Source organism: Flavobacterium sp. 2755 (assembly GCF_031455715.1).
In the GTDB taxonomy this organism is placed as follows: domain Bacteria; phylum Bacteroidota; class Bacteroidia; order Flavobacteriales; family Flavobacteriaceae; genus Flavobacterium.
Map to the genome: position 1 here is coordinate 1 of NZ_JAVDTG010000011.1, position 172799 is coordinate 172799.

Consider the following 172799-nt stretch of genomic DNA (forward strand, 5'->3'; position numbering starts at 1 on the left):
CAGCCAGCAGTTGTTACAATCAACGTAACTGCGGGAACAGGAACAGCACCTTACCAATACAGCTTCAATGGAACAAATTATAGTACAACAAATACTTTGACTACTTATAATGCAGGATTAGTTACAGCTTATGTAAAAGATGCTAATAATTGTATAATTGCAGTACCGGTAAGTGTTACAATTCCGGCACTAGACGCTCCAGTAATCGATTCTGTAACAGGAACAGATATTTGGTGTACACCAGCTGCTAACACAACAAGTACAGTTACTGTAACTGTTTCACATGGTGTTGGTACATTACACTACGAGATTCTTTCTCCAGCTAGTGCAGTTACAAATGTTTCTGGTGCAGCAAACGGAATCTTTACAGGTCTAACAGCAGATACTTACTTATTCCAGGTAACTGATGCAAACGGATGTAAAGATGATATCTATTACACTGTTGATCCGCTAGTAAACATTACAGCAGCAGGTCAGTTAGTAAATGACGTAAGCTGTAATGGAGGTTCAAACGGATCAGTGAAATTTGATGTTGACAATTTTGGCGGAGCTTATACAGCTGCTTTAATTGGAGGACCAACTACAGGAACTCTAACTCAAGTTGGAAAAGTAGTAACGCTGACAAACTTACCAATCGGTACGTATACAGTAGAAGTTACTGATACAACAACAGGATGTACAGCTTCGGCTTCAGTAACTGTTGGACAGCCTTCAGTATTAACATTGGCTGTCGCTTCAAATGTAAATGCTAATTGTAATTCAGGTGCTCAGGTTAGTGTAACAGCTGCAGGAGGAACACCAGATTATAAATATGCTTTCATCGCAGGAGCAGGAACTCCAACAGCAGCAGATTATACAAACAGTAATAATGCTGTTTTAGATCCGGCAGTAAGCTTAAACTGGAGAGCATACGTATTAGATTCTAAAGGTTGTGAAACATTTATCCCAATAACAATTGCGGTAGATCCATTACCAACTGCAATAACAGCTAATGTTACTAGCCAATGTCCTACGGCAGCAGGTGAATATACATTTACAGTTACTGTTGGTTCTGGTGTAGCACCTTACGAATACAGTATTGGAGCAGGATTCCAAGCAAGCCCTACATTTACTGTAAACGCAGCAGGAGCATACGATGTAACAGTAAGAGATGCAAACGGATGTACAGCTACAGCAACTGCTGCAGTAACGATCACTCCGGGATTACAGTTAGAGACTACAGTTACAACATTACCAAGTTGTACATTTAATAATGGTGTAATTACTGCTACTGCAACAGGAGGTTCAGGAACAGCTAATTATAGATATACTTTAGACGGAGGTGTAAGCATAAATACTACACCGGCTGTATTTAACAACGTTGCTCCGGGTACACACGTTATCAGAGTGAGAGATGTATTAACAACTTGTGACTTTAACGTTACAATCGTAATTGATCCGGCAACAGTTATTACTGGATTTACTTTAAACGGAACAAATGTTTCTTGTAGAGGTAATTCAGATGGTTCAATCACGGCTAATTTAGCTCCAAGTGCACCAGGCGTAAACGATAACCCAGTTTATACGTATACATTAACAGGAACTACAGCTTTAGGAGTAGCGGTTAACAGACCAGCTCAGACTCAAAACATTTTTGATAACCTTCAGGCTGGAGATTATACGGTAACAGTAACTTCTGGAAGAGGTTGTGTGGATTCTGAAGATATTAGAATCAGCGAACCAAACGTAATTACTGTTAACGCACCAGTTATCACACAATATAATTGTACAGCTGGAACAAATGTTTCAAACTATGCAATTATTACAGTAAACAATGTTGTTGGTGGTTCTGGAGTTTATACAATCTATGAGTTCATTAAAGGTGGAGTTGTAGTTCAAAGAGGTCCATTAAATGCTTACAGCGAGTCAGACTTCATAGGTGGTGACTATACTGTAAATGTTTACGATGATAAAGGATGTATGGGATCTAGTACAGGAATAATCAGAGTAAATCCTTTCATTCGTTTAGATCAAATAAATGTTGCTGTAAATACTGCTGTAACTTGTATTTCTAATGAAGATATTACTGTAACGGTAACATCTATTGGAGGAACACCAGCAATATTGAATTACAATGTTGCCGGAACTGATGGAAATACATACAATCAGTCAAATACAACTGGAGTATTCACAGGATTAACTATCGGAAATTATTTAATTACCGTTACAAACCTTGCGACAGGATGTTCAATTGTACAAGCGCATTATGTTAATGATCCAAATACTTTCGACATAAATGTAACACCAGTTAACGGACAAATCTGTTACGGTACTGCAAACGGAAGCGTTGATTTAACTTTTGTAGATAATCAGTTAAACCCAACAAATGATGCAGGTGCATTCAACTATGTAATTACAGGACCAGTTCCAAGCAACGGAACAACAACAAATGCAGGTCCGGTTAGAATTTCTAACTTAACTGCTGGTCAATACACAGTTGTTGCAACACTAGTAAACAACCCATTCTGTACAGTTTCTACATTGTTCACAATAGAGCAGCCAACAGCTGCACTTACAGTAACAACAGCGAAATCTGATATTACTTGTGTAACAGGAAATAATGACGGAGAAATCACCGCTTCAGCAGCAGGTGGATGGGATAATAAATACGAATACCAATTGGTATTAAACGGTACAACATTAGTTGACTACTCTGCTCAATTCGTATGGTCAGGATTATCAGCAGGTAACTATACAATTAACGTTAGAGATAATGTAGGTTGTCCTGCACAAGCTACTGTTGTATTAACTAATCCAGCGCCAATCGTGGTTACTGCAGCAGCAAGTGCGACAACACTAACATGTTTTGGAGATAAAACTGCAATAATTACAGTAGATCCTCCAACAGGTGGTCAAGGAAGTAACTATCAGTATACATTAAATATTATTTCAGCAACTCCAGTTATTAGTTCTGGACCACAGCTTAGCCCAATTTTCACAGGTTTAGGTGCTGGAACTTATAGTATCACTGTTACTGACGGATTTAGTTGTTCTGCAACTTCAGCAAACATTGTGATCAATGAGCCAACAGAAGTTATTCCAACTTTAGTTGAAGCTACATCACAAACATGTTTAACTCAGGCAACACTTACATTAAGCGCAGTGGGCGGAACAGCTCCTTACTCTTATAGTACTGATGCTAGTTTTGCAACAACTATCGGTACATTTGCTTCTTCAGTTACCTTCCCGGTTGCTGTTGGTAAATACAGCTACTATGTAAGAGATGCGGCAGGATGTATTGGTTTTGTTTCTAATGAGATCACAATTGATCCTCTAGAACCGCTAGACATTGATGTTGATGTTACAAATGCAGTTGTAAAATGTACAGGTGAAGCTACAGGAGTTATTGTAGCAGAAGCTAAAGGAGGTTTAGGAAGCTATATCTATACATTAGAGAATACTGCTGGAACTATTATACAAGGTCCTCAAGCTACTGGAATCTTCGAAGATTTAATAATTGGAGATTACATTGTGAAAGTTGAAAGTGGAGATTGTGATGATGCATCTGCTGTAATTACAATCAATGAGCCGCCAGTTGCTTTACAAGCCGTGTTTACGCCAACTAATGTTACATGTTTCGGTGAAAACAATGGTAAAATTGTAGTAACTGCAACAGGAGGAACAGGAGTTATTAAATACGCAATCTCACCAGATTTAAATCAGTTTGATACAATTAGTGTGTTTGATAAACTTGCTCCAGGATTATACACTATAATTGCACAAGATGCTAACGGATGTTTTATACCAGCAGAAATTACAATCACGCAGCCAACTGCACCGCTTATAGTTACAATTACACCGGATTCAATATTAGGTGAGCAATGTAAAGGAGAGTTAAACGGTCAATTTACGATAGATATCACTGGAGGAACTCTAGGATATACAGTAAGTCTTGATAAACCAAATGGTCCTTTTGATCCAGTAACTGGAACTCAGCATACATTTGAGAATCTTGCTGGTGGTAATCATATAGCTTACGTAAGAGATGCAAACAACTGTAATTTTGAAATACCAGTTCTTGTACCACTTCCAGTTGACATGGACCCAAAAGCAGAAGTTGTTTATGGTTGTGAAACAAATACAGTGACAGTAACTATAGATCCATCTGTAGACCCAGTCGATGTTGATTACTCTTTAGATGATATAAATGGTCCATACCAATTAGAGAATGTATTTAAAGACGTTGCTCCTGGTCCGCACATAATTTATGCTAGACATACTAATAATTGTAAACAGCAAACAGCAAGTTTCACAATTCAGGCATTTGATAAATTACATATTCAATTAGCTGCAGGACAACAAGAAATGAACATTGTTTCTGTAACTGCAATTGGAGGAAGACCTGCTTATGAATACAGTTTTGATGGAGGTCCATTTACATCTGAGACTAAATTTAAATATTATGAGTCTAGAGATTATGTAATTAAGGTAAAAGATCAAAACGAATGTATTGATACGATTACTATACCATTGACTTACATTGATGTTTGTATTCCAAATTACTTTACACCAAACGGAGATGGCGATCACGATGTGTGGGGTCCTGGTTGTACTAACATTTATAACAACCTTATATTTGACATTTATGACAGATATGGACGTGTAGTTGCAAAATATCATTATGGTCAAACATGGGATGGTAAATACCACGGAGAAGAATTACCAACTGGTGATTACTGGTATGTTCTTAAACTAAATGATGAGAAAGATGCAAGAGAGTTTGTTGGACATTTCACTTTATACAGATAACAAAATATAGCCCCTTATGATGTTATCTAAAAAAATTATTACAATGAAAAAATTAATTTTATCCTTAGTACTCATGGCTGTAACAACAAGTTACAGCCAAGAGTTAAACCTACCAGTGTTTACACAGTATTTAGCTGATAATCCTTTCATACTTTCTCCAGCTTATGCTGGTATTGGTGATAACCTTCGTATTAGAGCCAACGGTTTAACGCAGTGGGTTGGAATCAAAGATGCGCCAGATAATCAGTCATTGTATGCCGATTTCAGGATTTTAGATCGCTCAGGAGTTGGTTTGTCATTATATAATGACAGCAACGGAAACACGAGACAGACGGGAGCAAAGGTTTCCTTTGCACACCACATTATTTTAGATTATTATTCTAAGCAATATTTATCTTTTGGTATTTCGTACAACTTTAATAGTTTTAGAATCCTTACAGAAAATTTTACCAATGACCAAAGCGGCGGCGGAGTTGGAGGAAATCAAGGAATCCCAACAGATAACCGTTATACAGCAAATAATAACTTTGACATTAGTGCTTTGTACCGTTACAAAAGTTTCTATTTTAGTTTTAATGCAAATAACGTTTTAAAAAAGAATATTAGTTTAGAACGAGTTAATGAACCAAGTTTGTTGTCAAACTATCAAGTATATTCTGGTTACACATTTAAAGATGGGGAAAACAGCCGTATAGAATATGAACCATCTGTTTACTACCAATATTTTGCAAGTGATGGCCGTTCTACAACCGATTTTAACTTTAAGTATAGAAGATACAATCGTTATGAAGATTATTATTGGATTGGAGCCTCGTATCGTTTCTTAAATGACCAGTTTCCAAAACCATTATCACTTGGACCAATGGCTGGTTTTATGAAATCTAAATTTTATTTTGCTTATTCTTATCAAATAATGTTCAACGGTTTAGGATCATATAACACAGGAACACACTCCATAACAATCGGATTCGATTTCTTACAATCTATCAGTAACTGTCCTTGTACACAAAGTCCGGTACACGATTAATCGCCAAAAGACGATTATTTTAAAATAGGCTGAAAAGCCAAATATTATAAAGCGAGTCGCAACATTATGTGTTTTTACCGCAATAATTTGAAATAAAGATGCAATAACATTAAATTTGAATATATCATTTTGGTTGTCAAAACGGTATAAATCAAATTTGATTCATGAAAGCAAAATTTTCACTTTATGCGAAACATATAGTTCTGTGCCTCGCTTTTTTATTTATCCCGTATGCGTTCACGTCTACAAATACCGTTTTCTCATTACCGCATTTGTACACAAACCCGCACGACCGTATTTACCTGTTTATATATTTTACACTTCTTTGTTTCTTTTACTTTAATTATTATTATCTAATTCCCAGATTATATTTTTCAGAAAAAAAGCTTCTGTATTATTTCATAATATCCATCTTTCTTTTATTCTTTCTTTGGATATCTACCGTTTTAGATCATCCAAGCCGAAACTTTTTAGATTTTAGAGATCATTCCGAAAATCTATTAAATCATCCCAAACCATTTGAAGGGAGATTTCCGCCACCGCCGCATAGAAACGAACCAATGTCTTTTGGATTCACTGGAGGTCCGCCAACACAATACGGACACACAACACTTGTTTATTTAATTGGAGTAGTTTCAAGTTTGCTTTTTGCTATTTCAGGAAGATTGCAAAATGTTGAAAAAGAAAAAGTAAAATCAGAATTAGCTTTTTTAAAAGCCCAGATAAACCCGCATTTTTTATTCAATACGCTAAACAGCATTTACGCCTTGGCCTTAAAAAAAGACGATAAAACGGCAGACGCTGTAGTTCAGCTATCGGAGTTAATGCGATATATAATGACCAATTCAAACGATGAGGTTATTGAATTAAACAAGGAAATCAATTACATCAATAATTTTATCTCACTTCAAAAAACACGTTTAGGAAACACCGTAAACGTAGACTATAATGTAACCGGAAACACTTTTGGAAAAGTAATAACGCCGCTCATCTTGATTTCATTTATTGAAAATGCATTCAAATACGGAGTAAATCCAGATCAGACTTCCGAGATTTGTATCAAAATAGATATCGATGATGAAACGCTGACTTTATACGTTTCTAATAAAAAGACATTTTCTATACAATCAGATTCCGGAATTGGACTTCACAATACAATCGAAAGATTGAAGTTAGTATATCCTAATAAACATCATTTAAAAATCGAAGATTCAGCAGAAAAATACATTGTAAACTTGAGCGTTAAAATACGATGATAAAAGCAATAGCATTAGATGACGAGCCATTGGCATTAGAAATTCTTCAGAGTTTATGTGACACTATTGAGTACATAGAACTGAACAAGACTTTTACGAAATCTGATGAAGCATTTAAATATCTGAAAAAATATCCAGTCGATTTATTGTTTCTCGATATCAATATGTCGTCGATTTCCGGCTTAGACTTCTACAAAAAACTTCCCCATAAAACAATGGTAATCTTTACAACAGCTTATTCTGAATTTGCCGTTGAAGGCTTTACGCTCAGCGCAACCGATTATCTGCTAAAACCAATTTCCCTTTCCCGATTTCAACAAGCGGCCGAAAAAGCCTTTTCACAATGGAAACTGCAAAATCAAAACATCGAACAGCAATACCTTTTTATTCGTGCCGATTACAGTTTGATTAAAATTCTGTTTTCAGATATTTTATATATCGAAGGTTTAGACGATTATTTAAAAATCCACATCCAAAACCAAAAAACAGTTGTAGCGCGAATGACCTTAAAAGCAATTCTCCAAAAATTGCCCGAAACAGAATTCATAAGAGTTCATCGTTCTTTTATTATTCCCATTTCTAAAATCTCTAAAATAAGAAATAAGATAATTTTCATCGGTCAAGCCGAAATTCCAATCAGTGTTAGTTACGAAGAAGCTTTTTCGAAACTTTTCGACCAAAAGTAACACACCTTCTCTGTTAAAGATTTTTACTACAAAAAATTAATATTCTTTCGTTCACCTCATAAATTATAACCTTTACCTCAAACTTTTTACAACGCTTTAATTTCGAATAATTTTACTTGAAAACAACTGTTATTCATTCAATTAAAATAATATTTAAACATAAAAGCAATGAAAAGAAAAGAGTTTTTAAGAGGTTTGGGTTTAATCGGAATTGGTTCGTTGGCAATTCCAATAATAAACTCATGTAGTCAGGATAATGATGATGGTTCATCAAATTCTTCAACTAATACAGATTCGTCTTCCGGTTCAGGTTCATCTTCAGGCGATTGTTCCGTTACAGCATCAGAAACTGCAGGGCCATTTCCAACCATTACACCATCTTCTTTAGTAAAATCAGACATTACGATGGACAGAACTGGCGTAGCTTTCACTATAAAAATTACCATAAAAAATACAAACGCCAGCTGTGCCGTATTAAAAGATGCCATTGTCGATATTTGGCATTGCGACAAAGACGGTTATTATTCAGAATACGGAGGAACTTCCATGCAGTCTGTAAATTATACAACCGCTCATTTTTTAAGAGGAAGACAAACTACAGATGCAAATGGTTTGGTAACTTTTACCTCAATCTTTCCCGGCTGGTATTCAGGAAGAGCAACTCACATTCACGTTCATATTTATAACGCCAGCGGAACTTCATTACTAGTAACACAAATTGCTTTTCCCGAAGGAACAAATAGTGCAGTTGCTTTAGTAAACGCTTCAAGTGCCAATGGTTATACAAAAGGAATGTCCGGTTACACCTATAATGCTTCAGATAATGTCTTTTCAGATTCTGTGGCAAATGAATTAGGAACAATAACGGGAAGCGTTAGTGAAGGTTTTGTTTTAACTCACACCATAAACGTTGCCGGTTAATTTCAAATACTAATTTATATGATAGCTCAAATTCCGGCACAAATTTATAAGTCAGATTCCAGAGGTTTTTCCAATTCAGAAAAACACAACTGTTTCTCGACTTTTAATTTTGAACATTACCAAGATTTATCCCGTAAAGCATTTGGTACCTTAAATGTTTTAAATGAAGTAATACTAGCTCCCCAACAAAGTATTATTCGATTTATAAATTCAAATACAAATGTGATCATTCTGCCCTTATTTGGCGGAATAGAATATAAAGATAATATTGGTAATGAGGAATTTTTGCATGTAGAGCAAATTGGGATTCTGGCAGCGGGGGAGGAATTAACCGTAGAAATTTTTAACCCATACGAAAAAGAGAATGTGGGTTATTTAGAATTTGAATTTCAAATGGAAAAGCAAGATCTTAAAAACGATTTTCAGCACTATAAATTCGATTTAAGTTCACATAACAAACTGCATTCATTATTTGAAATCGAAAATACATTTGGATTTATTGGTATTTATGACGGAAGAAAAGAAGGAACTTTTACTTTAAAGAATAACAATAACGGTGTTTTTGTCTTTGTGATTAACGGAGCTTTTGAAATCGAAAACCGACTTCTGGAAGCAAAAGATGGTTTAGCAATCTCCAAAACCGAAACTATAGAATGGGAATCGTTGTCGCAAAACACAATGCTGCTTGTAATTGAAATTCCTCTAAATTCAAATTAAATGAAAATAACAAAAATAAAACTCGCTTATCGTATAGTAATAGACAACTCATCGGCCTTACTTTGGGATAAATATGTTTTTGAAGATACTTTCAAAGAATACCAAATGCAGTCTCAACAGTTTAATTCAGAATCGAATCCAAAAAACACATTTAGAGAATTATTAAGTGAAAACGAAAAAGCAAATCAACTACATTTTCTAACCGGAATCGCTGCCAGCGGTTATGTTGAGCAGTTAAAAGGAAATTTCCATCGTGTAACAGATGTTTTGGGAAACAACTATTTCCCTTTTATCAATTATCAGTTAGACATTATCAATACAGACATAACTGATGTATCAAAACATAGAATCGGGATTACATTTTATTCACCTTTATTGAATTACTTCGGAATTATTGAAGGCAATTATCTCATTTCAAAAAATACCGAAAACGCAAACGAATATGAAACATTAATGTTTCCCGTTCAGCACAATTTGTCTATTTGTTTCATTCAAACAGAAGACTAATTCAAGATCCAAAAACAAAAAATAATCTAATTCATTTTTTGCCTTTCCTGTTTTTCTGTTGACAGGAAAGGTTTTTTTATAAAATGAATTTTTGCAGGATATTTTTTATCTTTGAAATTCGGGCTTTTAATCCAAATGGCTTTATCTTTGAGCCTTCAGAAAAATGACACTCATTATGGAACAGAAAATTCATCAGGGAAGAAACATAAAACGTTTCAGAGAAATGCTTAATATAAAGCAGGAAGCATTAGCTTATTATCTTGGAGAAGACTGGAATCAAAAGAAGATTTCTTTGTTAGAACAAAAGGATGTAATTGAAGACAACCTGCTGAAACAAATCTCTACAGTTCTTAAAATTCCTGTTGAAGCTTTTAAAAATTTTGATGAAGAGCAAGCGGTGAATATTATTTCGAATACTTTTAATATTGAAAAAGATGCTTACATCGGAAATGCTAAACCTGTATTCAACATCAATCCATTGGAAGAATTAAAAAAACTACACGAAGAAAAAATTGCTTTATATGAGCGTATGTTGAAAGAGAAAGATGAAATGATGATGAGGCTTGAAAAATTAATCAAATAAATTGCACAAAGTCAGTCCCGAAAACTTTCGGGATTGTGTAGCTTTTTAGTTGAACTCTTCGGAGAGCGACGGTATTTTTGAAAGCTATTTACATTTAAAATGCTTCTAAAATACATTTTTCCAAATAGTCTAAATAACTTTTTGATGAATACCCTAAGAGATCCATATAGAAAAAAGCATACTTTTTAAGTTTTTCACCATATTCATCAGAATGTACAATTTTCATATTTTCTTCATTAATAAACTTATACTCTCTAACTCTTTTTGGGTCAATATTATCAGGATAAAATTTACCATAGTGATATAAGTCAACTATACTAAAAGAATATAAAGAACGACACGGAGGATAAAAAAATGGGTTTCCTAATATCCCCAAACTGATAATATTGTCATTATAATTGAAGATATGGCTTTTTATCTTTGCTTTAGAATCAAACATTTTATTGATAACAATAATATTAAAATAATCAGGAAGTTGAATACCATTATTTTTTATTTGACTTTTTAAGGCTGTTAAATCATATTCAAAACCAAATTCAAAATTTTCATTCAAAGGTTTCAAGAATCGGACTATTCTATTTGACTTTTTTTTATCGAATTTAAATTCAGAAAAATTCATCTCAACAAGATCAGCAATATATTTAATCCAGGATTCAACATTATAAATATTTCCTTTATTTTGAATTTTAAAAAGTTCATCTTTGGGGAACTCTAAGTCTTGAAAGCATAAAAAATCAGACACTTGAGCATATCTATTATTTCTTTCTGTATCTAGCCAGTAAGAATTAAAACAGTCATATAAGAAATCTTCACTTTCAACTCTAAGCTGTAATTCTTCTTTGCTATGTAATGGTGGAGTAGGTTTCTTAATAACTTTAAACTCAATTTCATTCTCTCTAAATCTAGCCCAATCATCATTTCGAAGTTTCAATATTGGCTGATCTCCAGATTCTATCGAAGTATTAATATTGTGTATTGCCCTTTCTTGACTTATTCTGTATGGATTATATTCATCTGAAACACGGCTTAGAACATTTTTTTTGCTCTCATTATCTATATTGTTTACCAAATCAATACTCTTATTTTGTAAATAAGAAATATTATCACGGAGTGTTCTTTGTAATTTTAATCTGAAGTTTTCATCGAGATTCATGTTTTTGTTTTTTAAATTATAACCAGCTCTGGAAAGTGTTCTCAATTATGTAATAATTCTACTCAAACTGTGCAATCCCGAAAGCTTTCGGGATCGACTTTGCGCTATTTCAAATATATTTAAAAAACGTAGACGTCACAAAGTCTCCTGCTTTAAAATAAATCAAAGATATTTTTGACGTTTCATAATTTTTAAAAACAAAAAATAATCTAATTCATTTTTTGCCTTTTCTTTTTTTCTGTTAGAAGAAAAGGTTTTTTCATTTCATCAGGTATCAAATTACTACCGATAATTGTTTTTAATCCTTAATAAACCAATTTATTTGTGAATTTATAACGTTTTCGTTCTTTTTGTTGTCTCTTTTTTAGTTTATCCGAATTTATTAGTACTTTAAAAGTCCTATATTTGTTTTTCTTTCTAAAAAACTAAAAAAAATATCAAATGAAAACTTTAAACGATTTCGACTTTAAAAATAAAAAAGCAATTATCCGTGTAGACTTTAATGTGCCGTTGGATGAGAATTTTAATGTAACTGATACGACACGTATTGAAGCTGCAAAGCCAACTATCGATACTATTTTAGCTCAAGGCGGAAGTGTAATCTTAATGTCGCATTTAGGAAGACCAAAAGGAGCTGAAGAAAAATACTCTTTAAAACATATTTTAAAAACAGCTTCAGAAATTTTAGGAGTACAAGTTAAGTTTGCTGAAAACTGTGTTGGTGAACCAGCTCAAACAGCTGCTAAAAACCTACAGCAAGGAGAAGTTTTATTACTTGAAAATTTACGTTTTCACGCAGAAGAAGAAGCTGGAGATGTTGCTTTCGCAAAAGAATTAGCTTCACTTGGTGATATTTATGTAAACGACGCTTTTGGAACTGCACACAGAGCGCACGCTTCAACAACAATTATTGCACAGTTTTTTCCAAACGATAAAACATTTGGAACTTTATTAGCAAAAGAAATTGACAGTTTAAACAAAGTACTTAAAAATAGCGAAAAGCCAGTAACAGCAGTTTTAGGAGGTTCTAAAGTTTCTTCTAAAATCACTGTTATCGAAAATATCTTAGACAAAGTTGACCACATGATTATTGGCGGCGGTATGACTTTTACATTCATTAAAGCTCAAGGTGGAAAAGTAGGAGATTCAATCTGTGAAGATGATAAATTGGATTTAGCACTTGAAATCTTAAGATTAGCAAAAGAAAAAAATGTTCAAATTCACATTCCTGTTGATGTAATTGCTGCAGATGATTTCTCAAATTCAGCAAATACACAAGTTGTAGACGTAACTGCAATTCCTGATGGTTGGCAAGGTCTTGACGCAGGTCCAAAATCATTAGAGAACTTCAAAAAAGTAATTTTAGAATCAAAAACTATTCTTTGGAACGGTCCATTAGGAGTTTTTGAAATGGAAACATTCTCTAAAGGAACAATTGCATTAGGAGATTTTATTGCAGAATCAACAGAAAAAGGAGCATTTTCTTTAGTTGGAGGTGGTGACTCTGTTGCAGCAGTAAAACAATTTGGTTTTGAAGACAAAATGAGCTATGTTTCTACTGGCGGCGGTGCAATGCTTGAAATGTTAGAAGGTAGAGTTTTACCTGGAATTGCTGCAATTTTAGACTAAAAAATCACAATTAACATTTTTTTGCGTATATTTAAGCCTTAAACTTTTTAAGTTTGCAAAAATAACGATTCTTTAAATGGTTGATTTATAGAATTTTAAAAAAATGTTATATGATTGTAAAGAAAATATCATTAGCGGTAACCGCTTTGTTTTCTATGTCGATGTTTGCGCAGGAAACTGTAGAAGTCTCGAGGGAAATAAAGCTCGAAGTAAAGGTGTCTTATTTAGATTCTATTAAAAGCACATTCAAAAAAGATGATTTAGCAGCGAAAGTTGACAGTCTTTGGATGAATGAGTTAGTAAGTTTAGATATCTACGATGATTTGACAAAAGATATTCAAACCATTAACAAGGATGTTACTGTAGATGAGGAACTGCCAACAGAACTGCTTAAGCAGCGTTTGGCGGCAATGAATGCCAAATCTCCTTTTGAAATTGAATACAATCAAGGATTAGAAAACATAATAAAGTCATTTCTTAAGAATCGTAAAAAATCGTTTTCTCGATTAATGGCTTTATCAGAATACTACTTTCCAATATTCGAGGAAACTTTCGCAAAAGAAAAAGTTCCATTGGAAATAAAATATTTAGCCGTTGTAGAATCTGCTTTAAACCCTAAAGCAGTTTCTAAAATGGGCGCTACCGGACTTTGGCAGTTTATGTACGGGACCGGAAAACAATACTCTTTAAAAATCGATTCTTATATTGATGAAAGAAGCGATCCTCTGAAAGCTACGGCAGCTTGTTCAGATTATCTGAGCAGAATGTTCAACATTTTTAATGACTGGGAACTTGTTTTGGCATCTTATAATTCAGGTCCTGGAAATGTGACAAAAGCAATTCGTCGTTCTGGCGGAAAAACAGGTTACTGGGATATTCGTAATTATCTTCCAAAAGAAACTCAAGGTTATGTTCCCGCATTTTATGCTACAATGTATCTTTTTGAGTATCACAAAGAACACGGAATCAATCCGGAAAGAGCAGTCGTTAAGAACTTTGAGACAGATACAGTAGCGGTCAAAAATCAAATGTCTTTCAAACAAATTGCTGATTTGTTAGATATGCCGCAATCACAATTACAGCTTTTAAATCCATCTTATAAATTAAATGTTGTACCAGCTTACCATGGTGAACAAAATTTCCTTCGGTTACCGAAAGACAAAATCGCAACCTTTGTTTCAAATGAAGACAAGATTTACGCTTACGTAAAACACGAGTCAGAAAACAGAACCATTCCAACTCGTTTAGCAATGAAAATTGCTCCAAAAGGAAAACCGGTTAGAGATACTAAATCTCTGGAAGTATCTAAAGATAAAGAGATTAAAGAGATCCAGTTTTATAAAGTTCAAAAAGGAGATAACTTAGGCGCTATTGCAGATAAGTATAATGTGAATATTTCAGATCTAAAAAAATGGAATAATCTTAAATCAAATGCAATTGCGCTAGGAAGATCTTTAAAAATTAAATCAGATGTTGATACTTCTGCTAAAGTTATTAAAGAGCCTAAAGTATTGCCAGCTGTAGAGAAAAATACTGAAGAAGCAGTTGCTTCTGCAGAAGATAATGATAAAGTTTCAATACAAACTGTAGAGTACGTTGTATTGGCCGGAGACAATTTAGGAAGCATTGCTAAAAAATTCGGTACGACTATTGCGGACTTAAAAGAGTTAAATGATCTTAGCTCAAACAATATTGGTTTAGGAAAAACATTAATAGTTTCTAAAATAGTTTCAGAGATCCACGAACCGGTTTCTACGGCTATTGCATCTACTTCTGTTGACTCTTTCAAAAAGAAAGCACCTTCAGCAAAAAATGTGGGCGAAGATTATTACGTTAAAAAAGGTGATTCTTTATACAGCATTTCTAAAAAATATCCTGGAGTAACAATTTCAGATATTAAAAAATGGAATGGTATTAAAGATGAAGATATAAAACCCGGAATGAAGCTTAAAATAAACGGATAATAAAAAATCTTATTTAAATTTGGGTTTTATTTCATAAATTAAGAAAATGAATAAAACCCATTTTTTATTTATAATACTTCCGTTTCTACTAATTTCTTGTTTAAAAACAGATAAACAAGAACAGCCTGTTTCCGGAAAAACAAATACAATTTCCATCATCATAGACGATCAGTTATGGTATGGAGAAGTTGGCGACAGTATCCGAAATAAATTTGCATCGCCAGTTCTGGGCTTAACTCAGGAAGAACCACTTTTTACAATCAATCAATATCCAGCCAAACTTCTGGAAGGATTTGTAACCGACAGCCGAAGCATTATCGTTGTTAAAAAATCAGCTGTAGATAAGTTTGAAATAACCCACAATAAATCACTGCCGCACAACACTTTTCGTATTTACGGAAAATCTGTTGATGATATTATCTGCAGTATTGAATTGAATTCGGCACAAATCATTAAAATGATTCGCGATGCCGAAATCGAAAAAATTCAGGAAGACAATAGCGCTTCACTTTTAAATCCGGCTATTATAAAAAACAAATTCCATATTGATATCCAGATCCCAACCGGATATGAATATATGCTTCACAAAAAGAATTTCATCTGGCTTAAAAAAGATATTATAAGCGGAAATACCAGTTTATTGATATACCAAATTCCGCTGCACAACTTCAAAACCCGTGGAAATATAGTGGGCAATATCATAAAAATGCGCGACTCAATTGGTTACTACATCAAAGGCAGAGAACCAAAAACCCGAATGATTACCGGAGAAGCGTATGCACCGTATTTTTCGAATACTTCATTAGACGGAAAAGAAGCTTTTGAAACAAAAGGAACATGGGAACTAAAAAACGACTTCATGGCCGGACCTTTCATTAATTACGCAATCGTAGACCCTGTTTATAACCGAATCCTGGTTATCGAAGGATTCTGCTATTCACCTTCAAACCAAGAACGTGATCTAATGTTCGATCTTGAAGCCATCATTAAATCTGTGAAAATAGATAAACGGTAAAAATTTGTTTCAAGTTTCAGGTTTCAAGTTTTCTTAACCGCAAAGTTCGCTAAGGTTTACGCAAAGTTATTTTTAAGAGTTTAACTTAAATTATCTTATATAACTTATATAGTTTAATAGCGCGCCTTACGTAAACCTTAGCGAACTTTGCGGTTAAACCACACACAGAATAAACCTGAAACTTGAAATCTGAAACAACTCTAGTTGTTATTTTTCTTACTTTTGTTTTATAACAAACATAAAAACAAAGACTTATGAAAAAGGTAACCACAACATTAGTAATTATTGCATTATGTTTTATCTCTTGTAAAAAAGAAGTGAAAACCGAAGTTGTCACGGCGAAAGAAGCTGATACTATTAAAACAGAAGAGCCAGCAGCCGAAGCACCAGTAGATTCTGCGGCACAAATGAAAGCCTGGCAAGCTTATGCAACTCCGGGCGCACCGCACAAATTAATGACAGACGAAGTTGGAACATGGAATTGTGAGATGACTTTTTGGTACGAACCAAATGGAAAACCAGAAAAGTCAACTTCAGTTGCCACTATCAAAATGATTCTTGGCGGACGTTATCAGGAAGGTAATTATGTCGGAAAAATTATGGGAGCGCCATTCGAAGGAAAAAGCACATTAGCTTATAACAACGCGAGTAAAGAATATACCACAACCTTTATCGATAATATGGGAACCGGAATGATGGTTGCCACGGGAAAATATGATGAAGCAACAAAAAGTATGGAATTTAAAGGCGAAGTAGTAAATCCGGTAACAGGGAAGAAAGCACCTTACAGAGAAATTTATACTATTGTAGATGCCACAACCCGTAAAATGGAAATGTTCGATGTCAAAGAAGGTTCTGAATATAAAAGCATGGAAATTGTCATGAAGAAAAAATGATAAAGTAAAATAGTTCACACTTGCAAGATTTTCAAACCTTGTAGGAAGAGGTAAGTAACTTTTAGTAAATCCCGATTATAGTTTTATAATCGGGATTTCTATTTGATAATATTTGACGTAATTTTGTTTTTAGGATTATTAAAATTAAAAGAGATATACAAAATGGAATTAAAATGGAAAATAAAGCCATTTGAGGCATTAACTGTAAACGAACTATATGATTTGCTTAAACTAAGAAGTGAAATCTTTGTAGTAGAGCAAAACTGCGTTTATTTAGACATTGATGGCAAAGACAAGAAAGCGTTACACCTAATTGGGGAATATGACGGTAAAGTTGTAGCCTATTCTCGTTTATTCGATGCCGGAATTAGTTTCGATAATGCATCGATTGGAAGAGTAATTGTTGATGCCAATTATCGTGATAAAAAGTGGGGACATGATTTAATGCGTGAAGCAATTTCCGCAATAAAATCTAATTTTGGAAAAGATCAAATTACAATTGGAGCACAATTATACTTAAAGAAATTTTACGAAAGTCATGGTTTTGTTCAGTCAAGCGAAATGTACCTTGAAGATGATATAGAACATATAGAAATGATTCGTGGATAAGACAAAAACAATAACGCAACAAAGTTGCTGTATTAATTATTGTTCTTTATAATAATTTATAATTACCTTTAAAAGAAATAATTAACAACATAGTTTAGAGTGAAACTTTAAGTAAAAATACTTTGAGTCTTGGCGTCTTTGTAGCAAAAAAATTAAATCTTAGTAATCAAAAACTCCACACGGCGATCATAATTATCACCTCTTTTTAATGGAAATTTGTTCCCGCAGCCTTGATAACGCATTCTGTTTTTAGAAACTTTCTTAGAACTTAAATAGTAAAAAACTGTTTTGGCCCGGTTCCAGGAAAGTTTCCTTTCTTTAGTGTCTCTGTCAATTGCGTCGCTGTAGATTTGTGGTGTGCAGCAAACATGACCTCTAATTTCAAACTGTATGTTTTTTTGTTTTTGAAGTATAACAGAAATCTTATCCAGTTCCTTTTTAGAATTATTAGTCAGTCTGGCACTTCCCATATCAAATAGTATGTTTTCAAGATATATTTTATCGCCAACCTTTAATTTGTCTTTAAAAGAGGAATAAACTTCTTTTCCAAAACTGTTTCGTTTTACCACAATCAAATCAACCCGCCGATTGCGTAAACGTGTTTCGTATAAATTCTCCACAGTATCAGGCCGAACTACAACACGGCCTTTGCCTTCAAGAATGACAATTTTACTTTCTTTAAAGCCAAAGGAAAGCAGTAAGTTTTGAATCGTATTTACCCTGTCGTGAGACAGTTTAAAATTATAGTCGTCAGTGCCGCGGTCGTCACAGTAACCGTAGATTTGAATAGATTCAACTTTCGCGGTGTCTATCGATTTGATAAAATTATTTACAACCCTGCTTTGCGGTTCAGTAAGATCATACTTGTCGAAATCAAAATAAACTGTTTCGATTGGTTTCTGCTGTGCCGATAGATTGTAAATAATAAACAAAAACAGGACCCGGGAAAGTTTCATTTTTTTACATTTTTAAAATCGTTTTATATTCAGTCTGATTATTTAATACGTTTACTGCTCTTTTAATCTCTGAATTGTTCTTAATATAAAACTGATACAAACCTTCTTGGTATTGGTATCTTTTGATAAGCTCTTCCTGAATCAAACCTCTAATTTCTTTTTGGTTTTTATCCAGCAAAGTGTTTTCACTTCTCTCTAATGCGGCTAATAATTGTTGATATTCCGGAGCAATCGTTTCGTCAATTTTTTCAGTTTTGGCTGCAGCCAAAGTATTTTTCAGGGCAACCTCTGTTTCCGTATCAAAACTAATTTTGTTTGTTTTCAAATATTGTTTGAAAGCAGTATAATCAGTATCTGAAACAACAGGGATTTTATCGCCCAAATTTGGATTTTTATAATAGTACGTAGTGGCGTAATCGAATATTCCGTCATTTTTCAAAAGAGCGCTCGTAATAGGGCTCATTTTGGCTTCTTCTAACTCAATGTCCGGCAAAACACCGCCGCCGTCATAAACCGTTCTTCCTTTTCGGGTTTTAAAAGCATTGAAATTTTTAGCATCTGTTTTTTGGGCAACACCATTTTTATCTTTATGCGCATAGTCAAGCGCTTGTATACAACGACCTGATGGAGTGTAATAACGTGAAATAGTAACCTTCAGCTGAGTACCGTAAGTCAGGTCAACAGAGCGCTGAACCAAACCTTTTCCAAAACTTCTGCTTCCTAAAATCACGGCGCGATCTAAATCCTGTAAAGCCCCGGAAACAATTTCTGATGCTGATGCACTTCTTCCGTTAACCAAAATAGCAAGCGGAATTTCTGTATCGATTGGTTCTTTAGTGGTTTTATACGTATTGTTATGTTTTTCGATTCTTGATTTAGTCGTTACAATAACTTCATTCTTTGGGACAAATAAATTACAGATATCAATCGCTTCATTCAAAAGTCCGCCTGGGTTTCCTCTTAAATCTAAAACAATCTGTTTTGCACCGTCAGCTTTCAGTTTTTCTAAAGCCTCTTTAACTTCGGCGGAAGCCTTTCTGCTAAAATGTGCCAAAACGATATAACCTGTTTTCTCATCAATCTTTCCATAAAACGGAACCGATTTAATATCTACTTCATCCAAAACCAATTCAGTCGTAAAAGTTTTTCCCTGACGAAGATATTTTATAGCAATTTTTGTGTTTTTGGTTCCTTTCAGTAATTGCGAAGCATCATCTTTAAAATCAGCAATCAAAACATCACCAATCTGGATAATTTCGTCGCCTGCTTTTAGTCCGGCTTTATCTGCAGGATAATTTTTATATGGTTCGCGAACAATCAAACGGTCTTTTTTGCGTGCAATCATAGCACCAATTCCGGTATATTCTCCCGTATTGTTGATTTTGAAATTAACTACATCTTGTTCGTTAAAGTAAACTGTGTAAGGATCTAAACTTCCCAACATGCTTTTAATGGCCTTATCCATTAAATCACCCGGATTTGTTTCGTCTACATAATTTGTGTTTACGGCTTTGAACAACGTTGTGAAGATTTCGATTTGTTTGGCAATTTCAAAAAAGTCCTCTTTGAAACTGGTTCCAATAAATAATAATCCTGCCGCAACAGTTGGTATGATAAATCTCTTCTTGAAATAAGGATACATGACTATGGTTTTTTTCTTTTAATTCTCTTTCTAATAAAATAGGCTAATACAATAATTATAATAATAAACGGCCAAATGCTGATAATTGATATAAAGAAACTGGACAAGCTAAAAAATCCTGATTTAATGGCTGTCCAGACTTTCGATCCGTATGATAATTGCACTGCTTCTTGTTCTGGCAGGTTTTTGAAAAACTCAATTGTAACCGTACTTTCAGAAACTCTGCTTTCTAAATACTTTAACTGACCTTCTTTGGCTTCAATTTCTTCACGGATAATCGAAATCTGTTTTTCGATCTCTAAGATCTCACTAATTTTAGTGGCTTTCTGTAATATTTGAAGATAACGTTCTTCGAGTTTTCTTTTATTTTTTAATCTTGTCGTTAAGTCGATATATTGTTCGGTAACATCTTCTGCCGTAATTTCTTTTCTCTCAAAATAAGAAACGCCTTTTGAAATTGTATTGATAAAATTGTCAAAATTCTGGCTTGGAACTCTAATCGTTATATTTCGATAAAGCGTGCCATAGTCTTTACCTTCAGAATCACTTTGAACTTTTCCCTGACTTTGTTTAACCGCCGTTTGAATCTGTTTATATGTTTCTTCTAAATCATTGGTTTCAAACCGAAGCGATGCTTGTTTTATGATTTTTTGTTCAATCGTTGGTGAAGGAGCATCTAGATTTTTATCTTGATCTTTTTGAATATATTCGCTTTTACTTGCTGGCGGGGGTGGCGGTAATTTTATAGCACTTATCGCAACTTCATTAGGAGCTTCACTTTTACTACATCCAGTAAGAACACAAAAAATTACAGATAAAAAGAAAATGTATCGCATAAAATTTCAATTTAGTGCTAAAACTACAATTTTTTTATAATTTTTTATCTGATTTAGAGTACAAAGTTGACTTTGAAGCTTTATAAATCCTTTTTGATTTCAGAATCGGGAGTTTTGTTTAACTGCTGTACAAATTTCTCAAACAACTGAATCGTTTTGGTATTGATTTCTTCGTAAGATAATCTGTCTTTTGTCTGGTAAAAAAGCATGAAAGAATACGGCTGATTTAAATGATCCAGAAGCAAATGTTTGTTGAGTCTATAGGTTTCTCTTAGCACTCTTTTGAAATAATTTCTGTCGACTGCTTTTTTAAAGTATTTCTTAGAAACCGAAACGCCCACTTTTGTATTACCCTGATAGGCAGCTTCCGCTTGACGGTAAACCAAACGAAGCGGATATTTTGAAACCGATTTCCCTTCAGAAAAAAGTAATCCAATCGTGGTTTTGCTCTTTAAGCGTTCATTTTTAGGGTATGTGAAGTTCATTTAATTCAGAAAAAATTTGCAATTTTAAGGGCAAAGGTACAATTAAACCATAAAAACGGTTATTGTTTTCAATTTTTCTACCGCTAAAAATATATTTACTACTTTTGACCTCAAATTTTTTCAAGCATGCAAAAGATAATCTCATATCCAATCTCCGTAATTTTTTATTTATGTTTTGGATTGTGTTTGGCTGTTTTTCACCCAATACAATGGATTTGCCTTAATCTTTTTGGTTACCAGGCTCACAAAAAAAGTGTTGATTATTTAAATTTCTGTCTTTTAAGCTGTACGCGTTTAGTGGGTACAACTTATAAGATTACAGGCGTAGATACAATTCCGAAAGGAGTTCCAATCATTTTTGTAGCTAATCACCAAAGTATGTACGATATCGTGACAATGATTTGGTACTTTAGACGTTTTCATTGTAAATTTGTAAGTAAGAAGGAGTTAGGAAGCGGAATCCCAAGCGTGTCTTTTAATTTGCGCCACGGAGGATCTGTTTTAATTGACCGTAAAGACCCTAAACAAGCGATTCCAGTAATCAAAGGCTTGTCTGAATATATAGAAAAAAACACTAGATCTGCTGTAATCTTCCCGGAAGGAACCCGCAGTAAAACGGGAAAACCTAAAGAATTTGCCCAAAGCGGTTTAAAAATTCTATGCAAATATGCACCATCTGCATACGTTGTGCCGGTAAGTATTAATAATTCATGGAAAATGGTTCGTTACGGTATGTTTCCGGTTGGTTTAGGAAACCACTTAACTTTTACGGCACACAAAGCAATGGCTGTAAAAGATTATGATTTTGCCGAATTAATGGCATTAACAGAAAAAGCGGTTGTTGAAGGAGTAAACGAGTATAAACAGGATTAAGTTTTAGTCCGAGCTAAAATATAAATCCCAAATTTAAAATAAGTAATGTCTATAAAAAACATTAGATTAGAAGTGATGCAGTTTTTGGAAAAAAACGTTGACAGCTTCGTTGAACAGTATTTAATTCCGGTGGAAAAAATTTGGCAGCCGTCAGATTTCCTGCCTAATTCTGAAGGAGAAAATTTCTTTGAGGAGGTAAAGGAACTGCGTGAAATTGCTAAAGAATTACCATACGATTTCTGGGTAACGCTTGTTGGTGATACTATTACCGAAGAAGCGCTTCCAACATATGAGTCCTGGTTAATGGATGTAGAAGGAGTAGATCAGGTTGAGAATGGCGGTAATGGCTGGTCAAAATGGATCAGACAATGGACCGGAGAAGAAAACCGTCACGGAGATCTTTTAAATAAATACTTGTATTTGTCTGGTCGTGTTAATATGCGTGAAATCGAAATGACAACACAGCACTTAATCAACGACGGTTTTGATATTGGAACTGGAACTGACCCATACAAAAACTTTGTATACACTAGTTTTCAGGAATTAGCAACTTATGTTTCACACAATAGAGTAGCGCAGATCGCGAAAAAATTTGGTGATAATAAATTGTCTAAAATGTGTAAAATGATTGCGGGTGACGAAATGCGTCATCACCATGCATACAGCGAATTTGTAACCAGAATTTTTCAGGTTGATCCAAGCGAAATGATGTTGGCGTTTCAATACATGATGAAGCAAAAAATCGTTATGCCGGCTCATTTCTTAAGAGAATCAGGGCAAAAGATAAGTACAGCTTTCGAACAGTTTTCTGATTCAGCACAACGTATTGGAGTTTACACAGCAAATGACTATGTTGATATTATGCAGAAGCTAATCAACAAATGGGAAATCGATAAAATCACGAACTTAACAGATGAAGCTGAAAAAGCACGTGATTACTTAATGAAATTACCAGCTCGTATGGCGAGAATCTCAGAAAGAATTGTAATTCCACAAGAATCGCACATCTTTAAATGGGTTGAGCCAGCGAGATTGTAAAAAATTTTAGATTGCAGATTTCTGATTTTAGATTTTAAAATTGATTTTTTGCAATTGATATTGATATTGAAAATATTGTTGATTGTTGAGGTTTAAGAGCTTCAGCAATCAACATTTTTTATTTAAACCATAAAAACACCAGTGTAAATCCGTTGAATCAGTCAAATCAGCGGGCCATTTCATACAAACCAAAATACAACATGAGTAATCCTGAACTTATAAATAAAACCATCGCATTTGTAAAAGAGAAACTAAACGATGCCGAAGGCGGACACGACTGGTTTCATATCGAACGAGTTTATAAAAACGCACTTTTAATTGCAAAAGATACCGATTGCGATAAAACAGTTGTAGAATTAGGAGCATTGCTTCATGATATTGCCGATAGTAAATTTCATGACGGAGACGAAACAATTGGACCCAAAACGGCCCGTTTGTTTTTAGAATCACATAATGTTTCAGAAGAGATTATTCAGCATGTGGTAAACATCATCGAAAACATATCTTATAAAGGCGGAAATTTTGAAAAGAAGTTTTCTTCTGTAGAATTAGATATTGTTCAGGATGCAGATCGTTTAGATGCAATTGGAGCGATTGGAGTTGCAAGAGCGTTCAATTACGGCGGATTTAAAAACAGAGCTTTGTACGATCCTGAAATTGCTCCGGTAACCAATATGACAAAAGAGGAATATAAAAAGAACAATGCACCAACGATAAATCACTTTTACGAAAAGCTTTTGCTCTTAAAAGACAAAATGAATACCGAAAAAGGAAAACAAATCGCCGCTGAAAGACACCATTTTATGGAATTATTCCTGTCGCAGTTTTATGCAGAATGGGAGGGGATTAAGTGAGTTTACAGTTCTCAGTCGCAGTTTACATTCATATAAACTGAAAACTGTGACCGAATACTGAAAACTTTTTATCCTGTTTTAGATTTTAGATTTTAAAAGACACATTATTGCGAAAGCACACAAAAATCCAAAAGAAAACCATAATAATCTGGTTACTCTATTATCTCTTACGATCTCATTTTTTTCGAACTTTGTCATTGTTATTTGAATTTTATTTTGCAAAATTAATTTGTGCTGTATTGAGAACTAAGCCATAAAAGTTTTTTAAACATTAAAAAAAGGTATTTAACTCAGGTATAGATTTTTAGATAATAAAAAAGCTTCACAAAGATTTCAAAAATCTCTGTGAAGCTTTTATATTTATTTTGCTGAATAATAAGAAAACCTTAGCATCTTAGAATCTCAGCAACTTAGTAACTTAAACTAAGAACATCCGCAATTGCCATCGCCACAGTCTTTTTTCTTTTTAGATTTCCAAAAGAATTTTCTAATCAAAAAACCAACGGCGATAAATAATATGACAAAAGCTATAATTTCTTGGATCATAATATTTTACTTTAAAAATTGATACGCTAAAAGCGCGGTAATATAAGCAAGCCCGGTCATAAAGAAAAGCTGCATTACGGGCCACTTCCATGAATTTGTTTCTTTCTTTGTAATGGCTAATGTACTGGCGCACTGCATTGCAAAAGCATAAAATAATAACAATGAAATTCCAGAAGCAAAATTAAAGATTTTTTCTCCCGTTTCAGGATTTACCTCTTTCTGCATTTTACTCTTAATTGTTGATTCGTTATCGCTGTCTCCAACACTGTAAATCGTAGCCAGTGTTCCAACTAAAACCTCACGGGCAGCAAAAGAGCTGATAATAGCAATCCCAATTTTCCAGTCGTAACCAAGCGGAGAAATTACAGGCTCAATAGTTTTACCCATAATCCCGATATACGAATTCTCTATTTTTTGAGAAGCCACTTCATTTTCAAACTGAACTTGATTTAAAGTTGTATTGGCAAATCTTTCTTTTACGATGTTTTCCGCATCATTAAATTCTTTTCCAGGTCCAAAAGAAGCCAAAAACCACAAAATAACCGATATGGCTAAGATGATTTTACCCGCGCCCAAAACAAAAGCTTTGGTTTTCTCGACAACGTTAATTCCAACATTCTTGAAAAGAGGTAATTTATAACTCGGCATTTCAACAACGAAATACGTTTTTGAATCCAGTTTTAAAACTTTATTTAAAATATAAGCCGAAATTATTGCCGTTACAAATCCCAGTAAATACAATAACATTAAAGACAGTCCCTGCAAGTTTAAAAATCCCAGAACTCGTTTATTCGGAATCACTAATGAAATCATAATCGCGTAAACCGGTAATCTTGCAGAACAAGTCGTGAATGGCGTTACTAAGATCGTAATAAGGCGTTCTTTCCAGTTTTCAATATTTCGCGTTGCCATAATAGCGGGAATCGCACAAGCTGTTCCAGAAATTAAAGGCACAACGCTTTTTCCCGAAAGCCCGAATTTGCGCATGATTTTATCCATCAGGAAAACAACACGGCTCATGTAACCGCTTTCTTCTAGAATAGAAATGAACAAAAACAGGAAAGCAATCTGCGGAATAAAAATAATAACACCGCCAATTCCCGGAATAATTCCCTGCGAAAGTAAATCGGTCAAAATGCCACTTGGTAATTCTTTTGCAACCCAGCTGCTTAACGAAGCAAAAGTCGCATCAATAAAATCCATAGGAATTGTTGACCAGCTGAAAATAGACTGGAAAATGATAAATAAAATTCCAAGGAAAATAGCATAACCCCAAAACTTGTGCGTTAAAACACGATCCAGTTTAGCTCTAAAATCTGTCGCTGCTTCAGTGTCAATTTTTAAACCTTCTTTTAAAACATCATTTATAAACTGATATCTTTTGATGGTTTCTTTTTGCTGCAAACGCTTTAATTCTGAGTGTGATTTGGTAAAAGTATTTCGGATTTCATTTCGGTCTAAATTCGAGAAATTAACATCCTGAGTAATTACAAGCCACAATTTGTACATTAACTGATTTGGAAATGCATGCTGCAGTTTTTGAAAATATTCAGGATCAATTACAGATGCATTTAAGCAAGGTTCGTGCGGAACGGTTTTATAGGAAACAATCAATTCTTTTAATTCCTCAATTCCTAAACCTTTACGCGAACTTACTAAAGCAATTTTGGTTTTTAGTTTTTCTTCTAAAAGCGGAATATCTAAAGAAATTCCTTTGCTTACCATACGGTCAGACATATTGATAACTAAGATCGTTGGAATTTCAAGATCTTTTATCTGCGTAAAAATCAGTAAGTTTCTTTTTAGATTTTCAACATCGGTTACTACAACAGCAACGTCTGGATATAATTTGTCGTTTTTGTTTAGTAAAAGTTCAATTACCACGCTTTCGTCCATCGAACTTGCGTTCAAACTATACGTTCCGGGTAAATCCAGGATATTGGCTTTTACGTTATGAGGCAATTTACAAAACCCGATTTTTTTCTCAACCGTGATTCCAGGATAATTCCCAACTTGTTGATTTAAACCCGTAAGCTGATTAAAAACAGAAGTTTTGCCTACGTTAGGATTTCCGATAAGGGCAACATTGATATTCTGAACGCTCATTATAAATTGTTTTGTAAAAGTTCAACTTCAATTTCACGAGCAGTTTCAACACGAATAGCAACATGCGAACCGTTAATGTCTAAATATAAAGGATCTCCAAAAGGAGCAATTTGAAGTAATTCGACCAAGCTGCCCGGCAAACAACCCATCTCTAGTAATTTTAAAGGAATCAAATCGATATCAAAATCTTTGATAATGGCTTTATCGCCTTTTTTCAAGGTATGGATAGTATTTTGCAAAGCTTATTTAGATTGAATTTAGATTGCAAAAATAGGTAATAAATCTTTACCTCAAGGCAATAATAAGGTTTGAAAATGCTAAATCTTTCTAAAAATAAGGTATTTTACTCTTTTGATAAGAAATCTATGTCTTCCAGTAATCTTGTAATATCTTCCTTTTTTGTTCCGTCATAAAATCCGCGAACGCGTCTTTTTTGATCGACCAAAACAAAATTCTCTGTATGTACCATATCATAAAGCTGATCTGGGCGGCCCAACTTTACAGCCAGGTAAGATTTTCTGGCCATAGTGTAAATCTCTTTTTTATCTCCGGTAACCAAATTCCACTTGCTGTCTACAACTCCGTATTTTACCGCATATGCTTTTAAAACCGAAACACTGTCAACTTCTGGAAAAACAGTATGAGAAAGCAGCATTACTTTTGGATTGTTTAAAACCGCTTTTTGAACATCAGCCAGATTGGTTGACATTTTTGGGCAGATTGATCCGCAGGTTGTAAAGAAGAAATCAGCAACATAAATTTTTCCTTCGTAATTCTTTTGAGTAATTGTATCTCCGTTTTGGTTGATGAACGAAAAATCAGCAATCGTATGATATTTGCTTTTGTATTGAATTGTGCTGTCAACCAATTCCGGATTTACATCGGCTGGATTATAAATCGGAAGTGTTTTTTGTGGCTTTAAAGCCGAATAAAATAAAGATATAGTGACTACAGAAAATACAATTAATACAATGAAGAATTTGCGGTATTTATAAAGAAGCGATTTCATAAAAATAATTTGGCGCAAAAATACGAAAAGAGCATTTTAAAAGTCACAATTTTAATGCTTTTTAACAGAGAATCTACAATGCAAAAGAGCTTTTTTACGACAGGATTGTGAAATGACACGCGGATGACACAGATTCGCTTTGCGAAAACGCGGATTTATGCTGATTTTTATAAATAGTATTAATTCAAAGGTTTAAACACAATGTTTTTATCTCAAGCGAAGTCAAATGATTATAAAGTAAATCGCCAATTTTTTCAAGCTAATAAAAATAAAAAATCCGTGCAAATCTGCGTTTTCGCAAAGCGAATCTGTGTCATCCGCGTTCTATTTCATATAGCATCTTAACTCTTAGGTTTTCGGATAGATTTATTCACCATATACAATCCCGTTAAAGTTACAGCCGAACCAATGGCAATGGCCTGCGTAAGCGTTTCGCCAAAAATAATCGACCCCAAAATCATTGCAACAATAGGATTAATGTAAACATAAATACTGCTGATTTCTGTTGGAAGATGCTGCAGCGTGTAAATAAAAGCAATGAAAGTTAAAACAGAACCAATAATTACCAGATAACCAATTGCCCACCAGGATTCTGAAGGGATTTCTCTTAGCGGAATATTAACTCCGGTTGCTTCTGTAATTCCAAAAAGGAACACACTTGAAATCAACATCTGCAGTCCCAAACTAAAATACGGATTAAAACTGGCTGCTTTTTTCTTGGTGTGCAAAATTCCAAAAGCCCACGTAATCGTTGAAGCCGTCATTAAAATAATTCCGAATTGAAAATCTGGTCTTAAGAAGTCGGCAATATAATCGATGAAAATAATACAAATCCCCCCAAAGCTGATTAGAATTCCAAACAAAGCCATTTTTGCAATTCGTTCCCCATTAAAAAAATTAATGATAATAATCCAAATTGGGAAAAGTGCACTAATGATTGCGCCCAATCCGCTTGTCATATATTTCACGCCCCAGGTACTCAATCCGTTGCTGCAAACAAAATTTAAAAAACTCAAAACAAGAATCGTACGCCATTGTTTTCCTTTTGGCCAAGGCTCTTTTTTCAGCAAAAAATATCCCACATAAATCAGCCCGCCTAAAAACTGGCGAATTGTTGCCAATTGCAATGCCGGCATATGCTTAACACCTTCTTTTGAAGCTAACCACGTTGTTCCCCAAAAAAAACTTACCCAGCATAAAGCCATAATAGGTAAACCAATAGCTTCAATTTTTCCTGAAACGGCATTCTGAATTTTTGCTCTCATTTTGACTTTAAATCTTTAAGCAAATATTCCAAAAACAATTTCAATAAACAGTGAAAAACAAGGTTTTAATTCATGAAAATAATCGATGGTTTCCATTAAAATGTTATAGAAGAAACTTATACATTATTATTGCATAAATTTTAACATAGAGTTACAAATTTTAACGATATGTTTGTGTATACACTCGAAACACATTTATAAATGAAAAAACAACTTACTAAACCTTTGTTTTGTGCTTTTTCTGCAATGCTTTCTTTTACAGCAATCGAAGCGCAAACCACTGCAGCGAAAGAACCTGGTATCAATGTATCATACATGAATACCAAAATTAGTCCGAGCCAGGATTTTTTCCAATATGTAAACGGAACTTGGTTAAGCCAGACAGAAATTCCAAGCGATCGTACCACTTGGGGAAGTTTTAATGAATTGATTAAAAAGACAGACAAAGATGTAATGTCTATTTTAAAAGATGCATCAAAAAATCCAAAGTATAAATCAGATACTGATCAGGGAAAAGCTGTTAACTTATTCCTGACTGTTTTAGATACTGTTGGAAGAAACAAAGCAGGAATTAATCCGTTGAAATCCTATTTGGAAAAGATTGATGCCATTAAAAATGTAGCAGATCTTCAAAAGTTTTTGGTTGAAATGGAACCAGAAGGAGGTTCTGGATTCTTCGGAATTTATATTGGAGCCGATGAAAAAAACAGTTCTAAAAATTCAGTAAGTCTTGCAGTAAGCCAATTAGGACTTCCTGATAAAGATTATTACACTTCTGAAGATAAAGATTCTAAAGAAAAACGCGCTAAATACGAACTTCATGTAGCGAGAATGCTTCAGTTTATTGGAGAAACTCCAGAGAAAGCAAAACAAAGCGCTAAAGAAATTCTGGCTTTTGAAACTGAATTGTCAAAACCAAGATTAGACCGCGTTGAAAGCAGAGACAGCCGTTTGCAATACAACCCAATGACGGTTGCAGAACTTCAAAAATTAACTCCGGCTATAAAATGGGATGCTTATTTTGCAGGAATTGGTCTGGCGAAATTAGATACTGTAGTGGTTATTGAACCAAAATACATGAAAGCTTTACAAACTGTATTTACTGAAAATAAAGTAGCACAGTGGAAAGAATACCTAAAATGGGATTTATTAAATTCATCATCTACAAAATTATCTACTGATATTGAAACGGCTAATTTTGATTTTTACAGCAAAACGTTAAGAGGAGCTGTAAAACAATTGCCAAGAGAAGAGAAAGCTTTGCAGGTTGTAAACCGCGGTATTGGTGAAGCACTTGGTAAATTGTATGTAGAAAAAGTATTTCCTGCTGAAGCAAAAGCCAAAGCGGTCGATATGATTCATAATGTTATTACGGCTTACCAAAACCGTATTAACAATTTAACATGGATGTCTAAAGATACAAAGGCAAAAGCTATTGAAAAACTAAACAAAATAACCATAAAAGTTGGTTATCCTGATAAATGGAAAGATTATTCGGCACTTCAAATTAAAAATGTTGCCGAAGGCGGAAGTTATTTTGAGAATTCAAAAAGTTTGTCAATATGGAATTTCAAAAAAGGGATTGCGAAATTGAACAAACCGGTTGATAAAACAGAGTGGGGAATGTCTCCGCAAACCGTAAATGCGTATTACAATCCATCTTATAATGAAATTGTTTTCCCAGCTGCCATCTTGCAACCGCCTTTTTACAATTACCAAGCAGACGAAGCTGTAAATTATGGTGGAATTGGAGCGGTTATTGGTCACGAAATTTCACACGGGTTTGACGATTCTGGTGCACGTTACAATGCAGAAGGAAATCTAGTTGACTGGTGGACGCCACAGGATTTAGAACAATTTACAAAATTAGGTTCTGAATTGGCAGATCAATACAGCGCTTTAGAGCCGTTACCGGGAATTCATGTGGACGGTAAATTTACTTTAGGTGAAAATATTGGAGACTTAGGCGGAATCAACGCGGCTTATGATGGTTTGCAATTGTATTTGAAAGCACATGGAAATCCGGGATTAATTGACGGATTTACTCCAGAGCAGCGTTTCTTTATTTCTTGGGCAACCGTTTGGAGAACCAAGTCTAGAGACGAAGCGATTAAAAACCAAGTAAAAACAGATCCGCATTCGCCGGGAATGTACAGAGCTTATGTTCCAATTCAAAATGTTGATGCTTTTTATGAAGCTTTCGGTATTAAAAATGGAGACAAAATGTTTGTAAGCCCAGAGAAACGAGTAAAAATTTGGTAATCTCATAAATAGAAAACGGCGCTGAAATCAGCGCCGTTTTTTTGTTTTATAGTAAATCAATTATTGCAAATGACTGTTGATGTAAGTTTCAATTGCTTTTAACTCTTCATCAGACATTGCTTTTGTCACAGGAAAATTAGTCTGCATTACCGAAAACTGACTCGGATCAACAATTGGATCTGCATTCCCTTTTAAGAAAGTAGGGATATCACCTTTTTTATCTTTGTAGATTTTGGCAATTTCCTTAATGCTCGGTCCAATAACTTTTTGATCCGGCTGATGGCATGAAGTACAATTTCCTCTTCCTTCAAAAATTTCTTTTCCTAAAGCTTCAGGTGTTTTGGCTTTCGCCGATTCTCCTTCAGAATATGCTTCTGTGGTTTGATCTGTATTTTCTGAAACTTCTTTTTTACATGATGCAAATGCTAAAACGGCAGATAAGAATAATACTTTTTTCATTTTATTTATTTAAAAGTATTGAAGCCTCTTTTGCAAAATAAGTAGATATAATACTCGCACCTGCACGCTTAATGCAATAAAGTTGCTCTATCATGATTTTGTCGTGATCTAACCATCCTCTTTCGGCTGCGGCCTTTACCATAGCGTACTCACCAGATACTTGGTAAACTGCAACTGGGACATGAACGGCATTTTTTACCTCACGAACAATGTCTAAATATGCAATTCCCGGTTTTACCATAACAATATCTGCACCTTCTTCAACATCTAATAAAGCTTCACGAATTCCTTCAATTCGGTTTGCATAATCCATTTGATAGGTCTTTTTATCTTTTGGGATATTTTGAGAATCAACCGGAGCAGAATCTAACGCATCACGAAATGGTCCGTAAAATGCAGATGCATATTTTGCACTGTAACTCATGATTCCAACATTATGATGTCCGTTTTCTTCTAATGCTTTTCTTATTGCCAAAACGCGTCCATCCATCATGTCGCTTGGCGCAACGAAATCGGCTCCAGCTTCTGCATGGCTTAAACTCATTCGGGTTAAAGCATCAACCGTTGCATCGTTAATTAATTGACCGTTTTCGATAATTCCGTCATGACCATAGATAGAATACGGATCTAAAGCCACATCTGGCATTACAATCATTTCCGGAACGGCATCTTTTATCGCACGAATGGTTTGCTGCATTAAACCGTCTTTATTCCACGCTTCTGTACCTTTATTGTCTTTTAAATTATCGCTTACTTTTACGTAGATGTTTACCGCCTTTATTCCTAAATCCCAGGCTTCTTTTACTTCTTTAATGGTGTTGTCTAATGAATGACGATAAATTCCAGGCATTGAAGGAATTGCGGATTTGATGTCTTTTCCTTCGGCAACAAACATTGGAAGCATAAAATCTTGTGGACTTAAGCTAGTTTCACGAACTAAAGAACGAATTGATTCGTTGGTTCTTAAACGACGGTTTCTTTGTAATGGGAACATTGTTTTGAATTTTAGATTTTAGAATGCAGATTTTAGATTTTTCTGCAATCTTATTTTTTGATTTTTATTAATTAATGTCAATACTTTTGACTTTACGACTTTAAACTTTCGACTTACTTATGTTATTGAAGCTTCATAAATTCCTTGAATTGTCTTCTCTAATTTGGTATTAAAAATAGCATCCGATTGATTGGCAAAAAGTCCTTCAGATAATGCGCGGGAGAAACTTGCAATCAATCCGTGGTTTTGCGAAAGCTTTTCATTGGCTTCTTCCTGACCATATCCGCCGGACAAAGCCACAACTCGCACAACATGCGGATCAGATATTAGTTCACTGTAAAAGTCATTCACAGTTGGAATAGATAATTTCAGCATCACTTTTACATCTTTGTCTAATGCATTAAGCTGTTTTTGTATTTCTTCTTTTAGAATTTCTTCTGATTTTACTTTGTCTGTGCTGTAAATATCAACTTCGGGTTCTATAATTGGGATAAGTCCTTTTGCAAAGATTTGTTTCCCTACTTCAAATTGCTGCTTCACGATTTCACGAATTCCAACGGCATTGGCTTCTTTAATAACAGAACGCATTTTAGTGCCAAAAACATTTCGTTCAACAGCTCGATCCAACAATTCATCCAGATTTGAAATCGGTTTCATTAACTGAACTCCGTTTGCAAGATCAGCAAGTCCTTTGTCAACTTTTAGAAAAGGAACTATATTTTTTTTGTCCCACAAATAATCAGCAGTCCATTCTCCATCTATTTTGCGGTCCATGGTGTTTTCAAACAAAATAGCGCCTAAAATATATTGGCTGTCAAAAGTCGGACTTTTAATAATCCTGGTTCTCATTTCATGTACAAGAGTGTACATTTCTTCATCATTTGTGTAACTGCTTTCTTCAACGCCATATTGCGATAATGCTTTTGGCGTGCTGCCGCCGCTTTGATCTAATGCTGCAATAAATCCTTTTCCGGAATTCATGCGGTTTAATTGTTCTACGTTCACCTTTTCCATAATTTCTTATTTTAGATTAAACATTACAAACCTATTTTATCATTTACTTTATCATAAACCTTCTTCACTTCTTTTGGAGGATCAAATCGATAACCCAGAGAAAGTTTTAAAGTGGCAATATTATCATTAAGCCGTGGGTCGACTTTATCATCCTGAGAAAAACTTATCGAATTAAGGCTTGCATAACCAAAGAAACGGTCATTATTATAAGCCAGTTTTAAATTTAAATCTGCCTGATATAAAGCTGAGGTATCTCCGTCAATATCATTAATTCCGGCACCCAAAGCAACTCCTGCACCAATCAAAATGCGATCACTAATTACAAAATTATAGAAGTAGGATGGTGCCAATGTAAAGACATAGATATCACCCGGCGTTGTGTCGGGAGCATTTAAGTCTATGTTGGTGTAATAAAATGAGAAAGTCGGGATAAAACTTCCGGAACTTTTAGTCTGCCATTCATTTTGGCTTATCAATGTTTTAAAAGAGAACTTATCATTAAAAACATAAGATGTCGTTCCGCCAATTTTCGTAGTCCGCATTTTGGGCAATTGTGCCGTTACATTATCATCACTAACATAAAATCCTTTTTGATTGATGAAAGTAAACGACTGCATCCATTTTTTATAGTAAAAACGGGTATTAAAATTAAAATGCTTGGAATGAGAATCGCCTTTATTGCCGGAAAGAAATTTAGGTGCAAAACCAACCGAAATATCAATGATCTTATAATTCAGATTAAAACCAATTTGCTCTCTTCGATTCGGAATAAGATTAAGAAATGTTTTGGGTTCCTGAGCATCCGAAGCAATCTGAAAACTATTCGAAGTATCTAAATAATAAATACTGGCGGTAATTTTATCATTATATGATTTAAAATACGGATTTCGCAGCGAATCATTCTGGGCAAAGCACCCAAAAACGCTGACAAAAAACGTTATATAAATCATTTTTAGATCCATTCTCTCTGATTTTCTAAAACATCTACTAATTTTTCTTCCTCGCTTCCGGCTTCTGCATGATGATCATAAACCCATTGCACATGCGGAGGAAGACTCATCAAGATACTTTCAATTCGTCCGTTTGTTTTTAAGCCGAACAAAGTTCCTTTATCATGAACTAAATTGAACTCAACATAACGGCCTCGACGGATTTCCTGCCAGGTTTTATTTTCCGGAGTATATGCTAAGTTTTTTCTTCTTTCTACAATTGGCACATAAGCTTCAAGGAAACTATTGCCGACTTCGGTTACAAAATTGAACCAGTTTTCCATTGACATTTGCTCATTTGCTTTGCAATAATCAAAGAATAAACCGCCAATTCCGCGGGCTTCATTTCGGTGTGCATTCCAAAAATAAGAATCGCATTGTTTTTTATATTTCGGATAAAACTCCGGATTGTGTTTATCGCAAGCCGTTTTACAAGTTTGATGAAAGTGTTTTGCATCTTCTTCAAACAAATAATATGGTGTTAAATCTTGTCCGCCCCCAAACCATTGTTCAATAACATTTCCAGATTCATCATACATTTCAAAATAACGCCAATTAGCATGTACCGTTGGCGTCATCGGGTTTTGGGGATGAATAACCAAACTCAATCCACAGGCAAAAAAATCAGCTTCGCCAACACCAAACATCTTTTGCATGGTTTCAGGAAGTTTTCCGTGAACAGCAGAAATGTTTACACCGCCTTTTTCAAAAACAGCACCGTTTTCAATAACACGTGTTCTTCCTCCACCGCCTTCAGGACGTTTCCAAAGATCTTCACGGAATTTTGCAGTTCCGTCAACAGCTTCTAATCCTGCGCAGATTTGATCTTGTAATTGTTGTATGTATGCGTAAAATTTATCTTTCATTGTAATTTGTATTCTGATTTAAGTAATCCGAAATAAACCGTGTTTTGCAATTCGCCATTCCCGTTTCTAAACTCGTCCCTTAAAATTCCTTCTTGTTTAAAATTGTGTTTCAATGCAATTCGCTGACTTGCCAGATTGATTTCAGAAGTACAAATAAAAACTTTGTTCATCATCAATTCGTTAAAACAAAATTCAAGTGCATCAGAAACCATTTTGGATGTGATTCCTTTTCCTTGAAAATCTTCATCAATAAAATATCCTAGTTCACATTTTGAAATACGAAGATCAATGCTCTTTATACATAAATAACCAATCAGATTATTAGTTTTTATATCTCGCGCATAGAAATAGTATCCCTCATTATTTTTCTCTTTATCCAAGCTGACAGATATAAAATCCTGTGTTTTTTCAAGAGAATCAGAATTAGCCAGAGTTACAGGGAAGGTTTGTCCAATGTGATTTTTATTCTTGTCAATTAGTTTATAGAACTCTTCAGGAAGAATGTTTTCAATTCGGTCTATTTTCCAATCTGTAAAACTCATCTTTATTTGTTTTTTAGAGAAGCAATTTTAGCATTTATTCCAAATGAAAAAACTTTGCTTTCCTGTTGGATATATTGATAAAGAGACAAAACTTTATCTTTAAAGTTATAGTTTTCTTCTTTTGAGAATTCTATTAAAATATCACCAAATTGTTCTAATTGTTCCCAGTCAAAATGAAGACGGGTTAATAAGGTGATTAATTCTTCATTGGAGTAATCGATTAATGTTTGAATATTTAGTCCAAACTCTTTTAATTGATTTTCGATATCTGATTTTTGTAAATGACTCAAAGGATAAGGTACAAAAATGAGTGTTCGTAACGTCTTGAGGACGTTATCAATTCTGATTTTTTCTTCGTCTCTTAAACCTTTGTTTAACATGTTTGTGTTTTCTAAATCTGAATGATTTGATATTATTTGCAAACCCCGGATTTCAATCCGGGGCTACAATATGAATCGTTCCTCCGGAACTTTATATAGTTTTATCTAGTGTAGAAACTGAATACTAAAAGCTGTATACTGAACACTAATTCCCGTATTCCTTAACCGCGTCAATAAACGCTTTTGCATGATCAACAGGGATATTTGGTAAAATTCCGTGACCTAAATTTACGATATATTTATCTTTTCCGAACTCATCAATCATTTCATGAACCATTTTTTTAATAGTCGGAATTGGAGATAGCAATCTTGAAGGATCAAAATTCCCTTGTAAAGTAATGTTTCCACCAGACAAGTAACGAGCATTTCTAGCCGAACAAGTCCAGTCTACACCAAGTGCAGAAGCACGGCTTTTACCCATTTCGCCAAGAGCGAACCAGCATCCTTTTCCGAAAACAATAACCGGTGCAACATCTGCTAAAGCTTCAACGATTTGGTTGATATATTTCCATGAAAATTCCTGATAATCAACTGGAGAAAGCATTCCTCCCCAAGAATCAAAAATCTGAACGGCATTAACTCCAGCTTTTACTTTTTCTTTTAAGTATAAAATTGTAGTGTCTGTGATTTTTTGTAATAAAGTATGTGCTGCAGCCGGATTTGAAAAACAGAATCCTTTTGCCATATCAAAACTTTTAGATCCTCTTCCTTCAACAGCATAACATAAAATTGTCCAAGGCGAACCAGCGAAACCAATTAACGGCACTTCGTCATTCAGCATTTCTTTAGTTAATTTAATGGCATCCATTACATAACCAAGGCTTTCCTGAATATCCGGAACGTAAACTCTATGAACATCTGCCATAGAACGAATCGGATTTGGAACAAACGGACCAATATTTTCTTTCATTAAAACTTCGATTCCCATTGCCTGTGGCACAACTAAAATATCCGAGAATAAAATAGCAGCATCCGGAGCAATTCTGCGAATTGGCTGAACTGTAATTTCTGCAGCTAATTCCGGAGTCTGACAACGTGTGAAGAAATCGTATTTATCACGCAATTCGATAAATTCCGGTAAATATCTTCCGGCTTGACGCATCATCCATACTGGCGGACGTTGAACAGTTTCTCCTTTTAATGCTTTTAAAAATAGGTCGTTTTTTAACATTTGTTTTTTATTTTAGGTTCAAAGTCACAAAGTGACAAAGTTGCAAAGGTTTTTATTTATATTCTTGTAAAACATCTTCAAGTACGTCTTCAATCGTTGGCTGATCTGCAATGATGATATTTTTGGTAATTTTATGTAAGGTTTCTGCTGTAGTTTCACCAATGCAGAAACAAGTTTCTTTTTTAATCGAATTATCTTTTAAATAACTCTCAACACCAGACGGACTAAAAAATAAAATGGCGTCAACTGGAGATTTTATTTTTTGAGGCTGTAATGATGTTTCATAAACCTGAATTTCGTTCAATTTTATTCCGGCTTCTTTTAAAGCGCTTGGTAAAGTCTCTCTTCTAAGGTTTCCGCTGAAAAAAGTATAGCTTTCATTACGGTAAATCAAAGTGATAATTTCTGCTAAATCTGAAGCATAACCCGTATAAGCCACAACATTGAATCCGTTTTCTGATAAAAGGATTTTTGTTTTTAAGCCAACACAATACACGTTTTTGCTTTTAAGCTCTTCCGATTTTGGATTTGATAAAACACTGTGAACAGCATTTTGGCTTGTAAAAATTAAACTTTCGTTGAGGTTTTTAAGTTCGAAAGGTTTGTTTTCGGTTTTGATAAAATCGGCTTCGATTACTTCGATGCCAGCTTTTGTCAACTCTTGTTTTTGAAGAGGAGATAATATTTTAGTAGATAATATCTGAGTTGCTTTTGCCATTATTTTTTCAGGGATTCTTTAATCTTCTGCATTAATTCTGTTCCGCCATTGTTTAAAATCTCCTGTGCAGAGTGAAAACCTAACTTTTTCCATTCTGAAATATCAACAGTTTTATTGATTTCTAATTTTTGTTTTCCATCAATAGAAAGTAAAACGCCTTGAAAATGCAAAGTATCTTCGTCTTCATTATAAGTTACCAAAGCTCCAATTGGCGCGGTACAACCGCCTTCCAGTGTTCTTAAAAACTGACGCTCGATATACGTACAAATTTCAGTTTCGATATCATTTAACTGTGAAAGCGCATCAAGCGTATAATTGTCATTTTCCATTGCCACAACAAGCATTGCTCCTTGTGCCGGCGCGGGAATCATCCAGTCTAAATTAATGTAGTTTTCAGGTTTTAGGTTAATTCGTTCTAAACCTGCTGCTGCAAAAACAGCTCCGTCCCAATCATTGTCTTTTAGTTTTTGCATACGAGTATTTACGTTTCCGCGTAAATCAACTACAGTATGATTTGGGTATTTGTTAAACCATTGCGCCTGACGACGTAAACTTCCGGTTGCAATAGTACTTGGTTTATTATCAAAATCAGGATTTCCTTTATGAACTAAAATATCCAGAACATTCGCTCTTGGTAAAACAGCAGCCTGAACAATTCCTTTTGGTAAAGCTGTTGGAACATCTTTCATAGAATGCACCGCAATATCAATATCACCATTGATCATGGCGATGTCCAGCGTTTTAGTAAAAATTCCGGTAATACCGAGTTCGTAAAGCGGTTTATCCAAAATAATATCACCTTGAGATTTAACGGCAACAATTGAAGTTTTATAACCTAAATCATTTAGTTTTTTCTCGACAGTATGTGCCTGCCAAAGTGCTAATTCGCTATCGCGTGTTCCAATTCTGATTGTTTTTTCAGCCATGTTTAGTTTTTTGAACCATATAAGTTATATAAGTAAGTTTAAGCAGTTTGGGTAAAACGGCTGTTTTTATTAAATGAACTTATATAACTTAAATGGTTTAAAATTTATTTAAGATGCTTTTATTTTGAAGACTTTCTCGATCCATTCGATGCTTTCATCAACCATGGTATCGTCGTCTTTTAAATGATTTGCGAAATGAGTAGTGATTTTTTGTATGATTCTGTTGCTGATGATTTCGGCTTGTGCTTCATTAAAATCAGCAATTTTTTTACTTTGAAAATCTAATTCCGAAACTTTAATCGCGTTTAGTTTTTCTTTTAAAGCATTAATCGTTGGCGCAAATTTTCGACCTTTCATCCAGATAACGAATTCTTCTTTGATTTCTTCGATAATTGCTTCTGCAGCCGGAATGTGTAATTTTCTGTTTTCCAATGTTTCATCTGTCAATTGAGACAAATAATCCATGTGAATTAAAGTTACACCTTCTAATTCCTCTACATTTTCGTGAACGTTTTTCGGAATCGACAAGTCCAAAATCAATAAAGGCTTTTTAAGATTTAAAATCGCTTTGTCAACTGTTGGGTTTTGTGCGCCGGTTGCTACAACCACAACATCGGCATTTTGAAGTTCTAAGTGTAATTCAGAATAATCTTTAACAATCAGATTTAGTTTTCCAGCCAGTTTCTCAGCTTTGTCTTTAGTTCTGTTGATTAAAGTAATGTGTTCGTTTTTAGTATGTTTTACTAAATTCTCACAAGTATTCCTTCCAATTTTTCCAGTTCCAAAAAGTAGAATATTTTTGTTGCTGATATCTTCAACATTTTTAAGAATGTATTGTACCGATGCAAAAGAAACCGAAGTAGCACCAGAGCTGATTTCCGTTTCGTTTTTAATTCTTTTACTTGCCTGAATTACTGCATTTACCAATCTTTCCATAAAAGTATTGGCCAATCCCATTGATTTTGAATGAGCAAAACTGGTTTTAATTTGAGATATAATTTCAAAATCGCCCAAGATCTGACTATCTAAACCAGTTCCTACGCGAAACAAATGATTAATTGCTTCTTGATTTTTGTAAACGAAACCTACTTTTTGAAATGCATCAACAGAACCATTGCTGTTGTCGCAGATAAGTTTGATTAATTGAAATGGATGTTCTGCAAAACCGTAGATTTCGGTTCTGTTGCAGGTTGAAGTAACTAGTAAACTTTCTATTCCATCGTTTTTAGCTTGTTCCAATAAGCGAGTCTTCGCAACGGCATCCAAACTAAACTGACCTCTGACCTCTGCATCAGCTTTTTTATAACTCAGACCAACTGAATAAAAATAAAGGTGTTTTGGTACATTATTGTTTTCCATAAATTCACTTTCATAAAAGTGCAACAAAATTATTACTATACTGTTTATAAAAGTAACGCTAAAAGTGCTTTTTGTATCGCTACATGATTTTTTGATTCTAAACGTCTCATTTTATTCAAAAAGAAGTACTTTTGTAGCAAAATCAACTTGTTTGAAATGATTTGTTTAGAGTCATTCTAAATAACATTTTGCTTTTCTTTTGATTTTAGTTTCAAAAAAATATCGCTATGAGTTCTCAAGAAGTTATAAAAATTGAAGACGACTTTACGCTGATCCGTTTTCAAAACGATGGTCCGGAGCCTTTTTATGCACAGCACGAAATAGGTACAGGCCTGATACAGTTTCACTTCGGGATAAAAGGCAATGCTAAATTTTTGTTCAATCAGGGCAATTATGCTTTAGAATTGAAAGAAGAAAAATCGCTGCTTTTATACAATCCGCAGAAAGAATTGCCTCTTAATTTAGAATTGGCCCCAAACTCGTGGGTGATTTCGGTAATTGTTTCCATTAAAAAATTTCACGCTTTGTTTTCTGCAGAAGCCGATTATATTACTTTTTTAAGTCCTGATAATAAGGACAAAAAGTATTATAACGAAGGAAATATTAGTCCGTCGATGGCTATTGTGTTAAGTCAGCTGTTTCATTACAACCTTCATCCGTCCATAAAAAACCTTTATTATAAAGGAAAAGGATACGAATTATTGAGCTTGTATTTTAACCGAACCGAAGATCCAAATGCAGAACAATGTCCGTTTTTGATTGATGAAGACAACGTTCTAAAAATCAGAAAAGCCAAAGAAATTATCATCGCCAATATGGCTGAACCTCCGGGATTGCAAGAACTGGCAGATGAAATTGGTTTGAATTTAAAGAAACTCAAAATGGGTTTCAAACAAATTTACGGCGACACGGTTTATGGTTTTCTATTTGATTACAAAATGGATTTCGCTCGAAAACTTTTGGACAGCGGTTCTTATAACGTAAACGAAGTTGGACTTAAAATTGGTTACAGCACCGGAAGTCACTTTATAGCAGCATTCAAGAAAAAGTTTGCCACGACTCCAAAAAAATATTTAATGTCTATTAATGCCAATGTTTAACTGAATGAAAAAATGCGTTTTCTTTTTAGCTCTTTTTTCTTTGGTTTTCAAAGGTATTGCTCAGAATAATTCTAAAATTGACTATACTGATTTACTAAAATTAGATGGTATTGAATATGTTGGAGGAATTACTTTTTATATAGATAAAAAGAATCAAACTTTAATAGCAATTCAAAACAATAGCATTAAATGGAAGGCAGATGTTGTAAAAGAATGTGGAAAAAGAAAAGATAAGATTCATTCTGTTTTTGTAAGATCAGGAAAACTGAAAATTTCTTTTGCAAAAGATAAGACTGCCCTAGTAGATATAATGAATGGAGAAATTGAATGCTTGACCAAAGAAAGTAAAAAAGATAAAGAAAGCGAAAGCATCAATTTTATAAATAAAGACATAATTAAAAAGTAATAATTATCATATTTCTAAAAAGCAGCAAGTTCTACTTTTGACGAAATTTAAAAAAACAAATAAAAAGCTTAAAGCCCAGAGCTTAAAGCCTAAAGCAAAAAAATAATGAAAGGCGTATTATTAGTAAATCTAGGATCTCCCGATAGTCCAACAACAAAAGATGTAAAACCATATTTAGATGAATTTTTAATGGATAAATACGTGATCGACGTTCCGTACTTATTGAGAGCATTATTAGTTCGCGGTATTATTTTAAGAAAAAGACCAGAAGAATCAGCGCACGCTTACGCAAAAATTTGGTGGGAAGAAGGTTCTCCATTAGTTGTGCTGTCAGAAAGAATGCAAAAAAAGGTTCAGCCTCTTGTAAACGTTCCAGTTTCTTTAGCAATGCGTTATGGAAGTATGACCATCGAAAAAGGACTTCAGGAATTGAGTGATAAAGGAGTTACAGATGTAATGCTTTTTCCTTTATATCCACAATATGCAATGGCTTCGACTTTGACTATTTTAGTAAAAGCTGAAGAAATTCGTAAAAAGAAATTCCCGCACATGACTTTTACAGATGTTCCGGCATTTTACAATAAACCGGATTACATCAAGAATTTAGCAGATTCAATTCAAAAACATTTAGTTGGTTTTGAATATGATCACTTATTGTTTTCTTATCACGGAATTCCTGAGCGTCACATTCGCAAAACCGACGTTACTAAATCACATTGCAAAATTGACGGTTCTTGTTGTAACACGCCATCTCCGGCGCACGATTTCTGTTATCGTCATCAATGTTACGAAACAACAAGACAAGTTGTTAAATTACTTGGCCTTCCTACAGATAAATACAGTCTGACATTTCAATCGCGTTTAGCAGGTGATAAATGGTTAGAACCGTATACAGATGTCGAAATTGATAACATGCCGGCAAAAGGAATCAAGAAATTAGCTGTTGTAACACCAGCTTTCGTTTCGGATTGTTTAGAGACTTTAGAAGAAATCGCCATGCGCGCCAAAGAAGATTTTGAGAAAAATGGAGGCGAAGAGTTTCTTGCAATTCCATGTTTGAATGACGACGACGAATGGTGTCAAACGGTTAGTAACTGGATTAACGATTGGGCTAAATAATATTTGTTTCAGGTTTAAAGTTTAAAGTTTTTCTCAAAGTTGATAACTTGAAACTTTAAACCTGAAACTTTAAACAAATAATAATGGAATATTACAATTATCTAAAATCACTGCATCTTATATTTGTAATCACTTGGTTTGCGGGTTTGTTTTATATTGTGCGTTTGTTTGTTTACCAAATCGAAGCCAATGAAAAACCATCTCCCGAAAAAGAAATTTTGCAGGCACAATACAAAATTATGGCCTACCGTTTGTGGTACATTATTACATGGCCGTCGGCGGTTTTGGCAAGTATTTTTGCTTTTTGGATGCTGTTTTTTACAGATCTGGGAAATGCCTGGCTCAAAATGCCTTGGATGCACGTAAAATTATGTTTCGTTTTTCTTTTATATTTATATCACGGAAAATGTCATCAAATTTTCAAGCAATTGCAAAACGATGAGGTAAAATATTCCAATAATTTTATGCGTTTATGGAATGAAGGCGCAACAATTATTCTATTTGCCGTTGTCTTTTTAGTAGTTTTAAAAAGTGCCATCAACTGGATTTTCGGCGTAATCGGAATCATTTTATTCTCCGTTTTAATAATGCTGGGATTTCGTTTCTATAAACGAATCCGAGAAAAAAAATAAAGAGAGTTTGCCACGAATTACACAAATTAGCACGAATTTATTTTTGTAATTTTTTGCCACAGATTAAAAGGATTATTAGGATTTATAGATTACTCTTAAAAAAAATCATTTAAATCCTTTTAATCTGTGGCAAAAAAAAAGAATTAGTGTAAATTCGTGAAATTCGTGGCGAAAGATAGTTTTTTTAGTTTCAGGTTTCAAGTTTCAAGTTGCCAATCGCAACTTAACCTGAAACTTGAAACCTGAAACAAACAAAACAAATAGAACATGCTAAACATTAAAATGACAATGCTATCTCTTCGTACCAGGATTTTCCTGTCGATGATTGTATTGATTGTTGTAGCATCTTTTTTATTGGCTTCGATTTCTATTATTCAATTTAAAACCGAGGCCAAAGAATATCATCAAGAACGTTTAGAACGAAAAGAAAATGCGGTAAAAGAACACATCAATTATGTGCTTTCTACAACTACTTATCCGCTTAAAACTCAAAATTTGGATTTAATCTTTAAAGATAAGATCCATGAATTAGCACAGATTCATAAAATCGAAATTAATATTTACAGTCTTGACGGAAAGCTGTTGAAATCTTCAAAAGAATCTTTCGCCGTTGATAAAATTGCGCCGCCAATTCCCGAATATATCTTGAAACTGGTTCGCTCTTCCATCGAAAAACGTTTTGTAGATATTAAAACCATCGACGGTGTTAAAAACAGATCATCATACAGTTTAATAAAAGACGAAAAATTCAAACCACTCGGAATCTTAAATCTTCCTTATTTAGAAGATGACGGTTATTACGATAACGAGTTGAATACTTTCCTGATTCGTTTAAGTCAGGTTTACTCTTTTATGTTAATTGTGGCTTTTGCCTTGGCGTATTTCCTTTCGACCTATATCACAAAATCCCTAAAAACCATTTCTGACCGTTTGGAAGAAACCAATTTAGATCAGAAAAATGAGAAAATTGTTTTAGAAGCCAATAGCAAAGAAGTCAACTTCCTGATAAAAGCGTATAACGGAATGGTTGATAAACTGGAAACCAGTGCGATTAAATTAGCGCAAAGCGAACGTGAAGAAGCGTGGCGCGAAATGGCAAAACAGGTTGCACATGAAATTAAAAATCCGCTTACGCCAATGCGATTAACGGTTCAGAGTTTTCAGAGAAAGTTTGATCCAAATGATCCTGACGTAAAGCAGAAAATGAACGATTACTCTGAAACCTTAATTCAGCAGATTGATACCATGACAGCGGTGGCTTCGGCATTTTCAAACTTTGCTTCGATGCCGGCACAGCAAAATGAAACCTTAAATGTAGTTGAGGTTGTGGAACTGGCGTTGGATATTTTCAACGAAGAATATATTTCTTTTGAAAGTGATGAAGAAGAAATTATTTCGAAAATGGATCGTACGCAATTGATTCGTGTGATTACCAATTTGGTAAAAAATGCGACGCAGGCCATTCCCGAAAGTCAGTTTCAAAAATCAATTGTGGTTACGGTAAAAAGGCGAAATAACAATGTTGAAATTGCCGTAAAAGACAACGGAATCGGAATCCAAAAACAAGACATCGGCCGAATCTTCGAACCAAAATTTACCACCAAAACCAGTGGTATGGGACTTGGACTCGGAATTATCAAAAACATTATAGAAAATTACAAAGGAACAATTACCTTTGAATCAACTTACGGAAAAGGGACCACATTTAGGGTTTCTTTACCTATTACAAACTCTTAAATTCAGCGTCATGAACTACGAAAATATCTTAATTTCTATTGAGGAAAAAATTGCTACAATCACAATAAACAGACCTACAAAACTAAATGCTTTAAACAAAGCAACAATTAGCGATTTAAGTAATGCAATTAAATTATTAGGGGAAAGTGACGATGTTCGTGTAATTATTTTAACCGGAAGCGGAGAAAAAGCTTTTGTAGCCGGAGCAGATATTTCGGAATTTGCAAATTATACCGTTGTTGAAGGCGCGCAATTAGCAGCCGAAGGCCAAGAATTATTATTCGATTATGTTCAAAATCTTAAAAAGCCAGTTATTGCAGCCGTTAATGGTTTTGCTTTAGGCGGAGGATTAGAGCTGGCAATGGCATGTCATTTTAGAATAGCTTCAGACAATGCAAAAATGGGATTACCAGAAGTTACTTTAGGATTGATTCCGGGCTACGGAGGAACACAACGTTTACCGCAATTAGTTGGAAAAGGCCGTGCAATGGAAATGATTATGACTGCAGCGATGATTTCTGCAGAAGAAGCAAAACGATACGGTTTAGTAAATCACGTAGTGCCGCAAGAAGAACTTTTATCTTTTACGAACGTAATCGCTCAAAAAATCATTAAAAACGCTCCGTTTGCGATTGCAAAAGCAATTAAAGCAATCAATGCTAATTTTGAAGACGGTAAAAACGGATTCGACACCGAAATAAAATCATTTGGAAAATGTTTTGGAACAGAGGATTTTAAAGAAGGAACTACAGCATTTTTAGAAAAGCGTAAAGCTGAATTTACAGGGAAATAATTTTCTTAACCGCAAAGTTCCCAAGGAATTACGCAAAGCACTCAAGAAAATTTAAAAACTTAGCTCCCGGTAGCTATCGGGATTGCGTAAATCTTTGCGACCTTTGCGGTTAAAAAGACAAAGGTTTTAAAAACTTAGAACCTCAGCATCTCAGAACCTTAGAATCTTAAAAAAATGTACGAACCTATATTTGCCCTTTTTTGTGAACGAGTTAAAGAAAGCATCCAGACTGGAACTTTCGCAAAACTGACTTTGGCCAAAACGATGGGCGATACCGAGATTAAGAACATCTATTTTCGTTTAGTTTTAAATGAAGATAATACGTTCTCAATTTCCTTAACTTCACGTTATAAAACAGAAGAAATCGAAAGCATTCATACTTTAGATGAAGCTTTATTGGTTTTAGGTTCTTATATCAAAAAACCGTTTCTAACTGCACTTTTATTTACTACAGATAACGATGTTACTTTCAAAGTAAATAAAAAGAACGCCGGAAGTATTATCGAACAGCCGCCGACATTTAAAAATGCTTCACCGGTAATGCTGGAAATGATTGAGAAGGGGATTGTTTAAAATTCAACTATAAAATGCAATGGATGAACTTAAGAAAATATTATGGAGACAATTTGGAGCTGTAATAGACATGCTAGAAAGTTCAATCTTAGTGTGTCCTGAGAGTTTTTGGAATAAAAAAGATTTTTGGTATTCTGTTTATCATACTATTTTTTGGCTTGATTATTACTCGTCAGTTGACATAGCTAATTTTTCCCCACCTAAGCCATTTTCTTTATCTGAACTTGATCCAAAAGGAATTTTACCGGAAAGAATCTACCTAAAAGAAGAATTGCTTGAATATCTTGAGCATTCCCGTAAAAAGGTTTTCTTTTTAATTGAAGGATTAAATGAAGAAACATCAAAAGAAAGATTCATCACAAAGAAGAAGAATTATAACAGAATTGAAATGATTTTATACAACATGAGACATGTACAGCATCATGTTGGTCAGTTAAATTTATTGTTGAGACAAAATGTTGATACAGCAGGAAAATGGGTTTCACAAACTGATAAAGAACATTGATAGAGTGAATACACTGAGAACCTCTTCATGTATCTCTGTGAAATAACTCGCTAAACCAGTTTCACAAACAAGTTAGAAGCAATTTTATTAGAAATAGACAATTCCTTCCCATCAACCTTAATTTTTACCGATAAATCGAAAGATTCTTTAGAAAGAAATTCAATTTTAGAACCCAAAGCTATTCCTTGTTTATCCAGATATTTAAGGAACTCAGAAGAAGTATCTTTTACACCCACACAAACTCCGGTTTGATTTTCTGATAATTCAGAAAGCAGTTGTTTCTCAATTTTAATAATTCGGCCGTTAGCATCCGGAATCGGGTCGCCATGCGGGTCTTCAGTAGGATTTCCCAAAAAATCATCCAAACGGTTAATCAATTGTTCCGATTTAATGTGTTCCAATTGTTCTGCAATATCGTGAACTTCATCCCAGCTGAAATTTAATTTCTCTACCAGAAAAACTTCCCATAAACGATGTTTTCTAACAATCATTTTAGCGGCCAGTTTTCCGTTTTCGGTTAACGAAACACCTTGGTATTTTTTATAATTTACTAAATCTTTATCAGCTAGCTTTTTAAGCATATCCGTTACAGAAGAAGCTTTTGTCTCCATGATTTCCGCAATGGCATTCGTGCTCACTTCAGTTTCTAAAGCCGCAGTTAAGTGATATATAGATTTTAGATAATTTTCTTCTGAAAAGGTCATTCTTTTTTAGGTTCTGAGGTTCTAAGGTTCTGAGGTTCTAAGTTAAGGATTTAAAGAAAAACCTTAGCAACTTAGCATCTCAGAACCTTAGTCCCTTTATTTAACAATCAACAAAGGTATTGAAATTTTATGTCTCAATTTATCTACCGTTGTGCCAAAAAGAATATCTTTTAATCCAGTGTGGCCGTGGGTTCCCATTACCAAAATATCGAAAATACCGCTGTTGATGATTTCCGGAATTATTTTGTTTGGTTTTCCAAAACCAAGCTCTGTTTCAATGTTAAATCCTTTTTCCGAAAGCATTTTTTTATACTCTAACAATAGTTTTTCATCAATTGTAGTTTCGTGATCATGAATGTGAATTCCATACATTAAGGCACCAACTGTTTCAACAACATGTATAAGAGTGTATTTTGCATCCATTCCGCCTAATTCGAAAGCATGATTAAGTGCAGCTTCATCCGCATGAGAAAAATCAACAGAAACAGCAATGTTTTTTACTTCCTGAGTTTTCTTTTGAGAGAAATGAAGTTTCAGGTTATGGGGCGAATGGTTTATAGTTTTTGATTTGGCTTTAGCAATAAAAGGCTTAAAAACAATATAAAGCAGTAAACCTAAAAAAGCAAAAGCAAGCGGTACAACGGTAAGCCATAAAACTATTGGATGATTTGAACTTGCAAGCCAAGATGTAATTTCATCATAAACCAATTTTGCATTTAATGAAACAATAATCGCAGCAATTATCCAGGAAACAACCTGAGTAGTTCTTGAAATATGAAAACCATTCATTTTTGATTTATCGCTCACAAAATGAATCAGCGGAATAATCGCAAATCCTAATTGTAAGCTCAAAATCACCTGACTTAGAATTAAAAGTTTTCCCGTTACACTTTCGCCATAAATCCAAATAACGATTAAAGCGGGAACAATGGCAATTAAACGCGTTATGATTCGGCGAACCCAAGGCTGAATACGCAAGTGTAAATAACCTTCCATCACAATTTGCCCGGCAAGCGTTCCGGTTACAGTCGAACTTTGTCCCGCAGCGATCAACGCAACAGCAAATAATATTGGTGCCCATTTTGTTCCTAGTAAAGGTTCGAGAAATTTATGCGCATCCTGAATCTCGGCGACTTCAAACATTCCATTTTTGTGAAAAGTTGCAGCGGCAAGGATTAAAATGGCAGCATTTACGAAGAAAGCCAAATTCAAAGCAATTGTCGAATCTATAAAATTGTATTTTAAAGCTTGTTTGATTCCGGCTGGACTTCTATCGAATTTTCTGGTTTGAACTAAAGAAGAGTGTAAGTAAAGGTTATGAGGCATTACAGTTGCCCCAATAATTCCGATGGCGATATATAAAGCAGCCGAATTTGGAATAGAAGGAATAAGTCCCGCAAGGATTTTTGGAACTTCAGGTTCTGCAAAAATCATTTCGAAAATGAAAGAAAATCCAATAATGGCGACCAAAACAATAATAAAAGCTTCCATTTTACGGATTCCTTTATTGATTAAGAAGAGTAAAAGGAAAGTATCTAAAACGGTAATCAAAACACCTTCAAAAAGTGGAATTCCAAATAAAAGATTAATTCCAATCGCCATTCCGAGAACTTCTGCCAAATCGCAGGCTGCAATCGCAATTTCGGCCAGAAAATATAAAATGTAGTTAATGTATTTTGAGTAGGTTTCTCTGGAAGCCTGCGCTAAATCACGCTGTGTTACAATTCCAAGTCTTGCACTTAAACTCTGTAAAAGTAAAGCCATTAAGTTACTCATCAACAAAACCCAGACTAAAGTATAGCCAAACTGGCTTCCGCCGGCAATATCTGTGGCCCAGTTTCCGGGATCCATATAACCAACGCTTACTAAATATGCCGGGCCTAAAAAGGCTAATATTTTCCTGAAACCTGTTTTTTTATGTTCTGTAGCAACCGATTGGTTAACTTCTTCTAATGATTTGGTCATTTCTAGTATATTGATTTACCAAATATATAGAAAAATTATATTCGCTCAACAATATTTTTAGACTTGTCTAAAACTTAAATGTTAGAATTCAAACATTTTGGACATAATCCCGAAAGAGTGAAGTTTATTTCGTTTACTTTATAATTATGAGGCATAATATAACTTGGCTTTACAGTTTCGAGACAAGTAATTTCATGACAGTTCTCGCAGCTAAAATGGGCATGATTATGAATGTGTACTCTTTGATGCGAATGATTGCATTTTGCATATTTTACCGTGCCGTCAAGATTCGAAATTTTATGAATGATATCGTCGTTAACCAAACGATCCAAAATTCTATAAATGGTAACGCGGTCGCAGACATCGTTCAATTGTTTTTGAATTTCGGTGTGGGACAGTGCTATTTTAGATTTCTCAAAAACCTCTAAAACGGCTGTCTTTGCTGTAGTTTTACGTGTAGCTTTCATTTTATTCTGAATTAAAAAATTTAACGCAACAATGTTGCAATTGATTTTTATGTGTATATTTGCAACAAAATTGCATTAAGCAAATGTACAAGAAATGAAGAAAACAACCTCATCCTTTTACGATATTTTAGGAATTTCGAGCGCGACGATCTGCCTGGTTCATTGTCTGATTTTTCCACTTTTAACAATCCTTCCTTTGGGCATAAGTCACAATCCAATTATCGATTTAGTATTTGCTTCGATAGGCTTATTTGCAATTCTCAAAATTACGAAAAAATCAAGTCTTTTGGTTTCGTCAATTTTGATTGTTTCAATGAGTTTAATCTGGATTAGTATTTTGACTGAAATCTTCTTAGAGATTCATCTGGACCTGATTTATTTTGGAGGAATCGGAATGATCATCGCGCATTTGACTAATTATATAAATCATAAAAGCATACACAAATGAAAAAACTGCCTGTTACAGTATTAAGCGGATTTCTTGGAGCAGGAAAAACCACGCTTCTCAATCATATTCTTCATAATAAAGAAGGATTAAAAGTTGCCCTAATCGTTAATGACATGAGTGAAGTTAATATTGATGCACAACTTGTGAAAAATCAAAATGCTTTGTCACGAACCGAAGAGAAATTAGTTGAAATGACAAATGGCTGTATCTGCTGTACTTTGCGCGAAGATTTAATGGTTGAGGTTGAAAGATTAGCAAAGGAAAACAGATTTGATTATTTGCTTATTGAAAGCACAGGAATTAGTGAGCCCATTCCCGTAGCTCAAACTTTTTCGTTTGTAAATGAGGATGAAAATATTGATTTGTCTAAGTTTAGTTACATCGATACCATGGTTACTGTTGTAGATAGTTTCAACTTTTTTAAGGATTTTGGTTCGGCTAAAACTTTGCAGGAACAAAATTTATCAGAGATTGAAAACGATACTCGCACCATAGTCAATCTTTTGGTCGATCAGGTAGAATTTGCTAATGTTATTATTTTGAATAAAACAGATCTTATCGATTCAGAATCATTAAAAATGCTTAAAGCCTCGATTCAGAAGTTGAATCCTGTGGCGAAAATAATCACTTCGGTTTTTGGAAAAGTAAATCCGAATGAAATTATAAATACAGGATTATTCAATTATGAAGAAGCCGAAAATTCAGCAGGATGGATTAGGGAATTAGAAGGAATTCATACGCCGGAAACAGAGGAATATGGAATAAATTCTTTTGTATTTAGAGATCCGAGGCCTTTTCATCCCAATCGATTATGGAATTTTATTACTTCAGATTTTCCGGCTGACATCATTAGAAGTAAAGGATTATTGTGGATGGCATCCCGACCGGAGCAGGCTATTAATTGGAGTCAGGCGGGCGGATCTATAAAAGCTGAAGGAGCAGGGGTCTGGTGGGCGAGTATGCCGTTAAGTGAACGAATGACATTTAACAATTTCGTTGAATTTCAGGATATTATAGAAGAACGCTGGACAGCTAATTTTGGAGACAGATTGAATGAGCTTGTTTTCATTGGTCAAAAAATAAAAGAAACTGAAATTCTCAACGAGCTTAAAAAATGCCTTTGTACAGAAGATGAAATTATAGATTATCATGAAGGTTTGTTTCCAAAAAAGGATCTTTTTCCGATATCAAGAACATCTTAAATATTTAAATTATGAAAGACAATTATACATATGATGTTATCATCATTGGCGGAAGCTACAGTGGATTATCTGCAGCAATGAGTTTAGGACGCGCTCTGCGTCAGGTTTTGGTTGTAGACAGCGGTTTGCCTTGTAACCGGCAAACGCCGCATTCGCATAATTTTATTACCCAAGATGGTGAAAAGCCCGCTGTGATTTCGGCGAAAGCCAAATTACAAGTCGATCTCTATAAAACGGTTCATTTTTATAACGGACTTTCCGTAAAAACGGTCAAGAAAGAAAGCGGATTTGAAGTTTCAACTGAGTCTGGTGAAACTTTCAATTCAAGAAAAATCCTGTTTGCAACCGGAGTTAAAGATCTGATTCCTGAGATTAAAGGCTTTGCAGACTGTTGGGGAATTTCGGTTTTGCATTGTCCGTATTGTCATGGTTATGAAGTTAAAAATGAAAAAACAGCCATCATTGCAAATGGTGAAATGGCATTTGATTTTGCTAAACTGATTTCGAATTGGACAAAAGATTTGAGATTATGCACGAACGGAAAATCAACTTTGACTTTAGAACAAACCGAAATACTTAAGAAACATGGTGTTCAAATTTTTGAGGAAGAAATAGATTCCTTCGAACACGAAGAAGGATATGTCAAAAATATCATTTTCAAAAATCAGGAAAAAGTTGCCGTAAAAGCCATTTATGCAAGACCGCCATTTGAACAGCATTGCCCGTTGCCGGCGGATTTAGGCTGCGATATAAATGAACAAGGTTTGCTAAAAGTTGATTTTATGCAGAAAACAAACGTTGCCGGCATTTATGCGAGCGGAGATTGCACCACTCAAATGCGATCTGTGGCTATTGCAGTTTCTACAGGATCTTTCGCCGGAGCTGTAATCAATAAAGAACTTATTGACGAGGATTTTTAACGAATGTATTTTTTAAACACATAGAGACATAGTTTTTATAGCTCTGAAAAGGCGTTTCACTTGCATTAACAAACATAGCTATGTGTGAAAGCTAGCTTTTTTGAAACGCTTAATTCAGTCCAAAAAAAAATCTATGTTTCTATGTGTTAAAATAGAAATATAACATATTGACATGAATTGAGTTATAAATTTCTAAATTTAAAATCATTATTTGTCAAATTTAATTTTTAGTTTTGTCTAAAATTAATTTTACCACGATGAAAAATTCAATTTGGATATTGATACTATTTAATTTACACTTTTCTTTTGCCCAGGAAACCTCAAAAATCTCAGGTTTTATAACCGGCAACGGACAAAAATTACAAGCCGCAAATGTTCAGTTATTAGGAACAAAACAAAAAACAGTTTCAGACAGTTTAGGTTATTATGTTTTTGAAAATGTTACTATTGAAGATGGAAAAATTCAAGCAGCTTCGACCGGATTTAAACCCGTGACCCAAAGATTTTCAATTACAAAAGGACAAAACCTAAATCTTGATATTGATTTAGAAGACAACGAAAACCAGCTTAACGAAGTAGTAGTTTCTGGAACGTTAAAACCGGTGAAACGTTTAGAAAGTGCTGTTCCCGTTGAGGTTTATTCTCCGGTTTTCTTCAAAAAAAATCCAACACCAAGTATTTATGATGCACTTCAAAATATAAACGGAGTTCGGCCGCAGTTGAATTGCGGAGTTTGTAATACGGGCGATATTCATATTAATGGTCTCGAAGGTCCGTATACTTTAGTTTTGATTGACGGAATGCCAATTGTAAGCAGTCTTTCGACAGTTTATGGTTTATCTGGAATTCCCAATTCTTTGGTAGAACGAATAGAAATCGTAAAAGGTCCGGCTTCGTCTCTTTACGGAAGTGAGGCTGTTGGGGGTTTGATTAACATTATAACTAAAAACCCAACAAATGCCCCAATGTTTTCTGCGGATTATTTCACAACTACTTATTTTGAAAACAATCTTGATTTGGGAATGAAGTTTAATGTCGGTAAAAAAGCGACTTCTCTTTTAGGTATTAATTATTTCAATTATGATATGGTCGTTGATAAAGACAACGATAATTTTACAGATGTTACGCTTTCTGACCGTATTTCGGTTTTTAATAAGTGGAGTTTTCAGCGAAATAATAATCGCCTTTTCACGATTGCAGCGCGTGGAATGTATGAAGATCGCTGGGGTGGAGACGTTCGCTGGGAGAAAAAATACAGAGGAGGAGACGAAATATACGGTGAAAGTATTTATACCAAAAGGGCAGAATTAATAGGAAGTTACCAATTGCCTTTTGAAGAAAAACTAATGCTTTCGTTTTCCGGAAATGTGCATTATCAAGACAGCCGATACGGAACGACTTCTTATATCGCCAATCAAAAAATTGGTTTTCTGCAGTTGACTTGGGATAAAAAGATTGGCAGTAATGATTTACTTGCGGGAATTGCTAACCGATATTCATATTACGACGACAATACTCCGGCAACAAAAGATGCTGAAAGTACTTGGCTGCCGGGAATTTTTGTTCAGGATGAAATTACATTTTCGCCAAAAAGCCAGGTTTTGCTGGGAGCGCGTTATGATTATAACTCGATTCACGGTTCTATTTTTACACCCAGATTTGCGTATCGTTTCAAGGCAAATGATAATACGATTTTCAGATTAAACGCCGGAACCGGATTTAGGGTTGTGAATTTATTTACCGAAGATCACGCTGCGCTTACAGGTTCACGAGAAGTTGTAATTAAAAATGATCTAAAACCCGAACAATCTGTAAACGTAAACTTGAATTACATTCAGAAAATAAACTTTAATAACGGAACTTTTATAGGAATTGAAACGACGGCTTTTTATACCCGTTTCAGCAATAAAATCATTTCAGATTACGAAACAGATCCTAATAAAATCATTTATGATAATATTGATGGTTATGCTATAAGTCAGGGAATTAGTACCAATGTAGATGTCAATTTTACCAATGGTTTAAAGTTTATTCTGGGCGCAACGGTTTTAGACAACAAAAATGTTCAGGATGGAATTTCAGAAAGACCTTTCTTAACCGAAAATTTCACAGGAACATGGAGTGTATCTTATAAAATAGAACCTTGGAATTTACTTCTGGATTATACCGGAAATGTTTATAGTCCAATGAAATTACCTTTGCTAAATGAATATGATCCTAGAAATCCAAATTCACCTTGGTACAGCATTCAGAATATTCAGTTTACCTATACAGGCTGGAAAAATTTTGAACTTTACGGAGGTGTCAAAAATTTGCTGAACTTTACTCCAAAGCAGAATAATCCGTTTTTGATTTCAAGAACAAATGATCCTTTTGATAAAAATGTGCAATACGATGCAGCTGGAAAAGTACTGAGAACTCCAGATAACCCATACGGATTGACTTTTGATACAACGTATGTTTATGGACAAAATCAAACTATTCGTGGTTTTTTTGGGTTGCGATATACTTTGAGGTAAATTTATGGGCCGCAGATTACATAACAATATAAATTGAAATAATGCAAAAAGATATATAATCATTTTAATCCGCGTCATCTGTGGGCTAAAAAACAACAACATGAAAAAGCTATTTGTAATATTCTTCTTCGGAATAACTTCAACAGGATTCTGCCAGTTAAAAAGCAGAACTTTTGAGGAAATAGATAGCTTGCAGCAAATTCAGAAACGAAAAATCATCGTTTTCATCCATACCGATTGGTGTCAGTTTTGTCAGCGAATGAAAGCTTCGGCATTTAAAAATCAGGAAATTATCGAAAAATTAAACACCAAATTCTATTTCATTGATTTCAATGCTGAAGAAAAACGAGATATTACATTTAATAATCAAATATTTAAATATAAACCTTCGGGAAATAATGTCGGCGTTCATGAACTGGCTTTACAGCTCGGAACAATTAATAATCAAATTGTATATCCGGTTTTATGCGTTTTGAATGAGAAAAATGAGATTATACTCCAGTACAGCAATTATTTGAGTCCAAAGGATTTTAACCTTCTTTTAGAAAAACTGAAAGAATAAATTTTCTTATTTTTGAGAATGAATTCTTCGCAAATTAAACACTTCGATTACATTTTTACAGGAACAGGACTGGCATCTTTAATGACAGTTTATAAAATGGTTTTATCTAAAAACTTCTCTGATAAATCAATTTTACTCTTAGATCAGGATTCGAAGAAAACAAATGACAGAACCTGGTGTTTTTGGGAAAAAGAAGATTCTATATGGAATCCGGTTATCTCTAAAAAATGGGATTTGGCATTGTTTACCAATGAAAACTTTAAACGAGATCTTGAATTAAAGCCTTATACCTATAATAAAATCAACGGATTAGATTTTTATAATTTCGTTTTTGATACTATTTCAAATCAGCAGAATATTACTTTTCTAAATGAAAAAGTAACCGATATCAACGAACTCGAAACCCATGTTTTTGTTGGTACAGAAGAAAACAGATATACCTGTAATTATTTATTCAACAGCATTTATACAAAGGCTTTCGCCGAAAGTCAAACGAAATATCCCGTTTTACAGCAGCACTTTGTAGGTTGGTTTGTAAAATCAGAATCAGAAGTCTTCAATCCTGAAGAAGTTACCTTCATGGATTTTTCGGTAGAGCAAAAAGAAAACACAAGGTTTATGTATGTTTTACCAACTTCTAAAACTGAAGCTTTGGTTGAATATACTTTGTTTTCAGAGAAACTCCTTTCGACAGAAGAATATGAAAACGAAATTCAAATCTATTTGCAAAAACTGGGAATTCAGCATTATGAAATTATCGAAAAGGAGCAGGGAAGTATTCCAATGACTTCTTGTCCATTTTGGAAGAAAAACACCAAAAGAGTTTTAAACATAGGCACTGCCGGCGGATGGACAAAAGCAAGTACGGGCTATACTTTCAAAAATTCCGATAAAAAATCTTCAGAATTAGTGAAATTTCTTTCTGATAATACTTCTCCCGAAACCACAGTATTACTCAGTATGAAAACATTTCATAAAAAAAGCCGATTCTGGTTTTATGATTTATTGCTTTTAGATATTCTGCATCGTCATAACGAATTAGGAAGCTCTATTTTTTCTTCTTTATTCAAAAAAGGAACCCCAAACTTGATTTTTAAATTCTTAGATGAAGAAACCAGTTTATTTGAAGATTTTCAAGTGATTTTAAAATGCCCAAAAGTGCCGTTTATAAAAGCATTGTTTCGAGTTTTATTCAGTTAAGATAAAAACTCAGCGTATATCAGCCTAAATCTGTAAAATCTGCGGCCCATCTTATTCTAATTTTTTTATCGCAATAAGGAGTGGATACTTTGAGAACTGTGACGTGATCGTATAAAAAAATACCTTATTATTTTATTTTTATGACTTTTTGAAGCGATTCAAAAGATGTCCCCCTAACTAATTTTGTATTTAGAAAACAATACAAAATTCATTCATCAATTGAGGCGGATTATGGGAATTACAAAGGACTTAAAATTTGATATAGAAACAGAAGCAATAGGAAAAATCTGCAAGGCGCTTGGTCACCCAACAAGAATTCAGATTATGACGCTTCTGTGGAGAAAAGACAATAGAACTTGCGGAGAAATTGTGGATTTAATCCCGTTGGCACAATCAACAATATCCAAACATTTGCTGGAATTGAAAAAAGCAAATCTGGTTGAGGTAAAATATGAAGGCAAAAAAACAATATATTCTATAGAAGTTGATAATATAGAAGTTCTTAAAAGATATGTAAGTAATTATCTTTCAACCATTGAGATTTCTGAACAGGATAAGGAAACGGTTTTAACAACAAAGCGTAAAATGAGAGGCAGAAACAGACATTTAAAACAATACAATTATCAATTTCCTGAAAAAAAAGTAAAACAAATAGCAGTTTAGATATTCTGAAATAAAAGACTTAAAATTTTATATCGAACTATAACAAAACTTTATACTTCAAATTAAGTAGTTGCGAGTAAACTTCGTAACTTTGCAGTTCAAAAGTAAAATTTAAAAGAATAAAAATATGTATCCAGAAGAAATGGTAAAACCAATGCAGGCTGAACTTACAGTTGCTGGGTTTCAAGATTTACATAGTGCCGAAGCTGTTGAGAATGCTATCAAAGCTGAAGGTACCACTTTAGTTGTTGTAAACTCTGTTTGTGGTTGTGCTGCAAGAAATGCACGTCCGGGAGCAAAAATGAGTTTAGAAGGAGCTAAAAAACCAGATCACCTTATTACAGTTTTTGCTGGTGTTGACAAAGAAGCGGTTGATGCTGCAAGACAGCATATGTTTCCTTTTCCTCCATCATCGCCATCTATGGCTTTGTTCAAAAACGGAGAATTGGTTCACATGTTAGAGCGTCACCATATCGAAGGTCGTCCAGCTGAAATGATCGCTGAGAACCTGCAAGATGCGTTTAACGAATTCTGTTAATTCTTAAGTTACTAAGGTTCTGAGGTGCTAAGATTCTAAGCTTTTTTCTTAGATTCAAAGTGACAGAGGTACAAAGATTTAAAACAAAAGCACTATGAAAATAGTGCTTTTGTTGTTTTTAAAGTATTTTTAAAATCTTAGAACCTTAGTATCTTAGCAACTCAGAACCTTCAAAAACTCCATCCCCCGCCCAGCGCTTTATACAACTGAACCATTGAACTTAATTGTTTTTGGGTTAACTGCGAAAGACTTAATTGCGCTTCAAACAAAGATCTTTGAGCATCCAGAACTTCCAGGTATGAAACATAACCATTGTAATATCTTGCGTTTGAAAGATCATAGTTTTTCTGGGCAGCAACGACTTGTCGGTTTCGGGCGGTCCATTCTTCTTTGAACATGGCCACGTTTTGAAGAGAATTTTCGACTTCGGCAATTGCGGTTAAATAGGTTTTCTGGAAGTTGAATTTCACTTCTTCGGCAATTTGTCGGTTGACATCAACACGGCGTTTGTTTTTTCCGAAGTTGAAAATTGGGCCTGCAACGCCAGCGCCAACATTCTGCATATACGAACCGTCATTAAATAAATCACCCACCATAATGCTGGTGAAACCTGCAACGGCAGCAATATTAAATGACGGATAACGCAACGCCTGCGCAACACCAATTCTTTCATAAGCCGCTTTGTATAAATATTCCTGACGTTTTACATCAGGTCTGTTTTCTAATAAAGCGGATGGAACAGAAGTTGGAAAAGTCGTTAAAATCAACAATTCGCTATTCGTTTTTCCACGCTGAATGGGTTGCGGAACTTGGCCTACTAAAATCGAAATTGAATTTTCCAACGCCGTAATCTGTCTTTTGATTAACGGAATATTCGCTTCGGCAATTGCCACTTGCTGTTCAATTTGAACTTTATCCAATTCGGCAACGTAACCGCTTATAAAACGTTCGTTAATAATGTCGTACGCCTTTTGTCTGGTTTCTAATGTATGTGTCGTAATTTCCAATTGATTGTCAAAATCCCGCAATTCAAAATAAGAAATAGCAATAGTGCTGACAATATTCGACAGAATTACTTTTCGGGCTTCATCGGTTGCTAAAAGTTCGTTTTGCAAAGCTTTATTCTGACGGCGGTATTTTCCCCAAAAATCCAGTTCCCAAGACATATTAGCCAATGCGGATGAAGGCTGCATAAAAGTTTCGGCACTATTTACCTGACCGGAATATTGAAAAGCAGGAAATAAATCAGCTTTTGCGATTCCAAGGTTGGCTTTTGCCTGTTCTAAACGCGCCAAAGCAATTTTAAGATCATAATTGTTTTGAATTCCTTTTTCGATCAGGCCAATTAAGACATCATCGTTAAATATCGATGACCATTTTATGGTTGTAACTGAATTTGTTGTGTCTTTGGACTGATTGCCAAAACGGAAAGTATCTGCCTGAGGTTGTTCGGGTTTGACATATTTTGGTCCAACCATGCATCCGTAAGGAAAAACAACCATCAAAAATAACGCTGAAAGTATTTTTAGATTTTTCATTTTTCTTCCTCTTTAGGTTCATCGATTTCCTCAGATTTTTTCTTTCCGAATGTTTCAATAAATACAAATAACACCGGAATCAGACAAACGCCCAAAATGGTGGCGACCAGCATTCCGCTAAAAACTGTCATTCCCATTACTTTTCTGGCCTGTGCTCCGGCTCCGCTTGCGGTTAACAACGGAACAACTCCCAAGATAAAAGCAAAAGCTGTCATAAGGATTGGTCGGAAACGTAATTTGGCGGCATATAATGCAGCTTCTTTAACCGGCATTCCTTTTTCATATTCTTCTTTGGCAAATTCTACAATCAGAATGGCGTTTTTTGCCGCCAGACCAATTAGCATTACGAGTCCAATTTGTGCAAAAACATTATTTACGTAATCCGGACTTAATAATCTGCAGAGATATAATCCGAGGAAAGCACCAAAAACGGCAAAAGGAGTTCCGAGTAAAACGCTGAAAGGTAATTTCCAGCTTTCGTATTGTGCGGCAAGAATTAAAAACACGAAAAACAACGCCATGATAAAAACCGTATTTCCTTTTCCTTCGGCTTGTTTTTCCTGATAACTCATATTCGCCCATTCGTAACCCATTCCAGCTGGGAGAACTTTTGCAGCGGTTTCCTGTAATGCAGTCATGGCTTCCGCCGAAGTAAATCCGGGCGAGGGCGTTCCTCCAATTTCTGCGGCGCGATACAGATTAAAACGGGTTGTAAATTCGGGACCGCTTTCTTTTCGAATGGTAGCAATACTCGTAATCGGAATCATTTTGTTATCCCGACTTCGAACAAAAATCTTATTAATGTCTTCGGGATTTACCGTAAAACTTGGATCGGCCTGAAGCAAAACAATATACTGTCGTCCGAATTTATTGAACTCGTTGATGTATTGTCCTCCTAAACTGGCACCAATAGCAAGATTAACATCGGATAAAGAAAGATTAAGTTCTGAAACTTTTTCCCGATCAATATCTAAACTAATCTGTGGAACATTGGGATTAAAGGTCGTTCGAATAGTTCCTATTTCGGGTCGTTTTTTGGCTTCGGCCATAAACCTTTGGGCATTTTGGAAAAGATATTGAGGCGTGTTTCCTTCTTTATCCTGAAGCATCATCGAGAATCCGGCGGCGTTTCCAATTCCCGTAATCGGCGGAGGTCCAAAAGCAAAGACAGTCGCTTCGGGAATTCCGAAAACTACTTTTCCGTTGACTTCTTTTAAAATCTGAAAAACATCTTGTTCGCGTTCTTTCCATTCTTTCAGAGCGACAAAGAAAAATCCATTATTGGTGGCAACCGAGTTTTTAATTAAACTGAATCCGGCAACAGAAGTATAATATTCAACTCCTTGATTTTTAGATAAGATATGTTCTACTTTTTGAATGACTTTGCTGGTTCTTTCTAAAGATGAAGCGCCGGGAAGTTCAATATTCACAAACATATAACCCTGATCTTCTTCGGGAACAAATCCGCCTGGAATTTTTCCTCCCAAAAGAATAATGGCTCCCACTACAATCCCGATAAAAATTAAACTTCGGGCTGTTTTCTTAATTAAAAAGCCTGAAAATCCGGTGTATTTATTAGTAAAATTTCCAAACTTGACATTAAACCATTTAAAGAATTTTCCGAGCCAGCCTTTTGCTTCCTGATTTGGTTTTAACAAAAGAGAACATAAAGCCGGACTTAAAGTCAAAGCACTTAATGCGGAGAAAATCACAGAAATAGCAATTGTAATGGCAAACTGCTGATACAATCTTCCGGTAATTCCCGGAGTCAAAGCAACCGGAATAAAAACGGCTGTTAATACAATTGCAATGGCAATTACCGGTCCCGAAACTTCACGCATGGCTTGGTTTGTTGCTTCTCGCGGAGACATTCCTTGTTCAATATGATGCATTACGGCTTCAACCACCACAATGGCATCGTCGACGACAATCCCAATGGCGAGTACCAATCCTAAAAGAGAAAGTACATTTATGGAAAATCCGAGTAACGGAAATAGCATAAATACTCCAATCAAAGAAACGGGAACGGTTAAAAGCGGGATTAAAGTGGCACGCCAGTTTTGCAGGAATATGAAAACTACCAGAATTACCAGAATAATGGCTTCGACTAAAGTGTGCATGATTTCGTTGATTCCTTCAGAAATAGCTAAAGTGGTGTCTAAGGAAACGGCATATTTTAAATCCTGAGGAAATCTTTTGCTGAGTTGTTCAATCGTGTTTTTTACATTTTCGGCAACTTCAAGAGCGTTGGAACCAGGCATTTGTTTGATTCCGATAGTTCCTGCGGGATTTCCATTGAGTTTGGCAACTGATGCATAACTTTCGGTTCCGAGTGTTACTGTTCCAACATCCTTCAACCTAACCTGTTGATTGTTTATGTTTGATTTTAAAATAATATTTTCGAAATCTTCAGGATTTACCAAACGATCTTTCAGCATTACATTATAGGTGAATTCGTTATTTTGCGTTGCTGGCGGTGCTCCAAATTTCCCTCCGGGCGCAATGGCGTTTTGTTCCTGAATAGATCGGATAATGTCGGGAACCGTTAAGTTGTATTTGGCCATGATATCGGGCTTGACCCAAATTCGCATGGCATAATTACTTCCTCCGTAAAGGGTAACTTCTCCAACACCTTTAATACGGGCGAGCGCATCTACAAGATTGATACTCGCATAATTGGTTAAAAAGTTATTGTCGAAAGTTTTGTTGGGAGAATACAGAGACAAAATCAACATGGGCATTGATAATGACTTTTTGGTTGTAACTCCGGTTGTTTTTACATCGTTTGGAAGTTTGTTGGTCGCTTCGGCAACTCTGTTTTGAGTTAACATAGTAGCGTTGTCCAAATCTGTTCCCATATCAAAAGTGATCGAAAGCGTCATACTTCCGTCACCAGTATTGGTCGACTGCATGTAAAGCATGTTTTCGACACCATTTACTTTTTGTTCTATTGGTGTTGCAACGGCTTGTTCCACATTTAAAGCGTTAGCTCCGCGGTAACTTGTCGAAACCTGAACGAGAGGCGGTGCAATTTCAGGATATTGCGCAATGGGCGTTGACAGAACCGAAAGTCCTCCAATAAGGACAATAAAAATGGAGAGTACAATAGCTACGATTGGTCGTCTTACAAAGAAATTATCCATAGCCTAATTGTTTAGAGATGATGCAATCTGCTTTTTATCTTTCTCGGCTACGTAGGGAACTGGAACGACTGTTGATCCAGGCTGGATAAATTGATTACCAATAATCGCGACTTTTTCGTTGGGTTTTAAACCTTTGGTAATAATCCAATCGACCCCAATTTTCTGACCCACTTCGACCATTCGGGTTTGAATGGTGTTTTTATCGTCAATAATAGAAACCTGAAATAACCCCTGAATCTCAGTTACGGCTTTTTGAGGAACGACGATAGCATCTTTCTGAGTTCGGAGTAAAACGCGGACTTTGGCAAATTGCCCGGATCGTAAAGTGCCGTCTGGATTAGGGAATTGTGCTTCAATGGTTACGGTTCCGGTTGTGGGATCTATTTTGGTGTCGGAGAAATTGAGAGTTCCTTTGTATGGATGCGTACTTCCGTCTGAAAGAATTAAAGCGAGATCCGTAATTCGTTCTCCGTCTTTGACTTGTTTTTGATATTGCAAGTAATTGGATTCGCTGACAGTAAATTGAACTCTGACTTTTTCTAGTTTTGAAACGGTATTTAGTTTAGAGTCATTTCCAATTTTGGTGATATAATCTCCCAATCTAGCATTCGAAAGGCCAATAACGCCATCGATTGGGGAGAGGATATTGCAGTAACTTCTTTCTATCTGCTGATTTCGTAAACTTGCCTGAATACTGTTTAGGTTAGATTTAGCGGCTTTGTCTTTGGCTACAGCCGCATCTAATTCTCTTTTACTTACGGCATTCATATCTGCAAGCGGACGAATTCTTTTTAATTCTTCTTCGGCATTTACAACATTACTCTGTGCAGCAGCTACCTGACCGCGAACTTGTTCCACTTTTGTATCGTATTCCAGCGGATCAATGGTATATAATAATTGTCCTTTTTTAACGCGCTGACCTTCTTTGAAGTGAATTCCGGTCAGAATTCCGTCAACTCTGGCGATTAATTCAATGTCTAAATCCCCAAAAGTCTGTCCCGCAAAATCTTTGTAAATGGGGACATCTTCACTCTTGACGGTTACAAAAGGCGCCTGCATGGGAGGAGGGGCTTTCGGTTTTTCTTTTTTACAAGAGATGAAAATTGTTAGTAGTAAAAGAATTGGGAAGAGTGGTTTGGGTAGTTTTAAAGCATTCATAATCATAAATGTTAAAATTGTACCTTATAAATTTAGTGAAATTTTTATAACGTATTGATAAACAGTATTTATTTTTTATTAATGCAATAAAGTTGCAAATTTAGAATCACAAAGATTATATCCCAAAAACAAAAAATGAAATGAACTTATATCACTTATAGGGTTTAAAACAGGGTTAGTTAATTGTTTTTTGAAATCGAAAAGAAAAACCTACCTTTGCGCCCGAATTCACTCAGAAAATAGAATTCGATTATATATTCTTAACTTAAAACTGTTTATAGCATGCAACTGTACAACACTTTGAGCGCAGAAGAAAGAGCTGTCATGATCGATGATGCAGGTAAACAACGTCTTACGTTGTCTTTCTATGCGTATGCCAAAATTGAAGATCCCAAAAAATTTCGCGATGATTTATTTCTAGCCTGGAACGCACTTGATGCTTTAGGCCGAATTTATGTTGCCAATGAAGGAATAAATGCTCAAATGAGTATTCCGGAAGAAAATTTGGAAGCTTTTAGAACAACTCTTGAAGTTTATGATTTCATGAAAGGCATTCGTTTGAATGAAGCTGTAGAACATGATGACCATTCGTTTTTAAAATTGACTATTAAAGTGCGTCACAAAATCGTTGCCGACGGTTTGAATGATGATACTTTTGATGTAACTAATATTGGCGTTCACTTGAAAGCTAAGGAATTCAACGAGATTCTTGATGATCCAAATACGATTGTGGTTGATTTTAGAAATCACTACGAAAGTGAAGTTGGACATTTTAAAAATGCGATTACTCCAGATGTTGAAACATTTAGAGAGAGTTTACCCATAATTAATGATCAGCTTAAAGATCACAAAGAGGATAAAAATCTGGTAATGTATTGTACTGGAGGAATTCGTTGCGAGAAAGCTAGTGCTTATTTCAAACATCAGGGTTTTAAAAACGTATTTCAGTTAGAAGGCGGAATCATTAATTACGCTAAACAAATTGAAGCGGAAGGTTTAGAAAGTAAATTCATTGGGAAAAACTTCGTATTTGATAATCGTCTTGGCGAAAGAATCACCGATGATATTATTTCACAATGTCACCAATGCGGAAAACCTTGCGACAATCACACCAACTGTGAAAATGACGGTTGTCATTTGTTGTTTATTCAATGTGATGAATGTAAAGCTGCAATGGAAAACTGCTGTTCTACAGAATGTTTAGAGATTATTCATATGCCTTTGGTTGATCAGGTTCGTTTGAGAACTGGGAAACAAGTTGGAAACAAAGTGTTTAGAAAAGGAAAATCTGAAAATCTAAAATTCAAACATTCAGGTGAATTGCCAAATACTGCATTGGCAGCAGCCGAAAAACCAGTTGATATTCGTCAAAAAGTAAAAGTAAAAAAAGTACTTCTTGGAAAAGCAGAACATTATTATGTAAAAGCTCAAGTGGGACAATTTACTATTGAAAATCAAGAGTTGAACGTTGGAGATAAAATCTTAATTTCTGGACCAACTACAGGTAATCAAGAATTGGTTTTAGACAAAATGATTGTTAATGAAGTTCAAGCTTCAACAGCAAAAATTGGCGATAAAGTTACTTTTGAGGTTCCTTTCAGAATTAGATTGTCTGATAAAATATACAAGATTTTAGATTGAATTTAATATGAGTGTTGCGGCATTTACGTTAAATTTTGATAATATAGAACAAAGCCCACGGTTTCAATCGTGGGCTTTTTTAATGATATACTGCGAATAATTTTTAAAATTAGACTATGATAAAAATCATAGGAATCTCATCTATACCCACATTATTTTTGTCATTTGAATAATAAATCAAAAATGACAGATACCAACAAAATCGAACTCATGTCTCCAGCCGGAGATTTTGAGTCACTTCAGGCTGCGCTAGATAATGGTGCAGATTCTATTTACTTTGGAGTAGAACAACTCAATATGCGTGCACGTTCAACGGTAAATTTTACAGTTGAAGATTTAAAAGAAATAGCGAATCGCTGCGAAGCAAAAAACGTTCGAAGCTATCTTACTTTAAACACCATTATTTACGATCACGATTTATCTGTTGTAAAAACATTATTGAACAAAGCTAAAGAGGCAAACATTACAGCCGTAATTGCATCTGATCAAGCTGTAATTGCTATGGCGAGATCAATAGGAATGGAAGTTCATATTTCAACCCAGCTGAATGTAACCAATATCGAAACCATAAAATTTTACAGTTTATTTGCCGATACTATGGTTTTAAGCCGAGAATTAAGCTTGCGTCAAATAAAGAATATTACGGCTCAAATTGAAAAAGAACAGATAAAAGGTCCAAACGGAAATTTAGTCGAAATTGAAATTTTTGGACATGGAGCTTTATGTATGGCGGTTTCAGGGAAATGTTATTTGAGTTTACATTCGCATAATTCATCTGCAAATCGTGGAGCATGCAAACAAAACTGCCGAAAAAAATATACTGTTATCGATCAGGAAACGGGTTTTGAAATCGAACTCGATAACGAATATATGATGTCGCCAAAAGATTTATGTACGCTGGATTTCTTAGATCAGGTTATAGATTCGGGAATTCAGGTTTTAAAAATCGAAGGACGAGGCCGTGCGCCGGAATATGTGGCAACAGTTATCAAAACATATCGTGAAGCTATTGATGCCTATTACGAAGGGACTTTCACAAAAGAAAAAATCACAGTTTGGATGCAGGCTTTAGAAACTGTTTACAATCGCGGATTCTGGTCAGGATATTATCTGGGACAGGAATTAGGCGAGTGGAGCGCTATTCCGGGATCTGCAGCAACGCAGAAGAAAGTTTATGTTGGAAAAGGAACACATTATTTCCCAAAAGCTAACGTAGGGCAGTTTAAAATTGAAGCTTACGATATTAAAATTGGAGATAAAATTTTGGTTACAGGTCCAAGTACGGGCGCTCAGGAAATGATTATCGACGAAATGTTTGTAAACGATCTTGAAGCTGAAAAAGCAACAAAAGGAGATGATTGTACATTTAAACTTCCGTTTAGAATCAGAATGTCGGACAAATTATATAAAATTGTTGAGGCATAATGGTTATTGTTACTTTACAAAGAGATAAATGTATTGGCTGTAATTACTGTGTTGAAATGGATCCAATACATTTTCAAATGTCCAAAAAAGATGGGAAATCGGTTTTGATTCACTCGGTAAACGCAAAAGGCTTTTTTACATTAAAATCACCAAATCATACAATTGTAGAAAGCTGTGAACTGGCAGCAAAGGTTTGTCCGGTTAAGATCATTACAGTTAAAGAGACTTAGAAAAGAATATTATATAAAAATAAAAACCCATATTTTGCTATTTACAAATATGGGTTTTTAATATTTATTTCTCTTTAGAATTGCTTCACTGCAGAATTATTCTATTGTTACAGAAGGTTTAATCTGAATATAATCATGTTTGTTTTCGACCTCTTTGTCTAGAAAAACGATATAATTGCTTAAATAGTTCGAGAGATTACGATCTTCAATTATTTGCTGTTCGGCATTATAAAATCGGGTTGAATGTATAAAGCTTTCTAAATCAAGTGTTTTTTTAGATTTGAATCTGGGCCTGGTTTGTTCGTCAAATTCTTCAAAGAAAAAAGTGCCATTTTTAGAAGTGCCGCTGTCTTTTAATAAATACCGTTTAGGGTTAACTGTTGGATAAGATTCATAAATGTATTTATTATCTAATTTAAAAAAGAGTGTATCCTTTCTTCTATTTTCAATAATTTTTGAATCTTTCTGTATAGGATAGTAAGAGATATATTCTAAACTTTTAGCTTGAATTAATTGATTGCAATCATCAAAAAAAATCACGTATTTATCAGTTAAAGAATCTTTTAGTTTCCATTTGTCTACTATTTTATTAGAATTCCCGTCATGATAAAACTTTTTGTTTTCAATGTAATCTTTTATGGAGATTATATTTTTTGGTTTAATGTTTTTTGCTGCAACAGAATCGCCACTAAAAAAAACATAGCCATCGGTATTTGTCTGTCTAAACTGCATTTTTTCGAACGCCAGTTTTTTGGTATAATTTTCATTTGAAAGCTTTAATTCAAACGCTGGCGATATGGTGTAATATTTATCAACGCTAAAAAAGAGTGTGTCTTTTTTACTATCATTGACTTGGGCCGTCAAACTAATCAAGGGAAGCATTGCGATAAATAATAAATATGTTCTCATGTTTAAAGAATCAATGATTATCTTGAATATTGATTTGTATAATTTTGTCTTAACCGTAATACAATTTTTACAAGCGTGCAAAGTTATTCCTAAATTTTTATTGAAGTAAGAATAACGTTTTAAAATTTACAAAATTGTAAGTTAAATATTTCAAAATAAAACAATCAAAGTACTATACGCAATTCAATTACAATATTTTTACTTAATAATCAGTTGTTTAGTCTTTTAACACCCCTTTAGAATTAATCTATAAATAGCCAAATAAAAAAAATACTATCTTTACCGATCAAACGTTTATGAACTTAAGCTGCGCTTTAGCGGCACTACATATATAATTATGGCATGTACAAGTTGTTCAACCTCAGATGGTGGCGCACCAAAAGGTTGTAAAAATAATGGGACTTGCGGCACCGATAGCTGCAATAAATTGACGGTTTTTGACTGGCTTTCTAACATGAGCCCGTCTAATGGAGAGGCGATTTTTGATTGTGTTGAGGTTCGTTTTAAAAACGGACGTAAGGAATTTTTTAGAAATTCAGAAAAATTAACTTTAAGTATTGGTGATATTGTAGCAACTGTTGCTTCACCGGGACATGATATAGGGATTGTTACTTTGACAGGAGAATTGGTTAAAATTCAAATGAAGAAAAAAGGAGTAAATCCGGATAGTAATGAAGTTCCTAAAATTTACAGAAAAGCATCTCAAAAAGATATTGACATTTGGTCTGTAGCGCGTGATCGTGAAGAACCAATGAAAGTTCGCGCACGTGAATTGGCGATTCAGCATAAACTGGAAATGAAAATATCTGATATTGAATTTCAGGGAGACGGATCAAAAGCAACTTTTTATTACACCGCAAATGACAGAGTCGATTTTAGGCTTTTAATTAAAGATTTCGCAAAAGAATTCAGCACGAGAGTGGAGATGAAACAAGTTGGTTTCCGTCAGGAAGCGGCTCGTTTGGGCGGAATTGGTTCTTGCGGAAGAGAACTTTGCTGTTCAACATGGCTTACTGATTTTAGAAGTGTAAATACATCTGCAGCACGTTATCAGCAATTATCACTAAATCCGCAAAAATTAGCCGGACAATGTGGTAAACTAAAATGCTGTTTGAACTATGAGTTAGATACTTATATGGACGCGTTAAAGGATTTTCCGGATTACGATACTAAATTAGTAACCGAAAAAGGAGATGCTGTCTGCCAAAAACAAGATATTTTTAAAGGATTAATGTGGTTTGCCTACACTAATAATTTTGCAAACTGGCATGTTTTAAAAATTGATCAGGTAAAAGAAATTATTGCCGAAAACAAACAAAAAAACAAAGTTTCTTCTTTAGAAGATTTTGCAATCGAAGTTACTTCAGAGCCTGAAAAAGACTTTAATAACGCAATGGGTCAGGAAAGTTTAACCCGTTTCGATCAGCCAAAAAGAAAGAAAAAACCAAATCGCAAACGCAAAAATGCTGAAAATGCAGTTGTTGCAGCACCTGAAAAACCAAAACAGGCGAGTAACAACAATAATAAACCTGCCGGAGGAAATGTAAATCCGAATCAGCAGCAGAACAAACAAAACAACCCAAATAAACCAAATCATAAGAACAAGCCGAATCCGAATAAAAACAATTCGAACAAGCCAGCTTCAAATGAAAATAAACCAGCTGAACCTAGAAAACCTATAATTATCACAAAAAATGAGAATAAAAAATAGCGTGATTCTTCTTTTGGCGGCGGTACTTCTTTTTTCGTGCGATAAAAAAAGAGTATTCGACGAGTACAAATCTGTTGGAAGTGCCTGGCACAAAGACAGCGTTGTAACCTTTGACCTGCCAGTTTTAGATTCTACCAAAAAGTACAATTTGTTTGTAAATTTGAGAGATAACAACAATTATCCTTTCAATAATTTATTTTTGATTGTGGCTATTGAAACGCCAAGCGGTTTCACAAAAGTGGATACTTTAGAATACCAAATGGCAAATCCTGATGGAACATTAATGGGAAATGGTTTTACTGATATTAAAGAAAGTAAGCTTTTTTACAAAGACAATGTAACGTTTAAAGGAAAATACAAAGTTCATATCAAACAAGCCGTTAGAGAATCAGGTAAAATTCCTGGAGTTGAGGCTTTAGATGGTATTACAGACGTAGGTTTTAGAATAGAACAAAAAGATTAGAAAAATAGTTATGGCTGCTAAAAAAAACAATCAAACCAATACCGTAAAGGATATTAATTATTACAAAAAGAAATTCTGGAGAATTTTTGCCTATTCACTTTTAGGCGTTCTGGCTTTCTTTTTATTTGCCTCTTGGGGATTTTTCGGTTCAATGCCTTCTTTTGAAGACTTAGAAAACCCGGATTCTAATTTGGCTACCGAGATTATTTCTTCAGATGGAGTTGTAATTGGTAAATATTTCAAAACCAACAGATCACAACTTAAATACTCTGATTTACCAAAAAGCTTAGTGGAAGCTTTAGTTGCTACCGAAGATGCTCGTTTCTACGAACATTCAGGAATTGACGGACGCGGAACATTAAGAGCTGTTTCTAGTTTAGGAACAAACGGTGGAGCGAGTACATTAACACAACAGCTTGCAAAACAATTATTTCACGGAGAAGGTTCTAAATTTCTTCCTTTTAGAATTGTACAAAAAATAAAAGAATGGATTATAGCCATTCGTCTGGAAAGACAATATACAAAGAATGAAATCCTTGCCATGTACTGCAACGTATATGATTTCGGAAATTATTCTGTTGGGGTAAGTTCTGCAGCGCAGACTTATTTCTCAAAAGATCCAAAAGATTTAACAATGGACGAATCAGCTATTTTGGTTGGAATGTTCAAAAATTCAGGATTATACAATCCGGTTAGAAATCCTGAAGGAGTAAAAAACCGTCGTAATGTTGTGCTTTCGCAGATGGCAAAAGCAAAAATGATTACGGAGTCTGAAAAAGAAAGATTACAGGCTTTACCAATTGCATTAAAATTCAAATTAGAAAGCCACCGCGAAGGAACAGCTACTTATTTTAGAGAATATCTTCGTGATTACATGAAAAAATGGGTAACAGAAAACAAAAAACCAGACGGATCTGATTACGACATTTACAAAGATGGTTTGAAAATTTACACAACCATCGATTCGAGAATGCAGTCTTATGCAGAAGAAGCAGTTTCTGAACACATGAAAAATTTACAACAGCAATTTTTTATTGAAATGAAAACCAATAAAAATGCGCCTTTCGTAAATATTACACAAGCAGAGACAGACAGAATCATGATGCAGGCCATGAAAAATTCTGACCGCTGGGCTCAAATGAAAGATGCCGATAAAAGTGAAGATGATATCATTGCTTCTTTCAAAGTAAAAACAAGAATGCGTGTGTTTACATGGAAAGGTGAGCGTGATACAATCATGACTCCATTAGATTCTATACGTTATTACAAACACTTCTTGCAATCAGGATTAATGGCAATGGAACCTCAAACAGGTAACATTAAAGCCTGGGTTGGAGGAATCAATTACAAATATTTCCAATACGATCACGTAGGTCAGGGAGCAAGACAAGTAGGGTCTACATTTAAACCTTTCGTTTATGCAACTGCGATCGAAGAATTAAATATGTCTCCTTGCGACTCTATTCTTGATGGACCATTTATGATTCATAAAGGACGCCACCACGTAACAGAAGACTGGGAACCAAGAAACTCTGACAACAGATACCGCGGAATGGTAACCTTGAAGCAAGGTTTGGCAAACTCTATCAATACAGTTTCTGCAAAATTAATTGACAGAACTGGTCCGGAAGCCGTTGTAGATTTGACTAGAAAATTAGGTGTAAAAACTGAAATTCCGGTACAGCCTTCAATCGCATTAGGAGCTGTAGATATTACAGTTGAAGATATGGTTGCCGCATACAGCACATTTGCAAATCAGGGAGTTTATGTAAAACCTCAGTTTTTAAGCCGAATTGAAAATAAAAGCGGTGAAGTTATTTACGAGCCAATTCCGGAATCTCACGACGTTTTAAATAAAGATATTGCCTTTGCAGTAATCAAATTATTAGAAGGTGTAACCGAAACCGGTTCTGGAGCACGTTTACGTACGCAGGGCGGAGGAAGTGGAGATAACCGCTGGACAGGATATCCATACATGTTCAAAAACCCAATTGCTGGTAAAACAGGAACAACACAAAACCAGTCAGACGGTTGGTTTATGGGAATGGTTCCAAATTTAGTAACCGGAGTCTGGGTAGGATGCGAAGATCGTTCGGCACGTTTCAAAAGCTTAACTTACGGACAAGGAGCTACGGCAGCATTACCGGTTTGGGCCTACTTTATGAAAAAATGTTATGCAGATGAAGGACTTCAAATCTCAAAATCAGAATTTGAGCGTCCGGCAAATCTTTCTATAAAAGTAGATTGTTACCAAAGACCAGCTGTTGTGAAAGATACAACGCAGACAGAACAAAACACAGACGAATTTGAGTTATAAACTTAAATTCAGTTTCATATAAAAATATCCTTTTGTGCTTTCAGAGAGAAAGATTACAAAAGGATATTTTTTTGAACTCAATTTTTATTTAACACATAGAAACATAGACTTTCAGATTTTAAATGAAGATGAAAAAAAGCAAGCTTTTACACATAGCTATGTTTGTTAATGCAAGTGAAATGCCTTTTTTCATATTCAAAATCTATGTTTCTATGTGTTAGAACTAAACAACTAATTTTGAATTTATTTTTTACGAAATCGATATAATTCCATCTAAAAATCTTATTTTTATCAAAAATATACGGTAATAAAGACAGTTTGTTATGATAACAAAAAAAGTTAAGAATGTTCAGGAAGCTATTGCAGGAATTGAAACCGGAATGACAGTTATGTTTGGCGGATTTGGTTTATGCGGAATTCCGGAAAATACAATTGCAGCATTGGTAAACACTCCAATTTCAGATTTAACTTGTATTTCAAACAATGCAGGTGTAGATGATTTTGGTTTAGGACTGCTTTTGCAAAAGAAACAGATTAAAAAAATGATTTCCTCTTATGTAGGTGAAAATGCTGAGTTCGAACGCCAGATGCTTTCAGGAGAATTGGAAGTTGAATTAACGCCGCAGGGAACTTTAGCAGAAAGATGCCGTGCCGCTCAAGCCGGAATTCCTGCTTTTTTTACTCCAGCAGGTTACGGAACTGAAGTTGCAGAAGGAAAAGAAGTCCGCGAATTCAACGGTAAAATGCACATTATGGAAGAAGCTTTCAAAGCCGACTTTGCGATTGTAAAAGCATGGAAAGGCGATGAAGCCGGAAATCTGATTTTTAAAGGAACTGCCAGAAACTTTAATGCTTGTATGGCCGGTGCCGGAAAAATTACAATTGCTGAGGTTGAAGAACTGGTTCCCGTTGGCACTTTAGATCCAAATCAAATTCATATTCCGGGAATTATGGTACAACGTATCTTTCAGGGAGAAAAATTTGAAAAGAGAATCGAGCAGCGCACCGTAAGACAGAGAGCATAATTAGATAATGAGATAATTTGTCAATTAGATAAGCATTATCTAATTATCAAATTTTCTAATTGACACATAAAAAAATATGGCACTTAGTAAAGAAGATATAGCAAAACGAATTGCAAAAGAAGTTAAAGACCGATATTTTGTAAACCTTGGAATAGGAATTCCAACTTTGGTTGCAAATTATGTCAGAGAAGATATTGCCGTTGAATTTCAAAGCGAAAACGGAGTTTTGGGTATGGGACCTTTTCCTTTTGCCGGAGAAGAAGACGCTGATATTATCAATGCAGGAAAACAAACCATAACGACATTGCCAGGAGCCAGTTTCTTTGATTCGGCTTTTAGTTTCGGAATGATCCGTAGTCAAAAAGTAGATTTAACTATTTTAGGCGCAATGGAAGTTTCTGAAAACGGAGATATCGCAAACTGGAAGATTCCCGGAAAAATGGTAAAAGGAATGGGAGGCGCAATGGATTTAGTGGCTTCCGCCGAAAATATAATTGTTGCGATGATGCACGTGAACAAAGCAGGAGAATCTAAAATCTTAAAAAAATGTACTTTGCCATTAACAGGCGTAGGATGCGTTAAAAAGATTGTAACCGAACTTGCAGTTCTCGAAGTAACAGAAAAGGGTTTTAAGCTCTTAGAACGAGCGCCAGGTATTTCAGTTGAGGACATTGTTGCTTCAACAGAAGCAGATTTGATAATTGAAGGTGAAATTCCCGAAATGGATATCTGATTTTAATCTTTCAGCTAATTTATATAAAAGAGAATCTTCATTATTGAAGATTCTCTTTTTTTATCCTTTGAGACTAAATAACAAGAATCTTTTTAGTTTTGTTGTGAATTAAAAAACACACATTTGGAAAAGTTTGAAATAGATATTAAATGGGGAAGCTATTTTTTTATAGTAAATATGACCATTTCGATTATAATAATGTTGTTAATGTATTTAATTAATAGCTACAGTTTAGTATATCTATCAGACTTTCTGATACCACTTTTTATCGTTCAACTGATTTATTTTACTATTAAAGCTGTAAGGGAAAATAATAAATATGATTTAAATAAAGGTTTTCGAAAGATTTTTGTATTTGTTAGACTTTTGGTTTTCTATTTCATGTTAATATCATTTTCAGATGGAAGAACAAATATTTGGTGTTTTTCATTATTACTTCCTTACAGAAAAAAGGATATTTCAGAATTAGTTGAAAATGATTCAAATAGAGATGATGAAATTACATTGAAAGAATTTATGGTTAGATTAAAAAGAAAGTTCTCCAGAACATAATCATTTTTGCATATACTGAAATAAAAAAACCGCCTTTTGGGCGGTTTTTTTATTTCTATTTTGATCAATTTAAAGGATTTTGTCTGTATTTCAGTACATTAAAAATAATTGATATATTAATTTTCGCACATATTTGCTGCTTAATTCTTATGCTTTGTTATATAAAAGTTAAATTTATGTAAAAAATGTTGCATTTTATCGATTAACGGCAAATTTCATCGATTATCTAACAAAATTAAAATACTTTTATCTCAAATTTAAGTATTTACTTACTTTAATTGATTTCAAAAATTATTTTAACCAAACTAAACCCCCCACTTATTATGAAAAAAAAATTACCAAAGATTATTGTGACCGCAATTATTCTTAATTTTTCTTTTTCTGCCTTTGCACAAGTTCAAAAAGACGACAAACGTGTAGAGGAGAAAAGCGTTTCAGAAAACGGACAACCCAACTTGATTAAGTTTAATGAACTTTCAAGTTATAAGAGTTCAGAATCGCAAAAGGTTTTTAAAGAACAATTAGGTTTAAAAGATTCTCAATCCTTCACAAAAATTAAAACAGAATCGGATAAACAAGGTTACACACATGAAAAATTTCAATTGTATGAACAAGGAATTAAAGTAGAATTTGCCAATTATACTTTACATTCAAAAGATGGGAAATTAGTTTCTATGAACGGTGAATTCTATAACATCGAAAATGTGAAACTAGCTCCGTCACTTTCTGCACAAGATGCTTTTAATAAAGCATTGGGTTATACCCGCGCAACCGAATACCTTTGGGACAAACCACAAGACGCTCGCGAACTGGGTTATGAAAAACCAAAAGGAGAACTGGTTTTACTTCCGGATATGGAACAGCAAGGTCAAAAAAGAGGAAGCGACAAAGTTCGTTTAGCCTACAAATTTGATATCTATGCAACAAAACCATTAAGCCGTGGAGATCTTTACATTGATGCTGAAACTGGAAAAGCATTGTTTTATAATGCCACTATAAAACACTTGAACGACAATGTTCACGGAAGTAAGGTTTCAAATTCTGCTAAAAATGAAACAGCTTCAAAAATGGCATTCGTTGCAGCAAATGCAGCTACACGCTACAGCGGAACGCAGACCATTCAAACTACGTTAAACGGTTCATCTTATATTTTACTTGACGGAACTCGTGGTTTAGGAATTCAAACTTATAATTCTGCGAGAACGGCGACTTATCCAACAACAAACTTTTCTGATGCAGATAATAACTGGATAGAATATAACAACACCAACAAAGACAATGGAGCACTTGATGCACATTGGGGAGCTGAAATGACATATGATTATTGGTCAGCTGTTCATGGAAGAAACAGTTTTGACAATGCAGGTGCAAAAATTAAAAGCTACGTGCATTATAATTTAATCGCTGCTGGATATTCAAGCAATAATAATGCTTTCTGGAATGGAAGTGTTATGACTTACGGAGATGGAAGCGGTACAGGCGGATTCGATATTTTAACTTCACTTGATGTTGCAGGTCACGAAATTGGTCACGCTGTATGTACTTACACAGCAAACTTAGCATACCAAAAAGAATCTGGAGCCATGAACGAAGCGTTCTCTGATATTTGGGCAGCTTGTATTGAATACCATTCAGCACCAACAAAATCAATTTGGTTAGTTGGAGAAGATATTGAAAGAAGAAGCGGACACGTTGCTTTACGTTCTATGAGTGATCCAAATGCAGAAGGACAGCCGGACACTTACGGAGGAACATATTGGGTAAACGTAAACTGTACACCAACAAACAACAATGACCAATGTGGAGTACACACAAATTCTGGTGTTTTAAACCATTGGTTTTACATCCTTTCGGTAGGTAAATCAGGAACAAATGACATTGGAAATGCATATAATGTTACTGGAATTACTATCGATAAAGCAGAAAAAATTGCTTTCCGTTTAGAAGATTTTTATTTAGGAGCGAACTCAACTTATGCTAACGCAAGAACTTACGGAATACAATCTGCTATTGATTTATACGGAGCAGGTTCTGCAGAAGTTATTGCAACAACAAATGCATTTTACGCAGTAGGAGTTGGAGCCGCATATTCTGGAGGAGGTAGTGATACAACTGCACCATCTGCACCAACTAGTTTAGCAGCTTCTGGAACAACAGGAACTACTACAAACTTGACTTGGACAGCTTCTACAGATAATGTTGCCGTTACCGGATATGATATTTACCAAGGAGCAACGCTTAAAGGTTCTTCAACAACAACTTCATATACTGTAACTGGATTAACACCTTCAACAGCTTATACTTTCAGCGTAAAAGCTAAAGATGCTGCCGGAAATATTTCTGCTGCAAGTAATACAGTAAACGTAACGACTACAACAACTTCTGTAATATATTGTTCATCACAAGGAAACGACGCAACTGATGAAAGAATCGGTAAAGTTGTTTTCGGAACAATTAATAATACTTCAACAGCAACAACAGGTTATGAAAATTATAGTGCTATTTCTACAAATGCAGCAAGAGGAACTGCCTATACAATTACAATAACTCCAACATGGACATCGACAGTTTATAATGAAGGGTACGGAGTATTCATCGATTATAACCAAGATGGTGATTTCTCAGATTCTGGAGAAACAGTATGGACAAAAACAGCATCAAAAACAACTCCGGTAACAGGGACAATTACAATTCCGGCAACAGCAGCTTTAGGAACAACTAAATTAAGAGTTTCTTTGAAATATAACGGAGTTCCAACTGCTTGTGAAAGTTTCTCATACGGACAAGTTGAAGATTACTCTATAAACATTACAGCTTCTGGAACAGTTGCAGCAGAAGAAATCACAGCAGGATTAGTTGAAACTGCTGCGCCAGCTGGTTTTGCAGTATATCCAAATCCGGTTGAAAGCGAATTAAATGTTTCAATTTCAGAAGTAAATGGATATTCATATAAAATCTTAAATTCATTAGGACAGCAGCTTGGTTCAGGACAAGTGGCAGGCGCAATTGATGTAAGTAAATTAAGCACAGGAATTTATCTTATCGAATTAAATAATGGAGATAAGAAAATCGTGAAGAAATTTGCTAAAAAATAAAAACCCGAATTAGTAGATAAGAGGCCTCGCAATTTTGCGGGGCTTTTTTCTAGGGTTTTTTAACGCAAAGAGCGCAGAGATTTTTACCGCAAAGGGCGCTAAGGTTTTTCGCAAAGTTCGCAGAAGTTTTTATTTCTTTATTAAAGAATCTCGCAAAGTCGCAGAGTCGCAAAGATTATTGTTTAGATTCAATAGCGTCCAGCTTTAGCTGGATGGTAAATAAGGAAAGGGAAAAGGCTTTAGCCAAACGATTATGTTTGGCTAAAGCCTTTTTTTATAAATCCTATACTTCCTCCAGCTAAAGCTGGAGGCAATTAATAAAAACTTTGCGACTCTGCGACTTTGCGAGATTTTTTCATAAAGCTTAAAAAAACCTTTGCGAACTTTGCGAAAAACCTTAGCGCCCTTTGCGGTTAAAATGCTTACAAACTAAAACTCATTCTTCCGAAATAGTAAGCTCCTGTAGTTCCCATTTGAACCGGTGCATATTTAAACACTCCGAAATAACTGTTCTCATAGATTTGTTTATCCGGGAAAACATCAAATAAGTTGTTCGCACCCAAAGCAAACTGAAGTTTTGGCGTTATTTTGTAAGCAATCGTCAAATCGGTAACCACTTTTCCGTTGTGTCTTTGGATTCCTCCAAAAGGGAAACCATCACGAACAACCTCACCAAAATAAGTATTTCTCAATAAAAAGTTCCATTTGTCGATATTGTAATTTACAGCAAAAGTTCCTTTATGTTTAGGCGTATTCGATTCGATCAAACTTCTTTCCTGCGGTCCGTAATACACATCTTCCTGACCAATAAATATCGACGGAATATTGTTTAATTGATTATCAACTTGGTTGTTGTTGTAATTGTATAATAACGAAAGATTCAATTTACCACGTCCGGCATTTAAATCATAATCAATAACCACATCAAGACCGTTTGTAGTAGTATTAATTGCATTTGTAAAGAAACGCCCCGTTTGCGCACCATATTGAGCAAACAAATTACGAAGTTCCGGAACAGGTTCTCCATACGCATCATTTCCTAAATTTCCGGTTAAGATGATTCTGTTATCAATTCTGATATGATAATAATCAGCTGTAATATGTAATTGTTTTGTTGGAGAAAAAACAACTCCGAAACTATAGTTTCTTGAGGTCTCTTCTTTCAATTTCGGAATTCCAAGCTGTTTAGCCACATCGCTGTCGTTTCTAAAAACACCCGAATTCAAAAGTTCCCCGTCAACAACATCTGTTGCGATATTATTGAAATATTGCTGATGCAAAGAAGGCGCTCTAAAACCAGAACTAATTGCTCCACGAACAAAAAGATTATCCAGAATTTTATATCTCAAAGATAATTTTCCATTAATCGTATTTCCAAAATCAGTATAATCTTCATAACGACCAGCAATTCCAACTAAGAATTTATCTGTAATATCTGCTTCAACATCAGCATAAACGCCCACACTGTTTCTGTCTTCGTTCACTTCATTCAAAGGAGAAAATCCAGGGAAAGATTGTGCACCGCCGTTGATATAAGAAGCTTCTTCGCCGGGAACAATTTTGTATTTTTCATAACGATATTCAGCACCAAAAGCAACATTCAATCCGCTGAAAATATCCTTATACAATCTTGAAATATCTGCATTTACCGTATTTTGAAGAAAAGAATGATTTCCCGCTTTAAATTCTGTCGGGCTTGCATCGCCTAAAGAAAAGTTGTTTGTATTTGAAACATCATAAACAAATTTGTTTTCACCAATAGTATTGCTCAAATCCAGTTTCCATTCGCCAAATTTAAATTTGAAACCAAAAGAAGAAGAAAGATCTGTTACAACCGAGTTCAATTCGGGCTGAAATCCAAAAGGAAAAATAGAAGCCACAACACTTTCAGTTTCACTTGGTAAACGTCTGAATCCGTAACCTGTTCCTTTTCTGTGGCTCACACCTCCAGAAGCATAAAACTCAATTTGATCGTTTAACGGAATTGAAGCATTAAAAAAACCTTGTAAATTCTGGATTTTGGCGTCACCAATCTGGAAATTGAAATCATCACGTTTCAAACCGTTTTGAGCTAATAAATTATCATCAATTTGACGTGACTGAGCCGGATCATCTGCATATTCATAAGCAAAGAAATTTCCTTGTGCCGATTGATCAAAAATAATAAGATTATGATTTTGAGAACGATTCGTTTTTTGGCGATCATTAAATTCACCCGTAAAATTGATAAAACCACCTTTGTTTCCAATTTTTGTTCCGTAATTCAGGTTTAAACTGGTCGTTTGTCCATCATCTCTTGATGTTGAGCCATAAGTAGCATTTGCTTCTAAACCCGCATTATCTTTCAAAACCAAATTTATAACTCCCGCAATCGCATCAGACCCATATTGTGCCGCCGCTCCATCACGCAAAACTTCAATTCGTTTAATTGCCGAAGCAGGAATTGCACTTAAATCTGTACCAACAGAACCGTTTCCAACCGTATTTTGATAATTTACCAAAGAAGTTGTATGTCTTCTTTTTCCATTAATTAAAACCAAAACCTGATCTGGGCCCAAACCTCTTAAAGAAGCCGGATCAATATGTTCTGTTCCATCGGCAGAAGATTGTCTGTTTGAATTAAAAGACGGAATCAAATACGTTAAAATATCATTTGTTGTAGTCTGAGGTGTTGTGTTTCTAATTTTAGCCAGATTTACTACATCAACAGGAACTGCTGTTTCCAATTTGCTTTTCTTTGGGTTTCTGCTTCCAACAACCACAATTTCATCTAAACTATTATTTTCTAAAACCAGCTGAATATCTACAAAATGATCTTTTGCCATAATTTCTCTGGTTTGATAGCCAAATAGCGATACAATAAGTGTTGGGTTATTTACTGTAGATGATATTTTGAATTTCCCTAACGCATCGCTTGTAGTACTTATTTGAGAACCTTTTACAAGAATTGTCGCAAATTCTAACGGAATTCCCGTTTCAGTTGTAATGGTTCCGTTGATTTCATGATTTTGGGCAAAAAACAAACTACTCGACAAAATGAGAACGAGAGTTATAAGACGTTTTAGTTGTTTTCTCATAATAAAATGGTTTTGTAATAAAAGAAAGACAAAAAGAAATTGCCTACTATTTATATAGGATAAAGAATAAAATGCAAATGTAATTGTAAAAAACTAAAATCAATTTATATAATCTTGTTTTTTCTAAGAAATGCATATCAATTTTTGGTTTTAATGAAATATCTTTGCATAAATTTAAAAAGAGAAAAAATGAAATTAAGAGTATTACTTTTTTTGCTTGCTATTACATTTAATAGCTTTTCGCAAAATAATGTATTGGTTTTTCAATCTGATTTTGGTTTGAAAGATGGAGCAGTTTCTGCCATGAAAGGTGTTGCAATGGGTGTTTCAACTGATTTGAAAATATTTGACTTAACACATGAAATTCCGGCTTTTAATATTTGGGAAGCAGCTTATCGTTTATCGCAGACCGCTCAATATTACCCAACGGGAACTGTTTTTGTTTCAGTTTGTGATCCGGGAGTTGGTACTGCAAGACATTCTGTAGTTTTATTGACAAAATCAGGACATTATTTTGTAACTCCGGATAACGGAACTTTGACTTTAATTGCTGAACAATTAGGAATTCAGGAAGTTCGTGAAATTGATGAGGTAAAAAACCGTCGTCAAAACTCAAATGAATCATATACGTTTCACGGACGTGATGTATATGCTTTTACCGGAGCACGTTTAGCATCAAAAACAATTACTTTTGAAGAAGTTGGACCAAAATTACCAAGTGAAGTAGTTAAAATTGATTACCAAAAACCAGTATTTGAAAACGGCGTTATAAAAGGCGGAATTCCAATTCTGGATATTCAATACGGAAACGTTTGGACAAATATTGATAAAAAGACTTTTGCTAATCTTGGTTTGAAAGCAGGGGATTTTGTTAAAATCCAGATTTTCAACGGAACTAAAAAAGCTTACGAGGGAAAACTAAAACTGGTAAACACTTTTGGAGAAGTCCCGGTAGGAACTGATGTTACCTATTTCAATAGTCTTTTGAACTTTTCATTGGCCGTAAATCAAGGCAGTTTCTCAGCAAAACATAAAATTTACAGCGGTTCAGACTGGAGTATTTTACTTAGCAAATAAGCTGAAGCCATCTTAATATAAAAAAAGAAAAACCGCTCAATTGAGCGGTTTTTTTATAAAACTTTGTGACTCTGCGTCTTTGCGAGATTAAAACCGCAAACTTCGCGTAAATCTTTGCGTTTAAAATCTAGTTCAAATTGAAAGAAGCCCCTAAACTAAAAGTAACCTGATTGTTTAAATGATCAAATACATCTTTCTCATCACTGTATTTTGCAATTGGAAAACCAAGTTCTGTAAACACACCAAATCCGTCAGTAAAGAAATAACGTCCGCCAATGTGTCCGCCAAAGTTACGTAAACCTAAATTTAAACCTGGATAAACATCTAATTGCTCAACACCAATAACACTGCTTAAATTAGCATTAATTCTTGCTTTTGCATCAAAACGATCTTGAAATTCTGGTTTGTAATCACTGTATGGATTTGGATTATTGTGGTAGAAACCATTAAAATTATCTACTCCAAGTAAATAACTAGAAACAAATCCAAAAGAGAAATTTTCTCCTAAACCAAAATCGATAGATCCCTGAATTCCTGAACCTCCATCTTGTAAATTAGCCCCTACGTTAACTCTCATATCGCCTTTGCCAGTAAAAGCTTTCTGCGCATGAATAAATCCGAATGACACTAAAAACAATAATGTGATAACTTTTTTCATAAACTTAAATATTAATTATTTTGCTGTGCAAATTTAAATTTTTATATATCAATTCCTACCTTTTTCGTTAGAATACAACTCATTTAACGGTTCGCTTTGCCAGAACTCCTTGGTATCCACATTCATAATCGTTAAAGGACCTTTAAAAGCTGCTCCGGTATCCACATTCCAAACGCAGGCTTTGTTTATTGGCACCGTTTCTCCAATTCTGGTAACAGGAGTATGGCCAATATAAATTTCTTTGTAAACCGTAAAACGTTTCGGGTAATATAAATCATCAGGTTTTAAATTTGGATCTAAAGCCAGTGCTGATTCCCAAAGTGTCCTGTCCCAATAAAATAATTTTGGAAAGTATTCCCAGACAACGCCATTTAAATTCGTAAATCCGGCATGAACAAAAAGACGGTTTTCATCATCCAGATAATAATCTTTCAGCGATTCAAAAAAAGCGATGTGTTCTTTTTTTCGTTCTGGAGAAATTTTAGAATATCCTTCAACAGTAGCTTTTCCACCATGTTTGTACCACATTTCTTCATCTAAATCTTCATGTCTGTTCTCCAGCCAGTCCAATGCCAGCTGATCATGATTTCCTCTGATGAAAATACAATTTTGTGTTTTTTTAAATTCTATAAGAAAGTCGATAACTTCTGCCGACTGGCTCCAGCCGTCAACATAATCGCCTAAAAATATGAGAGTATCTTGTGTAGTAACTTCGGCTCTTTTCAACACTTGCTCAAGTGCGAGTAATCCTCCGTGTATGTCGCCTATAACAAATGTTCGCATTGTTTAATATTTCGAGTAAACTACAAAAATAATTAAAATGATTCGTTTGGAATCATTTAGTTGTTAATCTTTAAAAATTGATACTATTTATAACTATAGCACCGTTCTTTTTATTGCTTTTACTGTTTAAATTTGCATAATGTCAGATGTGCCAACATATCGAAAAATTATCCATATTGATATGGATGCTTTTTATGCTTCAGTAGAGCAGATGGATAATCCTGCTTTGCGCGGAAAACCTGTTGCTGTTGGCGGCTCAGAAAATAGAGGAGTAGTTTCGGCAGCAAGTTACGAAGCCAGAAAATTTGGTGTGCGAAGTGCCATAAGCGGTGTTTTGGCGAAAAAATATTGCCCCGAAATTATTTTTGTCCGGCCGAGATTTGACCGCTACAAAGAGATTTCTTCTAAAATCCATAAAATTTTTCATGAATACACCGATTTAGTAGAGCCGCTTTCGCTGGATGAAGCTTATCTCGACGTAACCCAAAATAAAAAAGGAAATCCAAGTGCCAGTTTATTAGCAAAGGAAATCAGACTCCGAATTTTAAATGAAGTTGGACTTACAGCTTCGGCAGGAATATCTGTAAATAAGTTTGTCGCCAAAATTGCCAGCGATGTCAATAAGCCAAACGGACAGAAAACAGTAAATCCAGATGAAATTATACCTTTTTTAGAAGAATTGCCTATTCGAAAATTCTATGGAGTTGGAAAAGTTACAACTGAAAAAATGTACCAACTCGGGATTTTTACCGGACTGGACCTCAAGGGGAAATCACTGGAATTTCTGGAGAAACATTTCGGAAAATCAGGCACTTTTTATTATAAAGTAGTTCGGGGAATTCATAACAGCGAAGTAAAACCATTTCGGGTTACAAAATCTGTGGCCGCAGAACATACTTTTGATGTCAATTTATCTTCAGAAATCTTTATGCTTGAGCAGTTGGAAAGAATTGCGATTTCATTAGAAAAAAGATTAAAAAAGCATAATATTTCCGGTAAAACGGTTACGCTTAAAATTAAATACAGCGACTTTACCCAGCAGACAAGAAGTAAAACACTGCCTTATTTTATTTCAGATAAAAGTTTGATTATGGAAATTGTGGAAGAACTGCTGTATCAGGAAAAAATGAAAGATTCTGTTCGTTTGCTCGGAATTTCGCTCAACAATTTGAATAACGAAGAAAAAAAAGCTGTTGTAGTACAACTAAAGTTTGCATTTTAAATTTAGAAAAGTTTTAGTAAAATTTTACTAAATGAGGTTTTCCCGTAATTTATTTTGTAACTTTAGTAGTAAGTTTGAGAGAAAAGATTTCTAAAATTCATTTAATATGAAAAAGAATAGCTCTGATGAAACAGCAAACCGGACTTGGTTGCCTATTTTGGCCTTAGATCTTCATTATGAGTATTTAAATGAATTGAAGGCCGTTTTTGCCGACATGAAAAAGGTAAATAGAATTTCAAATCAATTTACCTGGAACGATACAAACCTTAAAATCGAAGAAAGAATTAAAGACGAAGTAGTGCTTATTACTGATTTAGATTTAAAAATCGTCTTTGCCTCCAACAGAATCAAAAGAATGACGGGATATTATGAAGAAGAAATTTTAGGTAAAACGCCTAAAATGTTTCAAGGCCCGGAGACTTGTAAAACTGTTTTAAAAGAAATTCAGGAAGCAATAAAACTGCAAGAACCATTTAAGAAAACCATCCAAAACTATAAAAAAGACGGCAGAAGTTATAAATGCAGCATGGATGCAGCTCCAATTTATAATTTGAAAGGAGAGCTCTCACATTTTATAGCTTTTGAAAAAGAAGATAAAAGTGCTTAAATTTTTTAATGCCACAAAGGCGCTAAGACACAAAGATTTTTTTGAGTAAAATATAAAATAAAACCGCCTATTGAGGCGGTTTTATTTTTAAAAATCTTTGTGTCTTAGCGCCTTTGTGGCAAAAACTTATAAATTTTCAAAGAAATCATTTCCTTTATCATCAGTGATAATAAAAGCAGGGAAATCTTTTACAGTGATTTTACGAACGGCTTCCATACCTAATTCTTCAAAATCAACAACTTCTACTTTTAGGATATTGTCTTGTGCTAAAATAGCAGCCGGACCTCCAATAGAACCTAAATAGAATCCGCCGTATTTGTTGCAGGCATCCGTAACTTGTTTCGTACGGTTTCCTTTGGCAAGCATAATCATGCTTCCACCATGTTTTTGGAATTCATCCACATAAACGTCCATACGTCCGGCAGTTGTTGGTCCAAAACTTCCCGAAGCCATTCCTTCCGGAGTTTTTGCCGGTCCTGCATAATATACCGGATGGTTTTTAAAATATTCCGGCATTGGTTTTCCGGCATCCAGTAATTCTTTAATTTTTGCGTGTGCAATATCACGGGCAACAATTACAGTTCCGTTTAGTTTTAAACGTGTTTTGATAGGATATTGAGATAATTTAGCCAAAATATCTGCCATTGGCTGATCTAAATCAACTTCAACCGGAGCTTCTAAATGCGGAGCTGTTTCTGGTAAAAATTGTTTTGGATTTACTTCTAACTGCTCAACGAAGATTCCGTCTTTCGTAATTTTTCCTTTGATATTTCTATCAGCAGAACAAGAAACTCCTAATCCAACCGGACAAGAAGCGGCATGGCGCGGTAAACGAATTACACGAACGTCATGTGTGAAATATTTTCCTCCAAACTGAGCTCCAATTTCACTTTCCTGACAAATTTTTTGAACTCGTGCTTCCCATTCTAAATCACGAAATGCCTGACCTGCCATATTTCCGGAAGTCGGCAAATGATCATAATATCCTGCAGATGCTTTTTTAACAGCACTTAGGTTTGCTTCCGCAGAAGTTCCGCCAATAACCAAAGCCAAGTGATAAGGAGGACAAGCCGAAGTTCCTAAATCTTTGATTTTTGCTCTTACAAAAGCATCCATTGATTTATCGTTTAATAGCGATTTGGTCTGTTGGTATAAGTAAGTCTTATTTGCAGAACCACCACCTTTTGCCATAAATAGGAATTCGTATGAAGTTCCTTTTTTAGCATATATATCAATTTGAGCCGGAAGATTTGAACCTGAGTTTTTCTCTTCAAACATCGAAATCGGTACAATTTGAGAATAACGTAAATTACGTTTTTGGTACGTATTAAAAATACCACGGCTTAACCATTCAGCATCGTCAACACCCGTAAAGATGCTTTCTCCTTTTTTAGCCATTACAATCGCAGTTCCGGTATCCTGACAGCTTGGTAATTGTCCTTCGGCAGCAACCGAAGCATTTTGAAGTAAATTGTAAGCTACAAAACGATCATTGTCTGTTGCTTCAGGATCGTCAAGAATGTTTCTTAGCTTTTGCAAATGTGTTGTTCTAAGCATGAACGAAACATCGGTTAAGGCTTCTTCAGCCAGTAATTCTAGACCTTTTGGATCAACAGTTAAAATCTCGCGTTCTCCAAATTGTTCCACTTTTACAAAATCAGAGGTGATTTTGCGGTACTGCGTATCATCCTTTAAAATTGGGTAAGGATCTTGGTATATAAAATCAATCATTTCTTTGTTTTTTTACAAAGTTAGAAATTATTTACCTAAGAAAGAATTTGAATTAGGGGCTTGTATTTATATTTTAAACCCCATTTAATTGAAAATATTTTTTTAAAAAAACCAAGTCGCCACAAAAATCGCCGTAATTACGCAAATTAAATCTACCAAAAGCATAGTGCCTAAAGCATAACGAGTATTTTTGATATTGACCGAACCAAAATAAACTGCGATTACATAAAAAGTACTTTCAGCGCTGCATTGAAAAATACTGCTCAGTCTCGCCGTTAACGAATCGGCTCCAAAAGTATTCATCGAATCAATTAAAAATCCACGGGAACCAGCAGAACTAAAAGGACGAAGCATTGCAACAGGCAACGCATTCGTGATTTCTTTACTTACTCCCATATTCGAAAAAACAAAAGCAATTCCATCGCTGATAATTTCAAATAAACCGCTGTTTCTGAATAAAGAAATAGCAACCAGCATTCCCAAAACATAAGGGAAAATGGTAACTCCGGTTTTCACTCCATTATTTGCACCAACAACAAAAGTGTCAAAAACAGTTGTATTTGCTTCGCTGAATTTCTTTTCGTTTTTGAATGAAAATATCAAAGTAAAAGCAATAATGGCAATTAAAATTAATCCCGAAAGGTTAGAAGTAAAGTAGTTTTTTCCAATTAAGTCCAAATGATTAACATACATCAGCAAACCAACGATGGCTGCGATTAATCCCATTAAGACGATAAGAAGAGAAGCACTTTTGAAATTGATTTTTTGTTTAATTCCAACAATTAAAAACGCAGCAATAGTTCCGATGAAAGAAGTAATAATACAAGGCAGCATAACATCGGCAGGATTACTTGCATTTGCAGCCGCGCGATATCCAATAATCGAAGTTGCGATTAAAGTTAAACCCGAAGCGTGAAGACACATAAACATGATTTGCGCATCACTCGCTTTGTCTTTATCGGGATTTATTTCCTGTAAACTTTCCATGGCTTTCAATCCGAATGGTGTTGCAGCCGAATCTAATCCGAGGAAATTAGCTGCAAAGTTTAAAGTCATGTAAGATATTGAAGGGTGATTTTTAGGAATACTTGGAAACACTTTTACAAATACCGGACTCAATAGTTTAGCCAGATTTCCAGAAGCTCCAGAAACGATTAAAAGTTCCATTAATCCGCAAAAGAAAGCTAAATAAGCAATAAGTGGCAGAATTAAATCAACTAAAGTGCTTTTACAAGTTGGCAGTAAACCATCAGATTTTTGAAGACCGCTGTAAATTTTTACAGTTTTGCTTTTGTAAACATAAGTCGTGTCGGCATTAAGCGTATCGCGATTGATAATCATGGTTTGATCAGGCGCTTTTTTTATACTGTCTTTAATGAAAGCCGGAAGTTCATGAATGTATTTTTCAGAAACTAAAACAGGATCATCTTTCTTTCCATTTAAAACAGAATCAATCGTATAAGTATTGGCAGTAAATAAACTGACTACAATAAAAACAATCGAAGAAATAAAAATAACTAACCAAAATCTACTTAATACCATAATGCTATTTTTTTGTAAATGTAATTATTTAGGCAGAATATGCACAAAGATTTTATTCCACAAAGGAGAAGTATTTCTAAGAAAGTGCAGACTTTTAGTGAAATTTTAAATTATTCAATAACAATTTTAGTTTCTAAGTAGTTTTCAAAAGCTTTAATTCCTTCAAACAGAATTTGTTTTTTAGAATCTTCGGTTTCATTAAAAAACTCCGTTTCGATTTTGGCGTGGTCTTTTTTAATAATTCGTTTCCATATTCCAATCACTTTCCCATTTTCAAGAATTATCGGTTTAAAGATGCCATTATTGGTAAAAACTCTATTTTGATGTTCAGATAAAAAAGAAGCTTCTCTGGTTTTATAAGAAATCAAAATTTCATCAAAAGCGGGAAGAAAGTGAATGCTTTCCTTGAAGTTAACCTTTTCAATATTTTGATTTACAAAGTAATAAATTTGATTTTTAATTTCAATAAACTCTAATTGCAACTTAATTGCATCAATGGTTTTTTGACAGATAGTAGGCGGAAAACCTGACCACCACGAAAAATCAAGCAAAGTTGCCGGACCGTGACTTTCAAAATAGCGTTTGGCTAGTTTTGCCAAACCTTCTTCTTTTGTTAATTGCGTTTTAGGTTTTTTAACTCGTTCTTCAAGTAATGCGTATGTGATTTTTTTACCCTTCATTCTGCCGTTACAAACCAAACCATCTTGTTCAGCATGCATCATAATCGCAGCACTTAGAAAATCTTCTTTTGAAGTTTTTTTAATACCAAGTTCCTGCATAATTTCATCCCGGGTCAAATGATTGTTTCCAGATAATAGCTTTTCGATAGCATTATTAGCCTGATCCAGTTTTTTTGCATCAAAATCAAATTTTTTAGCCCCGGATATAGTCATTCTTTTTATTTGTGGCCCTGCAAGATCTAACATCCAATAAATATCTTCGGCTGCAACAAAGTGCCAGGTTGGTCGTAAAATATGAGTTCTTATTATTTGTGCCGAGTTTACAGCTTCTTCAATTTCTTTTTCAGATGCATCACAACGGGAACCAATCGCCCATTTTGCCATTGCATAATCCTGAGCCTGCATCGCTCCAAAATGGTGTACAATTTCCTGAGGAGAACATTTGTCTGTTTTATACAGCTTCTGCGAAACAAGACGATGATGTGAAATTTCCGAATGTGTCATCTTTAATATTTTATTAAACCATATAAGTTATATAAGTTCATTTAAATAAAACTTTGTCCCTCTGAACCTTTGCACCTTTGTCCCTCAAAAATCAGACATGAATAATTTCATCATCAATCAATAAATCTTCACGGCGTAAACGAAGGAAAATCTGCGCTACGGCGATTGTATCTTTTTCACAATACGTTATAATTCGGTCTATGTCTTTTTCGACATAATAAACGTGTGCGACTTGGCTTCCATCAATATCGCCTTTTGGGGATGGGACTCCCAGAATTTTTGTCAATAGTTTTAGTGACGTAAAATGTTTATAATCGCCAAACTTCCATAATTCTAAAGTATCAAGATGCGCAATTTCCCAAGGTTTTTTACCGAATAAATTCAGCTTGTCCGGAATTGCGATTTGGTTGATAATCATTCGGCGTGCGATAAACGGAATATCAAATTCTTTTGCGTTATGTCCACATAAAAGATGCTGCGGCTGATTGAAATGATTGTTCAGCAGATTATTAAAATCTTTTAGTATCTTTTTTTCTTCTCCAAAAAAGGAAGTTACCCTAAAATTTCGAACATCGCCTTTGATTGTAAAATACCCAACCGAAATACAAATTATCTTTCCGAACTCTGCCCAAATTCCGGCGCGATCGTAAAATTCTTCAGGCGTAAAATCGTCTTTTCGCTGATACTGCGTTTTTAAATCCCAAAGAGACTTCATTTCTTCATCAAGAGAATTGAAGTTTTCTTCCTCCGGAACGGTTTCTATATCAAGAAAGAGAATGTTATTAAGGTTTATTTTTTCAATCATATTTTTTTGCCACGAATTTCACGAATTCTATGTGGAGATAAATGTACAATAATTTGAATTTTTTTCAGGCACGAATTTATTAATTGAATGAATTTTCTTTAAATAAAGAGATTTTTTGAGCCATAATAAAGAAAAAAATTCGTGAAAATTCGTGAAATTCGTGGCTAACACATTTTAGAATAAACTCTGTTGTGCAGAAGGGCTTTCGTGTTCAAGCAGCCATTTTTTGCGGGACAATCCTCCGGCATAACCGGTTAATGAACCATTTGTGCCGATAACTCTGTGGCAGGGAACTACAATCCAAAGCGGATTTTTACCATTTGCAGATGCTACAGCACGAATTGCTTTTATATCGCCCAGCTTTTTAGTCTGATCCATATAACTTACCGTTTTTCCATACGGAATTTCCAGTAATGCTTTCCAGACTTTTTGTTGGAATTCAGTGCCCTTTGGATTTAGCTTTAAATCGAAATCAGTTCTTTTTCCTTCGAAATATTCCTCAAGCTGCGAAACGGCATCTTTTAAAACTTTTGGTATTTTCTTTGAAACTTCGTTTGTGCCAACATCAGAAACGGAGATTATTGCAATACCATCTTCATCTCCAACTATCTTGGTGATTCCTAAAGGCGAATTAACATACACTGTTTCCATAATTTTTTTACCGCAAAGGCACTAAGGTTTATCGCAAAGTTCGCAAAGTTTTTTTAAACCATATAAGTTATGTAAGTAATTTAAGTTTTTATTGTTTTGCAAAGGTCACAAAGTTTACACTACTGTCACCCTGAGTGAAGTCGAAGGCTTATGGAAACAAAAAGGCTTCGACTTCGTTCAGCCTGACATTCGGAGTCTTTAATAATCCTCCAGCTTAAATTGATAATTTAAAGCGGTTTCGATTTTCTCGCTTGAAATAATCTTTTTGATGTTTGACTTTTCAGAACTGAATTTTGGTAAAACTAAGTTTTGTTCTTTTGCTTTTTGCGTATAATAATCTTCTCTTGATGGGTGAAAAGGTGCAGCGGCGTTGAAAACTTCATTCCATTTTAATTGGTTTATGATTTCTTCAATAATGGCGATGCAGTCATTTTGATGAATTAAATTTATTGGAGCATCGGGATTTTCTAGGTTTTCTTTTCCTGCTAAAAATTTAACTGGATGTCTGTCTTCGCCAATTAATCCGCCGAAACGTAGGATTGTGGTTTCGAAATTTTGATTTTTTTGAAGAATTGCTTCTGCTAAAACCAATTGTTTCCCACTTTCGGTATCGGGATTTGGTGTTGTTTCTTCTGTAATAAATTCATTTTCATCTCCGTAAACCGAAGTTGAACTCACAAAAAGGACTTTTGAAATACTTGATTTCTCTATAAACGGAATTAGGTTTTCAATTTTCTGAACGAAAATCTTATTAGACTCTGATGAAACAGCTCGCAATTTTGGCGGAATGTCAATAATCAGGATTTGGCTTTCGGCTAAAAAATCAGTAATGTTTTTAGAAACACTTTCGCTTTCTACATTAACCAAAAACGGATTTATTCCGGCATTTTCTAAAATAGAAAGCTTATTTTCAGAAGTCGTTGATCCTTTTATCGAATTTCCTTTTTCGATTAATTTTTTTGCTAAAGGTAGTCCGAGCCAGCCGCAGCCTAATATGCTTATTTTTATCATTTTCTTTTAGAGGTTCAAAGGTTATACGCAGTAGCTTGCCATCCTGAGGAACGAAGGATCGCACAAGAAGCTCCCCATGCTAAGTCGCCAATCTTTGTCGAGTTCCTGGTGTGATCCTTCGTTCTTCAGGATGACAAAATTGACGAAAACCGGATATTTTAATTTTACAAACTTAGTGTAAATCTAACTTTGTCTTTTCCTTTTGCACCAATTCTGTTGTAAAATTTAATAGCTCTAGTATTAAATTCAGGAGTTTGCCATTGAATGTTGAGGCAGTTATTTTTTGTTCCAATTTCTTTTAGCTTTTCAATTAAAACTTCTCCAATTCCGAAACTGCGGGCTTTTTCTTCCAGAAACAAACAATCCATGTACATAAAAGTGGCGGCATCCCAGGTTGAAAAATCAAAAGTATAAGAGACATAACCCACAATTGTTTCTTTTGCAGCGACAACTAAACAGAATAATTTTGGGTTTTTACTAAAAATGGCATTTTTTAATTTTTCTTCTTTTCCTTCCGGAGAAAAATTAGCTTTCTCGAATTCAGCATGTTTTTGGCAGAGAATAACCAGTTTAGGTAAATCGCCTATTTCACAATTCCTTATTGAATATTCCATTGCAGATTAATTTCGTTTTGTAGAAAATTAATAAAATGCTGAAAATAATCCGGATAAGTTTCGTTTGCTCTCGTCGCTATGAAATGTTTTCGTTTTAAGCCATTTTTGCCCACTTTTACCGCTTTAATTGGATTATTCTTTAAATGTGGTTGTAATGCCCATTTTGCCATCGACATAACGCCCATATCGGCTTTTACCATTTCAAGAGAAGCTTCTGTTAACGGAAGCGGGGTTACCTTTTTCGGTGTTACTTTGGCTGGAGCCAAAACAAACTGATGAATCGTAACAGTTTCCATCGGAAGGGAATGAATAATAAGATGTTCGTTGATAAAATCTTCGGCAACCACATATTTTTTATCTGCCCACGGATGATTTTCTGAAACCGCCATTACTACTTCATCCTGAAAAAGTTCGGTATATTTTATATGATTGTCTTTAATAGTGTCACTTACAATGGCAATGTCAATTGTGTTTTCTAAAAGTTTTTGCAGCGGAATATGTGTTGCTTCGGTTATAATTTTCAGTTCAACATTTGGGTATAAAAGGTGAAACTGTTTTAAAACTGGCGGAAGCCAGTGGTAACTTGAGAAACATTCGGTACTGATTCTGATTTCGCCATATTCACCATAAACCATCTGTTTGATTTGTGTTTGCGCCTGCGAAAGCTTATCCAGAATTTCATTTGCCAAATCATAGATTTTTTCGCCAGCCTTTGTGAGCACCAGTTTTTTGTTGGTTCTTAAAAAAATGGCCGTACCCAATTGATATTCTGCTTCTTTGAGCTGATGACTCAAAGCCGATTGTGTCAAATGAAGTTTGTCAATTGCTTTTGTAATGCTTCCTTCTTCAACAATTGCTTTTATCAATTTTAGGTGGCGTATTTCCATTTTTTGAGATTTATATACAAAGGAACAAAATTTTAGACTGGCTTTTGCATGAAAAAAACTAATGCGGTTCATGAATTCTTTTCGTTTTTATGGCACTATATGAGCTGCTACTTTTGAAAAAACAAAATCATTAAAACTACATTGTCATGGAAGAGCAAATTAAATTTTATGAGCATAAACTAGCATTTGAAATGGATCCGTCTGATTTATTTGATGCTTTAAATAATGGTGAAAAAGTAATTGCATTGGATGCCAGAAAAGCTTTTGGGTTTGAAGCAGAACATATTCCGGGTGCGATTAATATTCCGCATCGCGAAATGTCGGCAGAAACAACAAAACATTTAGATAAAGATATTTTGTATGTTACGTATTGCGACGGAATTGGCTGCAACGCTTCGACTAAAGGCGCTTTGAATATGACAAAATTAGGATTTAAGGTAAAAGAACTAATTGGCGGAATAGAGTGGTGGAAGTTTGACGGATATGCAACTGAAGGCGCAAAAGGAATTAAAACAGGTTTAAAAATTGAATGTGCGTGTTAAAAGTGACAAAGGTGCAAAGGTACAGAGTGGCAAAGGTTTCTCAGCATATCTAAAAAAAAAACAAAAAGCACTATGAAAATAGTGCTTTTTTTAAGGCATGTTGAGAAACCTTTGCCACTTTGTTATTCTGTCTCTTGGAAACTAATTTTAAGCTTCAACGACAGTTTTAAGAGCCTGTAGAATTGGATTTTCTTCACCTTGAGGTTTTTCCTGAACCGAGCCCGGACGATTATCTTCCTGAATTATTTCGAGTTTTACTTTTTGATTTTCTTCAGATAAAACATAACTCATTATGAAATAATTTTCGGGTTTGTCTTCTAGTTCCGGTCTTGGAAAAAACAGCGAATATTTTATTTTTTGATTTAGAGAAACTTCTAAAACCGTTCCCCATTGTTCAAAAACCTGACCTTCCCATTCATTCCTGAACCTGATTTCATTTCCAACTTTCCAATCGGTAATCAAATCACTTCCGTATTGCCATTGTTTGACCAATTCTGGTTTTGTCAATGCATTCCAGACTTTTTCTATTGGCGCACTTAAAAATATTGTAGAAACATTTGTAGCCATAGTATATTATTTATTGTTTGTCAGCTGTCGAATTATTTCAACGATCACGATTATAGCCCCAATCAGTATATAGAAAACATGATGCATTGACTGGTATTGACTAAAATAATCTTTTGTAAAAAATTTTCCGTTTTTAGAACTTAAAGATCTATACATCAACATACACAATACAAAAAGCAGAAGAAACAATGTTGTTAAATCGAGACCTTCCAAATTATATATTTATTATTCAGGCTTTATAACTGGTTTTACCAAACTGTCTTTTGCGATTACGGCACTATCCTGGACTGGCTCTGGCTGTAGAGGCGGAGCTATGGGAGCGGTATATCTTTTAATTTTCTGCTGAACCATAATGGCATCATTTAAAACAAAAGGCGTTGGCATCATCCAGTCGCTTCTTGGTTTCACTTTCAACAACGGATTTGTCATTAAGTCGAATGAACTTTCAATTAAATCCATATCAAAAATAGACGATTTATTGATGTAGAAATCCATAACCAGCGGTTCGTTCCCTACAACATAATAACACAGAACACGCATTCCGTCTCGTTCTAAACGATTTGTTTTTTCGCCAGAAGTTGAAACACCGTTTGCCTTAAAGTTGTAAAAAGTCATTTTTGGGTTGGCGTAGATATCGTAACGGTTTACTTTTCTATTTGGAGTTATCTGGATTTTGATGTATCTGTTATTACCAATAACACTGTCTTTTAAGAAAGAAATAGTAGGTTTTGGAATTTCCACAACCGGAGCAATTGCACTGTATGTAAAAGCAGAATTGTATTTGCTTGCAATAGGAAGACTGTTTAAGCCTACCGCTTTTTGGTTTTTCTGACCTAAATATGATTTTGTCCAGTCGTCAAGATTTACATCATAAGTTGCCCAAAGTGCTGAATTTGTATTGGCATTATAAACATAAAGCAAACTATTTGATTTTGCTTTTCCGTGTTCGTATCCTGAATGATATCCGGCGTAGATAAAAAAGCCAATTGATGCGGCGAAGAAAACCATGATCCATGCGCCTTTTTTAGCAAAAGTATTGAATATTGGCAGTAATAATCCGAAGAGAAGAACGGTTAAAACAGCACTTCCAAAAAGTATTTTTAATCCTAAACCAATTGGAAACATGACAATAAATGGTGCAATAATCGCTAAAGCCGGAATACTGAAAATTAGATTTACGCCCAAGCTGTAATGCTGTGTAAAAACAAAAATTCCGAATAAAAGAATTCCGAAATAAACCGGAATAATTAAAAATCCTCCTCCGGTTAAGCTGTTTGCTAAAAATGCATTTATAATAATCCAAAGAAGTAAAGGCGCTACAAAATGGTTCATCGTAATTTTTGCATCAGAAAAATGATGGTAAAAAGCGAAACAAATTGCAATGCTTAGTGTTACAAATGCGCCAATGTAAGCGTGACCATTATAAGTAAATCCGTTTAAGAGATCAGAATACTGCGGATAGATTTCTAAAATAATTTTCCATCCTAAAAAGGTAACTAAACCAGCTATAATTAAAGACCCTAAAAGCGGAACAAAACCTTTGAATATTTCTCTTAACGTAATCATTCTTTTGGCTTTCCCGATAAACATGAAAAGAACTAACAAACCAAAAGCGATTAAAGTCATTGGCATTACCCATGAAAACGGATAACTGATGAAAGAAAATGGAGCACTGAAATAAACATAATCTTCTGTTGAAGCCGTTTGGTTTAAATCAGCATTTGCGAAGTATCGTAATAATGGCATCAAATAAGATCCTTGATGCGCGAGAGTCATTTTATTTAAATGCTGAACATCGTCCTGTTGTGTGTGGTAATTATAATGTCCGTCGATAAAAGCGAAATTAAACCCCTGAATATTTCCCTGTTGTCTAAAAACGGTTAAGTCGGTATCATTTGGAAGCATTTTATAAATGCTGTACATCAATGAGTTTGATACCGGATAAGATGCTTTTGCTTTTGTAAATTCCTGTACAAGTGCCTGGTTTCCTTTGTTGGTTTCCATCAGCATATAACTTGGCCCGGAAGTTCCTCTTGCTTCAAAGTTTAAAACCAAACCTACGTCTTTTGCCCAAGGATGTTTGTTTACAAAAAGTGCAGCACCGTTTAAACCTAATTCTTCAGCATCTGAAAAAAGAATAATAATATCATTTTTTTGAGGTTCTTTGGCATATAAAAAAGCCCTGATTCCTTCCAGAATTGTGGCAACTCCAGAGGCATCGTCGCTTGCACCTTTTGAAAAAGAATGCGGTGCACTGTCATAATGAGAAAGTAATAAAAGTGCTTTTGAACTATTTGTTCCCTTAATTCTTGCAAGAATATTTTTAGACTTTACTAAAAGTCCTTTATCATTAAGTGTAAAACCTTCCTGAACACTCGTTTCTAATCCAATTCTGTTTAGCTCCAGTTTAAGATAATTCGCTACCAATTCATGATTTGTCGAACCCACATAATGCGGTTTCTGCGCAATAATTTCAACTTGATTTAAAGCTCGTTCCGTCGAAAAATCAGCAAGAGCTTCATCATTTTTTGAAATGTATTGCGGCATCATTGTGGCATAAATGATACCTAAAATGGCTAGAATTAAGACAACTGCCAGAATTGAGGTGGGGTTTTTTCTCATGATGAATAACTAAATTTCTTTTTTAACAAGCATATAATAATCATTGTCCAAAGACCTATATCCTTGGTCATACAAGAAATAGTAGGTATTCCCTGTTTTGGTTTGCAAGATATTAGTAAAGAAATCAAAATCAAAACCTTTATTAATCATTTTCTCCCTAGTTGCTTTTGATTTTCCGTCAACATTTAGCTCTGACAAAATACGGTAATTTTTTCGTAATTTGTTGTTTACATTTCGCATGAAATTGTTGCTGTCTTTATTAATTTTATTGTTGTAGGCATTTCGACAATTGTCTGAGCAGAACTTTTTATCTTCACGGCCCACAAGTTTTTCCGCACATTCAAGGCAAGTTCTCATCGATTATGTTTTTTTAATTTGATATAAATCGGTTCTTCTATCCTTTAAAATTCGCACACTTCCATGTTCATGAAGATTTTTCAGCAAGTCTAAATCGACATCAACAATCAGTGTCATTTCGGTATTTGGAGTGGCTTCTGCTTTGATTCCGTTACTTGGAAAAGCAAAATCAGAAGGCGTAAAAACCGAAGCCTGTGCATATTGAATATCCATATTATTTACTTTCGGAAGGTTTCCAACGCAGCCGGCAATCGCTACATAACATTCATTTTCAATCGCGCGTGCCTGTGAGCAATGTTTCACCCGAGTGTAAGCATTTTGTGTATCAGTTAAAAACGGAACAAAAAGAATATTCATTCCTTCATCTGCTAATAATCTTGAAAGCTCCGGGAATTCAACATCGTAGCAAATCAAAATACCAATTTTACCACAATCGGTATCGTAAGTTTTAAACTCAGATCCGCCTTTCATTCCCCAATGATGCACTTCATTTGGTGTGATGTGGATTTTATAATACATCTCAGAAGTTCCATCTCTTTTGCATAAAAAACCAACGTTATACAAAACACCATTTTCCAGATGCGGCATACTTCCGGTTATAATGTTGATATTGTACGAAATGGCAAATTCCTGAAAACGCTTTCTAATTGGATCTGAATGTCGGGCCAATTCCCGAATTGCTTCGGCTTCAGATAAATGATTGAAATCGGCCATTAAAGGTGCCGTGAAAAGTTCAGGGAATAATGCAAAATCACTTCCGTAGCCGGAAACAACATCGATAAAAAATTCGGCCTGTTCAAAAAGCGCTTCGACATTATTAAGCTGGCGCATTTGCCATTGAATTAATCCCAATCGAATAATACTTTTTCCAGAATTAATCAATTTCGGACTTTCATCATAATAAACATTATTCCATTCTAGAAGAACCGCAAATTCTTTTGATTCTTCGTCACCTTCCAAATAATTTTTGATGATGCGCAAAACGTGAAAATCATTACTTAACTGAAAAGAAAGGACAGGATCATGAAGTTCTTTATCTTTTACTTTTTCAATATAGGTTCTTGGAGTAAACTTGCCAGAATGTTGATTGTAATTCGGAATTCGGCCAGCAAAAACAATCGCTTTTAAGTTTAATTGTTCGCAAAGTTCTTTTCTGGCATCATAAAGACGTCGGCCCAAACGAAGGCCGCGATAGTTGGGATGAATGAAAACATCAATTCCATATAAAATTTCACCATTGGGATTATGAGTAGAGAAAGTATAATCGCCAACAATTTGTCTGTAATTGTGTCTTTTATCTACTAATTTTTCATCGACAATAAGCGATAATGCCGAGCCTACAACAACGCCGTCGACTAAGATTACCAATTGTCCTTCGGGAAATATTTTGAGTAATTTTTTAATATCGTTTGATCTCCAATAATTATTGGCCATTTCAGGATACGATTCTACCATTGAATTTTTCAATTGTTTGTAATCTTCAAACGCAAGGTTTCGTAACTCTACTTTTTTAATTTCTGTCTGCATATATGTACGATTTATCTCAAATATAGCAAAAATAATTTCCATTTACAAACGCTTACAAATAATTACAACCGAAAGTAAATAGTTTGCAACCGAATAATTTAGAAGAACGACCGCACCTTTGCCTCGTTGAAATTAATCAGCGAATTTTATATGAACATTTAAATAGTATACGCCATGAATGCAATGAAAAACAGAGTACAACTAATTGGTAACGTAGGACAAAATCCTGAAATTAAAACATTAGAAAACGGAAGAAAACTAGCTTATTTGAGTATCGCAACAAACGAAACGTATAAAAATGATAAAGGTGAAAAAGTAGAACAAACTGAATGGCACCGAGTTACGGCTTGGGGGAAAACAGCCGAAATCATTGAGAAATTTGTAGTGAAGGGAAAAGAAGTCGCAGTCGACGGAAAGTTAACGCACAGAAGTTACGATGACAAAAACGGAGAAAAAAGATATGTTACCGAAGTTGTTGTAAACGAGATTTTATTGCTGAGTAAATAATCGTTGATTAAAATCAAACCCGACAGGTTTTTAAAATCTGTCGGGTTTAACTTTTGTGATAAAATATAATTACAGTCTATAAAACCGAAGCTCCATTTATATCCGTCGAAAGTACTTCGCTCATATAATCAAAAAATGGCCTCATGTTTTGGAAGGTTTCTAAAGCCAGTTCTAAAAACTGCGGACTTAGAACTTCTTCATCTGTAAATCGTTTGATGATTAAATACTGTTTGAAACGAAGTAAATCTATGGCTTCGTGATCTTTGTCAAAACCTTTTGGAACTGTTTTAAGCTGTTCGCCTTGCAAGACTCCAAAAGTGCTTTTAAAAGATTTTGAGTTTAATATTTTTTTGAATGTTTCAGGATCGTGGGCAAACTCGCTTCTTATACGTTTTAGATCAGCAGCGTTTGGTCCCCAAAAACCGCCAATTAGAGAAGTGTTTCCTTTTTCGATGTGAAAATAATATCCGCCTCGGCGTGCGCTTGTGGCTCGTTTATAACTTCCGCCCCAATAAGCTTTAAATGGAGTTTTGTCTTTAGAAAACCGAATATCGCGATAAATTCTATAAACGCTTCTTTTTCCAGATTGAGTTTCTAAAACATCAGTTTTTGAAAGTTCCTGAAGAAGTGCTTCTGCAAAGGTTTCAATGTGATTTAATTCGATTAAATACTTGGGTTTATTTTCTTCAAACCAAGGCTTGTTATTGTTTTGTTTGAGCTGATATAAAAAATCAAGACTTGATTTTGGTATAAGGATTTGGTTTTTCATAATAGAATAGAAGACTCTTTAAAATGAGAAGACGAATATACTTAAAATTAAAAACCCACCAGATTTCTTGGTGGGTTTTATATATTTTGCTAAGCAGTTTTTTTGAATAAATCAAACATAGGACAGCGTGAGCAGCGTTTCTTTTCACTTTTCTTATATTTCTCACAGCAAGAAGATTTACAGTTTTCAATCTTCTTAATTTTATCAAGGATAACAGCGTTCTTTTTTTTCTTTTTATCCTTTTTCTTTTCCTTGTCTTTTTCTTTCTTGCCCAATTTTCCTCTGTATTAGTAAAAACAGAGACAAATATAAAATAAAAAAAGTTATTTTTAAATATTCTAAATAAACTTTAACTTTTTTATTTTGGGTTAATAGCAATTGAACTTGTAACTGTTAATTGCTGAATATCACGGTCAAACAAGTAAAGTCCGCCTTTATCTTCACCAATCAAGTTGATTTTATCTAAAATAGATTTAGCTGTAGCTTCTTCTTCGATTTGTTCAGAAACATACCATTGTAAGAAATTATGTGTTGCATAATCTTTTTCTTCAAAAGTTATGTGTACCAATTCGTTGATAGATTGTGAAACAAAAAGTTCATGATTGTAAAGCTCTTCAAACATTTCTTTAAACGTAGAATATGATAATCTTGGTGCTTTTAGGTCTGTAATCTGAGCGTGCCCTCCGCGTTCGTTCACATATTTCACTAATTTAAGCATATGTGCGCGCTCTTCATCTGATTGTGTGTACATAAATTGAGCGATTCCCTCTAATCCGTGTACTTCAGCCCAACAAGCCATAGAAAGATAAGTTTGCGAAGATTCTGCTTCTATGCGGATCTGCTTATTTAAAGCTGTTTCAATATTTTTTGATAGCATAATGATGTCTTTTTTGTAAAATTAGAAAAAATAATTCAAACCATTTTTTGAAACCCGTAAAACATTGAAACATTTGGATCAATTTTCAATAAATTTAATGGGTTTTAATTTGCCCAAAAGATGCCGGTTTCGAAAATACAGACTTATTCATAATTGGGTTTCCGTTGTCTTCTCTTATAAAACCATCTGTAAATTTACGAATTATAAATTGCTTTTGAGTATCATCATAATAGCTCAAAATAGAGTAGTCTTTTAGTTTTACAATGTTTTGAAGCAATACATTTTTATTTGTGCTTAAATAATAGAAAATGTTATCAATTGCCAGAGGCTCTGATTTAGCTGCAGTCAAAAAATCATTATTCTCATTCATTACAGCATCAAAGAAAACCATTTTGTTTTGAGAATAATAGGAGTTTCCAGCATCATAAAAATTATTTTGTCCGTATTCAAAATTGGAGACAATGTATTCTACATAACCGCCAAACGTAAGATAACTGTTTTTTCTGTTTTCTAAAACTGAAACTCCCACGCTTAAATCTGTCAATTGTTTCAGGAATTTAGCCGTAGTTTTTAATTCCTGAGGTTTGTTATTATTTGTTTGAAGGAATAAAGGGGAATTTTTAAAACGGATAGTATCATTTTTTGATATCGAAATGTTTTTAATGACTTTCCCTGATTCAAAATCTTTTATATCAAACAAAAACTCCTCACTGTTAGCCTTTATTTGGTAGAGTTTGTTTTGATTGTAAAATGAATTGGAAGTTTTAGAGGTTTTAAGAGAAACCGGCTGATCGAAATTTTTCTCGGTAACTTCAAGAGTTTTTATGTTAAGATCGAAAACCTGTGTTTTTTTAAAACTATAATCAAATGTCAAAATAATATGATCATCGAGAACATACATTTTGTTTATGTTTGAAGCTTTATCAAGCGGATTAAAATCATTCAATTCCATTTTTTGAATGGGATAATATCGAATAAGGGAGTTAAAAGTTAAGTTTTGTCCTTTTTCGGTTTGAAATTTAAAACCTGAAAAATCGAACATTTTTATTTCACAGTTTCCATTTTTAAATTCATAAAGCAGAAGATGCTGCTGGCTTTTTTCTTTGGCGAGAACGTAAAAATTATTGTTTTTTTGAAAACTTGTTATAATATATTCATTGCTTTCCGGAAAATCGAAATTTAAAGATCGCGAAGTTTTTGTCTCCAAAAAATATTTAACGATCCTGATATTTTTTGAATCCAAAGAATTCCAATACAGCAGCGGATTACCATCTTCATTAATGCTGCAGCCAATTAACGATCTGTTTTCTACATTTTTTATAGAATCAGTAAATTGATTGGTGAGAAAAAGTGATTTGTTATATTTTAAAATATTAACCTTTTTATCATCGGCTGCAAAGACATAAATGTTATGTGTTTTTACATCTTCAACATTTAAAATTTGACCGTCTTCTAAAGGATTTTTTAAGTTTAACGGAAATGAATTCAATACTGTCTGGCTTAACAATACTGATTTAGAAAGTAAAAGCAAAAAAAGTACAAGTTTTTTCATGGTTTTTTACGGGCAAATATTATTCCAAATTTAATGAAATAATTGTGATTATAATTTAAGCATAGAAAGTGGAATAGATATTTTGAAACAATAAAACACAAAAAAGCCCGAAAGATTTCTTTCGGGCTTTTAAAATTAATTACTTTTTAAAAGAATTATTTTACTTTAAAAGTAACTCTTCTAGCTAATCTTCTAGCTTCATCTGAATCTTTTTGGATTGAAGTATCAGATCCTGCAGCAACAACATTTAATCTTGAAGATGCAATTCCAGCTTGAGTTAAAATCTTTTTCACATTTTCTGCTCTTGCATTTGATAACTTCTCATTATAATCTGCTTTTCCTACCTGGTCAGCATATCCAATAATATCAAGAGATGCAGAAGGATTTTTTCTTAAATAAGATAATACAACATCAATTGCAGCAGTTGAATTTTCGATAGGAGTTGCTTTGTTGAAATCAAAGTATACACTGTAATACTTGTCATTAATCAAGTCTTTAACAACATCTCTGTCATTTACAACATTGTTTGTAACTGGTTTTTCTACGATAACTTGCTTTTCAGGCATGTTTTTGATTCTGTTTTCAAGATCAGCAATTTTGTTGTCATACGCTGAAAGATCAACATTTTCAGAAACTACAGTCCAGTCAGCATGTTTAGTATTTTTACCTAAATAAACATTTAATCCAACTGTACCGTTGAAAATTAATCCAGAGAAACCTCTGTTTTCAGGAAGGTAAGCTCCGTCAAAAGAACGATCCTGAGATGCATTAAAGATTGTAGAGAAATCTCCTGTCAAAGCAAGTCTGTTTGATAATTTTATTTGACCAGTTACACCAGCAATAAAGTTACCCATTTCATCAGCCCCTCTAAAATTGTCACTTCTCAATTGAGAATAACCAAAACCAGCATGTCCTAATAATCCAATAGTGTTAGTCCATGTTTCAAAATTCATGATACGTCCTAAGTTCGCAACAGCTTGTAAATCTACTCTGTAGTATTTTGAATCAAAATCTAAAGAATTGTTTTTACCAGTAAAACTGTTATAACCAAAATCAGCTTTCAAACCGAATTTGTTATTGAACATGTAACGTACTCCGAAATCACCAACCCATGGGCTCGGCGTACTTGTAAAGTAACCGTCTGAAAATGGTTTTTGAGGTTTGTTTACACCACCAGCAAATTCTATAGACCATTTGTTGTAATTGTTTGAAGAATTTGTTTCTGTTTGTGCATTCACGCCTGTTAAGCCTAAAGCAAATGCGAGAATAATTACAGATTTTTTCATTGTAATTTGAGTTTTAAAATTTTCCCCAAACCAACGAATTTAATGCTGCTTGTCTATTCCAGTAAAAGGTATTATAGTATTAAAATAAGACAAAAAGTAAGATAAGGATTATTTTTTATTCATCTGATTCTGAAGCAAATCTACAAATTGGCCTACATGTAAACCGTCCATCAAGCCGTGATGTACATGAACAGACATTGGAATAGTGCGTTTTCCTGTCTCAGAGGTTATCATTTTACCAAAAGAAACTTTAGGGCAGCTGTCTGGAAATGTAAAACTTCGGGCGTGCGAAAGCGATGTGAAATTTAACCAAGGAATTGCCGAAAAATGAATGACATTATCGTCATCAAAAGATCTGGTGAAAAGTCCGGTTGTATTTTGAATGCGTTCAATTTCTGCAAGGGCATTTTTTTCGAAGATCTTAAAATCAGGGCTATATTCAATTAATGAAAATCCGAAAGTGCCATCTTCACGGCCAATTGTTGCCGAAACATCGATACGGTCATTAATATATATTTTGTTATCGGCAATTCTGTACCTGAAATTTTCGATTGAATTTACAGCAACCAGCGTTTTATGTAGATAGAAAATGAAAAAAGAAACCTTAAGTTCTTTGGCAGTTTCATAAGCTTTGGTGCAGTCAATTTCGACAGTTGCGCCAAAAAAAGGTTCTTCCATTCTGCAGAAATGAGCAAAATGCTCTTTTCTGTTCCAGTTTTCTAAGTCTAAAAGTGTTTTCATTTTATTAAATTATGGACTACTTCTGTAATCTTTTCGAATGAACTAAAATGTTCATGTTCAACTTTATGGTTTATTTTTTCGTGTTCCCAAGTGGTGTGAAACGGAATATGAACGGCATAACCGCCAATTTCTAAAACAGGCAGAATATCTGATTTTAATGAATTTCCGATCATCAAAAATTCATGTGCCTGAATATCTAAACGGCCAAGCAGTTTCTCGTAATCAATTTCCTGTTTGTCTGACATTACTTCGATATGGTGAAAATAATGACCCAAGCCAGAACGATGCAATTTGCTGTGCTGATCTTTTAAGTCGCCTTTTGTAGCAACTACCAATTTATATTTTCCGTGTAAAGCCTGCAGCGTTTCTTCGATTCCGTCGAGAAGCTCAATTGGTTTTTCAAGCAGTTCTTTTCCGTATAGAATTATCTTTTCGATCACTTCAACCGGAATTGTATTGTTTGAAATGTTCATCGCCGCTTCGATCATCGAAAGAATATAACCTTTAATTCCATAACCGTACAAAGGTAAATTTGCAATTTCAATTTTAAATAATTCCTGCGAAATACCCTGATGTGAAAGATAATCTTCCATCAAAGCGCAAAACTTGTGTTCTGTTTCCTGAAAATAAGGTTCGTTTACAAATAAAGTATCATCGGCATCAAATGCGATTACTTTTAAGTTTGGTATTTTGCTTTTATGTAACATATGTTTTTTTGTTTCAGGTTTCGGGTTTTTTGCCACGAATTACACTAATTTCCACTAATTTTTTGCCACAGATTAAGAAGATTAAAATGATTTTTATCTGCCAAATCTGAGTGAAACTTTTTCAGCAACAAATTTAAAAAAACAATCCGCGTAAACCCGTTTAATCCGTAAAACCCGCGGGCCAACTTATTTAGAAAATATTCTTTTAAAAGAAATCGTTTTATCGTAAAACGTAATTCGGATTCCGAAAAGTAAAACGATTCCGCCGAAAACCATTTGTAAAGTTATTTTTTCTTCTAAAAATAACCAAGCTAAAATAGAGGTAATTACAGCCTGACTCAATAAACTCAACGAAACTCGTGTCGCACGCATGTGCTGCGTCGCATAACTAATCGAAAGCCAGGCACACAATTGACAAATTACGGCTTGAAGAATTAGGACAAACCAGCCTGTATTTGAAAATCCTGTAAAAGGTTCGTTTAAAGAATAACAAAGAATTCCCAAATAAACGCTTGAAGCCAATAAACTAATGGTCATAAACGATAAAACATCGACTTGAGAAAGTACATTTTTGCTAACCAAAAGATAGATCGAATATAAGATTCCGGATAAAACAGCAAACAGAAAAGCCTGATTGAAATTCAAATCAATAAAAAACTCAAATCCAACCAAAGTCACCATTCCGAATAAAGAGACAATTGTCCCAATCCAAAAGTTTGTCGCGGGTTTTGATTTTAAAAATAGAAACGAACCAATTCCTACCCAAACTGGAGATAAATTTGTTAGCAAAGATGCCTGAGTTGCGCTGGAATCCTGAATGGCAATATTCCAAACCGCAACATCCGAAGAAAATAAAACCCCGCAAAGCATTGCCAAAAGAGCAAATTTCAAACTCGGAAGCTTAAAGTTTTTACTTAAAACAACATAAGGTAAAAGTAAAACGACTGCAAAAAACATTCGGTAAAAAGCCGAAATTAATCCCGGCGTTAAACGTAATTTAACCAATATAGGAAAAATCGAAATGCAGAGTATACCGCAGATTAAGGCTAATCTTGGTTTGGTTATTTTCATTGTTATATTTTTTGCTAAGTTCTTGTTTTTAATAATGTGAATCAAGGAAAAATGTGCCGTTAGGCACATATCATTGGTAGCTAATTAAATTTTGAAATTCGTTAGCGTGCCGTAGGTACGCATCAATATCATGCGTACCTACGGCACGCTGGATTTATTTCGTATTTATATTTCTACCAATGATATGTGCCTAACGGCACATTTTTTCTTGAATTTGTATTAACTTAAAAATGAGGATTAAATTTGTTTTTGTGTGGTATTATGCATTCATGATTTTCCGGCAGGCATTGTTAATTTCCGTATCAGAAAATTGTCCGAGAGTTTCTGCCAGCATTTTGCTAGTTCTAATGGAGTTTATCATTCTGATTCTCAGATCGTGATCATCGCCCATTTCAGTTAACAGAATTGTCTCGAAAATTTCAGACAAATATTCGGGTTGATCTCTAAAATCATCTACAAACCAAAGGTCTGAAAGAAATTTTGCCATTGCTGTCATTACAGCCGTTTCTGTTGTTTTTTCATTTTCTTTTTGCATATCGAAAATATTAAACGCACGAAACCCTCGCTTTAGATGTGCAAAAATACCCAGAAGGATAGATTTCCCGAGTTTCCATAGGGGCATCATGGCGAGGGTTCGCTTATTTTAACTTTTAATAAAGTTCAGAATTACTTCTGGTATTTTTGCAAGACAAACTTACAATTATAAACTTATATAAAAGTAAAAAACATGAGAATTTTCTCATGTTTTTAATATTTCGATTCTGTGAAAGAACTTTTAATTTACAGTCGCTCCATTTGGCGCATCAGCATCTGGATTTACAAAAACCAATTTTCCTTCGGCATTTGTTGTCATTAAAATCATTCCCTGACTTTCAACTCCACGTAAAGCTCTTGGCGCTAAATTGGCTAAAACAGAAACACGTTTTCCGATGATTTCTTCTGGAGAAAAACTCTCGGCAATTCCCGAAACAATTGTACGAACGTCAATTCCGGTATCAACTTTAAGAACCAAAAGTTTGTTTGCTTTTGGCATTTTTTCGGCCTCAAGAATAGTTCCAATACGAATATCCATTTTGGCAAAATCATCAAACTGAATTAAATCTTTTTGTGGTTCAACTTGTTTGTTTTCAGCAAGGTTAGCGGTTTTTGTAGCTTCCAATTTATCTATTTGTTTTTGTATTTCTGAATCTTCAATTTTGTTGAAAAGAACATCTACTTTTTCGGTTTCAATTACATGATTTGGAGAAATTAATTCTTCCAGATTTGCAATATCATCCCATTGAATAGAATTGTTTAATTTTAAAATATCATTTAGTTTTTTTGCTGTAAATGGTAAAAAAGGTTCAGATAAAACACTTAATGCTGTTGTAATTTGTAAAGCAACATACATTTGAGTTTTAACTCTTTCAGGATCCGTTTTTATTTTTTTCCATGGTTCTTCGTCCGCTAAATATTTATTACCCATACGAGCTAAATTCATTAGTTCGTTTAATGCCTCACGGAAACGATATCTTTCAATCGAACTTGCAATGACCGCTGGATACGCTTTTAATTCTGCTAAAGCTTTATCATCGACATCATTAAAATCATTTGGCTGCGGAATCACGCCATTATAAAATTTCTGAGTTAAAACAACGACACGATTAACAAAGTTTCCTAAGTTATCCGCTAATTCGCTATTATTTCTAGTTTGAAAACTTTTCCATGTAAAATCATTATCCTGTGTTTCAGGAGCATTAGCTGTTAATGCATAACGCAAAACATCCTGTTTATCTGGAAAATCTTCTAAATATTCATGTAACCAAACCGCCCAATTTTTTGAAGTCGAAAGTTTATTTCCTTCTAAATTCAAAAACTCATTTGCCGGAACATTGTCTGGTAAAATATAACTTCCTTCAGCTTTAAGCATTGCAGGGAAAATGATACAATGAAAAACGATATTGTCTTTCCCAATAAAGTGAACCAGTTTCGTTTCCTCATCTTTCCAGTATGGTTCCCAATTTTTTCCTTCGCGCGCTGCCCATTCTTTTGTAGAAGAAATATAACCGATAGGCGCATCAAACCAAACATATAATTTTTTCCCTTCGGCACCTTCAACAGGAACATCAATTCCCCAGTCAAGGTCACGCGTTACAGCACGAGGTTCAAGTCCGCCGTCGATCCAAGATTTAACTTGTCCGTAAACGTTAGGTTTCCAGTCGTTTTTATGTCCAACTAAAATCCATTCTGTTAAGAAATCAGAATAACGGTCTAAAGGTAAAAACCAGTGTTTTGTTTCTTTTAAAATTGGAGTTTCTCCCGTAATGGTCGATTTCGGATTAATTAAATCAGTCGCATTCAAAGTCGATCCGCACTTTTCGCATTGATCTCCATATGCTTCCGGATTGTCACATTTTGGACAAGTTCCTACCACAAAACGGTCAGCTAAAAACTGATTTGCTTTTGCATCGTACAATTGCTCCGTTACTTCTTCAATAAAATCACCTTTATCATACAAAGTTCTAAAGAATTCTGAAGCCGTATCGTGATGAACTTTTGCTGAAGTTCTTGAATAATTATCAAAAGAAATTCCGAAATCAGAAAATGATTTGCGAATAATTCCGTCATATTTATCTATAACTTCTTGTGGCGTAACTCCTTCTTTTTTTGCTTTCATCGAAATTGCAACACCGTGTTCATCGCTTCCGCAGATAAAAGCAACGTCTTTATTTTGCAAACGCAAATATCTTGAATATATATCTGCAGGCACGTAAACCCCCGCCAAATGCCCAATGTGGATTGGTCCGTTTGTATAAGGTAATGCCGCAGTAATAGTATATCTCTTTGGATTTTGTATCATAACTCAATTTTATTGAGTGCAAAAATAAGCAATAGAATTGAGATTTTGTTATTACGCAAAGATTCGCAGAGAGTTTTCGCAGAGATTCACAAAGATTTTTGTTGTTGTGGCGAAATAATCTCGCAAAGTCGCAGAGACGCAAAGTTTTTTTTACACAATCTTGTCATTTCGAGGAACGAGAAATCTTCGTAAGAAACTCCGTTCCCTAAAATCGCCAATCTTTGTCGAGCTACTTGCGAAGATTTCTCGTTCCTCGAAATGACAAACAGGATGATTAATCGTTAACTTTTAAACAAAACTTTGCGTCTCTGCGACTTTGCGAGATTCAAAAAATAAAAAACTCCGCGAATCTCTGCGGCAAAACCCCATAAAATAGAACCAGTTTAAACTAGCATTACAAGTAAAATCTTCAAGATTTATTTCGCAATCTTTGCTTTCCGAAAAAAAACAAAAAAACAAGTTTATGAGCAAGACAAAATTAATCATCAATAAAAACGGATCGATCAAAATAGAAGGTGATTTTGAAATCATGGATCCGGAAGGAGTACTTTACGGTTTACAAGGAAGATCTGCACTTGGGCTTTGCCGTTGCGGATTATCTAATAACAAACCATTTTGCGATGGAGGTCACAGAAATAATTTCGAACATGATTCTGTTGCGTTTGATTTACCGCCAATGAAAACGAACTAAGAATTCGAATTATCGAATTGATATAAAAAAAGCGACATTGAATGTCGCTTTTTTTATTTAAACGATGCTATTCAGTAGTTTTTCAAACTCTTTAATGTCACCTTTATGCCTGCTTAATTCAGTATTCATTTTTAATAACCATTGTGGATTATCTTTATTTATACACCAAATTTTAACAGGAGTCCAATTTCTGTTTTTTGCAACAATTGCAGAATAACTACCCAATTGAATACGTTCGATAACCAAGTCTTCAAGGTTATAATTTAGTTCGGTTTCATTTATCCAGAGATTTCTCCATTGTTCGTCGTTATCATATTGAAATGAAGAGAAATGACTTTGTAAACTAACTGTACAATTATTATTTTTTCCAATTTGAAATTGGTATTCTTTACTGTTTGTTGATGTTATTTCTATTAGGTTCCAAGGCGAAGGAACTTTTTCGATATGGAAACCAAAATCAGTCTTTAAACTATTGATTTTTTGTTTATGGATTTCTATTTTAACAATAGAATTAATTTTAGGTGGATTAAGATAATCAAACAAATCTTCAACATTCGCTAAAATTTCACAATCGCAATAACCACCATTTTCGGACAACCATTCAATAACTTCAGCTATATTTGAAACTCCATTTTTTTGTAAAAATGTTTTTGTTATCACTGAACTATGATCACATCCATGTTCTAATTCATCATCTAAAAAATCAAATAACTTTGGGAATATATTTTCATTAATAGGAAGGCTTTGTCTGAATTCGATTAGTTCTTCTTTCTCAAGTTGATTTGATAATTCTTTTCGTTTTTTCTTATCCATAATATTGAAGCTATACCGTCAAATGTGATAATTTAAATATACAATTCCCCTTTCATCGTAATTATCGAAGAACCGCCTACTAAAATATCTTCTTCACGATTCATAACTTCAATCATTGACGCTTGTTTTAATTTTACACCTTGAAGAATTTTATATTCTTTCTCAGATTTAGTGAATTTCTTTTGTGTTAAAAAGCCAATTAGTGGGCCTGCAGCTGTTCCCGTCGCCGGATCTTCGTATATCCCTATTTTAGGATTAAAAAATCTCGTTTCGACTATATGTTCCTGACCTTCCTCGGCAATAGTGAAACAATAAAAACCTTCAAAATTATATTCTTTTGAGATTTCGATTAAGAGTTGGTTGTCTGGAACACAGCTATTGAGTAACTGACTGTTTTTTATGGGAACCATTGTGTGTGCGACTTCTGTTTTAACTATTGTTGGTACAAAAGCATTCACATCTAAATCTTCAATTTTTAAACCGAGAGCTACCGCAATTCTATAAGTTGGGATTTCTTGTTTGATGACGGCCGATTTTTGATGCATTTGAACAACAGGATAAAAAGTAACCGGATCAAAACTCACCGTTAATGGAATTGGGGAACGTTTCATAATTACAAAAGGCTCGCTTTCGTTTTGCTCATCAAAAATGGGCATTCCTTTTAGCAAAGCACCGCAGACTGCGCCTAATAAATTATGTCCTGCACCGTCGATTTCAATTCCGGTTGGAGTAAAGGAACGAACGGTTAGTGCTTTCTTTTCATTAGAATAATAAACGAATGAAGTTTCAGAATAGCCAAATTCTTTAGAAATATCCTGATAGGTTTCTAGTTTTAGATTTCCATCGGTAAAAACCACCGAAAGCGGATTGCCTTTGTAACTCTCGTTTGAAAATACATCTAAAACATAATATTCTAATGCTGTTCTTCCTTCCATTCCTTTTTTTTATTTTTTGACGGAATAAAATTACGGTTTATTATTGTAATTAACCTACAGGAAAATACCCGTTTTTATAGTTATTTTATTAAAATAAGTTCGCTTTTTGAATCAAAAATTTTGGGTTGAACTGTTCTTAGAATAAGCTTCTCATTATTTTCAAATTGAATGATTATTTGACTGTTATTTTGTTGAGGTTCACACCAAATTCTTGAAATTGTCTTTTCAAAAATCTCAAGTTCATTTGTTCTATCAATATAATTATAATCATCATCATCGTCAATTTCGTCCCAGTTTTGCCAAAAACCTAACCCCGCATCAAGAAAATATTGATGCCAATTGTTGTTTTCAACCTTTATATAAATAACAATAGGTTCCTGTGTTTCTGGTTCTTCACAAACTATAAGTTTCAATAATTTAAGATTATCAAATTCTGTAAACGTAAAATTATTGTCTTGAAAAATTGCTCCTCTTGACTCCATATTATTTACAACATTCGTTTTCCTTCAGCGCTAAATTTTATTGCTTTCTCTAATCTTGCAAGTCTTGTTTTTTCTTGTTTGGCGCTCATAATTACGTGAATTATTACTTTTTTGTATGATGGCGCCTGATTGTTGAAATATTCCCAAGCTGTTTCATTGGCTTTAAATTGCTTTTCGAATTCAGGATCTAAAACATATGCTTCATTTTCATGCGAGTAAATTTTAGATCTTTCTTCAGATCTGTGTTCGAAAGCTTTTATTCCGGCTTCTTTCATCAATCCGGCTTTTGTGAGAACTTCGACTTTTTTAATATTTATAACACTCCAAATACTCGATTTTTTTCTTGGTGTAAATCTAATCGTATAACTTTCTTCGTCAATAGTTCTTCGAATGCCGTCAATCCACCCAAAACAAAGTGCCTGATCTACAGATTCTGACCAGGTCATAGATGGTTTTTTGGTGCTCACTTTATAGAAACCAACGACAAGTTCGGTTTCTTTTTGATAATGCTTTTCTAACCATTCTCTAAATTTTTCCTGGGTTGGGAAGAAGGTTGGGTTCATGTTTATTAGTTCTCTTTTAAAGGTGGTGGTGGAGGCGGGATAGGAAGAATTGAACTTAAATTACCAAAGTCAATAACTTGTTTTGTTGTTATAAAATTCAAATCTTCTTTTAAAGCAATTAACGAATCAATATAATTATAAAGCTCTTTAGGAGAATCAGAGCCATGTATAAAAATCAATCTGTTTGTGTCTTTAGCTTTAACCTGAATTAAATAACTCTGACCATCGTCGAGGTTTTCATCATAGTATAGAGGCTTATATTTGTTTATGTTTAGATTTTGAAGATACTGGTTTAGTTCAATTTTTTTATCATTTGAAATTATTGCATAGAAATTTTGTTGAGGATCAGGATAATTCCTTTGAAAATACACGGTATCACTCTTTGTAAATTTTATTGAATTAATCTCAGCTAAATTTGAAGAAGATAAAACCAAACTGTCAAATGGAAATTCTGTTGTTTCTTCTTTTTTGCAGCCGAAGAAAAGACATCCAATTGTAATTAATAAAACTGTTTTCTTCATAATTTAAATAAACAAATTTGCCATCGCTCTAACAACCCATAAAAGTATAATAAATAAGAGAAAAGAGAATTGAACTTTATTGACTTTTTGATTTCCAAACTTTCTAACCAATAATCGATCAATCAATATAACTAGAGAAACAGGAATCAAACCCATTAAAATATAAATTCCCAACAAACCATCTTGCGCCGAATTTCCTGTTATCAAGATAATGGCATAAATTATTCCTGCTAAAATGGAGAGAATTCCTAAAAGGAAAAATAGGGTTAGATTTTTATTAAGGTTCATTTCGTTTTCTATATTTAAAAGTGATGTTGAAAAATGAATTAAGCTGGTTTTACTAATTCAATCCTTGTTTCATCAAGTTTTTCTAATTCGTCCGTAATTTCTTTAGAAATAGTTTCAACAGTAGCATTTTCAAATATTAATTTACGGTATAAACCTTCCATTTTTCTTTGTTTAAGTTTATTCCATTTTGATCTTGCCTCAAATTTAAATGTATTAGTTATTAATAGAATAATTCCCGGAATTGCAGCAATTGCTGATAATTCAGTTTTTGAAAACCAGTTTGTCGCAACATTAATTAAACAAATTCCACTTGTAATAATGGCAAGAAAAAAAAGAGTTTGAGCAAGTACGTTCTTAGTGCGGGATGCAAATTGATGTTGGCGAATTTCTTTTTCTAAATATTCCTTCAACTCGTTAAATTTATTTTGATCGTCAGCCATGATTTTGATTTTTAAAGAAACATTAAATTATGCAAACAAGTATACCGATAAAATTATACTAATCTATAGGTGTTTATACGCTATTTATTTTAAATAAGGCTTTTCCTTTTGTTTGACCAATAAAAATCTTTAAATTTTTAATTGGGCACGAATTAAATCGCCTTTTTATTCGAAATTTGCAAAATAATAATTAAGTAGAAAAGCGATTATATTACATTAATAAACAATATAAGTAATGGCAAAGGGACCCGAAAAAAATACAAAAAATAAGGCTTTGCACACTAAGTTGCTGAACAGAAAAAAGGCAAAGCTTCGAGAAGAGAAGGAAGCTCAGGCTAAAAGATTAAAGGCTTTAACAGCTAAAATGAATGAAAAAAAGAACGGCGAAGATCTTGATCTTAACAAAAATAAATCTCAAAACAAAACTCAAATGGAGGAATTCGGTAGAATAATAGTTTCTGAAACAGCAATGAAAAGTGAAAATCCGCAAGATGTTATTCACTCTAATATTTCGGTAATCAACTTAATGCGTGAAGAAGGTGTAGATGATGAATTTATTCACGAAGACGCATTGACGAGTTACTATCTCGATTATTACTATTCACAATATACCGAAGGAAATTTTTCGCAGTTTGTCTACAATTCAGGCTGGAACAAAGAACTTAACGAATTGATCGAAGAAGGCCTGGCGCTAATTGGTGCCGAAAAACATTTAGAATTGTTTCTGGAGCAAAGCAAAAAAGTGAAATTAATAAGTAATATCAAGCTCGGAAAATTCCTTAAAGCGAAATTAGAAGGCGTAAACCCGATTCGTGATTCATTGAACAACGATACTTTTTTTGAATTAGAAGAAAATCTTGCCGAACTAAACGCCAATTTCTTAAAAAACCATCCCGATTTTGAAGTCCTTTCTGTAGACGAAATGTTTGCGGATTTGGAGGAATATGTTGGGCATGAGATTAAACGTGCTTAGGTTTTTTTAGGTTCAAAGCGACAAAGATTCAGAGGTTATTTTGTCATTCCGAAGGAAGGAGGAATCTTCACAAGAAACTCCATCATCTAAATCGTCAATCTTTGTAGAGCTACTTACGAAGATTCCTCGTTCCTCGGAATGACAAGATTGTTTTTAAAACTTCGCGACTTTGCCAGATTAAAACATAAAACTTTGCTAATCTTTTGAAGTGTTCGTGTAACATTGTGCAATATCTTTATTAATTTCGCTTTGAGTGATTTATCTATTTAAAAAATTCGAAATGAGATATAAATACTGTCACATTCTGCTCATTATTTTTGCTCAAGCAGCAATTTCTCAAAATAAAATCAACCTTTTTTCAGAGATCAATTACAGTTCGATTCCTGCCGTTTCTTTATCGGATTATAAATCGGTTCAGGAAAGAGATCAAAAATTTCAGAACCCGCATATTGCACTAGGAATTGGGATTTCTGGCGGAGGTTCGCGCGCACAGTTTTTCAGTATGGGCGTTCTTCTCGGACTTGAAGAAATTGACGAAAACTATCTGCAACGCAATTTTTTAAATGAAATCGATTATTACTCAACGGTTTCTGGCGGTTGTTTTTCGGCGGGATATTATTTAACCGTTTTAAAAAACAAACTGCATCATGATAATTGTTCTTTCAACGAATTTTACTTTTCAAAAGCCGATGCCTTCAAAGATTATGTAGATAAATCAGCCAATATTTTATCGCTTTTAAAAAACAGCCGAAACGAAAAAGGTGATAAAATATCGATGTCACAACGCATTGATGCTGATATTCTGCAATATGATGTTACAAATCCTGACAACAAAGATAAATTCGACACTCAAATGCTTTTATCTGATTTTTTTGTTCCAAAGGAAGGTAAAACAGAACCTTCGCTTCCCATGTTTGTTGCCAACGGAACCGCTTTTAATAACGGCGAGCGTATTCCGTTTATGCCGCATATCATCAAAGGATTAGCTATAGATGAATCACTTGCGCCCAATAAAGCTGATCTTGTTTTGAATCAAAATAAAATAAACGATGGCTACAATTTCCCAGTAACATATGGAATTACGGCAAGTTCTGCTTTTCCGGGTGTTCTCCCAAAGGTGAAATTCGGGATTAAAAATCAGGATAAAATTTTATGTATTATTGACGGCGGCGCTTCAGATAATACAGGTTATAAAACTTTAGTTGAGCTTCTCCATGCTGATACAAGTGTTGACGATAAAAACAAAAAAGCTCTTTTTATTGATTGTCTCGGACAAGGAAAAAAAACACCATATATCAATGATACAAAAATTGGGCTGCTTTCTCTTTTTGAAACTGCTTCACTTTACACCGTTCAAACCCGATATATAACTTTTGACAGAGACGTAGAAAACACTTTTGAACGTTATAAAATTCCAGTAAAAAATTATCAGGTTATTGGTTTTACGACCATTCGAAATCATTTACAAAAAATGGAAAAAGATGATAAGTACGAAGAACTGGTAACAGAATTGAAGAATACAAATGACGATGCTGCCGGCTGGTTTAAATTATTTTCTGAATTTAAAACCGATATTGTAAACAAATTCGGTGAAAGCGTATTCAGAAAAAATAAAGACGGCGAGATCATTGCTGCAACTCTTGAAAAAGATAAATTTTCAGAATTTACAGCCGGAGAAATTCTATTAATGTATGAATACACATCGCACATTGAAACAAAACTCCGAATCAGACCAGAAGAAAGAGATATGCTCCTTTTGGCAGGACGATTTGCAGTGTTTTTAAAAAACAATGAATTAAGAGAATTATTAGTAGAATATAAATAATTTACCAATTTTATTAAATTTTTGATTTTATTTAAAAAGCTAACTAAGAATATTTTATATTTGATAGCCCCTAATTTTAAAATCAACACCAATGAAAATTAAAACCTACTTAATTCTCAGTGGCATTTTTCTATTTCTATATTCTTGTGGAAAAAATGAAAAACAGATCATTGACGAAAACGCCCCATCGTTAGCCGTTCAGTCTGAAACCCCAAAACCAGCAGAACAGCTTCTTTTTAGAAAAAGTGAAGACATTGTTCCTTCTGAAGAACTCAATTTGAGCCTGCTCAAAAAAACCGCCGAAAATCTAAACATAAAGTATTCCAGAATTAAAATTGAAGATGTAAGTTCGATTCGCTACAACAACGAAACAACCTTTTTTGTAATTTGTATTATCAATAAAAGCAAGAAAGCAAAATTTGGCGAAGAAGATTTAGGCAATTACTACGAAAGAAAATTTGTGTTTGTTAATAATGAAAACGGAAAAATTCTGGCAGAAGAAACAGATAAAAATCTTGGCTATTACGAAAATGAAGGTTTAAGAGTTGCCAAAACGTATATTTTAAATTATGTATTGCAGCTGAATGATAAAACTCATGCAATTGCTTTTAGTACAGAAGTATATTCAAATAGCAGAGTTGTAATGTATTCTGAAGAAAAATTTACCATCGTTACTTTTGATGGAAACAGAATCAGGAAAGTTTTATACGAATATCCTATACGTTCATCAAACGGAGATTCAAACGGAGGCGGAACCTATCAAATTGAAACTTTAGAAACCGGAATAAGTCTTTCGGATTCGCAAACAAAAGGGTTTTATGATTTATTAGTTTCAAAAATCTATACTTATGAAGACGCGGCCGAAGAAGATTTAGAAAACGATGTGGAGCAAAAAAGCGATTTAAAAGTCAAAAAAGAATTCCAAAAACTGAAATTTGACGGAAAAACTTATTCGTTTAAAAAAGACGATAGGAATCGGTTTTTGTAAATTCGCATTCAATTGAAACTAAAAATGTCTAAAAAAATCTTTTTTGCTGTATTCATTTGGCCTTTTTTCTTGTTAGCTCAGGAAAAACAAAAAGAGGCCGCGGATGATGTTACGCGCTATTATTATGATGATAAAGTAGTTTCGGTCGAAATTTGGTTTGGTGCAGATAAAAAACAAGACAGTTCTAAAACTTATTATCCAAGCGGAAAGGTAAACGAAGTTTTCTATTTTGATAAAGACGGATTAAAAGATGGAGATTGTTTTCAGTACAATTACCAAGGCGAAAAACTCGTAACCTGGAATTTTGCCCACGGAAAAATGACAGGCAGAACAGATCATAAACTTCCGTTTAATAAAGACCGTGAAGAATCAGTCAAAAAAGCCTTAAAAATGCTGACGGATATTAATGCAAGAACAAATTTTAATCCAACAACTATTAATGATTTGTTTAATCGTGGTGTTTTAGAAGTTAGTCTTGGCAATAATACTTTGGCAATTGAAGATTTAAAAAAGGTTGAATTTGCCATAGACAAAGACCCAAAAAACAAAAAAGTAGTAGAATCAGATTCGGCTCAAAAGAAAACGGCAGTTTTTCGAAGTAAACTTTATGACCGAATGGGAAGCATATATGCAACTCTCGAAATGGAAGGTTTTGCCTATAACTATTACTTTAAAGCAATCAAGAATGCGCCCACTGATTATCGCATTTTATACAATTTTGCAACATTGTTGCAAAAAAGAAAATCGTATGATTTAGCACGTTATTATTTCGAAAAAATTATAAAAGAAAAACCAGACCATTCTCAGTCATACTCGGGACTTGCCAGATTATTGAGTGATGAAGGAGAGTATGAAAAAGCATTTGAATATATTGAAAAAGCCTTTCAATATGACAAAGGAAATATAAAGGGTGGAAGAGATTTAAAAACAACCCGAGGTCTACTTTATCATAAACTGGGAGAATCTAAAAAAGGAATTGCTGATTTAGAAGCTGCATTAGAAATGGATAAAAACAATTCGTATGCAATGAAAAATCTTGGAATAATTTATCTCGACAGGAAAAAATACGACGAAGCCTGCCAGTTATTCCAAAAAGCAAAAGAACTTCATTACACTTTGGTATATGATGAAAATGATTTGGATTCGCTTTTAGAAAGTGCCTGTAATAAACAGCCATTAGAGAAATCAGTTAAAAAGAAACCTTCTGTTTCTCCAAATCCGGCGCAGACAACCATATCTATCGAAAACTTCGATGCTAAAAACTTTGATTTTGAGTTTTTTAATTTCGAATCAAAATCGGTTTTAAAAGGAAAAACCAGCGATGGGACAATAAACATCATTAGTCTGGATTCAGGATTTTATATTTTAAAAACTATAGTAGGAGATTCTACAGCAACTTTTAAAGTCATAAAAGAATAAATTTCATTCAGAAGAAAAACTTTCTGTGCATCTTTGCGAAAACTTCGCGCATCTCTGCGGAATCCTCTAAATAACTTTAGACTAAACTTTGTACATAATCTTAGCAAACATTTCCTTAAATTTGCTTCCGTTATTAAAAAATACAATAGTTATAAAAATCAAGCTATGTTACAAATCGCATTTATTAGAGAAAATCAGGAGAAAGTAATCAAGGCTTTAGCAAAACGAAATATCGATGCTAAAAGCGTTGTTGAAGAGGTGGTGCAATTAGACGAAAATCGTCGTGCTACTCAAGTGGAATTAGATAATACTTTAGCTGAATCTAATAAATTGTCCAAAGATATAGGCGAATTAATGAAAGCAGGAGAGAAAGCTAAAGCAGCAATCTTAAAAGAAAAAACCGTTTCATTAAAAGAAAAAAGCAAAGAACTTGGTGAAAAAGCAGAAGCTTTAGCAGTTGAGTTAACCAATAAGTTATACACGTTACCAAATCTTCCGGCAGATATTGTTCCTGAAGGAAAAACTCCAGATGACAACCTGAATGTTTTTCAGGAAGGCGATATTCCGGTTTTGCATGAAGGTGCACAGCCGCACTGGGAATTGGTAAAAAAATACGATATCATCGATTTCGAATTAGGTGTAAAAATTACCGGAGCAGGATTTCCTGTTTACAAAGGAAAAGGAGCCCGTTTGCAACGTGCGTTAATCAACTATTTTTTAGATAAAAACACAGCTGCAGGATATAACGAAGTTCAGGTTCCGCATTTGGTAAACGAAGCTTCAGGATACGGAACAGGACAATTGCCAGATAAAGAAGGGCAAATGTACCATTCAACAATTGACGATTTATATTTGATTCCAACGGCTGAGGTTCCGGTTACGAATTTATTCCGTGATGTTATTTTAAACGAAAGCGAATTACCAGTTTTAAATACGGCTTATACGCCATGTTTCCGTCGTGAAGCAGGTTCTTACGGAGCACACGTTCGCGGGTTAAACCGTTTACATCAATTTGACAAAGTTGAAATCGTACGTATTGAACACCCGGATAATTCATATGCTGCACTTGATGGAATGGTAGAGCACGTAAAAGATATTCTGAAAGAATTAAAATTACCATACAGAGTTTTACGTCTTTGCGGAGGTGATATGGGTTTCACATCAGCTTTGACTTACGATTTTGAAGTTTTTTCTACAGCGCAGGACCGCTGGTTAGAAATTAGTTCAGTTTCTAACTTTGAAACTTTTCAGGCAAACCGCTTGAAATTACGTTTCAAAGACAAAGACGGAAAAAATCAATTGGCCCATACATTAAACGGAAGTTCATTGGCTTTGCCTAGAGTTTTAGCCGGAATTTTAGAAAATTACCAAACGCCGGAAGGAATCGTAATCCCGGAAGTTTTACGTCCTTACTGTGGATTTGATATAATTGACTAACTTTAGTATATAGTTTACAGTCGCAGTCTCAGTTTTCAGTTTAACTGAACCGATTACCGAGACTGTAAACTGTGACTGAATACTGAGACTAAAAATGCCACATTTAAAAACTGAAATATGAAAAACATCTTTATCTATATCGTTTTGTTGTGGTCTGGTTTTGCATTTTCGCAAAACGAACAGTTAGCGAACAATTACTACGACAAAGGTGATTTTGAAAAAGCAAAAATCATTTACGAAGATCTTTTAAGAAGTTCTCCATCCAATACCCAGTACTTTTTACGAACGATAGATTGTTATCAGCAATTACAGCAATTTGATCTTGCCGAAAAAACAATTTTAAGTCGTTACAATGCCTATAAACAAGGTGTTTTTTTGGTGGAATTAGGATACAACTACCAATTACAGAAAAACGAATCAAAAGCCAAAAACTATTACGAGCAGGCAATTGACAAAATCAAAACCAGTCCCAATGATGTTTACGGAGTTGGAAATGCTTTTGAAAAAAAGGTTTTATTAGAATATGCCTTAAAAGCGTATCAAACCGCAATGCAGGTTCAGCCGAATTACAATTTCAATTTTCAAATTGGAATGTTGTACGGTCAGTTAGGAAAAACCGATTTGATGATCGATCTTTTGCTGACAGAATCTTACAATAATCAGCAAAACGCCAATTTAATCCAGACACAGTTATCTCGTTTTATGAACGGCGAAACAGATAATACCGCTTTTAAAGATGCAATGCGAAAAGCGTTGATTTTAAGAACACAGAAAGATCAGGATGTTTTTTGGAATCATTATTTAAGCTGGTTTTATGTACAGCAAAAAGAATTTGGAAAAGCTTTTATTCAGGAAAAAGCCATTTACAAACGCGAACCGGAATCTTTAATCAGCATTGTAAACTTAAGTCAGTTTGCCTTGAATGAAGATGATACAGAAACGGCATCTGAAATTCTGAATTTTATTCTTCTAAACACAAAAGATACAGATTTACTGATTCAGACCAATGCCAATTTAATGCAGATTAAAATTGATAAAGCACAGGAAAAAGATTATCCGGCCATTACAGCAGAATTGCAGCAATTACTGGTTACTTATGAAATAAATCCTTTTACCTTATCTTTGCAATTAATTCAGGCGCATTTCCTGGCTTTTAATTTAAAAAAGACAGAAGAAGCTAAAACAGTTGTAAAAAGAGCTTTAGAGTTAAATTTAAATGCTTATCAGCAGGCTGACGCCAAGATGGAGCTGGCAGATATTTTGCTTTTAGAAGAAAAGTTCAATCAGGCATTGATTTATTATTCGCAGATTCAGCTGGATCTAAAAAATGATGTTATGTCGCATGAAGCAAGTTTAAAAGCCGCAAAAACAAGTTATTACAAAGGTGATTTTGAATGGGCTTTAAAACAATTTAAAGAATTAAAATCGGCAAACACACAATTAATTGCCAACGACGCTCTTGAATATTTCTTACTGATAAATGACAATACCGCTGCTGATTCAACTCAAACAGCTTTAAAGCAATTTGCAAAAGGGGATTTTTTACTTTATCAGAATAAAAAACAAGAGGCAATTACACATTTTCAAAACATCCTGAAAACCTTTAAAGGGCAGGAAATCGAAGCTGTAACATTGTTGCGTTTAGGTCAAATATATGAAAGTCAGAAGGATTATACTTCGGCTTTAAGCCAATACCAGCAAATCATCGACAACCACAGCGACGGAATTTATGTAGATGAAGCGCTGTTTTTCTCGGCAGAAATTTACAACGACGAGTTAAAAGATATAGAAAAGGCTAAGCCTTTGTATGAAAAGGTAATTTTTAATCATCAGGACAGTATTTACTTTGTTGATGCCAGAAAAAAATACCGCGAGTTAAGAGGGGATAAGAATTTATAAATGAGATTTTTAGATTGTTAGATCTTTAGACTTCTTAGATAAAAAAAGAAAGTCTAAAAATCTAAGTTGTCTAAGAAATCTAAGAAAGTCTAAAAGAAATATGATAATCTTTAACGTTACTACTAATATACACGAAAGTGCACACGATCAATGGTTAAAATGGATGCAGGAAAAGCACATACCTGAGATTTTGGCAACACAAAAATTTTCATCAGCAAGAATTGTAAAAGTTTTAATTGAAGAAGAAATGGGAGGAATCACGTATTCTGTACAATACACGACAGATAGTAAAGATACTTTAGAGAAGTATTATTTAGAAGACCAGCCTAGATTTGACAGAGAAGCTTTAGAATTATTTGCAGATAAAATGCTTTCTTTTAGAACAGAACTGGAGGTTATTTCAGAACATTGATTTTAGTTTTCAGTAAACAGAAATAGCCCGCGGATTTGGCTGATTAAACAGATTTACACAGATTATTAGATTTAAAATTTGTGATAATTAGTGTAATTCGTGGCAAAACAAAAAAATAAACTTTGTGCCTTCGAGCCTTTGTGGCAAAAAAAGTAGAAAAAGCAAAAATAAATCCTTGAGTCTTTGACCCTTCGCGACAAAAAGAATACTTTTGCGCCCTTGTGGCAAAACAAGAAAGAAAATGGAAAAAGTAAAAGCCAAAAAACATTTAGGACAACATTTCCTTAAAGACGAAAGTATTGCAAAAGCAATTGCCGATACTTTGAGTTTAAAGGGATACGAGGAGGTTTTAGAAATAGGACCAGGAATGGGTGTGTTGACTAAGTATTTGCTTGAAAAGCCAATAAATACACATGTTATTGAAATCGACACAGAATCTGTGGCGTATTTAGGCGAAAATTATCCAAAATTAAAAGATCAGATTATCTCTCAGGATTTTCTGAAATATAATATTAATGAAGTTTACAAGGATAAGCAATTTGCTATAATTGGAAATTTCCCCTATAATATTTCTACTCAAATTGTTTTTAGAACATTAGAGTTTAGAGATCAGATTCCGGAGTTTTCCGGAATGTTTCAAAAAGAAGTTGCAGAACGCATCTGCGAAAAAAAAGGATCAAAAGCTTACGGAATCTTGTCCGTTTTAGCCCAGGCCTTCTATGATACTGAGTATTTATTTACTGTAAGCGAAAATGTTTTTATTCCTCCGCCCAAGGTCAAGTCGGGTGTGATGAAAATGACCCGAAAGGAAGATTATAGCCTTCCTTGTGGTGAAAAGTTATTTTTTACGGTTGTAAAAACGGCTTTTCAGCAAAGACGAAAAACATTACGTAACAGTTTGAAAACATTAAATTTATCAGATAAACTGCGAGAAGACATTATCTTTGATAAACGTCCCGAACAGCTAAGCGTTGACGAATTTATTGTTTTGACTCAAAAAATAGAAGCCGATGGAGTTCAAAGTTAGCAAAGAATTTATTCATCAATTAGAAGATTTAATCGTTAAGAAAAATGACAATGAACTTGAAGTTTTACTTAACGACCTTCACCATGCTGATATCGCCGAAATCCTTGAAGAATTAGATTTTGACGAAGCAACTTATATCTTCAAAGTTTTAGATAGTGATAAAACCGCTGAAATTCTTCTTGAATTAGAAGAAGACCTGCGTGAAAATATCTTAAGCAGACTTTCACCGAAAGAAATCGCTGAAGAGCTTGATGAGCTGGAAACAAATGATGCGGCCGATATTATCGCTGAACTTTCGCAGGAAATCAAAGCAGAAGTTATCTCGGAATTACTTGACGTAGAACACGCAAAAGACATTGTTGAATTATTACGCTACGATGAAAACACGGCGGGTGGTTTGATGGGTAAAGAGCTTGTAAAAGTCAATGAAAACTGGAATGTTTTAACCTGCGTAAAAGAAATGCGAATTCAGGCAGAAAATGTTTCGAGAGTACATTCTATTTATGTTGTTGATGATGAAAACCGTTTAAAAGGCCGTTTATCACTTAAAGACTTATTGACTTCATCTACCAAAACTCAAATTGGAGAGGTTTATATCCGAAAATTGAATTTTGTAAATGTTGATACCGAAGATGTTGAGGTAGCTCGTATCATGCAAAAGTACGATTTAGAGGCAATTCCGGTAGTTGACGAACTTGGACGTTTGGTTGGAAGAATTACAATTGATGATATCGTAGATGTAATCAAGGAAGAAGCCGATAAAGATTACCAGTTAGCTGCGGGTATTACACAGGACATTGAAACAAATGACAGCGTTCTTGAATTAACAAAAGCACGTTTACCTTGGCTTTTAATTGGGATGGTAATTGAGATTGTGGCTTCTTTTGTTTTGAAAGATAATGAAAGTGCTTTTCAAAAATATTCAACCTTAATTATTTTTGTGCCCCTGCTTTCGGCTACAGCCGGAAATATTGGAGTTCAGGCATCGGCAATCGTTGTTCAGGGTTTGGCAAACGGAACTTTGAAGGAATTCAGTAAAAGTTATTTTAGTAAAGAGGTTACCGTTTCGATGATTTCCGGAAGTATAATTTCCCTGCTTTTACTGGGATATCACTCTCTTATGTACGGACAATATTTAGTGGGAATTGCTATTTCGATCTCTATGATAGTGGTGATTATGTTTGCCGCAATTTTAGGAACCTTAGTGCCGCTTTTTCTTCATAAAAATAAAATTGACCCCGCAATTGCAACCGGGCCATTTATAACTACAACTAATGATGTTTTTGGAATTATGCTCTATTTTGGAGTAGCCAAATTGATTCTTGGGTTTTAAATTTTTGCCACAAATTAATAGATTACAGTGATTTAAAATCCTTAAAATCTGCGTAATTTACAGCCGAAAAATATGCTGTTAGCCAGTCCAAAATAAATTAAAACCAAGCAGGATGAAAGTACACATTATAGGGGGAGGAAACCTTGGGGTTTCTATTGCCTTGGGAATTGCAAAATTTTCTAAAAACAATCAAGTTACCGTAACAAGAAGAAACATAGCAAGTATTCAATATTTAGCCGAATACGGAATTACGGTTTCTAACGATAATAAACATAATATTCAGGATGCTGACGTGGTGATTTTAACCATAAAACCGTATCAGGTTGATACTGTTTTGGCTGAAATTCTGCCGGTAATTCAAAATAAAACAATTGCTTCTGCCGTAAGCGGATTGTCTTTAGATGTCCTTCAAACAAAAACAAATAACGAATATCCGGTTGTGCGTATTATGCCAAATATTGCAGCACAGTTTGGAGAATCGGCCACCTGTATTTCTTTTCCTGAAAAAGACAGAGAAAAAGCATTGCCAATTGTTGACTTATTTCAGGATTTAGGAACAGCTCCTGTAATCGACGAAAAATTAATGGATGCAGCGACAGTTTTAGGCGCATGCGGAACTGCATATGCTTTAAGATATATTCGTGCTTCTATGCAGGCAGGAATCGAAATTGGATTCGATTCTAATACTGCTTTAGCAATTGCCGCACAAACCGTAAAAGGAGCCGCAAAAATGCTTTTAGAAGAGAAAGTCCACCCAGAACAGTTAATTGATCGTGTAACAACGCCTCAAGGCTGTACAATAGTTGGTTTAAATGAAATGGAACACAATGGTTTCAGTTCATCTTTAATAAAAGGGATTAAGACTTCTTTGAAACAAATCAAAGGGTAGTTTTAAACAAATTCCAATATTTTAAAAATTCCAAATTCCAATTTTGTTGGGGTTTGGGATTTTTTGTTTTAGATGAGATAAGTCTTAATGCCGCTTTGTCATTTCGAGGAACGAGAAATCTTCGTAAGAAACTCGACAAAGATTAAGACATTAGATTGCGGAGCTACTTAGGAAGATTCTCGTTCCTCGGAATGACAATATTGTGGATAAATTTGAAATTAATAGATTGTCAGTCTGAGCGAAGTCGAAGACCTTATGCGCAATAAAGTCCTTCGACTTCGCTCAGGATGACATTTAGGCTAATAATTGTTTTAAGCAAAAACCTCAAAATGCTCGACTTTCTCTTCAAACTCTAATAAAAAATCATCATCTTCAGGATAATATTTCGCTTTTTCGAAATCATCTCCGGCAAAATTTTTAATTACTTCGAGGTTTTTCCAATACGTAATTAGCGTAAAATGCGCTTCGTTGTTTTTGATATTTCTTAAAAAAGACAATTTTACAAAACCAGCTGTTTTTGAGTAATCAGGAATTGCAGTGTCATTTATGAATTGGGTATAAGCTTCATAATCTTCAACTTTTGTTTTTCCGTGCCATATTCTTGCTATCATAATAATGAATTTAAAGTTATTGTTCGCTTTTTTGTCATTCCGAGGAACGAGGAATCTTCATAAGTAGCTCCGCAATCTAATGTCTCAATCTTTGTCGAGTTTCTTGCGAAGATTCCTCGTTCCTCGGAATGACAATATTGTGGAGAAAATTGAAATTTGGAATTTTTACTTTTGAGATTTAATCAATCGAATATATTTCCTCCCACATTCTGAAAGCTTTGTATAGGAATTCATCGAGTTACCATAATTTTGAATAGTGAGCGTGTCTTTTACATATGCAGCTTCGATTCCAACTGGGATTTCTAATTCTTTTGAAGAGGTTTCAGAATCCGAAATCGAATCATTTTCTTCTTCATGACTTATATCACCTTCATATTCATCCCATTTTATGCCTTCTAAAACCAAATATTTTTCACCATATTTTTGGATTTTAAAAGTTGCAATTCCTTTAAGTTGTCTGGTTTTTGTTTTTAAGAAATAAGAATACCCGCTTTTTGTTTTAGTTATTTTTAAAGAAAGCTGACAATCATCAGAATCGTTTTCTTCGGCTTTTGTTTCATAAGTGCCTTCTATCAGTTTTTTGTCAAATGGCTTTTCTAAAGTAACAGTAACAATTTTTGGAATAGGAGTTTCAGAAACGGTTTTTTTGTCGTTACAAGAAACAAGAAAAGCAAAACCAAACAACAAACAATAATACTTTTTCATTTTTCGAATTAAGATTATTAAAATTAAATCTGTTTCAATTTGTTAAATCTGTGTGCCAAAATTAAACGTCTTGTTTTTTTGTCAAAACAAACTTTAAATAAGCAAATCCCAAAACGCCGGAAAGTACAGAAGCTATAATGATTGATATTTTAGAATACAGAATTGTTTCGGGATCTTTAAAAGCCAGTAGTGTAATAAAAATAGACATTGTAAAACCAATTCCGCCCAACATTCCGGCGCCTAAAATATGCGCCCATTTTAAACTTTTCGGTAAAGCACATAATCCGGCGCTTACACCAATGGAAGAAAAAAGCGCAATTCCTAAAGGTTTTCCAATTACGAGCCCAAAAATAATCCCAAATGTATTAGGATGGTTTAATCCGGCATGCCAATCAGAATTTATGGCGATGCAAGTATTGGCAATTGCAAACAAAGGCAGAATAAAAAACGCCGCGGGTTTATGTAAAAAATGCTGTAATTTATAAGATGATGATTTTTCGCTGCCGTCTCCAAACGGAATCACAAAGGCTAAAATAACACCCGTAATTGTGGCATGAACTCCGGAGTTTAGCATAAAATACCACATAATTACGCCGCCAATTAAATATGGAATCAGGTTGTAAACTTTCATTCGGTTTAAAAGAAATAATAAAACCCAGATTCCTAAAGCAATGCCTAAATTTAAAAAGGCAATTGATTTTGTGTAAAAAACAGCAATGACAATTATAGCGCCCAAATCGTCTATAACGGCAAGTGCAGTTAAAAAGACTTTTAAAGATGCAGGAACTTTATTGCCTAAAAGAGATAAAATTCCAATTGCAAAAGCAATATCTGTCGCCATTGGGATTCCGGCACCGTTTTGCGTTGCCGTTTTAAAATTTAAAGCCAGAAATATTGCGGCCGGAACCAGCATTCCGCCAAAAGCCGCCATAATAGGCAGCGAAGCATTTTTTATATTGGATAATTCGCCATGATAAATTTCGCGTTCTAGTTCTAAACCAATCAATAAAAAGAAAATGGTCATTAAGCCATCGTTAATCCAATGTGTGATCGAATGTCCGCCCAGATCTTTTTCCCAAAAAGAGATATACTCCGTCGCATAAGACGAGTTTGCGGCATACAAAGAAATAATCGTAACAAATAATAGAAGTAATCCTCCTGATTTTTCGTTTTCAAAAAAGGCTTTAAAAGTTTTTGTTAATTTCATTTTGACTTTGATATTTATTCCAGCGAAAATTCAATTGCTTTTTTAGCATGAATTTCTGCCGTCTTAAACAATTTTGCTTCGGTATATTCATTCGTAACTAATAATTCAATTTCTGTACAGCCTAAAATAATTCCCTCGGTTCCTTTATCAATTAAATCAGATATAATTTCTAAAAAGATATTTCGCGAATCATTGCTGATTATTCCTTTTACTAATTCGTTATATATAATTTGATGAATATCAGATCTTTGTTTTTCATTAGGAATTATGGTTTGTATATAATGCTTGTTAAGCAAACGGTCTTTAAAAAAACCTTGTTCCATCGTAAAAGATGTTCCCAGTAAACCTATTTTTTTAATATTGTGCTTTACAATTTCTTCAGCAGCTGTATCAACAATATGAAGCAGTGGGATTGAAACATTTTTTTCTATTTCATCAGATAATTTATGCATTGTATTGGTACATAGAACAATAAAATCTGCTCCGCTTTTTTCGAGCTTTTGAGCCGCTTCAATCATTAATTCTCCAAGTTCACCCCATTTTTCTTCTTTTTGCAAAATTGCAATTTCATTAAAATCAACAGAATATAATAAGGATTTAGCAGAATGGACGCCGCCCAGTTTTTCCTGAATGCCACGGTTTATTATTTGATAATATAAAGCAGAACTTTCCCAAGACATTCCGCCAATCAAGCCAATTGTTTTCATAAAACCCTTTTATGCGAATTTACGCATTTCTTGCCGAATTGATTTTGTTAAAATAATAAACGGCTATTTTTTTGTTACTTTGTTTTTCTAATTAAAGTTTAAGTTATGAGTATAAAAATTCTTCATATCGATAGCAATCACCCTATTCTTTGGCAGCAACTGGAAGAAGCCGGTTTTGAAAATCACGCCGATTTTAAATCTTCCAAAGAAGAAATTGAAGCTAAAATTCAGGATTATAACGGAATCGTAATTCGAAGCCGATTTAAAATTGATAAAACATTTTTAGACAAAGCGACCAATTTGCAGTTTATTGCCAGAGTTGGAGCTGGTTTAGAAAGTATTGACTGCGATTACGCCTTATCTAAAGATGTTGAACTAATCGCCGCTCCCGAAGGAAATCGTAATGCTGTTGCAGAACATACTTTAGGAATGATTCTTTCTCTTTTTAATAAATTGAATATTGCCGATTATGAAATTCGTTCTGGCCAATGGAACAGAGAAAGTAACCGTGGTCATGAACTGGATGGAAAAACGGTAGGTATTATTGGTTATGGAAATATGGGTAAAGCATTTGCAAAAAAGCTGAGAGGGTTTGATGTGGAGGTTTTATGTTATGATATTCAGGATAATGTGGGAGACGAAAATGCCAGACAAGTTTCATTAAAGGAACTTAATGAAAAGACAGATGTTTTGAGTTTACATATTCCGTGGACTCCGGAAACGGATAGAATGGTAGATGCGGCTTTTATTAACGAATTCAAAAAGCCAATATGGATAATCAATACTTCCAGAGGTAAGAACATTGTTACTGCCGATTTGGTTGAGACAATGAAAACTGGGAAAGTACTTGGCGCAGGTCTGGATGTTTTAGAATATGAAAAACTGTCTTTTGAAACTCTTTTTCAGGATAAAAATACGCCCGAAGCTTTTCAGTATCTGTTAGATGGACGAAAGGTTATCTTAACGCCTCATATTGCCGGTTGGACTTTTGAAAGTCACGAACGTTTAGCCCAGGTTATTGTAGATAAAATAAAAAAAGTGTATTCGAAGTAAATTATTGATATCAGAATTTAATTACTTCTTGATTTAAAGAAAATCACTTTAGTTTTTAATAACAAGGCAATTCTGTAAAAGTAATGTTCATTATTAGTTTTTAAAATTATTTTTGTTTAATATTGTTTCCGATTTTTTTAACAAAATTTTAGAAAAGGAGAAACTGAAAATCCTAAAAAGAGTAGGGATAAACTAACTAATTTATTAATTTATGATTGAATGGTACAAAAAAGTGGTTTTTGAAAACTATGCAAACTTTAAAGGACGTGCAAGAAGAAGCGAATATTGGTATTTTGCACTTGCAAACGGTATAATTTCGTTTTCATTAATAATTATTGGAGTTATAGTTGGGACAATATTTGGTGACGCTATGACAGGAGGAATCATTGGATATGCTCTTTTAGTACTTTATTCATTGGCAACACTTCTTCCAGGGTTAGGTGTATTAGTTAGAAGATTACACGATGTTGGAAAAAGCGGATGGTTTTATTTTGTTTCTCTTATTCCGTTAGCTGGTCCAATCTGGATTTTGATTTTATTATGTACAGATGGAGATTATGGTCCAAACCAATACGGATCAGATCCTAAAAATGAGATCGAAGAAATCAATCAAATTGGTAACGTTGAATTACAATAATTAATTAACTAAATATATAAAAATGGAGACTACAAAACCAGAATCTTGGAATACACCATCTGAACCAAAAGCAGAAAACAAAAAAGTTGTTGCCGGAATCCTTGGAATCTTATTAGGAGGATTTGGAATTCACAAATTCATCTTAGGATATACACAAGAAGGAATTATCCAATTAGTAATTACTCTTGTTACTTGCGGAGTTGGAAGCATCATTGGTTTCGTTGAAGGAATCATTTACCTGACAAAATCAGACGAAGAATTTTACCAAACTTACCAAGTAGGTAAGAAAGGCTGGTTCTAAAAATATATTTATCCCATTTGCTTCATAACAAATGGGATTTTTTTTGCCCAATTATTTTCTAATTTAAATACTAATTTTAAGAATAAAACTATGGAAAACACACAATCAGAATTTGGAGGACCAAAACCAGAAAACAAAAAAGTTGTTGCTGGAATTCTAGCGATTTTATTAGGAGTATTAGGAATTCATAAATTCTATTTAGGATATAGCAAAGAAGGAATTATTCAGCTTATTTTAGGTCTTTTATGTGGAATTGGAGGTTTAATTGCTTTAATTGAAGGGATTATTTACCTGACAAAATCAGACGAAGATTTTTATCAAACTTATCAGGTTGGTAGAAAAGGCTGGTTTTAATCTTAGAAAGTAAAACGAACTAGTTTTTAAATAAAAATTGTAAATAAAGAATCCCATTTGTATTAGCAAATGGGATTTTTTTATGTCTATATTGAACACAACTTCTATATTAAACATTAATTGCTGAAATGTCTTTTTCTGATATTATAAAAACTTTTAGTTCTTTAAGTCTACTGGCAAAGTGAGTATTCTTGCGTTTTTAAAAGAAACGGAGTAACCGAAAATCCTTAAGAGTAGGCAACCAAAAAGTTTTTATTATGTTAGAGACGTACAAAAAAGTAGTTTTTGAAAACTACGCAAATTTTAATGGAAGAGCAAGAAGAAGAGAATATTGGATGTTCACTTTATTGAGCACCCTTATAACTTATGGTATACTTCTTATTTTAATGCTTGTTTTACCAAACTTGGCGTTTATAAGCAATGTTTATAGTTTAGCAGTTTTGGTTCCATCACTTGCTGTTGGAGTTAGAAGAATGCATGATATAGGTAAAAGCGGGTGGTTTATACTTATTCCCATCTATAATATTGTTTTACTCGCTACAGAAGGTGAAAAAGGACCAAATCAATATGGTGCAGACCCTAAAAATCAATTAGAAGAAATAGATGAGATTGGAATGGAATAAATCTCAAACTAGTTTTTAAATAAAATTGTAAATAAAAAATCCCATCTGTTTATACAAATGGGATTTTTCTATTTGGAGTAAATCTGATTAATCTTCTTTTTCAGATAATTTACGTTCTAATTCTATTTGAAACTCTTCAATAACGGGTTTCATGGTGCTTTCTGGAATATCAGCGATTCTAATGTACATTAAACCATCGACAGCGTTATTAAACAAAGGATCGACGTTAAAAGCAACTACACGTGCATTTTGCTTGATGTACTTTTTAATTAAAACAGGCAAACGTAAATTTCCCGGTTCTAATTCGTCAATAATTTTGTCAAATTTATTTAAATCAGATTCAGCTTCGTCAAAAATAAAGTCTTTATCAGCATCTTTCAGTTTTACTTTATAAGCTTTTTTCGGGTGAATGTATTGCGCAATATATGGATCGTAGTAATTCGATTTCATAAACTCAATCATCAATGATTTAGAGAAATCAGAGAATTGATTACTGATACTTACGCCGCCTAATAAATATTTATGTTCAGGATAACGCAATGTAGTGTGAATAATTCCCTTCCATAATAAGAATAAAGGCATTGGTTTTTGCTGATATTCACGAATGATAAAAGCACGTCCCATTTCGATTGATTTATGCATCATATCGTGCAATTCCGGTTCAAAACGGAATAAGTCAGTCAGATAAAAACCTTCGATGCCGTATTTTGGATAAATCTCAGCTCCTAATCCCATACGGTAAGCCCCTGCTATTTTTTTGGTTTCATCATCCCATAAAAACATATGGTGATAATATTGATCGTATTCGTCAATGTCGATAGATTCGTTAGTTCCTTCACCAACTTCTCTAAAAGTAATTTCACGAAGACGGCCAATTTCATGTAAAATATTCGGAATTGATTTTGCGCGTGCAAAAAAGACCTCATAATTTTTACTCTGTAATAACCTGCAGTCACTGTTTCTTAACGCCTGAACTTCATCAATCATTTTTGATTCATTCGCCGGCGTAACGATTTTTTTAGGCGCTTTTGGTATTTTTAAACTTGCTGTGTCAATCAATTTGGTGTCTTTTTCAAAAGGATTGGCAAGCATATAGGTTTTCTTTCTTAAGAATTCTGAGTATTCTTCAAAAGATTCTATTTCATTTTGTTCGCTTACAGAAATTGGTTTTCCAATACGAACTTTAATAACACGGTCTTTTTGTGTAAGCAGTTCTGACGGAAGTTTTGCTGTACGCAGCGTATCATCAATTTTAGAAAGCCAGTAGAATAATTTACTGTTTTTAGCGTGAAAATAGATCGGTACAACCGGAACTTTGGCTTTTCTAATCAATTTTAGAGCGCCTTCTTCCCAAGGTTTATCTACAACTAATTTTCCGTCTTTATAAGTCGAAACTTCCCCGGCAGGGAAAATTCCTAAAGGCTTTCCGTCACTTAAATGACGTAGAGTTTCTTTAATTCCAACAACGCTCGATTTGGCATCCTTATGATTTTCAAAAGGATTAACCGGCATGATGTATTTTTTTAGCGGAACAATTCGATGTAATAAGAAATTAGCGATAATCTTGAAATTTGGTTCTCTTTCAAGCATTAATTTCAAAAGTAAAATACCATCAATTCCTCCAAGCGGATGATTTGAAATGGTTATATAAGCGCCATCTTTAGGTAAACGTTTTAAATCTTCTTCCGGGATTTCGAATTTGATTTCCATCTCATCCAAAATTCCGTTTAAAAATGCAACATCCTCTAAATGTTTATTATGATCGTAAATTTTATTAAGGGTAGAGATCTTAAGAACCTTCATAAGAATCCAGCCTGAGAAAGTACCAAGCACTCCGTACTTCTCAACATTTATTGCCTTTGCAACTTCTTTCGCGGTAACTAAACCCATGTACTATTTTTAATTTATTAGAGCAGCGAACAAAGATAACAAAAAACTCTACTTTTCCTTTATTCAATTACAAACTTTCCTCTTTTTTATTACATTTGGAATCCTAAAAAAAATATCCAGATGAAAATTATTTCTTATAATGTAAACGGAATTCGTGCTGCAATTACTAAAGGTTTTATAGAATGGCTTGAAGCAGCAAACCCAGATGTTATCTGCCTTCAGGAGATAAAAGCTACTCAGGATCAGATTCCTGTCGAAGAAATAACGGCTGCCGGCTATCCGTATCAATATTACTATCCTGCAACAAAAAAAGGATATAGCGGTGTTGCAATATTATCTAAAATAGAACCTAAAAAAGTGGTTTACGGAACCGGAATTCATCATATGGATTTTGAAGGCAGAAACTTACGCGCTGATTTTGATGATGTTTCGGTAATGAGTCTCTATCTTCCGTCTGGAACTAATATCGAAAGATTAGATCATAAATTTATGTTTATGGATGATTTTCAAACGTATATTAACGAATTGAAGCTTACTCTTCCAAACCTTATTATTTGTGGTGATTACAATATTTGCCATGAAGCAATTGATATTCACGATCCGGTTCGTAACAAAACCGTTTCAGGATTTTTACCTCAAGAGCGTGCCTGGCTGGATAGTTTTATGAAATCTGGTTTTATTGATAGTTTCCGTCATTTTAATAAAGATCCGCATCATTATTCATGGTGGAGTTACCGTGCAGGAGCCAGAGGAAATAACAAAGGCTGGCGTATTGATTATAATTTAGTAAGCGAAGTAATGGGGCATCGTTTAAAACGAGCTGTTATTCTTCCAGATGCTGTTCACTCAGATCATTGTCCGGTTTTAGTTGAAATTGAATAAAGTTTGGTATTGTTCTTGTTGGAAGAACTGCGGTTCAAAGATTTAAATACACATTCCATTAAAACTATGAATATTTCGGAATGAGAATTTAAAAACTTAGATATTAGAATAATTAACGCCCCAAATAAAAAACAAAAGTAAAATGATTAAAAAAGCCTCCATTGGATTAGTAGTTCTGGCATTATCTGCAACTTCTTGTGTATCCAAAAAGATTTACAATGATCTTGAAACTAAATATTCAGATCTAAAAAAAGAAAATCGTTCTATCGCTGATGAAAATGCAGATTTAAAAACAGCAAAAAATCAGTTAGAATTAGACCGAGATAAACTAACAAAAGATTTATCGGCAACAAAAGATGATCTTGCAAAGCAAAAAGCTGATTTAGCTGCAGAGCAAAAAAAATACAAAGTATTACAGGATTCGTATAATGCATTAGAGAAAAACAGCAACGACGCATTAGAAAGTAATATGGCTAAAAACCGTGATTTGCTTGCTCAACTAGAAGCAAAATCTAAAAAACTGGCCGATGAACAAGCACGTTTAGATAAAACAGCAAACCGTTTAAAAGAGCTTGAAGATATGATTGCTGCTAAAGAAGAAGCAATGCGCAAGCTAAAAGAAACTTTATCTAAAGCCCTTAATGGTTTTGAAGGTAAAGGTTTGACAGTAGAACAGAAAAACGGAAAAGTATATGTTTCGATGGAAAACAAATTACTTTTCAATTCAGGAAGCTGGGCTGTTGGAACAGAAGGTAGAAGAGCGGTTGTAGAACTTGGAAAAGTTTTGGGTGATAATCCAGATCTTTCCGTTCTTATTGAAGGACATACAGATGATGATCCATACGCAGGTTCAGGACCAATTGCAAACAACTGGGATTTATCGACTAAAAGAGCAACTGCAATTGTAGCTATTTTGAGCGAAAACAATAAAATCAACAAACAAAAACTTACAGCAGCGGGAAGAAGTGAATTTTCTCCTTTGGCAAGCAATGCCACTCCAGAAGGAAAAGCTAAAAACCGTAGAATCGAAATCATCTTAACACCAAGATTAGATGAAATCGCTGAAATGCTTAATAGTATTAATTAAGTTGCTAAGGTTCTGAGGGACTAAGTTTCTAAGTTTTAAAAAGGGTTCAAAGTTTTGCTTTGAGCCCTTTTTTTGTTCCTGCAAGGTTTTTAAAAACTTCGATCTTATTATTTTTGTAACTTTGAATATCTAAAATTAGAATTATGGGACTTCCGGAATTAAAAGATAAAATAAGAAATCAGCTTGATTTGGCAGATGAAAGAGTGTTGCGAATCGTGTCGTCGGTTTTTGATAATTATTTGAATGAAGTAGTTTCGTATGATGCGAAAGGAAATCCATTAACGTTAATAGAATATCACAATAAAGTAGAAGAAGGATTAGACGATATAAAATATAACCGAATAACTTCAAAAGAAGATTTACAAAAAGAAATGGAAGATTGGGATAATGAGTAAATTGGAAGTTTTTTGGAGTGAGAGTGCTAAGCTGGATTTGAAAGATATTTATTTATATTTAAAAGAACGATATTCTAAAGAAACCGCCCTAAAGATTAGAAAACAATTATACGATTGTACAGATATAATTGTTTTTCCTAAGCAATTTCAATTAGATGAATATAGACTCGATTGTCGAAGAATTATTGTTGGAAATTATAAAGTTTTATATCAAATTAGAGAAAATTCAATTTTGATTGTTAGAATTTTCAGTACATTTCAAAATCCGTTAAAAAGTTTAAAATAAAAAAAGGTTCAAAGTTTTACTTTGAACCTTTTTTATAGAAAAGAAAACCTTAGCAACTCAGAACCTTAGCCCCTTAAAAAGAAATCTTGTACTTTTTTTAACCTTTGTCAAATTTAGATTTGCAAAATCCCTTTGTACCTTTGCGCCTGAAACTTTAAACCTAATAAAAAGTATCAAAGAGAAAACTTAGTCCCGATAGTTATCGGGATAGCAACTCAGCACCTTAGAACCTTAGAAAAAAATGAAATACACTACAATCCCAAACACAGATATAAAAGTTAGTAAAATAAATCTCGGAACTATGACTTTTGGTCAGCAGAACACAGAAGCTGAAGGTCATGCACAAATGGATTATGCACTTGAACAAGGCGTAAACTTTTTTGATACGGCCGAAATGTACTCCGTTCCGGCGCGTGAAGAAACTTACGGAAGCACAGAAAAAATTATCGGAACCTGGTTTAAAAAATCCGGAAATCGTGACAAAGTTGTTTTAGCCTCTAAAATTGCGGGTCCGAATCCGAATTTTACTTATATGCGTGAAAAAGCAGATTTCTCTCCGGCAAGTATTAAATATGCTTTAGAAAATAGTTTAAAACGCCTTCAGACAGATTATATTGATTTGTATCAAATGCATTGGCCGGAACGTAAAACAAATTATTTCGGACAGCGTGGTTTTAATGGTCATGATGATGCGTGGGAAGATCATTTTAGAGAAATCCTCGAAACGTTTGACGGATTAATCAAAAAAGGAAAAATTAAACATATTGGGGTTTCAAATGAAAACGCGTGGGGAATGATGCGTCTTTTAGAAGAAAGTAAATATCAAAACCTTCCAAGAATTAAAACCGTTCAAAATCCGTATAATTTATTGAACCGTCTTTTTGAAGTAGGTTCTGCCGAAGTTTCAAAATATGAAAATGTTGGATTATTAGCATATTCTCCTTTAGCATTTGGAGTTTTAACGGGTAAATTTTTAACGGGTGAAGCACATCCAAATGCGAGAGTTAATCTTTTTCCGCAATACACACGTTACAAAAGCGAACAATGTACACAGGCAACGAAATTATATCAGGAAATTGCTAAAAAACATGGATTAACATTGACAGAATTAGCAATGGGATTTGTTTTGCAACAGCCATTTTTGACAAGTGCTATTATTGGTGCAACAACAATGGAACAGTTAAAAGAAAACATTGCCACAATTGATGTAGTTTTATCAAAAGAAATTATAGCCGAAATTAATCACGTTCAGGCAATTATTCCAGATCCGGCGCCTTAATTATTTGCTAAATAGGGCTTCGACTTCGTTCAGCCTGACAATATCAGGAACTTCTGAATTTTGAGTGTCAGCCTGAGCGTAGTCGAAGGCCTTTTATAAAAACAAATTCCACAAATTAACACAGATCAATCCGTGAAAATTTGTGGAATTCGTGTTTAAAATGTTATCTGTTTATAAGTTCAAAGTCTGATCTTTTGGATATTTCACTTTGTAACTAATTCTGAATTTCTTAGTTTCATTTGGTTTCAACTGCAATTGCCAGGTTAATATTCCAGTTTCGGCACTTACTTTTGCCGAATCACTTTGCAATAACTCTACTTCAATATCTTTATTTGTAGTTAACGGATATTGATCTTTCAACAGCAATTCAACCGCTTCTTTTTTATTATTTCTTACCGTAATATCAAAAGTAAAAGTCTGTTCTTTTTTGGCAGATAAAAACTTAGTTCCCGATTTATCAGCAACTTTTTCTCTTTTGATAGATACTTTTTTGTCACGCCCCATACTCAGGTTCAAAGTATCGCTGGTTTGATTCGGTTCTATAAATGTTTTACCCACATACATACCTTCAAAAATAATATTCGCTTCGCCTCGCAATAAATTGTATTTGCTGTAATCTGCAATTTCAGCAAGTAAAAAAGCATCGTTTTCCACTTTTGGAACCGCATAATATTTATACGTTGCCGGAAGTTTTATCTCTTTTAAAGAGACGCTGTGAATTTTCCCGTTCGATAAAATATCATACGGAATATCAATATCAAAAGAAATATTAAGCTGGTTTTCTGCAAGAGTTGTGTAATTCGAAACAGAAGATTCTGCTATAACTGGTGCAGCCATTTCCGTTTGGACACCTGCTATTTTATCTTTAAAAACACTTCCCTGCAGCTGATTCCTTTTTTTCTGTGTTCCATAACCAATAGTCACAACTTCATCATTATATACCTGATTAGCCAGAAACCAAGAACTCAATATTGGCGCCTGATTATGTTGATTTGGATAACCGCTCGAAAGAGTCAGTTTTACTTTTTTCCAGTCAATTCCAGTATTTTGAACCACTTGTGCTTTGTACATCATATTGATTGGCGCCGCAACACTTTCGGTACGTAAATCATAAAAAGGAGACCAGCCAGCGTTATTGGTTAAATACGATATTTCTAAAGGAACCGGCCCGGCAGCACTATTCATTACCTGAACAATCAGTTTTCCGGATGAAGTTTTTTCTTCTTTGCTTGTATCAACTTCAAGTTTGTTGTTTAGCTTTTGAAGCGTTTCGTCCAGTTTTTGCTTTTTCTCAGTTAAAGTATTAATGTTATTGGCAATTTCAATTTGTTTGCTTTTATAATACTCCACCATTTTCATTAATTCGGCAACATTTAATCCAGAATTTACGCCAGAAATCTGTTGGTTTTTATCTAATAACTGAATGGTTTTTGATTCAGAATTAATAGTATTATTTACTTTTTGAATTTCCTTTTGAACCAAAACAATACTGTCACGAACTCTTTTCAATAAAGGAGATTTCGGATCGGTTTCATATTCTGAAATGTAATTATTAGTAAACTGAACCGACAAAACCGTTACACTTGCAGGCGTACCAATTTGAATAGAGCTTTCATTTAAATTTACTGCCACATTTTTAACTACAATTTCGCTTGTTCCTAACGGTAAAGTTGTACTTGCAGTTTGAGAAATTTCGGCAGCATTAAAATATACCGTTGCCGCTTTTACTTTTGCAGTGGTGAAAATGGGTTTTTGCGCAAAGGCAAAAATGCCTAACAATAGTAAAAGCGCCGTTGCTTGTTTCTTAATCATTGGAGTATAATTTAAAGTGTTTGATATAAGTATAGATGACAAAATGGAGTGAAAGGTTGGTTTAATAATACATTACTAAAAGAATTTTCTTTTTAGAATTATCAATCATCTTTTCGATTACGCCAAAAAACTTTTCATTAACCATTGGACATCCCAAACTATTACAAATAGGATTTATTTGTTCTTCATAAGGAATATCTACATATTTGTGGAGTACGATATTTCGATCAAAAGCATTACTATTGGTTTTGTCTAAACCGTATAATTTGTATGCTTTTCCAAAAGTTCCAAAATAAGAATTGCCAATTGCATATTTGCCAAGTGAACTGCAATTCGAATCTTTGGTATTGCTAAATTGTAGTTTTCCGGCAATTCCGGTTTCAGATCCGGAACCGTGGCCAACCAAACCTTTGTGTAGTATTTTGTTGTGTTTTAAATCATAAACAAAAAACCGGTTTTTTCCAGATTCAATATTCATATCTAATAAGAAGACAACATTTGAATTGTATTTAGGAGTTTTCCCCAAAAAATTCCTAATCTCAGTTATCTCACTTTTTAGTTTCTCTTCGTAGGAGTAAACCGGTTTTGAACTTGTAATGATTTTTGGCTTTTCTTCCTTATTGTTACAGGCAAAACTCAAGCCAAAAATGCTCAGCCAAAGCAAAAAGAATTTTTTCTTTTTCATGTTTCAGGATTTGCAGCATGATTTATTTCTCAACCGTATAACCTTTCACTTTTGCAAAAGCAACTATCGAAGTATTTATAGTGTTGCCAAGATCGTCTTGCTTTTTGGTTTTTTTGGCTTCGGTATCAATATAAGCCTGACGTTTTTTAGCCAAAACACTAATCTCTTTTTGAATCGTTTCTCTTTCTTTCGTTTTCTCGGCTACAATTTTTTGCAATTCTTCAGTCGATTTACCCTGAAGTTCAACAGGCAGTTCTTCTTTTCTAATTTTCGAAAGTGTCGCTGCATCATCTTTTGTTTTATCGACTAAATCCCAGCTTTCATTTTTATAAACGGCTTTTGATTTGCTCACCGCGCGGTCTGTATAATTAGCTTTTGAAACCTTTTTTGCATTTTGATCCTGGATAACCTGATTCATTTTTTTTGCTTCGCCTTTAGAACCATAATTAATGTAGGTTTTGTTTATTTTTTCATCGCATTTAGTGATTTCATCGTCATATGGCGTTGCGATATATTCTACAGATTGATTGGCATCGATATTAAAATATTTCCCTTTTCCGATGTCAGCACCATCTTTCCAAAAAATGTTTATGCCTTCTGTTTTATTACCGCAGAAAATCGTGTTTACATAAATATCATTTTTTAAAGCACTGCTGATCGATTCTTTATAGCTGATTTTTCCCTGATTGAATCCTTCATTTCCGGCAATGTAAATCAGTTTCATGCTGTTGTTCTCGTCTGCCCATTTTAATTCCTTTGTCGCATCCTGAATTACAGCGCCGCAATATTCATTTCCGCCATTGGTTCTAAGTGCAAATAATTGCTCCGAAATCAAATCTAAATCCGTTGAAAGCGGTGTAATTTGTCTGATGTAATTTGATTTTTCTGATAAGCCGCTATTTCCATATTCATACAACGCTATTTCAATATCCGGAGTTTTTCCTTCATATTTTAAAGTCGTCAAAGTATTAACGATGTTCCATAATCTAGATTTTGCCTGATCAATTAATCCTTCCATACTGCTTGATGTGTCCAGTAAAAGTGCAACCTGAATTTTGGTAGACACAACAGAATCTGATTTCTTAATCTCAGTTTTGTTTTTCGGATTTGCATTAGCTGAATTACAGCCGGCAAAAGAAAACACAATAGCAAAAAGCGCGGAAATAAAAAGATTTGATTTCATAATTTTAGTTTTAATTGGATGATTACAGATCAAACTTAAAAACTAAAAACGCGCGCTTTTTGCACAAATGGTGAAACGGCATTTTGACTTGGTGAAATACTTCTGTCAGATTAATGAATTGGTCGGGCTGTACTCGTATTCAATGTTTTTAAATCACCATTTGGAGTAATCAGAATAAATTCTTTCTCTGTTTTGTCTGCTTTTAAAGGCTGTTTCTTTTCTCTGCTAATCGCCATTTTAACCTCATATTGTACTTGAATAACAGGTTCTAAAACAGTAGGATTAATTACAAAATCAAATTCTTTATTAAATACAGGCTGATAATAAAGTGTAACCGATTTGCTAAGCTGATTAACGTTTGCCGCTTTTTTCAAGTTTAAAGAAGAACCATTATAAGCCTCATACGATTTGTACATTTCTATAGGAACATTTACCATATAATCATCGACAATTCTTTTTTCGGCATTTGTAAATGTTTCTCCAAGCAATTCCTGATAGTTTTTTATTTTTTCCTGAACCAAAAGTTTTGCTTTTAGCATCATTTCTCTCTTAACGGTTTCTAAAGTATTAGAGAAATAATCCACTCGTACCAAATCATATATTTCATTATTGGATAAAATGGAAATAAATTCATTAAGCTGATTTGGATCTGAAAATTTGATATGAATGTTTTTCTTCAACTCAAATCCTGCCGGAACTTCATTATAAGTTTTACGATTAAAAAGTTTTTTCTCGGCTTCATATTCATAAGCAGGAACAAACGAAATCATGTCGACAAAAGTCTCAACGCCTTTTTTAAGTTTAATGGCATTGATCGATTGCGTGATTCTTTGATCAATTAATTCATTTACTTCTTTAGTTGTTTTGCCGGTTTGAGTTACGCTAAAAATGGCTGTATAAGCATCTGCTTTAATATTAGCAAGCCCTTTTACGCTTACCACAATATCGCCATTTGAAGGGAAATCTGTGTCGATCGTATTATTGTCGTTATTATAAGATTGCGGATTTTTATAATTGACATTTCCCGAAGCCTGACCAATTATAAATGAAGAAAATAGAAGAGCTAAAAATGTAAAGGATAGTTTTTTCATGATTATAGTTTTTAAGAATTACTAGTCAAATGTATTGATCGAAAAAACGTATTTTTGACAGAATGGGTCAACAGGTCGTTTGACTTGGTGAAAAATATAGGATAGGAATTTGAAATTAGGTTACTTTACATTTCTAAATAACATATTGTGAAACGTCATTTATTAATTGGTTTTAGTCTGCTTTTTTTAGTGTTATTGTTTCCACAGCGAACAATGGCGCAGGAAGCTTCTGTGCAGAAAAGTGAAAAAAGCAAACAAGTCAAAATCAGTAAAGCAGCCGACGATTTATCTAAATCATTAGATGAAAACGATGAATCAAAAATTGCTCAGAATTATGAAAGGCTGGCGAATGAATTTTTAAATAACGGTGATAATGCCAAAGCCGAAGAATATTTTAAAAGAGCATTAAACAGTTATACCAAATTAAAACTAACGGAAGATAAAACCCGTGTAACCAGAAGTTTAGCTAAAACACAGGAAAACCAAAAAAACTTTGATTCGGCAATTAAAAATTATGAAGTTGCGGGTTCATTGGCAAAAGATGTCTCTGAAGAAAAGATAAATTTAAACGATGCGAACCGACTTAAAAATCAGTCGAATCCGGAGAGTCAAAAAGGTTATGTAGATTCTAATATTGAATTGCTGAAAAAGGAAAAGAAAAGCCAGGAAGTTACAGATGCGTACGTGCAAAAAGCGCAAAATTCATTAGATTTAAAAGATAAAAAGGTTGCGATAGAAAGCTATAAAAAAGCATTAGTGTATGCAAAAGACAAACCAGAATCTGTAATTAAAATCAAAAATGAAATTGCAAAAGTTTATGCCGAAGATAATCAGTTTGATAAAGCCGTAAGCATAAATGAAAAACTGCTTGCCGAAGCCAAAACCAATAAAGATTATAACACCGAAATAAAACAATTGCAATCGCTGGCGTCTCTTTATTTTCAAAAAGCAGAAGCCGAAAAAGCAATTTCGTCTTTGAAACAAGCCTATGATTTATCGTTTCAAAAAGGAAATTCGGCGGAAGCCAAAAAAAGTTTGTCATCCTTAATTAAATATTACAAAACAAAAGGCGAAGACAAAGAAAGTATGGCATTGTACGAACAGTTTTTTGAAAATTTTGAAAAGCTGATTCATTCTGATACAACTTTAATCGATGCCAAAACGTTTCAGATTACCGAAGATAAAATTCGTCAGTTAGAAAAAGAAAAAACCTTGAAAGACGAATTGATTTCAAAGAAAAATACCTTCAATTATTTTCTGATTGGTTCGGTAATTTTACTGCTGCTTTTGTTTACGTTTATTTCAAAAGCATTGTATTCCATCAGAATAAAAAATAAAGAAATCGCTTTGCAGTCTTTGCGTCGTGAAATGAACCCGCATTTTATTTTCAATAGTTTGAATAGCGTGAATCAATTTATATCTGAAAATAAAGAACTGGAAGCTAATAAATACCTGACTTCGTATTCGAATTTGATGCGAAATATGATGGAAAACTCCAATAAAGATTTTATTTCTTTAGATAAAGAAGTCGAACAACTTAAGAAATACCTGGATTTAGAACATTTGCGTTTTGAGGATAAATTTGATTTTGAAATTATTGTAGATGATTCGCTGGATGCTGAAAGGGTTTTTGTTCCGAATATGATTATCCAGCCGCATTTAGAAAATTCAATTTGGCACGGATTACGCTATTTAGACCACAAAGGATTTTTATCGCTTCGGTTTGATTATAAAAACGGCAAAATAATTGTTACCATTGACGATAACGGAATTGGCCTAACTAAAAGCCGTGAACTAAAAACAACGAACCAGAAAATCTACGAATCCCGCGGTTTGAACAATACAAAAGAACGAATTGATCTTTTGAACGAATTGTACAAAAAGAACATTTCGTTTAATATTTCGGAAAAAGAAGGAGCAGAGAAGGGAACTATTGTTGAAATTGTTTTTCCATTAATTGACAAAATATGATGACACTGCAAAAGATAAAAAGTGTAATTGTCGAAGATGAACTTGCCGCGCGTGAAGTGCTTAAAAATTATTTAAGTAAATACTGTCCGCAAGTTGAGGTTGTGGGTGAAGCTCAAAATATAAAAGAAGCCGTTCCACTGCTTCATGAAGTGAAACCGCAATTGGTTTTTCTGGATGTCGAAATGCCTTTTGGAAATGCTTTTGATGTTCTGGAAGCTTGTAAAGATTTACATTTTGAAACTATATTTGTCACCGCTTTTTCTGAATATTCGCTGAAAGCATTGAATCAGAGCGCGGCATATTATCTGTTAAAACCCATAAGTATCGAGGAATTGATTGTTGCTGTAAATAAAGTGCAGCATCAAATAATGAACAATGAAATCTTTAACCGAAATAAAATCATCGTAGAAAATTTCCACGAACAAAAACCGGAAAAGCAGCAAGTTATTCTGCCAACGCTAGAAGGTTTTGAAGTGGTAAAAATGGAAGAAATAGTACGTCTTCGCGGTAACGGCAACTTCACCGATTTATATCTCCATAACGGCAATAAAAAAATGGTATGCCGATTTTTAAAACACTTTTCAGAGATTTTACCTTTGCCTTTTATTCGTGTTCATAAATCGCATATTATTAATATGAATTGTGTGAAATCATATAATAAAGGCGGAATTGTCACGCTCAATGACGAAACTGAAATCGAAGTTTCATCGACTTATAAAGAAGAGTTTTTAAAGAATTTTAGGTAGTTGGGTTTTGCCGCGAAGGCGCTAAGGCACGAAGTTTTTTTTAAGTGTAGTGTTATAATCTCGCAAAGTCGCGAAGCCGCAAAGTTTAAATCTAATTAAAGAAAACTTTGCGGCTTCGCGACTTTGCGAGCAAATTTCGCCCAGAACTTACAAAACTTCGTGTCTTAGTGCCTTAGTGGCAAATATCTACAAATCAAATTCCTCATCAGTAGATAAAGAATCATTTTTAACTGCAGTCGAATCCGGAGCTTTGATTTTTATTAACGAGCGCGCATTTCCTGAAATATAAACCGGTAATTGACCAATTGTATCTTCAGGAATCAAAAGACCACGACGGAACATTAAATTCTTCAGGAATTTTTGATTTTTCAATGCATATTCTTTCAGGTTTCCTTCGTCATTAAACTGATACATGAATTTTCTTGGTTTCGGAATAATCGTTGCCAAATACAAACATTCATCAACATTTAAAGCTGACGGACTTTTTTGGAAATAAAAATGACTTGCTTCGCCAATTCCGTATACGTTTGGTCCCCATTCTATGATATTGAAATAAACCTCGAGCATTCTTTCCTTGCTTACAATTCGGTTATTTTCTAAAATGTAAACAAGCAAGATTTCTTCAAGCTTTCGCGAAAGCGTTTTTTCTCTGGTCAAAAACACATTTTTAATCAACTGCATGCTGATTGTACTCGCTCCGCGGGAGAATTTCTTAGTTCTGATATTTTTCAGAATCGATTGTTTGAAAGCTTCATTTATAAAACCACGATGTGAGAAGAACGATGGATCTTCGGTCGTTAAAACACATTTTCTCAAATATGGAGAAATTTGGTCTAAAGGCGTATAATTTGGATTCGCATTTCCAACTAAAACGGGTCTTTGCAATACATTTTGAATAATCGCACGATAGACAAATTCGCCGTTTAGTTTATTTAAATCGGCTTCGCCATATTTTGTAATTCGTAAATCTTCTTTGTTTAGTTTACTGTCAAAAACAAGCGTATTTGGTTTGTTTTTATTGAATTTGAAATCGAGTTTATAATCGAAATTCCCAGTTGCCTGCATTCCCTGGAAATGCGTAAACAAACCGTCAGGAAGTGAAACAATAAAATCCTGCGCTTTCATTTTCGGAATATCAACTTTTAGAGTATAAACCGTATCTTTTTCAGTATCGTAAGAAACGTAAGGGCGCAGTTTAATTTTATTCAGCGTCATTGACGAAGTGCTGTCAATCGAAATAAAGTCATCACCCAGTAAAAATCTATAATCAAAACGTGCATTTTTTATAACAACATCTTTGCTGGCAATTTTTGGATGATTGATTTTTAGGTTTACGATAGATGTAAAACCATCAAGATGAAATTCGCTTCCGCTTTTGTCAATATTTTCAACGTTTAAACGGATAGAATCAAAACTTGCTTTTAAGCCGTATCGTTCGTCTAAATACGGAACACGAATCGCTCCAGTATCTAAATTAAAAAATCGAATATCTGCTTTTTGATTTCTTGGGTCTGCAAAACCTTTTAAGTTCCAGCGCTGATCAAAATCTTTACTTTGGACATGAATACTGGTTTCAAGTTGTTTGTTGTTTAAAACCAGTTTATTGATTGCTACAGCCGTTTTTTTGCCATTATCATCAATTTTGAATTGGAAGTTATCCAAATTCATATCGGTAGGAACTAAATTGAGAAGTTTTGAAATAATACGGTAGGCAAAAGCACCATATTTTCGTTTTTCGCTTTTTTCAGAATCGTCACGGTCTCTTTTTAAGAAAGCATCAAAGTTGCGGATTTTTCCTTTTTTGACTAATTGAATATAGCCGTTGTCGACTTTTAGAGTTCCAAGCTGAACATCACCAATTAATAAATTGCTTAAACTGACGCTGGTTTCAATGTTTTTAATTTTTAGAAGTGTATCGGCATTTTTAGGAACCAAAACAACGTCGGTAAGTTTGATGCTTGATAAACCATTAAAAGAAGCATCTTTTATTGAGAAATCACTGTTGTAATCAACAGCCATTTTATGGGTTACTTTTGCAATGGCTTGTTTTAAAAGTGAATTGCGAAAAAAGTATAATCCAATGCAAAGCAAAACTACTATTACAGCCAGTATTTTTAAAGCTTTGAATATTTTTTGTTTTGGAAAATTCATAGTGGTATTTTTATAAAAAATCAACCAAAAAGAATACTCGCGACATCTTCAATTTTTGCCACAAGTTCAATCTTGATCCCGGTATTTTTTAAAGCGATTTTGTTGTATTTAGAAACAAAAATAGTGTCGAAACCTAATTTTTCAGCTTCCTGAATTCTTTGATCAACGCGGTTTACAGGACGAATTTCTCCAGAAAGCCCAACTTCGCCGGCAAAACAAAAACCTTTTCCAACCGGAATATCTTCATTTGATGATAAAATTGCAGCGACAACGGCAAGGTCAATTGCAGGATCATCAACAGAAATTCCTCCGGTTACGTTTAAGAAAACGTCTTTTGCGCCTAAACGGAATCCGGCTCTTTTTTCTAAAACTGCCAAGATCATGTTTAGTCTTTTAGCATTGTAACCTGTAGTGCTTCGTTGCGGTGTTCCGTAAACTGCTGTGCTCACCAAAGATTGAATTTCTATCATTAACGGACGCATTCCTTCAAGTGTTGTAGCAATGGCAGTTCCTGATAATTCTTCGTCTTTGTGCGAAATCAAGATTTCTGACGGATTGCTTACTTCTCGTAAACCGCTTCCAAGCATTTCGTAAATTCCGAGTTCAGAGGTTGAACCGAAACGGTTTTTTAACGAACGTAAAATTCGGTAAATGTGATTTCTATCTCCTTCAAACTGAAGAACTGTATCAACCATGTGTTCCAGGATTTTTGGTCCGGCGATATTTCCGTCTTTCGTAATATGTCCAATTAAAATAACAGGAATATTAGTTTCTTTAGCAAATTTGATCAATTCGGCAGTCGTTTCTCTAATTTGAGAAATACTTCCGGCAGTTGATTCAATATAATCCGTATGTAAAGTCTGAATCGAATCGATGATTACGATTTCTGGCTGAATGGCTTCAATTTGTTTGAAGATATTCTGCGTTTTAGTTTCCGTTAGAATATAGCAATTTTCACTGCTTGGCGTAATTCTTTCGGCACGCATTTTTATTTGCTTCTGACTTTCTTCTCCAGAAACATATAAAGTTTTATAAGGTAATTTTAATGAGATTTGAAGTAAAAGTGTACTTTTTCCAATTCCCGGTTCTCCGCCTAAAAGCGTTAAAGATCCCGGAACAATTCCGCCGCCCAAAACACGATTCAATTCGCCATCGGTAGTATCCATTCGGATTTCCAAAGCCGAATCAATTTCATTTATTTTTAAAGGTTTCGGCGCTTTGCTTGTTGAGGTTGGTTCACTTTTCCACGCTACTTTTTCCTGCTTCTGAATTATTTCTTCAGCAATAGTATTCCATTCTTTACACGCATTGCATTGGCCTTGCCATTTAGCATATTGTGTGCCGCAATTTTGGCAGAAGAATGAAGTTTTAACTTTTGACATTATTTTGTTTTTTTAGCAAGCGTATTCATTTCGTCAATTTTCTCATACATCAAATCTTTATTCAAGTCACCAATTGGCTCCATTTGTGAAGCATTTTGGTATTTTTTTGAAGCATGTTTAGGATCGCCCATTTTTTCATACATCAAGCCTAATTCATATTCTCCTAACATGGCTTTTGGATAATTTACATTTCCAATTTCAGCCATTCTTCCTAATTCGTCGTAGGCATTTCTTTTTAAAATAATATTTTCAATTACTTTAAAGTCACTCATTCTAACGGGAATCTGAACGCCTAAAACTTCAGACATATCGTTGTATTTTTTTTGCAAATAATCGGCATAACCCGTTTGAAGAACCGCAATTTTGTCGTTGTATTCGGCAGAATTTATAGGTCTGTATATATCAAAAATCTGATATAATGCACTCGGGATCGAATGTAAAACTTCAGTATAATGTGTCGCACCTTTAAATACTTCGTATTTATAATTCACTAACGGATTATTTGCAATTTTAATATTTCCGGCCAATTTTTCAATTGGTTCTTTTATTTTTTTGATATCACCTTCTCCGGCAGAAAGATAATAGAATATTGGTTTTTGTATTTTGGCAAATTTTTCAGCAATACGAACTTCCATTTTTGGTGCAAGTTCCGGGCTCAAACAAATGTATGCATTAAAAAGAGGTTCTTCTTTGTAAAGATAAAAGTTAGCAAAACTTGCTGTTACATCATGACCAGCGATAATTCTGAAAGGAGATGTACGGTATTTTTTCTCTACATACGGAATAAGTTCTGAACCAATAAATTCGAAAAATTTTGCTCCTTTTTCAAAAGGTAGTCCTTCGTTTTGATCAATTGTGGTATCGTCGTAACGTTCTTCATCTTTATTTTGATGAATACCAATGATGATCATTTCCGGAATATCGTCCCAATAATTACCATAACTTACGGCTCCTGCAAACGGGTCAAACAAATAATCGCCATCTAATAAATATAAAACAGGATATTTTTTATCTGATTTTGCATCGTAAGAAGCAGGAAGTCCAATAGTTATTCTTCTTTCTTCTCCTAGTTTTTCGGATTGAATATTGTCAAATTTTTTCTGGGAAAAAACAGAAATGGAAATTAAGGTAATGAGTAGGTAAACTTTTTTCATGATTTGTGGCATTTCAGTGAATTAAAAAGTATTCGAAATAGTGTAGCAATATAATACTTTATTTGCTTTTTGTGATTTGGGGATAATAAAAAAAGCAATGATTTCTTACGGCAAATAAATTTTCGATTTAGGCAAAAGAAAATCTGTTTGTACAAAAATATTTTTTGACAAATTATACACGTAAGGATAAGAAAGGAATGTGGGTTATGTTAACGAATTATCGTTTTCATTTGGAAAAATGATCCACGGTTTGAAGGTTTTAGCTTCTTCAAAATCCAGTGTTGCATACGAAATGATAATAATAATGTCGTCTTTTTGAACTTTTCGGGCAGCAGGTCCATTCAGCGTGATTTCGCCTGAATTTTTTTCTCCCTTAATGGCATAAGTTTCAAAACGTTCTCCATTATTAATGTTAACAATAGCTACTTTTTCGCCTTCAATAATGTTTGAAGCCTCTAGTAAAGTTTCATCAATAGTAATACTGCCAATATAATTTAAATCAGCTCCAGTAACTTTTACTCGATGAATTTTTGATTTTATAACTTGAATTTGCATGGAGCAAAGGTAATTTAATTTAATGAAATGGTGTCTATCAGTCTTATAGAATTAACAAATACCGCTATAAACGCGCGGTATTTTTTATCGTTTGTTTTGTGATCGATAGGTAATAATGTCGATTCATCAGCAATGACGAAATATTCGAGGTCAAATCTTTTGTTATCTTTAAAGGAATCCTCGACAAATTTAATGATTTCTTCAGGCGTACTGTTTTGGAAGATTTCTTTAGCTTCTGTTAAAACTTTATAGATTATAGAAGCTTCTTTTCTTTCTTCAGGAGTTAATCTTTCGTTTCTGGAACTCATTGCCAAAAGATTGTCTTCTCTAAAAATTGGACAACCCACAACGTTTACCGGAAGATTATTTTTTTCGACCAGTTTTTTAACAATTTGAAGCTGCTGAAAATCTTTTTCACCAAAATAAGCATTGGTTGGAGTCACGATTTCGAACAAACGTTTTACGATTGTTCCAACACCATTAAAATGGCCTGGACGGAATTTTCCTTCCATCTGATTTTCTAAACCGTCAAAGTCAAAAGACTGCGAAATAGTCTGTCCTTCGTAAATATCATCGACAGAAGGAGCATATAAAATTATTTTGTCACTTAAACCTCTCATTTTTTTAACGTCTTCTTCAAGAGTACGAGGGTATTTTTCAAGATCTTCGGGATTGTTAAATTGCGTTGGATTTACAAAAATACTTACAACAGTATCGTCATTTTCTTTAAGTGAACGTTGCATTAAAGCCAGATGCCCTTGGTGTAAAGCTCCCATGGTTGGGACAAATCCTATAGTCGAATTTGCGGTTTTGATAGTTTTTAAATAAGCTATCAGAGCTACTTTACCGTAGAAAATATGCATGGCGGTATTATTAAAATTTAGTGCAAACATAATATATTAGTTATAAACTGCATAAATTTTTGTAATTTTGCGACGTTTTTATTACCAAAAATTAAGTAAAATACTATTATGAAAGATAAGAGGATATTATACGTATCATCTGAAGTCGTGCCTTATTTGGCTGAAAATGAGGTTTCTTTAATGTCTTATGACGTTCCTAAAATGATTAATGATCAGGGAGGTCAGATAAGAATTTTCATGCCAAGATATGGAAATATCAACGAAAGAAGACATCAATTACACGAAGTGATCAGGCTTTCAGGGATGAATTTGGTAGTGAATGATTTAGATATGCCATTAATTATCAAAGTAGCTTCAATTCCTAAAGAAAGAATTCAGGTTTACTTTATTGATAATGATGAATATTTTAAACGTAAAGCCACTTTTGCAGACGAAGAAGGGGTTTTATATCCAGACAACGACGAGCGTGCTATATTTTTTGCAAAAGGAGTTGTTGAAACTGTAAAAAAATTAAATTGGGTTCCGGATATTATCCATGTTCATGGATGGTTGGCAGCTATGCTTCCAATTTATATGAAACACTATTATAAAAATGAGGCTTTATTTAATGATACAAAAATCGTTACCTCAGTTTATGGTCAGTCTTTTGATGAAAATTTAGATTTAGAAATGATAAACAAGGTTAAATTTGATGGTGTTCCGCACGAATCAATTTCTGATCTTGAAACTCCAAATTACGAAAATGTCTTAAAGGCCAGCATATTGCATTCTGATGCTGTCATTATTGCGTCAGAAAATGTTTCTCCAAGTTTAACAAAATTTATAGAATCTTCAGGAAAACCTTTTTTACCTTTCGCCGCGAAAGATGCATTCGCTGAAGCGTATACAAATTTCTATAAAACTATGGGTCTTTAAATTTTTAACTATTAATACGAATATGTACAATACTTCTTTTATTAAGAAAATTCTATTAGCTGCAACAGTTGTTTTTTTATATTCTTGCGACAAAGATTTTAATGCAATTGGTGATGATTTAATTGGTGATGATCATTTTGGATTGGAACCTGAAAAATATGATGTTATAGCTTATAATCAAGAAGTAACTCCAATACAATCAAACTCTTTAACAATAAATGCTTTAGGGATTTATGATAATCCGGTTTTTGGTACAACTACTGCAAATTACAATACACAAGTATCGCTTGATTCGTATGCTCCATCAATTGGAGAAACACCAGTTGTAGAAAGCGCAGTTTTAAGTATACCATATTTTAGCCATATAACAAGTACCAATACAGATGGAACTCATGTATATCAGCTCGACTCTATTTATGGCGCCCCTACAGGTAAGCTTAAATTAAGTGTTTACGAGTCTGGTTATCAAATGAGAAGCAATTATTATGAAAATAATAATCAATTCCCACAGCTATACTATAATGATCAATCTGAATTTGAAGGCGCTAAAAAGCCTTATGCAGTAACTGGAAAGCCTTTAAATGATGGTGGTGTACTTGAAAACAGCGAATTCTTTTTTGATTCTAAAGAAATTGCAGATGTAACCAAAGATAAAGATAATAAGGATGTTACAACTTTGGTAGCACCAGAGATGCGCTTAAATTTAAATAAGCAATTCTTTCAGGAGAAAATTTTAAATGCTGCGAAAGAAAAACTTTCTGCTGCAGATGTATTTCAGGAATATTTTAAAGGATTGTATTTCAAGGTTGAAAAATCTGGCGGAAGTTTAAGTAATATGGCTTTAATGGATTTTTCTAAAGGAAAAATTACTATAAAATATAAAGCCAAAACTGACGTTACAACAGATGGTGATGCAACTGAAGATAGGTCTGTAGTAATCAATTTAACAGGAAATAATGTTAGTCTTTTTCAGGATGTTAAAAATGCAGATTATGAAACTGCAATAAAATCGCCAAACAAAGCTGATGGTGATGAGAGTCTATATTTAAAAGGAGGTCAAGGATCTGTTGCAGTTATTGAGCTTTTTGGCAGAACAGATCTAATCTCATATGATGATAATGGTAATATAAAAAATGAGCCAAATGGTGTTCCTGATGGTTTAGATGAAATTAGAAATAATTTTAAGTTTAAAAATTGGAGAGTTAACGAAGCTAATTTAGTTTTTCATATTGACGCAGCGAAAATGTCTGCCAAAGGAACGGATAATTTACAGGCTAAAGAGCCAAAAAGGGTGTATTTGTATGATTTAACAAATAATGTTCCTCTTTTAGATTATTCGGCTGATGGAAGTTCAAGTGTAACTAATGACCCGAAAATGTCAAAAGTTATTTATGGAGGTATTATAAGTGTTGATGAAACAACAAAAAGAGGGACAACTTATAAGTTCAGAATTACAAATCACCTTCGTAATTTATTAAAAACAGCAACTGCTGCTAATGTTAAGTTAGGTATTGTTGTTACTGATGATATAAGTATTGTAACATCAAACAAATTGAAAAATAGGGTTCTGCTTAATCCAGCTGTGGAGCCAAATGTATATTTTTCAGAAGCGCCTAGAGCATCAGTTATGAATCCTCTTGGAACAATATTATATGGAGGGAAATCTTCTGTTCCGGAAGCTAATAGACTAAGGCTTGAGGTTTACTACACGAAACCAAATAAATAAGTAATATATGTGTGGAATTGTTGGATATATCGGCCATAGAGAGGCCTATCCTATTGTTATCAAGGGCTTAAAGCGGCTTGAGTACAGAGGATATGATAGTGCCGGCGTTATGTTGTATGATGACGAATCAGGTATAAAAGTTTGTAAAACAAAAGGTAAAGTTTCAGATCTTGAAGCTAAATCTCAGGAAGGTTTTACAATAAATGGAAATATTGGAATTGGTCACACTCGCTGGGCTACCCACGGTGTACCAAATGACGTGAACTCGCATCCTCATGTTTCTAATTCTGGAGATTTAGTAATCATACACAATGGAATTATTGAGAATTATGCACCACTTAAAGAAGAGTTAATTAAGCGTGGTTATTCTTTTAAATCTGATACGGATACAGAAGTTCTAGTAAACTTGATTGAAGAAGTTCAGAAAAATGAAAAAATTAAACTTGGTAAAGCAGTTCAAATTGCATTAAATCAAGTTGTGGGAGCTTATGCAATTGCCGTTTTTGATAAAAAAAATCCAAACGAAATTGTTGCTGCAAGATTAGGCAGCCCATTAGCAATTGGAGTAGGTGAAGGAGAATTCTTCATTGCTTCTGATGCTTCTCCATTTATTGAATATACAGCAAATGCGGTATATTTAGAAGATGGTGAAATGGCTAATATCAGACTGCACAAACCTCTTAAAGTAAGAAAAATTAAAGATGACTCTTTAGTTGATCCTTATATTCAGGAGCTTCAATTGAATTTGGAGCAAATTGAAAAAGGAGGTTATGATCATTTCATGCTGAAAGAAATCTATGAACAGCCAAGTGTAATTAAAGATACTTACAGAGGAAGACTTCATGCAAATGAAGGAATTGTTCAAATGGCTGGTGTTGAAGATAATTTGGAGAAATTCTTAAATGCTAAGCGAATTTTAATTGTTGCTTGTGGAACTTCATGGCATGCTGGTTTAGTTGCTGAGTATATTTTTGAAGAATTTACACGTATTCCGGTTGAAGTAGAATACGCTTCTGAATTTAGATATAGAAACCCAATCATAAATAAGGATGACGTTGTAATTGCTATTTCTCAATCTGGAGAAACTGCAGATACTATGGCGGCTATTAAATTGGCTAAAGAAAACGGTGCTTTTGTATTTGGAGTTTGTAATGTTGTAGGTTCATCTATTTCAAGAGAAAGTCATGCAGGTGCTTACACGCACGCAGGGCCAGAAATTGGAGTAGCTTCTACAAAAGCTTTTACTACCCAAATCACAGTTCTTACTATGATTGCTTTGCGATTAGGAAAAGCAAAAGGAACTTTGTCAAACCCTGATTTCCATGCATACTTACAAGAATTAGAATTAATTCCTGAAAAAGTTGCTGAAGCATTAGAAACAAACGACAGAGCGAAAGAAATCGCAGCTAAATTTAAAGATGCTCCAAACTGCCTTTATTTAGGTAGAGGATATAATTTCCCGGTAGCACTTGAGGGAGCTTTAAAACTTAAAGAGATCTCTTATATTCACGCAGAAGGTTATCCAGCTGCCGAAATGAAACACGGTCCAATTGCTTTAATTGATGAGCAAATGCCAGTTATTGTAATTGCGCCTAAACAAGGTCACTACGATAAAATTGTAAGTAATATCCAGGAGATTAAATCCAGAAGTGGTAAAATCATTGCCGTTGTTACAAAAGGAGATACGCAAGTTCGTGAATTAGCCGATTATGTAATCGAAATTCCAGAAACTTCAGATGCATTGTCACCACTTATTACGACAATCCCTTTACAGTTACTTTCATATTATATTGCAGTTATGAGAGGATGTAATGTTGATCAGCCGCGTAACTTAGCAAAATCTGTTACGGTGGAATAAATATTTTCAAAATATAAATAATGTTAAAAAAGCGAGATTTAGGTCTCGCTTTTTTTATTTATCAAATTTTTTTTCTGACCCATGTATTTTTAGTAAATCCGCAATTTTTCTTTCAAATTTTATATGTATGCATAGTATTAATGTTTTTCTTGGTTTCATAATTGATTTTTATCTAATAAAAGCTATTATGAAATAGTTAAAATAGTTTAAAATTTTGTGCTGAATATGAATTTTTTTTAACGTTTTTTTATTAATATTAAAAATATTTGTATTTTGGCTATTAAAACTAATAAGAACTAACCAAAAACTAACCCTAATGAGAGTCTACTTGCTAATTATGTTGTTTTTCAGCGGAATATCCTTCGCGCAGAATACAATTACAGGTTCAGTTACTGACAGTAACAAACAATCTATTCCCGGTGCCAATGTTGTTGTACTTGGAGGCAGCGGTGGTGTATCCACTGATTTTGATGGAACATTTAAATTAACCACAAGTGCAAAATTGCCTTTTTCGATAAAAGTGTCGGCGGTAGGTTTTGAAGCTCAAACAATCAACGTTTCATCTGTAAACCAAAGAATAAATGTGGTTTTAAAAGATGAGGAAACTAAACTAGACGAGATAGTGGTTTCTGCTTCAAGAACTCCAGAGAGAGTTATTGAGTCGCCAGTTACTATTGAAAGGATGGGTATTCAGGAAATTAAGAATACAACAGCTCCTAGTTTTTATGACGGATTAGAAAATTTAAAAGAAGTGCATTTCAATACGAGCAGTATTTCTTTTAAATCGATCAATACCCGTGGTTTTGCTACAGTAGCCAATACCAGATTTATGCAATTGGTAGACGGAATGGATAACTCTTCACCAGCCTTAAACTTTGTTTTAGGAAACTTAATTGGTGTTTCTGATATTGATGTGGCAAGTGTTGAGCTTTTGCCGGGAGCATCTTCTGCCCTTTATGGAGCAAACGCCTTCAACGGAATCATGTTTATGAACAGTAAGAGCCCTTTTACAAATGAAGGAATTAGTGTTTACTATAAATATGGTAAAACTAGCCAGGATATAGCAGGAACAAATGATTATAATGATTTCGGAATTAGAGCAGCAAAAGCATTTACAAAACATTTTGCAATGAAGGCTAATTTTACTTACATGACTGCAACGGAATGGATTGCCGGAGATAAAAGAAGTATGACAACAGGAGGTGATAGTCATGCGGTGAATCAAAATTATGACGGGTTAAATATATATGGTGACGAGGTTACTACTTTTATTCCAAATGTTGGTCAGGTAAGTAGAACTGGATATCGCGAACAAGATTTGACAGATAATAAAGTTAAAAGTATGAAAGCTGATTTTAGCGCTCATATTAAACCTTGGGCAAACGACACAGAATTTATACTACAATATAAAATAGGTACAGGAAGTACTATTTATCAAGGTGCAAACAGATATGCTTTAAAAGATTTCTTAATGCAGCAAGGTAAATTTGAAGTAAAAGGGAAAAACTTTTTTGGTAGAGTATATTTTACAAGTGAAGATGCCGGTGATTCTTATGACATGAGATTTGCAGCATGGAACGTTAACAGAGCTGCTAAGTCAGATACAGAATGGTTTACAAATTACGCAACAGCTTACCAATATGCTGGTGCAGTTATGGGAACAAATGCAAATCAATCTGCTGCAATAGCAAGAAATTTTGCTGATTACAACGTGCTTCCGGCTGCTATATCATTTATTCCAGCTCCAACAGGTTCTCCTAGATTTGAACCGGGTTCTGCGAAATTCAACAGTGCTTTATCTACAGTGGTTTCAAATCCTGATTTAACGCAAGGAGCAAAATTTATCGATCATTCAAAATTATACCACTCAGATGTGAACTATAATTTTAGAGATATAATCAAATGGGCAGAAGTTCAGGTTGGTGGATCTTGGAGAGAATACATAATGAACTCTGAAGGAACAATCTTTACAGATTACGACGGACCAATCTCTTACAGAGAATACGGTGCATATGCGCAATTACAGAAAAAATTCCTAGATGACAGATTGAAATTTACAGGATCGTTACGTTATGATAAAAGTCAAAACTTTGATGGAAATGTTTCGCCTAGAGTTTCATTTGTATATTCTGCAGGAGCATCAAAAAGACATAACTTCAGATTGTCTTATCAAACAGGTTTCCGTAACCCAACAACACAAGATCAATATATTGGTTTAGATTTAGGGCCATTTGCATTGATTGGTTCAGCAGCAGAAAATTTAGATCGTTTTCAGGAAACTGTAAATGTAAGTACGGCAGGACAAACAATCGCTGGTCAGCCGGCAACTATTGGAATGTCTGGTCAAAACGCATATCGTAATGCTTATACTGTGGCATCTGTTCAGGCATTTGGTGCATCAGGAAATGTAGCCGATCTGCAGGTGGCTAATATAGGATTGGTAAAACCGGAACAAGTACAAGCTTTTGAAGCTGGTTACCGTACAGTAGTTCAAAACGATTTATCAATTGATATTAATGGATATTACAATATTTATAATGATTTCATGAATACAGCGAGAGTTATTTCTCCGTATTATGGAACGGTAGGAACACCGCTAAGTTATCAAGCATTAGCTTTTGGAGACAGAAGAGTTTATCAGGTTTATACAAATACAACAGCAGAGATTTCTTCTTTAGGATTTGGAGTTGGCTTGTCTAAAAAAGTATATAAAGATTTTGAATTAGGAGTTAATTATAACTATGCTCAATTTAACTTTAAGCAGCAAGATGACCCTGATTTCGTTGCAGGATTTAATACTCCAAAACATAGAATTAAAGCTTCTTTAGGAAATGCGAAAGTGATTAAAAATTTAGGATTCAATGTAAATGTTAGATGGAATACAGAATATTTATGGGAATCTTCTTTTGGAGACGGAATAATTCCGGAAAATACTGTTCTTGATGCTCAGATAAACTATGCAATACCAAAACTAAAATCTGTTATAAAAGTTGGTGCAACAAATCTTTTCGGATCAGATTATCTTCAGGTAATTGGAGCGGGAATGATAGGTCAGCAATGGTTTGCTTCGTGGACAATTAATCCTTAAATGATATAATTATTTGTGTGAAATTGATTCGGCTTCCTTGTCGTTCAATGAAAATGAAGAGGTAATAATTTAAAAAGTACTAACATGAAAAAAAATATAAAATGGCTATTATTGGTTTCTTTAACCTTTATGGCGGCTTGTAATAGTGATGATGATAATAATACAGTCGAAGAAGTTCCAGTAACTCCCGGTTCGGCAGTTTTCACAAAATATGTTGCTCTTGGAGATTCTTTTGCAGCTGGTTACAGTGATAATGCTCTTTTCAAAAAAGGACAGGAAGGAGCTTATACTAATATTTTAGCACAGCAGTTTGTAGCTGCAGGCGGCGGAACTTTTGCAACTCCATTTATGAACGATAACCTTGGGGGGTTATTGTTAGGAGGAAATGTTGTGGCTGCAACCCGATTGTATTTTAATGGACAAGCTCCGGTAAATGTAGCTGGAAAACCAACAACAGAAGTAACAGCGCATCTTACAGGGCCGTTTAATAATTTAGGAGTTCCGGGTGCAAAAAGTTTTCACTTAGTTGCACCGGGATACGGAAATGTTGCAGGTGTAGCTACAGGAGCAGCAAATCCTTATTTTGCAAGATTTGCTAGTACGCCTACAACAACAGTTTTGGCTGATGCAGCAACACAAGCGCCAACATTTTTCTCTTTATTCATTGGAGGAAATGATGTTTTAAGTTATGCAATTTCCGGTGGAGCTGGAAAAGATCAAAAAGGAAACCTAAACCCGGCTACCTATGGCCCAAATGATATTACAGATCCAACTGTTTTTGCGAATATATATTCTACATTGGCAACAACTCTAACAGCAAATGGAGCAAAAGGAGTAGTAGCAAATCTTCCGTATATTACAGCTTTGCCTTATTTTACAACAGTACCTTATAACCCTGTTCCGCTTTCAGCGGCGTTGGCGACACAATTAAATACAGGTTATGCATTGTATAATGGAGGTTTACAGCAAATGGTAGCTAATAAATTATTATCAGCAGATGAAGCGGCTCGCAGAACTATAAACTTCAAAGCAGGAAATAATGCTGTTGTGGTTGTAGATAGTTATTTAACTAATCTTTCTGCTTACGGGCTTCCATCATACAGACAAGCAACAAAAGATGATTTAGTTATATTGTCTGCCAGAACTTTTATAGGTACAGCAGTTGGAGGTGATCCAACAAAAGTAAATGGATTATCAGTTCCTTTAGCAGATAACTGGGTTTTGACAAAAGAGGAAGTTGCAGAAGTTAAAGCTGCAACAGATGCTTATAATGTAACTATTGATGCAGTTGCTAAAGAAAAAGGTTTGGCTTTTGTTGATACAAGAGCTTTATTGACTCAACTGGCAAGCGGAGGATATAGATTTGGAAATTATACAATGTCTTCTACTTACGTAACCGGTGGTGCTTTTTCTTTAGATGGAATTCATCCAAGCGGAAGAGGATATGGTTTGATTGCTAATATTTTTGTTGACGCAATAAACGCTAAGTATGGTTCTACACTTCGTCATGTTGATTTGGCTTTATATCCAATTCAATATCCGGCGTCACTATAATATACCATTTTTTTAATTAAGAAAGCCACTCGTTTTATAAAATGTAGTGGCTTTTTTATTTCGTTAAAAAATGATATAAACGACAGTTTAAAAGTCTGTTTTTATGAATCAAACAAAATCGTGCTATTTTTTATGAAAAAAAAATTGATTTTATATTTTAAAAAATTATCTTTGCGCTCTGAAAAAAGAGGTATTTTCGATAAACCTAAATAGCTATTTAATAAATACATAAGTAATGTCAAAAGTAATAGGAAAAGTTGCTCAAATCATTGGACCAGTAGTAGACGTAGTTTTCAACGGTAAAGATGTTGAACTTCCAAAAATTTATGATTCGTTAGAAGTCACTAAAAAAGATGGAACTTTATTAGTTCTAGAAGTACAATCTCACATTGGAGAAAACACTGTTCGTACAATCTCTATGGACTCTACAGACGGTTTGTCAAGAGGATATGAAGTAGTTGGAACTGGTAATCCAATCCAAATGCCAATCGGTCCAGATGTATATGGACGTTTATTCAATGTAATTGGAGATGCAATTGATGGTTTAGGAAACTTGCCAAAAACAGGAGAAAACGGTTTGTCTATTCACAGACAAGCTCCTAAATTTGAAGATTTATCAACTTCATCAGAAGTTTTATTCACAGGTATTAAAGTAATCGATTTGATCGAGCCTTATGCAAAAGGAGGTAAAATTGGATTGTTTGGTGGTGCAGGTGTTGGTAAAACAGTATTGATTCAGGAGTTGATCAACAATATCGCAAAAGGTCACGGTGGACTTTCTGTATTCGCAGGAGTAGGTGAAAGAACACGTGAAGGGAATGACTTACTTCGTGAGATGTTAGAGTCAGGAATTATTAAATATGGTGATGATTTCATGCACTCTATGGAAAATGGAGGATGGGATTTATCTAAAGTAGATATGCCAGGAATGAGAGAGTCTAAAGCTACTTTCGTTTTCGGACAAATGAATGAGCCACCTGGAGCTCGTGCACGTGTGGCACTTTCAGGATTATCTATCGCTGAATATTTCCGTGATGGAGCTGGAACTGATCAAGGTAAAGACGTATTATTCTTCGTAGATAATATCTTCCGTTTTACACAAGCAGGTTCTGAGGTATCGGCACTTTTAGGACGTATGCCTTCTGCAGTAGGATACCAACCAACTTTGGCAACAGAGATGGGAGCTATGCAAGAGCGTATTACATCTACAAACAAAGGATCTATTACATCTGTACAAGCGGTTTACGTTCCTGCGGATGACTTAACTGACCCGGCGCCGGCTACAACTTTCGCTCACTTAGATGCAACAACAGTATTGTCTCGTAAAATTGCTGAGTTAGGTATTTATCCAGCGGTTGACCCGTTAGATTCTACTTCAAGAATTTTGACTCCTCAAATTTTAGGAAACGAGCACTATGACTGCGCACAAAGAGTTAAAGAAATTCTTCAAAAATACAAACAACTTCAAGATATTATCGCCATCTTAGGTATGGAAGAGTTATCAGAAGAAGATAAACTTTCTGTATCAAGAGCTCGTCGTGTACAACGTTTCTTGTCTCAGCCGTTCCACGTAGCAGAGCAATTTACAGGTATTCCTGGAGTTTTAGTAGATATTAAAGATACTATCAAAGGATTCAACATGATTATCGATGGTGAATTAGATCACCTTCCAGAAGCAGCTTTCAACTTAAAAGGTTCTATTCAGGATGCTATTGAGGCTGGAGAAAAAATGTTAGCTGAGGCATAATCTAGTTTTCAGTATTCTGTCACAGTATTCAGTACTGGGACTGTTAGCTGAGACTGTAAACTAAAAAAAGATGATTTTAGAAATAGTATCACCAGAAGCAAAATTATTTTCAGGAGAAGTAACTTCGGTTACACTTCCGGGAGTTGATGGAAGCTTTCAGATTTTGAATAATCACGCTCCTATTGTTTCTATTCTAGAAAAAGGAACTATTAAAATTGCAGCGGCAAGCTTTGATTTTTCTAAAGAGGTAGCAAATAAATTTACGAAAGTTAATGACCAAACCTATACATTAGATATTACGTCAGGAACAATCGAAATGAAAGATAACAAGATAATTGTTTTAGTAGACTAACAACAATTTCGAAATAATCTTAAAAGCCATTCACATAGTGAGTGGCTTTTTTTATGCAATGCTTCAAAAATATTTTTTACTTTTGAAGTATTAAAATCTCTTTATAAAATATTGATTCAATTATAAAAGCTCAGTAAGCTTTTATGTTTTCGTTTTATCGACCTGATAAAGCGCAAATTATTTATGTCAAATTTTATAAAGAATACATATGAGAAATATATCAAAAGTGGCTGTTCTGGGCGGCGGCGGAAGAACTGGAAAATATCTTGTAAACCAGTTATTAAAAGAAGGATTTAATTTAAAACTTTTATTAAGAAATCCTGAAAATTTCGAAATTCAAAATCCTAAAATTGAAATCATTCAGGGTAATGCGCTTGATTTTGAATCCATAAAATTATTGTTGAAAGATTGTCAGGCAGTAGTAAGTACAATTGGTCAAAGAAAAGACGAACCTTTGGTTGCAAGTGCAGTAACCAAGAATGTTTTAAAAGCAATGAATGAATATGGAATTGAACGTTATGTTCTTCTTGCGGGTCTTAATATAGATACGCCATTCGATAAAAAAAGTTCAAAAACTATTATGGCAACAGATTGGATGAAAACCAATTTTCCAGTAATTCAGGAAGATCGTCAAAAAGCCTATGATCTTTTAGTCGAAAGCAACATAAATTGGACGCAGGTTCGTGTTCCTTTTATTGAATTCACAGATGATAGTTCTGATATAGCAGTAAATCTCGAAGATTGTTTGGGAGACAAAATCAGTGCGTTTGATATTGCTGAATTTATGGTTAAGGAAACGATTGAATCAAATTACAGCAGGCAATCGCCATTTATAAGTGCCATTTAGAATACACTAAAGAACAGCGGGAAATATCAAAAACCCGCTGTTTGTTTATATCAAGTTTCAATTTCATAACTTTGTTTTTATGAAATTACCTGAAAATCTTAATCAGAAACTTGAAAACCGAAAGCAGAATAATTCGCTTCGCAAACTTCCCGTGTTTAATAATTTGGTTGATTTTTCTTCGAACGATTATATTGGATTTTCAAAATCCGAATCAATTTTTAAACATACGCATGCTTATCTGCACGAAAATGAAATTTTTCAAAACGGAGCGACAGGTTCCAGACTAATTTCAGGAAATCATTCTTTATATCAAATTGCAGAGAATTTTATTACCCAATTTCATGAAGCAGAAGCCGCTTTAATTTTTAATTCGGGCTATGATGCCAATTTAGGTTTTTTTAGCGCTGTACCGCAAAGAAATGATGTTATTTTGTATGATGAGTTAAGTCATGCTTCCATTAGGGATGGAATTGTAATGTCAAACGCAAAATCATATAAATTCAACCATAATGATTTTGAAGATTTAGAACGTTTGATTCTGAAATTCCCAGACACAAATATTTATGTAGTTACCGAAACTGTTTTTTCTATGGATGGCGATAGTCCGAACTTAGAAGAATTAGTACAACTTTCTGAAAAATACAATTGTTATTTAATAGTTGATGAAGCTCATAGTTTGGGTGTTTTTGGAGATAAAGGTGAAGGTCTTCTTCAATATTTGGAATTGCACAACAGAATTTTTGCCCGAATCATGACTTTTGGAAAAGGTTTAGGTTGTCACGGCGCGGTTGTACTTGGAAGCCCGGAACTTAAAGAATATCTAATAAACTTTGCCCGAAGTTTTATTTATACCACAGGATTATCTCCACATTCTGTCGCTACAATTTTAACAGCATATCAACAGCTGGAAACCGAAAAAGAAGCAATCGAAAAGTTACGCCAAAACATTGTTTTCTTTAATCAGCAAAAAAACTTGTTGGGATTAAAACCTATGTTTGTTCGAAGTAAATCAGCAATTCAGTCTGCCATTGTTCAGGGAAACGAGAGTGTCAAGAAATTAGCCCAGCAATTACAGGACAAAGGTTTTGACGTAAAACCAATTCTTTCTCCAACAGTTCCTGAAGGTCAGGAGCGTTTGCGTTTTTGCATCCACAGTTATAATTCCGAAGAAGAAATAAAGCAGGCCTTAGAATTATTAGGAAATTACGTATATTAGGCCCACCGATTAAACGAATTAAACGGGTTTACACAGCGTATAATGTCTGACTTATTACACAAAGAAAAATCAAAATCTATTCTAAAAGTATTTTATGATGTTTATAATCAATTAGGTTATGGTTTTCTGGAAAAGGTTTATCAAAATGCAATGTATTTTGAACTAAAATCTTTAGGATATAAAGTCGAAGCTCAAAAACAAATCAAAGTATATTTTAAAGATCAATTAGTTGGCGAGTATTATGCCGACTTGGTAATTGATGATGTAATTATAATTGAATTAAAAGCCTGTGAATATCTTTTAAGTTCACATATTGCCCAATTAATGAATTATCTCAAATCGACAAAAATGGAAGTCGGCCTACTTTTAAATTTTGGAGAAAGCCCAGAATTCAAACGCTTAATTTACACCAATAACAGAAAATCAAATTTAATACTGCGTTAATCCGTTAAACCTGTTTTATCAGTGGGCTAAAATAATTTTTAATATTTTTTTGTAACGTTTCGACTATTCCTATACTTACGAGTTGTAATTACAAAATGAGTTTTAGTCCTTAACTTAATCAACCCTCAAAATGAAAAAAGTATTCTATTTATTTATAGCATTTATATTAGTTGTTTTTAGCATAAAATCACAGGCTCAAACCAAATCTCCTAAATTAGAAAATTCTCTTTTATGGGAAGTTTCCGGAAACGGGCTTTCTAAACCTTCTTATTTATATGGAACGATTCATATGATTTGTTCTTCAGATTATTTTCTAACTGAAAAAACGAAAAAAGCTTTTGAATCTTCAGAAAAATTAATACTTGAAATCAATTTTTCTGACCCAAAAGAAATGTCAGAAATGCAGCAATTAGCAATGGGAAAAGAACCTTTAAGCAAAAAACTGAACCCGGAACAGCTGGCAAAATTAGATGCAATTCTCAAGAAAACTACAGGAATGACAGTCCAGAAAGTTGACAGCTTTAGTTTACTGACTGTAATGAGTTTGATTTCAATGAAAAGTTTTGGCTGTGCCGATTTAAAATTCTACGAAATGGAATTTATTGAGCAGGCTAAAAAAAGAACTATTGAAATTGGCGGGCTTGAAACTGTAAAAGAACAATTCGGGATGTTTGATAAAGCCTATTCAACTGATGAAATGATTTCGATGCTAGAAGAATCGACTCCAGAAGAATCGGCTAAATTAGTTTCGGCATATAAAACCGAGAATATTGATTTAATGTTTGATTTTTACAACAGATAAAAAATATACAAGCGAAAAAACCAAAAAGATTATTCTTGACGAAAGAAATTTAAATTGGGTAAAAAACATGCCCGAATTAATGAAGAAGCAAAGTGTCTTTTTTGCTGTTGGATCTGGACATTTGGCAGGAGAATTTGGAGTTATTAATTTATTAAGAAAAGCAGGTTATACAGTAAAACCAATTCTGAATTAATAGATTTTGAAAGAAAGGGAACAAGAGTTTTTAAATCGGATTGAAAGTCATAAAGGGATTTTGTATAAAGTTTCTAAAATGTACATGGATACACATGACGATCAGCAAGATTTATTTCAGGAAATTATTTGCCAGCTCTGGAAGTCGTATGATTCTTTTCGAAATGAAAGTCAGTTTTCGACCTGGATGTATAGGGTTGCTGTAAACACGGCAATTGTTTTTCTGAAAAAAGAAAAACAGAAAGTTGATAAATATGAAATAGCTTCAGAAAATGTAAAAGAAGAAGAAGGTGATTCTCAGATCAAAGAAAACCAGATCGAACACTTTTATAAAGCTGTTCAAAAACTGGAAAAAATTGATAAGGCGATTATTTTTTATCAGTTACAAGGGTTTTCACATAAAGAAATTGGAGAAAATCTCGGAATCTCAGAAGGAAATGCCAGAGTAAAACTGAACAGGGCAAAAGAAAAATTAAAAGAAATAATTAAAAACCAAGGATATGGATTTTGATGAAATACAAAACGCATGGAATAACGATAAACCAAAAAATGTTGTTGTTCCCCATAATTTAGAGAAAATACAATCGGCAAATACACCTTTGGATAAAATCAAAAAAAATCTGAAAACAGAATTTTATTATCAAATCCTGTCCATAGTTTTCATTGGCACAGTTCCTTTGATTGGTAATTTACCACCAAAATGGACTTTTTTTTATTATTTACTTTTTAGTCTTTTTGTGGCCGTTTGTGTTTATTATTTACTGAAGCTTTATTTCTTTTATAAAAGATTAAACAATACAACTTTAACAACAAAAGACAGTTTGTATGAAACTTATTTTGACATAAGACTGAATATGGAATTGTACAAAACATTTGGGTTTGCCTTAACGCCGTTTTTGGTTTTATACCTTTTGGGACTTTCTTATTACTCGTTTTCAAAAATCCCGGGATTTTTTGATCACGAATTCTCAAATGGACAATTAGTTGGATTCTTTTTGGTTGTTGTTTTTGGAGTACTTTTTATGGGAATCTCTTTAGAATGGTGGGTCCACAAATTTTATGGAAAATTTGCCAAAGAAATAAGAAAAGTAATTGACGAATTAAAAGAAGAATAATAAACAGAACCCATCATAATGATGGGTTTATTTTTATTGGTATTTTTGTTGATGGCTCACAGACAAAACAGATGTGACAGATTTACACTGATTATTAAGCCAAGATTGATTAAAAAAATAAAAATCCGCGTTAATCTGTTTAATCAGTAAAATTCGTGGCCAATAAATTATGAAAATATTTGTAACAGGAATTTCGACAGATGTGGGTAAAACAATCGCGTCTTCGATTATTGTCGAAGCTTTAGAAGCTGATTATTGGAAACCCATTCAGGCTGGAGATTTAGATAATTCTGATAGTCATAAAGTTCAATCCAGAATTTCTAATAAAAAAACTCAAATTTTTGAGAACAGTTATAAACTGAATACACCGGCAAGTCCGCATTTGGCTGCAGAAATTGATGGAATAAAAATAGAATTAAATCAAATTCAGGAACCGAAGACGAAGAATAATTTAGTTATTGAAGGTGCTGGCGGAATCTTTGTTCCGTTAAATGATAAAGAAACAATCATCGATTTAATAAAATCCGATTATAAAATTATTGTCGTTTCAAGACATTATCTGGGAAGCATCAATCATACTCTATTAACGGTTGAAGCAATTCAGAATCGCGGATTTAAAGTCGCTGGAATTATTTTCAGCGGAAGCGAAAACAAATCAACAGAAAGTTTAATTCTGAATAAAACAGGGATAAATTGCATCGGAAGAATTGACGAAGAACCCTATTTCGATCAAAATGTAATTAAAGAGTACGCCGATTTATTTAGAGACAACATATTGGCTTTAGAAAAATCTAAAATCTAAACTCTACAATCTGAAATCAAATGAGCTTAACAGAAAAAGACCGCCAATACCTTTGGCATCCTTATACACAGCATAAAACTTCACAAACGCCAATTGCAATTACAAAAGCAGAAGGTGCGTTACTTTGGGATGAAAATAATAAAGAATACATTGATGCAATTGCTTCCTGGTGGGTAAACCCGTTTGGGCACAGTAATAAATTTATTGCCGATGCTATTTACAAACAATTGACGACTTTAGAACACGTTTTATTTGGCGGTTTTACACACGAACCGGCAGTAAAAGTTGCGGAGAGATTAATGGAAATTCTACCTAAAAATCAGCAAAAGATATTCTTTTCGGATAATGGTTCTACGGCTGTTGAAGTCGCGATAAAAGTGGCACTTCAGTATTTCTTCAATAAAAATGAAAAGCGAACAACGATTATTGCTTTTGAAAATGCTTTTCATGGAGATACTTTTGCGGCGATGGCGGCGAGCGGAATTTCATTTTATACCAAGGCTTTTCAAGGAATGTTTATAGACGTAGTTCGAATTCCGGTTCCCATAAAAGGGCAGGAGCAGACAAGCTTTGATGCTTTAGAAAATGCAATTAAAAAACATAATTGTGCCGGATTTATTTTCGAACCTTTGGTGCAGGGCGCTGCAGGAATGGTAATGTATGAACCTGAAGCGTTAGGAAAATTGATTCAGATTTGTGCAGCAAATAAAGTCCTGACAATTGCCGATGAAGTAATGACGGGTTTTGGAAAAACCGGAAAAACTTTTGCCATGGATTATGTTTCAGAAGAACCGGATATGATTTGTCTTTCGAAAGCATTAACCGGAGGGACGATCCCAATGGCGATTACAACTTTTACTCAGGATATTTTTGATGCTTTTTATGATGATGATATCAACAAAGCACTATTTCATGGTCATACATTTACAGCAAATCCAACAGGTTGCGCAGCGGCTTTAGCAAGTATAGATTTATTGCAGACAAAAGAAATGCAGCAAAATATTGAAAGGATAAATGCAAGTCATTTAGATTTTCAAAAGAAAATTGAGAATCATCCGAAAGTAATTACTGCCAGAACATTGGGAGTAATTTTTGCCGTTGAAATAAAATCAGATTCAGAAGAAAGCTATTACGGATCAATGCGTACAAAATTGTATAATTTCTTTATTGATAAAGGAGTCGTTTTACGTCCCGTTGGAAATATCGTTTATATTTTACCGCCGTATATAATGACCGATGAACAGCTTCATAAAGTATACACTACAATTGAAGAAGCCATTGAAATGGTATGATTTGCCCACAGATTTTAACGAATAAAACGGATTTACGCAGATTAATTATTTACTCTGTGTAAATCTGTTCAATCCGTGTCATCAGTGTGCCATTTTTTTACAGACCTTTGTGATAAATAAATTATTGTGAATACACCAAAAATTGCCATAACCGCTTTCTCATCAATTTCTCCGTTAGGGAATAATAGTGATCAAGTTTGGGAAAAATATCTCGATAATAACCATTGTTTTACGAAACATTTTTTGGACCAGCAGGAAACATCTGTTGCTGCTCTGGATGCTGAATCGAAGCAAATTGTGGCCGAAATCCGTGAATCTGATATTAAGTATAAATTTTTAGATGATTCTGTTTTGTTTGCTTTAGGAGCTTCGCGAAAAGCAATTGAAAAAGCAGGCTGGAATTCAAATGATATTTTCGGAATTAATATTGGTTCTTCAAGAGGCGCGACAGATCTATTCGAAAAACATTACAAAGAATATCTTGAAACAGGAAAAGCACAAACCTTAGCTTCACCAACAACAACTTTGGGGAATATTTCGTCCTGGATTGCACATGATTTACAAAGTGCAGGCCCTGAAATTTCACATTCAATAACCTGTTCAACGGCGCTTCATGCACTTTTAAACGGAGTGGCGTGGTTAAAATCCGGAATGGCTGATAAGTTTTTGGTTGGAGGAAGTGAAGCTCCTTTAACCGATTTTACCATTGGACAAATGCGGGCTTTGAAAATTTATTCACGATTGGATCAGGAAATTGATTTGTGGCCAAATTTAGCTTTTGATTTCAAGAAAACACAAAACACCATGATTTTGGGAGAAGGCGCAGGGGTTTGTTGTTTAGAAGCTGGAGAAAAAGAAAATGCAATAGCTTATGTGATTGGTGTTGGTTATGCGACTGAAATTTTGGAACATAATATTTCAATTTCTGCGGAAGCGGACTGTTTTCAAAAATCTATGAAAATGGCTTTAAAAGATATTGATTTAGAAAGTGTTGATGCAATTGTAATGCACGCGCCCGGAACAATAAAAGGAGATTTGACAGAATTACGAGCAATTGAAAAAGTATTTGGATCTAATTTGCCTTTATTAACCACTAATAAATGGAAGATCGGACATACTTTTGGAGCATCTGGAATGTTGAGTTTAGAATTGGCACTTTTGATGCTACAGAACGACATTTTTATAGAAACACCTTTTTCAGAATCAAAAAAGCAAGACAAATCAATTAAAAGGGTTTTAATTAATGCAGTAGGTTTTGGCGGAAACGCTGTGAGTATTTTTATTGAAAAAGCCTAATATTCATCTTATTTAAAAACAAAAAATCCATTCCGTTTTCGGAATGGATTTTTTTATTGAATGGAGTTTTTTTTCTATTTAAAGATAATCTTTCTTGTTACTTCAGCTTTGTTTTCAAGAGTTACTTTTACCAGTAAAACCTGCTCTGCTACCTGAAGATT

162 protein-coding genes are annotated in these 172799 nt (G+C 34.2%); 88 read left to right on the forward strand and 74 right to left on the reverse strand.

The genetic code is table 11. The features are described 5' to 3' along the window. From J2Y38_RS20895 to J2Y38_RS20930, 8 genes are all read left to right on the forward strand, one after another. Window positions 1–4788 (forward strand): T9SS type B sorting domain-containing protein (locus J2Y38_RS20895; protein ID WP_309846464.1); only part of this gene is annotated, 4788 nt, incomplete at its 5' end. Window positions 4789–4831: 43 nt separating this feature from the next. Beyond that, window positions 4832–5815, forward strand: a complete 984-nt coding sequence (locus J2Y38_RS20900; RefSeq protein WP_309846466.1) for a type IX secretion system membrane protein PorP/SprF — start codon at window positions 4832–4834, stop codon at window positions 5813–5815. Between the two features lie 164 nt (window positions 5816–5979). After that, window positions 5980–7071 carry a sensor histidine kinase gene (locus J2Y38_RS20905; protein ID WP_309846468.1) on the forward strand — a complete coding sequence of 364 codons (1092 nt, stop codon included), beginning with the start codon at window positions 5980–5982 and terminating at the stop codon, window positions 7069–7071. Continuing rightward, complete coding sequence (locus J2Y38_RS20910) at window positions 7068–7757, forward strand: LytTR family DNA-binding domain-containing protein (RefSeq protein WP_309846470.1); 690 nt, start codon at window positions 7068–7070, stop codon at window positions 7755–7757. Before J2Y38_RS20905 ends, J2Y38_RS20910 begins: the two co-directional genes overlap by 4 nt. Window positions 7758–7925: 168 nt before the next feature. Then, the gene (locus J2Y38_RS20915; RefSeq protein WP_309846472.1) at window positions 7926–8678 is read left to right on the forward strand and encodes an intradiol ring-cleavage dioxygenase; all 753 of its coding nucleotides are present in this window, start codon (window positions 7926–7928) and stop codon (window positions 8676–8678) included. A gap of 18 nt (window positions 8679–8696) precedes the next feature. Then, the gene (locus J2Y38_RS20920) at window positions 8697–9395 is read left to right on the forward strand and encodes a hypothetical protein (protein ID WP_309846475.1); all 699 of its coding nucleotides are present in this window, start codon (window positions 8697–8699) and stop codon (window positions 9393–9395) included. Beyond that, the gene (locus J2Y38_RS20925) at window positions 9396–9902 is read left to right on the forward strand and encodes a hypothetical protein (RefSeq protein ID WP_309846478.1); all 507 of its coding nucleotides are present in this window, start codon (window positions 9396–9398) and stop codon (window positions 9900–9902) included. 175 nt (window positions 9903–10077) lie between these two features. Next, on the forward strand, window positions 10078–10485 hold the full coding sequence (locus J2Y38_RS20930) for an XRE family transcriptional regulator (protein ID WP_309846480.1): 408 nt from the start codon (window positions 10078–10080) through the stop codon (window positions 10483–10485). A 94-nt stretch (window positions 10486–10579) separates the two neighbouring features. Here J2Y38_RS20930 and J2Y38_RS20935 read toward each other — a convergent pair whose 3' ends face one another. Then, on the reverse strand, window positions 10580–11638 hold the full coding sequence (locus J2Y38_RS20935) for a hypothetical protein (RefSeq protein ID WP_309846483.1): 1059 nt from the start codon (window positions 11636–11638) through the stop codon (window positions 10580–10582). Window positions 11639–12079: 441 nt separating this feature from the next. Between J2Y38_RS20935 and J2Y38_RS20940 the strand changes: the two genes are divergently transcribed. The 5 genes from J2Y38_RS20940 to J2Y38_RS20960 all read left to right on the forward strand — a co-directional run bounded on the left by J2Y38_RS20940 (window position 12080) and on the right by J2Y38_RS20960 (window position 17751). Then, the gene (locus J2Y38_RS20940) at window positions 12080–13267 is read left to right on the forward strand and encodes a phosphoglycerate kinase (RefSeq protein WP_309846486.1); all 1188 of its coding nucleotides are present in this window, start codon (window positions 12080–12082) and stop codon (window positions 13265–13267) included. Window positions 13268–13377: 110 nt separating this feature from the next. Next, complete coding sequence (locus tag J2Y38_RS20945; protein ID WP_309846489.1) at window positions 13378–15231, forward strand: LysM peptidoglycan-binding domain-containing protein; 1854 nt, start codon at window positions 13378–13380, stop codon at window positions 15229–15231. Window positions 15232–15277: 46 nt separating this feature from the next. Continuing rightward, window positions 15278–16246, forward strand: coding sequence for a DUF4837 family protein (locus J2Y38_RS20950; protein WP_309846492.1), 969 nt, complete (start codon window positions 15278–15280; stop codon window positions 16244–16246). Window positions 16247–16500: 254 nt separating this feature from the next. Next, entirely contained in the window at window positions 16501–17142 is a 642-nt protein-coding gene (locus tag J2Y38_RS20955; protein WP_309846495.1) for a DUF1579 domain-containing protein, read from the forward strand. Window positions 17143–17304: 162 nt separating this feature from the next. After that, window positions 17305–17751 (forward strand): GNAT family N-acetyltransferase, encoded by a 447-nt coding sequence (locus tag J2Y38_RS20960; protein WP_309846498.1) that lies wholly within the window; start codon window positions 17305–17307, stop codon window positions 17749–17751. Window positions 17752–17903: 152 nt separating this feature from the next. Here J2Y38_RS20960 and J2Y38_RS20965 read toward each other — a convergent pair whose 3' ends face one another. The 4 genes from J2Y38_RS20965 to rnpA form a co-directional block, all read right to left on the reverse strand. Next, a complete protein-coding gene (locus J2Y38_RS20965; RefSeq protein WP_309846501.1) occupies window positions 17904–18707 on the reverse strand; it encodes an OmpA family protein in 804 nt (267 codons plus the stop codon). A gap of 4 nt (window positions 18708–18711) precedes the next feature. Next, window positions 18712–20349: a S41 family peptidase gene (locus J2Y38_RS20970; protein ID WP_309846503.1), complete on the reverse strand. Its 1638-nt coding sequence runs from the start codon at window positions 20347–20349 to the stop codon at window positions 18712–18714. A 2-nt stretch (window positions 20350–20351) separates the two neighbouring features. Continuing rightward, complete coding sequence (locus J2Y38_RS20975) at window positions 20352–21185, reverse strand: DUF4349 domain-containing protein (RefSeq protein WP_309846506.1); 834 nt, start codon at window positions 21183–21185, stop codon at window positions 20352–20354. Between the two features lie 80 nt (window positions 21186–21265). Continuing rightward, the gene (rnpA, locus tag J2Y38_RS20980; protein ID WP_053473162.1) at window positions 21266–21670 is read right to left on the reverse strand and encodes a ribonuclease P protein component; all 405 of its coding nucleotides are present in this window, start codon (window positions 21668–21670) and stop codon (window positions 21266–21268) included. A gap of 126 nt (window positions 21671–21796) precedes the next feature. Between rnpA and J2Y38_RS20985 the strand changes: the two genes are divergently transcribed. The 3 genes from J2Y38_RS20985 to J2Y38_RS20995 all read left to right on the forward strand — a co-directional run bounded on the left by J2Y38_RS20985 (window position 21797) and on the right by J2Y38_RS20995 (window position 24435). Continuing rightward, a complete protein-coding gene (locus J2Y38_RS20985; RefSeq protein WP_309846508.1) occupies window positions 21797–22543 on the forward strand; it encodes a lysophospholipid acyltransferase family protein in 747 nt (248 codons plus the stop codon). Between the two features lie 45 nt (window positions 22544–22588). After that, window positions 22589–23581: an acyl-ACP desaturase gene (locus J2Y38_RS20990; RefSeq protein WP_180856214.1), complete on the forward strand. Its 993-nt coding sequence runs from the start codon at window positions 22589–22591 to the stop codon at window positions 23579–23581. A 200-nt stretch (window positions 23582–23781) separates the two neighbouring features. Further along, complete coding sequence (locus tag J2Y38_RS20995; RefSeq protein WP_053473159.1) at window positions 23782–24435, forward strand: HD domain-containing protein; 654 nt, start codon at window positions 23782–23784, stop codon at window positions 24433–24435. 423 nt (window positions 24436–24858) lie between these two features. On the opposite strand, the gene J2Y38_RS21000 is transcribed toward J2Y38_RS20995, so the two are convergent. The 5 genes from J2Y38_RS21000 to J2Y38_RS21020 all read right to left on the reverse strand — a co-directional run bounded on the left by J2Y38_RS21000 (window position 24859) and on the right by J2Y38_RS21020 (window position 29361). Further along, entirely contained in the window at window positions 24859–24981 is a 123-nt protein-coding gene (locus tag J2Y38_RS21000; RefSeq protein WP_073486019.1) for a FeoB-associated Cys-rich membrane protein, read from the reverse strand. A 6-nt stretch (window positions 24982–24987) separates the two neighbouring features. Next, window positions 24988–27087 carry a ferrous iron transport protein B gene (feoB, locus tag J2Y38_RS21005; RefSeq protein WP_309846511.1) on the reverse strand — a complete coding sequence of 700 codons (2100 nt, stop codon included), beginning with the start codon at window positions 27085–27087 and terminating at the stop codon, window positions 24988–24990. Further along, window positions 27087–27326: a FeoA family protein gene (locus J2Y38_RS21010; RefSeq protein ID WP_291147565.1), complete on the reverse strand. Its 240-nt coding sequence runs from the start codon at window positions 27324–27326 to the stop codon at window positions 27087–27089. The genes feoB and J2Y38_RS21010 overlap by 1 nt, the downstream gene beginning before the upstream one ends. 104 nt (window positions 27327–27430) lie before the next feature. Next, the gene (locus J2Y38_RS21015; protein ID WP_056207346.1) at window positions 27431–28096 is read right to left on the reverse strand and encodes an SCO family protein; all 666 of its coding nucleotides are present in this window, start codon (window positions 28094–28096) and stop codon (window positions 27431–27433) included. A 341-nt stretch (window positions 28097–28437) separates the two neighbouring features. Next, the gene (locus J2Y38_RS21020) at window positions 28438–29361 is read right to left on the reverse strand and encodes an EamA family transporter (RefSeq protein ID WP_309846516.1); all 924 of its coding nucleotides are present in this window, start codon (window positions 29359–29361) and stop codon (window positions 28438–28440) included. A gap of 201 nt (window positions 29362–29562) precedes the next feature. On the opposite strand from J2Y38_RS21020, the gene J2Y38_RS21025 reads away from it, so the two are divergent. Next, window positions 29563–31623, forward strand: coding sequence for a M13 family metallopeptidase (locus J2Y38_RS21025; RefSeq protein WP_309846517.1), 2061 nt, complete (start codon window positions 29563–29565; stop codon window positions 31621–31623). Window positions 31624–31683: 60 nt separating this feature from the next. On the opposite strand, the gene J2Y38_RS21030 is transcribed toward J2Y38_RS21025, so the two are convergent. From J2Y38_RS21030 to hemA, 11 genes are all read right to left on the reverse strand, one after another. After that, on the reverse strand, window positions 31684–32082 hold the full coding sequence (locus tag J2Y38_RS21030) for a c-type cytochrome (protein ID WP_309846519.1): 399 nt from the start codon (window positions 32080–32082) through the stop codon (window positions 31684–31686). Between the two features lies 1 nt (window position 32083). Then, window positions 32084–33076 carry a porphobilinogen synthase gene (gene hemB, locus J2Y38_RS21035; RefSeq protein WP_053473151.1) on the reverse strand — a complete coding sequence of 331 codons (993 nt, stop codon included), beginning with the start codon at window positions 33074–33076 and terminating at the stop codon, window positions 32084–32086. Window positions 33077–33193: 117 nt separating this feature from the next. Beyond that, a complete protein-coding gene (locus J2Y38_RS21040) occupies window positions 33194–34081 on the reverse strand; it encodes a fructose bisphosphate aldolase (protein ID WP_309846774.1) in 888 nt (295 codons plus the stop codon). Window positions 34082–34113: 32 nt separating this feature from the next. Continuing rightward, on the reverse strand, window positions 34114–35040 hold the full coding sequence (locus tag J2Y38_RS21045; protein WP_309846520.1) for a DUF4421 family protein: 927 nt from the start codon (window positions 35038–35040) through the stop codon (window positions 34114–34116). Window positions 35041–35042: 2 nt separating this feature from the next. Then, window positions 35043–35945, reverse strand: coding sequence for an oxygen-dependent coproporphyrinogen oxidase (hemF, locus tag J2Y38_RS21050; protein ID WP_309846523.1), 903 nt, complete (start codon window positions 35943–35945; stop codon window positions 35043–35045). Next, window positions 35942–36487 carry a GNAT family protein gene (locus J2Y38_RS21055; RefSeq protein ID WP_309846525.1) on the reverse strand — a complete coding sequence of 182 codons (546 nt, stop codon included), beginning with the start codon at window positions 36485–36487 and terminating at the stop codon, window positions 35942–35944. Before J2Y38_RS21055 ends, hemF begins: the two co-directional genes overlap by 4 nt. Before the next feature lie 2 nt (window positions 36488–36489). Next, window positions 36490–36909 (reverse strand): hypothetical protein, encoded by a 420-nt coding sequence (locus J2Y38_RS21060; RefSeq protein WP_309846527.1) that lies wholly within the window; start codon window positions 36907–36909, stop codon window positions 36490–36492. A 103-nt stretch (window positions 36910–37012) separates the two neighbouring features. Beyond that, on the reverse strand, window positions 37013–38038 hold the full coding sequence (gene hemE, locus J2Y38_RS21065; RefSeq protein WP_253786427.1) for a uroporphyrinogen decarboxylase: 1026 nt from the start codon (window positions 38036–38038) through the stop codon (window positions 37013–37015). A 52-nt stretch (window positions 38039–38090) separates the two neighbouring features. Then, complete coding sequence (locus J2Y38_RS21070; protein ID WP_309846530.1) at window positions 38091–38756, reverse strand: uroporphyrinogen-III synthase; 666 nt, start codon at window positions 38754–38756, stop codon at window positions 38091–38093. After that, the gene (gene hemC / locus J2Y38_RS21075; protein ID WP_180856187.1) at window positions 38756–39682 is read right to left on the reverse strand and encodes a hydroxymethylbilane synthase; all 927 of its coding nucleotides are present in this window, start codon (window positions 39680–39682) and stop codon (window positions 38756–38758) included. Before hemC ends, J2Y38_RS21070 begins: the two co-directional genes overlap by 1 nt. A gap of 108 nt (window positions 39683–39790) precedes the next feature. Next, window positions 39791–41041, reverse strand: coding sequence for a glutamyl-tRNA reductase (gene hemA, locus J2Y38_RS21080; RefSeq protein WP_309846534.1), 1251 nt, complete (start codon window positions 41039–41041; stop codon window positions 39791–39793). A 227-nt stretch (window positions 41042–41268) separates the two neighbouring features. On the opposite strand from hemA, the gene J2Y38_RS21085 reads away from it, so the two are divergent. The 8 genes from J2Y38_RS21085 (at window position 41269) to J2Y38_RS21120 (ending at window position 47906) form a co-directional block, all read left to right on the forward strand. Continuing rightward, the gene (locus J2Y38_RS21085) at window positions 41269–42141 is read left to right on the forward strand and encodes an AraC family transcriptional regulator (RefSeq protein WP_053473141.1); all 873 of its coding nucleotides are present in this window, start codon (window positions 41269–41271) and stop codon (window positions 42139–42141) included. A 4-nt stretch (window positions 42142–42145) separates the two neighbouring features. Further along, entirely contained in the window at window positions 42146–42547 is a 402-nt protein-coding gene (locus J2Y38_RS21090; protein WP_309846537.1) for a hypothetical protein, read from the forward strand. Window positions 42548–42652: 105 nt separating this feature from the next. Further along, window positions 42653–43666: a ferrochelatase gene (gene hemH, locus J2Y38_RS21095; RefSeq protein WP_309846539.1), complete on the forward strand. Its 1014-nt coding sequence runs from the start codon at window positions 42653–42655 to the stop codon at window positions 43664–43666. A gap of 83 nt (window positions 43667–43749) precedes the next feature. Then, a complete protein-coding gene (locus J2Y38_RS21100; RefSeq protein WP_073485974.1) occupies window positions 43750–44298 on the forward strand; it encodes a CopD family protein in 549 nt (182 codons plus the stop codon). 321 nt (window positions 44299–44619) lie between these two features. Next, a complete protein-coding gene (locus tag J2Y38_RS21105) occupies window positions 44620–46035 on the forward strand; it encodes a HAMP domain-containing sensor histidine kinase (RefSeq protein ID WP_053473138.1) in 1416 nt (471 codons plus the stop codon). Window positions 46036–46045: 10 nt separating this feature from the next. Then, window positions 46046–46828 (forward strand): enoyl-CoA hydratase-related protein, encoded by a 783-nt coding sequence (locus J2Y38_RS21110; RefSeq protein ID WP_309846541.1) that lies wholly within the window; start codon window positions 46046–46048, stop codon window positions 46826–46828. A 174-nt stretch (window positions 46829–47002) separates the two neighbouring features. Further along, window positions 47003–47401 carry a hypothetical protein gene (locus J2Y38_RS21115; RefSeq protein ID WP_309846543.1) on the forward strand — a complete coding sequence of 133 codons (399 nt, stop codon included), beginning with the start codon at window positions 47003–47005 and terminating at the stop codon, window positions 47399–47401. A gap of 19 nt (window positions 47402–47420) precedes the next feature. Beyond that, window positions 47421–47906 (forward strand): DinB family protein, encoded by a 486-nt coding sequence (locus J2Y38_RS21120; protein WP_309846544.1) that lies wholly within the window; start codon window positions 47421–47423, stop codon window positions 47904–47906. 50 nt (window positions 47907–47956) lie between these two features. On the opposite strand, the gene J2Y38_RS21125 is transcribed toward J2Y38_RS21120, so the two are convergent. From J2Y38_RS21125 to J2Y38_RS21135, 3 genes are all read right to left on the reverse strand, one after another. After that, the gene (locus J2Y38_RS21125) at window positions 47957–48610 is read right to left on the reverse strand and encodes a metal-dependent transcriptional regulator (RefSeq protein ID WP_053473135.1); all 654 of its coding nucleotides are present in this window, start codon (window positions 48608–48610) and stop codon (window positions 47957–47959) included. A 96-nt stretch (window positions 48611–48706) separates the two neighbouring features. Beyond that, window positions 48707–50575 carry an Nramp family divalent metal transporter gene (locus tag J2Y38_RS21130; RefSeq protein ID WP_309846548.1) on the reverse strand — a complete coding sequence of 623 codons (1869 nt, stop codon included), beginning with the start codon at window positions 50573–50575 and terminating at the stop codon, window positions 48707–48709. Between the two features lie 74 nt (window positions 50576–50649). After that, window positions 50650–51042 carry a transcriptional repressor gene (locus tag J2Y38_RS21135; RefSeq protein WP_309846550.1) on the reverse strand — a complete coding sequence of 131 codons (393 nt, stop codon included), beginning with the start codon at window positions 51040–51042 and terminating at the stop codon, window positions 50650–50652. Window positions 51043–51136: 94 nt separating this feature from the next. Here J2Y38_RS21135 and J2Y38_RS21140 point away from each other — a divergent pair, with 94 nt between their 5' ends. The 8 genes from J2Y38_RS21140 (at window position 51137) to J2Y38_RS21175 (ending at window position 59094) form a co-directional block, all read left to right on the forward strand. Next, a complete protein-coding gene (locus J2Y38_RS21140) occupies window positions 51137–51490 on the forward strand; it encodes a MerC domain-containing protein (RefSeq protein ID WP_309846552.1) in 354 nt (117 codons plus the stop codon). Beyond that, window positions 51487–52692: a GTP-binding protein gene (locus J2Y38_RS21145; protein WP_309846554.1), complete on the forward strand. Its 1206-nt coding sequence runs from the start codon at window positions 51487–51489 to the stop codon at window positions 52690–52692. The genes J2Y38_RS21140 and J2Y38_RS21145 overlap by 4 nt, the downstream gene beginning before the upstream one ends. Before the next feature lie 11 nt (window positions 52693–52703). Further along, window positions 52704–53612 (forward strand): NAD(P)/FAD-dependent oxidoreductase, encoded by a 909-nt coding sequence (locus tag J2Y38_RS21150; RefSeq protein ID WP_309846557.1) that lies wholly within the window; start codon window positions 52704–52706, stop codon window positions 53610–53612. Between the two features lie 257 nt (window positions 53613–53869). Further along, complete coding sequence (locus tag J2Y38_RS21155) at window positions 53870–56131, forward strand: TonB-dependent receptor (protein WP_309846560.1); 2262 nt, start codon at window positions 53870–53872, stop codon at window positions 56129–56131. 100 nt (window positions 56132–56231) lie between these two features. Then, entirely contained in the window at window positions 56232–56693 is a 462-nt protein-coding gene (locus J2Y38_RS21160) for a thioredoxin fold domain-containing protein (RefSeq protein WP_309846562.1), read from the forward strand. A gap of 18 nt (window positions 56694–56711) precedes the next feature. Next, the gene (locus tag J2Y38_RS21165) at window positions 56712–57893 is read left to right on the forward strand and encodes a lycopene cyclase family protein (RefSeq protein ID WP_309846563.1); all 1182 of its coding nucleotides are present in this window, start codon (window positions 56712–56714) and stop codon (window positions 57891–57893) included. A 231-nt stretch (window positions 57894–58124) separates the two neighbouring features. Continuing rightward, window positions 58125–58556 (forward strand): metalloregulator ArsR/SmtB family transcription factor, encoded by a 432-nt coding sequence (locus J2Y38_RS21170; protein WP_309846565.1) that lies wholly within the window; start codon window positions 58125–58127, stop codon window positions 58554–58556. Window positions 58557–58683: 127 nt separating this feature from the next. Further along, complete coding sequence (locus J2Y38_RS21175) at window positions 58684–59094, forward strand: BrxA/BrxB family bacilliredoxin (RefSeq protein ID WP_309846566.1); 411 nt, start codon at window positions 58684–58686, stop codon at window positions 59092–59094. A 170-nt stretch (window positions 59095–59264) separates the two neighbouring features. On the opposite strand, the gene J2Y38_RS21180 is transcribed toward J2Y38_RS21175, so the two are convergent. From J2Y38_RS21180 to J2Y38_RS21190, 3 genes are read right to left on the reverse strand one after another with little or no spacing between them, the layout of a single operon-like run. Beyond that, window positions 59265–60632 (reverse strand): efflux transporter outer membrane subunit, encoded by a 1368-nt coding sequence (locus tag J2Y38_RS21180; RefSeq protein WP_309846568.1) that lies wholly within the window; start codon window positions 60630–60632, stop codon window positions 59265–59267. After that, window positions 60629–63775 carry a multidrug efflux RND transporter permease subunit gene (locus tag J2Y38_RS21185; RefSeq protein WP_309846571.1) on the reverse strand — a complete coding sequence of 1049 codons (3147 nt, stop codon included), beginning with the start codon at window positions 63773–63775 and terminating at the stop codon, window positions 60629–60631. The genes J2Y38_RS21180 and J2Y38_RS21185 overlap by 4 nt, the downstream gene beginning before the upstream one ends. Window positions 63776–63778: 3 nt before the next feature. Next, window positions 63779–64933, reverse strand: coding sequence for an efflux RND transporter periplasmic adaptor subunit (locus J2Y38_RS21190; protein ID WP_309846574.1), 1155 nt, complete (start codon window positions 64931–64933; stop codon window positions 63779–63781). A gap of 282 nt (window positions 64934–65215) precedes the next feature. Here J2Y38_RS21190 and J2Y38_RS21195 point away from each other — a divergent pair, with 282 nt between their 5' ends. From J2Y38_RS21195 to J2Y38_RS21205, 3 genes are all read left to right on the forward strand, one after another. After that, the gene (locus tag J2Y38_RS21195; RefSeq protein ID WP_309846577.1) at window positions 65216–66574 is read left to right on the forward strand and encodes a rhodanese-related sulfurtransferase; all 1359 of its coding nucleotides are present in this window, start codon (window positions 65216–65218) and stop codon (window positions 66572–66574) included. A gap of 183 nt (window positions 66575–66757) precedes the next feature. Beyond that, on the forward strand, window positions 66758–67999 hold the full coding sequence (locus tag J2Y38_RS21200; protein WP_309846580.1) for a peptidase U32 family protein: 1242 nt from the start codon (window positions 66758–66760) through the stop codon (window positions 67997–67999). Further along, entirely contained in the window at window positions 67999–68229 is a 231-nt protein-coding gene (locus tag J2Y38_RS21205; RefSeq protein WP_309846581.1) for a ferredoxin, read from the forward strand. The genes J2Y38_RS21200 and J2Y38_RS21205 overlap by 1 nt, the downstream gene beginning before the upstream one ends. A gap of 96 nt (window positions 68230–68325) precedes the next feature. On the opposite strand, the gene J2Y38_RS21210 is transcribed toward J2Y38_RS21205, so the two are convergent. Beyond that, window positions 68326–69138, reverse strand: a complete 813-nt coding sequence (locus J2Y38_RS21210) for a hypothetical protein (protein ID WP_309846584.1) — start codon at window positions 69136–69138, stop codon at window positions 68326–68328. Window positions 69139–69475: 337 nt separating this feature from the next. On the opposite strand from J2Y38_RS21210, the gene J2Y38_RS21215 reads away from it, so the two are divergent. From J2Y38_RS21215 to J2Y38_RS21245, 7 genes are all read left to right on the forward strand, one after another. Beyond that, window positions 69476–70849, forward strand: a complete 1374-nt coding sequence (locus J2Y38_RS21215; RefSeq protein WP_309846587.1) for a regulatory iron-sulfur-containing complex subunit RicT — start codon at window positions 69476–69478, stop codon at window positions 70847–70849. Further along, window positions 70833–71312, forward strand: coding sequence for a gliding motility lipoprotein GldH (locus J2Y38_RS21220; protein ID WP_309846589.1), 480 nt, complete (start codon window positions 70833–70835; stop codon window positions 71310–71312). Before J2Y38_RS21215 ends, J2Y38_RS21220 begins: the two co-directional genes overlap by 17 nt. 10 nt (window positions 71313–71322) lie before the next feature. Then, the gene (locus tag J2Y38_RS21225) at window positions 71323–73629 is read left to right on the forward strand and encodes a transglycosylase domain-containing protein (protein WP_309846592.1); all 2307 of its coding nucleotides are present in this window, start codon (window positions 71323–71325) and stop codon (window positions 73627–73629) included. Between the two features lie 323 nt (window positions 73630–73952). Next, window positions 73953–74654: a CoA transferase subunit A gene (locus J2Y38_RS21230; protein WP_309846593.1), complete on the forward strand. Its 702-nt coding sequence runs from the start codon at window positions 73953–73955 to the stop codon at window positions 74652–74654. Window positions 74655–74730: 76 nt separating this feature from the next. Then, window positions 74731–75387, forward strand: coding sequence for a CoA transferase subunit B (locus tag J2Y38_RS21235; RefSeq protein WP_309846594.1), 657 nt, complete (start codon window positions 74731–74733; stop codon window positions 75385–75387). A gap of 123 nt (window positions 75388–75510) precedes the next feature. Continuing rightward, the gene (locus tag J2Y38_RS21240) at window positions 75511–75939 is read left to right on the forward strand and encodes a hypothetical protein (protein WP_309846596.1); all 429 of its coding nucleotides are present in this window, start codon (window positions 75511–75513) and stop codon (window positions 75937–75939) included. A 323-nt stretch (window positions 75940–76262) separates the two neighbouring features. Continuing rightward, a complete protein-coding gene (locus tag J2Y38_RS21245; protein WP_309846598.1) occupies window positions 76263–79034 on the forward strand; it encodes a M4 family metallopeptidase in 2772 nt (923 codons plus the stop codon). A 422-nt stretch (window positions 79035–79456) separates the two neighbouring features. Here J2Y38_RS21245 and J2Y38_RS21250 read toward each other — a convergent pair whose 3' ends face one another. Beyond that, complete coding sequence (locus tag J2Y38_RS21250) at window positions 79457–82111, reverse strand: TonB-dependent receptor (RefSeq protein WP_309846599.1); 2655 nt, start codon at window positions 82109–82111, stop codon at window positions 79457–79459. Window positions 82112–82300: 189 nt separating this feature from the next. On the opposite strand from J2Y38_RS21250, the gene J2Y38_RS21255 reads away from it, so the two are divergent. Next, a complete protein-coding gene (locus J2Y38_RS21255; RefSeq protein ID WP_309846600.1) occupies window positions 82301–83188 on the forward strand; it encodes an S-adenosyl-l-methionine hydroxide adenosyltransferase family protein in 888 nt (295 codons plus the stop codon). A 127-nt stretch (window positions 83189–83315) separates the two neighbouring features. On the opposite strand, the gene J2Y38_RS21260 is transcribed toward J2Y38_RS21255, so the two are convergent. Next, window positions 83316–83846, reverse strand: a complete 531-nt coding sequence (locus J2Y38_RS21260) for a DUF6646 family protein (protein ID WP_056199700.1) — start codon at window positions 83844–83846, stop codon at window positions 83316–83318. Window positions 83847–83894: 48 nt separating this feature from the next. Continuing rightward, window positions 83895–84629, reverse strand: coding sequence for a metallophosphoesterase family protein (locus J2Y38_RS21265; RefSeq protein WP_053473109.1), 735 nt, complete (start codon window positions 84627–84629; stop codon window positions 83895–83897). Window positions 84630–84768: 139 nt separating this feature from the next. Between J2Y38_RS21265 and dinB the strand changes: the two genes are divergently transcribed. Next, a complete protein-coding gene (dinB, locus tag J2Y38_RS21270) occupies window positions 84769–85851 on the forward strand; it encodes a DNA polymerase IV (protein WP_309846602.1) in 1083 nt (360 codons plus the stop codon). A 106-nt stretch (window positions 85852–85957) separates the two neighbouring features. Then, complete coding sequence (locus tag J2Y38_RS21275) at window positions 85958–86458, forward strand: PAS domain-containing protein (RefSeq protein WP_309846604.1); 501 nt, start codon at window positions 85958–85960, stop codon at window positions 86456–86458. 126 nt (window positions 86459–86584) lie between these two features. Here the strand turns inward: J2Y38_RS21275 and J2Y38_RS21280 are convergent, their stop codons facing one another. The 8 genes from J2Y38_RS21280 to J2Y38_RS21315 form a co-directional block, all read right to left on the reverse strand. Beyond that, window positions 86585–88189, reverse strand: a complete 1605-nt coding sequence (locus J2Y38_RS21280) for a fumarate hydratase (RefSeq protein ID WP_309846607.1) — start codon at window positions 88187–88189, stop codon at window positions 86585–86587. A gap of 102 nt (window positions 88190–88291) precedes the next feature. Then, complete coding sequence (locus J2Y38_RS21285; protein WP_073485906.1) at window positions 88292–89731, reverse strand: nucleoside recognition domain-containing protein; 1440 nt, start codon at window positions 89729–89731, stop codon at window positions 88292–88294. Window positions 89732–89841: 110 nt separating this feature from the next. Then, entirely contained in the window at window positions 89842–90915 is a 1074-nt protein-coding gene (locus J2Y38_RS21290; protein ID WP_309846610.1) for a winged helix DNA-binding domain-containing protein, read from the reverse strand. A 91-nt stretch (window positions 90916–91006) separates the two neighbouring features. After that, the gene (locus J2Y38_RS21295) at window positions 91007–91720 is read right to left on the reverse strand and encodes a 3'-5' exonuclease (protein WP_053473101.1); all 714 of its coding nucleotides are present in this window, start codon (window positions 91718–91720) and stop codon (window positions 91007–91009) included. Between the two features lie 174 nt (window positions 91721–91894). After that, on the reverse strand, window positions 91895–92371 hold the full coding sequence (locus J2Y38_RS21300) for a methylated-DNA--[protein]-cysteine S-methyltransferase (protein ID WP_309846615.1): 477 nt from the start codon (window positions 92369–92371) through the stop codon (window positions 91895–91897). 198 nt (window positions 92372–92569) lie between these two features. After that, window positions 92570–93382: an SDR family oxidoreductase gene (locus tag J2Y38_RS21305; RefSeq protein ID WP_309846617.1), complete on the reverse strand. Its 813-nt coding sequence runs from the start codon at window positions 93380–93382 to the stop codon at window positions 92570–92572. Between the two features lie 164 nt (window positions 93383–93546). Then, a complete protein-coding gene (locus tag J2Y38_RS21310) occupies window positions 93547–93996 on the reverse strand; it encodes a GNAT family N-acetyltransferase (protein WP_309846619.1) in 450 nt (149 codons plus the stop codon). Beyond that, window positions 93981–94883, reverse strand: a complete 903-nt coding sequence (locus J2Y38_RS21315) for a LysR family transcriptional regulator (RefSeq protein ID WP_073485897.1) — start codon at window positions 94881–94883, stop codon at window positions 93981–93983. Before J2Y38_RS21315 ends, J2Y38_RS21310 begins: the two co-directional genes overlap by 16 nt. 146 nt (window positions 94884–95029) lie before the next feature. On the opposite strand from J2Y38_RS21315, the gene J2Y38_RS21320 reads away from it, so the two are divergent. Further along, window positions 95030–95425, forward strand: coding sequence for a rhodanese-like domain-containing protein (locus J2Y38_RS21320; RefSeq protein WP_309846624.1), 396 nt, complete (start codon window positions 95030–95032; stop codon window positions 95423–95425). Window positions 95426–95572: 147 nt separating this feature from the next. On the opposite strand, the gene J2Y38_RS21325 is transcribed toward J2Y38_RS21320, so the two are convergent. The 4 genes from J2Y38_RS21325 to J2Y38_RS21340 all read right to left on the reverse strand — a co-directional run bounded on the left by J2Y38_RS21325 (window position 95573) and on the right by J2Y38_RS21340 (window position 100498). Next, entirely contained in the window at window positions 95573–95992 is a 420-nt protein-coding gene (locus tag J2Y38_RS21325; protein ID WP_309846629.1) for an SRPBCC family protein, read from the reverse strand. Between the two features lie 225 nt (window positions 95993–96217). Further along, window positions 96218–98614, reverse strand: a complete 2397-nt coding sequence (locus tag J2Y38_RS21330; RefSeq protein ID WP_309846631.1) for a M28 family peptidase — start codon at window positions 98612–98614, stop codon at window positions 96218–96220. Window positions 98615–98623: 9 nt separating this feature from the next. Further along, window positions 98624–98971, reverse strand: a complete 348-nt coding sequence (locus J2Y38_RS21335; protein WP_056199732.1) for a hypothetical protein — start codon at window positions 98969–98971, stop codon at window positions 98624–98626. A 3-nt stretch (window positions 98972–98974) separates the two neighbouring features. Further along, window positions 98975–100498 carry a GNAT family N-acetyltransferase gene (locus tag J2Y38_RS21340; RefSeq protein WP_309846633.1) on the reverse strand — a complete coding sequence of 508 codons (1524 nt, stop codon included), beginning with the start codon at window positions 100496–100498 and terminating at the stop codon, window positions 98975–98977. 174 nt (window positions 100499–100672) lie between these two features. On the opposite strand from J2Y38_RS21340, the gene J2Y38_RS21345 reads away from it, so the two are divergent. Then, complete coding sequence (locus J2Y38_RS21345) at window positions 100673–101005, forward strand: single-stranded DNA-binding protein (RefSeq protein WP_309846636.1); 333 nt, start codon at window positions 100673–100675, stop codon at window positions 101003–101005. 76 nt (window positions 101006–101081) lie between these two features. Here the strand turns inward: J2Y38_RS21345 and J2Y38_RS21350 are convergent, their stop codons facing one another. From J2Y38_RS21350 to metG, 10 genes are all read right to left on the reverse strand, one after another. Further along, window positions 101082–101774, reverse strand: a complete 693-nt coding sequence (locus J2Y38_RS21350; RefSeq protein ID WP_309846639.1) for a DUF2461 domain-containing protein — start codon at window positions 101772–101774, stop codon at window positions 101082–101084. Between the two features lie 89 nt (window positions 101775–101863). After that, window positions 101864–102049 (reverse strand): hypothetical protein, encoded by a 186-nt coding sequence (locus J2Y38_RS21355; RefSeq protein ID WP_309846641.1) that lies wholly within the window; start codon window positions 102047–102049, stop codon window positions 101864–101866. An 83-nt stretch (window positions 102050–102132) separates the two neighbouring features. Beyond that, window positions 102133–102651, reverse strand: a complete 519-nt coding sequence (locus J2Y38_RS21360; RefSeq protein ID WP_309846643.1) for a ferritin — start codon at window positions 102649–102651, stop codon at window positions 102133–102135. 94 nt (window positions 102652–102745) lie between these two features. Further along, entirely contained in the window at window positions 102746–104203 is a 1458-nt protein-coding gene (locus J2Y38_RS21365; protein WP_309846646.1) for a hypothetical protein, read from the reverse strand. A gap of 155 nt (window positions 104204–104358) precedes the next feature. After that, the gene (locus J2Y38_RS21370) at window positions 104359–105489 is read right to left on the reverse strand and encodes an OmpA family protein (RefSeq protein WP_309846647.1); all 1131 of its coding nucleotides are present in this window, start codon (window positions 105487–105489) and stop codon (window positions 104359–104361) included. Between the two features lie 108 nt (window positions 105490–105597). After that, complete coding sequence (locus J2Y38_RS21375; RefSeq protein WP_309846649.1) at window positions 105598–106230, reverse strand: chloramphenicol acetyltransferase; 633 nt, start codon at window positions 106228–106230, stop codon at window positions 105598–105600. Continuing rightward, window positions 106227–106937 (reverse strand): HAD family hydrolase, encoded by a 711-nt coding sequence (locus J2Y38_RS21380; RefSeq protein ID WP_309846650.1) that lies wholly within the window; start codon window positions 106935–106937, stop codon window positions 106227–106229. The genes J2Y38_RS21375 and J2Y38_RS21380 overlap by 4 nt, the downstream gene beginning before the upstream one ends. Before the next feature lie 186 nt (window positions 106938–107123). Then, complete coding sequence (locus tag J2Y38_RS21385) at window positions 107124–108008, reverse strand: DMT family transporter (RefSeq protein WP_309846652.1); 885 nt, start codon at window positions 108006–108008, stop codon at window positions 107124–107126. A gap of 259 nt (window positions 108009–108267) precedes the next feature. Further along, window positions 108268–108543, reverse strand: coding sequence for a hypothetical protein (locus tag J2Y38_RS21390; RefSeq protein ID WP_309846654.1), 276 nt, complete (start codon window positions 108541–108543; stop codon window positions 108268–108270). 240 nt (window positions 108544–108783) lie between these two features. Continuing rightward, window positions 108784–110847: a methionine--tRNA ligase gene (gene metG, locus J2Y38_RS21395; RefSeq protein WP_309846656.1), complete on the reverse strand. Its 2064-nt coding sequence runs from the start codon at window positions 110845–110847 to the stop codon at window positions 108784–108786. Between the two features lie 463 nt (window positions 110848–111310). On the opposite strand from metG, the gene J2Y38_RS21400 reads away from it, so the two are divergent. Then, on the forward strand, window positions 111311–111538 hold the full coding sequence (locus tag J2Y38_RS21400) for a CDGSH iron-sulfur domain-containing protein (RefSeq protein ID WP_035632488.1): 228 nt from the start codon (window positions 111311–111313) through the stop codon (window positions 111536–111538). A gap of 57 nt (window positions 111539–111595) precedes the next feature. On the opposite strand, the gene J2Y38_RS21405 is transcribed toward J2Y38_RS21400, so the two are convergent. The 7 genes from J2Y38_RS21405 to J2Y38_RS21435 all read right to left on the reverse strand — a co-directional run bounded on the left by J2Y38_RS21405 (window position 111596) and on the right by J2Y38_RS21435 (window position 115580). Beyond that, on the reverse strand, window positions 111596–112351 hold the full coding sequence (locus J2Y38_RS21405) for a DUF2695 domain-containing protein (RefSeq protein WP_309846658.1): 756 nt from the start codon (window positions 112349–112351) through the stop codon (window positions 111596–111598). Between the two features lie 32 nt (window positions 112352–112383). Beyond that, window positions 112384–113286 carry a PhzF family phenazine biosynthesis protein gene (locus tag J2Y38_RS21410; protein ID WP_309846659.1) on the reverse strand — a complete coding sequence of 301 codons (903 nt, stop codon included), beginning with the start codon at window positions 113284–113286 and terminating at the stop codon, window positions 112384–112386. An 80-nt stretch (window positions 113287–113366) separates the two neighbouring features. Continuing rightward, window positions 113367–113699, reverse strand: coding sequence for a hypothetical protein (locus tag J2Y38_RS21415; protein WP_309846662.1), 333 nt, complete (start codon window positions 113697–113699; stop codon window positions 113367–113369). A gap of 74 nt (window positions 113700–113773) precedes the next feature. Next, window positions 113774–114331, reverse strand: a complete 558-nt coding sequence (locus J2Y38_RS21420; RefSeq protein ID WP_309846665.1) for a YdeI/OmpD-associated family protein — start codon at window positions 114329–114331, stop codon at window positions 113774–113776. Window positions 114332–114336: 5 nt separating this feature from the next. After that, window positions 114337–114852 carry a hypothetical protein gene (locus tag J2Y38_RS21425; protein ID WP_309846668.1) on the reverse strand — a complete coding sequence of 172 codons (516 nt, stop codon included), beginning with the start codon at window positions 114850–114852 and terminating at the stop codon, window positions 114337–114339. Window positions 114853–114855: 3 nt separating this feature from the next. After that, on the reverse strand, window positions 114856–115140 hold the full coding sequence (locus J2Y38_RS21430; RefSeq protein ID WP_309846671.1) for a hypothetical protein: 285 nt from the start codon (window positions 115138–115140) through the stop codon (window positions 114856–114858). Window positions 115141–115178: 38 nt separating this feature from the next. Continuing rightward, entirely contained in the window at window positions 115179–115580 is a 402-nt protein-coding gene (locus J2Y38_RS21435; protein ID WP_180856108.1) for a hypothetical protein, read from the reverse strand. A gap of 235 nt (window positions 115581–115815) precedes the next feature. On the opposite strand from J2Y38_RS21435, the gene J2Y38_RS21440 reads away from it, so the two are divergent. From J2Y38_RS21440 to proC, 10 genes are all read left to right on the forward strand, one after another. Further along, window positions 115816–116553 (forward strand): hypothetical protein, encoded by a 738-nt coding sequence (locus tag J2Y38_RS21440; RefSeq protein WP_309846776.1) that lies wholly within the window; start codon window positions 115816–115818, stop codon window positions 116551–116553. A 280-nt stretch (window positions 116554–116833) separates the two neighbouring features. After that, on the forward strand, window positions 116834–118378 hold the full coding sequence (locus tag J2Y38_RS21445) for a patatin-like phospholipase family protein (protein WP_309846674.1): 1545 nt from the start codon (window positions 116834–116836) through the stop codon (window positions 118376–118378). A gap of 91 nt (window positions 118379–118469) precedes the next feature. Continuing rightward, complete coding sequence (locus J2Y38_RS21450; protein ID WP_309846676.1) at window positions 118470–119366, forward strand: hypothetical protein; 897 nt, start codon at window positions 118470–118472, stop codon at window positions 119364–119366. 24 nt (window positions 119367–119390) lie between these two features. Further along, window positions 119391–120785 (forward strand): tetratricopeptide repeat protein, encoded by a 1395-nt coding sequence (locus tag J2Y38_RS21455; protein WP_309846678.1) that lies wholly within the window; start codon window positions 119391–119393, stop codon window positions 120783–120785. A 165-nt stretch (window positions 120786–120950) separates the two neighbouring features. Then, a complete protein-coding gene (gene serS, locus J2Y38_RS21460; protein WP_309846679.1) occupies window positions 120951–122222 on the forward strand; it encodes a serine--tRNA ligase in 1272 nt (423 codons plus the stop codon). Window positions 122223–122339: 117 nt separating this feature from the next. Then, complete coding sequence (locus J2Y38_RS21465) at window positions 122340–124121, forward strand: tetratricopeptide repeat protein (RefSeq protein WP_309846682.1); 1782 nt, start codon at window positions 122340–122342, stop codon at window positions 124119–124121. Between the two features lie 100 nt (window positions 124122–124221). Next, window positions 124222–124533, forward strand: a complete 312-nt coding sequence (locus J2Y38_RS21470) for a DUF4286 family protein (protein ID WP_309846684.1) — start codon at window positions 124222–124224, stop codon at window positions 124531–124533. A gap of 241 nt (window positions 124534–124774) precedes the next feature. Further along, window positions 124775–125560 carry a 16S rRNA (adenine(1518)-N(6)/adenine(1519)-N(6))-dimethyltransferase RsmA gene (gene rsmA / locus J2Y38_RS21475; RefSeq protein ID WP_053473064.1) on the forward strand — a complete coding sequence of 262 codons (786 nt, stop codon included), beginning with the start codon at window positions 124775–124777 and terminating at the stop codon, window positions 125558–125560. Continuing rightward, window positions 125544–126893 carry a magnesium transporter gene (gene mgtE / locus J2Y38_RS21480; RefSeq protein ID WP_309846686.1) on the forward strand — a complete coding sequence of 450 codons (1350 nt, stop codon included), beginning with the start codon at window positions 125544–125546 and terminating at the stop codon, window positions 126891–126893. Before rsmA ends, mgtE begins: the two co-directional genes overlap by 17 nt. 112 nt (window positions 126894–127005) lie before the next feature. Further along, window positions 127006–127782: a pyrroline-5-carboxylate reductase gene (gene proC, locus J2Y38_RS21485; RefSeq protein ID WP_309846689.1), complete on the forward strand. Its 777-nt coding sequence runs from the start codon at window positions 127006–127008 to the stop codon at window positions 127780–127782. Window positions 127783–128093: 311 nt separating this feature from the next. On the opposite strand, the gene J2Y38_RS21490 is transcribed toward proC, so the two are convergent. The 4 genes from J2Y38_RS21490 to J2Y38_RS21505 all read right to left on the reverse strand — a co-directional run bounded on the left by J2Y38_RS21490 (window position 128094) and on the right by J2Y38_RS21505 (window position 131012). Further along, window positions 128094–128393 (reverse strand): antibiotic biosynthesis monooxygenase, encoded by a 300-nt coding sequence (locus J2Y38_RS21490; RefSeq protein WP_309846691.1) that lies wholly within the window; start codon window positions 128391–128393, stop codon window positions 128094–128096. Window positions 128394–128558: 165 nt separating this feature from the next. Further along, complete coding sequence (locus tag J2Y38_RS21495) at window positions 128559–129098, reverse strand: hypothetical protein (RefSeq protein ID WP_309846693.1); 540 nt, start codon at window positions 129096–129098, stop codon at window positions 128559–128561. Between the two features lie 61 nt (window positions 129099–129159). Beyond that, window positions 129160–130305: a Na+/H+ antiporter NhaA gene (nhaA, locus tag J2Y38_RS21500; RefSeq protein ID WP_309846695.1), complete on the reverse strand. Its 1146-nt coding sequence runs from the start codon at window positions 130303–130305 to the stop codon at window positions 129160–129162. A gap of 14 nt (window positions 130306–130319) precedes the next feature. Then, the gene (locus tag J2Y38_RS21505; RefSeq protein ID WP_309846698.1) at window positions 130320–131012 is read right to left on the reverse strand and encodes an aspartate/glutamate racemase family protein; all 693 of its coding nucleotides are present in this window, start codon (window positions 131010–131012) and stop codon (window positions 130320–130322) included. Window positions 131013–131117: 105 nt separating this feature from the next. Here J2Y38_RS21505 and J2Y38_RS21510 point away from each other — a divergent pair, with 105 nt between their 5' ends. The 5 genes from J2Y38_RS21510 to J2Y38_RS21530 all read left to right on the forward strand — a co-directional run bounded on the left by J2Y38_RS21510 (window position 131118) and on the right by J2Y38_RS21530 (window position 133980). Beyond that, a complete protein-coding gene (locus tag J2Y38_RS21510) occupies window positions 131118–132065 on the forward strand; it encodes a 2-hydroxyacid dehydrogenase (RefSeq protein WP_309846700.1) in 948 nt (315 codons plus the stop codon). A 211-nt stretch (window positions 132066–132276) separates the two neighbouring features. Next, a complete protein-coding gene (locus J2Y38_RS21515) occupies window positions 132277–132702 on the forward strand; it encodes a DUF805 domain-containing protein (protein WP_309846704.1) in 426 nt (141 codons plus the stop codon). Between the two features lie 22 nt (window positions 132703–132724). Continuing rightward, window positions 132725–133003: a TM2 domain-containing protein gene (locus J2Y38_RS21520; protein ID WP_053473981.1), complete on the forward strand. Its 279-nt coding sequence runs from the start codon at window positions 132725–132727 to the stop codon at window positions 133001–133003. 90 nt (window positions 133004–133093) lie between these two features. Continuing rightward, window positions 133094–133357: a TM2 domain-containing protein gene (locus J2Y38_RS21525; protein ID WP_309846707.1), complete on the forward strand. Its 264-nt coding sequence runs from the start codon at window positions 133094–133096 to the stop codon at window positions 133355–133357. A gap of 257 nt (window positions 133358–133614) precedes the next feature. Continuing rightward, the gene (locus tag J2Y38_RS21530; protein WP_309846710.1) at window positions 133615–133980 is read left to right on the forward strand and encodes a DUF805 domain-containing protein; all 366 of its coding nucleotides are present in this window, start codon (window positions 133615–133617) and stop codon (window positions 133978–133980) included. An 87-nt stretch (window positions 133981–134067) separates the two neighbouring features. Here J2Y38_RS21530 and J2Y38_RS21535 read toward each other — a convergent pair whose 3' ends face one another. Next, a complete protein-coding gene (locus tag J2Y38_RS21535; RefSeq protein WP_053473984.1) occupies window positions 134068–135870 on the reverse strand; it encodes a lysophospholipid acyltransferase family protein in 1803 nt (600 codons plus the stop codon). Between the two features lie 120 nt (window positions 135871–135990). Between J2Y38_RS21535 and J2Y38_RS21540 the strand changes: the two genes are divergently transcribed. The 5 genes from J2Y38_RS21540 (at window position 135991) to J2Y38_RS21555 (ending at window position 139799) form a co-directional block, all read left to right on the forward strand. Next, window positions 135991–136752 carry an exodeoxyribonuclease III gene (locus J2Y38_RS21540; RefSeq protein ID WP_309846712.1) on the forward strand — a complete coding sequence of 254 codons (762 nt, stop codon included), beginning with the start codon at window positions 135991–135993 and terminating at the stop codon, window positions 136750–136752. A gap of 142 nt (window positions 136753–136894) precedes the next feature. Beyond that, on the forward strand, window positions 136895–137839 hold the full coding sequence (locus J2Y38_RS21545) for an OmpA family protein (RefSeq protein ID WP_053473986.1): 945 nt from the start codon (window positions 136895–136897) through the stop codon (window positions 137837–137839). 143 nt (window positions 137840–137982) lie between these two features. Then, window positions 137983–138234, forward strand: coding sequence for a hypothetical protein (locus tag J2Y38_RS21550; protein WP_309846715.1), 252 nt, complete (start codon window positions 137983–137985; stop codon window positions 138232–138234). Continuing rightward, on the forward strand, window positions 138227–138520 hold the full coding sequence (locus tag J2Y38_RS24590; protein WP_409025150.1) for a type II toxin-antitoxin system RelE/ParE family toxin: 294 nt from the start codon (window positions 138227–138229) through the stop codon (window positions 138518–138520). The genes J2Y38_RS21550 and J2Y38_RS24590 overlap by 8 nt, the downstream gene beginning before the upstream one ends. A gap of 241 nt (window positions 138521–138761) precedes the next feature. Beyond that, window positions 138762–139799, forward strand: coding sequence for an NADP(H)-dependent aldo-keto reductase (locus J2Y38_RS21555; protein WP_309846717.1), 1038 nt, complete (start codon window positions 138762–138764; stop codon window positions 139797–139799). Window positions 139800–139970: 171 nt separating this feature from the next. On the opposite strand, the gene J2Y38_RS21560 is transcribed toward J2Y38_RS21555, so the two are convergent. The 4 genes from J2Y38_RS21560 to J2Y38_RS21575 form a co-directional block, all read right to left on the reverse strand. Further along, window positions 139971–141611: a DUF4139 domain-containing protein gene (locus tag J2Y38_RS21560; protein WP_309846718.1), complete on the reverse strand. Its 1641-nt coding sequence runs from the start codon at window positions 141609–141611 to the stop codon at window positions 139971–139973. A 61-nt stretch (window positions 141612–141672) separates the two neighbouring features. Then, window positions 141673–142296, reverse strand: a complete 624-nt coding sequence (locus tag J2Y38_RS21565; RefSeq protein WP_309846720.1) for a murein L,D-transpeptidase catalytic domain-containing protein — start codon at window positions 142294–142296, stop codon at window positions 141673–141675. Window positions 142297–142318: 22 nt separating this feature from the next. Then, on the reverse strand, window positions 142319–143479 hold the full coding sequence (locus J2Y38_RS21570; RefSeq protein WP_309846721.1) for a hypothetical protein: 1161 nt from the start codon (window positions 143477–143479) through the stop codon (window positions 142319–142321). 110 nt (window positions 143480–143589) lie between these two features. Next, a complete protein-coding gene (locus J2Y38_RS21575; RefSeq protein ID WP_309846723.1) occupies window positions 143590–144570 on the reverse strand; it encodes an SIMPL domain-containing protein in 981 nt (326 codons plus the stop codon). 147 nt (window positions 144571–144717) lie between these two features. On the opposite strand from J2Y38_RS21575, the gene J2Y38_RS21580 reads away from it, so the two are divergent. After that, the gene (locus tag J2Y38_RS21580) at window positions 144718–146541 is read left to right on the forward strand and encodes a histidine kinase (protein WP_309846726.1); all 1824 of its coding nucleotides are present in this window, start codon (window positions 144718–144720) and stop codon (window positions 146539–146541) included. Beyond that, window positions 146538–147287, forward strand: a complete 750-nt coding sequence (locus J2Y38_RS21585) for a LytTR family DNA-binding domain-containing protein (protein ID WP_309846727.1) — start codon at window positions 146538–146540, stop codon at window positions 147285–147287. Before J2Y38_RS21580 ends, J2Y38_RS21585 begins: the two co-directional genes overlap by 4 nt. 186 nt (window positions 147288–147473) lie before the next feature. Here J2Y38_RS21585 and J2Y38_RS21590 read toward each other — a convergent pair whose 3' ends face one another. The 5 genes from J2Y38_RS21590 to panC form a co-directional block, all read right to left on the reverse strand. Continuing rightward, window positions 147474–149438 carry a biosynthetic peptidoglycan transglycosylase gene (locus J2Y38_RS21590; RefSeq protein WP_309846729.1) on the reverse strand — a complete coding sequence of 655 codons (1965 nt, stop codon included), beginning with the start codon at window positions 149436–149438 and terminating at the stop codon, window positions 147474–147476. Between the two features lie 20 nt (window positions 149439–149458). Further along, window positions 149459–150820, reverse strand: coding sequence for a DNA repair protein RadA (radA, locus tag J2Y38_RS21595; RefSeq protein WP_309846731.1), 1362 nt, complete (start codon window positions 150818–150820; stop codon window positions 149459–149461). After that, complete coding sequence (locus J2Y38_RS21600) at window positions 150820–151974, reverse strand: alpha/beta hydrolase-fold protein (RefSeq protein ID WP_309846733.1); 1155 nt, start codon at window positions 151972–151974, stop codon at window positions 150820–150822. The genes radA and J2Y38_RS21600 overlap by 1 nt, the downstream gene beginning before the upstream one ends. A 204-nt stretch (window positions 151975–152178) precedes the next feature. Further along, window positions 152179–152529, reverse strand: coding sequence for an aspartate 1-decarboxylase (gene panD, locus J2Y38_RS21605; protein WP_053473997.1), 351 nt, complete (start codon window positions 152527–152529; stop codon window positions 152179–152181). Window positions 152530–152543: 14 nt separating this feature from the next. Then, window positions 152544–153422 carry a pantoate--beta-alanine ligase gene (gene panC, locus J2Y38_RS21610; RefSeq protein ID WP_309846735.1) on the reverse strand — a complete coding sequence of 293 codons (879 nt, stop codon included), beginning with the start codon at window positions 153420–153422 and terminating at the stop codon, window positions 152544–152546. A 78-nt stretch (window positions 153423–153500) separates the two neighbouring features. Here panC and J2Y38_RS21615 point away from each other — a divergent pair, with 78 nt between their 5' ends. The 17 genes from J2Y38_RS21615 (at window position 153501) to J2Y38_RS21695 (ending at window position 172638) form a co-directional block, all read left to right on the forward strand. Then, window positions 153501–154307, forward strand: a complete 807-nt coding sequence (locus J2Y38_RS21615; RefSeq protein WP_056199861.1) for a glycogen/starch synthase — start codon at window positions 153501–153503, stop codon at window positions 154305–154307. A 22-nt stretch (window positions 154308–154329) separates the two neighbouring features. After that, complete coding sequence (locus J2Y38_RS21620) at window positions 154330–156033, forward strand: DUF4270 domain-containing protein (RefSeq protein ID WP_309846739.1); 1704 nt, start codon at window positions 154330–154332, stop codon at window positions 156031–156033. Window positions 156034–156040: 7 nt separating this feature from the next. Continuing rightward, window positions 156041–157891 carry a glutamine--fructose-6-phosphate transaminase (isomerizing) gene (gene glmS / locus J2Y38_RS21625; protein WP_309846742.1) on the forward strand — a complete coding sequence of 617 codons (1851 nt, stop codon included), beginning with the start codon at window positions 156041–156043 and terminating at the stop codon, window positions 157889–157891. A 316-nt stretch (window positions 157892–158207) separates the two neighbouring features. Next, the gene (locus J2Y38_RS21630) at window positions 158208–160979 is read left to right on the forward strand and encodes a carboxypeptidase-like regulatory domain-containing protein (protein WP_309846745.1); all 2772 of its coding nucleotides are present in this window, start codon (window positions 158208–158210) and stop codon (window positions 160977–160979) included. Between the two features lie 84 nt (window positions 160980–161063). Beyond that, a complete protein-coding gene (locus J2Y38_RS21635) occupies window positions 161064–162533 on the forward strand; it encodes an SGNH/GDSL hydrolase family protein (RefSeq protein ID WP_309846748.1) in 1470 nt (489 codons plus the stop codon). Window positions 162534–162768: 235 nt separating this feature from the next. Continuing rightward, window positions 162769–164280, forward strand: a complete 1512-nt coding sequence (gene atpD, locus J2Y38_RS21640) for a F0F1 ATP synthase subunit beta (RefSeq protein ID WP_026984148.1) — start codon at window positions 162769–162771, stop codon at window positions 164278–164280. 70 nt (window positions 164281–164350) lie between these two features. Next, on the forward strand, window positions 164351–164632 hold the full coding sequence (locus J2Y38_RS21645) for a F0F1 ATP synthase subunit epsilon (RefSeq protein WP_291147802.1): 282 nt from the start codon (window positions 164351–164353) through the stop codon (window positions 164630–164632). 208 nt (window positions 164633–164840) lie between these two features. Beyond that, window positions 164841–165479, forward strand: a complete 639-nt coding sequence (locus tag J2Y38_RS21650; RefSeq protein WP_309846754.1) for an NAD(P)H-binding protein — start codon at window positions 164841–164843, stop codon at window positions 165477–165479. Between the two features lie 79 nt (window positions 165480–165558). Continuing rightward, window positions 165559–166695, forward strand: a complete 1137-nt coding sequence (locus tag J2Y38_RS21655; protein ID WP_309846755.1) for a pyridoxal phosphate-dependent aminotransferase family protein — start codon at window positions 165559–165561, stop codon at window positions 166693–166695. Window positions 166696–166737: 42 nt separating this feature from the next. After that, complete coding sequence (locus tag J2Y38_RS21660; RefSeq protein ID WP_309846756.1) at window positions 166738–167139, forward strand: GxxExxY protein; 402 nt, start codon at window positions 166738–166740, stop codon at window positions 167137–167139. A 130-nt stretch (window positions 167140–167269) separates the two neighbouring features. After that, on the forward strand, window positions 167270–167941 hold the full coding sequence (locus tag J2Y38_RS21665; RefSeq protein WP_309846758.1) for a TraB/GumN family protein: 672 nt from the start codon (window positions 167270–167272) through the stop codon (window positions 167939–167941). Then, window positions 167922–168134: a TraB/GumN family protein gene (locus J2Y38_RS21670; protein ID WP_309846761.1), complete on the forward strand. Its 213-nt coding sequence runs from the start codon at window positions 167922–167924 to the stop codon at window positions 168132–168134. The genes J2Y38_RS21665 and J2Y38_RS21670 overlap by 20 nt, the downstream gene beginning before the upstream one ends. 78 nt (window positions 168135–168212) lie before the next feature. Further along, on the forward strand, window positions 168213–168644 hold the full coding sequence (locus tag J2Y38_RS21675; RefSeq protein WP_409025151.1) for an RNA polymerase sigma factor: 432 nt from the start codon (window positions 168213–168215) through the stop codon (window positions 168642–168644). Continuing rightward, the gene (locus tag J2Y38_RS21680) at window positions 168634–169248 is read left to right on the forward strand and encodes a hypothetical protein (RefSeq protein ID WP_309846766.1); all 615 of its coding nucleotides are present in this window, start codon (window positions 168634–168636) and stop codon (window positions 169246–169248) included. Before J2Y38_RS21675 ends, J2Y38_RS21680 begins: the two co-directional genes overlap by 11 nt. A 169-nt stretch (window positions 169249–169417) precedes the next feature. Next, window positions 169418–170050: a dethiobiotin synthase gene (bioD, locus tag J2Y38_RS21685; RefSeq protein ID WP_309846768.1), complete on the forward strand. Its 633-nt coding sequence runs from the start codon at window positions 169418–169420 to the stop codon at window positions 170048–170050. Between the two features lie 20 nt (window positions 170051–170070). Further along, window positions 170071–171342, forward strand: a complete 1272-nt coding sequence (bioA, locus tag J2Y38_RS21690) for an adenosylmethionine--8-amino-7-oxononanoate transaminase (protein WP_309846771.1) — start codon at window positions 170071–170073, stop codon at window positions 171340–171342. A 126-nt stretch (window positions 171343–171468) separates the two neighbouring features. After that, a complete protein-coding gene (locus J2Y38_RS21695; protein WP_309846772.1) occupies window positions 171469–172638 on the forward strand; it encodes a beta-ketoacyl synthase N-terminal-like domain-containing protein in 1170 nt (389 codons plus the stop codon). Window positions 172639–172799 lie beyond the last annotated feature (161 nt).

Bases quoted from the DNA above. Each gene is read 5' to 3' on its own strand.
- J2Y38_RS20900 (WP_309846466.1), top strand. From the start codon at position 4,832: ATGAAAAAATTAATTTTATCCTTAGTACTCATGGCTGTAACAACAAGT.
- J2Y38_RS20905 (WP_309846468.1), top strand. From the start codon at position 5,980: ATGAAAGCAAAATTTTCACTTTATGCGAAACATATAGTTCTGTGCCTC.
- J2Y38_RS20910 (WP_309846470.1), top strand. From the start codon at position 7,068: ATGATAAAAGCAATAGCATTAGATGACGAGCCATTGGCATTAGAAATT.
- J2Y38_RS20915 (WP_309846472.1), top strand. From the start codon at position 7,926: ATGAAAAGAAAAGAGTTTTTAAGAGGTTTGGGTTTAATCGGAATTGGT.
- J2Y38_RS20920 (WP_309846475.1), top strand. From the start codon at position 8,697: ATGATAGCTCAAATTCCGGCACAAATTTATAAGTCAGATTCCAGAGGT.
- J2Y38_RS20925 (WP_309846478.1), top strand. From the start codon at position 9,396: ATGAAAATAACAAAAATAAAACTCGCTTATCGTATAGTAATAGACAAC.
- J2Y38_RS20930 (WP_309846480.1), top strand. From the start codon at position 10,078: ATGGAACAGAAAATTCATCAGGGAAGAAACATAAAACGTTTCAGAGAA.
- J2Y38_RS20935 (WP_309846483.1), bottom strand. From the start codon at position 11,638: ATGAATCTCGATGAAAACTTCAGATTAAAATTACAAAGAACACTCCGT.
- J2Y38_RS20940 (WP_309846486.1), top strand. From the start codon at position 12,080: ATGAAAACTTTAAACGATTTCGACTTTAAAAATAAAAAAGCAATTATC.
- J2Y38_RS20945 (WP_309846489.1), top strand. From the start codon at position 13,378: ATGATTGTAAAGAAAATATCATTAGCGGTAACCGCTTTGTTTTCTATG.
- J2Y38_RS20950 (WP_309846492.1), top strand. From the start codon at position 15,278: ATGAATAAAACCCATTTTTTATTTATAATACTTCCGTTTCTACTAATT.
- J2Y38_RS20955 (WP_309846495.1), top strand. From the start codon at position 16,501: ATGAAAAAGGTAACCACAACATTAGTAATTATTGCATTATGTTTTATC.
- J2Y38_RS20960 (WP_309846498.1), top strand. From the start codon at position 17,305: ATGGAATTAAAATGGAAAATAAAGCCATTTGAGGCATTAACTGTAAAC.
- J2Y38_RS20965 (WP_309846501.1), bottom strand. From the start codon at position 18,707: ATGAAACTTTCCCGGGTCCTGTTTTTGTTTATTATTTACAATCTATCG.
- J2Y38_RS20970 (WP_309846503.1), bottom strand. From the start codon at position 20,349: ATGTATCCTTATTTCAAGAAGAGATTTATCATACCAACTGTTGCGGCA.
- J2Y38_RS20975 (WP_309846506.1), bottom strand. From the start codon at position 21,185: ATGCGATACATTTTCTTTTTATCTGTAATTTTTTGTGTTCTTACTGGA.
- rnpA (WP_053473162.1), bottom strand. From the start codon at position 21,670: ATGAACTTCACATACCCTAAAAATGAACGCTTAAAGAGCAAAACCACG.
- J2Y38_RS20985 (WP_309846508.1), top strand. From the start codon at position 21,797: ATGCAAAAGATAATCTCATATCCAATCTCCGTAATTTTTTATTTATGT.
- J2Y38_RS20990 (WP_180856214.1), top strand. From the start codon at position 22,589: ATGTCTATAAAAAACATTAGATTAGAAGTGATGCAGTTTTTGGAAAAA.
- J2Y38_RS20995 (WP_053473159.1), top strand. From the start codon at position 23,782: ATGAGTAATCCTGAACTTATAAATAAAACCATCGCATTTGTAAAAGAG.
- J2Y38_RS21000 (WP_073486019.1), bottom strand. From the start codon at position 24,981: ATGATCCAAGAAATTATAGCTTTTGTCATATTATTTATCGCCGTTGGT.
- feoB (WP_309846511.1), bottom strand. From the start codon at position 27,087: ATGAGCGTTCAGAATATCAATGTTGCCCTTATCGGAAATCCTAACGTA.
- J2Y38_RS21015 (WP_056207346.1), bottom strand. From the start codon at position 28,096: ATGAAATCGCTTCTTTATAAATACCGCAAATTCTTCATTGTATTAATT.
- J2Y38_RS21020 (WP_309846516.1), bottom strand. From the start codon at position 29,361: ATGAGAGCAAAAATTCAGAATGCCGTTTCAGGAAAAATTGAAGCTATT.
- J2Y38_RS21025 (WP_309846517.1), top strand. From the start codon at position 29,563: ATGAAAAAACAACTTACTAAACCTTTGTTTTGTGCTTTTTCTGCAATG.
- J2Y38_RS21030 (WP_309846519.1), bottom strand. From the start codon at position 32,082: ATGAAAAAAGTATTATTCTTATCTGCCGTTTTAGCATTTGCATCATGT.
- hemB (WP_053473151.1), bottom strand. From the start codon at position 33,076: ATGTTCCCATTACAAAGAAACCGTCGTTTAAGAACCAACGAATCAATT.
- J2Y38_RS21045 (WP_309846520.1), bottom strand. From the start codon at position 35,040: ATGATTTATATAACGTTTTTTGTCAGCGTTTTTGGGTGCTTTGCCCAG.
- hemF (WP_309846523.1), bottom strand. From the start codon at position 35,945: ATGAAAGATAAATTTTACGCATACATACAACAATTACAAGATCAAATC.
- J2Y38_RS21055 (WP_309846525.1), bottom strand. From the start codon at position 36,487: ATGAGTTTTACAGATTGGAAAATAGACCGAATTGAAAACATTCTTCCT.
- hemE (WP_253786427.1), bottom strand. From the start codon at position 38,038: ATGTTAAAAAACGACCTATTTTTAAAAGCATTAAAAGGAGAAACTGTT.
- J2Y38_RS21070 (WP_309846530.1), bottom strand. From the start codon at position 38,756: ATGGCAAAAGCAACTCAGATATTATCTACTAAAATATTATCTCCTCTT.
- hemC (WP_180856187.1), bottom strand. From the start codon at position 39,682: ATGGCTGAAAAAACAATCAGAATTGGAACACGCGATAGCGAATTAGCA.
- hemA (WP_309846534.1), bottom strand. From the start codon at position 41,041: ATGGAAAACAATAATGTACCAAAACACCTTTATTTTTATTCAGTTGGT.
- J2Y38_RS21085 (WP_053473141.1), top strand. From the start codon at position 41,269: ATGAGTTCTCAAGAAGTTATAAAAATTGAAGACGACTTTACGCTGATC.
- J2Y38_RS21090 (WP_309846537.1), top strand. From the start codon at position 42,146: ATGAAAAAATGCGTTTTCTTTTTAGCTCTTTTTTCTTTGGTTTTCAAA.
- hemH (WP_309846539.1), top strand. From the start codon at position 42,653: ATGAAAGGCGTATTATTAGTAAATCTAGGATCTCCCGATAGTCCAACA.
- J2Y38_RS21100 (WP_073485974.1), top strand. From the start codon at position 43,750: ATGGAATATTACAATTATCTAAAATCACTGCATCTTATATTTGTAATC.
- J2Y38_RS21105 (WP_053473138.1), top strand. From the start codon at position 44,620: ATGATTGTATTGATTGTTGTAGCATCTTTTTTATTGGCTTCGATTTCT.
- J2Y38_RS21110 (WP_309846541.1), top strand. From the start codon at position 46,046: ATGAACTACGAAAATATCTTAATTTCTATTGAGGAAAAAATTGCTACA.
- J2Y38_RS21115 (WP_309846543.1), top strand. From the start codon at position 47,003: ATGTACGAACCTATATTTGCCCTTTTTTGTGAACGAGTTAAAGAAAGC.
- J2Y38_RS21120 (WP_309846544.1), top strand. From the start codon at position 47,421: ATGGATGAACTTAAGAAAATATTATGGAGACAATTTGGAGCTGTAATA.
- J2Y38_RS21125 (WP_053473135.1), bottom strand. From the start codon at position 48,610: ATGACCTTTTCAGAAGAAAATTATCTAAAATCTATATATCACTTAACT.
- J2Y38_RS21130 (WP_309846548.1), bottom strand. From the start codon at position 50,575: ATGACCAAATCATTAGAAGAAGTTAACCAATCGGTTGCTACAGAACAT.
- J2Y38_RS21135 (WP_309846550.1), bottom strand. From the start codon at position 51,042: ATGAAAGCTACACGTAAAACTACAGCAAAGACAGCCGTTTTAGAGGTT.
- J2Y38_RS21140 (WP_309846552.1), top strand. From the start codon at position 51,137: ATGAAGAAAACAACCTCATCCTTTTACGATATTTTAGGAATTTCGAGC.
- J2Y38_RS21145 (WP_309846554.1), top strand. From the start codon at position 51,487: ATGAAAAAACTGCCTGTTACAGTATTAAGCGGATTTCTTGGAGCAGGA.
- J2Y38_RS21150 (WP_309846557.1), top strand. From the start codon at position 52,704: ATGAAAGACAATTATACATATGATGTTATCATCATTGGCGGAAGCTAC.
- J2Y38_RS21155 (WP_309846560.1), top strand. From the start codon at position 53,870: ATGAAAAATTCAATTTGGATATTGATACTATTTAATTTACACTTTTCT.
- J2Y38_RS21160 (WP_309846562.1), top strand. From the start codon at position 56,232: ATGAAAAAGCTATTTGTAATATTCTTCTTCGGAATAACTTCAACAGGA.
- J2Y38_RS21165 (WP_309846563.1), top strand. From the start codon at position 56,712: ATGAATTCTTCGCAAATTAAACACTTCGATTACATTTTTACAGGAACA.
- J2Y38_RS21170 (WP_309846565.1), top strand. From the start codon at position 58,125: ATGGGAATTACAAAGGACTTAAAATTTGATATAGAAACAGAAGCAATA.
- J2Y38_RS21175 (WP_309846566.1), top strand. From the start codon at position 58,684: ATGTATCCAGAAGAAATGGTAAAACCAATGCAGGCTGAACTTACAGTT.
- J2Y38_RS21180 (WP_309846568.1), bottom strand. From the start codon at position 60,632: ATGAAAAATCTAAAAATACTTTCAGCGTTATTTTTGATGGTTGTTTTT.
- J2Y38_RS21185 (WP_309846571.1), bottom strand. From the start codon at position 63,775: ATGGATAATTTCTTTGTAAGACGACCAATCGTAGCTATTGTACTCTCC.
- J2Y38_RS21190 (WP_309846574.1), bottom strand. From the start codon at position 64,933: ATGAATGCTTTAAAACTACCCAAACCACTCTTCCCAATTCTTTTACTA.
- J2Y38_RS21195 (WP_309846577.1), top strand. From the start codon at position 65,216: ATGCAACTGTACAACACTTTGAGCGCAGAAGAAAGAGCTGTCATGATC.
- J2Y38_RS21200 (WP_309846580.1), top strand. From the start codon at position 66,758: ATGACAGATACCAACAAAATCGAACTCATGTCTCCAGCCGGAGATTTT.
- J2Y38_RS21205 (WP_309846581.1), top strand. From the start codon at position 67,999: ATGGTTATTGTTACTTTACAAAGAGATAAATGTATTGGCTGTAATTAC.
- J2Y38_RS21210 (WP_309846584.1), bottom strand. From the start codon at position 69,138: ATGAGAACATATTTATTATTTATCGCAATGCTTCCCTTGATTAGTTTG.
- J2Y38_RS21215 (WP_309846587.1), top strand. From the start codon at position 69,476: ATGGCATGTACAAGTTGTTCAACCTCAGATGGTGGCGCACCAAAAGGT.
- J2Y38_RS21220 (WP_309846589.1), top strand. From the start codon at position 70,833: ATGAGAATAAAAAATAGCGTGATTCTTCTTTTGGCGGCGGTACTTCTT.
- J2Y38_RS21225 (WP_309846592.1), top strand. From the start codon at position 71,323: ATGGCTGCTAAAAAAAACAATCAAACCAATACCGTAAAGGATATTAAT.
- J2Y38_RS21230 (WP_309846593.1), top strand. From the start codon at position 73,953: ATGATAACAAAAAAAGTTAAGAATGTTCAGGAAGCTATTGCAGGAATT.
- J2Y38_RS21235 (WP_309846594.1), top strand. From the start codon at position 74,731: ATGGCACTTAGTAAAGAAGATATAGCAAAACGAATTGCAAAAGAAGTT.
- J2Y38_RS21245 (WP_309846598.1), top strand. From the start codon at position 76,263: ATGAAAAAAAAATTACCAAAGATTATTGTGACCGCAATTATTCTTAAT.
- J2Y38_RS21250 (WP_309846599.1), bottom strand. From the start codon at position 82,111: ATGAGAAAACAACTAAAACGTCTTATAACTCTCGTTCTCATTTTGTCG.
- J2Y38_RS21255 (WP_309846600.1), top strand. From the start codon at position 82,301: ATGAAATTAAGAGTATTACTTTTTTTGCTTGCTATTACATTTAATAGC.
- J2Y38_RS21260 (WP_056199700.1), bottom strand. From the start codon at position 83,846: ATGAAAAAAGTTATCACATTATTGTTTTTAGTGTCATTCGGATTTATT.
- J2Y38_RS21265 (WP_053473109.1), bottom strand. From the start codon at position 84,629: ATGCGAACATTTGTTATAGGCGACATACACGGAGGATTACTCGCACTT.
- dinB (WP_309846602.1), top strand. From the start codon at position 84,769: ATGTCAGATGTGCCAACATATCGAAAAATTATCCATATTGATATGGAT.
- J2Y38_RS21275 (WP_309846604.1), top strand. From the start codon at position 85,958: ATGAAAAAGAATAGCTCTGATGAAACAGCAAACCGGACTTGGTTGCCT.
- J2Y38_RS21280 (WP_309846607.1), bottom strand. From the start codon at position 88,189: ATGATTGATTTTATATACCAAGATCCTTACCCAATTTTAAAGGATGAT.
- J2Y38_RS21285 (WP_073485906.1), bottom strand. From the start codon at position 89,731: ATGGTATTAAGTAGATTTTGGTTAGTTATTTTTATTTCTTCGATTGTT.
- J2Y38_RS21290 (WP_309846610.1), bottom strand. From the start codon at position 90,915: ATGACACATTCGGAAATTTCACATCATCGTCTTGTTTCGCAGAAGCTG.
- J2Y38_RS21295 (WP_053473101.1), bottom strand. From the start codon at position 91,720: ATGATTGAAAAAATAAACCTTAATAACATTCTCTTTCTTGATATAGAA.
- J2Y38_RS21300 (WP_309846615.1), bottom strand. From the start codon at position 92,371: ATGGAAACAGTGTATGTTAATTCGCCTTTAGGAATCACCAAGATAGTT.
- J2Y38_RS21305 (WP_309846617.1), bottom strand. From the start codon at position 93,382: ATGATAAAAATAAGCATATTAGGCTGCGGCTGGCTCGGACTACCTTTA.
- J2Y38_RS21310 (WP_309846619.1), bottom strand. From the start codon at position 93,996: ATGGAATATTCAATAAGGAATTGTGAAATAGGCGATTTACCTAAACTG.
- J2Y38_RS21315 (WP_073485897.1), bottom strand. From the start codon at position 94,883: ATGGAAATACGCCACCTAAAATTGATAAAAGCAATTGTTGAAGAAGGA.
- J2Y38_RS21320 (WP_309846624.1), top strand. From the start codon at position 95,030: ATGGAAGAGCAAATTAAATTTTATGAGCATAAACTAGCATTTGAAATG.
- J2Y38_RS21325 (WP_309846629.1), bottom strand. From the start codon at position 95,992: ATGGCTACAAATGTTTCTACAATATTTTTAAGTGCGCCAATAGAAAAA.
- J2Y38_RS21330 (WP_309846631.1), bottom strand. From the start codon at position 98,614: ATGAGAAAAAACCCCACCTCAATTCTGGCAGTTGTCTTAATTCTAGCC.
- J2Y38_RS21335 (WP_056199732.1), bottom strand. From the start codon at position 98,971: ATGAGAACTTGCCTTGAATGTGCGGAAAAACTTGTGGGCCGTGAAGAT.
- J2Y38_RS21340 (WP_309846633.1), bottom strand. From the start codon at position 100,498: ATGCAGACAGAAATTAAAAAAGTAGAGTTACGAAACCTTGCGTTTGAA.
- J2Y38_RS21345 (WP_309846636.1), top strand. From the start codon at position 100,673: ATGAATGCAATGAAAAACAGAGTACAACTAATTGGTAACGTAGGACAA.
- J2Y38_RS21350 (WP_309846639.1), bottom strand. From the start codon at position 101,774: ATGAAAAACCAAATCCTTATACCAAAATCAAGTCTTGATTTTTTATAT.
- J2Y38_RS21360 (WP_309846643.1), bottom strand. From the start codon at position 102,651: ATGCTATCAAAAAATATTGAAACAGCTTTAAATAAGCAGATCCGCATA.
- J2Y38_RS21365 (WP_309846646.1), bottom strand. From the start codon at position 104,203: ATGAAAAAACTTGTACTTTTTTTGCTTTTACTTTCTAAATCAGTATTG.
- J2Y38_RS21370 (WP_309846647.1), bottom strand. From the start codon at position 105,489: ATGAAAAAATCTGTAATTATTCTCGCATTTGCTTTAGGCTTAACAGGC.
- J2Y38_RS21375 (WP_309846649.1), bottom strand. From the start codon at position 106,230: ATGAAAACACTTTTAGACTTAGAAAACTGGAACAGAAAAGAGCATTTT.
- J2Y38_RS21380 (WP_309846650.1), bottom strand. From the start codon at position 106,937: ATGTTACATAAAAGCAAAATACCAAACTTAAAAGTAATCGCATTTGAT.
- J2Y38_RS21385 (WP_309846652.1), bottom strand. From the start codon at position 108,008: ATGAAAATAACCAAACCAAGATTAGCCTTAATCTGCGGTATACTCTGC.
- J2Y38_RS21390 (WP_309846654.1), bottom strand. From the start codon at position 108,543: ATGCAAAAAGAAAATGAAAAAACAACAGAAACGGCTGTAATGACAGCA.
- metG (WP_309846656.1), bottom strand. From the start codon at position 110,847: ATGATACAAAATCCAAAGAGATATACTATTACTGCGGCATTACCTTAT.
- J2Y38_RS21400 (WP_035632488.1), top strand. From the start codon at position 111,311: ATGAGCAAGACAAAATTAATCATCAATAAAAACGGATCGATCAAAATA.
- J2Y38_RS21405 (WP_309846658.1), bottom strand. From the start codon at position 112,351: ATGGATAAGAAAAAACGAAAAGAATTATCAAATCAACTTGAGAAAGAA.
- J2Y38_RS21410 (WP_309846659.1), bottom strand. From the start codon at position 113,286: ATGGAAGGAAGAACAGCATTAGAATATTATGTTTTAGATGTATTTTCA.
- J2Y38_RS21420 (WP_309846665.1), bottom strand. From the start codon at position 114,331: ATGAACCCAACCTTCTTCCCAACCCAGGAAAAATTTAGAGAATGGTTA.
- J2Y38_RS21425 (WP_309846668.1), bottom strand. From the start codon at position 114,852: ATGAAGAAAACAGTTTTATTAATTACAATTGGATGTCTTTTCTTCGGC.
- J2Y38_RS21430 (WP_309846671.1), bottom strand. From the start codon at position 115,140: ATGAACCTTAATAAAAATCTAACCCTATTTTTCCTTTTAGGAATTCTC.
- J2Y38_RS21435 (WP_180856108.1), bottom strand. From the start codon at position 115,580: ATGGCTGACGATCAAAATAAATTTAACGAGTTGAAGGAATATTTAGAA.
- J2Y38_RS21440 (WP_309846776.1), top strand. From the start codon at position 115,816: ATGGCAAAGGGACCCGAAAAAAATACAAAAAATAAGGCTTTGCACACT.
- J2Y38_RS21445 (WP_309846674.1), top strand. From the start codon at position 116,834: ATGAGATATAAATACTGTCACATTCTGCTCATTATTTTTGCTCAAGCA.
- J2Y38_RS21450 (WP_309846676.1), top strand. From the start codon at position 118,470: ATGAAAATTAAAACCTACTTAATTCTCAGTGGCATTTTTCTATTTCTA.
- J2Y38_RS21455 (WP_309846678.1), top strand. From the start codon at position 119,391: ATGTCTAAAAAAATCTTTTTTGCTGTATTCATTTGGCCTTTTTTCTTG.
- serS (WP_309846679.1), top strand. From the start codon at position 120,951: ATGTTACAAATCGCATTTATTAGAGAAAATCAGGAGAAAGTAATCAAG.
- J2Y38_RS21465 (WP_309846682.1), top strand. From the start codon at position 122,340: ATGAAAAACATCTTTATCTATATCGTTTTGTTGTGGTCTGGTTTTGCA.
- J2Y38_RS21470 (WP_309846684.1), top strand. From the start codon at position 124,222: ATGATAATCTTTAACGTTACTACTAATATACACGAAAGTGCACACGAT.
- rsmA (WP_053473064.1), top strand. From the start codon at position 124,775: ATGGAAAAAGTAAAAGCCAAAAAACATTTAGGACAACATTTCCTTAAA.
- mgtE (WP_309846686.1), top strand. From the start codon at position 125,544: ATGGAGTTCAAAGTTAGCAAAGAATTTATTCATCAATTAGAAGATTTA.
- proC (WP_309846689.1), top strand. From the start codon at position 127,006: ATGAAAGTACACATTATAGGGGGAGGAAACCTTGGGGTTTCTATTGCC.
- J2Y38_RS21490 (WP_309846691.1), bottom strand. From the start codon at position 128,393: ATGATAGCAAGAATATGGCACGGAAAAACAAAAGTTGAAGATTATGAA.
- J2Y38_RS21495 (WP_309846693.1), bottom strand. From the start codon at position 129,098: ATGAAAAAGTATTATTGTTTGTTGTTTGGTTTTGCTTTTCTTGTTTCT.
- nhaA (WP_309846695.1), bottom strand. From the start codon at position 130,305: ATGAAATTAACAAAAACTTTTAAAGCCTTTTTTGAAAACGAAAAATCA.
- J2Y38_RS21505 (WP_309846698.1), bottom strand. From the start codon at position 131,012: ATGAAAACAATTGGCTTGATTGGCGGAATGTCTTGGGAAAGTTCTGCT.
- J2Y38_RS21510 (WP_309846700.1), top strand. From the start codon at position 131,118: ATGAGTATAAAAATTCTTCATATCGATAGCAATCACCCTATTCTTTGG.
- J2Y38_RS21515 (WP_309846704.1), top strand. From the start codon at position 132,277: ATGATTGAATGGTACAAAAAAGTGGTTTTTGAAAACTATGCAAACTTT.
- J2Y38_RS21520 (WP_053473981.1), top strand. From the start codon at position 132,725: ATGGAGACTACAAAACCAGAATCTTGGAATACACCATCTGAACCAAAA.
- J2Y38_RS21525 (WP_309846707.1), top strand. From the start codon at position 133,094: ATGGAAAACACACAATCAGAATTTGGAGGACCAAAACCAGAAAACAAA.
- J2Y38_RS21530 (WP_309846710.1), top strand. From the start codon at position 133,615: ATGTTAGAGACGTACAAAAAAGTAGTTTTTGAAAACTACGCAAATTTT.
- J2Y38_RS21535 (WP_053473984.1), bottom strand. From the start codon at position 135,870: ATGGGTTTAGTTACCGCGAAAGAAGTTGCAAAGGCAATAAATGTTGAG.
- J2Y38_RS21540 (WP_309846712.1), top strand. From the start codon at position 135,991: ATGAAAATTATTTCTTATAATGTAAACGGAATTCGTGCTGCAATTACT.
- J2Y38_RS21545 (WP_053473986.1), top strand. From the start codon at position 136,895: ATGATTAAAAAAGCCTCCATTGGATTAGTAGTTCTGGCATTATCTGCA.
- J2Y38_RS21550 (WP_309846715.1), top strand. From the start codon at position 137,983: ATGGGACTTCCGGAATTAAAAGATAAAATAAGAAATCAGCTTGATTTG.
- J2Y38_RS24590 (WP_409025150.1), top strand. From the start codon at position 138,227: ATGAGTAAATTGGAAGTTTTTTGGAGTGAGAGTGCTAAGCTGGATTTG.
- J2Y38_RS21555 (WP_309846717.1), top strand. From the start codon at position 138,762: ATGAAATACACTACAATCCCAAACACAGATATAAAAGTTAGTAAAATA.
- J2Y38_RS21560 (WP_309846718.1), bottom strand. From the start codon at position 141,611: ATGATTAAGAAACAAGCAACGGCGCTTTTACTATTGTTAGGCATTTTT.
- J2Y38_RS21565 (WP_309846720.1), bottom strand. From the start codon at position 142,296: ATGAAAAAGAAAAAATTCTTTTTGCTTTGGCTGAGCATTTTTGGCTTG.
- J2Y38_RS21570 (WP_309846721.1), bottom strand. From the start codon at position 143,479: ATGAAATCAAATCTTTTTATTTCCGCGCTTTTTGCTATTGTGTTTTCT.
- J2Y38_RS21575 (WP_309846723.1), bottom strand. From the start codon at position 144,570: ATGAAAAAACTATCCTTTACATTTTTAGCTCTTCTATTTTCTTCATTT.
- J2Y38_RS21585 (WP_309846727.1), top strand. From the start codon at position 146,538: ATGATGACACTGCAAAAGATAAAAAGTGTAATTGTCGAAGATGAACTT.
- J2Y38_RS21590 (WP_309846729.1), bottom strand. From the start codon at position 149,438: ATGAATTTTCCAAAACAAAAAATATTCAAAGCTTTAAAAATACTGGCT.
- radA (WP_309846731.1), bottom strand. From the start codon at position 150,820: ATGTCAAAAGTTAAAACTTCATTCTTCTGCCAAAATTGCGGCACACAA.
- J2Y38_RS21600 (WP_309846733.1), bottom strand. From the start codon at position 151,974: ATGAAAAAAGTTTACCTACTCATTACCTTAATTTCCATTTCTGTTTTT.
- panD (WP_053473997.1), bottom strand. From the start codon at position 152,529: ATGCAAATTCAAGTTATAAAATCAAAAATTCATCGAGTAAAAGTTACT.
- panC (WP_309846735.1), bottom strand. From the start codon at position 153,422: ATGTTTGCACTAAATTTTAATAATACCGCCATGCATATTTTCTACGGT.
- J2Y38_RS21615 (WP_056199861.1), top strand. From the start codon at position 153,501: ATGAAAGATAAGAGGATATTATACGTATCATCTGAAGTCGTGCCTTAT.
- J2Y38_RS21620 (WP_309846739.1), top strand. From the start codon at position 154,330: ATGTACAATACTTCTTTTATTAAGAAAATTCTATTAGCTGCAACAGTT.
- glmS (WP_309846742.1), top strand. From the start codon at position 156,041: ATGTGTGGAATTGTTGGATATATCGGCCATAGAGAGGCCTATCCTATT.
- J2Y38_RS21630 (WP_309846745.1), top strand. From the start codon at position 158,208: ATGAGAGTCTACTTGCTAATTATGTTGTTTTTCAGCGGAATATCCTTC.
- J2Y38_RS21635 (WP_309846748.1), top strand. From the start codon at position 161,064: ATGAAAAAAAATATAAAATGGCTATTATTGGTTTCTTTAACCTTTATG.
- atpD (WP_026984148.1), top strand. From the start codon at position 162,769: ATGTCAAAAGTAATAGGAAAAGTTGCTCAAATCATTGGACCAGTAGTA.
- J2Y38_RS21645 (WP_291147802.1), top strand. From the start codon at position 164,351: ATGATTTTAGAAATAGTATCACCAGAAGCAAAATTATTTTCAGGAGAA.
- J2Y38_RS21650 (WP_309846754.1), top strand. From the start codon at position 164,841: ATGAGAAATATATCAAAAGTGGCTGTTCTGGGCGGCGGCGGAAGAACT.
- J2Y38_RS21655 (WP_309846755.1), top strand. From the start codon at position 165,559: ATGAAATTACCTGAAAATCTTAATCAGAAACTTGAAAACCGAAAGCAG.
- J2Y38_RS21660 (WP_309846756.1), top strand. From the start codon at position 166,738: ATGTCTGACTTATTACACAAAGAAAAATCAAAATCTATTCTAAAAGTA.
- J2Y38_RS21665 (WP_309846758.1), top strand. From the start codon at position 167,270: ATGAAAAAAGTATTCTATTTATTTATAGCATTTATATTAGTTGTTTTT.
- J2Y38_RS21675 (WP_409025151.1), top strand. From the start codon at position 168,213: ATGTACATGGATACACATGACGATCAGCAAGATTTATTTCAGGAAATT.
- J2Y38_RS21680 (WP_309846766.1), top strand. From the start codon at position 168,634: ATGGATTTTGATGAAATACAAAACGCATGGAATAACGATAAACCAAAA.
- bioD (WP_309846768.1), top strand. From the start codon at position 169,418: ATGAAAATATTTGTAACAGGAATTTCGACAGATGTGGGTAAAACAATC.
- bioA (WP_309846771.1), top strand. From the start codon at position 170,071: ATGAGCTTAACAGAAAAAGACCGCCAATACCTTTGGCATCCTTATACA.